This window comes from Ensifer sp. Root423 (assembly GCF_001426275.1).
Lineage (GTDB): Bacteria > Pseudomonadota > Alphaproteobacteria > Rhizobiales > Rhizobiaceae > Ensifer > Ensifer adhaerens.
Window position 1 is genome coordinate 1 of sequence record NZ_LMEG01000012.1, and the last position, 224769, is coordinate 224769.

Annotated in this window: 204 protein-coding genes, 3 tRNA genes, 4 pseudogenes and 1 riboswitch (1 of these 212 only partly in view); of the genes and pseudogenes, 111 read left to right on the forward strand and 100 right to left on the reverse strand. The window is 63.2% G+C overall.

From position 1 onward, the window contains the following. Nucleotides 1-413: 413 nt before the first annotated feature. Nucleotides 414-1916 (reverse strand): AAA family ATPase, encoded by a 1503-nt coding sequence (locus tag ASD01_RS12675; protein WP_060644086.1) that lies wholly within the window; start codon nt 1914-1916, stop codon nt 414-416. 391 nt (nt 1917-2307) lie between these two features. Here ASD01_RS12675 and ASD01_RS36730 point away from each other — a divergent pair, with 391 nt between their 5' ends. Then, nucleotides 2308-3144 (forward strand): hypothetical protein, encoded by an 837-nt coding sequence (locus tag ASD01_RS36730; RefSeq protein ID WP_244495240.1) that lies wholly within the window; start codon nt 2308-2310, stop codon nt 3142-3144. A 226-nt stretch (nt 3145-3370) separates the two neighbouring features. On the opposite strand, the gene ASD01_RS12685 is transcribed toward ASD01_RS36730, so the two are convergent. The 3 genes from ASD01_RS12685 to ASD01_RS37575 form a co-directional block, all read right to left on the reverse strand. After that, entirely contained in the window at nt 3371-4147 is a 777-nt protein-coding gene (locus tag ASD01_RS12685) for a metallophosphoesterase (RefSeq protein ID WP_060644098.1), read from the reverse strand. Nucleotides 4148-4569: 422 nt separating this feature from the next. Next, nucleotides 4570-6486, reverse strand: coding sequence for an AAA family ATPase (locus tag ASD01_RS12690; RefSeq protein ID WP_244495241.1), 1917 nt, complete (start codon nt 6484-6486; stop codon nt 4570-4572). A 62-nt stretch (nt 6487-6548) separates the two neighbouring features. After that, nucleotides 6549-6884, reverse strand: a complete 336-nt coding sequence (locus tag ASD01_RS37575; RefSeq protein WP_458574497.1) for a DUF6634 family protein — start codon at nt 6882-6884, stop codon at nt 6549-6551. A 276-nt stretch (nt 6885-7160) separates the two neighbouring features. Between ASD01_RS37575 and ASD01_RS12695 the strand changes: the two genes are divergently transcribed. Both ASD01_RS12695 and ASD01_RS12700 read left to right on the forward strand, forming a co-directional pair. Beyond that, the gene (locus ASD01_RS12695) at nt 7161-7607 is read left to right on the forward strand and encodes a helix-turn-helix domain-containing protein (protein WP_244495242.1); all 447 of its coding nucleotides are present in this window, start codon (nt 7161-7163) and stop codon (nt 7605-7607) included. 852 nt (nt 7608-8459) lie between these two features. Next, nucleotides 8460-9761 (forward strand): annotated as a pseudogene (locus ASD01_RS12700) (YifB family Mg chelatase-like AAA ATPase); the annotation flags it as partial. A 68-nt stretch (nt 9762-9829) separates the two neighbouring features. Here the strand turns inward: ASD01_RS12700 and cysK are convergent. Both cysK and ASD01_RS12710 read right to left on the reverse strand, forming a co-directional pair. Beyond that, a complete protein-coding gene (gene cysK / locus ASD01_RS12705) occupies nt 9830-10798 on the reverse strand; it encodes a cysteine synthase A (RefSeq protein ID WP_034797566.1) in 969 nt (322 codons plus the stop codon). Nucleotides 10799-10935: 137 nt separating this feature from the next. Further along, entirely contained in the window at nt 10936-11553 is a 618-nt protein-coding gene (locus ASD01_RS12710; RefSeq protein ID WP_034797564.1) for a LysE family translocator, read from the reverse strand. A gap of 174 nt (nt 11554-11727) precedes the next feature. Between ASD01_RS12710 and ASD01_RS12715 the strand changes: the two genes are divergently transcribed. Continuing rightward, nucleotides 11728-12360 carry a LysE family translocator gene (locus ASD01_RS12715; RefSeq protein WP_034797562.1) on the forward strand — a complete coding sequence of 211 codons (633 nt, stop codon included), beginning with the start codon at nt 11728-11730 and terminating at the stop codon, nt 12358-12360. 39 nt (nt 12361-12399) lie between these two features. Here ASD01_RS12715 and ASD01_RS12720 read toward each other — a convergent pair whose 3' ends face one another. Continuing rightward, nucleotides 12400-12705, reverse strand: coding sequence for an NIPSNAP family protein (locus ASD01_RS12720; protein WP_034797560.1), 306 nt, complete (start codon nt 12703-12705; stop codon nt 12400-12402). Next, nucleotides 12702-13619 carry a DMT family transporter gene (locus tag ASD01_RS12725; protein ID WP_034797558.1) on the reverse strand — a complete coding sequence of 306 codons (918 nt, stop codon included), beginning with the start codon at nt 13617-13619 and terminating at the stop codon, nt 12702-12704. Before ASD01_RS12725 ends, ASD01_RS12720 begins: the two co-directional genes overlap by 4 nt. A 130-nt stretch (nt 13620-13749) precedes the next feature. Between ASD01_RS12725 and ASD01_RS12730 the strand changes: the two genes are divergently transcribed. Further along, nucleotides 13750-14187, forward strand: coding sequence for an Lrp/AsnC family transcriptional regulator (locus tag ASD01_RS12730; protein ID WP_034797556.1), 438 nt, complete (start codon nt 13750-13752; stop codon nt 14185-14187). 42 nt (nt 14188-14229) lie between these two features. Here the strand turns inward: ASD01_RS12730 and dut are convergent, their stop codons facing one another. Beyond that, a complete protein-coding gene (gene dut / locus ASD01_RS12735; protein ID WP_034797555.1) occupies nt 14230-14703 on the reverse strand; it encodes a dUTP diphosphatase in 474 nt (157 codons plus the stop codon). Between the two features lie 91 nt (nt 14704-14794). Here dut and ASD01_RS12740 point away from each other — a divergent pair, with 91 nt between their 5' ends. Then, nucleotides 14795-16378 carry a peptide chain release factor 3 gene (locus ASD01_RS12740; RefSeq protein WP_034797554.1) on the forward strand — a complete coding sequence of 528 codons (1584 nt, stop codon included), beginning with the start codon at nt 14795-14797 and terminating at the stop codon, nt 16376-16378. Between the two features lie 75 nt (nt 16379-16453). Here ASD01_RS12740 and ASD01_RS12745 read toward each other — a convergent pair whose 3' ends face one another. The 3 genes from ASD01_RS12745 to ASD01_RS12755 form a co-directional block, all read right to left on the reverse strand. Then, the gene (locus ASD01_RS12745; RefSeq protein ID WP_034797553.1) at nt 16454-17152 is read right to left on the reverse strand and encodes a B3/B4 domain-containing protein; all 699 of its coding nucleotides are present in this window, start codon (nt 17150-17152) and stop codon (nt 16454-16456) included. A gap of 33 nt (nt 17153-17185) precedes the next feature. Then, nucleotides 17186-18103 carry a DMT family transporter gene (locus tag ASD01_RS12750; protein ID WP_034797551.1) on the reverse strand — a complete coding sequence of 306 codons (918 nt, stop codon included), beginning with the start codon at nt 18101-18103 and terminating at the stop codon, nt 17186-17188. Between the two features lie 94 nt (nt 18104-18197). Further along, nucleotides 18198-19004, reverse strand: a complete 807-nt coding sequence (locus tag ASD01_RS12755; RefSeq protein WP_034797549.1) for an AraC family transcriptional regulator — start codon at nt 19002-19004, stop codon at nt 18198-18200. 200 nt (nt 19005-19204) lie between these two features. Here ASD01_RS12755 and ASD01_RS12760 point away from each other — a divergent pair, with 200 nt between their 5' ends. Further along, entirely contained in the window at nt 19205-19900 is a 696-nt protein-coding gene (locus ASD01_RS12760) for a DUF2268 domain-containing putative Zn-dependent protease (RefSeq protein ID WP_159415593.1), read from the forward strand. Nucleotides 19901-19918: 18 nt separating this feature from the next. Here ASD01_RS12760 and ASD01_RS12765 read toward each other — a convergent pair whose 3' ends face one another. The 7 genes from ASD01_RS12765 to ASD01_RS12795 all read right to left on the reverse strand — a co-directional run bounded on the left by ASD01_RS12765 (nt 19919) and on the right by ASD01_RS12795 (nt 28844). Further along, nucleotides 19919-20338, reverse strand: a complete 420-nt coding sequence (locus ASD01_RS12765) for a GFA family protein (protein ID WP_034797547.1) — start codon at nt 20336-20338, stop codon at nt 19919-19921. 169 nt (nt 20339-20507) lie between these two features. Beyond that, nucleotides 20508-21308, reverse strand: a complete 801-nt coding sequence (gene iolB, locus ASD01_RS12770) for a 5-deoxy-glucuronate isomerase (RefSeq protein WP_034797545.1) — start codon at nt 21306-21308, stop codon at nt 20508-20510. A 261-nt stretch (nt 21309-21569) separates the two neighbouring features. After that, a complete protein-coding gene (iolE, locus tag ASD01_RS12775) occupies nt 21570-22469 on the reverse strand; it encodes a myo-inosose-2 dehydratase (protein ID WP_034797543.1) in 900 nt (299 codons plus the stop codon). Between the two features lie 98 nt (nt 22470-22567). Beyond that, nucleotides 22568-24421, reverse strand: a complete 1854-nt coding sequence (gene iolD, locus ASD01_RS12780) for a 3D-(3,5/4)-trihydroxycyclohexane-1,2-dione acylhydrolase (decyclizing) (protein ID WP_034797541.1) — start codon at nt 24419-24421, stop codon at nt 22568-22570. A gap of 73 nt (nt 24422-24494) precedes the next feature. Next, nucleotides 24495-26432 carry a bifunctional 5-dehydro-2-deoxygluconokinase/5-dehydro-2-deoxyphosphogluconate aldolase gene (locus tag ASD01_RS12785; RefSeq protein ID WP_034797539.1) on the reverse strand — a complete coding sequence of 646 codons (1938 nt, stop codon included), beginning with the start codon at nt 26430-26432 and terminating at the stop codon, nt 24495-24497. Between the two features lie 124 nt (nt 26433-26556). Beyond that, nucleotides 26557-27411 (reverse strand): MurR/RpiR family transcriptional regulator, encoded by an 855-nt coding sequence (locus ASD01_RS12790; protein WP_034797538.1) that lies wholly within the window; start codon nt 27409-27411, stop codon nt 26557-26559. Between the two features lie 305 nt (nt 27412-27716). Continuing rightward, complete coding sequence (locus tag ASD01_RS12795) at nt 27717-28844, reverse strand: Gfo/Idh/MocA family protein (RefSeq protein ID WP_034797536.1); 1128 nt, start codon at nt 28842-28844, stop codon at nt 27717-27719. A gap of 271 nt (nt 28845-29115) precedes the next feature. Between ASD01_RS12795 and ASD01_RS12800 the strand changes: the two genes are divergently transcribed. Next, nucleotides 29116-29922, forward strand: a complete 807-nt coding sequence (locus tag ASD01_RS12800) for a class II glutamine amidotransferase (protein WP_060644088.1) — start codon at nt 29116-29118, stop codon at nt 29920-29922. Nucleotides 29923-30192: 270 nt separating this feature from the next. Here the strand turns inward: ASD01_RS12800 and coaBC are convergent, their stop codons facing one another. Beyond that, entirely contained in the window at nt 30193-31401 is a 1209-nt protein-coding gene (coaBC, locus tag ASD01_RS12805; protein ID WP_034797531.1) for a bifunctional phosphopantothenoylcysteine decarboxylase/phosphopantothenate--cysteine ligase CoaBC, read from the reverse strand. Nucleotides 31402-31669: 268 nt separating this feature from the next. Here coaBC and ASD01_RS12810 point away from each other — a divergent pair, with 268 nt between their 5' ends. Then, nucleotides 31670-33481: a diguanylate cyclase gene (locus ASD01_RS12810; RefSeq protein WP_060529503.1), complete on the forward strand. Its 1812-nt coding sequence runs from the start codon at nt 31670-31672 to the stop codon at nt 33479-33481. Nucleotides 33482-33642: 161 nt separating this feature from the next. Beyond that, entirely contained in the window at nt 33643-35223 is a 1581-nt protein-coding gene (locus tag ASD01_RS12815) for an ABC-F family ATP-binding cassette domain-containing protein (RefSeq protein ID WP_034797527.1), read from the forward strand. Nucleotides 35224-35228: 5 nt separating this feature from the next. On the opposite strand, the gene ASD01_RS12820 is transcribed toward ASD01_RS12815, so the two are convergent. Beyond that, the gene (locus ASD01_RS12820; RefSeq protein WP_034797525.1) at nt 35229-36131 is read right to left on the reverse strand and encodes a cation diffusion facilitator family transporter; all 903 of its coding nucleotides are present in this window, start codon (nt 36129-36131) and stop codon (nt 35229-35231) included. A gap of 213 nt (nt 36132-36344) precedes the next feature. On the opposite strand from ASD01_RS12820, the gene ASD01_RS12825 reads away from it, so the two are divergent. After that, on the forward strand, nt 36345-37121 hold the full coding sequence (locus tag ASD01_RS12825; protein WP_034797523.1) for a bestrophin-like domain: 777 nt from the start codon (nt 36345-36347) through the stop codon (nt 37119-37121). A gap of 6 nt (nt 37122-37127) precedes the next feature. Here ASD01_RS12825 and ASD01_RS12830 read toward each other — a convergent pair whose 3' ends face one another. The 3 genes from ASD01_RS12830 to ASD01_RS12840 form a co-directional block, all read right to left on the reverse strand. After that, nucleotides 37128-38396: an MFS transporter gene (locus ASD01_RS12830; protein ID WP_051659374.1), complete on the reverse strand. Its 1269-nt coding sequence runs from the start codon at nt 38394-38396 to the stop codon at nt 37128-37130. A gap of 211 nt (nt 38397-38607) precedes the next feature. Further along, nucleotides 38608-39078 carry a nucleoside deaminase gene (locus ASD01_RS12835; protein WP_034797521.1) on the reverse strand — a complete coding sequence of 157 codons (471 nt, stop codon included), beginning with the start codon at nt 39076-39078 and terminating at the stop codon, nt 38608-38610. 11 nt (nt 39079-39089) lie between these two features. Then, on the reverse strand, nt 39090-39683 hold the full coding sequence (locus ASD01_RS12840; RefSeq protein WP_034797632.1) for an ankyrin repeat domain-containing protein: 594 nt from the start codon (nt 39681-39683) through the stop codon (nt 39090-39092). 358 nt (nt 39684-40041) lie between these two features. Between ASD01_RS12840 and ASD01_RS12845 the strand changes: the two genes are divergently transcribed. Continuing rightward, nucleotides 40042-40914: a LysR family transcriptional regulator gene (locus ASD01_RS12845; RefSeq protein WP_034797519.1), complete on the forward strand. Its 873-nt coding sequence runs from the start codon at nt 40042-40044 to the stop codon at nt 40912-40914. A 52-nt stretch (nt 40915-40966) separates the two neighbouring features. Here the strand turns inward: ASD01_RS12845 and ASD01_RS12850 are convergent, their stop codons facing one another. The 5 genes from ASD01_RS12850 to ubiE form a co-directional block, all read right to left on the reverse strand. Beyond that, nucleotides 40967-41746, reverse strand: coding sequence for an SDR family oxidoreductase (locus ASD01_RS12850; RefSeq protein WP_034797517.1), 780 nt, complete (start codon nt 41744-41746; stop codon nt 40967-40969). A gap of 158 nt (nt 41747-41904) precedes the next feature. Continuing rightward, the gene (locus tag ASD01_RS12855) at nt 41905-42165 is read right to left on the reverse strand and encodes a hypothetical protein (protein WP_034797516.1); all 261 of its coding nucleotides are present in this window, start codon (nt 42163-42165) and stop codon (nt 41905-41907) included. Nucleotides 42166-42334: 169 nt separating this feature from the next. After that, a complete protein-coding gene (locus ASD01_RS12860; RefSeq protein WP_060644089.1) occupies nt 42335-42865 on the reverse strand; it encodes a GNAT family N-acetyltransferase in 531 nt (176 codons plus the stop codon). Between the two features lie 222 nt (nt 42866-43087). Beyond that, complete coding sequence (gene ubiB / locus ASD01_RS12865) at nt 43088-44662, reverse strand: 2-polyprenylphenol 6-hydroxylase (RefSeq protein ID WP_034797511.1); 1575 nt, start codon at nt 44660-44662, stop codon at nt 43088-43090. A gap of 5 nt (nt 44663-44667) precedes the next feature. Next, nucleotides 44668-45444: a bifunctional demethylmenaquinone methyltransferase/2-methoxy-6-polyprenyl-1,4-benzoquinol methylase UbiE gene (ubiE, locus tag ASD01_RS12870; RefSeq protein WP_034797505.1), complete on the reverse strand. Its 777-nt coding sequence runs from the start codon at nt 45442-45444 to the stop codon at nt 44668-44670. A gap of 172 nt (nt 45445-45616) precedes the next feature. On the opposite strand from ubiE, the gene mutM reads away from it, so the two are divergent. The 4 genes from mutM to dnaA all read left to right on the forward strand — a co-directional run bounded on the left by mutM (nt 45617) and on the right by dnaA (nt 50374). Then, nucleotides 45617-46507, forward strand: coding sequence for a bifunctional DNA-formamidopyrimidine glycosylase/DNA-(apurinic or apyrimidinic site) lyase (gene mutM / locus ASD01_RS12875; protein WP_034797500.1), 891 nt, complete (start codon nt 45617-45619; stop codon nt 46505-46507). 46 nt (nt 46508-46553) lie between these two features. Then, entirely contained in the window at nt 46554-47327 is a 774-nt protein-coding gene (locus ASD01_RS12880; protein WP_034797495.1) for an enoyl-CoA hydratase, read from the forward strand. Nucleotides 47328-47518: 191 nt separating this feature from the next. Beyond that, nucleotides 47519-47785, forward strand: coding sequence for a 30S ribosomal protein S20 (rpsT, locus tag ASD01_RS12885; RefSeq protein ID WP_034797494.1), 267 nt, complete (start codon nt 47519-47521; stop codon nt 47783-47785). A 1143-nt stretch (nt 47786-48928) separates the two neighbouring features. Beyond that, nucleotides 48929-50374 (forward strand): chromosomal replication initiator protein DnaA, encoded by a 1446-nt coding sequence (gene dnaA, locus ASD01_RS12890; protein ID WP_034797490.1) that lies wholly within the window; start codon nt 48929-48931, stop codon nt 50372-50374. A 51-nt stretch (nt 50375-50425) separates the two neighbouring features. On the opposite strand, the gene gcvA is transcribed toward dnaA, so the two are convergent. Then, a complete protein-coding gene (gcvA, locus tag ASD01_RS12895) occupies nt 50426-51370 on the reverse strand; it encodes a transcriptional regulator GcvA (RefSeq protein ID WP_051659373.1) in 945 nt (314 codons plus the stop codon). Between the two features lie 134 nt (nt 51371-51504). Between gcvA and ASD01_RS12900 the strand changes: the two genes are divergently transcribed. The 6 genes from ASD01_RS12900 to ASD01_RS12925 all read left to right on the forward strand — a co-directional run bounded on the left by ASD01_RS12900 (nt 51505) and on the right by ASD01_RS12925 (nt 55833). Then, nucleotides 51505-52464, forward strand: a complete 960-nt coding sequence (locus tag ASD01_RS12900) for a DMT family transporter (RefSeq protein WP_234798723.1) — start codon at nt 51505-51507, stop codon at nt 52462-52464. A gap of 122 nt (nt 52465-52586) precedes the next feature. Then, nucleotides 52587-52961 (forward strand): YciI family protein, encoded by a 375-nt coding sequence (locus ASD01_RS12905; RefSeq protein ID WP_034797485.1) that lies wholly within the window; start codon nt 52587-52589, stop codon nt 52959-52961. Further along, nucleotides 52958-54229, forward strand: a complete 1272-nt coding sequence (locus ASD01_RS12910) for an RNA polymerase sigma factor (RefSeq protein ID WP_060644090.1) — start codon at nt 52958-52960, stop codon at nt 54227-54229. The genes ASD01_RS12905 and ASD01_RS12910 overlap by 4 nt, the downstream gene beginning before the upstream one ends. Nucleotides 54230-54316: 87 nt before the next feature. Continuing rightward, complete coding sequence (locus ASD01_RS12915) at nt 54317-54712, forward strand: DoxX family protein (RefSeq protein WP_034797480.1); 396 nt, start codon at nt 54317-54319, stop codon at nt 54710-54712. Between the two features lie 27 nt (nt 54713-54739). Continuing rightward, nucleotides 54740-55111 carry a DUF1801 domain-containing protein gene (locus ASD01_RS12920; protein ID WP_051659372.1) on the forward strand — a complete coding sequence of 124 codons (372 nt, stop codon included), beginning with the start codon at nt 54740-54742 and terminating at the stop codon, nt 55109-55111. A 107-nt stretch (nt 55112-55218) separates the two neighbouring features. Continuing rightward, on the forward strand, nt 55219-55833 hold the full coding sequence (locus ASD01_RS12925) for a glutathione S-transferase family protein (RefSeq protein WP_034797478.1): 615 nt from the start codon (nt 55219-55221) through the stop codon (nt 55831-55833). A 28-nt stretch (nt 55834-55861) separates the two neighbouring features. On the opposite strand, the gene hemW is transcribed toward ASD01_RS12925, so the two are convergent. The 4 genes from hemW to rph all read right to left on the reverse strand — a co-directional run bounded on the left by hemW (nt 55862) and on the right by rph (nt 58921). Next, nucleotides 55862-57046 (reverse strand): radical SAM family heme chaperone HemW, encoded by a 1185-nt coding sequence (hemW, locus tag ASD01_RS12930; RefSeq protein WP_060529504.1) that lies wholly within the window; start codon nt 57044-57046, stop codon nt 55862-55864. An 82-nt stretch (nt 57047-57128) separates the two neighbouring features. Beyond that, a complete protein-coding gene (rdgB, locus tag ASD01_RS12935) occupies nt 57129-57773 on the reverse strand; it encodes an RdgB/HAM1 family non-canonical purine NTP pyrophosphatase (protein WP_060644101.1) in 645 nt (214 codons plus the stop codon). Between the two features lie 17 nt (nt 57774-57790). Beyond that, nucleotides 57791-58186 carry a VOC family protein gene (locus tag ASD01_RS12940; RefSeq protein WP_034797471.1) on the reverse strand — a complete coding sequence of 132 codons (396 nt, stop codon included), beginning with the start codon at nt 58184-58186 and terminating at the stop codon, nt 57791-57793. Nucleotides 58187-58201: 15 nt separating this feature from the next. Beyond that, nucleotides 58202-58921, reverse strand: coding sequence for a ribonuclease PH (gene rph / locus ASD01_RS12945; RefSeq protein ID WP_034797469.1), 720 nt, complete (start codon nt 58919-58921; stop codon nt 58202-58204). Nucleotides 58922-59183: 262 nt separating this feature from the next. On the opposite strand from rph, the gene hrcA reads away from it, so the two are divergent. Together hrcA and grpE are read left to right on the forward strand one after the other, a co-directional pair. Further along, a complete protein-coding gene (hrcA, locus tag ASD01_RS12950; protein ID WP_034797467.1) occupies nt 59184-60263 on the forward strand; it encodes a heat-inducible transcriptional repressor HrcA in 1080 nt (359 codons plus the stop codon). 262 nt (nt 60264-60525) lie between these two features. Beyond that, entirely contained in the window at nt 60526-61134 is a 609-nt protein-coding gene (grpE, locus tag ASD01_RS12955) for a nucleotide exchange factor GrpE (protein WP_034797465.1), read from the forward strand. 94 nt (nt 61135-61228) lie between these two features. Here grpE and ASD01_RS12960 read toward each other — a convergent pair whose 3' ends face one another. Together ASD01_RS12960 and ASD01_RS12965 are read right to left on the reverse strand one after the other, a co-directional pair. Beyond that, nucleotides 61229-62464: a D-arabinono-1,4-lactone oxidase gene (locus tag ASD01_RS12960; RefSeq protein ID WP_034797463.1), complete on the reverse strand. Its 1236-nt coding sequence runs from the start codon at nt 62462-62464 to the stop codon at nt 61229-61231. Nucleotides 62465-62475: 11 nt separating this feature from the next. Further along, nucleotides 62476-63243, reverse strand: a complete 768-nt coding sequence (locus ASD01_RS12965; protein ID WP_034797461.1) for an SDR family NAD(P)-dependent oxidoreductase — start codon at nt 63241-63243, stop codon at nt 62476-62478. 150 nt (nt 63244-63393) lie between these two features. On the opposite strand from ASD01_RS12965, the gene ASD01_RS12970 reads away from it, so the two are divergent. Then, nucleotides 63394-64206 (forward strand): helix-turn-helix transcriptional regulator, encoded by an 813-nt coding sequence (locus ASD01_RS12970; protein ID WP_060644091.1) that lies wholly within the window; start codon nt 63394-63396, stop codon nt 64204-64206. Nucleotides 64207-64260: 54 nt separating this feature from the next. Here the strand turns inward: ASD01_RS12970 and ptsN are convergent, their stop codons facing one another. From ptsN to lptC, 6 genes are all read right to left on the reverse strand, one after another. Then, a complete protein-coding gene (ptsN, locus tag ASD01_RS12975; RefSeq protein WP_034797457.1) occupies nt 64261-64725 on the reverse strand; it encodes a PTS IIA-like nitrogen regulatory protein PtsN in 465 nt (154 codons plus the stop codon). A gap of 172 nt (nt 64726-64897) precedes the next feature. Further along, entirely contained in the window at nt 64898-65470 is a 573-nt protein-coding gene (hpf, locus tag ASD01_RS12980; RefSeq protein WP_034797455.1) for a ribosome hibernation-promoting factor, HPF/YfiA family, read from the reverse strand. Between the two features lie 223 nt (nt 65471-65693). Then, nucleotides 65694-67232, reverse strand: coding sequence for an RNA polymerase factor sigma-54 (gene rpoN / locus ASD01_RS12985; protein WP_034797453.1), 1539 nt, complete (start codon nt 67230-67232; stop codon nt 65694-65696). 146 nt (nt 67233-67378) lie between these two features. Further along, a complete protein-coding gene (lptB, locus tag ASD01_RS12990) occupies nt 67379-68197 on the reverse strand; it encodes an LPS export ABC transporter ATP-binding protein (protein WP_034797451.1) in 819 nt (272 codons plus the stop codon). Nucleotides 68198-68209: 12 nt separating this feature from the next. Continuing rightward, entirely contained in the window at nt 68210-68770 is a 561-nt protein-coding gene (locus tag ASD01_RS12995) for an LptA/OstA family protein (protein ID WP_034797449.1), read from the reverse strand. Nucleotides 68771-68785: 15 nt separating this feature from the next. Then, nucleotides 68786-69454, reverse strand: a complete 669-nt coding sequence (gene lptC / locus ASD01_RS13000) for an LPS export ABC transporter periplasmic protein LptC (protein ID WP_034797447.1) — start codon at nt 69452-69454, stop codon at nt 68786-68788. Nucleotides 69455-69717: 263 nt separating this feature from the next. On the opposite strand from lptC, the gene sppA reads away from it, so the two are divergent. From sppA to ASD01_RS13015, 3 genes are all read left to right on the forward strand, one after another. Beyond that, on the forward strand, nt 69718-70677 hold the full coding sequence (sppA, locus tag ASD01_RS13005) for a signal peptide peptidase SppA (protein ID WP_034797445.1): 960 nt from the start codon (nt 69718-69720) through the stop codon (nt 70675-70677). Nucleotides 70678-70731: 54 nt separating this feature from the next. Beyond that, complete coding sequence (locus ASD01_RS13010) at nt 70732-71109, forward strand: integration host factor subunit beta (RefSeq protein WP_226020731.1); 378 nt, start codon at nt 70732-70734, stop codon at nt 71107-71109. Between the two features lie 107 nt (nt 71110-71216). Further along, a complete protein-coding gene (locus ASD01_RS13015; protein ID WP_034797442.1) occupies nt 71217-71561 on the forward strand; it encodes a lipopolysaccharide assembly protein LapA domain-containing protein in 345 nt (114 codons plus the stop codon). Between the two features lie 61 nt (nt 71562-71622). Here ASD01_RS13015 and ASD01_RS13020 read toward each other — a convergent pair whose 3' ends face one another. Continuing rightward, entirely contained in the window at nt 71623-72081 is a 459-nt protein-coding gene (locus ASD01_RS13020) for an SRPBCC family protein (RefSeq protein ID WP_034797441.1), read from the reverse strand. Nucleotides 72082-72390: 309 nt separating this feature from the next. Here ASD01_RS13020 and ASD01_RS13025 point away from each other — a divergent pair, with 309 nt between their 5' ends. The 5 genes from ASD01_RS13025 (at nt 72391) to olsB (ending at nt 78234) form a co-directional block, all read left to right on the forward strand. Then, nucleotides 72391-73545 carry a class I SAM-dependent rRNA methyltransferase gene (locus ASD01_RS13025; RefSeq protein ID WP_034797624.1) on the forward strand — a complete coding sequence of 385 codons (1155 nt, stop codon included), beginning with the start codon at nt 72391-72393 and terminating at the stop codon, nt 73543-73545. Continuing rightward, entirely contained in the window at nt 73542-74402 is an 861-nt protein-coding gene (locus ASD01_RS13030; RefSeq protein WP_034797439.1) for a TrmH family RNA methyltransferase, read from the forward strand. The genes ASD01_RS13025 and ASD01_RS13030 overlap by 4 nt, the downstream gene beginning before the upstream one ends. Beyond that, nucleotides 74399-74890: a signal peptidase II gene (gene lspA / locus ASD01_RS13035; protein WP_034797436.1), complete on the forward strand. Its 492-nt coding sequence runs from the start codon at nt 74399-74401 to the stop codon at nt 74888-74890. Before ASD01_RS13030 ends, lspA begins: the two co-directional genes overlap by 4 nt. Nucleotides 74891-74945: 55 nt before the next feature. After that, nucleotides 74946-77222, forward strand: coding sequence for a hybrid sensor histidine kinase/response regulator (locus ASD01_RS13040; protein ID WP_034797435.1), 2277 nt, complete (start codon nt 74946-74948; stop codon nt 77220-77222). A gap of 121 nt (nt 77223-77343) precedes the next feature. After that, nucleotides 77344-78234 carry a l-ornithine N(alpha)-acyltransferase gene (gene olsB, locus ASD01_RS13045; protein ID WP_034797430.1) on the forward strand — a complete coding sequence of 297 codons (891 nt, stop codon included), beginning with the start codon at nt 77344-77346 and terminating at the stop codon, nt 78232-78234. A gap of 349 nt (nt 78235-78583) precedes the next feature. Here olsB and ASD01_RS13050 read toward each other — a convergent pair whose 3' ends face one another. Further along, nucleotides 78584-80869 carry an NADP-dependent malic enzyme gene (locus tag ASD01_RS13050; protein ID WP_034797427.1) on the reverse strand — a complete coding sequence of 762 codons (2286 nt, stop codon included), beginning with the start codon at nt 80867-80869 and terminating at the stop codon, nt 78584-78586. 103 nt (nt 80870-80972) lie between these two features. On the opposite strand from ASD01_RS13050, the gene mutS reads away from it, so the two are divergent. From mutS to trmB, 18 genes are all read left to right on the forward strand, one after another. Next, entirely contained in the window at nt 80973-83726 is a 2754-nt protein-coding gene (mutS, locus tag ASD01_RS13055) for a DNA mismatch repair protein MutS (protein ID WP_034797424.1), read from the forward strand. Nucleotides 83727-83962: 236 nt separating this feature from the next. After that, nucleotides 83963-86806: a [protein-PII] uridylyltransferase gene (locus ASD01_RS13060; RefSeq protein ID WP_034797421.1), complete on the forward strand. Its 2844-nt coding sequence runs from the start codon at nt 83963-83965 to the stop codon at nt 86804-86806. Further along, on the forward strand, nt 86803-88407 hold the full coding sequence (gene murJ, locus ASD01_RS13065; protein ID WP_034797419.1) for a murein biosynthesis integral membrane protein MurJ: 1605 nt from the start codon (nt 86803-86805) through the stop codon (nt 88405-88407). The genes ASD01_RS13060 and murJ overlap by 4 nt, the downstream gene beginning before the upstream one ends. Continuing rightward, on the forward strand, nt 88407-88799 hold the full coding sequence (locus ASD01_RS13070) for a VOC family protein (RefSeq protein ID WP_034797417.1): 393 nt from the start codon (nt 88407-88409) through the stop codon (nt 88797-88799). The genes murJ and ASD01_RS13070 overlap by 1 nt, the downstream gene beginning before the upstream one ends. A gap of 111 nt (nt 88800-88910) precedes the next feature. Beyond that, entirely contained in the window at nt 88911-89975 is a 1065-nt protein-coding gene (gene trpS / locus ASD01_RS13075; RefSeq protein WP_034797415.1) for a tryptophan--tRNA ligase, read from the forward strand. A gap of 166 nt (nt 89976-90141) precedes the next feature. Then, a complete protein-coding gene (locus ASD01_RS13080) occupies nt 90142-90633 on the forward strand; it encodes a universal stress protein (protein ID WP_034797413.1) in 492 nt (163 codons plus the stop codon). A 105-nt stretch (nt 90634-90738) separates the two neighbouring features. Continuing rightward, on the forward strand, nt 90739-91305 hold the full coding sequence (locus ASD01_RS13085) for a NifU family protein (RefSeq protein WP_034797411.1): 567 nt from the start codon (nt 90739-90741) through the stop codon (nt 91303-91305). Between the two features lie 101 nt (nt 91306-91406). After that, nucleotides 91407-92066 carry a tRNA (adenosine(37)-N6)-threonylcarbamoyltransferase complex dimerization subunit type 1 TsaB gene (tsaB, locus tag ASD01_RS13090; RefSeq protein WP_034797409.1) on the forward strand — a complete coding sequence of 220 codons (660 nt, stop codon included), beginning with the start codon at nt 91407-91409 and terminating at the stop codon, nt 92064-92066. A gap of 6 nt (nt 92067-92072) precedes the next feature. Then, complete coding sequence (locus ASD01_RS13095; RefSeq protein ID WP_060519776.1) at nt 92073-92570, forward strand: GNAT family N-acetyltransferase; 498 nt, start codon at nt 92073-92075, stop codon at nt 92568-92570. A 154-nt stretch (nt 92571-92724) separates the two neighbouring features. Further along, nucleotides 92725-93516: a lyso-ornithine lipid O-acyltransferase gene (gene olsA, locus ASD01_RS13100; RefSeq protein WP_034797405.1), complete on the forward strand. Its 792-nt coding sequence runs from the start codon at nt 92725-92727 to the stop codon at nt 93514-93516. A gap of 71 nt (nt 93517-93587) precedes the next feature. Beyond that, nucleotides 93588-94988: a tRNA (N6-isopentenyl adenosine(37)-C2)-methylthiotransferase MiaB gene (gene miaB / locus ASD01_RS13105; protein WP_034797403.1), complete on the forward strand. Its 1401-nt coding sequence runs from the start codon at nt 93588-93590 to the stop codon at nt 94986-94988. A gap of 27 nt (nt 94989-95015) precedes the next feature. Next, nucleotides 95016-96071 (forward strand): PhoH family protein, encoded by a 1056-nt coding sequence (locus ASD01_RS13110; RefSeq protein ID WP_034797402.1) that lies wholly within the window; start codon nt 95016-95018, stop codon nt 96069-96071. Between the two features lie 18 nt (nt 96072-96089). Then, a complete protein-coding gene (gene ybeY, locus ASD01_RS13115) occupies nt 96090-96596 on the forward strand; it encodes an rRNA maturation RNase YbeY (protein ID WP_034797399.1) in 507 nt (168 codons plus the stop codon). Between the two features lie 12 nt (nt 96597-96608). Next, a complete protein-coding gene (locus ASD01_RS13120; protein WP_034797397.1) occupies nt 96609-97769 on the forward strand; it encodes a hemolysin family protein in 1161 nt (386 codons plus the stop codon). 230 nt (nt 97770-97999) lie between these two features. Then, on the forward strand, nt 98000-99595 hold the full coding sequence (lnt, locus tag ASD01_RS13125) for an apolipoprotein N-acyltransferase (protein WP_034797395.1): 1596 nt from the start codon (nt 98000-98002) through the stop codon (nt 99593-99595). 146 nt (nt 99596-99741) lie between these two features. After that, on the forward strand, nt 99742-100161 hold the full coding sequence (locus ASD01_RS13130) for a helix-turn-helix domain-containing protein (protein WP_034797393.1): 420 nt from the start codon (nt 99742-99744) through the stop codon (nt 100159-100161). A gap of 202 nt (nt 100162-100363) precedes the next feature. Then, nucleotides 100364-101632 (forward strand): methionine adenosyltransferase, encoded by a 1269-nt coding sequence (metK, locus tag ASD01_RS13135; RefSeq protein WP_034797391.1) that lies wholly within the window; start codon nt 100364-100366, stop codon nt 101630-101632. A gap of 158 nt (nt 101633-101790) precedes the next feature. Continuing rightward, nucleotides 101791-102489: a tRNA (guanine(46)-N(7))-methyltransferase TrmB gene (gene trmB / locus ASD01_RS13140; protein ID WP_034797389.1), complete on the forward strand. Its 699-nt coding sequence runs from the start codon at nt 101791-101793 to the stop codon at nt 102487-102489. A gap of 288 nt (nt 102490-102777) precedes the next feature. Here the strand turns inward: trmB and ASD01_RS13145 are convergent, their stop codons facing one another. Both ASD01_RS13145 and ASD01_RS13150 read right to left on the reverse strand, forming a co-directional pair. Next, the gene (locus ASD01_RS13145; RefSeq protein WP_034797387.1) at nt 102778-103035 is read right to left on the reverse strand and encodes a BQ00720 family protein; all 258 of its coding nucleotides are present in this window, start codon (nt 103033-103035) and stop codon (nt 102778-102780) included. A 47-nt stretch (nt 103036-103082) separates the two neighbouring features. Continuing rightward, nucleotides 103083-103514 (reverse strand): Hsp20 family protein, encoded by a 432-nt coding sequence (locus ASD01_RS13150; RefSeq protein WP_034797386.1) that lies wholly within the window; start codon nt 103512-103514, stop codon nt 103083-103085. A 240-nt stretch (nt 103515-103754) separates the two neighbouring features. Here ASD01_RS13150 and ASD01_RS13155 point away from each other — a divergent pair, with 240 nt between their 5' ends. Next, nucleotides 103755-104699: a nucleoside hydrolase gene (locus ASD01_RS13155; protein ID WP_034797385.1), complete on the forward strand. Its 945-nt coding sequence runs from the start codon at nt 103755-103757 to the stop codon at nt 104697-104699. 75 nt (nt 104700-104774) lie between these two features. Here the strand turns inward: ASD01_RS13155 and ASD01_RS13160 are convergent, their stop codons facing one another. The 3 genes from ASD01_RS13160 to ASD01_RS13170 form a co-directional block, all read right to left on the reverse strand. Next, complete coding sequence (locus ASD01_RS13160) at nt 104775-107180, reverse strand: methyl-accepting chemotaxis protein (protein WP_034797382.1); 2406 nt, start codon at nt 107178-107180, stop codon at nt 104775-104777. Between the two features lie 358 nt (nt 107181-107538). Next, on the reverse strand, nt 107539-108438 hold the full coding sequence (locus ASD01_RS13165) for a ribokinase (protein WP_034797380.1): 900 nt from the start codon (nt 108436-108438) through the stop codon (nt 107539-107541). A 52-nt stretch (nt 108439-108490) separates the two neighbouring features. Next, a complete protein-coding gene (locus ASD01_RS13170) occupies nt 108491-109684 on the reverse strand; it encodes a DNA recombination protein RmuC (protein ID WP_034797378.1) in 1194 nt (397 codons plus the stop codon). Nucleotides 109685-109835: 151 nt separating this feature from the next. On the opposite strand from ASD01_RS13170, the gene def reads away from it, so the two are divergent. The 3 genes from def to truA all read left to right on the forward strand — a co-directional run bounded on the left by def (nt 109836) and on the right by truA (nt 112202). Beyond that, nucleotides 109836-110360 (forward strand): peptide deformylase, encoded by a 525-nt coding sequence (gene def / locus ASD01_RS13175; protein ID WP_034797616.1) that lies wholly within the window; start codon nt 109836-109838, stop codon nt 110358-110360. A 163-nt stretch (nt 110361-110523) separates the two neighbouring features. After that, nucleotides 110524-111459: a methionyl-tRNA formyltransferase gene (gene fmt, locus ASD01_RS13180; protein ID WP_034797375.1), complete on the forward strand. Its 936-nt coding sequence runs from the start codon at nt 110524-110526 to the stop codon at nt 111457-111459. Continuing rightward, nucleotides 111459-112202 (forward strand): tRNA pseudouridine(38-40) synthase TruA, encoded by a 744-nt coding sequence (gene truA / locus ASD01_RS13185; protein WP_034797373.1) that lies wholly within the window; start codon nt 111459-111461, stop codon nt 112200-112202. Before fmt ends, truA begins: the two co-directional genes overlap by 1 nt. A gap of 10 nt (nt 112203-112212) precedes the next feature. Here the strand turns inward: truA and ASD01_RS13190 are convergent, their stop codons facing one another. From ASD01_RS13190 to ASD01_RS13210, 5 genes are all read right to left on the reverse strand, one after another. Continuing rightward, nucleotides 112213-112812 carry a hypothetical protein gene (locus ASD01_RS13190; protein ID WP_034797371.1) on the reverse strand — a complete coding sequence of 200 codons (600 nt, stop codon included), beginning with the start codon at nt 112810-112812 and terminating at the stop codon, nt 112213-112215. After that, nucleotides 112799-113992: a succinyl-diaminopimelate desuccinylase gene (dapE, locus tag ASD01_RS13195; RefSeq protein WP_034797369.1), complete on the reverse strand. Its 1194-nt coding sequence runs from the start codon at nt 113990-113992 to the stop codon at nt 112799-112801. Before dapE ends, ASD01_RS13190 begins: the two co-directional genes overlap by 14 nt. 222 nt (nt 113993-114214) lie before the next feature. Further along, entirely contained in the window at nt 114215-117400 is a 3186-nt protein-coding gene (locus ASD01_RS13200; protein WP_034797367.1) for an efflux RND transporter permease subunit, read from the reverse strand. Nucleotides 117401-117528: 128 nt separating this feature from the next. Next, nucleotides 117529-118731 carry an efflux RND transporter periplasmic adaptor subunit gene (locus ASD01_RS13205; protein WP_034797366.1) on the reverse strand — a complete coding sequence of 401 codons (1203 nt, stop codon included), beginning with the start codon at nt 118729-118731 and terminating at the stop codon, nt 117529-117531. Nucleotides 118732-118810: 79 nt separating this feature from the next. Further along, nucleotides 118811-119635 (reverse strand): alpha/beta hydrolase fold domain-containing protein, encoded by an 825-nt coding sequence (locus ASD01_RS13210; protein ID WP_034797364.1) that lies wholly within the window; start codon nt 119633-119635, stop codon nt 118811-118813. A 140-nt stretch (nt 119636-119775) separates the two neighbouring features. On the opposite strand from ASD01_RS13210, the gene ASD01_RS13215 reads away from it, so the two are divergent. Further along, complete coding sequence (locus ASD01_RS13215) at nt 119776-120687, forward strand: LysR family transcriptional regulator (RefSeq protein WP_034797362.1); 912 nt, start codon at nt 119776-119778, stop codon at nt 120685-120687. Between the two features lie 162 nt (nt 120688-120849). Here ASD01_RS13215 and ASD01_RS13220 read toward each other — a convergent pair whose 3' ends face one another. The 3 genes from ASD01_RS13220 to dapD form a co-directional block, all read right to left on the reverse strand. Continuing rightward, the gene (locus ASD01_RS13220; protein ID WP_034797359.1) at nt 120850-122820 is read right to left on the reverse strand and encodes a DEAD/DEAH box helicase; all 1971 of its coding nucleotides are present in this window, start codon (nt 122818-122820) and stop codon (nt 120850-120852) included. 139 nt (nt 122821-122959) lie between these two features. After that, nucleotides 122960-123343 carry a DUF805 domain-containing protein gene (locus ASD01_RS13225; RefSeq protein WP_034797357.1) on the reverse strand — a complete coding sequence of 128 codons (384 nt, stop codon included), beginning with the start codon at nt 123341-123343 and terminating at the stop codon, nt 122960-122962. A 5-nt stretch (nt 123344-123348) separates the two neighbouring features. After that, nucleotides 123349-124206: a 2,3,4,5-tetrahydropyridine-2,6-dicarboxylate N-succinyltransferase gene (dapD, locus tag ASD01_RS13230; RefSeq protein ID WP_034797345.1), complete on the reverse strand. Its 858-nt coding sequence runs from the start codon at nt 124204-124206 to the stop codon at nt 123349-123351. Between the two features lie 365 nt (nt 124207-124571). Between dapD and ASD01_RS13235 the strand changes: the two genes are divergently transcribed. Continuing rightward, on the forward strand, nt 124572-125471 hold the full coding sequence (locus ASD01_RS13235) for an LOG family protein (protein WP_034797342.1): 900 nt from the start codon (nt 124572-124574) through the stop codon (nt 125469-125471). A 106-nt stretch (nt 125472-125577) separates the two neighbouring features. Here ASD01_RS13235 and ASD01_RS13240 read toward each other — a convergent pair whose 3' ends face one another. Further along, nucleotides 125578-126102: an EF-hand domain-containing protein gene (locus ASD01_RS13240; protein WP_034797339.1), complete on the reverse strand. Its 525-nt coding sequence runs from the start codon at nt 126100-126102 to the stop codon at nt 125578-125580. Between the two features lie 165 nt (nt 126103-126267). Then, on the reverse strand, nt 126268-126981 hold the full coding sequence (locus ASD01_RS13245) for a pyrimidine 5'-nucleotidase (protein WP_034797335.1): 714 nt from the start codon (nt 126979-126981) through the stop codon (nt 126268-126270). Nucleotides 126982-127136: 155 nt separating this feature from the next. On the opposite strand from ASD01_RS13245, the gene ASD01_RS13250 reads away from it, so the two are divergent. The 5 genes from ASD01_RS13250 (at nt 127137) to bchE (ending at nt 132482) form a co-directional block, all read left to right on the forward strand. Then, a complete protein-coding gene (locus tag ASD01_RS13250; protein ID WP_034797332.1) occupies nt 127137-127928 on the forward strand; it encodes a sterol desaturase family protein in 792 nt (263 codons plus the stop codon). Nucleotides 127929-127986: 58 nt separating this feature from the next. After that, nucleotides 127987-128901: a DMT family transporter gene (locus tag ASD01_RS13255; RefSeq protein WP_034797329.1), complete on the forward strand. Its 915-nt coding sequence runs from the start codon at nt 127987-127989 to the stop codon at nt 128899-128901. 57 nt (nt 128902-128958) lie between these two features. Then, nucleotides 128959-130038 (forward strand): bifunctional transcriptional activator/DNA repair enzyme AdaA, encoded by a 1080-nt coding sequence (locus ASD01_RS13260; protein WP_034797327.1) that lies wholly within the window; start codon nt 128959-128961, stop codon nt 130036-130038. Next, on the forward strand, nt 130035-130805 hold the full coding sequence (locus ASD01_RS13265) for an isocitrate lyase/PEP mutase family protein (protein ID WP_034797325.1): 771 nt from the start codon (nt 130035-130037) through the stop codon (nt 130803-130805). Before ASD01_RS13260 ends, ASD01_RS13265 begins: the two co-directional genes overlap by 4 nt. Nucleotides 130806-130952: 147 nt before the next feature. After that, a complete protein-coding gene (gene bchE / locus ASD01_RS13270; RefSeq protein ID WP_034797323.1) occupies nt 130953-132482 on the forward strand; it encodes a magnesium-protoporphyrin IX monomethyl ester anaerobic oxidative cyclase in 1530 nt (509 codons plus the stop codon). A gap of 64 nt (nt 132483-132546) precedes the next feature. Here bchE and argB read toward each other — a convergent pair whose 3' ends face one another. Next, a complete protein-coding gene (gene argB / locus ASD01_RS13275) occupies nt 132547-133434 on the reverse strand; it encodes an acetylglutamate kinase (protein WP_034797321.1) in 888 nt (295 codons plus the stop codon). A gap of 152 nt (nt 133435-133586) precedes the next feature. Between argB and ASD01_RS13280 the strand changes: the two genes are divergently transcribed. From ASD01_RS13280 to msrB, 4 genes are all read left to right on the forward strand, one after another. Continuing rightward, on the forward strand, nt 133587-134126 hold the full coding sequence (locus tag ASD01_RS13280) for a sigma-70 family RNA polymerase sigma factor (RefSeq protein ID WP_034797319.1): 540 nt from the start codon (nt 133587-133589) through the stop codon (nt 134124-134126). After that, nucleotides 134123-134842 (forward strand): anti-sigma factor, encoded by a 720-nt coding sequence (locus ASD01_RS13285; protein WP_034797317.1) that lies wholly within the window; start codon nt 134123-134125, stop codon nt 134840-134842. The genes ASD01_RS13280 and ASD01_RS13285 overlap by 4 nt, the downstream gene beginning before the upstream one ends. 167 nt (nt 134843-135009) lie before the next feature. Further along, on the forward strand, nt 135010-135567 hold the full coding sequence (locus tag ASD01_RS13290; protein WP_034797313.1) for a fasciclin domain-containing protein: 558 nt from the start codon (nt 135010-135012) through the stop codon (nt 135565-135567). Nucleotides 135568-135779: 212 nt separating this feature from the next. Next, nucleotides 135780-136271, forward strand: coding sequence for a peptide-methionine (R)-S-oxide reductase MsrB (msrB, locus tag ASD01_RS13295; RefSeq protein ID WP_060529508.1), 492 nt, complete (start codon nt 135780-135782; stop codon nt 136269-136271). A 13-nt stretch (nt 136272-136284) separates the two neighbouring features. On the opposite strand, the gene ASD01_RS13300 is transcribed toward msrB, so the two are convergent. The 6 genes from ASD01_RS13300 to rpmH all read right to left on the reverse strand — a co-directional run bounded on the left by ASD01_RS13300 (nt 136285) and on the right by rpmH (nt 141112). Continuing rightward, a complete protein-coding gene (locus ASD01_RS13300; protein WP_034797308.1) occupies nt 136285-136821 on the reverse strand; it encodes a DUF1269 domain-containing protein in 537 nt (178 codons plus the stop codon). Between the two features lie 149 nt (nt 136822-136970). Further along, nucleotides 136971-137624: a ribosome biogenesis GTP-binding protein YihA/YsxC gene (yihA, locus tag ASD01_RS13305; RefSeq protein ID WP_034797613.1), complete on the reverse strand. Its 654-nt coding sequence runs from the start codon at nt 137622-137624 to the stop codon at nt 136971-136973. A 56-nt stretch (nt 137625-137680) separates the two neighbouring features. Further along, entirely contained in the window at nt 137681-138613 is a 933-nt protein-coding gene (locus ASD01_RS13310; RefSeq protein WP_034797305.1) for a DMT family transporter, read from the reverse strand. A 158-nt stretch (nt 138614-138771) separates the two neighbouring features. Then, nucleotides 138772-140559, reverse strand: a complete 1788-nt coding sequence (yidC, locus tag ASD01_RS13315; RefSeq protein ID WP_034797302.1) for a membrane protein insertase YidC — start codon at nt 140557-140559, stop codon at nt 138772-138774. Next, nucleotides 140559-140957, reverse strand: coding sequence for a ribonuclease P protein component (gene rnpA, locus ASD01_RS13320; RefSeq protein WP_034797300.1), 399 nt, complete (start codon nt 140955-140957; stop codon nt 140559-140561). The genes yidC and rnpA overlap by 1 nt, the downstream gene beginning before the upstream one ends. 20 nt (nt 140958-140977) lie before the next feature. After that, on the reverse strand, nt 140978-141112 hold the full coding sequence (gene rpmH, locus ASD01_RS34700) for a 50S ribosomal protein L34 (protein WP_060519824.1): 135 nt from the start codon (nt 141110-141112) through the stop codon (nt 140978-140980). 397 nt (nt 141113-141509) lie between these two features. Here rpmH and ASD01_RS13325 point away from each other — a divergent pair, with 397 nt between their 5' ends. The 3 genes from ASD01_RS13325 to ASD01_RS13335 all read left to right on the forward strand — a co-directional run bounded on the left by ASD01_RS13325 (nt 141510) and on the right by ASD01_RS13335 (nt 145837). After that, entirely contained in the window at nt 141510-143513 is a 2004-nt protein-coding gene (locus ASD01_RS13325) for a methyl-accepting chemotaxis protein (protein WP_034797297.1), read from the forward strand. A 444-nt stretch (nt 143514-143957) separates the two neighbouring features. Then, on the forward strand, nt 143958-145439 hold the full coding sequence (locus tag ASD01_RS13330) for a sensor histidine kinase (RefSeq protein ID WP_034797295.1): 1482 nt from the start codon (nt 143958-143960) through the stop codon (nt 145437-145439). Between the two features lie 321 nt (nt 145440-145760). Beyond that, nucleotides 145761-145837 (forward strand) — tRNA-Arg (locus tag ASD01_RS13335). A gap of 287 nt (nt 145838-146124) precedes the next feature. Here ASD01_RS13335 and ASD01_RS13340 read toward each other — a convergent pair. The 7 genes and pseudogenes from ASD01_RS13340 to spdA form a co-directional block, all read right to left on the reverse strand. After that, the gene (locus ASD01_RS13340) at nt 146125-146502 is read right to left on the reverse strand and encodes a MerR family transcriptional regulator (RefSeq protein WP_034797291.1); all 378 of its coding nucleotides are present in this window, start codon (nt 146500-146502) and stop codon (nt 146125-146127) included. A 492-nt stretch (nt 146503-146994) separates the two neighbouring features. After that, nucleotides 146995-147426, reverse strand: a complete 432-nt coding sequence (locus ASD01_RS13345) for a DUF1810 domain-containing protein (RefSeq protein ID WP_034797283.1) — start codon at nt 147424-147426, stop codon at nt 146995-146997. A gap of 39 nt (nt 147427-147465) precedes the next feature. Beyond that, nucleotides 147466-148451, reverse strand: a pseudogene (locus ASD01_RS13350) (aldo/keto reductase). Between the two features lie 183 nt (nt 148452-148634). Then, nucleotides 148635-149219 (reverse strand): IMPACT family protein, encoded by a 585-nt coding sequence (locus ASD01_RS13355; protein ID WP_034797276.1) that lies wholly within the window; start codon nt 149217-149219, stop codon nt 148635-148637. A gap of 219 nt (nt 149220-149438) precedes the next feature. After that, nucleotides 149439-153146 (reverse strand): trifunctional transcriptional regulator/proline dehydrogenase/L-glutamate gamma-semialdehyde dehydrogenase, encoded by a 3708-nt coding sequence (putA, locus tag ASD01_RS13360; protein ID WP_034797273.1) that lies wholly within the window; start codon nt 153144-153146, stop codon nt 149439-149441. 186 nt (nt 153147-153332) lie between these two features. Continuing rightward, nucleotides 153333-153647: a YkgJ family cysteine cluster protein gene (locus ASD01_RS13365; RefSeq protein ID WP_034797263.1), complete on the reverse strand. Its 315-nt coding sequence runs from the start codon at nt 153645-153647 to the stop codon at nt 153333-153335. Between the two features lie 40 nt (nt 153648-153687). After that, complete coding sequence (gene spdA / locus ASD01_RS13370) at nt 153688-154494, reverse strand: 2', 3'cyclic nucleotide phosphodiesterase SpdA (RefSeq protein WP_034797261.1); 807 nt, start codon at nt 154492-154494, stop codon at nt 153688-153690. Nucleotides 154495-154694: 200 nt separating this feature from the next. On the opposite strand from spdA, the gene ASD01_RS13375 reads away from it, so the two are divergent. Next, the gene (locus ASD01_RS13375; RefSeq protein WP_034797259.1) at nt 154695-155729 is read left to right on the forward strand and encodes a proline racemase family protein; all 1035 of its coding nucleotides are present in this window, start codon (nt 154695-154697) and stop codon (nt 155727-155729) included. Nucleotides 155730-155821: 92 nt separating this feature from the next. On the opposite strand, the gene ASD01_RS37390 is transcribed toward ASD01_RS13375, so the two are convergent. Both ASD01_RS37390 and ASD01_RS37395 read right to left on the reverse strand, forming a co-directional pair. After that, the gene (locus tag ASD01_RS37390) at nt 155822-156160 is read right to left on the reverse strand and encodes a tetratricopeptide repeat protein (protein ID WP_309139233.1); all 339 of its coding nucleotides are present in this window, start codon (nt 156158-156160) and stop codon (nt 155822-155824) included. Next, nucleotides 156137-156682 (reverse strand): annotated as a pseudogene (locus tag ASD01_RS37395) (sel1 repeat family protein); the annotation flags it as partial. The pseudogene ASD01_RS37395 and the gene ASD01_RS37390, both read right to left, overlap by 24 nt. 210 nt (nt 156683-156892) lie before the next feature. Between ASD01_RS37395 and ASD01_RS13385 the strand changes: the two are divergent. Continuing rightward, nucleotides 156893-157516: a FecR family protein gene (locus ASD01_RS13385; protein WP_034797608.1), complete on the forward strand. Its 624-nt coding sequence runs from the start codon at nt 156893-156895 to the stop codon at nt 157514-157516. A gap of 48 nt (nt 157517-157564) precedes the next feature. Here the strand turns inward: ASD01_RS13385 and ASD01_RS13390 are convergent, their stop codons facing one another. From ASD01_RS13390 to ASD01_RS35985, 3 genes are read right to left on the reverse strand one after another with little or no spacing between them, the layout of a single operon-like run. Further along, the gene (locus ASD01_RS13390; protein WP_034797257.1) at nt 157565-159427 is read right to left on the reverse strand and encodes a CHASE2 domain-containing protein; all 1863 of its coding nucleotides are present in this window, start codon (nt 159425-159427) and stop codon (nt 157565-157567) included. Between the two features lie 5 nt (nt 159428-159432). Next, nucleotides 159433-160137 carry a Crp/Fnr family transcriptional regulator gene (locus ASD01_RS13395; RefSeq protein ID WP_034797255.1) on the reverse strand — a complete coding sequence of 235 codons (705 nt, stop codon included), beginning with the start codon at nt 160135-160137 and terminating at the stop codon, nt 159433-159435. Then, nucleotides 160085-160294: a hypothetical protein gene (locus ASD01_RS35985; RefSeq protein ID WP_159415575.1), complete on the reverse strand. Its 210-nt coding sequence runs from the start codon at nt 160292-160294 to the stop codon at nt 160085-160087. Before ASD01_RS35985 ends, ASD01_RS13395 begins: the two co-directional genes overlap by 53 nt. Before the next feature lie 106 nt (nt 160295-160400). On the opposite strand from ASD01_RS35985, the gene ASD01_RS13400 reads away from it, so the two are divergent. Then, nucleotides 160401-160823 (forward strand): DoxX family protein, encoded by a 423-nt coding sequence (locus tag ASD01_RS13400; RefSeq protein WP_034797251.1) that lies wholly within the window; start codon nt 160401-160403, stop codon nt 160821-160823. Nucleotides 160824-160896: 73 nt separating this feature from the next. On the opposite strand, the gene ASD01_RS13405 is transcribed toward ASD01_RS13400, so the two are convergent. Together ASD01_RS13405 and ASD01_RS13410 are read right to left on the reverse strand one after the other, a co-directional pair. After that, nucleotides 160897-161325: an RbsD/FucU family protein gene (locus ASD01_RS13405; protein WP_034797249.1), complete on the reverse strand. Its 429-nt coding sequence runs from the start codon at nt 161323-161325 to the stop codon at nt 160897-160899. Continuing rightward, entirely contained in the window at nt 161325-162557 is a 1233-nt protein-coding gene (locus tag ASD01_RS13410) for an ROK family transcriptional regulator (RefSeq protein WP_034797247.1), read from the reverse strand. The genes ASD01_RS13405 and ASD01_RS13410 overlap by 1 nt, the downstream gene beginning before the upstream one ends. A gap of 342 nt (nt 162558-162899) precedes the next feature. On the opposite strand from ASD01_RS13410, the gene ASD01_RS13415 reads away from it, so the two are divergent. From ASD01_RS13415 to ASD01_RS13445, 7 genes are all read left to right on the forward strand, one after another. Further along, entirely contained in the window at nt 162900-163925 is a 1026-nt protein-coding gene (locus tag ASD01_RS13415; protein WP_034797243.1) for a sugar ABC transporter substrate-binding protein, read from the forward strand. Nucleotides 163926-164123: 198 nt separating this feature from the next. Next, nucleotides 164124-165209 (forward strand): ABC transporter permease, encoded by a 1086-nt coding sequence (locus ASD01_RS13420; protein WP_034797242.1) that lies wholly within the window; start codon nt 164124-164126, stop codon nt 165207-165209. Next, nucleotides 165209-165991, forward strand: coding sequence for an ATP-binding cassette domain-containing protein (locus ASD01_RS13425; RefSeq protein WP_034797240.1), 783 nt, complete (start codon nt 165209-165211; stop codon nt 165989-165991). Before ASD01_RS13420 ends, ASD01_RS13425 begins: the two co-directional genes overlap by 1 nt. Continuing rightward, complete coding sequence (locus tag ASD01_RS13430) at nt 165988-166608, forward strand: nucleoside triphosphate hydrolase (protein ID WP_034797237.1); 621 nt, start codon at nt 165988-165990, stop codon at nt 166606-166608. The genes ASD01_RS13425 and ASD01_RS13430 overlap by 4 nt, the downstream gene beginning before the upstream one ends. Before the next feature lie 186 nt (nt 166609-166794). Then, nucleotides 166795-167832 carry a dihydroorotase gene (gene pyrC, locus ASD01_RS13435; protein ID WP_034797236.1) on the forward strand — a complete coding sequence of 346 codons (1038 nt, stop codon included), beginning with the start codon at nt 166795-166797 and terminating at the stop codon, nt 167830-167832. A gap of 27 nt (nt 167833-167859) precedes the next feature. Further along, nucleotides 167860-168552, forward strand: coding sequence for an orotate phosphoribosyltransferase (locus ASD01_RS13440; RefSeq protein ID WP_034797234.1), 693 nt, complete (start codon nt 167860-167862; stop codon nt 168550-168552). Between the two features lie 92 nt (nt 168553-168644). Next, nucleotides 168645-169571 carry a carbohydrate kinase family protein gene (locus ASD01_RS13445; RefSeq protein ID WP_034797231.1) on the forward strand — a complete coding sequence of 309 codons (927 nt, stop codon included), beginning with the start codon at nt 168645-168647 and terminating at the stop codon, nt 169569-169571. Between the two features lie 3 nt (nt 169572-169574). On the opposite strand, the gene ASD01_RS13450 is transcribed toward ASD01_RS13445, so the two are convergent. The 4 genes from ASD01_RS13450 to ASD01_RS13470 all read right to left on the reverse strand — a co-directional run bounded on the left by ASD01_RS13450 (nt 169575) and on the right by ASD01_RS13470 (nt 174346). Further along, nucleotides 169575-169787, reverse strand: a complete 213-nt coding sequence (locus ASD01_RS13450; RefSeq protein ID WP_034797229.1) for a helix-turn-helix domain-containing protein — start codon at nt 169785-169787, stop codon at nt 169575-169577. 3 nt (nt 169788-169790) lie between these two features. Beyond that, nucleotides 169791-170345, reverse strand: a complete 555-nt coding sequence (locus ASD01_RS13455) for a DUF2975 domain-containing protein (protein WP_034797227.1) — start codon at nt 170343-170345, stop codon at nt 169791-169793. A 535-nt stretch (nt 170346-170880) separates the two neighbouring features. Then, nucleotides 170881-172506, reverse strand: a complete 1626-nt coding sequence (gene pgi / locus ASD01_RS13465) for a glucose-6-phosphate isomerase (protein ID WP_034797225.1) — start codon at nt 172504-172506, stop codon at nt 170881-170883. 139 nt (nt 172507-172645) lie between these two features. Continuing rightward, a complete protein-coding gene (locus ASD01_RS13470) occupies nt 172646-174346 on the reverse strand; it encodes a long-chain fatty acid--CoA ligase (RefSeq protein ID WP_034797224.1) in 1701 nt (566 codons plus the stop codon). Between the two features lie 336 nt (nt 174347-174682). On the opposite strand from ASD01_RS13470, the gene ASD01_RS13480 reads away from it, so the two are divergent. From ASD01_RS13480 to ASD01_RS13520, 8 genes are all read left to right on the forward strand, one after another. Next, the gene (locus tag ASD01_RS13480) at nt 174683-175918 is read left to right on the forward strand and encodes an MFS transporter (protein ID WP_156623651.1); all 1236 of its coding nucleotides are present in this window, start codon (nt 174683-174685) and stop codon (nt 175916-175918) included. Nucleotides 175919-176106: 188 nt separating this feature from the next. Further along, on the forward strand, nt 176107-177267 hold the full coding sequence (locus tag ASD01_RS13485) for an AI-2E family transporter (RefSeq protein WP_034797607.1): 1161 nt from the start codon (nt 176107-176109) through the stop codon (nt 177265-177267). 327 nt (nt 177268-177594) lie between these two features. Then, nucleotides 177595-177681, forward strand: a complete 87-nt coding sequence (kdpF, locus tag ASD01_RS37580; RefSeq protein ID WP_034797217.1) for a K(+)-transporting ATPase subunit F — start codon at nt 177595-177597, stop codon at nt 177679-177681. A gap of 86 nt (nt 177682-177767) precedes the next feature. Beyond that, nucleotides 177768-179477 carry a potassium-transporting ATPase subunit KdpA gene (gene kdpA / locus ASD01_RS13500; RefSeq protein WP_034797214.1) on the forward strand — a complete coding sequence of 570 codons (1710 nt, stop codon included), beginning with the start codon at nt 177768-177770 and terminating at the stop codon, nt 179475-179477. Nucleotides 179478-179490: 13 nt separating this feature from the next. Then, nucleotides 179491-181608 (forward strand): potassium-transporting ATPase subunit KdpB, encoded by a 2118-nt coding sequence (gene kdpB, locus ASD01_RS13505; RefSeq protein WP_034797212.1) that lies wholly within the window; start codon nt 179491-179493, stop codon nt 181606-181608. 2 nt (nt 181609-181610) lie between these two features. After that, nucleotides 181611-182180, forward strand: coding sequence for a potassium-transporting ATPase subunit KdpC (kdpC, locus tag ASD01_RS13510; RefSeq protein WP_034797210.1), 570 nt, complete (start codon nt 181611-181613; stop codon nt 182178-182180). A gap of 82 nt (nt 182181-182262) precedes the next feature. Then, nucleotides 182263-184959, forward strand: coding sequence for a sensor histidine kinase (locus ASD01_RS13515; RefSeq protein WP_034797208.1), 2697 nt, complete (start codon nt 182263-182265; stop codon nt 184957-184959). After that, nucleotides 184956-185648: a response regulator gene (locus ASD01_RS13520; protein WP_034797205.1), complete on the forward strand. Its 693-nt coding sequence runs from the start codon at nt 184956-184958 to the stop codon at nt 185646-185648. Before ASD01_RS13515 ends, ASD01_RS13520 begins: the two co-directional genes overlap by 4 nt. Before the next feature lie 21 nt (nt 185649-185669). On the opposite strand, the gene ASD01_RS13525 is transcribed toward ASD01_RS13520, so the two are convergent. Beyond that, nucleotides 185670-186884: an alpha/beta hydrolase gene (locus tag ASD01_RS13525; protein WP_051659371.1), complete on the reverse strand. Its 1215-nt coding sequence runs from the start codon at nt 186882-186884 to the stop codon at nt 185670-185672. A gap of 248 nt (nt 186885-187132) precedes the next feature. Beyond that, nucleotides 187133-188305, reverse strand: a complete 1173-nt coding sequence (ampC, locus tag ASD01_RS13530) for a class C beta-lactamase (protein WP_034797203.1) — start codon at nt 188303-188305, stop codon at nt 187133-187135. A 539-nt stretch (nt 188306-188844) separates the two neighbouring features. On the opposite strand from ampC, the gene ASD01_RS13535 reads away from it, so the two are divergent. The 6 genes from ASD01_RS13535 to ASD01_RS13565 all read left to right on the forward strand — a co-directional run bounded on the left by ASD01_RS13535 (nt 188845) and on the right by ASD01_RS13565 (nt 194300). Further along, nucleotides 188845-189096 (forward strand): glycine zipper 2TM domain-containing protein, encoded by a 252-nt coding sequence (locus ASD01_RS13535; protein ID WP_034797201.1) that lies wholly within the window; start codon nt 188845-188847, stop codon nt 189094-189096. A gap of 17 nt (nt 189097-189113) precedes the next feature. Then, the gene (locus tag ASD01_RS13540; RefSeq protein ID WP_034797198.1) at nt 189114-189464 is read left to right on the forward strand and encodes an EF-hand domain-containing protein; all 351 of its coding nucleotides are present in this window, start codon (nt 189114-189116) and stop codon (nt 189462-189464) included. Between the two features lie 396 nt (nt 189465-189860). Further along, nucleotides 189861-191219, forward strand: a complete 1359-nt coding sequence (locus tag ASD01_RS13550; protein WP_051659370.1) for a DUF3300 domain-containing protein — start codon at nt 189861-189863, stop codon at nt 191217-191219. Nucleotides 191220-191239: 20 nt separating this feature from the next. Further along, entirely contained in the window at nt 191240-192196 is a 957-nt protein-coding gene (locus ASD01_RS13555) for a DUF2950 domain-containing protein (RefSeq protein WP_034797196.1), read from the forward strand. Nucleotides 192197-192201: 5 nt separating this feature from the next. Next, a complete protein-coding gene (locus tag ASD01_RS13560; RefSeq protein ID WP_034797195.1) occupies nt 192202-193434 on the forward strand; it encodes a hypothetical protein in 1233 nt (410 codons plus the stop codon). Between the two features lie 194 nt (nt 193435-193628). Next, nucleotides 193629-194300, forward strand: coding sequence for a VOC family protein (locus tag ASD01_RS13565; RefSeq protein ID WP_034797183.1), 672 nt, complete (start codon nt 193629-193631; stop codon nt 194298-194300). 80 nt (nt 194301-194380) lie between these two features. Here the strand turns inward: ASD01_RS13565 and ASD01_RS13570 are convergent. Together ASD01_RS13570 and ASD01_RS13575 are read right to left on the reverse strand one after the other, a co-directional pair. After that, a tRNA-Thr gene (locus ASD01_RS13570) sits at nt 194381-194456 on the reverse strand. A gap of 76 nt (nt 194457-194532) precedes the next feature. Then, on the reverse strand, nt 194533-195543 hold the full coding sequence (locus tag ASD01_RS13575; protein WP_060644102.1) for an NAD(P)H-dependent flavin oxidoreductase: 1011 nt from the start codon (nt 195541-195543) through the stop codon (nt 194533-194535). A gap of 342 nt (nt 195544-195885) precedes the next feature. On the opposite strand from ASD01_RS13575, the gene ASD01_RS13580 reads away from it, so the two are divergent. Beyond that, nucleotides 195886-197112, forward strand: a complete 1227-nt coding sequence (locus ASD01_RS13580; RefSeq protein WP_034797177.1) for a hypothetical protein — start codon at nt 195886-195888, stop codon at nt 197110-197112. A gap of 85 nt (nt 197113-197197) precedes the next feature. Here the strand turns inward: ASD01_RS13580 and ppk2 are convergent, their stop codons facing one another. Further along, on the reverse strand, nt 197198-198094 hold the full coding sequence (gene ppk2 / locus ASD01_RS13585; RefSeq protein ID WP_034797604.1) for a polyphosphate kinase 2: 897 nt from the start codon (nt 198092-198094) through the stop codon (nt 197198-197200). Between the two features lie 232 nt (nt 198095-198326). Between ppk2 and phoR the strand changes: the two genes are divergently transcribed. The 7 genes from phoR to phoB all read left to right on the forward strand — a co-directional run bounded on the left by phoR (nt 198327) and on the right by phoB (nt 206199). Continuing rightward, the gene (gene phoR / locus ASD01_RS13590; protein ID WP_034797603.1) at nt 198327-199592 is read left to right on the forward strand and encodes a phosphate regulon sensor histidine kinase PhoR; all 1266 of its coding nucleotides are present in this window, start codon (nt 198327-198329) and stop codon (nt 199590-199592) included. Between the two features lie 195 nt (nt 199593-199787). Further along, the gene (locus tag ASD01_RS13595; RefSeq protein WP_034797176.1) at nt 199788-200822 is read left to right on the forward strand and encodes a substrate-binding domain-containing protein; all 1035 of its coding nucleotides are present in this window, start codon (nt 199788-199790) and stop codon (nt 200820-200822) included. 94 nt (nt 200823-200916) lie between these two features. Continuing rightward, nucleotides 200917-202401, forward strand: a complete 1485-nt coding sequence (pstC, locus tag ASD01_RS13600; RefSeq protein WP_034797175.1) for a phosphate ABC transporter permease subunit PstC — start codon at nt 200917-200919, stop codon at nt 202399-202401. After that, the gene (gene pstA / locus ASD01_RS13605; RefSeq protein ID WP_034797174.1) at nt 202398-203720 is read left to right on the forward strand and encodes a phosphate ABC transporter permease PstA; all 1323 of its coding nucleotides are present in this window, start codon (nt 202398-202400) and stop codon (nt 203718-203720) included. The genes pstC and pstA overlap by 4 nt, the downstream gene beginning before the upstream one ends. A 13-nt stretch (nt 203721-203733) precedes the next feature. Next, the gene (pstB, locus tag ASD01_RS13610) at nt 203734-204549 is read left to right on the forward strand and encodes a phosphate ABC transporter ATP-binding protein PstB (protein WP_034797173.1); all 816 of its coding nucleotides are present in this window, start codon (nt 203734-203736) and stop codon (nt 204547-204549) included. Between the two features lie 50 nt (nt 204550-204599). Then, nucleotides 204600-205313, forward strand: coding sequence for a phosphate signaling complex protein PhoU (gene phoU / locus ASD01_RS13615; protein ID WP_089043230.1), 714 nt, complete (start codon nt 204600-204602; stop codon nt 205311-205313). Between the two features lie 202 nt (nt 205314-205515). After that, entirely contained in the window at nt 205516-206199 is a 684-nt protein-coding gene (gene phoB, locus ASD01_RS13620; protein ID WP_034797168.1) for a phosphate regulon transcriptional regulator PhoB, read from the forward strand. A 69-nt stretch (nt 206200-206268) separates the two neighbouring features. Here phoB and ASD01_RS13625 read toward each other — a convergent pair whose 3' ends face one another. After that, a complete protein-coding gene (locus ASD01_RS13625) occupies nt 206269-206790 on the reverse strand; it encodes a GcrA family cell cycle regulator (protein WP_034797167.1) in 522 nt (173 codons plus the stop codon). 421 nt (nt 206791-207211) lie between these two features. Between ASD01_RS13625 and ASD01_RS13630 the strand changes: the two genes are divergently transcribed. The 3 genes from ASD01_RS13630 to ASD01_RS13640 all read left to right on the forward strand — a co-directional run bounded on the left by ASD01_RS13630 (nt 207212) and on the right by ASD01_RS13640 (nt 210723). Next, nucleotides 207212-208411, forward strand: coding sequence for an aspartate aminotransferase family protein (locus tag ASD01_RS13630; protein ID WP_034797165.1), 1200 nt, complete (start codon nt 207212-207214; stop codon nt 208409-208411). Between the two features lie 104 nt (nt 208412-208515). After that, the gene (gene argF / locus ASD01_RS13635; protein ID WP_034797163.1) at nt 208516-209433 is read left to right on the forward strand and encodes an ornithine carbamoyltransferase; all 918 of its coding nucleotides are present in this window, start codon (nt 208516-208518) and stop codon (nt 209431-209433) included. 300 nt (nt 209434-209733) lie between these two features. After that, a complete protein-coding gene (locus ASD01_RS13640) occupies nt 209734-210723 on the forward strand; it encodes an Hsp33 family molecular chaperone (protein ID WP_034797161.1) in 990 nt (329 codons plus the stop codon). A 58-nt stretch (nt 210724-210781) separates the two neighbouring features. Here the strand turns inward: ASD01_RS13640 and apaG are convergent, their stop codons facing one another. Then, nucleotides 210782-211174 (reverse strand): Co2+/Mg2+ efflux protein ApaG, encoded by a 393-nt coding sequence (apaG, locus tag ASD01_RS13645; protein ID WP_034797159.1) that lies wholly within the window; start codon nt 211172-211174, stop codon nt 210782-210784. Here apaG and ASD01_RS35580 point away from each other — a divergent pair. After that, the gene (locus ASD01_RS35580; RefSeq protein WP_156552925.1) at nt 211173-211346 is read left to right on the forward strand and encodes a hypothetical protein; all 174 of its coding nucleotides are present in this window, start codon (nt 211173-211175) and stop codon (nt 211344-211346) included. The two genes, apaG and ASD01_RS35580, sit on opposite strands and share 2 nt — an antisense overlap. A gap of 55 nt (nt 211347-211401) precedes the next feature. Here ASD01_RS35580 and ASD01_RS13650 read toward each other — a convergent pair whose 3' ends face one another. Continuing rightward, nucleotides 211402-212586: an O-succinylhomoserine sulfhydrylase gene (locus ASD01_RS13650; protein WP_060644103.1), complete on the reverse strand. Its 1185-nt coding sequence runs from the start codon at nt 212584-212586 to the stop codon at nt 211402-211404. A gap of 44 nt (nt 212587-212630) precedes the next feature. Next, nucleotides 212631-212709: riboswitch (SAM riboswitch) on the reverse strand. A gap of 74 nt (nt 212710-212783) precedes the next feature. Between ASD01_RS13650 and ASD01_RS13655 the strand changes: the two genes are divergently transcribed. The 3 genes from ASD01_RS13655 to ASD01_RS13665 all read left to right on the forward strand — a co-directional run bounded on the left by ASD01_RS13655 (nt 212784) and on the right by ASD01_RS13665 (nt 215015). Then, a complete protein-coding gene (locus ASD01_RS13655; protein ID WP_034797155.1) occupies nt 212784-213881 on the forward strand; it encodes a 2'-deoxycytidine 5'-triphosphate deaminase in 1098 nt (365 codons plus the stop codon). 81 nt (nt 213882-213962) lie between these two features. Next, nucleotides 213963-214037 (forward strand) — tRNA-Gly (locus ASD01_RS13660). Nucleotides 214038-214181: 144 nt separating this feature from the next. Further along, nucleotides 214182-215015 carry a transporter substrate-binding domain-containing protein gene (locus tag ASD01_RS13665; protein WP_034797152.1) on the forward strand — a complete coding sequence of 278 codons (834 nt, stop codon included), beginning with the start codon at nt 214182-214184 and terminating at the stop codon, nt 215013-215015. 34 nt (nt 215016-215049) lie between these two features. Here ASD01_RS13665 and ASD01_RS13670 read toward each other — a convergent pair whose 3' ends face one another. The 3 genes from ASD01_RS13670 to ASD01_RS13680 all read right to left on the reverse strand — a co-directional run bounded on the left by ASD01_RS13670 (nt 215050) and on the right by ASD01_RS13680 (nt 217067). Continuing rightward, entirely contained in the window at nt 215050-215460 is a 411-nt protein-coding gene (locus tag ASD01_RS13670) for a tellurite resistance TerB family protein (RefSeq protein ID WP_034797150.1), read from the reverse strand. Nucleotides 215461-215587: 127 nt separating this feature from the next. Beyond that, nucleotides 215588-216400 carry a thermonuclease family protein gene (locus tag ASD01_RS13675; RefSeq protein WP_034797148.1) on the reverse strand — a complete coding sequence of 271 codons (813 nt, stop codon included), beginning with the start codon at nt 216398-216400 and terminating at the stop codon, nt 215588-215590. Nucleotides 216401-216413: 13 nt separating this feature from the next. Next, on the reverse strand, nt 216414-217067 hold the full coding sequence (locus ASD01_RS13680) for a S24 family peptidase (RefSeq protein ID WP_034797146.1): 654 nt from the start codon (nt 217065-217067) through the stop codon (nt 216414-216416). Nucleotides 217068-217254: 187 nt separating this feature from the next. On the opposite strand from ASD01_RS13680, the gene ASD01_RS13685 reads away from it, so the two are divergent. Beyond that, on the forward strand, nt 217255-218337 hold the full coding sequence (locus ASD01_RS13685) for a calcium:cation antiporter (RefSeq protein ID WP_034797145.1): 1083 nt from the start codon (nt 217255-217257) through the stop codon (nt 218335-218337). Nucleotides 218338-218356: 19 nt separating this feature from the next. Here ASD01_RS13685 and ASD01_RS13690 read toward each other — a convergent pair whose 3' ends face one another. Beyond that, a complete protein-coding gene (locus ASD01_RS13690) occupies nt 218357-218866 on the reverse strand; it encodes a winged helix-turn-helix transcriptional regulator (protein ID WP_034797143.1) in 510 nt (169 codons plus the stop codon). 133 nt (nt 218867-218999) lie between these two features. Here ASD01_RS13690 and ASD01_RS13695 point away from each other — a divergent pair, with 133 nt between their 5' ends. Next, nucleotides 219000-219464, forward strand: coding sequence for an SRPBCC family protein (locus ASD01_RS13695; RefSeq protein ID WP_034797141.1), 465 nt, complete (start codon nt 219000-219002; stop codon nt 219462-219464). A 70-nt stretch (nt 219465-219534) separates the two neighbouring features. On the opposite strand, the gene ASD01_RS13700 is transcribed toward ASD01_RS13695, so the two are convergent. Then, nucleotides 219535-220116 carry a LysE family translocator gene (locus tag ASD01_RS13700; protein WP_034797140.1) on the reverse strand — a complete coding sequence of 194 codons (582 nt, stop codon included), beginning with the start codon at nt 220114-220116 and terminating at the stop codon, nt 219535-219537. Between the two features lie 220 nt (nt 220117-220336). Between ASD01_RS13700 and ASD01_RS37585 the strand changes: the two are divergent. After that, nucleotides 220337-221221 (forward strand): annotated as a pseudogene (locus tag ASD01_RS37585) (DMT family transporter). 26 nt (nt 221222-221247) lie between these two features. On the opposite strand, the gene ASD01_RS13710 reads toward ASD01_RS37585, so the two are convergent. The 3 genes from ASD01_RS13710 to ASD01_RS13720 form a co-directional block, all read right to left on the reverse strand. After that, a complete protein-coding gene (locus ASD01_RS13710; RefSeq protein WP_034797138.1) occupies nt 221248-222081 on the reverse strand; it encodes a methyltransferase domain-containing protein in 834 nt (277 codons plus the stop codon). 73 nt (nt 222082-222154) lie between these two features. Further along, nucleotides 222155-222583 carry a GNAT family N-acetyltransferase gene (locus tag ASD01_RS13715; protein ID WP_034797137.1) on the reverse strand — a complete coding sequence of 143 codons (429 nt, stop codon included), beginning with the start codon at nt 222581-222583 and terminating at the stop codon, nt 222155-222157. A gap of 165 nt (nt 222584-222748) precedes the next feature. Then, nucleotides 222749-224769 carry the 3' portion of an FAD-dependent oxidoreductase gene (locus ASD01_RS13720; protein WP_034797136.1) on the reverse strand. It continues 196 nt past the right edge of the window, so the window shows 2021 of its 2217 coding nt (coding positions 197-2217); the start codon falls outside the window, past its right edge; it ends in the stop codon at nt 222749-222751.

Sequence of the window (224769 nt, forward strand, 5' to 3'; positions counted from 1 at the left end):
TCTTGCCAGCGACAATCAGCATGATACTTTCATCCCGACCGCGACATAAGAGTCTCATCCAGATTGTCGCCGCCGTCTCATCCTGATCGCCGCGCTATATTTGTGTCCAAGGTGCAATATGGGCACAGATCGGCGTGTCGGCGTGGTAGCGAGTTCGTCATCTCCGCAAGAAGGCGGTTCATGGCGACGGTGCGGTTTTCGAAGGCGTCGATCAACGCATCCTTCGCGGCCCCCGCAAGACCGATAGGCGCGCGAGCATGAACGTTTGGAGAAGCTTCGTCATAGGCTTCGCACGCAGGAACTATCGTTGCCGAAAGCGGAGTTAGCGTTTGTCGCCTACTAGGTGTGGTCGCGGCAACAAGTCGGTCGTACGACGGCACTCGCTCTGCCGCGTAATGTCCAGTTTTCCGCACTTAGTTCGCCTCGTCTTCTTGCTCGATCTCGCGGGCAAACAGATGAGATTGCGCTGGAATGCCTAGCGGATATGGGAAAAGGTCGGCAACGCCCTGCGCGGAATTGTGGACGTCGAATAAATCGTCCAGTACGTGCTTGAAGTCGCGCTCCGCGCCCGACAAATCAAGAACCTTGCGGGTAAGCTCCCCCAGGTCTTCTCCAAAACTTTCGAAAGAAAGAGGATTGACGGCCGGTCTGTTGAGGTTGTCGCGGGTAACTACCCTTACATAGCGACTTGGTATTTGCTGCAGCAGAATGGGAGAATGCGTCGCTATAATTGCATAGGAGTCGTATTCCTCCAGTACCCGGGTAAGCGCATCGACCACACTGCTGAGCAGGCCGGGATGCAGGTTCGTTTCCGGCTCGTCAATGAGAAGAAGCGATCCTTCTTCTATGAAGCCCACGATGTTGCTAAAGATTGCCGCGACAAGGCGCTGCCCAGCACTCAGCTGCTTGACCGGCTGTTTCCGAGTTTGATCATCCTCCGAAGTCAAGGCCACCGCTTGTTGCTCGTCGAACAATGTCGCGAGGACCAATTCAAGGCGTTCCATGCGATCCGATGCAGCCACTGGCTCTAGCGCCTCGGCCAGCATTTTGTCGACTTCGTTGGCATTAATCGTGCCATCGCGCGTTCGCAGCCCGCAGTACTTATAGGACGCCCGCGATCGGTACGCGACACCGCGCGGTCGTCGTGTCCTTGTCTCCTTGGGAAGAGGAAACTCGTCGAATACATTATAAGAGATGGTGATTACGCGACTGAGCTTGAGATCAGCTGATATCTCCGCCTTTGGCATCGATTTGATCGTTTCTTCATCGAAGACTTCGGCCGCCATGCTTTCGAAAGCCACGCTCGAGAGCAACTGTGTCTTTCCGGTACCGTTGCGCCCAACGAGAAGCATCGTACGATTTGGAAGACCGCCTTGCCCGGTGAAGTCGAAGGTAACTTCGTGCCGACCCGCGGCTCCCGGGAGCTGCATACTAAAGTCGAAATTTGGCGGCTCGACCTCCACGAAGGGAGCTCCGACGTAATAGCCGCCGCGATCCAAGGCATGCCGGGACGATACCTCGCGCATGAAGCTTTTTTCCCAGAGCTCCTGGTTGGTGATAAGAAAGCGGCGCTCGGGGTCGTAGACAATGTCCCCGACCGCCGTCAGATACGCCAGCTGTAGTTCAGGGGTAAGGTCCTCAATGCGGCGGTAATAAGCGATTGACTCGCCAAGAGACGCAACGTTGTTGGGTAAAATTTCGAAGAAAGCAGGAGTATTCGCTCGAAATCCGTCGTTGTCCTGCGCAATCTTTACCGGACCTAAATCTACCGCTTCATCGGCGCTGATATGCAAAGTTGCGACGAACCGACAGCGCCATCCGAAGTCGTTCCAGTTATCTTGGTAGAGACCTGCGAACGGATAGTTTATTCTGGCCGATGCCGGAGGCTTGGCGGCTTTGTGTACGACGAATTGCATCAAAGACTCGTTTAAAACATTCCTGGCGGGCACGATAGCAGCGCCCAACTCAGATCAATAGCCACGTGAGTCGTTCTCCACTGTGATTGTATGTTCGCACAAACACAGCCCTCACGAGAAGATACAGCTGTTGCCCCGATAGTTTTCTACCCACGATACGAGCAGGATCGGACTCGGGCAGCTCTTGTCGTCTCAATTCGAAGAGGACAGGCATGAAGCGCTGTGTGATTGCCCGTTGATAGAGTTCGCTCGAAGACGAGGCCCCTGTGGAGTATCTCCCCGGCCGGTGTTATCGCTTAACTGACAAAGGTTGCGTTGCGGTTGAACCAAGTGTCGAACCGACAGTTGTGAATGGCGACGAAGGTTTAGAAAACGAGTCGGAGGGGTAATAGTGGCCTTTAATAGAGTCATTCGGGGTCTCGGCTGGCCCGACGCGTCTCAAGGCGAAGTAGATTTCCCGGCGGATCGCGTGCCTGACAACGCCTCTGACCCAGAGTTGGCCCTTTTACCCACCCTGTTCATGGCTGAGGGACGCAATCCAGATGATCTAGCTCGAGTTGGTTCGATGCAGGTGGTTGGAAGATCAAACGGTACCGTGCGGCTGCGGTATCAATACGACCTCTCTGTGCCCATCATCACTCAAGACCGACTTGAAAGCGTGGCGACAGAGATCGGTCTCTCAGCTCACGGTACTGGCAGGAACCGCTTCGATTGGACACACACTCGCTGGAGCGTACAGGACGGCGACCTATATCGTACGGTACTTCGTCTGTTGCTTCATGCCCCTTCCAGGAATACACCGACCGTCTTCGACGTTTCGACACCCCCACGCATCGACCCGCTACAAGCCTCAGCCATGATGCCATTCAGCGGCGGCTTTGCCGCCGTTTACGATGCTATCGTAGGGGCCGCTGGAGACGTGGGGATGAGATGCAATCGTGCCGACAACATTTGGGAGCACCACACCATTATCCAGGATGTGGTGTCACTGATAGACCGATCCCGAGTCGTGATCTGCGATCTATCAGGTCGCAATCCTAACGTTTTCTATGAAGCCGGAATATCCCATACGCTAGGACGCGAAGTCATTCTGATTACTCAGCATGCAGACGACGTGCCCTTCGACTTGCGGCATATTCGGCACATCACATACCTCAACAACGCCGAGGGGTTGGCGCAACTCCAGCGTCAGTTGGCAGATCGGATGCAGACTATCCTTCGTCGCTAGCTTTCGTCAGCATCGGCAAAAGCGCATGACTGAGGGCTGGGTCGTTTTCGATCGTGTCGGGAACGGCCTCCTCGAATGCACCGCCCCTGAGGCGTATGGGCAACTTGACGCTGAAGCCCTTGAGAAGCTCTCGAATCTCGTTTTCGCGATCAAGAAAGACTCGGATCGGCTACTTCTACGGCCTGTGGTTGGTGAATCTAAGCAGGCTCCGCACGGCATGCCCGAACTAAACACGTGCTACGTCAACCAAGAAGGCAGGATCGAAGCCCGTCCTCTCACCTGGATAACCACGAGGGTTCGAAACGACCCGGGTTTTGCCAACTCTGTAGTCGGACCTGCTGTGGACGTGGCCGTGCACCCATAGGTCTGGCTGCGTTTCGAGCAGCATACCTTCGAGGTCCGAGGCGTAGCAACCCGACAACGGGTCGTCTCGAAACTCGTGAGGAATCGATCGGGTAGAAGGCGCATGATGACTGACGACAACCATCTTTCGTCCGCCGCTGTCACGGAGGGCGGATGCGATGAAGTCTTTGGATTCCTGATGTCTGCGAAACGCATGAATCGGGCGGAATTTCTGATACGGCTGCTTTGAGAATTTTGTCCGCTTGAAGTCATTCATTTCGTGTCGAGCACTCTCCATTGCGAGGGCAGGATCGCGGCCGAAGAGGCGAAAGTCCGTCCATAGCGTTGCCCCCACGAACGTAACGCCGTCGATTTCGACCGCGTCGTTCTCCAGGAAATGGATATTGCGGTGGCCGCCTGCCACCTCTCGGGCATCACGGATGCTCTCCCGCATGGAAGCTCCGTAGAACTCGTGATTTCCCGCGACCAGGATGATTGGCAGTGTTTGGCCCATGGTCCTTGCGAGCCATTCGATACTTGGCACAATCCCCTTGGTGAGGACATCGCCCGCGCAAACGAGGACGTCGGTACCAGGCGGCGGCGTTGTGGCGAAAGGAATTCCAAACTCGATGTGGAGGTCGGAAACTACCCATATTCTCATGATACGCGCCCCGCGTTCGCGCGCTTGCTGAATAGTATGATCACCTTCCAATCAATCCCGAAGCTTCCAGCGACGTAGCGCAGCGTTGACTTCCTTTGAGACCAAATCTCTATCATCGCCAGACAGTGCATGCTTCGCCACTTTCAGCGCGAAGTCAGGATCATCGGGATCGTACCCCAGCGGGTCGTCCGGCGGCGTCACATAGACTGGCTTCTGCGTTTCTCCGTTGTCGGGAGCGCAATTGCCATCTCTGTTTCCTCGAACAGTCCCCCTGCCAACGATTATTCGGCGGCCCAGTGGCTTAAAACCGACTTCGTCGAGGGCCGCGCCAACAGATTTTCCTGCCTCGCTCGCGGCTACAGATTCCGCCGGTGGTACCCGCCGGGGACCCGAAGTCTTTCGGCGTTGGTGTTTTTTGACCATCACATCCCCGCTCGCCGGGGCATCTTTGCGAGGCTGACCCAAGATGTCCGATGCCTCTGCACGATATCCGTTACCTCTTCACCCGACAGTTCCTTGGTGAGCATCAACTGCTCAACGAGCTGGTCCAATACGGCGCGCTGTCTTCGAACAATGGACCGGGCTCTCTCGAATTGCTGCTCAATGACATCATGAATTCTCTTTCGAAGTTCCGGATTTGAATCGCGCAGCTGTTCAAGCCGTCGCGGTCGACAATCTTCAACCGCCAGTGTGTGTCCCATTCCAAGGCCGCTTTCTAGGATGGTCGCCAACCGCGTGACTATACTTAGATCAGCAGCCTCGGGACCGGCCGCGCCACAATCGAAAGAATCGAAGACCTCGGTCTCCGCCGCGACCCCGCCGAGAAACACAGCAATCTCATCCAGGAATTCCGAACGTGTTCTTCGCCTCACCGACGGAAATGCGTAGCGAGTGTACCCAAGTTGAGATTGGCCATCGAAGACCCCGTGAGTCGTGACGGAAACCTTAACCAATTCGCCGAACTTCAATTCCGCTGCGACCAGCGCATGCCCTGCCTCGTGGACCGCCGTCGCATAGATATGCTCCTCCGGCAGCGCGACCACAGGGCGCAGATGCTCCATTATGTGCGACGCGGCTAAATTTACGCGTTGTCGGCGCGCCGTCCTTTCCGCGTCATTTACGAGCAGCTTGATGTCGGCTCCTGCAAACCCTTCCGTGGCGAGATCGAACACGATCGCCTGTTCCGCGTCGAGTTCGACGCCGCTGTAATATCGGACGATTGATCGCCTAGCCCCGCCGTCGGGAAGCGGAATCTCGAGGTGTCTATTAAGTCGTCCCGCGCGACGTATGGCAGGGTCGACGCGGTCAGGATAATTGCACGCCCCCAGCACGACCACACCGATACGCCGTTCGAAACCGTCAAGCAATTGCAGGAGACCGGTGATGACACCCGTCATGTAACTCTGGTGGTGATCCCCCGTGTTCCGATCACCGAACGCATCGAGTTCGTCCAAGAACAGGATGGATGGTGCCTTGGAAGCGGCATCATCAAACGCTTTACGCATCTCTTTCAAGAGCGCATCCATGGAGCCTTTCTCCTGCCATGAGGCAAAGGAGCCATAAACGATTGGCACATCGCAAGTGTTTGCCAGCGCGCGCGCGAACAGCGTCTTACCGGTGCCCGGCGGTCCTGACAGCAAAGCGCCGCTGTCGACGCGATCCCAAGCGATATTGCCCGCCTTGTAGTCGGCGAGATCGGTTGCCAATTCCGTCCCCCACGCGACCGCGGGACCGAGACCGTGCAAATCCGAAAGCTTGGGCCCGGCCGCATCGGGCGCGGGAGCGTCAGCCGACGGCGGTGTCGTCGAAACACGCTGCAGTCTATCGAACGCGATCAACGGCGATCGACGCGATTGGAACGCCTTCTCTAGTCGCGTCCACGGCTCAGTGAGCAGCAGATCGACGTACCTGTTATCGAGCGGCACGTTGAACCGGCGAAGCGCCGCCTCCGCGTGCCTTCGGGTCCTGATCTGAACGTCCACGATGGCATCGGCGGAAAGCTTTTCCTCATCGCTCGCCTTGTACCCAACCGGCTTGAAATAAACGACGCGCTCGCGTTCGGACACCAGTCCTTGTTTTCGTTGCCAGCGTTTCGATAGTTCGTACACCCACGGGCGATCCTCGTCGCCGAGACGTCCGACAAAAATTCGGCCCGCCGTTTGAAAGACCTCAAAATCGTAGCCTTCTTGCGGGCAGAGCACGACGTTGAAACCCGCACCGTCCCTATTCCATGGGCGGAGGGCGGCCGCAATCGCGCAGTAAGCCATATAGATGGGAATGGTGATTTCCGAGGGGTCGGTCCATGGCACGCGATACGACTTTCCGGAGCGTTTTGTCATCTCTCATTCCAGTGGCAACGCCGAGAAGCCCAGCAACATTGTTCGATCAATGATCGCTGGCGCTAATTCGCTTGAACTAAACCTCCGGAGCTCATCGCCCCGTGCGTCCCAAGGCGATACCAGCGCGATCTAGTGCGCGCGAACTCGCCACGATCATCGATGTGGAAAAGCTCGCTCGTTTGAATCAGGCTATGATCATCAAGGAGAGGGTGGCCGAGAACTCTTCCAACTAGGCACGGCACTTCTCGTGTGGTGCGCATCCATGAATTTATCATGACAGCGGATGAGCTCGCCGCTGGGGCAGGGGCGGCATCTTCGAGGTCGTCCGCGAGACGCCGGAGGTCTGCCGCGAGCGTTAGACGGGACATTACCCGCCATGCCGAATCATCGTAGCTCATTGATCCTCCGAATCATTTTGGATCGTTTTTGATCCATAGCGGCATTTATAGAAGCCTCCTTGGAATTTGGAAGACCCCACAGGGTATATCGTTGACATTTTTTTCGGTGACCGGCTTGTCGGACCGATGAGAATTCCGGCCCCAGCTGACGCACTACGAGCTGCCCGCGCACTCCTGAACCTGACGCAGGAATCCGCGGCTGACCGCGCTGGCGTTTTGCGACGGTCACTTTCGACGGTCGAGACTTCCGAGCGGATGCCGGAAACGAACCTCAAAATGGTTGATTTCTACGTTGCGCAAGGAATCGAGTTCCTCGGAGATGCAAAGATCGGGGGGGAGATCACCCGATCGGGCGCGAAGTGGTCTGCTCCGACCACGACCGACTTGTCAGGCAGAGCCATGGCTGGCGATTTCCATATAGAGACAATTCCCGTTTCCTTGAGAGCAGCTCGCGCCCTTTGCAACAAAGAGCAGGCCGAGATTGCTGAACAGGCGAAAATGGCTCGGGAAACAGTGAAAGCGGCGGAGAAAGGGAATTGGTGGACCCCATCTCATCGAGCGCTCCAAGATTACTACGAAAGCGTGGGTATTGAATTTACCGGTTGGGGGGAAACAGCCACTGGGAAGTTCTATGGGGTTGGCGTGCGATGGAAATCGGCCGGGTCAAGTCCCGAAAACGAGCATGCATCAATACCGTCAGACCCCGGCCTACGTCGCCCTTAGCTCTGGTTTGCGATTCACGATGGTAGCCCACGTCTCTAGGTCATCTCGGAATTCGACACTCTAACCGCGGTTCCTCTCGCTGTTCTCCAAGAGATGATAAGCCCCCGCATCATCTAGCCTGTCCACGGGTTCGCGCCCCTTTGGCCCATTGGCCCATCTCAAGAAGCTACTTAAATCGTCGCGAGATCGAAGCACCCGCTCATAACGAGCATAGGATATCGGATACTCGTGTTTCATTTTGGTCTAGGCTCGATCGGACACAAGCCCAGAAATCATCAGCTGTCAGCCGGTCTGGCCCAGCCTCATCCGGGTCGCGCCTGAAGGAAATTTAGGAGGAGCCGAATTAAACAACATCGCGGCCACGACAAGCCAAATGCCGTCGTAGCCGCGCCGATGCGTGGAAGCGCCTCAGAGAGTAGCCTTACTGCGAACTCCGCGTGATAGGAGTGCCTGTCTCTCCCTCGATAGCCAACCGCTGATGTGAGATGTTGTCTCCTGCAAACACAAAAAACGGAGTGCCTGGAAGCCGGTCTTACGACCGGCTTCCAGGCACACTTTTGTTTGTTTTCCGCCCGGTGGTTTCATGGTGCCATGAACGGGATCGCTGTCAACAGGTGACCCGAGACGAGCTCGGATCACCTGTCCTTCGCATTCGCTACGGCCTCCGGTGACAACGATCCCTTATCATGGCTATCCGGAAGCATCGGGACGGGGAACATCGCTCCGTGCGGATGTTCGCTCCTCCAGAAGGATCGAACAGGGAACTGAGGGATATCGGTCGACAATTGCATCTCGATCAAGAATCCTCGTTTATAGGTACTATGAATAAGCTTTTGGGAATGTGGCAGACGCAGCCATTTCGACCTGGCGATCGCACTCGGCCTGATGGCAGCCCTCGGCGCCATTCCCGGCGATGTGTTGGCGCCTTATGTGGTGATCGGTGAGCTCAATCTCGATGGCACCATCGCTGCCGTTGCCGGCGCGCTTCCCGCCGCGATCGGTGCCAATGCGCTCGGCAAGGGTCTGATCTGCCCGGCCGAAAGCGGACCCGAGGCGGCGTGGGCCGGGGCCGAGATCGACATTCTGGCGCCCCGCAGCCTGATCGCAATCGCCAACCATTTCCGCGGTACGCAGGTGCTTTCGCGACCCGAGGCCGCGATCCGCTCAGGCGCATCTAACCTGCCCGATCTCGCCGATATCAAGGGTCAGGAAAGCGCCAAGCGGGCGCTCGAAGTGGCGGCCGCCGGCAACCACAATCTGCTGATGGTCGGCCCGCCCGGCTCGGGCAAGTCGATGCTCGCTGCCCGCCTGCCGTCGATCCTGCCGCCGCTCAACCCGGCCGAGCTCCTCGAAGTGTCGATGATCCATTCGATCGCCGGGCAGCTTCCGGGCGGCAAGCTCTCGGACCGGCCGCCGTTCCGCACGCCGCATCATTCCGCGACGATGGCCGCCATGGTTGGTGGCGGCTTGCGTGCCAAGCCCGGCGAGGCGTCGCTTGCGCACAACGGCGTACTGTTTCTCGACGAGTTTCCGGAATTCTCGCCGCAGGTGCTCGACGCGCTGCGCCAGCCGCTTGAAACCGCCGAATGCATCATCGCCCGCGCCAACCACCGCGTCAGCTATCCCGCCGCGATCCAGCTTGTCGCGGCCATGAACCCCTGCCGCTGCGGCATGGCCGGCGAACCCGGCCGCAGCTGCGCCCGTGGACCGCGCTGCATGTCCGACTATCAGGCGCGCATTTCTGGTCCGCTGATGGACCGCATCGATATCCGCATCGACGTGCCGGCCGTCAGCGCCGCCGATCTCCTGAAGCCCGCCGCAGCCGAAAGCAGTGAGGTCGTTGCCCGTCGCGTCGCCCGTGCCCGGGCGCTGCAGATCGATCGTTTCGCCGCCCTCGGACATCCAGAGCTGACAAGCAATGCCCGCGCGTCGACCTCGATGATCGAGAAGATCGCAGCACCCGATGCGGCCGGCCTGCAGCTTCTCCGGGACGCCGCCGAAAAGATGAAATTCTCCGCCCGCGGCTACCATCGTGTGCTGAAGGTGGCGCGCACGCTTGCGGACCTCGATGGTGCGTCGACGGTCGGCCGAATCCATCTCGCCGAGGCGATTTCCTATCGGATCGCCGGGGAACGCTTGCCCGTCGCCGCATAGCGGCGTGCCTGGAAAAAAAAAGGGCGCCTCGTGGGCGCCCTTTCCGATCAGAAGTTATCCCAGCCTGATCAGCCGCCCAGGCCATCGAACAGCACCGTCGAGAGGTAGCGTTCGGCAAAGGACGGGATGATGACGACGATGGTCTTGCCGGCATTTTCCTCGCGCTGGCCGACCTCGATTGCCGCGGTTAGAGCGGCACCGGCGGAGATGCCGACCGGCACGCCTTCGAGCTTGGCGACAAGGCGGGCGGCCTCGATCGCTTCCGCGCTGTTGACCGTGACGATCTCGTCATAGACCGTGGTGTCGAGGATCGCCGGCGCAAAGCCTGCGCCGATGCCCTGGATCTTGTGCGGCCCGGGATTGCCACCGGACAGAACCGGAGATTCCTCCGGCTCGACGGCGATTACCTTGATCGAAGGCTTGCGCGCCTTCAGCACCTGGCCGGCGCCGGTAATCGTGCCGCCGGTGCCGATGCCGGAGACGAAAATGTCGACAGCGCCGTCCGTGTCGTTCCAGATTTCTTCGGCCGTCGTCTTGCGGTGAATTTCCGGGTTGGCCGGGTTTTCGAACTGCTGTGGGATGATGGCGTCCGGCAGTGTCTCGACCAGTTCCTGCGCCTTGGCGATCGCGCCCTTCATGCCCTTGGCGCCTTCGGTCAGCACCAGCTCGGCGCCGAGCAGCGCCAGCATCTTGCGCCGCTCGACCGACATGGTCTCCGGCATCGTCAGGATCAGCTTGTAGCCCTTGGCGGCCGCGACGAAGGCGAGCGCGATGCCGGTATTGCCGGAGGTCGGCTCCACCAGCGTCGTGCGGCCGGGCGTAATCTTGCCCTGCGCTTCCAGGCTCTCGATCATCGCCACACCGATACGGTCCTTGACCGAGGCGATCGGGTTGAAGAATTCAAGCTTGGCGAGCAGGTTCGCCTTGACGCCCTTTTCCTTGGCAAGCTTGTCCAGCCGCACGATGGGCGTGTCGCCGATCGTTTCCGTGATCGAGGAATAGACGCGGCCGCGGCCGGGCTTGCGTGTGTCGGACATGGGTTTCTCCCTTGGGCGTAAATTGTCGAGCTATGAGAATAGGAACAATGATCGCGCAATTCCAGAACGACAAACACCGCGCAGCGATCCGCCGAAGGAAAAACCACTGGCGAAGTCGTTGTTCGGGAAAAGTTTTTTCAGCTGGCGCGAACCGCGATATAGGCCGCCGTGCCGGCAAGCACGCTGGCCGCAACCCGGTTCAGCGCTTTCAGGGCCTTCGGTTGCTTGAGCAGCAGACGCGCACGCGAGGCGAGCAGCATATAGGGTACGAGAACGCTCAAGAGCACCAGAAAGGTGGCGGTCAGGAGCAGGCCGTAGTCGCCGGGTCCGATCGCCCGAATGTCGATCAGCGTCGGCACGAGCGCCACGTAAAACAGCATCGTCTTCGGATTGCCGAGCGTGATCAGCAGGCCGGACAGAAAGGACATGGCCGAACTCGTCGACGGCTTCGCCTTGATGTCCTCCGGCAGCAGCCCTGCGCTCCACAGCTTCCACGCGATGTAGCCGAGGTAGAGGACGCCGGCAAACTTCACCACCAGGAAGGCTGTGGTGAAGGTCTGGGCAATCAGCGCCAGCCCGAGGATGACCGCGGTTAGATAGATCATGTCGCCGAGCGCGATGCCGAGGCCCATGAAGAAGGTTTCGCGGAAACCGGAGCCGAGCGCGCGCGCAACCAGCGCCGTCACGCCGGGGCCTGGAATGGCTGCGGCGATGAAGAGCGCGCCGCTATAGGCGATGAGGGCCGCGAGCGTCATGGAACGTCCTTCCGAAGATGATGCCGATTTCTACCTCAAGCGACTGAAAAAGCAAATCACCGAACTGCGACCGGCGGGCGTCCGCTGAAGAAATTGACCGGGTGACAAGTCTGGCGTTGTCCGCTGGTGCGAAATGCGTAGAGCTTGGCGAAAACGAGCGAAAGGCGCCTCTCCATGCCCGAGTTGAAGGATATGATCGGCTTTGCCCTCCTGGCCCTTGGCATGGTGCTGACGCCAGGCCCGAACATGATCTACCTGATCTCGCGCTCGATCAGCCAGGGGCCGGGCGCCGGCTTGATTTCGCTCGGCGGCGTGGCGCTCGGCTTCGTCGTCTATATGGTCTCGGCGGCACTCGGTATCACAGCGCTGCTTCTGGCCGTGCCACTCGCCTATGATGCGCTTCGCATCGCCGGTGCAGCCTACCTTCTCTATCTCGCCTGGCAGGCGGTCAGGCCCGGTGGACGCTCGCCCTTTCAGGTCAAGAACCTGCCGAAGGATGGGCCGAAGAAGCTGTTCGTCATGGGCTTCCTGACCAGCCTGCTCAATCCCAAGGTAGCGGTGCTCTATCTCTCGTTGCTGCCGCAGTTCATCCGGCCGGAGCTCGGCAACGTGCTCGGCCAGTCGCTGGTCTTCGGCTCGATCCAGATCGCGACCAGCGTCACCGTCAACGCCATGATCGCGCTCGCCGCCAGCGGCATCGCCGCTTTTCTTGCCGGGCGGCCGTTGTTCATGGTGGTGCAGCGCTGGGCGATGGGGACGGCGCTCTTCGGCTTTGCGCTGAGCATGGCCTCGGAAGCGCGGCGCTAACGCGCGCTTGCCGATGCCGCCCTCAACCCCGGAGCTGGCTTACTCGAAAACCGGTCGCATGAAGCTGCGCTCGTAGCTGAGGATGCAGCGCGTCTTCTCGGCATAGGCGAAGGCGTCCTGGCATTCCGGATCCGCGGCCATTTCCCGGCGGTAGTTTTCATAGTCGGCAAGGGTCGGAAAGCTGAAGAGCGCCAGGGCGATGTTGTTCGCCCCTTCATGCGGCAGGAAGTAGCCGTGATGCGTGCCGCCCAGCCGATTGACGAGCGGGATCCAGAGCTTGGCGTAATGTTCGAACTCGGCCGCCTTGTAGGGGTCGATAATGTATTTCAGGTAGCAGGTGATCATGCAGTTCTCCCTTCGCGTTCCCGCTTCCTGATAGAAGAGGGAAGGCGAAGTTTCCAGCCGAGAGTCATTCCGGCGGCGGCAACGAGGATCGCGACGGAGCCGGCGATCTGGATCGGCTGCAACTGGTGCCCGAAGGCGAGGCGGTCCACCACAATGGCGGCAATCGGATAGATGAAGGAAAGCGCCCCGGTCATGTGCGTCGGCAGCCGCTGGATCGCGCCGTAGAGCAGCACATACATCAGCCCGGTGTGGATGACGCCGAGGGTCAGGACGATCGACCATTGCGTTGCACCTGACGGGGCGGGTGCGGCAAGCGCCATCGGTGCCAGCATCACGGTGCCGGTGATCACCTGGATCAGCGCAATCAGATGCGGCGGCGTGCCCTTGAGCAGCTTGGTCGCAATCGCCGCGATCGCGTAGAAGAAGGCAGCACCGATCGAAAGGGCCACGCCGATCAGATAATCTTCAGGCGCGAAGCCTTGGCCGGGCTTGGCCGAAATGATCGCGAGCATGCCGGCAAACGACACCAGGAGCCAGAAGATCTTGGTGACGGTGATCTTTTCGCCGAGGAACACGGCGCCGAGGCCCAAGAGCATGAAGGGCTGGGTGTTATAGACCATCGTCGCGATCGAGATCGATGCGTGGGAATAGGCGGCGAAGAGCAGCAGCCAGTTGACCACGATCGCGATGCCGCCGATGACCGAAAGCAGCAGCATCCGTCGGCTGAAGTGGCGACGGTCGAGAAGTCCGAGCGCCCAGGCAATGGCAACGAGCGTTATGGTCCCGAAGACGCAGCGCCAGAACACCACGCTCGTCACCGGCTGCCCCGACATCAGCACGAACCAGCCGATGGTGCCGGATATCAGCATCGCTGCCGTCATCTCGATGCTGCCGCGTTTGAGCTCGGTATTCATGATTTCTGCTCCTATTGGTGATCGCAGAATAGCCGGTGCTCATGGCCTTTCCCATAGATGAACGAAGGCAATTGTGCTAGGTTGCCTAATTATCGAAGTTCTGTTTGTTGTTGTGACTTATGGTGTCGTGATGCTGGACGAGATTGACCGACGAATCCTCGACATACTGGCCGCCAATGCTCGGGTGTCGCTGAAGGAGCTGGCGCAGGAGGCCGGGCTCTCGTCGCCGAGCGCTGCGGATCGGCTCCGCAAGCTGGAAGAGCGCGGCGTCCTCGACGGTTTCACAATCGCCCTCAACCCCGCCAAGGTCGGCTACCCGCTGCAGGCGGTAATCCGCGTGCGACCGATGCCGGGCATGCTGCACATCGTCGAGCGGCTGATCCAGGAGACGCCGGAATTCGTCGAATGTGACAAGGTCACAGGCGACGACTGCTTCATCGCCAAGCTCTACGTGCGTGACATGGCGCAGCTCGACATGATCCTCGACCGGATCGCCGAGAAGGCGCAGACCAACACCTCGATTGTCAAGTCGACACCGGTCAAGCGCCGCCTGCCGCCTTTGGTTTAAAAGCAATCCCAGGAAAAGTGCGAAGGGGTCGCCGTCGGTCGATCAGACGCCGGTCGAGCCGAAGCCGCCGGCGCCGCGTGCCGTCTCGCTTGCGCCGTCGGCCTCGCGAACCGTGACCTGCGTGACCGGTGCGATCACCATCTGGGCGATGCGCATGCCGCGCTCGATGATGAACTCCTCGTCGCCGAGATTGACGAGCAGCACCTTCACTTCACCGCGATAGTCGCTGTCGATCGTACCGGGCGTGTTGAGGCAGGTGATGCCGTGCTTGAAGGCGAGGCCAGAGCGCGGGCGGATCTGCGCCTCGTAGCCGGCGGGCACTTCGAAAATGAAGCCGGTCGGAACGAGGGCGCGCTTGCCGGGGGTGAGCATCAGCGGGCGATCGGCGGGGACGCCCGCGCGCAAATCCATGCCGGCGGCGCCTGCGGTCTCGTAGGCCGGAAGCTCCAGGCCTTCGCCGTGCGGCAGACGAACGAGGTTGAGGGTCGGGCGGGATAGGGAAGTGTGCGTGCTCATGCCCGCATAAGCCGGGCCACGGGCGCCTCGGTCAATTGCATAATCGGGGCCGAGCCTGTAAAGGACGCGGCAACTCACAGGATTTTACGACATGGCTGAAACTCTCGCCGAGGCGGTCTCCCGCCGCCGCACATTTGCGATTATCGCCCACCCGGACGCCGGTAAGACCACGCTCACGGAAAAGTTGCTGCTGTTCGGCGGTGCCATCCAGCTCGCCGGTGAGGTCAAGGCCAAGAAGGACCGCATCCAGACCCGTTCGGACTGGATGAAGATCGAGCGCGAGCGCGGCATCTCGGTCGTCACCTCGGTGATGACCTTCGAGTATGGCGGCAACGTCTTCAACATTCTCGATACGCCCGGTCACGAAGACTTCGCCGATGACACCTATCGCACGCTGACGGCGGTGGATGCGGCCGTCATGGTCATCGACGCCGCCAAGGGTATCGAACCGCGCACTCTAAAGCTCTTCGAAGTCTGCCGCATGCGCGACATCCCGATCATCACCTTCGTCAACAAGATGGACCGCGAAAGCCGCGATCCCTTCGAGATCCTGGATGAGGTCGAGGAGAAGCTGGCGCTCGACTGCGCGCCGGTGACCTGGCCGATCGGCCGCTCGAAGACTTTCTGCGGGTCCTACAACCTCGCCGACAACACCGTGCGCGGTTCGGACACGCAGGAAATCCCGACCAAGGTCAACGGCCCGGAAATGGCCTCCCATCGCCTGCCGGAAAACGAGCGCGACGCCTTTACCGAAGAGCTGATGCTGGCGATCGAGGCCTGCAAGCCCTTCGACAAGAAGGCCTTCCTCGAAGGCCATCTGACCCCGGTCTTTTTCGGCTCGGCGCTGCGCAACTTCGGTGTGCGCGATCTCATCAATGCGCTTGGCGACATCGCCCCGCCACCGCGCGACCAGGTAGCGGATATCCGCACGGTGCATGCGACCGACGACAAGATGACGGCCTTCGTCTTCAAGATCCAGGCCAACATGGACCCGAACCATCGCGACCGCATCGCCTTTGCGCGCGTCTGCTCCGGCAAGCTCGAGCGCGGCATGAAGGCGCGCCTGTCGCGCACCGGCAAGCAGCTTGGCCTCAGCGCCCCGCAGTTCTTCTTCGCCTCGCAGCGCCAACTCGCCGACACGGCTTACGCCGGCGACGTCGTCGGCATCCCGAACCACGGCACGCTCCGTATCGGCGACACGCTGACGGAGGGCGAGCCGCTGGTGTTCCAGGGCGTGCCGAACTTCTCGCCGGAAATCCTGCGCCGCGTGCGGCTCGAGGATGCGATGAAGGCGAAGAAGCTGAAAGAGGCGTTGCAGCAGATGGCGGAAGAAGGCGTCGTGCAGCTCTTCTCGCCGGAAGACGGTTCGCCGGCGATCGTCGGCGTCGTCGGTGCGCTGCAGCTCGACGTGTTGAAGGAGCGCCTCAGTGCCGAATACGGCCTGCCGGTTTCGTTCGAAATGTCGCGCTTCTCTGTCTGCCGCTGGATTTCGTCCGACCAGCCGGCCGAACTCGACAAGTTCGTCACGGCCCGTCGTGGCGACATCGCCCGCGATCTCGATGGCGACCCGGTGTTCCTGGCGCAGGACAGCTTCTCGCTGCGCTACGAAGCCGAGCGCTATCCGGCGATCAAGATGGTCGCGATCAAGGAATATCACGTCGCCAAGGCGGCCTGATTGTCCTGTGTCCGGCCGGTGCCCAGGCATCGGCCGGTCTCGCGGCGCTCAAACGCCGTTTTCTGAACGAAATCCCTAAACCGAAAAATCGAAACGCGGCGACGAACGATCGAGCATGGCGATGCTCGGGCGGGCACCCCAGGTCTGTTCGATTGCCTGCGAAAGTGCTGTGAGCAGGCGTTCGGTGTCCTCGCATGCCGTCTTGTGCAGCGCTTCCGCCACGATCAGCGCATGCGTCGTCTGCGGCCGGGTGGCCGAAAGACCGCTCTGCCGGTTGGTCCAGCGCCGGGCATGCGCCCGCCCCTCGGCATCGGCGAAGATCACTTCGCCTGGTTCGGGGCTCTCCGTTTCTCCTGAGAACGTCAGATAGCGTTCGCTGCCGGCCGCCCGGCGGACGTGCAGAAAACCGCTGACGTGGGAGAGGTCGAAGACGGCGATCGGAATGGCGAAGGCGAGCGAAGCGGCGTTGCAAAGATCGATCAGCGGATGGATCGACGGCAGGTCGCCTTCCTTGCGGAAGCGGCGAAGCAAGGCTTCGGCTGCCGAGCGGTATTGTGTCGGCTTCAATCCCATCTTGGCAAAGGTCCGGCGCCACGCCTGGATCTCGGGCAGGTCGCTTTCCGAACCCGCGCCGAGACGATCATTTGCGCTCGCCTGGAACTGGCGAACATGGTCCTCGACCGAGACGCCGCCATTTATGCCATCGATGAAAAGCGCGCCGGCGCTCAGCTCCGGGAAATCGCGCCAGATGTCGTCTGCGTGCTGGAAGTGCATGGAAGTCCTCGAATTGGATGCGTTCATTCTGGTTCAAACCTCCGCGACCGGAAAGGCGCGTGCCGTCCTTCGGCCGGCGAGGATCTGGGGTAGGGTCAGGCCGAGGACGGCGGCGAGCACGCAGCCGATCCCAAGCAATTGAGGGGCGCCGACCGGCTCGTCGAGCAGGAGAAAGGCGAAGGCGACGGCTGAAACGGGCGCCAGCGCCGTGAAGACGGAGGCCTCGGTGCCGCTTACTTTGGCCGATCCCGCATACCAGAGCAGGAAGCCGGCAACGGTCGGGATGAGGGCGTAGTAGAGAACCGCAACGATTGCGCCCCTGTCGATCTCGGCCGTCGCATGCGTCTCGAAGAGCGCAGGGATGATGGCGACCGCGAAGCCGAGGCCGGCCATCAGCGTCGAAAGAGCCAGCGGCGAGATCTCCGTCTTCACGCGCTTGTTGAGAAGGATGAACAGGCCTTCGCATATGACGGCGCCAAAGATGAGGGCGATGCCGAGCGGCGAATGGGTGCCGCCTTCGCCGGGCTTGAAGACGATGGTCAGCACGCCGGCTGCGGCAAGTGCGATCGCCGCAAGCACTTTGCGGTCCGGGCGCTCGCCGAGAAGAAGGATGGCGATGGCGGCGGAAACCACCGGCAGCGTACCGATCACCACGCCGGCATCGGTTGCCGAGGTCAGGCTGAGGCCGGCGATCAAAAGCGTCGTATAGCCGACGCTGCCAGCGCCGGCTTGGGCGATGAGGAGAAGCCAGTCGCGGCCCTTAAGTTTCGGCCATGACGTCCTGGTGAGCCACATCAACAGCAGGAAGAGCGGGAAGGCGACGGCGAAGCGCAGCGCGGTGGCCGTGAACGGTGGCAGGCCCGTCGCGATGATCTTGCTGGCGATCACCGTACTACCGACGAGGATCATCGCCAGCGACAGATAGAGATAGCCTTGAAATTTTCCCAACATGTCCGTTCTCCGTTGCTCCGCCGCGCTTGTCGCTGCGCAGCCGGTGCAGCAATGCTCCGGGGGAGGGCTCGGGTCTTGAACGGAATTGCGGGCGTTACTTTTTGGCCTCGGCATAGATGCCCGGCGAGAGGCCATATTTGCTGACGAAGACGCGGGTCATGTGGCTCTGGTCGGCGAAGCCGGCCGCGAACGCGGCCTCCGCCAGCGGCACGCCACCGCCGATCAGGCGGCGGGCGAGATCGATGCGGCGCTGGACGATATAGGCATGCGGCGTCAGGCCGACGGCGCTTGCGAAATTGCGCACCAGTTGAAAGCGGCTGAGCCCGGCTTCGGCGGCGAGATCGGCGAGCGTGATCGCGGCCGTCGGATCGTCGTCGATCATCGTCTTGGCCGCCGTGACTGTTGCCGGCCGTTCACGCTGGTGTCGCCTGCCGGTGGCAAGAACGCCTGCAAGCAGCAGCAGGAGCTGCTCCTCGTGCCGGATGGCGTCGCCCATGGCCGTCGGATCAGTGATGGCCGCAAACAGTGCCCGAAAGTGATCTGCGACCTCCCGGTCGTGGAAGGCGGGGGCAGTGAACTCGCCGGAATGCGCGCGGCCCTGGCTGATATCCTCGGCGGCAGTCGCGATGACCGAGGGATCGAAGTAGAGCATGCGCCAGGCGCGGCCGGCATCACCGATCGGCGTTCCGTCATGCACCTCGCCGGGGTTGACGGTGATCATGTCGCCGGCGCCGGCTTCGACCATGCCGCGGCCGCTGAGCGACTTCTGCGCGCCCTGATAGATGAGACCGATGCCGAACTGATCGTGCGTGTGGCGGGCGAAGGACTGGCGCGTTTCGGCCTCGACAGCGTCTATGCCCGCGGCGGCACTGCGCAGCATACTGATCTTGCCCTTCGCCATCCCGCGCGCCTGCTCCGTTCTCCAGCTTTGTCTTGTACACCGCGGCGCCGCATCCGGCCATCGCAATGACGCCTCATGACGCCTCCTGCTCCGGCTGACATCGGTGGGTCGCAGAAACTTTCATCTTTCCGGCGTTGCAATCACCGGCCGCATCCTTACGTTGCGGTGCCGGGCGGCTGAGACAATAGGAGATGGTCGAAATGCTGGATCTTCGTGTTCACTTTCTCGAAGCGGACGGGTCTCTGGCGCCGTGGCACGAACGAATACGGGAGGCCGTGCGGGAAACCGCCGAGCGTGTCGGCGCGGCGGTTTCTGCCTCGGACAGCGCCGCCCCCATCGATGTCCTCGTCGAGTATCGTGCGGGCGAGACGATCCCTGAACTCGGTGTTGCGGGCGCCTGCTACCGCAGGGCGCTGGTCTTCTTCACGGTCGATCCCGGCAACGAGAATTTCGAGGCGAGCCTTAGTGCGGGAGAAGTGCGCAAATTGCTGACGCACGAACTGCATCATTCCTTTCGCCACGCGACCTGCGGCTATGGTTCCAAGCTCGGCGAAGCGCTGGTCAGCGAGGGGCTGGCCGATGCTTTCGATGCCGAGATCAACGGCGGCGACGGCCATGTGTGGAATCATGCGCTCAACGCCGCGGATTGGGAAAGCTTGTTGGAGCGCGCCGAACGAGAGCTTTGGACCGAGACCTATGATCACGCAGGCTGGTTCTTTGGCACCGATCGATCTCTGCCGCGCTGGGCCGGCTACACGATCGGCTATCATCTGGTGAAGACTTATCTTGCTGTCAATCCGCAGGCGCGCCCATCGCAGATGACGGCGACGCCGGCATCGGCCGTGATCGGCGAAGCATGGGCGCCGTTCAAGGATCGTCTGCTCGTCGCCGCATGATGGTTCAGGCCGAGATGGCTAAGCGTGAGACGCCTCGTCGCGATCGCGGCCCGGCAGCTTCCTGACGTCGCCGATCCAGGGCAACGCCGAGGAACACCAGATCTGTGACCGCGGTCTGAGCTGCCGGCGCTGGTTGATCGTTCCCACCCGGATGCCAACCTCCAGCGCGTCCTCGTCGGTGCCGGTCGTGTAGATCGGCGAGCCGCAGTTCGGGCAGAAGAACTGCAGCCGCTGCCGCCCGTTTGCGCCGATCTTCACATAGAGCTTCGGTTCGCCGCCGGTCAGCCGAAAGTTCTCCCGTTCCGTGCCCGCGGTGACGCGGTAGGCCGATCCCGTCAGTTGCTGGCAATCGGTGCAATGGCAGATCCCGACATCGGCCGGGTCGATCTCCGCCTCGTAGGTGACGAAGCCGCAGTGGCATTGCCCGTCGATATGCATGGAGCCCTCCCTGAAAGCGGGAAAGCTAGGGCGGTCCGGGCGAAAGGCTATGCCGCTCTCATCCGCCCGAAGCCTCATTGGGCGATCGGGCTCAAGGATCGCAGCGTCTCGCCCCGCCGTTCGGCATGGACGGAGAGCGGTGGAGCGCCACCGTTTGGTTCGCCGCCGCTTACACGCCGGTAAACAGCCACTCGTGTTCGCGGGCGTTGTGGAACTTCCAGATGCGCTTCGGTCCGGCCATGACGTTGAGATAATAGACGTCGTAGCCGTGCACGGCAGCGACCGGATGATAGCCCCTCGGCACCAGCGTCACGTCGCCGTCCTCGACTGCCATGGTCTCGTCGAGCGAGCGATCGTCGGTATAGACGCGTTGCATCGCAAAGCCCTGGGGCGGGTTCAGCCGGTGGTAATAGGTCTCTTCCAGATAGCTCTCGGCCGGCAGGTCGTCCTGGTCGTGCTTGTGCGGGGGGTAGGAGGAAGTATGGCCACCGGGCGTGATCACCTCGACGACGAGCAGCGACTGCGCCGAGCCGTCATCTTCCGGCATGATGTTGGTGACGTAGCGGGTGTTGGTACCCTTGCCGCGGGTCATCTGCGGATGGGTGCCCGGTGCGATCACCTTCGCCTTGAAGCCGTCGCCGCCCGGGGCCGAGCAGATGGCAAGGTCGAGGTCGGAGGTGGCCGTTGCTTGCCAGCGGCTGCCCTTCGGCACGTAGACGGCATAGGGCTGGCCCTCGAAGGGGGTCATGCGCTCGCCGAGCTCGCCGAGGCTTTCGCCGTCGACGGCGACCTTCGCCTTGCCGGACACGAGCACCAGGCAGGTTTCCTTGTCGCCGGTCTCGCCCTCGGTCGTCTCGCCCGCTTTCAGCCGTTCCAGCGCGAAGCCGACATAGGTCCAGCCGGCGCTCTCCGGCGTCACGTTTTGCATGAGGCCCGATTTGGCCTTCGGTTTGACGAGCAGCTTGGACATGTCGATCTCCCTGATACTTTTTCTGGAGCCGCGCCGAATGGTTGGCCTGCCCCTCACCCTAGCCCTCTCCCCGCTTACGGGGAGAGGGGATTTTCGGAGTTTGCGTCGCGCTCCCCACCTCTACGTCGCGAGGGACCGGAGGGCGCGGCCTATCCCTTCACCCCGCCGGCGGGGAGAAGGTGGCGGCAGCCGGATGAGGGCCTCCCTCACCGTGCGGATGAGGGGCACGCCCCGCGAAGTCCGGCGACCGAAAGTGACGGCTTACTTGTCGAGCCCGGCTTCCTTTGCGAAGGCCTTCAGCGACTTCAACCCAAGTGACTGGTATTCGAAAGGGTTGCGCACGGCCGAATCCTGTTCCGCCTCGATCACCAGCCAGCCGGAATAATCGTGCTCGGCGGCGATCTTCAGTACGGGCAGGAAGTCGACGCCGCCTTCGCTGTCGCCGGGAACCGTGAAGACGCCACGGCGCACGCCTTCGAGGAAGGAGAGGCCTTCGCCCTCGACGACCTTGCGGACAGCGGGACGCACGTTCTTGCAATGGATGTGGCGCACGCGGTGCATGTATTTCTTCGCGACCTCGGCCGGATCGGAACCGCCGAACCAGGCGTGGCCGGTGTCGAGCAGCAACTTGGTCGCCGGGCCGGTGTTCTGCATCAGGAGATCGATTTCCTCACCGGTCTGGACGATCGTGCCCATGTGGTGATGGTAGACGAGGTCGATGCCCTGGTCGGCACAATATTGCGCGATCGCTTCGAGGTCGGCGCCGAACTTCTTCCACTGGTCGGCCGGCAGCACCGGCTTGTCGTTGGCGACCGACTTTCCGTCGTCGCCATGGATGGCGTTCGAGGTTTCGCAGACGATTGCCACCTTGCAGCCATTGTGCTTCAGGAGATCGAGATGCGGCTGGATCGCCTTCTTCTCGGCCTCGACGTCGTGGGTGAGCAGGTTGGTCGAGTGCCAGCCGGAGACGAAGACGAGATCGTAGGAGCCGAGCTTCTGCTTCAGTGCTTCCGGATCGGACGGCATCTTGTGGCCCTTCTCGATGCCGTCGAAGCCGATCTTCTGGCAATCGGACAGGCAGTCCTCGAGCGTCAAATGCGCGCCGATCGAATGATCGTCGTCGTTGCTCCAGGCGATCGGGTTAGTTCCGTAGCGGATCATGTCTTTCACTTTCTGATGCCATCCGCGGAAGGCGGATGTTTTGTGAGCATAAACGGGAAAAGCGCCCGCGCGAAAACGCGGGCGCCGAAAGGGCAATCTTAGCCGAAGCGCTGTGCGGCGAGCGCCTTCTCATAACCCTCGCGCGCCGCGTTGACCTGGGCGCGGCCCGAGACCTCGGGCACTGCGACATCCCACCAGTGGCCGCCGGCCTCGGTCGTGATCAGCGGATCGGTGTCGATGACGATCACGGTCGTGCGCGTCTCGCTCGCGGTCTCCTTGAGCGCTGCTTCGAGCTCGGAGATCGAGCCGACCTTGCGGGTGACGGCGCCCATCGCGCCGGCATGCGCCGCGAAGTCGATCTGCGGCAGTTCGACGTGATGGGTGTCCTTCAAGAGATTGTTGAAGTTGGCGCCACCGGTGCCCATCTGCAGTCGGTTGATGCAGCCGTAGCCGGCATTGTCGAGCAGCACGATCGTGAACTTGGCGCCAAGCATGATCGAAGAGGCGATCTCCGAATTCAGCATCATGTAGCTGCCGTCACCGACCATGACGATCACGTCGCTCTCGGGCTTGGCGAGCTTGACGCCGAGACCGCCGGCAACTTCGTAACCCATGGTCGAGAAGCCGTATTCCATGTGGTAGCCGCCGGGCTCTTCCGCCTGCCAGAGCTTGTGCAACTCACCGGGTAGACCGCCGGCGGCGCAGACGAGCGTCGTGTTCTTGCCGCCGCGGGCGCGCTGCACGGCGCCGATCACCTGGGCGTCGGAGGGAAGGGCCGCATTGGTCGTGGCCGTCGCCTTGTCGGCCGCCGCCAGCCATTCCGCCTTGCCGGCCTTGGCCTTCGCGGTCCAGCTCGGATCGGCCTTGTGGCCGCCAAGACCGCCGGAGATGCGGTTGAGACCGGCGCGGGCGTCTGCGATCAGCGGCAGGCCGTTGTGTTTGCCGGCGTCGAAAGGCTGAACGTTGAGGCCGATGATCTTCAGGCCCTCGTTCTTGAAGAGCGCCCAGGAACCGGTCGTGAAGTCCTGCAGGCGCGAGCCGACGGCGAGAACCACGTCGGCATCCTCGGCAAGCGCGTTGGAGGCGGTGGTGCCGGTCACGCCGACCGAGCCCATGTTGAGCGAATGCGAATGCGGCAGCGCCGACTTGCCGGCCTGCGTCTCGACCACGGGAATGCCGTGGCGTTCGGCGAAATCGCCGAGCTCCTTGCTCGCTTCGGAATAGAGCACGCCGCCGCCGGCGATGATGATCGGCTTCTTTGCTTCCTTCACCGCCGCGATCGCCGTCGCCAGTTCGTCGAGATCCGGCTCGACGCGGCGCGGCACCCAGACCTTCTCGTCGAAGAAGTTTTCCGGATAGTCATAGGCTTCCGCCTGCACGTCCTGGCAGAGCGACAGCGTCACCGGGCCGCAATCGGCCGGATCCGTCAGCACCTGCATGGCGCGGCGCAGCGCCGGGATGATCTGTTCGGGCCGGCTGATGCGGTCGAAGTAGCGCGAGACCGGGCGGAAGCAGTCGTTCGCCGAGATCGTGCCGTCGCCGAAGCTTTCCACCTGCTGCAGCACCGGATCGGGGCGGCGGTTGGCGAACACATCGCCGGGCAGGAAGAGGACCGGCAGGCGGTTGACATGGGCGAGTGCTGCCGAGGTCACCATGTTGAGCGCGCCGGGGCCGATCGAGGTGGTGCAGGCCATGAAGCGGCGGCGGAAGCTCGCCTTGGCAAAGGCGATCGCCGCATTCGCCATGCCCTGTTCGTTCTGGGCGCGGTAGGTCGGCAGCGTGTCCTTGATCGCGTGCAGCGCTTCGCCGACGCCGGCGACGTTGCCATGGCCGAAGATGGCGAAGACGCCGCCGAAGATCGGCACCTTCTTGCCTTCGATGACGGTCATCTGGCGGGTCAGGAACCGCGCCACGGCCTGGGCCATAGTCAGGCGCACGGTCTTCTGGCTCATAATCTGTTTCCTCCTCGTGGCGGAATCGTCCCGTTCCGCCCTGTCCGGCATTATCGACTGATATCTGTCGATCCTATGCCGCCTTTGTTTCACCCAGTTGCAGCCAGAGATCGACCAGGGCCTTGAATTTTCCGGCCATGTCGGCGATCGCCTGGTCGTCGCTCATCGTGCCGCCGAGCCAGGCCCGGCCGGCATCGGCGAAAATCGTTCGGCCGACGGCAAAGCCCCGGACCGTCTTCGAAGTGCGGGCGGCTGCAAAGCCGTCCTTGAGCTGCTCATAGGGCGCTTCGAGGCCCAAGAGCACCACGCCGCGGCAGAGCGGGTCGCGTGCCTCGATGACGGCATCGATCGCTGCCCAGGCGCCGCGGCTCGCCTGCGGCTCGAGCTTCCACCAGTCCGGCTTGAGCCCGGCATCGTAGAGTTCGGTCAGTGCCCGCGGAATGGTCTGGTCGTCGAGCTTGCCGTGCTTGCCGGCAATGATCTCGATCAGGATCTCACGGCCAACCTTGCGCGCCGCTTCGAAGGCGGAGCGGAGCTTTGCCACCTGCTGGGCTTTCAACTCCGCCGGATCGTCCGGGTGGTAGAAGGAGAGCACCTTGATGCAGTGGTCGACCGGCCAGTCGATCAGGCGACTGCCGAGATCCTGGCTGAATTCGAATTGCAGCGGCCGCGAGCCCGGAAGCTCGATCGGCTTGCCGATCCAGAAGTCGCGATGGGCGCCGGCGGCGTAAAGCGCGTCGCGGCCGTACTTGTCGTCGATCAGCATGCCGAAGCCGGAGCGGCCGGCCGCGACCTGTGCGGCGGCCTTTACCGCCAGCACCTTGAAGGCGGGAATGCGGTCAAGCAGAGCCTGGTCGCCGGCGGCCATGTCTTCGAGCTGGCTGCGATGATCGATCGCCAGCGCCATCAGAAGCGGGATATCGCGGCGACGTGTGGTTGCCCAGTGAACGTGGTTGATCGCCTCGTCCTTGCGCAGGGCCCGTTCTTTGCTGCCCTTTTCCAGGAAGAACTGCAGTTCCGTCCAGGTCGGGATTTCAGGCGCACAGAGCAGGCGCGAGACAGCGAAGGCGCCGCAGGCATTGGCCCAGGTAGCAGACGTCGCGTGCGGCTCGTTTTTGAGCCAGCCGCGCAGGAAGCCGGACATGAAGGCGTCGCCGGCGCCGAGCACGTTATAGACCTCGATCGGAAAGCCCTTGCCGACGATGCCGTCTTCGAGGTCGTCGGTGATCGGACCGTCATAGACGATGCAGCCCATCGGTCCGCGCTTGAGCACAATCGTCGCCTTCGAGAGCGAGCGGATCGTCTTCAGCGCCTGGAGCAGGTCACTTTCGCCCGAGGCGATCAGCACTTCCTCTTCCGTGCCGACGATCAGGTCGCAATCGGCAAGAACCGTTTTCAGATGCGCCGAAACGCGATCCGACGCGATATAACGGCTTTCGCCGGCGTCATGGCCGGCAAGGCCCCAGAGGTTCGGACGGTAGTCGATGTCGAAGACGACCTTCGCGCCGTTTTCCTTGGCAATGCGGATCGCCTTGCGCTGGGCGGCGTCGGTGTTCGGCTTGGAGAAATGCGTGCCCGAGACGAGCACTGCGCGGGCGGAACGGATGAACTCCTCGGAAACGTCATCTTCGCAAAGCGCGTTGTCGGCGCAGTTGTCGCGATAGAAGAGCAGCGGGAAGGTCTTGTCGTTTTCGACCGCGAGGATCGCGAGCGCCGTCAGCCGCTCCGGATCGGTGACGATGCCGCGGGTCTCGACGCCTTCGCGAGTGAGCTGCTCGCGGATGAAGCGGCCCATCTGTTCGTCGCCGACGCGGGTAAGAAGCGCTGACTTCAGACCCAGGCGGGCGGTGCCGACAGAGATGTTGCAGGGGCAGCCGCCCACTGACTTCGCAAAGCTCGAAACATCTTCAAGTCGCGTGCCGATCTGCTGGCCATAGAGATCGACCGAGGCCCGGCCGATGGTGATCAGGTCGAGCGGCTTTGCTCCCTGTGCCGAAACGTTCTGGCTCACTGCTTCCTCCCCGCGGACACCTTGGCGGGCCCGACCATTTCCGTACTGTGGGTGATGGTCGTATGAAACATAAATTCCGACGTTTCGTCAATATGGAATTTTCATTCTATCTGTGCCGTTTTGCCTAGCCGCCCTCGGCGAGGCGCTGGCGCTTCTCGGCGATGGCGACCGTCAGCGCCATGGCAAACGCCATGCTGGCGGAAAGAGAACGGAAGCCGGCATGGTCGGCCTCGACCAGTTCGAACCAGACCTTCGAGGATTCTGCCAAGGGCGAGAAGGCCGAGTCCGTCAGCGACACGACGGGGACCTTGCGTTCGGCGAGAAGCCGCGCCTGGGCCGCACTTTCGGAGGCGTAGGGCGAGAAGCTGACGGCAAAGGCGGCATCGTTTTTCGTCGCCATCGCCAGCATGTCCTCGTCGATGCCGGCGGCGGTGCCGACGAGCTGGTATTTCACCTTCAGCTTGCCGAAGGCATAGGCCATGTAGCTGGAGATCGGATAGGAGCGGCGCTTGGCGATCAGGTAGACGGTGTCGGCCTTGGCGAGGATATCGACGGCGCGTTCGAAGGCTTCAGGATCCACCGAGGAGGCGATGTTGTCGAGCGAGCGGTGGGCGGCAGCGACGAAGCCGTTGAAGATCGAACCGCTTTCGAGCTTGCTGTGGTCGTTGGCGCTGAGCGCCTTCAGCCGGTCCTCATAGCCGGGCGTGCGCTCACGCAGCCGGGCGCGAAAGATCTGCTGCAGGCTGGAAAAGCCCTCGAAGCCGAAATACTGGGCGAAGCGCACCAGCGTCGACGGCTGCACTTCGGCGGAAGTCGCGATGCTCGCTGCCGTGCCGAAGGCGATTTCATCGGGATTGTCGAGCGAATAGGCGGCAACCTGGCGCAGCCGTTTCGGCAGCTCCGCCTTGCGTTCCAGAATGGCGGCCTTCAGCGCCTCGAAATCCTGCGGCACCTCTGTCGTCGTTTCCGGCATGGCCATGTCTCGCTCGTCTCCCTCGATGTCAGTCTGGCTTTCGGCCTCACCCTAATCGATTAGTCGGGAACGGGATAGAACAGGCATTCTATTTTTCTCGGAGCATGTCCAGGAAAAGTGCGAAGCGGATTTCCGTCCGGAATGCGCACCAAAACAGAGAGCATGTCCAGGAAAAGTGCGAAGCGGATTTCCGTCCGGAAATGCGCAGCAAGACGGGCGGCATTTCCAGCAAAAGTGCGTAGCGGTTTAGCGTCCCGACGTGCGTGCAAAAATAGATGGTTTTCCTACGAGACGCCGGCCGTCGAAGCCGCCTAGATCCGCACCCATTCGTTTGTCTTGGCCGATTGATAGGTCGCCGAAAGCACCTTCTGCACCTCGTAGCCTTCGCGGAAATCGGTCGAGGGAGACTTGCCGCCGGCGATGGCGTCGAGGAACTCCTTCACCTCGATGGCCTTCAGGTCGTTGAAGCCGATCTGGTGGCCCGGCGCTACGCAGAACGCGCCATAGGGCGGATGCTCCGGTCCGGCCCAGATGGTGCGGAAGCCGCGGGTGCGGATATCATCGCCCGTCTTGTAGAGGCGGATTTCGTTCAGCCGCTCCTGGGTGAAGACGATGCTGCCCTTCGAACCGTAGATCTCGAAATCGTGCTGCATCTTGCGACCGGTCGCGATCCAGCTTGCCTCGAAGCTGCCGGTGGCGCCGTTTTCGAAGCGCACGAAGGCGCGGGTGATGTCGTCGACCTCGACGGCGCGGGTTTCGCTGGAGCCAGCGGACACCGGGCGTTCCGGGATCTGGATGATGGTTTCGGCAAGCACCTGTTTGATCGGGCCGACGAGGTGGCGCATGGAGGCGATAATGTGGCTGCCGATGTCGGCAAGCGCACCGCCGCCGCTGGCCGGGTTCAGGCGCCAGCCCCACGGAACCTGCGCGTCGGCCATGAAGTCTTCCGCATGGATGCCGCGCATCGAGCGGATCTCGCCGATCTCGCCGCTTTCGATGATGTCCTTGGCAAGGAAGATCAGTGGGTTCTTCAGATAGTTGAAGCCGACCTGGGTCACGACGCCCGCCTTCTCGGCCGCCTCAACCATCTCGCGGCATTCCGCGACGGTCGGCGCCAGCGGCTTTTCACAATAGACGTGCTTGCCATGGGCGATCGCCGCAAGCGCCATCTCCTTGTGCAAAAGGTTCGGCGTGGTGATGTCGATGATGTCGATATCCGGATCGGTCAAGAGCTCGCGCCAGTCGGCGGTCGCCTTGCGGAAGCCCAGTTGACCGCGGGCGCGTTCGGCACTCTCGACGGTCACGTCGGCGACCGAAACCAGATCGAGCTCGAAGGGCAGGTCGAAGACCCGCGCGGCAATGGTGAAGCCGAGCGCATGGGCCTTGCCCATGAAGCCCGTGCCGATCAGGCCGATGCCGAGTTTGCGCTTGCTGCCCATGCTGAATTCCTCCCTGGCGGCGCTGCCGTGTTGGTCTGAAATGAAATGAATTTTGCAAGTTTTGTCAATATGGAATGTTTGTTCGAAATAGGATGGCGATACCGACGTTGTGCCGTTTGAAACAGCCAAAACTGTGCGTTCCGGTTAGCCTCACCTTGACGAAGGGGGAATGTGTTAACGCATTTTTACCATGTTCCGTTGGAACATCGCGTTTCGTCATGGTTAACGAATCGCTCCGCAGTGAACGGAGCGGAGCTGGAGTGAAATCAGCATGTGCCGCTGGGCAGCCTATCGCGGGGAGCCGCTGTATCTCGAGGAACTGGTGACCTCTCCGGCGCACTCGCTGATCGAACAGTCCCATTGCGCGACACGGGCCAAGACCGCCACCAACGGCGACGGCTTCGGCATCGCCTGGTACGGCGACCATCCCGAGCCGGGGCGCTACCGCGATATCCTGCCGGCCTGGTCCGACTGCAACTTGAAGAGCATCGCAAGGCAGATCCGCTCGCCGCTCTTCCTCGCCCATGTGCGCGCCGCGACCGGCGGCGGAACCAGGCGCGACAACTGTCATCCCTTCGTCTTCGGCCGCTGGTCCTTCATGCACAACGGCCAGATCGGCGACTTCGAGCATCTGCGCCGTCCGATGGAGAGCATGCTCGACAATGACCTCTATTCGGCGCGCACTGGCACGACGGATTCGGAGCTCCTGTTTCTTCTCGCCATGCAGTTCGGGCTCGACCGCGATCCGCTTGGCGCCATCGCCGAGGCGCTCGCCTTTATCGAACAGCTTGCCGAGCATCTGGAGCGGCAGGTGCTGGTGCGCTTCACCGCAGCTTTCTCCGACGGCCAGGATCTCTACGCCGTGCGCTACGCCTCCGACTGGAAGGCGCCGACGCTCTATGCCGCACCGATGGGCCCGAGCGGTGGCTATTGCCTCGTCTCCGAGCCGCTCAACGACGACGACAGTGCCTGGGTCGAAATCCCCGACGGCACCGCGGTCATCGTCGGCGAAAACGGAGTCGATGTTGGGCTGTTTTCGACCAAGGGCACGCCGGTCAGATCTCGCCAGATGGCCTGAGCCGGCGGCGCTTTCGGCTTCGACGAGGACGACGCGCCCCTCATCCGGCTGCCGCCACCTCCTCCCCGCAGGTGGGGAGGAGGGACGCGTGGCGCTCGCTCGTCCACGACTGGTTCTTCGAGAAAGCGACCGATTATCATCGTTCTCGAGGTTAGACGGGAGAAGCTAAGCCCGCAGCCAACGGGACGCGATATCGCGTGTGCCGCGTCCCCTCGCCCCGCTTGCGGGGAGAGGGTTCGGGTGAGGGGCATTTGCCATGAGATCGATTGTTTAGCGCGCCAGCTGCTCGGCAATCATCGCCGCCAGCTTCTCCGCCACCGCGTCCTTGTCCATCTCTGGCCAGTCGTCATTGCCGGCATGTGAGATCAGCTTCACCTTATTGCGGTCGCCGCCCATGATGCCGGTTGCCGGCGAGACGTCGTTGGCGAGGATGAAGTCGGCGCCCTTTCGCTCGAGCTTGGCGCGGCCGTTGTCGGCGACGTTTTCGGTCTCGGCGGCAAAGCCGATGACGAGCTTTGGCCGCTTCGCATGGTGGCCGACCGTCTTCAGGATATCGGGGTTTTCAGCAAGCTGCAGCGGCGGCGGCGCCTCGCCCGGCTTCTTCTTGATCTTGTTGCCGGCGGCCGTCGCCACCCGCCAGTCGGCAACGGCGGCGACCATGACGGCGACATCGGCGGGAAGGGCGGCAAGCACCGCATCGCGCATCTCTTCGGCCCGCTCCACATGCACGACTTTCACACCAACCGGATCCGGGATCGTCACCGGGCCGGAGACCAGCGTGACGTCGGCGCCGAGCTTTGCTAGCGCCGCGGCGATCGCATGGCCCTGCTTGCCGGAGGAGCGATTGGCAATGTAGCGCACCGGGTCGATCGGCTCATGCGTCGGCCCTGAGGTGACGACGACGCTGCGCCCGGCAAGCGGTTTTGGCGCGCCTAAGAGCAGGTCTTCAACGGCCGCGACGATCGCCAGCGGCTCACTCATGCGGCCTTCGCCGGCCTCGCCGCTTTCGGCCATTTCGCCCGCTTCCGGGCCGATGAAGCGGAGGCCGTCCCTCGCAAGCGTCGCCCGGTTGCGGCGCGTCGCCGGATGCGCCCACATTTTCGGGTTCATCGCCGGCGCAACCAGGACAGGGCGGTCCGTTGCCAACAGAATGGTCGAGGCGAGATCGTCCGCATGGCCGTTCGCCATCCTCGCCATCAGGTCGGCGGTCGCGGGTGCCACGACGATCAGATCGCATTCGCGCGCCAGCCGAATATGGCCGACGTCCTGCTCGTCCTCGCGCGAAAACAGGTCGAGATAGACATGCGAGGCCGAAAGCGCGCCGACGGCAAGCGGCGTCACGAACTCCTGTGCGCCCGCCGTCATGACCGGCCGCACGCTTGCACCGCGCTCCCTGAGCCGTCGGATGAGATCGAGGCTCTTATAGGCCGCGATGCCGCCGGAGATGATGAGGAGAATACGCTTGCCCGACAGTGTCATTTGCACCCGGCCCTTCGGCCGTCCTCTCGCCCGGCATGGGCTGCCGAGCCTACGCGATACCAGAATAGTCCAGGCGATCGGCCTCACCGACGCCTTTGATGTCGAACCTACTTGAGCGATCTGCCGGGCGCAACGTGTCCGGAGGGGCCGGCATGTCGAGGGGGCGGAACAAAAGCCGCGCCGCTTGTGTCAACCGGGGCAGGGGCTGTTGCCGAAGCCTGATAATGCGGTTAATCCGCTCTCAATCCGCGGGGGCTAAGCTTCTTCCATGCGAATAAATGCGATCACAAACTGGGCCTATGGCGTGACCGTCCTTCTGACGGGGCTTTCCGGTGCCGCCTTCATCCTGTCGACCGACAGCGCGATCAAGGAACGCCAGGCGGTTGAGCAACATCTGGTGCTTGATACACTCGGCGAAGAGCTTGCGCTCGGGGCTGAAACGCGAAGTGACGAGGCACGTCTTTATGTGATGCGCGGCGACGAGCGCCATCTGGAAGCCTTCCACCGCGCCGAGGAAGAAGAACGCCGGCGCGAGGAGGCGACCAAGACCGCGACCAATCTTGGCGCAACGCCGGCGGAGATCGCCGCCTTGCAGGATATCGTTCGCGAGGCGGAAGCGCTCGACAAGGTCGAGGTTGCCGCCATCGATGCCTATCAGAAGGGTGACCGCGCCGGCGCGCAGGTAAGGCTCTTTGGGCCCGAGCACGAGCGTCTGCAGACCGCCCTTCTTGAGACGGTGGCGCGGTTCAGGGACCTGACCAACGTCCGCACCGGCGCGGCCCTCAACGAGGCGCAGGAGCGCAGCGATTGGTATGCGGCGGCCGCCAAGACGATGCTCGGCATCACCGCCGCCCTGTTCCTGAGCGTGCTCTATTTCATCCTCAAGCGCCGCGTCGCCATGCCGCTTACCCGCATGAGCGGAATCGTCACCCGCCTCGCCGAGCAGGATTACGCCGTGGAAGTCCCGCTCGATCGCCGCAGCGACGAGATCGGCGAGATGAACAAGGCGATCCATATCTTCCGCGAAAACGGCCTGGAGCGGGACCGTCTGGACGCGGAGCGGCGGCTAGACCAGCAGACCAAGGATCTCATCCTGCAGATGATGCACCGGCTGCAGGCCTGCCAGAGCCAGGACGAACTGGCCGAGGTCGTCGCCCGTTTCGCGCCGCAGGTCTTTCCCAACCTCGCCGGCCATCTCTATGTGCTGAACGACAGCCGGACGCTCCTGTCGCGCGTCGGTACCTGGCTCGATCCGCAGCACTCGGCGCCGACGTTTCCGTCCAGCGCCTGCTGGGGGCTCCGCCGCGGCCGGCCGCATGTCAGCAACCGTGGCCACAGCGACATCGCCTGCCAGCACCTCGACGATGAAGGCGTGATCGGCCTCTGCGTGCCGCTGACGGCCCAGGGCGACACGATCGGGCTCCTCTACTTCGAGGAACGGTCTGAGGAGGAATTCGCGGTCGAGGCGTCGCGCCTCTATCTCGAACTGATCGCCGAAAACATCGGGCTTGCCGTCGCCAATCTTCAGCTGCGCGAGAAGCTTACCAATCTCGCCGTCCGCGATGCGTTGACGGGCCTGCTCAACCGGCGCTGCCTCGATGAGGCGCTGAACCGGCAGCCGCGCGGGCAGGCCGGCAAGCCGCTCAGCTGCCTCATGATCGACATCGACCACTTCAAGCGCTTCAACGATGAGTTCGGCCACGATGCCGGCGACGTCGTCATGCAGTATGTCGCGCAGATCATCGTCGACACGGTCGGCGATGCCGGCAGTGCCTACCGTTTCGGCGGCGAGGAGTTCACCGTGCTCATGCCCGACGCCGGCGAAGCCGAGGGCTTCGAGCTTGCCGAGCGGCTGAGGACGCGGATCGGCACGACGCCGCTGTCGCATCGCGGCCGGATTCTGGGCACGGTTTCGGTCTCGGTCGGCGTTGCCTCGGCGCCGGACGATGGGCCTGTAGCCACGCTCCTGACCCGGGCCGATGCCGCTCTTCTCGACGCCAAGAACCACGGCCGAAACCGGAGCGTGCGGGCCTCCGGGCTCGTCTTCGGCGACGACGAGGTGCAGCGCAGCCTCGCCTGATCCCCTGGCCCCCGCAGGTCTGTATCGAAGGGCCCGCCTTGAAACGGGCGCATTCGATGCTATCTATGACCGCGATAGAAATTTGAACAGGATACACGCATCGATGGATTTCACCCTGACCGCCAAGCCGAACCGTCTTGCCATCAGGGAAAACCGTATCCATGCCTGCTTCGATTTCACTCTCCCGTATTTCGTGGTCCGCGCCTGAGGGCCGAAGCCTCCTTTCCGATCTCGACCTGAGCTTTGGTCCCGTTCGCACCGGCCTTGTCGGTCGCAATGGCGTGGGAAAATCCACCCTGCTGCGACTGGTCGAGGGAACGCTGGCGCCGCAGGCCGGCAAGGTCAGCGTCGTCGGCAGCCTCGGCGTGCTCAGCCAGACCGTTCAGGTCGCGGCCGACGAGACCGTCGCCAATCTCTTCGGCGTCACCGACGCGCTTGCGGTTCTGCAGAAAGCAGAAGAGGGGGGCGCCACCCTTGACGAACTGGCTTCCGCCGACTGGACGCTGGAGGCCCGCATGGAGGAAGCGCTGGCGCGCGTCGGTCTGGACGCTTCGGCGGAAACGCGCCTTGCCGCCTTGTCCGGCGGGCAGATGACCCGCGTGAAGCTTGCCGCGCTCGTCTTCAAGGAGCCTGACTTCATCCTGCTCGACGAACCCACCAACAATCTCGACCGCGAGGGGCGGGCGGCCGTCGCTGCGCTGATGGCGGGCTGGCGCGGCGGCGCCATCGTCGTCAGCCATGATCGCGAACTCCTGGAAGAGATGGACGCAATCGTCGAACTGACAACGCTCGGCGCCACCACCTACGGCGGCAATTGGAGCCACTATCGTGAACGCAAGGCGATCGAGCTGGCGTCTGCTCGCCACGATCTCGCCGATGCCGAGCGGCGTCTGGCCGAGGTCGAGCGCAAGACCCAGGAGACGGCCGAACGCAAGGCGCGCAAGGATGCCGCCGGCCGCCGCAAGCGCGCCAAGGGCGACGAACCGCTGCTCTTGCTCGACGCCAGGAAGGAGCGTAGCGAAAAGACCGGCGGCGACAATGCCCGCCTTGCGGACCGGCGACGGGACCAGGCGGTCGGCGATCTCGTCGAAGCGCGCGAGCGCATCGAAATCCTGCAGCCGCTGACTGTTCGCCTGCCGCCGACCGGACTGCCTGCCGGTCGCAGTGTCCTGCAGGTCGATAACGTCGGCGTCGGCTATGAACGGGGGAAGCCGGTCGTCGACCGGCTGTCGCTCTCGATCGTCGGGCCGGAGCGCGTTGCGCTTACCGGCCGCAACGGTTCGGGCAAGACGACCCTGCTGTCGCTGCTGACGGGTGATCTACAGCCATGGTCCGGCAGCGTGCGCCTGCTCGTCGATCACGCCGTGCTCGACCAAAAGGTAAGCCTGCTCGATCCCGCGCTCTCTATCCGCGACAATTTTCGGGGTCTCAATCCTGATGCCAGCGAGAACGATTGCCGGGCAGCGCTCGCCCGCTTCATGTTCCGGGCCGATGCTGCCCTGCAGGTCGTCTCGAGCCTCAGCGGCGGCCAGATGCTGCGGGCCGGTCTGGCCTGCGTGCTCGGTGGTCGCAATCCGCCGCAGCTCCTGATCCTCGACGAGCCGACCAACCATCTGGATATCGATTCCATCGAGGCGGTCGAGGCGGGGCTCAGGGCCTATGACGGCGCGCTGCTCGTCGTCAGCCACGACCGGGCCTTCCTGGAGGCGATCGGCATCACCAGGCGGATCGAACTTTCCTGACGGGACTATTCCGCCCAGCGCGCGTCGCCGGTAAAGGCGATCGTCAGCCAGCGGTCATGGCCGGGATCACCGATCTCCTCGCCGATCTCGGCGCGGATCCGGTCGAGTTCGGCGAGCGTGCCGACCTTGGTTTCGGGCGTTCCGATCAGATAGACCTCGATCGTCTTGGAGCGCCCGACCTTGGCGACATAGGTGCGGTAATCGGCAAAGCCGTGGCGTGTGACGGCGTTCGCCGCTGCCTGCCGCACGCGCTCGTCAAGCTCGGCGGGTGCGACGAGGAAGATCTCCTTCAGCGCCTGGAAGACCGTGCGGATCGGCAGCGGGATCAGGCAGAGCGTCAGCACGATCAGGATCGCCGGGTCGACATAGGGCGTGACGTACTCGTAGGCCGTTCCCTTCAAGGCGGCGGCGATCGCAAAGGCGACGAGCAGGGCGGAGGTAATCGCGCCGGACATCGCCCAGGCGCGCACGTCGAGCGCCAGGAACTCCGAGCCGATCGGCCGGTTCGCCCGGCGTACATAGAAGAACATGAAGGCGCAGATCACCACGACGACGGCGGCATAGGCGATCGCCCAGTCGAAGGCGAGGTGATTGCCGCCCGACAGAATGGAGCCGACGGCGTTCACCATCGCGTAGAAGGAAAGCAGGGTCAGAAGGCCGGCATTGAAGAGCAGCACCATCGGTTCGATGTGCCAGAAGCCCATCTGGAAGCGCTTGCTCGGTTTCGGGATAAGCTGCGTCACGCCAAGCGCAAGCAAGGTCATGGAGGCGTCGACGGCCGAGAAGACGCCGTCGAACACGATGGAAACCGAGCCCGATAGCAGACCGAAGATAACGCCCGTCACCCCGACGACCACGGTGGCCGCGATCGATTGTTTGAGGACTGTCTGTTCGCTTGGCGCACTCATGATCTTGTTATTACTCCGGTTTTGGTGGGGTGCGTAGGCGTTGGCAGTGTCGAAATGGTGGCAAGACGGGTGGATGGCGCTGCAAGCATAGCGTTTCGGCCAGCCGCAAGACAGCCGCCCAGGGCCTGGTCCGGGGCGTGCAGTTGTCTTTCGCCGGTCGTGGGCTCAGAATTGACGAAGGCCCGCGGCAGGAGAATGGGCTGTGGAGGGGACATGATCGTCGAGATGCTGCTCGGTGCACTCTTCGTGTGTGGCACGGTCGCACTGACGCTTGCTGCGTACTTCCTGATGCGGCTGATCATGGGCGGCGAGGCCGAGGGCCATGAAAAGGAGCTGGCCAGTTCGGTCATCTTCCGGATCTCGGCACTGCATGGCCTGATCCTTGCGCTCGTGTTCGCGCAGGAGATGGTCGAGTACCAGCAGCTCAAATACGAAATGGCGACCGAAGCCGGCGCTATCGCCGACATCTACTATGATGCCGCACGCTACGGTGAAGGCTTCAAGGCACCGATCCAGCAGGCGATATCCGCCTACGTGTCCCAGGTGATCGACGGCGAGTGGCAATCATTGGCGGACAAGGGCCGTCTTTCAAATGAGGCCTGGGCGTTCTGGGACAAGGCCTACCAGCATGTGCTGAACCTCGTGCCCGCCGACAAGCGTCAGGAGAGCCTGCGCAGCCAGATGCTGGAGCGGCTGCACGACGTTTCGCAGAGCCGGACCAAGCGGGAAAGCAACGTCGCGGACTCGATCGACAGCATCTTCTGGTTCGCGGCACTCTCCGGTGTGATCTTCATCGCGCTCGCCTATTATGCCTATCCGCCGAGACGGCGGAACCTGCTGCTGCTCTGCCTCTTCGGCGCCTATACCGGCATCATCCTGTTCCTGATCTACGCCTTCTCCAATCCGTATCAGCCGCCGGCAGCACTGGCGCCGGGGCCACTCGAACGGGTGCAGGAGCAGATCAACGCGTCGCCCGCGACCGGCTTATAACCGGTGTCAAGCGAACTGCCCCAGCCGCAGCAGGTCTCCCGTGGCGGCGCCATCGTCGAGCGCCGTGGTGCGCGCGGCCTCAGGACGCGGCGGCGGCATGGAATGGCCGATCGCAAACAGAAGCGCACCTGCCGCAGCAAATGCCCCGAACAGCAGGAACATGCCGGCGCCGCCGACGGCGCCAAGCGCAAGGCCGCCGGTGAGCGGCCCGAGGAAGTTTCCAAACGTCGAGAGCGAATGGGCACCGAAATAGGTGCCGCGGTTGCCGGCGTTGGAAATTCCATCGACCAGCACATATTCCGACGGCACGACCAGCACCTCGCCTATGGTGAAAAGGATCATCGAGGCGACGAGCATTTCCATTCCGGACGAGGCGGCAAAGCCGATTTCGCCGATCAGGAACAGCAGGCTGCCAAGCGACAGCGCATGCAGGGCGCCGATCCGTTCGATGACGAAGCGGGCCGGCGTGCTGGCGACCAGCACCGTTACCGCGTTGGTCGAAACCAGCAGCGCAAAAAGCGTGACGCCGTCCTCAAAGCCGGTATTGAGATACTGCGACAGGGTCACGGACCACTGACCGTGAACGGCGAGAAGCAGCGTGCCGCCGACGACGAAGAAGACCAGGCGCCGGTCACGCAAGGCGGCGACAAGTCCGCGCCAGCCACCGGCACTCCCTGACGTTCGTTCGGTTTCGATAGCCTGCCTGTTGCTTGCCTCCGGTACCGTGAGCAAGAGCACGAGACCGAAGGCTGCGTGGATGACGCCCGCGATGACGAAAAGCGTCACATAGGCAGCGCCGACCCATACGCCGATCAATGGCCCGATCGCCCAGCCGGCATTGATGGCGAGATAACGCCAGGAGAAAACCTTGAGGCGCAGATGTTCAGGCGCCGCATCGCTCATCAAGGCGCGCGCGACCGGTTCAAAAACGGCGGCGGCAACGGCGGAAACGATGTGGGCCAGCGCGAAGGCGGCGATCGATTGTGCCAGTCCGAGCCCGGCCAGCGCCAGTCCGGCCATGAAGAGTGCGACGGTCAACACGCCTTTTCGGCCAATCCGATCGGAGAGCGTGCCGGCGAACGGGCTGACGATCGCGCCGAGCAGCGGCCCCACGCCGATCAACGCGCCGATGCTGGCAGGGTTGAGGCCGAAGTCACGCTGGAGGCGGATTGCAAGGAAGGTCAGGCTCATGCCCTTGGCAATCGTCACCACACCGGAGCCCGCGATGAGAAGCAGTGCGACGAAGCGGCCGGCTTTTTCGGAATAGGCAGTCATCACGGGCACCTGCTGGCTGGAATCCGCCCGGTCTCCTTAAGAGATGGGGCGGCATAAAAGGAAGAAACGCCTATGCGATTACAGCCGGCACGTGTGTTCGGCAAGGGGCGTCGATTCCCAATGGGGCCCGGCATGAACAGAAAAGCCCGAGGCGGCCGTCGGCCGCCTCGGGGCTATTCGCAACGTGATGGCCGGGCGTTGGCCCGACGACTCAAGTCTTGGCCAGGCGCTCTTGCCAGGCGGCGTAAAGCGGTGTCGTTTCGGCATCGTCGACCGGCACATGGCGGAAGCGCATGGCCTGCTCGGCGAGCGGTTTTGCCAGTTCCGCATAGATCGCTGCGGTCGAGAGGCCAAAGGGTTCGGCGTCGGCATTCGAGTTCGCATAGGCGATCTCGGTGATTCCGGCCATGCGCATGGCCGCCAGGCACATCGGGCAGGGCTGGCCGCTGGCATAGACGGCGGCGCCTTCGAGCCGCGGGGAACGAAGGTTTTGGGCGGCGGAACGCAACGCGTTCAGTTCCGCATGCGAGGTAGGGTCGCCGGATGACAGCATCTCGTTGACGCCGCGACCGACGATCTCGCCATCCTTGACGACGACGGCGCCGAAGGGGCGTCCGCCTTTCTCGATGTTGCGGCGGGCAAGCGTTACTGCCTCGGCCAGATAGGTCTGTTCCTGGGTCATGAGAGTTCTTTCTAGCGTGCGCCGGCGTCGGCCAGCAGCCTCTCGATCTTGCCATAGCCGCGCTGGCGGGCATGGGTCAGCGGGCTGACACCCTCGCCATCGGCAAGGTTCACGTCGGCGCCGGCCTTGATCAGCAGGCGTACGATCTCGATGTGCTTTTCACCGCCACTGCCGAGGATGATGGCTTCGAGCAGCGCGGTCCAGCCGAGGCGGTTGACGTGATCGACGTCGATGCCGGCTTCGATCAAGGTCTTGACGGTCTCGACATGGCCGCGCTCTGCGGCCGGGATCAGCGCCGTTCCGCCATAGCGGTTGGTGCTCTTGAGGTCGGCGCCATTGGCAAGCGTCAACTTCAGGATGTCGAGATGCCCACGCGCGCCGGCATAAAGATAGGGGCTGTCCTGGATCTTGTCCTTGGCGTTGACGTCGGCGCCGGCCTCGATCAGGGCACGCGCCGCATCGACGCGATTTTCATGGGTGGCGGCGAGCAGCGCCGTCGCACCGCTGGCGTCGCGCGCTTCGATGCTCGCGCCTTCCTTGAGCAGCGCCTTGACCTTGTCTGGATCGCCGGTCTCGGCGGCGGAGATCAGCTGGTTTTCAAGCATCGAGGCCCCCACGGTTTGAGGTGCAAGGCTGAAGGCGGCAATGGATGCGCCGATCAGCGAGCCGAAAAGTCTTGGTCGCATTTGTTCTTTCCGATCATGCGGGCCGGCCGAATGGGTCGGTCGATCGCAATGGTTCCGGTTAAGAGCGGACGAGGAAACCTCGAAAGGGCTCCATCCGTGCCGCTCTTGCTCATCGCAATCTCGTGCTTACTTGAGCCGATCCGTGACCTTTTCAAGGGCGCAAGACACGCGTCGTCGCCGAACGTCTCCCGCGCCCGGCGTGGCCCTCCCGTGTGCGACCATAGGCAGTGCCGCATTCATTTGGAAATTAAATGTATGAATGCTATCAAGTGGAAATATGAATGATCAACCTTTCGATCTGGATCTGCTGAAAGCCTTCGCGGCGGTGGCCGATTGCGGCGGTTTCACCGCTGCGGCCGGCCGGCTCAATTCCACCCAGTCGACCGTCAGCCAGAAAGTCCTGCGGCTGGAAGAGCAGGCCGGCCATCGGCTGCTCGAACGCAGCCATCGCCAGGTCCGCCTGACGGAAGCGGGCGAGCAGTTGATCGGCTATGCACGGCGCATGCTGGCGTTGGACGCGGAAGTGCGGCAGCTTCTCTCGGGCGCATCGGTTGCCGCGACGCTGCGCCTCGGCCTGCCCGAGGACTTTGCAGCCGGCCGCACGACCAGCACACTCGCGGCCTTTGCCCGCCGCCACGAGAATGTCAGGCTCGAAGTGACGAGCGGGCTCAGCCGCGAGCTGCGGTCGCTCTATGATCGTGGCGAGCTCGATATCGTCGTCGTCAAGCAGCGCCGCGGCACGGGCGATGCCGTGAAACAGTGGCAGGAAAGCCTGTGCTGGATCGACAGCGCCGCCCATCCTGTTCTGGCGCTCGATCCTCTGCCGCTCGTCGTCTTTCCGCCGCGCGGCCTCTATCGCGACGACATGGTGGCGGCACTGGATGCCTCAGGGCGACGCTGGCGCGTGAGTTATACCAGTTCCAGCCTCGCCAGTATTCAGTCGGCGGTCGCCGATGGGCTGGGCATCAGCCTGCTGCCGGCCCGCGTCGTCCACGACCGGCACCGGACGGTGGGGCCGCAGCAAGGACTGCCGATGATCGAGACGATGGAGATCGCCCTCTATTACCGGCCCGAGGCCGGCGCGCTGGTCACGCGGTTGGCCGAAGACCTCTCGGCGCTCATCGGCGATGACAGTCGGGACGAGGTATGACCTCGCCTTCGTAGCTCACCCCAATCCGTCGGCGGAAATGTCCAGAACGGTATCAGAGCATCGAGCGGCTGAGGCCGCCATCGATGGGCAGCGCCACGCCGGTGATGTAGCTTGCCTGACGGCCCGCGAGGAAGGCTGCGGCCGCCCCGAATTCCGCCGGCGTGCCGTAGCGGCCGATCGGGATGTCGCGTTGGCTGCGGGCTGCGACCGTCTCGACATCGAGCCCTTCGCTTTCGGCGTCCATCCGGTCGAAGCTGAGCGTGCGGTCTGTGGCAAGCCTTCCGGGCAGAAGCAGGTTCACGGTCACGCCGTCGGCAGCGACCTCGCCGGCGAGCGTCTTCAGCCAGCCGGCAACCGCACTTCTGAGCGCATTCGACGCGGTGAGCCCGACGATCGGTTCGCGGATACTGGTGGAGGCGACGGCGATAATGCGCCCGAACTGGCGTTCCCGCATGCCGGGCAGCAGCCGGCCGGCGATGCGCATGCCGGCCAGCACCATGGTCTCGAATTGAGAACGCCAGAAGTCCGGTTCGATGACCGAGGCAGGTGAGGGCGGCGGCCCGCCGCCATTCAGCACCAGAATGTCGATCGCGCCGAAATCGGCTTCGAGCTGGTCCAGCAGGCCATCGAGGCTTTCGGGCTTCGAGAGGTCGAGGGCGTAGCCGCGCGCCGAAGGGCTGATGTCGCTTGCCACCTTGGCCGCCGATGTCGCGTCGCGGCCGGTGAGCGCCACGATGACGCCTTCGCCGGCGAGAGCCTCGGCAATACCGCGCCCCAGCCCCTTGCTGCCGCCAAGCACCAGCGCACGTTTTCCGGCGATACCAAGATCCATGACCGACCCTCCTCGATTGCGGAATTCAGAATGGCTCGGCATCCGAGCTACACCAGATTTCCTCGCAGCGGAATCGTTTTGACGTCAGTGGATGTCGGAATGCAAAAGCCCGGCCGCACCGCGGCCGGGCTCTCAAGCGCCCTCCCTCATTCTGTCGCTTAGCGGCAGATGCGGATTTTCTTGTAGTAGCGGTTGCCGTAGCTGTCGTAGCGCTTCACCGTCTTCAGGAAGCAATAGGGTTCGTCCTCGTAGTAGTAGGGTCCGCCATAATAGCTGCCGACGTAGCCGACACGGCCGCTCCAGCCATGACCGTAGTAGCCGTTGCCGAAGCCGATCGAAATGCCACCGGCCTGCGAAGGTGCTGCAAAGGAGATGGCAGCGGTAATGGCGACAGCGGCTGCGACGATGAACTTGCGCATGATGATCTCTCCTCCGGATGGGTTGGGATGAACCTTTGTCATCCATGAGACGAAAGTCGCATGAAGCCGAGATATTCGCAGTTCCGGATGGAACAGGATGCTGCCGGCGGTTGCGCTGGATCGCAATCGGCCGGCCACAGTCCGTGCCGGTTGCCGGCCGTTGCGGCCTTCAAGCGGCCTTCGGCGCCGCAGGTTCACGAATGCGGGCCATCGCGAACACGTCGGCCAGCACACCGTTCCTCAGCGCATAGGCCCGGTGCGTACCCTCCATCTCGAAGCCGGCCTTGCGGTAGAGTGCGATAGCGGGCTCGTTGTCGGTAAAGACCGTAAGCTCGATGCGGCTGATGCCGAGCCAGTTATCGGCGGCGTCGATCAGAGCGGTCAGCAGCGACTTACCGATGCCCTCGCCGCGATGGTCGTCGTCGACGCGGATCCCAAGGGCCGCGGAATGATGCCGGCGCCCCTTGCTGCGATGCAGTCCGGCCATGCCGAGGATCCGGTCGGCGCGCTCGGCGACGATGACGACGCTGACGTCCGAGAGGCTCTCCAACCACTTGCGTGTCTGTTCCGGGGTGGCGAACGGCTGGCGCAGCGTGCCCGAGCGGATGCCCGGCTGGCTCATCAGCGCCGCGATCGCTTCGAAATCGACGACGCGGGCCGCGCGGATGTTGATATCTGAAGGGTCGTTTGCGTCGGTCATTGTTTCCTCTCTTTGGTTCCGAGGAAACAGGTCCCAACCCTGCTCGCCTCGGCAGGGTTGGTGGGGGACATTTCGCTTAAGTCAGCGCAACAGGTCTCCCGCACACCCCTGGGGTATGCGTGCAAAGCACCATGACGAGAATAGAGCGATTATCCATGCGGGAAGGATAGCAAGCGTGGGTAGAAAGACAAGCCCGCCGCGCCGGTTCGGGCGCGGGCGGGATCAGGTCACCTGCCAGGCGATATAGGCGAGCGTGGCGGCGATGAGCCACAGCGCGATGCGGCCGGAGCGCGTGTGTTTCGCTTCCGCCTTGCCGATCGCATGCGCGGTCTCGGCGTCGAAGCGCAGACCGTTTTCGCTCATCGCCATGATCTCGCTCGAAAACTTCTCCGTGCGGGCGGCGATTTCGGGCGCGGCTTCAGCCAGCCTGAGTGCGGCATGCAGGCCGTCGCGCAAATCGGTGACGATGCGCTTCGGTCCGAGATTGTCGCGGATCCACTTGCCGACGACCGGCTCGGAGGCCTTCCACATGTTGAAGCGCGGATTGAGCGTGCGAGCCACCCCTTCAACGACCACCATGGTCTTCTGCAGCATGACGAGCTCGGGGCGGGTCTGCATGTCGAAGAGCTCAGTGACCTCGAAGAGCAACGTGAGCAGCTTCGCCATCGAAATGGTTTCGGCCGGCTGGCCGTGGATCGGCTCGCCGATCGCGCGGATCGCCTGGGCGAAACTCGCAGCGTCGTGGTGCGAAGGGACATAGCCCGCCTCGAAATGCACGTCGGCCACGCGCTGGTAGTCGCGGGTGATGAAGCCGAAGAGGATCTCGGCCAGGAACCGGCGTTCCTTCTTGCCGAGGCGGCCGACGATGCCCATGTCGACGGCGACGATATGGCCGGCATCGTCGACGAAGAGATTGCCCTGATGCATGTCGGCATGAAAGAAGCCGTCGCGCAGCGTGTGGCGCAGGAAGGACTGGATCAGCACTTCGGCTAGAAGGTTGAGGTCGTGGCCTGCGGCCTTCAAGCCCTCGATGTCCGACATCTTGACGCCGTCGATCCACTCCATGGTGACGACGTCGCGTCCGGTCCGCTCCCAGTCGACCTTCGGCACGCGGAAGCCGGAATCGTCCTTGGTGTTCTCGCCAAGCTCGGAAAGGGCGGCCGCCTCCAGACGAAGATCCATCTCGATCTTCGTCGTCTGTTCCAGCGTCTTGGTCACCTCGACCGGCTTCAGCCGGCGGGTGTAGGGCAGGAAACGCTCCTGCATATGGCTGACGAGATACATCGCCTCGATGTCGGAGGCGAAGCGCTGCCGCACGCCGGGACGGATGACCTTGACCGCGACCTTCTCAGGGCCGCTGTCGCGCATCACGATCGCCGGGTGCACCTGAGCGATCGAGGCCGCGGCCATCGGCTCGGAAAACTCGGCATAGAGATCATCGACCGTCCGGCCGAGTGATCCCTCGATCGCGGTCTTCGCCTCGTTCTGCGGGAAGGTCGCCATGCGGTCCTGCAACAGCGACAGGTCTGCGGCAAACTCCGCGCCAACGACGTCGGGGCGGGTTGCGAGGAACTGGCCGATCTTCACATAGGAGGGGCCGAGCCGGGCGACGGCGCGCGACAGCCGGTCGCTACGCTCCTCTCCCGGCACTCTGCGCCGCGCCAAAAGTCCGGCCGCCTTCTGGGCGAAACGGGCAAAGGGTGGCAGGTGCTCCGTCGGGACGGCCGAGACGACGCCTTCGCGCACGAGAACCCAGCCGATCCGCGCGAGGCGGATATATGCTCCAGGCGTGCTCATCGGGATCAGATTTTCCAGCCGGAATGCAGCGCTGCGATGCCGCCGGTGTAATTGGTGAAGGAGACGCGCGAGAAGCCCGCTTCCTTGATCATCGTCGCGAAGTCCTTCTGGTTCGGAAACTTGCGGATCGATTCCACCAGATACTGGTAGGGCGCTTCATCGCCGGTGATCAGCTTGCCGAACTTAGGGATCGCGTTGAACGACCAGGCATCATAGAAGCGGTCGAGCAGCGGCATTTCCACTTCGGAGAACTCCAGCACCAGCAACCGGCCGCCGCGCTTCAGCACCCGGTATGCCTCCTTCAGCGCCACGTCGATGCGCGGCACGTTGCGGATGCCGAAGGCAATCGTATAGGCGTCGAAGGTATTGGCCTCGAAAGGCAGGTCCTCGGCATTGGCTTCGACGAAATCGAGATTGGCGGAGAGCTTCTTCTTCTCGGCGCGCTCGGCGCCGACGGCCAGCATCGAGCCGTTGATGTCGAGCACCGTCGAATGCGCCTTGCGGTCGGAGGCTTCGATGATGCGGAAGGCGATATCGCCGGTGCCGCCGGCAACGTCGAGCGTCCTGTAGCCCTCGCGGCGTGGCGGGTTGAGGGCCGCGATCATCGCATCCTTCCAGGCGCGGTGCAGGCCGGCCGACATCACGTCGTTCATGATGTCGTAACGCTTGGCCACCTTGTGGAAGACGTCGTTGACAAGCGGCTGCTTCTCGCCCGTGCCGACGTTGCGGAAACCGAAAGATGTTTCCATGCCGCCATCGGCCGATACGCGCTGATCCGTCATACGAAGAACTCCACCTGAACCAATTTTTCCGGCACCATAGCGAAAAGGCCCGTCACACGCTATCTCGTGGGCGGGACTGCGGCTGCGGCATAGCGCACCCCTATAGGATAAGAAGGCCGCCAAGGAAATGCCAACCACCGCATCCGGTGGCTGAGATCGAAGGAGTGCATTCATGCCGGAGTTGCCCGAGGTCGAAACCGTCAAGCGCGGCCTCGCGCCGACCATGGAAGGCGCGCTGCTCGTGAATGCGGAATTGCGCCGGCCGGATCTGAGGTTTCCCTTCCCGGAGAATTTCTCCTCGACCGTTGCCGGCCAGCGCATCGTCTCGCTGTCGCGCCGCGCCAAGTATCTGATGATCGATCTGGAAGCCGGTGACGTGATCATCGCCCATCTGGGCATGTCCGGTTCCTTCCGCATCGAGGTGGGGCCGGCGGCAACAACGCCCGGCGAATTCCACCATCCACGCGGCAAGGATGAAAAGCACGATCACGTCATCTTCCATCTCGACGGTGCGCAAGGCCCGGTGCGGGTGATCTACAACGACCCGCGCCGCTTCGGCTTCATGGACCTTGCTCGCCGCGACACGGTGGCGAGCCACGCCTATTTCCGCGCGCTCGGCGAGGAGCCGACCGGCAACGTGCTCGATGCCGCCTATCTCGCCGCACGCTTTTCCGGCAAGGCCCAACCGCTGAAGGCGGCGTTGCTTGACCAGAAGAACATCGCCGGTCTCGGCAATATCTATGTCTGCGAGGCGCTCTGGCGCTCGCACCTGTCGCCGCTGAAACCGGCCGGCGCGCTCGTCGACAAGCGCGGCAAGCCGAAGGAGGGGCTCGTGCGCCTGACGGATGCGATCCGCGAGGTCATCGCCGATGCCATAGCCGCCGGCGGATCGTCGCTGAAGGACCATATCCAGGCTGACGGCTCGCTCGGCTACTTCCAGCACTCTTTCTCCGTCTATGACCGCGAAGGACAGGCTTGCCGCACGCCCGGCTGCGACGGTACGGTCGCCCGCATCGTGCAGGCGGGACGCTCAACCTTCTATTGCCCGCACTGCCAGAAATGAACGCCAGTCCGTGAGCGGTCTGGTGCATGAACCGGAGGAAACAGAAATGACCTACGAAACGCTGCTGGTCGAAACACGCGGCCGCGTCGGCCTGGTGACGCTCAATCGTCCGCAGGCGCTGAATGCGCTGAACTCGACCGTGATGCGCGAGCTTGCCGCGGCGCTGAAGGCCTTCGACGCCGACAAGGAGATCGGCGCCGTGGTCCTCGCCGGCTCGGAGAAGGCGTTTGCCGCCGGCGCCGACATCAAGGAGATGCAGACGCTCGATTTCGTCGACAGCTATCTTGGCGACTTCATCGGCGGCTGGGACCAGGTGGCGGCAGCTCGCAAGCCTTTGATCGCTGCCGTTTCCGGCTACGCGCTTGGCGGCGGCTGCGAGCTGGCGATGATGTGCGACTTCATCATTGCGTCCGAGACCGCGAAGTTCGGCCAGCCGGAAATCACCCTCGGCGTCATTCCCGGCATGGGCGGCTCCCAGCGCCTGACGCGCGCCGTCGGCAAGGCGAAGGCCATGGACCTGGTGCTGACCGGCCGGATGATGGATGCGGCCGAGGCAGAACGCGCGGGACTCGTTTCGCGTGTGGTGGCGCCGGAGAAATTGTTGGAGGAAGTGCTCACCGCTGCCGAAAAGATCGCCTCCTTCTCGCTGCCCGCGGTGATGATGGCCAAGGAGGCCGTAAGCCGCTCGCTGGAGCTGACGCTTGCCGAAGGCCTGCGTTTCGAGCGTCGGCTCTTCCACTCGCTGTTTGCGACCGAAGACCAGAAGGAAGGCATGGCCGCCTTCGTCGCCAAGCGCAAACCGGAGTTCAAACATCGCTAGCCCAGAGCACGGCGCGCAGATTCTGGAAATTGCGCGTTGACGGGGCGGCGGTTTCCCGCTATACGCCGCCCTCAGTTTGGAACGCCATTCTGGGCTTTCCGGAAATACTCCCGAATTGCTTTGATGACAGGTCGCAGTGACCCGGCACGGCGAGGGGCGGAGTTCATGTCAGTTTTCGAAGAGAGGCACAAATGGCCAATACAACTTCGGCGAAAAAGGCGACCCGCAAGATCGCACGCCGCACCGCAGTGAACAAGGCCCGTCGTTCGCGCGTTCGCAACTTCATCCGCAAGGTCGAAGAAGCGATTGCAACCGGCGACCAGGCAGTTGCAGCCGCAGCGCTCAAGGCAGCTCAGCCCGAGCTGATGCGCGCAGCCACCAAGGGCGTCCTGCACGCCAACACTGCATCGCGCAAGGTTTCGCGTCTTGCACAGCGCGTAAAGTCGCTTTCGGCCTAATCCGGCTAAGAAAAATCTGTTAATCGAGAGCCCGGCCCTTGCGCCGGGCTTTTCGGATTCATACTTCTGTCATCGCGATGGTTAATCTGGCGGCTTGGGCTTATGTCAGTGCGATGACAAGATTTATATAACTATTTCAATGGCTTGTGAGAGGTCCTTATCAAAAGGATGTCTCTGACTGGGGGGGCGTTCGGCCCATTCTGAGTCAAGCGAATTTTTATTTTTTTTCTTTTTCGCCAGCTAAGCAAAGAGCGAAAAATCAAAACCCTTGATTCAACAGGGATTCTTCTCGGACTCGGAATGCGGCAAGCAAATGGCGGCCGGAGAGTCAACGGCCAGCGCTTAAGGTTGCGTAAAAATCGCGATTGATCTTGCCCATCGATCCTGCCTAAATGCCCTCCACAGGGGACACGGACCACATCTGTAAAAAGAAGCAAAAGAGGCCATTTCGAAGAAATGGTTTCGATGTTTCTGTCCTTTGTATCAGGGCGGCTCCGCGTCGTTCAATCAGACAAGTCGAAGGTGAAAAAACCGGATGGTTCATACCACTCCGGACGGGAAACTTTCGTCCTGTGATTGTGAGGCGGCCATCTGCAGCACCTGCGTCCGGTCGGACGCCTAGAGGTCGCTGCGGCGCTTTGACGGCTGCCTGTCTTGCCCTTTGATCGGCTACGACAAAGGAAAGATGCAGGAGGCCTCGATGGAGGGTGCAAGCGGCGCCCGACGCGAGGCCAAGGTCCAACGCGCGGCTCATCGCTTCGTACGAGGGTGCGACGAGCTGTTGACGAGGAGGAGGATCCGGTACGGCGCGGGAGCGCGTCGAAGGGATTGTTGACGAGAGGCGCGAGGGGACATCCTCCGGCCCAGCAGGGCAGGTGGGTGCGCGTAGCGCGCAGCGAGGCGGGAGATGAGGAGCCCGGCGTCGTCTGCGACTGTGACGTTCGGCGAAAGCGGCATGGCCCATACGGGCGCCGCGGGCGACGGACATAAGAGATGAGGCCGGCAGCGATGACGGCATCTGAACATGAATTGGAAGGCGGCAAAATGCAGATGAATTTGGTGACGGCGGGCGCACTTCAGAAAGAAGGAGACGCATTTCAAGCCGGAAGCAATCTATCTCAGGCGGCGGGGGAAAAAACCGACATGAGGCACGACGCACTGTTCGAGCGGGTAAGTGCGCGTCTCAAAGCTCAAGTCGGTCCGGATGTCTTTGCAAGCTGGTTTGGGCGTCTGAAGCTCCATTCCGTATCCAAGAGCGTTGTGCGCCTTTCGGTGCCGACCACGTTCCTGAAGTCCTGGATCAACAACCGTTATCTTGACCTCATCACCTCGATCTTCCAGCAGGAAGACGGCGAGATCATGAAGATCGAGATCCTGGTGCGCACGGCAACCCGTGGCGCCCGTCCGACCACCCAGGAAGAAGCGCTGCCGCAGGCGGCAGAAGCATCTCCGGCTCAGCCCGCGCGCCGTCCGGCCGCAGCCCAGCCGGTGGCAACCGTTGCCGCGGCGACTGTCGCAAGCATGCAGAGGCCGACCCAGGCGCCGCTCTTCGGCTCGCCGCTCGACCAGCGCTACAATTTCGAAAACTTCGTCGAGGGTTCCTCGAACCGCGTGGCGCTTGCCGCCGCCCGGACGATTGCGGAAGCCGGCGCCGGTGCGGTGCGGTTCAACCCGCTCTTCATCCATTCGAGCGTCGGTCTCGGCAAGACGCACCTTCTGCAGGCGATTGCCATCCAGGCGCTGCAGAGCGCGCGTGCGCCGCGCGTCGTCTACCTGACGGCCGAATACTTCATGTGGCGTTTCGCCACCGCGATCCGCGACAACGACGCACTGTCCTTGAAGGAGTCGCTGCGCAACATCGATCTCCTGATCATCGACGACATGCAGTTCCTGCAGGGCAAGTCGATCCAGCATGAGTTCTGCCACCTGCTGAACATGCTGCTCGATTCCGCCAAGCAGGTCGTCGTCGCAGCCGACCGCGCACCGTGGGAACTGGAATCGCTCGACAGCCGCGTTCGTTCGCGTCTCCAGGGCGGCGTCGCCATCGAGATGGACGGCCCGGACTACGACATGCGCCTGGAAATGCTGAAGCGCCGCCTGGACACGGCCCGTCAGGACGACGGTTCGCTCGACATTCCCGGCGAGATCCTGAGCCACGTGGCACGCAACGTGACCGCCAGCGGCCGCGAACTGGAAGGTGCCTTCAACCAGCTCCTGTTCCGCCGCTCCTTCGAGCCGCAGCTCTCGCTCGAGCGCGTCGATGAATTGCTCGGCCACCTCGTCAACGCCGGCGAACCCCGCCGCGTGCGCATCGAGGACATCCAGCGCGTCGTCGCCAAGCACTACAACGTCTCGCGCCAGGAGCTCGTCTCCAACCGCCGCACCCGTGTCATCGTCAAGCCGCGCCAGATCGCGATGTATCTGTCGAAGACGCTGACGCCGCGCTCCTTCCCGGAGATCGGCCGTCGCTTCGGCGGACGCGACCACACGACCGTGCTGCACGCCGTGCGCAAGATCGAGGAGTTGATCTCGGGCGACACCAAGCTCAGCCATGAGATCGAGCTGCTGAAGCGCCTGATCAACGAATAGTCGAGCCGCATTGCCGCAAAAAAAGCCCGGGTTCGCCCGGGCTTTTTTATTTTACCGGACCGCTTTCAGTGCCGGCCGTGGCGGACGCTTCGTCACCGCATTCCCCACACCCTGCTCGGCTCGTGCCTGTTCGATGATCCAGGCGCGAAAGGCCGTGACCGGCGGGCGGTCGAGTGCGGCCGGCGGGTAGACGAGATGGTAGGCAAGCCCGGTCATCACGCCCTCAGGGAAGGGGGCTTCCAGCACACCCTCCGCAAGCTCGCGCGTGACCAGCGACAGGCGCACCAATGCAACGCCGTCGCCGGCCTTGGCCGCCTCGATCGCGCCGTTGCTGTTGACGAAGACCGGCCCTCGCCCGGCGTCCACCCCGTCGGCGCCCGCCGCATCCAGCCACAGCCTCCAATCCTGACGGTGGACGTCGTGCAAGAGCACATGCGCGGCAAGGTCACCCGGCATGTCGAGTGGGTTCCTGGCGCGTAGTGCCGGGTGAAGGACCGGCACCGGGTCGTCATCGATCAATCGTTCGCTCACAAGACCGTCATAGCGACCAAGCCCATGACGGATGGCGATGTCGACCCCATCGCTGTTGAAGTCGGTCAGCCGATTGGTGGTGCTGATGCGCACGTCGATGCCGGGCACCTGTAACTCGAAGGCGCCGATGCGCGGCACCAGCCACTGCGCGGCAAAGGTGGGCGTGCAGCTGACCGTCAGCACCGGCGCACGCTTGCGCGCCGTCAGTTCCTCGGTCGCCTCGCGCATCATTCGGAACGCGCGCCTGAGCGTTGCGAAATAGGTGCTGCCGTCCTCCGTCAGCGCCAACTGTCTCGGCCGGCGCTCAAACAGCGTCACTGCTAACGCCTGCTCCAGTTCGCGCACCTGCAGGCTGACGGCGCCAGGCGTCACGTTCAGTTCTTGCGCGGCCTTGGTAACGCTTAGATGTCGCGCGGTGGCCTCGAAGGCGCGAAGCGAGGCAAGCGAAGGAAGGTATGTCGACATGGTTTAGCCAAACTCAATCATGTGGCGAGAAATGATCGTTTGTTCGAAGCTCAATATCCTGAGAATAATGGCACAAAGTCAAGATGGTAGATGCCATCACGGTTTAGCCTGACAAACAAACGAGGGTTAAGGCAATGACACAAGCAACGCAGGCCAAGGTCATGGGCGCCCGGGAATGGGGCATGTTGATCCTGCTCTCCATTCTGTGGGGCGGCTCCTTCTTCTTCATCGGCGTCGCCGTCAAGGCGTTGCCTCCGGTCACGATCGTGGCGCTCCGCGTCAGTCTCGCGGCGCTCGCGCTGCTCGCCTTCGTTCGACTGATGGGACTGTCGATGCCGCGCGACCCGCGCGTGTGGTTGGCTTTCTTCGGGATGGGGCTGCTCAACAATCTCATCCCCTTCTCGCTGATCGTCTGGGGGCAGACGCATATCGCAAGCGGCCTTGCCTCGATCCTCAACGCCACCACGCCGCTGTTCGGCGTGATCGTCGCGCATCTCCTGACCGATGACGAGAAGCTGACAGCCAACCGGTTTGCAGGCGTCGTCGTCGGCTTCCTCGGGGTTGCGATGATGATTGGCCCGGCAGCGCTCGGTGGGCTCGGTTCGAACCTGCTTGCCCAGGTCGCCGTGCTCGGCGCAGCGCTCTCCTATGCGCTCGCCGGTGTCTTTGCCCGCCGCTTCAAGCGCATGGGCGTGGTGCCGATCGTGACTGCGACCGGTCAGGTCTCGGCCGCAAGCATCATGCTGGTCCCGCTGTCGCTGCTGATCGATCATCCCTGGACGCTTCCCATACCCGGCTTCGACGTCTGGGCGGCGATCGTCGGCATCGCGCTGATTTCCACGGCGCTCGCTTACGTCCTGTTCTTCCGCATCCTGGAAACGGCCGGTGTCACAAACCTGATGCTGGTGACCTTCCTGATCCCGGTCAGCGCCATCCTGCTTGGCGCTTTGTTCCTCGGCGAAACGCTGGAACTCAAGCACTTCCTGGGCATGACCTTGATCGCGGCCGGTCTGGCGGCGATCGACGGGCGGCTTCTGCGCCTCTTTTCCCGGCCGGCCATCGACACCAAGTTAGAGTGCCGCGACAACGCTTGAGCATTTCTGATTTGCACGCATTGCGGGCCGGTGGGCGAAAGCACCACCGGCCCTGTTTTTTTCATCCGGGTTGTCGGCTATTGCTTGCCGCCACCGTCTTTGTTTCAGGAGCTGGAGTTCCGATGCTTTACGCCGTGTTTTGCTACAATCAAGAAGATGTCACGAACGCCTGGACCAAGGAGCAGGACGAAAAAGTCATGCATGATCTGTTGGCCGTACAGAGCAAATATGCGGAGGCAGGCCGGCTTGGGCCGGTGGCGCGCTTGATGCCGACGACGGCGGCGACGACGCTCCGGCACAGTCACAGCGAGACGATCGTAATCGATGGCCCGTTTGCCGAGACGAAAGAGCAACTGCTCGGTTTCTATGTCATCGACTGTGCGTCTCTCGATGATGCGCTCGAGTTCGCCCGTGATCTGAGTTCTGCCAATCCGGCCGCCGGCTCCTATGAAATCCGTCCTCTTGCCATCTACAAACCCAGTGAGCTTGCTTCATGACAGACACAGCCTGGATAGACCTCGCTCTCGTTTCGGCCCGGCCGCAGGCCGTGGGCGCGCTGTTGCGCTATTTCCGCAACCTCGACACTGCCGAAGAAGCGTTTCAGGAGGCCTGTATCCGGGCTTTGAAGACCTGGCCGAAGAGCGGCCCGCCGCGCGACCCCGCCGCCTGGCTGATCTTCGTCGGCCGCAACAGCGGCATCGACAAGGTGCGCCGCCAGTCCCGCGAGACGGCGCTGCCGCCGGAGGAAATTCTTTCCGACCTCGAGGATCAGGAGGGCGCGCTCGCCGACCAGCTCGACGGCTCCCACTATCGCGACGACATTCTTCGCCTGCTGTTCGTCTGCAGCAATCCGGCGCTGCCGGCAACGCAGCAGATCGCGCTGGCGCTGCGCATCGTCTCGGGCCTTTCGGTCAAGCAGATCGCCCGCGCCTTCCTCGTCAGCGAGGCGGCGATGGAACAGCGGATCACGCGGGCCAAGTCGCGTGTCGCGGCCGCCGGCCTTGCCTTCGAGACCCTGGATGCGGCCGACCGGTCAGATCGGCTCGCCGCCGTCGCCACGATGATCTACCTCGTCTTCAACGAGGGCTATTCGGCGATGAACGGCCCGGAAAGCGTCTCGGCCGACCTGTGCCAGGAGGCGATCCGGCTCGGACGCCTGCTGCTTCAGCTTTTCCCGGCCGAGCCGGAGATCAAGGGGCTGACGGCGCTCATGATGATCCAGCATTCGCGGGCGCGCGCCCGCTTCGACGCCGATGGCGCCGTCATCCTGCTTGATGACCAGGACCGCAGCCTGTGGGACCGCTCGCTGATCGACGAGGCCTTGGCGCTGATCGACAGGGCGATGCAGTACCGCCAACCGGGCGCCTACCAGATCCAGGCGGCGATCGCGGCGCTGCATGCCCGCGCCGAGCGTGCGGATGAGACCGACTGGGCGCAGATCGACCTGCTCTACCAGGCGCTCGAGCGGCTGCAGCCCTCTCCGGTGATCACGCTCAATCGCGCAGTGGCGGTTTCGAAGCGTCAGGGGCCGGAAGTCGCGCTGGCGATGATCGCGCCCTTGGCGGAAAAGCTCTCCGGCTATTTCTATTTCCATGGCTTGAGCGGCCATCTCCTGAAGCAGCTCGGCAAGGTCCGCGAGGCGCGTGTGGCCTTCGACCATGCGATTGCGCTTGCGACCAACGCGGCCGAATGCGCTTACATCCGCATGCAGCTCGACAAGCTCGATGAAACGCCTGGTATCGAGATCTCCGAAAGAAAAATCTGACGGTGCCTGTCGGGATCCCTCATGCGCTTTCGTCCTTGGACCGAGAACGAAATCCAAGGAGAGAAATCAGTGACCACCAGCCTCGTTATGCCCGCCCCAACGGCAAAGTCGATCATCCTCGGCCGCTTCCTCAGCGGCGTGCTAGTCGCCTTCCTGATTTTCGATGCCGTCATCAAGCTTGTGCCGCTTGCTGTCGTCACCGAAACCATGGTCGCGCTCGGCTATTCCGCCGACCAGGGTCTGGCGCGGCTGCTCGGCATTCTCACATTGTTGTGCACGGTGCTCTATGTGATCCCGCGCACCTCGATCCTCGGCGCCATTCTGCTCACCGGCTATCTCGGCGGGGCGATGGCGACGCATCTGCGGGCCGGCAGCCCGCTCTTCACCCATCTGCTTTTCGGCTTCTATCTCGGCGTGATCGCCTGGGGCGGCCTCTGGCTTCGGGATCCGCGGCTGCGCGCCCTCATTCCCTTCAGCAACTGACAGAAACGGAGCGCTCGAAAGACGACCATGACCAAAAAAGTCAACGACTACATTGCCGGCCTCTCCGGTGTCCCGGCCGACGTGGCGAAGCGCCTGCATGGTGCCCTCCTGGCCACAGGCGCGCTCAATGACGCCGTCAAATGGGGCCATCCCATCTATGAGGCCGGCGGCGCGGTCTGTCTGCTCAAGGGGGCAAAGGATTGCGTGACCTTCGGTTTCTGGCGCGGCGCCGAGATGCTTGATCTCGACGCACGCCTGGAGAAGGGCGGCGGCAAGGGCGACATGGCCTATATTCGCCTGCGCACCACCGATGACGTGGACGACGCTCAGGTCGCCCGGCTGGTGGCTAGGGGCATCGAGCTCAACCGGCTGAAGGGCGATCCGATGAAAGCCGCCTAGACGAAACAAACTTGCATCGTGGCCGAAGAAACAGAGCGCCTTTATCGGCTGCGATGCAATATCTCTTCACGGGAACAGGAATTCACGCCAGATCCCGCGAGGCAGCCATGATCCTCTACTATCAAACCCACTCTCCCTTCGCCCGCAAGGCGCTTGTCTTTGCTCACGAGATCGGCCTTGCCGACCGGCTGAAAGTCATCCACCACGAGACGAGCCCAACGCGGCGCAACGACGAGGTCTATGCCGAAAACCCGCTCGGCAAGGTTCCGGTGCTGTTGCGTGAGGGCGAAGAGCCGATCTTCGACAGCGATGTCATCTGCGCCTATCTCGATACGCTGCACGAGGGACGCAAGCGGATCCCCGAGGTCGGCGAACCTCGATGGCGGGCGCTGCGCATGCAGTCGGTGGCGCAGGTTCTTGCCCAGACCGGGATCGGCTTGCGCTGGGAGTGGGAGAGGCGCCCCGAACATCTGCGCTATCCGGAACTCGCCAAGGGCTACGAAGAAAAGATCGAGGTGACCTACGATTGGCTGGAGCAGACGTTATCGCCCGAGGAAGACGTGGATATCGGGCAGATCGCGCTGGCGACGGCACTGTCCTGGATGGCGTTTCGCTACCTGCCGTCGTTTCGCAACCGTCCGAGGCTGACCCGCTGGTTCGATGCATTCGAAGGCCGGCCGTCGATGCAGGCCACGCCGCTGTCAGGTGAAACGTTCGATTGAGTCTGTAGCCGGCGAAGACCGCCTGCCCTCAGGGGCAGGCGAGATCAGCGACCACGGCGTCGAGGATCAGCATGCCGGCCGGCGTGCAGCGCAGACGCGAATTGCCCAGCCGCTCGATGAAGCCGTGATCGATCAGGAACTGCTCGCGCTCCGGGTCCGGGTCGCGGCCGGACAGCGTCTGCCATCGCGCCAAGTCGACGCCTTCCTTGAGGCGCAGACCCATCAGCAACAACTCGTCGGACTGTGCTTCGAGATCGAGGGATTCCCGCTCGATCATGCCGTGACCATGGGTCTCGACGAGCCGCAGCCATTCCTCCGGCTTGCGCTCCGTAGAGGTCGCGATCTTGCCATTGCCGATGCCCAGGCGCCCGTGGGCGCCCGGGCCGATGCCGGCATAGTCGCCGTAGCGCCAATAGGTGAGGTTGTGCCGGCTCTCGGCACCCGGGCGGGCGTGGTTTGAAACTTCGTAGGCCGGCATGCCGATGGCGGCGGTAATGTCCTGCGTCGCCTCGTAAAGCACTGCCGACTGCTCGCCATCAGGCACGATCAGCTTGCCGGCCTTGTGCAGGCCGTAAAAGGGCGTGCCCTCCTCGATCGTCAGCTGGTAGAGCGACAGATGGTCGACCGCATAGGAGACGGCTTCCTTCAGCTCATGCTCCCATTCTTCGACCGTCTGGTTCGGACGGGCATAGATCAGGTCGAAGGACATGCGCGGGAAGATCTCGCGCGCCAGCCGGATCGCCTTCAGCGCGTCCTCGACATTGTGCAGCCGTCCGAGGAACTTCAGATCGCGGTCGTTCAGCGCCTGGACGCCGAGCGAGACGCGATTGACACCGGCAGCGCGGTAGCCGTGGAAACGCGTCGCTTCGACGCTCGACGGGTTCGCCTCCATGGTGATTTCGATGCCGTCGGGCACATGCCAATGGCGAGCGATGCCCTGGAGGATGGCATCGACCGTCGACGGCTCCATCAAGGACGGCGTGCCGCCGCCCATGAACACGCTGGTGACCGTGCGCGGGCCGGAGAGTTCGCGCACCTCTTCCATTTCCTTAAGGAAAGCTGCAACGAAACGCGGCTGGTCCACCGGCTGGTGGCGCACATGGCTGTTGAAGTCGCAATAGGGGCACTTGGCCGCGCAGAACGGCCAATGCACGTAGACCCCGAAACCGGGGTCCATGCCGTCACCGATCGCCGATAGCGTGGCAGTTTGCATTATTGCGTCTCTCATGGTCACTTTCAGTAGAGAGCGGGATGCGGGCGGAAAACCGCACGCACTTTTCCTCATCCCGCTCAGATCAGGCTCCGAGGCAGGTCTCGGCAAAGATCTTGAAGGCGCGGGCGCGGTGCGACAGAGCCTCTTCGTCACCCGGCTTCCAGCCGTGTTTCTCGTCGGCGCTCATCTCGCCGAAGGTGGTCTCGTAGCCCTTGGGCTGGAACACCGGATCATAGCCGAAGCCCTGGCCGCCGCGCGGCGGCCAGGCGACGAAACCTTCGACCTCGCCGCGGAAGAGCTCGACATGACCGTCCGGCCAGGCAAGGCAAAGAACCGAGACGAAACGGGCGGTGCGCTCGGAAGGCGTTTTGGCGCCTTTCTCCTGCAGCGCATCTTCGACCTTCTGCATGGCCATGGCGAAGTCGCGGCTGCCATCTTCGCGCTCGGCCCAGTTGGCCGTATAGACGCCGGGCGCTCCATCGAGCGCGTCGATCGCGAGACCAGAATCGTCCGAAAGTGCCGGCAGGCCGGAGGCCTTGGCCGAGGCGAGCGCCTTGATCGCGGCGTTCTCCTCGAAAGTGGTGCCGGTCTCGTCGGGCTCGATGAAGTTGAGGTCTGCGGCCGACTTCGCCTCGAAGCCGAGCGGGCCGATGAGATCGCGGATTTCGCGGATCTTGCCGGCGTTGTGGCTGGCGACGATCAGCGTCTTGTTGTCCAGTTTGCGCATGGTGTCTCGTTTCGTGTTCATTCGATGGACCAGAGGCCCGGTTCCGCACATTCAAGGCTGTTGCCGGCCGGGTCGCGGAAATAGAAGGACCGCGCCCCGTTCGGCCAGCGGGTGTCCGCTTCGATCGCGATGCCCGCCGCTTCCAGTTTCGCCTTCCAGGCGTCCAGCGCTGCGGCGGAAACCCGGAAGCACATGTGGCCCTGGCCGCTCGTGCCGTGCGGGATCGGCGGCTTCAGCGTTTCGGCCGGATTGAAAATCAGAAGCACGCCCGGTCCGCAGCGATAGAAGACGTGGCGGTTGCCGGCACGCGTGATCTTTGCGAGCCCGAGAATGCCACCGTAGAAGGCCTCGGCGGCATCGAGATCACCCACGTAAAGGGCGGTCTCGAGAATGCCTTCCAGCGCCGGGGCCATCTTGACGTTCCTTCCTCAGCCGGCGATCGCCTGCTTCTGCAGCGCGACCAGTTCGGCAATGCCGGTCTTGGCAAGGCCCATCAGGCTCGCGAATTCCTCTTCCGAGAACGGCTTGCCTTCGGCCGTGCCCTGGATCTCGACGATGCCGCCGGAGCCGGTCATGACGAAGTTGGCGTCGGTCTCGGCAGCGGAATCTTCGAGGTAATCGAGATCGATTACCGACTGGTTGGCGAAGATGCCGCAGGAAATGGCGGCGACATGATCCTTCAGGACCTTCTCGACCTTGACCATGTTGCGGGCTTCCATCCACTTCAGGCAGTCGTGGAGCGCGATCCAGGCGCCGGTGATCGAGGCAGTGCGCGTGCCGCCATCGGCCTGGATGACGTCGCAGTCGATCGAGATCTGGCGTTCGCCGAGCGCCGGCAGATCGACCACGGCGCGCAGCGACCGGCCGATCAGCCGCTGGATTTCCTGGGTGCGGCCGCTCTGCTTGCCGCTGGCAGCCTCGCGTCGCATGCGCTCGCCGGTGGCGCGCGGCAGCATGCCGTATTCCGCCGTCACCCAGCCCTTGCCGCCATTGCGCAGCCAGGCCGGAACCTTTTCCTCAAGGCTTGCAGTGCACAGCACATGCGTGTCGCCGAACCGCACCAGACAGGAGCCTTCCGCATGCTTGGAAAAATTGCGCTCGAAAGAAACCTTGCGCATTTGATCGGTTTTTCTGCCGGATGGCCGCATCGTCAACTCCTATCGTATCTCGTGAGCCTTCTACTGCATAATTCCCTAAATCGAAATCGATTTAGGGACAAAATTATGCAGCAGTTTAAGGTGCTGCAGCGACCTTTGGCGCGTCCAAGGATGCGCGGCGCTGCAGAGCATGGCAGAGGTAAAGGGATCCGGTGGAAAGCCGGGCATTCGACCGTTTTTTCCCTTTTGCCAACGGACCGCAGGGACACTATATTCCGGCCACGGCAGGATGTGCCTGCATATGTGGAGTGACATGGTACTGCGCAATCCCGGAGCAAAGGAAATCGCCGCGGCGCTCGACGAGCGCTCGGGCGAAATCTTCCGTCGCATCGTGGAGACCTATCTGACGAGCGGCGAGCCGCTCGGCTCGCGCAACCTGTCGCGGCTTTTGCCAATGGCGCTGTCGCCTGCCTCCGTGCGCAACGTGATGAGCGATCTCGAAGATCTCGGTCTCATCTATTCGCCGCATGTCAGTGCCGGTCGCCTGCCGACCCAGACGGGCCTGCGCTTCTTCGTCGACGCCTTCATGCAGGTCGGAAATCTATCGCCCGAAGATCGCGCCTCGATCGACCGCCATGTCCGGCGCGACGACCATACCCAGCCGGTCGATACGCTTTTGACCGAAGCGAGCCAGATGCTGTCGGGCATGTCGCGCGGCGCGGGTCTCGTCATCACCGCCAAGGCCGATCCGGTGCTGAAGCATGTCGAGTTCATCCGCCTGGCGCCGACCAAGGCGCTGGCCGTGCTCGTCGGCGAACATGACCAGGTGGAAAACCGCATCATCGAGCTCCCGGCCGGCGTCACCAGTTCGCAGCTCACGGAAGCGGCGAACTTCCTCAACGCCCATCTCGCCGGACAGACGATCGCCGAGGTGCGGGCGCAGCTCGAAAAGGTGAAATTGACGGTGCGCGGCGAGCTCGACGCGCTGTCGCAGGATCTTGTCGAGCGCGGTCTCGCCATCTGGTCGGGCAACGAGGGCGACGAGAAGCCGGCGCGCCTGATCGTGCGCGGCCGCGCCAACCTGCTCGAAGGCCTCGAGGGTGCCGAGGACATCGACCGGCTCAGAATGCTGTTCGACGATCTCGAAAAGAAGGACAGCATGATCGAGCTGCTCGATCTCGCCGAAAGCGGCCCTGGGGTGCGGATATTCATAGGCTCGGAAAACAAGCTGTTTTCGCTTTCCGGCTCGTCGTTGATCGTCGCGCCCTATCGCGATGGCGAGGACCGCATCGTCGGCGCCGTCGGCGTCATCGGGCCGACGCGGCTCAACTACTCGCGCATCGTTCCGATGGTCGATTATACCGCGCAGCTGATGTCGCGGCTTTCGCGCTAAGGGCGCTTTTCGTTGCTGCATGTCTCATTGATCGATCTCGATGAAGGACAAAGACATGCAGCAAATCAAAGTGCTACAGCGACCTTTGCGCGTCTGATAAGACGCGCGGCGCTGTAGGAGCGCGATTGAACCCTTGATTTTTCGGCCCCAAACCTCGATATCGGCTTCAAATCCAGTCCCTAAGCATTTTTGCTGAAACGCAGGCTCGCGCTTGCGGCGTGGAAATGCGAAGGACAATAGAGACGACACTGCGGAGAACGTCATGACCGACGATACGAACAAGCACGGACCCGAGGCCACCGACGAGGTATTCGACGCCGCACCGGACGCTGCCGAGGCAGCAGCCGTTGCCGAGCCCGATCCGTTGGAACTCGCCCGGGCCGAAAGCGCCGAGCTGCGCGACAAGTACCTTCGGCTTGCCGCCGAAATGGACAACCTGCGCCGTCGCACCGAACGCGACGTCAAGGATGCCAAGTCCTACTCCGTCGCTGGCTTTGCCCGCGACATGCTGGCGGTATCTGACAACCTGCGCCGCGCGCTCGATGCCATTCCCGCGGAAGCCAAGGAAGCCGGTGAGGCCGGTCTCAACACGCTGATCGAAGGCGTGGAGATGACCGAGCGCTCGATGCTCTCGGCGCTTGAGCGCCACGGCGTCAAGAAGCTGGAGCCGGAAGGCCAGAAGTTCGACCCGAACTTCCACCAGGCGATGTTCGAAATCCCGAATGCGGATGTGCCGAACAACACGGTGCTGCAGGTCGTCCAGGCCGGCTACACCATCGGCGACCGCGTCCTGCGTCCGGCCATGGTCGGCGTTTCCAAGGGCGGCCCCAAGGTCGTCGCTGGCGAAAACGGCGACGCGCCGACCGCCTGATCCTGCTGATCAGAATTCAACAAGAACGCCGCGCGAACTTCGCGCGGCGTTCTTGTTTGGGCTGAGCGCAGCGGCGTGCGTTCGTTCGCCGGCGCTATCCGAACAGTTGCTGCAGGTGATCGTTGAGGAAACGTCCCTCGGGATCGACCTTGGCCCTCAGTGCCCGGAAATCGCCCGCTCGGGGGTAGAGTGCCGTCACATCCTCGGCACCGAGGAAATGCAGCTTGCCCCAGTGCGGCCGCGAACCGTACTGCCTGAGGATCGTGTCCACGTCCTTCAGATATTCCCAATAGTCGGTGCCGGGTTCGCCCGAGACCGAAAGCGTGATCGAATCCTGCTCGAAGAAGGGGCTGATCCAGCCGGTATCGCCGGCGGTGAAGCGATACTCGATCGGGTAGATGCAGGTCGGGTGCTTTTCCAGCATCAGCTTGCGCACCGCCTTTACCGCTTCCTTGCCGTGGGCGACGGGCACCGCATATTCGAGCTCGTGGAAGTTCGGCACGTATTCGATCGGGTAGATCTCCGAGGAATAAGCGATCTTCTCGAACCCGCGCTCCATCGGCGCTTCCTCGGTGATGTCGATCACCTTCATCTCGCAGACGTCGGAGGTCCTGTCCGTGGTCGACACCGAGGCCGTGTCCGGCAGGCAGTAGCAGTGGCGGCTCTCCGGAACCGGGCACCAGAAGAAACCGAAATGGCGGTGCTTGGCGGCAAGCTCGTCGTGCTGTTCGATCATTTCGTCGAAGGTGCAGCGCCAGAGCTTTTCATGGAGATTGTAGCTTTCCATCGCCTGTAATGTGATCTCCGAGATCACGCCGAGCATGCCGACCGAGACGCGCGCCGCCTCCAGCAGATCCGGCGTGGTCTCGTCGACCACGAGGATGCTGCCGTCGGGCTGAACCAGCCGCATGCCGACGATCTGCGAGGCCATGTTGCCGAGCCTGGCGCCGGTGCCATGTGTGCCGGTCGTCAGCGCGCCGGCTAGCGCCTGGCTGTCGATATCGCCCTGGTTGATCAGCGACAGGCCGTTCTCCTTCAGCACCTTGCCGAGCTGGTTGATAGTGGTGCCGGCCTTGACCGCCACGCGCTTGCGGGTGCTGTCGATGTTGACGACGCCCTGCATGCTCGAGAGTGTCAGCTGTAGCCCGCTGGTAAGCGCCACTGGCGTGAAGGAATGTCCGGAACCGGCGCAGCGAACGTTCAGCCCTTGCGCGGTTGCCTCGCGCACCATTTCGGCAAGTGCCGCCTCACTCTCCGGCGCGCCGCGATGGCGCACGATGCATGATTGGTTTCCGACCCAGTTGCGCCAGTGGCCACCTGCCTGAAGCATTTTCCCCTCCCTCAAACCGCGGTGAAGCAATTGTCGACGAACAGATGCGTGCCGTTGATGAAGCTCGCCTCGTCACTCGCCAGAAACAATGCCGCGTTCGCCACTTCCTTCGGATCGCACATGCGGCCCTGCTGCGCGGCGATCGCCGCTTCCGAAACGTCGACGCCGTATTTGCTGAGCCCGACGAGCTCGCGCTTGCCGTGGTCGGTGGCGATGAAGCCCGGGCAGACGGCGTTGCAGCGGATTCCGCGGTCGCGGAATTCCACGGCGATGGCGCGCGCGAACATGTGGCAGGCGCCCTTGGTGGTGTCATAGAGCACCTCCATCGGCGTTGCGGCCACGGCCGAAATCGACGAGGTGCAGACAATGCTGCCGCCGCCGGCCGCAAGCATGCCTGGCAGTACCGCCTTGGTCATCAGGAACATGCTGCGCACATTGACCGCCATCAGCCGGTCCCACTCGTCCTCCTCCGTTTCGAGGAAGGGACCGACGGCGAGGATGCCGGCGTGGTTGAAAAGCACGGTGATGGCGCCGAGGGCCGCTTCAACCGCCTTGACGGCGGACGTCACCTCGGCCGACACCGAGACGTCGGCCGGGGCAAAAATCGCCTCGCCGCCGTTGGCGCGGATCGAGGCGGCCACCTCTTCGCCTTTGCTGCGCGGCAGATCGACGATGCCGACCTTGGCGCCTTCGCGCGCGAAAAGTTCGGATGCGGCAAGACCGCAGCCTCCCGCGCCACCGCTGATCAGCGCCACCTTGCCTGAAAGCCTGCCTGCCATCGTAATCCTCCCCTTGGCGCATCCTTCGCAGCGGTCGCCGATGACGACCCGCGACGGATCCGGTTTCTCACTCCCCTGGAATTATTGTTGACGAGTGAGGGGCTGTCGATATCCCATGGGGGATACGTAGGGTTGGGGGATGACAAGGGAATGCTCGCAAGCGAGTCCGTCGATATCTCGGCGATGATCGGCCTGATCGGCACGGAAGATTTCGGCCGAGCGCTCGATCGGATGCTCCGATCGGTCACCGGCTTCGATCTCTCGGTCGCGTTTGCCTATCCTTACGATGCAAGGCCGATCGTCCTGCATGACGGCTATACGGCCAAGGTGTCGGCAAGTGCGCTTTCCGCCTATCTCGGCGGCGCCTACCTGCTCGATCCCTTTTACGTCGCCTGTTGTGCCGGCCAGCCGGCAGGGCTCTGGCGAATGCGCGAGCTTGCGCCGGACCAGTTCTTCCTGTCCGACTTCTCGTCGTCGGCGGAAGTGCATCCCTGCGTGTCGATGGAATCCGGCGTTCTCGTCGAGGAGGTGGGCTTCGTCATCCCGCTCGATGGTGGCCTGCAGGCGACCTACTCGTTGATGCGCGGCCGCGGCGGCGAGCCTTTCAGCGAGACGGAGCTGGCCAGGCTGCGCGTCTACGAGCCGATCGTGCGCGAGGCCATCAGGTCGAACTGGCGCCAGCAGGGCCAGACGATTGCGCCGTCGCCCTCCGAGGAGGGCGACGATGCGATGGAGGCGGCGTTCGAAAGCCTGTGTTCAGATCGACTGACCAAGCAGCAGCGCAACATCGTGCGCCTCATCCTTAGGGGCCACAGCAACCTGTCGATCGGCAAGGTGATGAACATCGCCGAGGGCACGGTTCGCATCCACCGCAAGAACATCTATCGCCGGCTCGGCATTTCGAGCCAGGGTGCCCTGTTCCGGATTTTCATTGATCATTTGAACGGGCGTCAGCTCTACTGAAGCAGGCTTCGAGCGACTGTGCGCATCCTGCCGGATGCGCCCCGTTGTTCAAGCTCAGGCCGCGTGCGAGGTCGCGTCGTCGTCGAGCAGCGTGTAGATCGCGCTGGCGGAATCGCTCGAGCGGATCTTGGCGACCATGTCCTGGTCGCGAAGCACGCGGGCGATACGCGACAGGGCTTTGAGGTGGTCCGCGCCGGCGCCTTCCGGAGCGAGCAGCAGGAATACGAGATCGACCGGCTGGTCGTCGAGCGCCTCGAAATCGACGGGCGTGTCGAGACGCGCGAAAATGCCGATGATCGAGGGGAGATTGTTGAGCTTGCCGTGCGGAATGGCGATGCCGTTGCCGACGCCGGTGGAACCAAGGCGCTCGCGCTGCAGGATCACGTCGAAGATTTCACGCTCGGGAACCCCGGTGATCTTAGAAGCTTTTGCCGCCAATTCCTGAAGGAGCTGTTTTTTCGAGTTGGCCCTCATGGCCGGGATGATCGCATTTTGATGCAGTAGACCTGCCAATGCCATTCTTTTGTCCTCGTTCGCCGGTTAGAGCCGGACAACATCATCACAAATGCGTCGCAATGGCTCTAACCATCTTTGTCATGGCGGATCCCATGCACAGAAAAGTCACATTTCCGGCCTGGCCGCTGAGTTGCGGGAGAGGGACGCCGGCACGCCGGCATCCCTCTTTTTTCGCTCATGCTTTGATATTGGCAGCATCGATCCAGCCAATATTTCCATCGTTGCGCCTGTAGACGATATTCAGTTCGGCCTTGCCGGGAGTGCGGAACATCAGGACGGGTTCGTCCGTCATGTCGAGCGCCATCACGGCGCTTGCGACAGACATCGTCCTTAATTGTTTCGAGCTCTCAGCCACGATGGTCGGCGCATAATCCTCGGGAACTTCGTCGTCCTCGAACGGCACCGAATCCATCACTGTGTAAGCCACCTCGGCAGCGTTCTGTCCGTTGCCGTTGTGGTGATCCTTCAGCTTGCGCTTGTAGCGACGCAGACGCTTTTCGATGCGATCCGACGCCGCGTCAAACGCAGCCTGTGGATCGTTCGCCTGGCCGTTCGCCTGCATTACCACGCCCGTATCGAGATGAAGCTTGCAGTCGGCGCTGAAGCGCGGCCCGGATTTTTCCACAGTGACCTGGCTTGAATATCCTCCGTCGAAATATTTGGTAACGGCCTGCTCGATCTGCTCGCCAATGCGGGCGCGGAACGAATCGCCGATTTCCATCTGTTTACCGGATACACGCACACTCATGGAGTTTCCTCTCTCGTTCGTGATTTGCGCAGCCAGTCTATTCCAAGCGGTCCCGTCATCCAAGCCTTTCAGACTTGCGAGCGCGCCTCTGTCGCAGCCACCGGTCGCACCGGAGGCTTCCGGGGTGAGCAGTCCCCGGCAATTGCGGCGGGCTCATATCGCCTGTGTCGGAGAGAGTCAATCGAAGGTCGCAAAAAAGTTAATGCGCCTTAACTTCCGGTGCTCAGAAACCGGCGGCCTTGGCGAGCGCGCGCTTCTCCCGCCGGCGCTGCACGGAGGAGGGGATATTCATCGCTTCCCGGTATTTGGCGACCGTGCGCCGCGCGATATCGATGCCGGCCTTCTTGAGGACGTCGACGATGTCGTCGTCAGAAAGCACCGCCTCGGTGCTCTCCTCGTGGATCAGCGTGCGGATCTTGTGGCGCACGGATTCCGCCGAATGGCTGTCGCCACCCTCGGCCGAGCCGATCGAGACGGTGAAGAAATACTTGAGCTCAAACAGCCCGCGCGGCGTCAGCATGTACTTGTTCGAGGTGACGCGGCTGACGGTCGATTCATGCATCTTGATGGCGTCGGCGACGGTCTTGAGGTTCAGCGGCCTGAGGTGCCCGATGCCGTTGACGAGGAACGCGTCCTGCTGGCGCACGATCTCGGTGGCGACCTTCATGATCGTGCGGGCGCGCTGATCGAGGCTGCGCGTCAGCCAGTTGGCATTTTGCAGGCATTCGTTGAGGAAGGCCTGGTCGGCGCTGTTTTTCTGTGTGCCGCGTGACACCAAAGCGAAGTAGTCCTGGTTGACCAGAACGCGCGGCAGCGCATCCGGATTGAGTTCGACCATCCATGAGCCGTCGGGCGCTGCCCGCACGACGATATCGGGCACGATCGCCTCGCTGACGCTGGTCTCGAAGCTGGTGCCGGGCTTCGGGTCGAGCTTGCGGATTTCCGCCAGCATGTCGATCAGGTCTTCCTCGTCGACGCCGCAGATCTTCTTCAGCGTCGCGAAATCACGCCGCGCCAGGAGTTCGAGATTGGCAAGCAGCGCCTCCATCGCCGGATCGAGCCGGTCGCGGGCGCGCAGCTGGATGGCGAGACACTCGCCGAGCGAGCGGGCAAATACACCGGGCGGATCGAACTGCTGCAGCGTCAGCAGCACCCTGAGGACATCGGCATGGGCGGCACCCAGCCGTTCGCCGACCTCGCCGAGGTCCGCCTGCAGGTAGCCGGCGTCGTCGAGCAGATCGATGAGATGCTGCGCGATCAGTCGATCGGAAGGAGCCGGCAGCGCGAAGGGCAATTGCTCCAGGAGCGTTTCGCGCAGGCTCTTGCGGCCGGCGACGAAATCGTCGAGGTCGTAATCTTCGCCCTCGCCGCCGCCGGGCATCGATTTCCACTGGCCAAGCAGTTCCGGCGCATCGGCGCGTTGCGGCGTGGTGTCGTCCTGGAAGACATTGGCGAAATCGGCATCGAGCTGGTCGTCGAGCCGCTCGCCGCTTTGCGACGTGGCGCTGTCATAGAGATCCGCCTGGCCGCCGCCGTCGTCGCTTCCGCCTCTCTCGTCTCCGCCGGCCATCTCGCCCTGCTCCGGGGCGACCTGATCGTCATTTGCCTGAAATTCGAGCAGCGGGTTCTTTTCGACTTCCTGTGCGATGAACTGGTTGAGCTCAAGATGCGTCATCTGCAGCAGCTGGATCGACTGCATGAGCTGTGGCGTCATCACCAGAGACTGGGACTGGCGCAGATGAAGGCTGGCGGACAGGGCCATGCTGACGCGAAACTCCCGAGAAATCTCCAGGGGCCGCGGTGCTTCTCCGGTCGCCGGTCGGGCCCTTTTCTTAATTGGCCCAAAAATTGCTTATCGGAAAGGTTTGGTCAAGCGCGTTCGCGGGCGGAATCGCCCGCGAGGCGGTCTCAGAGGCTGAAATTGTCGCCGAGATAGAGCCGACGCACGTCAGGATTGGTGACAATGTCGTTGGCGCGACCATGCGTCAGCACTTCGCCGGCATGGATAATGTAGGCGCGATCGATGAGGCCGAGCGTCTCGCGGACATTGTGGTCGGTGATCAGCACGCCGATGCCGCGCGAGGTCAGGTGCCGGACAAGCGCCTGGATGTCGGCGACCGAGATCGGGTCGACGCCGGCAAAGGGCTCGTCGAGCAGCATGAAGGTCGGGTCGGTAGCAAGCGCGCGGGCGATTTCGAGACGGCGGCGTTCGCCGCCGGAAAGCGCGATCGCCGGCGACTTGCGCAGATGCGTGATGTTGAACTCGCCGAGCAGGTCGTTGAGCTTGCTTTCGCGCCGCTCCAGGTTCTTGTCGTGAACTTCGAGCACGGCGCGGATGTTCTCCTCGACCGTCAGCCCGCGGAAGATCGACGCTTCCTGCGGCAGGTAGCCGACGCCGAGGCGTGCACGCCGGTACATCGGCATGGTCGTCACGTCATTGCCGTTGATCTCTATCGAACCCTCGTCGACGGGGACGAGGCCGGTGATCATGTAGAAGCAGGTGGTCTTGCCGGCGCCGTTCGGCCCGAGCAGGCCCACGGCCTCGCCGCGCCGCACCACCAGCGACACGCCGTTGACGACCCGACGCTCGCGATAGGCCTTGGTCAGTCCGCGGGCAATCAGGGTGCCGTCATAGCGCGCCTTATCGACCGCATGGCCGGAAGCGACCGCAGTGGTCGCCGACGGCTTGCGGACGCGTTTGCGCTTGTGGAGGAAGGGAAGTTGCACGAGCGGTCTACGTCAGTTCGTCTTGCGGGACTTCGGGTCGAGCTGGATCTGCACGCGGCCGCCGCAGGCTTCGAGCTGGGCCTCACCGGTTTCCATCTGGACGTTAAGCTGGCAGCCGACGAAGACGTTCTTGCCTTCGGAGAGAACGACCTTGTCGCCCTTGAGAACGAAGACCTGCTTGGTCATGTCGAACGAGCCGGTATCGGCCGTCGCCTGCTGCGTGCCGGAGCTCAGGAACACCTTTTCGCTGACCTCGATACGGTCGATGTCGGCGTCGCCGCTCGAAACCGAGCCGCCGCCGGACTTGTAGAAGACGACCATATTGCCGGCCTGCAGCGTCGTCGTGCCCTGCACGACCTTGACGTTGCCGGTGAAAATCGCCTTGCTTTCCGGGTCCTTGATTTCGAGCTTGTCGCTCTCGATCTGGATCGGCTTGTCGTTGGACAGCTCAAGGCCCTTCATCTTGCTCGACGTGGCCTGCGCAAAAGCGCCGGAGGCAATAATCAAAGCGCCCGCTCCGGCAATGGCCAGGCTGGCGGAAATCTTGAAAAATGATGCGGTTGTGACCGACATGGAGTGCACCGGGTCCTATTTCGCGTTTTTGCGGATGGCGGCGGGCTCGACGTTCACCCTCACCATACCCTCGAAAATTACAATACGTCCCTTATCCGTCATTCGCAGCGTCTGCGCAATGATCGAACCACCCTTCATGCTGATCGCAACGGGCTGCTTCGTTTCCATCTCGCCGGCATTGATGTCCAGATAGGCCGACTGGAAGTCGGCGTTGATGCCATTATTGACGGAAATGGTGAACGGGGCGTTCATGTCGAGCGTATTGGCGCCGCGATCATAGATGCCGTTGGTGGCGTCGACGGTCGCTATCATCGAATCCTTCATCGGCATTTCTGCATGGATCGTCTGCAGCGTGATGATGTCGGGGTTGGCGATATCCTGAAGCGCCCGCTGGGCCTTCATCGAGTAGCTGATGCCCTGCTTGTTGCGACCGGAGATCGCCGGATTCTTCATGACGATCTTGCCGTCCTCGATCGTCGCGGTCTCGATCTGCAGGTCGACGGGCATGAACGCGCGCACGAAGGACACGGCGGCAAAAATGACGGCAATGACGCCGGCGATGATCGGCAGGATGATCTTCAGGCGGCGCACGCGCGCGGAATGCCGTGCGGCGAGCGCATAGGCGTCGGCGGAGCTCGCACCCGTATCGGCAAAGATGCCCGGGGCTGGCGCGTGGTTCAACATGGAAGGGCCTGTCGGTTCTACTGCTTTTGTCGCTGACCCAACGTGGGGGTCATTTACATACATTGGTGTAAGTCGTCGCAAATATGGATATTTTTTGCTGACGCACAATGGCGCCGCAAAAAAACTCGGGTGAAGCGCAAAAACGCCAGCCGCGGCTTTCAACCGTGGTCAAGCGCGTCTATGGAATATGCCTCTTCGCGCGCAGATAGCACGTTCCCGCGGAAACTGACAGAAGCAGCGCCAACAAATCGGGAGAAACCCACATGGACGAACTCGCCATCGCCGATCGCCGCAGCCTGCGCCGGAAGTTGAGCTTCTGGCGCTTTGTGGTCGCGGGGCTGCTTCTCCTCGTCGCGCTCGCGATCTTTGCCTGGTCCGGGGCTGCCGACGACGTCGGCCACAACAGGCAGCATGTGGCGCGCGTTGCCATCACCGGCCTGATCCAGGATGACCGCGAACTGCTCGAGCGCCTGCAGAAGATTGCCGACAACGATAGCGTCAAGGCGCTGGTCGTGACCATTTCATCGCCGGGCGGCACCACCTATGGCGGCGAGGTTATCTATAAGGCGATCCGCAAGGTGGCGGCCAAGAAGCCGGTCGTTTCCGACGTGCGCACGCTTGCCGCCTCGGCGGGCTACATGATCGCGCTCGGCGGCGATACGATCGTTGCCGGTGAGAGCTCGATCACCGGCTCCATCGGCGTCATCTTCCAGTATCCGCAGGTCAAGGAGTTGATGGACAAGCTCGGCGTCTCCCTGGAATCGATCAAGTCGCGGCCGCTGAAGGCGGAACCTTCGCCCTTCCATCCGGCGAGCGACGAGGCGAAGGCCATGATCCAGTCGATGATTGACGACAGCTACGCCTGGTTCGTCGACCTGGTTGCCGACCGCCGCAAGTTGCCGCGTCCGGATGCGTTGCTGCTCGCCGACGGACGCATTTTCACCGGTCGCCAGGCGCTAAAGGCCAAGCTCGTCGACAAGCTCGGCGGCGAGGACGAAATTCGCGCCTTCCTCACGGAGAAAAAGGTGTCGAAGGACCTGCCGATCGTCGATTGGGAAGCCCCCCGCAAGACCCTGCCTTTTGGCCTCGGCGCGCTGGTCGGCAACTGGATCAAGATGTTGGGATATGACGCTTTTCCGGCAATGAGCGGGCTCGAAAAAATTGCAGGCGACAAGTTGTTTCTTGACGGTCTTGTTTCGGTTTGGCAGGTTGATGGCCAATGAGCAAGGCGACATATACCCAGCCTGAGCCGTCGAGCGATGTCGGTGATTTTGCAAATGCCGCGCACCGCCTTGCGGAAATCACAATGCAGACCGAAAAAGCAAAACAAACAAGAATTTGAGGGGGCGACAGTGATCAAGTCAGAACTGGTGCAGATTGTTGCGGCTCGCAATCCGCATCTCTACCACCGCGACGTCGAAAATATCGTCAACGCGGTCCTCGATGAGATCACCGACGCGCTCGCTGCAGGCAACCGGGTCGAACTGCGTGGCTTCGGCGCCTTCTCGGTCAAGAACCGGCCGTCGCGGTCGGGGCGCAACCCGCGCACCGGCGATTCCGTTTTTGTCGAGGAAAAATGGGTACCGTTTTTCAAGACCGGCAAGGAACTGCGCGAGCGGCTCAACCCGGGCATGAACGGCGAAGACGAGGATTGATCATCCTTGGCGGTCGCCAGAGACCCCTAACGACCCCTTTTATACGAGGCCCGTTGCCGGCAAGCGTCCGGCAAAGCGCACGGGCGTCGGTGAGATGGAGCGATTGAATGTTCAAGAAACTGATCAACATCGTTGTTCTCGTGCCGGTCGCTATCATCCTGATTGTGCTGAGCGTGGCCAACCGCCAGAGCGTAACGCTGGCGCTGAACCCCTTCCGGCCGGAAGACAGCGTGCTTTCCGTGAGCGCGCCGTTCTTCGTCTTCCTGTTCCTTGCGGTCATCGTCGGCGTCATCCTCGGTGCCGCCGCGACCTGGTTCAGCCAGGGCAAGTACCGGCGGCGCGCGCGCAACGAGGCGAACGAAGCAGTGAAGTGGCACCGCGAGGCGGAGAAACACCGCAGCCAGGCGGAAAAGCTCGCAACCCAGGCGACGCTCGCAGCGCCGCAGAACTGATCAGAAGTTCACAAGCCTGCGAAGACCGAGACGGGGCGCCCGTTCGGTCCGCGTCGCCTCTTTAGCTCGCAGCTTCCGCCGTACCGCCGACGGCGGCGCTAAAATCGGCGAAGAATTGCTGCGCCAGTTTCTTGGCGGTTGAGTCGATCAGGCGCGAGCCGAGCTGCGCGAGCTTGCCACCGATCTCCGCCTTGACGTCGTAATGCAGCACCGTTTCGTCCCCGTCCGCTGTTAAGGCGACGTCGGCGCCGCCCTTGGCAAAGCCGGCGATGCCGCCCTTTCCTTCGCCCGAGATCGTATAGCTCTGCGGCGGATTGAGATTGGAGAGCACGACATTGCCGGTGAAGGAGGCCGAGACCGGGCCGATCTTGATCTTCACCACGGCCGCAAGCTCGGTTGGCGACGTCATCTCCAGCGACTGGCACCCGGGAATGCATCGCTTGAGGATTTCCGGGTCGTTGAGGCCGCGCCACACCGCGTCGCGCCCAGCCGCAATCCGCTCTTCGCCGGTCATGTCCATGCGTTTTCCTCCCCCCATGCGACGCCGCGCGCCCGATATCGACGCGCAAATGTCGCTTCGACACACTAGACCTGCCGCGGAATTTTGTCGCGAAGCCGGTTCCAGCCCAAGAAAATTCGCAGCGGGTTCTTGCGCGTTATCTTCGCAAAACGGAAACGGCTTTGCCAAGAGCATCAGCGATGCTATTTGCAGCTTCAAGAGATGCCGCGGCTTCAGGCTGCGGCGACAAACCTCATGGCGTCCGCCGGCCCGTCCCGGATACTGCGCAGGCAGGCGGCCCATGCACTAACAAAGCCCAGGGATTTCAGCGTGAAGGAAAAGGACCGGCGGTCGAAGAATGCCTCCGTGACGACGGCCAAGGGCCGTGGTGCCGAAGCGCGTGGCGGCGGCCGCCACGATCAGAAACGTTCGGCACCGCCGAAGGGCGGCGGCTTCAAGGAACGGCCGGCGCGACCGGCGGCAGCACAGACGGCGGAGACGCGCGAGAAGCCAGCAAAACATACGCCTGCACAGGAAACGCCGGCGCGGGTGATCGCGCGGCGAACGGGGGAAAAGCCGGCCGAGCGCATACCGCTCATTCTCGAAACGTCGGACGCATCCGGCTATCACCTGATCGACAGCGGCGCCGGCGAAAAACTTGAGCAATACGGTCCCTACCGCATCGTGCGCCCCGAGGCGCAGGCGCTCTGGCCGCGCAGCCTGCCCGATAGCGTCTGGGAAAAAGCCGACGCGATCTTCACCGGCGACACCGACGAAGACGGCATGGGGCGCTGGCGCTTTCCTGGCGCCGTGCTCGGCGAGACCTGGCCGATGCAGCTTCTCGGCACCGATTTCCACGGTCGCTTCACCTCGTTCCGCCATGTCGGTGTGTTCCCGGAACAGCTCGCGCACTGGAGCTGGGTGAAGGATCAGGTGGAAAGGGCTGGGCGGCCGCTGAAGGTGCTGAACCTCTTCGGCTACACCGGCGTCGCCTCGCTGATCGCCGCCAGGGCCGGCGCCGAGGTGACCCATGTCGACGCCTCCAAGAAGGCAATCGGCTGGGCGCGCGAAAACCAGCAGCTGGCGCGGGCCGAAAACCTGCCGATCCGCTGGATCTGCGACGATGCGATGAAGTTCATCCAGCGCGAAGAGCGCCGCGGCAGCCGCTACGACATCATCCTGACCGACCCGCCGAAGTTCGGCCGCGGGCCGAACGGCGAGGTCTGGCAGCTTTTCGACCATCTGGCGGCGATGCTCGACATCTGCCGCGAGATCCTGTCGCCGGAGGCGCGCGGCCTGGTGCTGACGGCCTATTCGATCCGGGCGAGCTTCTACTCGATCCATGAACTGATGCGCGAGACGATGCGCGGCCACGGCGGCCGGGTGGAGTCGGGCGAGCTCATCATCCGCGAGGGCGGGCTTGACGGCCGCGAGCCGGGCAGGGCGCTTTCGACCTCACTCTTCAGCCGCTGGGTACCGCAATGACGAACGACAGAAGCGAACACGGCACCGGTCGTGTCGGTCAGGTGAAGGAGGTCACGAGCCTCACCAACCCGATCATCAAGGACATCCGCGCGCTGACGCAGAAGAAGCACCGCGACGAGACGCGCTCCTTCATGGCCGAGGGCCTGAAGCTGGTGATCGACGCGCTCGACCTTGGCTGGAAGATCAAGACGCTGATCTATGCCAAGGCGGCCAAGGGCAAGCCGCACGTGGAGCAGGTGGCGGCAAAGACCTTCGCCAAGGGCGGCCTGGTGCTGGAAGTCAGCGAGAAAGTGCTGTCGACGATCACGCGGCGCGACAATCCTCAGATGGTCGTCGGCATCTTCGAGCAGCGTTACCAGTCGCTGAAGGACCTGGAGCCGCAGCTGGGCGAAACCTATGTGGCGCTCGACCGCGTCCGCGATCCCGGCAACCTCGGCACCGTCATCCGCACCGCCGATGCCGCCGGCGCTTCCGGCGTCATTCTCGTCGGCGAGACCACCGATCCGTTTTCGCTCGAAACCGTGCGTGCGACCATGGGCTCGGTCTTTGCCATGCCGGTGGCGCGCGCCAGCGTCGAGGACTTCATCCGCTGGCAGAAATCCGCCGGCGTGAAGGTCGTCGCGACCCATCTCGCCGGCGCTGTCGACTATCGCACCATTGACTACAAGACCAAACCGGTCGTGCTTCTGATGGGCAACGAGCAGTCGGGTCTGCCGGAGGAACTCGCTCGAGAAGCCGGTGCGCTTGCCCGCATCCCGCAGGCCGGCCGCGCCGACTCGCTCAATCTGGCGATTGCCACCGGCATCATGCTGTTCGAGGCGCGCCGCCACCTTCTGACCCTGGATGCCCGCGCATGAGCGAGAAGCAGGTGCTGTTTTCGCGGCCGCTGCCGATCGCGGTCTTCATCGTCTTCGCGCTCATCGCCGACCAAATAATCAAGTATCTGGTCGAGCTTTACCTGCCCTTCAATCAGGCGGTCCATGTCGTGCCGATGCTGGCGCTCTACCGCACCTACAACTACGGCGTCGCCTTCTCGATGCTGTCGGGCATGGAGGGCTGGTTCATCGTCGGCATGCGGCTCACCGTCTGCGCCTTTGTGCTCTGGCTGTGGAAGCGCACGCCGAAGGATCGGTTCTTCGCCCATTTCGGCTATGCGCTGATCATCGCCGGCGCGCTCGGAAACCTCGTCGACCGGCTGCTCTTCGGCTACGTCATCGACTACATCCTGTTCTATACGGAGACGTGGTCTTTCGCCGTCTTCAATCTGGCCGATACCTTCATCACCATCGGTGCCGGCGCGATCATTCTTGACGAACTATTGCACGCGAAAAAAGCGGATCGCTAAGATTTTATCGAAGCCTTGAAGCCATTCGGAACGCCTGTCGTGTTAGCCGGAACGCATGAGCGAACCGTCACGACTGCTAGAGCGGATCGAAACCGGCTTCAGGAGAGACGCCCGGGCGGGTAAGGCTGCGTCGGTTTCGGCGCTTCCGCTCGATGGGCCGGCGTCCCGTCAGGTGTCGGCGCAGCCGGCTTCCGGCGCGCGCTCTGCGCTTAGTTACGTATCCATGGCGCTGCTCGGCCTGGTCGCTTCCGGCCTTGTCCTCGTCGTCGGCATGACTGCCGGCTTCCACCTGTTCGCCGCGGCGATTGCCGCGGCCGGCGTGGTCGGTGCGCTTTTGCTCGCCGTCGAAGCCATCCGCGCGTTTGATAGCGTGCCGGTTTCCGATGAGGTGGAGCGGGACCAGGATTGGCACCGCTCCGAAACCTCGGCGTTGCTTTCGACCATTCACGATGCGCTGGGTGACCTTGCGATCATGCGCGGCATGGACGGAAAGATCGTCCACGCCAATGCTGTCTTCCATCAGGTCTGCGGCCGGTCGGATGTCCGGGGCATGGCCTGCGGCGCCCTCGGCCTGAGCTTCGAGCCGAAGGCTGCGCCCAATCATTACCTCGTGCGCATCGCCGCGGCCGAAGGCATCCGCCTTTTCGATTGGCATGACGTGATCGCCCGCGATCCGGCGAGCGGCAAGCTCATGCGTCACAGCATTGCGCGTGATGTCACCGAGGAAGCGCGCGCCGCGCGCGAGCGTGAGGCGGCGCGCCGGCGGGCCGAGGAGGCGAGCCAGGCAAAGTCGCGGCTGCTCGCCACCGTCAGCCACGAGATCCGCACGCCGCTTTCGGGCATTCTCGGCATGAGCCATCTGCTCGGCCAGACCCGCCTGTCGAGCGAGCAGCAGAACTATCTCGCCGGCATGCAGCAATCCGGCCACGCTCTGGTCCAGCTCGTCGAAGACCTGATCGACTTCTCGTCGCTTTCAGCCGGCCGCTTCCAGTTTCGCCCCAGCCGCCAGGATCCGCGCGGCGTGATCGAGAGCGTCGTGGAAATGCTCTCCAATCGCGCCCACGAGAAGGGCATCGAGATCGGCGCCACCGTTTCCGTCGACGTGCCCGCGCTGATGGCTTTCGACGCGGCGCGCCTGCGCCAGGTGCTCTTCAACGTCATCGGCAACGCGGTCAAATTCACGGAAGTCGGCGGCGTCTTCGTCAGCGCCGACACGATCGAGGATTGCGTGCGGATCCGCATCGACGATACGGGGCCGGGCATGTCGCCCGACGACCTGAAGCGCATCTTCGAGGAATTCGAGCAGGCCGGCAACGACGAGCAACGCGCCAAGGGCACAGGGCTAGGCCTCGCGATCTCCAGGCGCATCATGCAGGCCTGCGGCGGCAGTCTCACGGCCGCAAGCGCGCCCGGCCGCGGCAGCCGCTTTGAAATCCGCCTGCCGCTTGCCGAAGTCGAGGCGATTGCGTCGGAGCGCCGCTCCACCCTCGCCGGGTCGCATGTGCTGGTCATGGCTCCCGATGGCCCGGCCTCGGCGGCGCTGGCGGCAACCATCGCGACGCTTGGCGGGCGCTGTCATCGCGCAACGACGCTTGCCGCAGCCCAGCATGTTCTTGCCGATGTGCAGGCAGGTGGCGCGCCACTCACCGACGTGATCGTCGACCACCGGCATGCGCAGCAGTACGAGCAGCTCCTCGCACTCCAGCCGGCCATCGGCCGGCTGGAGGTTCGCCGTACCTATCTGATCAATCCGGAGGAGCGCAACAGCCACCCTGTCAACCAGATGGATGGCTACGAGGCCTGGCTGATCCGGCCCTTGCGCGAAAAGTCGCTGATCGAAGTGCTGCTCGGGCGCCTGAAGGGCATCGAAAAACGCGACGCGATCAACGACAACAGGCCGGTCCTGCGCGAGGAGCCCGCCGTTGAACCCGTCCGCCGGCCGGGACACGGCATCCTGCTGGCCGAGGACGATCCGATCAATGCGTTGATCATCCGCACGCTGTTGCAGCGTTCGGGACACGCGGTGCAGCTCGTCAGCGACTTCGCGGGGGTCGCCGAGACGCTGCGAGCCCCTGCCGGAAACGCCTTGCCGGAGCTTCTCGTCACCGACCTCAATATGCCGGGTGGCGACGGGCTTTCCATGATGCGGCACATCCGTAATGACGAGGCAATACGCTCCTTGCCAAGGTTGCCGGTCATCGTGCTGACTTCCGATATCCGCGAGGATATGCGCGACCGCCTGCTTGCCGCCGGCGCCGATGTGGTGTTGGCGAAACCGGCCGACCCGCAGGTGCTGACCTCGGAGATCGCGCGTCTGCTGCGCAAACGGTAACTCTTGCGATGGTTACGGTATTGATCGGGCGGCGGGGGTTGTACGCAACTTTCATGTCACTATGTTGTTGCAGAAACGTGGTCTAAGCCCCCGCAGACAGATTTGATTCGGGATAACGCGGATGGCCATCGAGCTACTGGATTCAGCGAACGTGGTTGACACTTCTCAGGCTTGCATCGGCACGAAAGCTGCCGTCCCGACGACCGACGTGCTTGGCCGGATCGCCAATCTTGAGACGCGCCTTGCCCGCACGGCATCGGAAATCGATGCTGCCCAGGCCGTGCGCTACAAGGTTTTCGTCGAGGAGATGAAGGCGCAGGTCGGCCCCGAGGCCGATCGGCGCAAGCGTGACGTCGACAGCTGGGACGCGATCTGCGACCACCTGCTGGTTCTCGACACCTCGATCGAAGGCGACGCCGAAGATCAGATCGTCGGGACATACCGGTTGCTGCGCCAGGATGTGGCTGAGCGCTCCGGCGGCTTTTACTCGTCTTCCGAATTCGCGATCGACGCGCTTCTCGCCCGTCATCCGACCAAGCGCTTCATGGAGCTCGGCCGCTCCTGCGTCCTGCCGGACTACCGGACCAAGCGCACGGTCGAACTCCTGTGGCAGGGCAATTGGGCCTATGCGCTCAAATACGGCATGGACGCGATGTTCGGCTGCGGTTCGTTCCCGGGTGTCGTTCCGGCCGAGCATGCGCTGGCGCTGTCCTTCCTGCACCACAACATCCGCGCCCGCGACGACTGGGCCGTCAGCGCACGGCCCGAGCTGCACCGGACGATGGATTTGATGCCGGCCGAGGCGATCAATGCCAAGAAGGCGCTCGCCGCTCTGCCGCCGTTGATCAAGGGCTATATGCGCCTCGGCGCGATGGTCGGCGATGGCGCCGTGGTCGATCATGCGTTCCGCACCACCGACGTTCTGATCGTTTTGCCGATCAGCAATATCTCGGGCCGCTACCTCAACTACTACGGCGCAGATGCCGGACGTTTCGGTGGCGCCGCCTCCTGACCGGGTCCCGGTGAGGTTAACCAATTATTAATGATGGATTTGACTTTCAAGGTCGAAAGAGAGACATGTATTGTCATGTTCTTCTCTAATTTCATGACGAACGAATAGAGAAAATAAATGGAGAAACTGCCGATCTTCCGGGGGTCGACAGGTATATGGTTCCCAAGACTCCGTCTTTCATTACCTTAAACATAAATGCATTGCCTGTTATTAAGCCCGCCTCCTTTTCGGAAAGCGGGCTTTTCTTCTTTATAGTTGTATCGAATTGCTACCAATCGGGGTCGCGCGTTGACCCGAATGAAGGCGGCTGCACCAAAATGAAGCAGCCGCCGGACCGGCAATGCCGGTCCTACATGCCGGCGTTGTAGGCCGCGATCGCCGCCATGTTGACGATGTCGGAATCCTTGGCCGACATCGAGACGATCTGGATCGACTTGTCGAAGCCGACGAGCAGCGGGCCGATCACCGTCGAGCCGCCGAGTTCCTGCAGCATCTTGGTCGAAATCGATGCCGAGTGGAACGCCGGCATCACGAGCACGTTTGCCGTGCCCGAGAGGCGGCAGAACGGGTATTGCTCCATGACGCGAGCATTGAGCGCCACGTCGGCGGCCATCTCGCCGTCATATTCGAAATCGACGCGGCGCTTGTCGAGGATATTGACCGCTTCGCGCACCCGCTCAGAGCGTTCGCCCTGGGGATGGCCGAAGGTGGAATAGGCAAGCATTGCCACGCGCGGCACGTAGCCAAGCCGCTTGGCGAGGCCGGCTGCTTCCTCGGCGATATCGGCAAGCTCCTCCGAAGAGGGCATGTCGTGAACCGCCGTGTCGGCGACGAGCACCGTGCGGCCGCGGCAAAGCGCGATCGAGACGCCGATGACGCGGTGGCCGGGCTTCGGGTCGATGCAGCGACGCACGTCTTCGAGTGCCGTCGAATAATTGCGGGTCAGGCCCGTCACCATGCCGTCGGCATCACCGAGCGCCACCATGCAGGCGGCGAAGTGGTTGCGGTCGTTGTTGATCAGGCGCTGGGCGTCGCGGAAGAGGAAGCCCTTCCGCTGCAGGCGGGCATAGAGATAGTCCGTATAGGCGCCGACGCGCTTGGAAAGCCGCGCATTGACGATCTGGATGCCGGGGCGGTCGAGGTCGATGCCCTCGCGCTCTGCCGTCTCGCGCATGCGCTCCTCGCGGCCGAGCAGGATGGCGGTGCCAAGCTGCTGGTTGGCATACGCGATTGCAGAACGCATGACCTGCACCTCTTCGCCCTCTGCAAAGACGATGCGCTTCGGCTGGCGCCGGACGCGCTCGTAGATGCGCTGCAGCGTCGAGGCGATCGGGTCGCGGCGGGCGGAGAGTTGCCGGCCATAGGCTTCGAGGTCGGTGATCGGTTTGCGGGCGACGCCGCTTTCCATCGCCGCCTTCGCAACCGCCATCGGGATCGCCGAAATCAGCCGCGGGTCGAAGGGGACCGGGATGATGTATTGCGGACCGAAACGCGGACGGTTGCCCTGGTAGGCTGCGGCGACATCGTCAGGAACGTCTTCCTTGGCAAGGCTCGCCAGCGCTTCAGCCGCTGCGATCTTCATCTCGTCGTTGATGGTCGTCGCGCGCACGTCTAGCGCGCCACGGAAGATATAGGGGAAGCCGAGCACGTTGTTGACCTGGTTCGGATAGTCAGAACGGCCGGTGGCGACGATCGCGTCGTCGCGGATGCGGGCGACTTCTTCCGGCGTGATTTCCGGATCCGGGTTGGCCATGGCGAAGATGATCGGCCGCGGCGCCATCGAGCGCACCATGTCTTCCGAAAGGGCGCCCTTGGCCGAGAGGCCGAAGACCACGTCGGCGCCGTCGAGCGCTTCGGCGAGCGTGCGGCGCTCGGTCTTGACCGCATGCGCCGACTTCCACTGGTTCATGCCCTCGGTGCGGCCTTCGAAGATCACGCCCTTGGTGTCGCAGAGGATGATGTTGTCAGAGGCAAAACCCATCGACTTGATGAGCTCGATGCAGGCGATTGCCGCCGCACCCGCACCGTTGCAGACGAGCTTCGTCGTCTTGAAGTCGCGACCGGTCAAGGCCAGCGCGTTGATGAGGCCGGCTGCGGCGATGATCGCCGTGCCGTGCTGGTCGTCATGAAACACCGGGATGTCCATGACCTCGCGCAGCTTCTGCTCGATGATGAAACAGTCCGGTGCCTTGATGTCTTCGAGGTTGATGCCGCCGAAAGAGGGCCCGAGGAAACGCACGCAGTTGATGAACTCGTCGACGTTTTCGGTATCGACTTCAAGGTCGATGGAGTCGACGTCGGCAAAGCGCTTGAACAGCACGGCCTTGCCTTCCATGACAGGCTTTGACGCAAGTGCGCCGAGGTTGCCGAGGCCGAGAATGGCCGTGCCGTTCGAGATCACGGCCACCATGTTGCCGCGCGTCGTGTAGTCATAGGCGGTGTTGGGGTCCTCGGCGATCGCCTTCACGGGGACTGCGACGCCCGGAGAATAGGCAAGCGACAGGTCGCGCTGGGTGGCCATCGCCTTGGTGGGAGAAATCTCCAGCTTTCCGGGACGACCCTGCGAGTGAAAATCGAGCGCTTCCTGCGCGGTGACGCTCGTCATGGTGCGATCGGTCTTGTCGGTGGCCGGCATGTTTCCTCAATCCTCCTGTGGGCGAGCCTTGCGGCGCGCCTCTTTATGGTTGTCGTCTATAATTCCTTGGCGATAGTGTGCCATCTCTTTTTTCGGGACAATCATGAATTTCGTGACAGACTATTCGACCCGCGCGGGGGAGGTTTTATCCGCAGCCGAATTGGCGAGCGAGGAAAGCCGTTCCACGGCGACGCCGATGATGGAACAGTTCATCGAGATCAAGGCGAACAACCCGGATTCGCTGCTGTTCTACCGCATGGGCGACTTCTACGAGCTGTTCTTCCAGGACGCGGTCGAAGCCTCGCGCGCGCTCGGCATCACGCTCACCAAGCGCGGCCAGCACATGGGTCAGGAAATTCCGATGTGTGGCGTGCCGGTACATGCGGCCGACGATTACCTGCAGAAACTGATCGGTCTCGGCTTTCGCGTCGCCGTCTGCGAGCAGGTGGAAGACCCGGCGGAAGCGAAGAAGCGCGGCAGCAAGTCGGTGGTGCGCCGCGACGTCGTGCGCTTGGTCACTCCGGGCACGATCACCGAAGAGAAACTGCTTTCGCCGTCCGAGACCAACTATCTGATGGCGCTGGCGCGCATCAAGAGCGGGTCCGAGCCTGCCTACGCGCTCGCTTGGATCGACATTTCGACCGGCATCTTCCGCCTCGCCGAGACAGCCGAGAGCCGGCTGCTTGCGGACATCCTGCGTATCGAGCCGCGCGAACTGATCCTTGCAGACACCGTGTTTCACGACCCGGAACTAAGGCCCGTCTTCGACGTGCTCGGCCGCGTTGCCGTGCCGCAGCCGGCGGTCTTGTTCGACAGCGCCACGGCGGAAGGGCGCATCAGCCGCTACTTCGGCGTCAAGACGCTTGATGGCTTCGGCACGTTTTCCCGTGCGGAACTCGCAGCCGCTTCCGCGGCGATCTCCTATGTCGAGAAGACCCAGCTTGCCGAACGCCCGGCACTCGGCACGCCGGAGCGCGAAAGTGCCGCCTCGACCTTGTTCATCGATCCGGCGACCCGCGGCAATCTCGAACTGGTGAAGACGCTGTCCGGCGCGCGCGAGGGCACGCTGCTGAAGGCGCTCGACCGCACGGTGACAAGCGGCGGCGCCCGCCTTCTTGCCGAGCGGCTGATGTCGCCGCTGACCGACCCGGACCGTATCAATGAGCGTCTCGATTCCATCGAGATCCTGGCGGACCAGCCGTCCTTTGCCGGCGACCTGCGCGATGCGCTACGTCGCGCGCCGGATATGCCGCGCGCCCTGTCGCGACTGGCGCTCGGGCGCGGCGGCCCGCGCGACCTCGGTGCCATCCAGGCCGGCTTGCACGCGTCTGCGTCGATTTCGCGGTTGATGGCGGCGGGCACCCTCTCGGACGAACTGAAGGATGCGCGCGCCGCAATCGATGCGCTTCCCGCAGGCCTGCTCGGCCTGCTCGATGCGACGCTTGGCGACGAGCTGCCGCTTCTGAAGCGCGACGGCGGTTTCGTCTGCGAAGGCGCCAATGCCGAGCTCGATGAGGTCCGGGGCCTGCGCGACCAGTCGCGCCGGGTGATCGCCGGGCTGCAGCTGCAATATTCCGAAGAGACCGGCATCAAGTCGCTGAAGATCAAGCACAACAACGTGCTCGGCTACTTCATCGAGGTGACGGCGGGCAATGCCGGCTCGATGACCGACACCGACGCCGGTCGCGCCCGTTTCATCCATCGCCAAACGATGGCGAACGCGATGCGCTTCACCACGACGGAACTGGCCGAGCTTGAAAGCAAGATCGCCAACGCCGCCGACCGGGCGCTGTCGATCGAGCTCGCAGCCTTCGACCAGATGACGGCGGAGGTCGTTGCCGCGGCCGAGGTGCTGAAGGCGGCAGCGTTCGCGCTTGCGACCCTCGACGTCTCGGTCGGGCTTGCGGTCCTTGCCGAGGAGCAGGCCTATGCCCGCCCCACCGTTGACCGCTCGCGCATGTTTGCCATCGACGGCGGCCGACATCCGGTGGTCGAGCAGGCACTGAAGCGCCAGGCATCGAATGCCTTCGTCGCCAATGGCTGCGATCTCTCTCCGCCTGAGGGCGAGGAGGGTGGCGCGATCTGGCTGCTCACCGGTCCCAACATGGGCGGTAAATCGACCTTCCTGCGCCAGAACGCGCTGATCGCGATCATGGCGCAGATGGGCACCTTCGTTCCTGCCGCGAGCGCCCATATCGGCATCGTCGACCGGCTCTTCTCCCGCGTCGGCGCCTCCGACGATCTGGCGCGCGGTCGCTCGACCTTCATGGTCGAGATGGTCGAGACCGCGGCGATCCTCAACCAGGCGACCGACCGCTCGCTGGTGATCCTCGACGAGATCGGTCGTGGCACCGCCACCTTCGACGGCCTGTCAATCGCCTGGGCGGCAGTCGAGCACCTGCATGAGGCGAACCGCTGCCGCGGCCTCTTTGCCACCCACTTCCATGAACTGACCGTGCTCTCGGAAAAACTCGGCCGTCTCTCGAACGCGACGATGCGCGTCAAGGAATGGCACGGCGATGTGATCTTCCTGCATGAGGTCGGTCCGGGCGCCGCCGACCGCTCCTATGGCATTCAGGTCGCGCGTCTCGCTGGCCTGCCGGCCTCGGTCGTGGCTCGCGCCAAGGACGTGCTCGCCAAGCTCGAGGACGCCGATCGCAAGAACCCGGCGAGCCAACTGATCGACGATCTGCCGCTGTTCCAGGTGGCGATCCGTCGTGAAGAGGTGAAGCCCGCCGGAAACTCCAAGATCGACGAGGCGCTGAAGGCGCTGAACCCCGACGACATGACGCCGCGCGAGGCGCTCGATGCGCTCTATGCGCTGAAGAAGGAACTGAGCGCCGCCAAGGCGGGATGACAGGACGTGCGTGCGGTTTTCCGCTCGCACTCTATCACCCGTTGGCCGAAGCGGCGCTACGCCTTTTTCCTGTGCAAGCCGTCTGTAAAAAGGCTATACAGCGCCGCACGCTTTTGCGGGCGCGGCGCTCGAATTGTTGTGTGGTCTTTATTCGGCCTCGGTCGCAAGGATCATGCAGGAGCGCTTGACAGCGAACGACCACGCAACCAGTCGGACAGGACGCCCCTCGGCACTTCATGGGCAGACACGAAACCTTCTTTCCCGAAATCCTCGACGTCGCAGCGCTCCGGGCAAAATGCGACTTCATCGCCTCGGCCCACGCCGAACAGCGCGACCCGATGCGTCAGGCATTGCTGGCGGCTTTCAAGCAGGCAAATGTCGCCGGCCGGGCGAAGGCCCGCGAGCTGTTCAACGCCGATGGTGCTGGCATTCTCTGCGCCGAACGTATTTCCTGGCTGCAGGATCAACTGATTACAGTGCTGCATGATTTCGTGCTGAACGAGATCTTCGACGCAGCCAATGCACCGCCCGCGTCCCGGATCGCCGTGACGGCGGTCGGCGGCTATGGCCGCGGCACGCTGGCGCCGGGTTCAGACATCGATCTTCTGTTCCTGCTGCCGGTCAAGAAGGCCGTCTGGGCCGAGCCGGCGATCGAGTTCATGCTCTATATACTCTGGGATCTGGGCTTCAAGGTCGGCCACGCCACCCGCACCATCGACGAGTGCATCCGGCTATCGCGCGCCGACATGACGATCCGCACGGCCATCCTCGAGACGCGCTATATCTGTGGCTCCGAGACATTGTGCGCCGAGCTTGAAACGCGCTTCGATCATGAGATCGTCCGCAACACCGGCCCGGATTTCATCGCCGCCAAGCTTGCCGAACGCGACGAGCGCCACCGCAAGGCCGGCGACACGCGCTACCTCGTCGAGCCCAACGTCAAGGAAGGCAAGGGCGGGCTTCGCGACCTGCACACGCTGTTCTGGATCGCCAAGTACTTCTACCGGCTGAAGGACACCGCCGACCTCGTCAAGCTCGGCGTGCTTTCGCGGCAGGAGTACCAGCTCTTCCAGAAGGCCGAGGACTTCCTCTGGGCGGTGCGCTGCCACATGCATTTCCTCACCGGAAAATCCGAGGAACGGCTCTCTTTCGACATCCAGCGCGAGATCGCCGAGGCACTCGGCTATCACGACCATCCGGGCCTTTCAGCCGTCGAACGCTTCATGAAGCACTTCTTCCTGGTGGCAAAGGACGTCGGCGATCTCACCCGTATCTTCTGCGCAGCACTCGAAGATCAGCAGGCCAAGGACGCGCCCGGCATTTCCGGGCTCATCGGCCGCTTCACCCATCGTAGCCGCAAGATTGCCGGAACGCTCGATTTCGTCGACGACGGCGGTCGCATCGCGCTTGCAAGCCCCGACGTCTTTAAGCGCGATCCGGTCAATCTGCTGCGCTTCTTCCACATCGCCGATATCAACGGGCTGGAATTCCACCCGGCGGCACTGCGCCAGGTCACGCGGTCGCTGAGCCTGATCAAGCCGGCGCTGCGCGAAAACGAGGAGGCGAACCGCCTCTTCCTGTCGATCCTCACGTCCCGCCGCAAGCCGGAGCTGATCCTCCGGCGCATGAACGAAGCCGGCGTGCTCGGCCGCTTCATTCCGGATTTCGGCAAGATCGTCTCGATGATGCAGTTCAACATGTATCATCACTATACGGTCGACGAGCATCTGCTGCGCACCGTCGACGTGCTGTCGCGCATCGAAGGCGGTATCGAGGAGGAGGCCCATCCGCTCGTCGCCAAGCTGATGCCGGGGATCGAGGAGCGCGAGGCGCTCTATGTCGCCGTGCTGCTGCACGACATCGCCAAGGGCCGGCCGGAGGATCACTCGACCGCCGGCGCCAAGGTGGCACGCAAGCTCTGCCCGCGCTTCGGGCTGTCGCCGAAGCAGACGGAGCTGGTCGCCTGGCTGATCGAGGAGCATCTGCTGATGTCGATGGTCGCCCAGACGCGCGACCTCAACGACCGCAAGACGATCGTCGACTTTGCCGAGCGGGTACAGTCGCTTGATCGGTTGAAGATGCTGCTCGTCCTGACCGTCTGCGATATCCGCGCCGTCGGCCCGGGTGTCTGGAACGGCTGGAAGGGACAGCTTCTGCGCACGCTCTACTACGAGACCGAGCTGTTGCTGTCGGGCGGCTTCTCCGAGCTGTCGCGCAAGGAGCGTGCGGCCCATGCCGCCGTCATGCTCGGCGAGGCCTTGACGGACTGGTCCGAGAAGGAGCGCGAGGATTACGTGCGCCTGCACTACCAGCCCTATCTCCTGACGGTGGCGCTGGAAGACCAGATCCGGCATGCGCGCTTCATCCGCGAGGCGGATGCCGCCGGCAAGGCGCTGGCGACGATGGTGCGTACCCACCAGTTCCACGCGATCACCGAAATCACCGTGCTTTCGCCCGACCATCCGCGGCTTTTGACCGTGATTGCCGGTGCCTGTGCGGCCGCCGGCGCAAACATCGTCGACGCGCAGATCTTCACGACCTCGGACGGCCGTGCGCTCGATACCATCCTCGTCAACCGCGAGTTCGCCGTCGACGAGGACGAGATGCGCCGGGCAGCGAGCATCGGCAAGCTGATCGAGGACGTGCTTTCGGGCCGCAAGCGGCTGCCGGAAGTCATTGCCAGCCGCACCAAGGTGAAGAAGCGCACCAAGGCGTTTACCGTCACGCCGGAAGTGACGATCAGCAACACGCTGTCGAACAAGTTCACCGTGATCGAAGTCGAAGGCCTCGACCGTCCAGGCCTCTTGTCCGAGATCACCGCGGTGCTATCCGATCTTTCGCTCGACATCGCCTCGGCCCACATCACCACCTTCGGTGAAAAGGTGATCGACACCTTCTACGTCACCGATCTCGTCGGCCAGAAGGTGACGAGTGAAAACCGTCAGATGAACATTGCCGCCCGCCTCAAGGCCGTCATGGCCGGGGAGGGGGACGAGGCGCGCGACCGCATGCCCTCGGGCATCATCGCGCCGCCCCCGGGCGTTTCCTCCGCTCAAAGAACGACAAAAGCCGAAACATGAGTCTGGTCAAGAAATTTGCAACCGTCGGCGGCGCGACGCTCGGAAGCCGCCTGTTCGGCTTCATCCGCGAAACCTTCATGGCGGCAGCGCTTGGCACCGGCCCGGTTGCCGACGCCTTCAACACCGCCTTCCGTCTGCCCAACACCTTCCGCCGGCTGTTTGCCGAGGGCGCCTTCAATTCCGCTTTCGTGCCGCTCTTTGCCCGGGAAATCGAGGCGAACGGCATGGATGGGGCGCGGCGTTTCTCCGAGGAGGTCTTTGGCGTCCTCTTCACCGTGCTCCTGTTCCTGACGATCGCGATGGAACTGACGATGCCCTTCATCGTCAGCAACCTGATCGCGCCCGGCTTTGCCGACGATCCGGAAAAACTCGGAAGCACCATCGTCTTTGCCGCGATCATGTTCCCCTATCTCGCCTGTATGTCGCTGGCGGCGATGATGGCGGGCATGCTGAATTCGCTGCACCGCTATTTCGCGGCGGCGATCGCGCCGGTCTTCCTCAATTTCATCCTCATCGGCGTGCTCGGCTATGCCTGGTATGCGGGCCAGGATCCGATCGCGGTCGGCTACGGCCTTTCCTGGGGCGTCATGGCCGCCGGTCTCGTCCAGCTCGCAATCGTCTGGATCGCCGTGCGCGATGCCGGCATCAAGATCGGCCTTCGTCGCCCGAAGATGACCGCCAACGTGAAGCGCCTGCTCGTACTGGCGCTGCCGGCGGCGATCACCGGCGGCATCACCCAGATCAACCTCCTGATCAACACCAACATTGCGTCTGCCCAGGAAGGTGCGGTGTCGTCGCTCGTCTATGCCGACCGTATCTATCAGCTTCCGCTCGGCGTCGTCGGCATTGCCGTCGCAACCGTGCTTCTGCCGGAACTCGCCCGCGCGCTGCGTTCGGGCAATGTCAACGAGGCCTCGAACCTGCAGAACCGCTCGGTCGAGTTCACGCTGTTCCTGACGCTGCCGGCCGCCGCCGCTTTGCTCGTCATGTCCGAGCCAATCGTCCGGTTGCTGTTCGAGCGCGGCAAGTTCTCGCCGGAATCGACCATCATCGTCGGTCATATCCTGGCAATTTACGGCCTCGGCCTGCCGGCCTTCGTGCTGATCAAGGCCTTCATTCCCGGCTTTTTCGCGCGCGAGGACACGCGCACGCCGATGATCTTCGCCGCGATTTCCGTCGTCGTGAACGTGTCCCTGGCGCTCACCCTGTTCCCACGGCTTGGCGCGAGCGGCATCGCCACCGCCGAGATCGTTGCCGGCTGGGTGAATGCCGTGCTGCTTTTCGCAACGCTTGTCTGGCGCGGCCATTGGGGCAGGGACATCCCGCTTCTGACCCGTATCCCGCGTCTCGTCCTCGCGGCGGCGGGCATGGCGGCGGCGCTGTATTACGCTGTCGGCTGGTTCGCTTTCGAACTGTCCTCTGCCGCGTCCCTGCTGACGCGGGCAACGACGCTGACGGGCCTGGTCGCAGTCGCCATGGTGATCTACTTCGGGCTCGCCTTCGGCCTCGGCGGCGCGAGCCTCGGCATGATCCGCCGCAACATCAAGCGGGGCGCGAAAGCGCCTGCGGAGCCTGCAGCAACGCCGGAGGCGGGTGACTGATGCGCCAGACGATCGCACGCATTGCCCTGGTCGTGCCGGATTATGACGCCGGCATCGCCTTCTATTGCGGCAAGCTCGGTTTTGATCTCTTGGAGGACACCGTTCTCGACGCCACCAAGCGCTGGGTCGTCGTCCGTCCCAAGGGGGCCGTCGAAACGGCGCTGCTGCTTGCCAAGGCTGACGGCGAGCGCCAGCAGGCGGCGGTCGGCAACCAGACCGGCGGGCGGGTCGGGTTCTTCCTGTTCACCGACGATTTTTCCCGCGACCATGCGGCGATGCTGGCCGCAGGCGTCGTCTTTCTGGAGGCGCCGCGCCATGAGCCCTATGGCACCGTGGCGGTCTTCAGCGATCCCTTCGGCAACCATTGGGATCTGCTGCAGCCGGCGGGATGAAGGGGCTTCTCCGAGCCTCTTGATTGCCTCTCATCCTGCGTGCATAAGCCAGTCCGTTAGCTACATGGGCGATCATGCCCTGGGGCCCTCCACCAGCCTATTGAGGACGACATGAACGAATTTAAGCCGCTCGTATTCTCCGGCGTTCAGCCGACGGGCAATCTCCATCTCGGCAATTATCTCGGCGCGATCCGCAAGTTCGTGGCGCTGCAGGAAAACAACGATTGCATCTATTGCGTCGTCGACCTGCACTCGATCACCGCGCAGCTCGTGCATGAGGACCTGAAGGGGCAGATCCGCTCGATCGCCGCCGCCTTCATCGCTTCGGGCATCGATCCGAACAAGCATATTGTCTTCAACCAGTCGGCCGTGCCGCAGCACGCGGAACTCGCCTGGATCTTCAATTGCGTCGCCCGCATCGGCTGGATGAACCGCATGACGCAGTTCAAGGACAAGGCCGGCAAGGACCGCGAGAATGCGTCGCTCGGCCTGCTGGCCTATCCGAGTCTGATGGCGGCCGACATCCTCGTCTATCGCGCCACCCATGTTCCCGTTGGCGACGACCAGAAGCAGCACCTGGAGCTGACGCGTGATATCGCCCAGAAGTTCAACATCGACTTCATGGAGCATATTCGCAGCGCTGGTTACGGTGTCGACATGGTTGTCGGCGAAGAGCCGATCCATGCCTACTTCCCGCCGGTCGAGCCGCTGATCGGTGGCGCTACGCCGCGCGTCATGTCGCTGCGTGACGGCACCAAGAAGATGTCGAAGTCGGATCCCTCCGATCTCTCGCGCGTCAACCTGATGGACGACGCAGAGACGATCTCGAAGAAGATCCGCAAGGCCAAGACCGATCCGGACGCGCTTCCGAGCGAAGTGGACGGTCTGAAGGGTCGTCCCGAGGCGGACAACCTCGTCGGTATCTACGCGGCGCTGTCGGACAAGACCAAGGAGCAGGTGCTCGCCGAATTCGGTGGGCAGCAGTTCTCGGTCTTCAAGCCGGCGCTGGTCGACCTTGCGGTTGAGGTTCTCTCGCCGATCACGGCCGAGATGCGCCGCCTGATGGGCGACACCGCCCATATCGACGCAATCCTTAGGGATGGCGGCGAGCGGGCGCGGGCGCGGGCAGAAAAGACGATGCGCGAAGTGCGCGAAATCATCGGCTTTCTGCAGTAAATTGATTGGGTCCGGGGAACTCCCGGACCCAGTTTCATTTTGATGGTCGGACTTCGCTAGCCGAAGTGAACCTCGACCGGAAAGCCTCGGGCACTTTTCCGTGCCCTCGTCCGAAACGCAAAAATCAGACCTTGCGGCGGCTCGCGCGGGATGTATTGTTCACCCTATGGTCTCGACCCGACTCTCTCGACTTGAAGGACACCGCCGCAAATTCATGGCGGTGATAGACGATACCCCGGAATGCGGGCGCGCCGTGCACTATGCGGGCATGCGCGCCAAGAATTCCAATGGTGGCCTCGTCCTGCTCTATGTGATCGCCGACGGCGACTTCCAGCAATGGCTGGGGGTCGAGGAAATCATGCGTGCGGAAGCACGCGAGGAGGCCGAGGCGACGCTCGCCAAGGTGTCCCAATCGGTCCGCGAGCGGATCGGCATCGAGCCCGAGGTCGTCATCCGCGAGGGCACGGCCACGGAGCAGATCCACGCGGCGATCGAAGAAGATCGCGACATCGCCATTCTGGTTCTCGCGGCCGGCTCGGCGAAAGAAGGCCCCGGTCCGCTGGTGTCGTCCATTGCCGGCAAGGCCGCGGCCTTTCCGATCCCCGTCACGGTCATCCCGGATGCCTTGACGGATGAGGAGATCGACGCGCTCAGTTGACCTGCGTCGCTATGTGCTCTTGCGACTAGACGGCCATGCTCCTATATTCTTTTGAATTATTCTAAAAAGCTGGGCGGATGCCGCTCCGGCGAAACGGAGACAGACATGTTCATTCAGACCGAAGCCACGCCGAATCCGGCGACGCTGAAGTTTTTGCCGGGCAAGGTCGTCCTGGAAAACGGCACGGCCGAGTTCCGCGACGAGGAAGAAGCACGCGCCGGCTCGCCGCTCGCGGCACGGCTGTTTTCGATCCCCGGCGTCACCGGCGTCTATTTCGGCTACGATTTCATTACCGTCAGCAAGGAAGGCCAGGAATGGCAGCACCTGAAGCCGGCGATCCTCGGTTCGATCATGGAGCACTTCATGTCGGGCCAGGCGATCATGGCTGGCAGCGGCCGCGCCGAGCAGTCCGACGAGGAAGACGAGTTCTTCGACGAGGGTGACGAAACGATCGTCGCCACGATCAAGGAACTGTTGGAAACCCGCGTACGTCCGGCCGTCGCCCAGGATGGCGGTGACATCACCTTCCGCGGCTTCAAGGATGGGACTGTGTTCCTCAACATGAAGGGCGCCTGCTCCGGTTGCCCGTCGTCCACCGCGACGCTGAAGCATGGCGTGCAGAACCTGCTGCGCCACTTCGTTCCCGAGGTGGAGGCCGTCGAGGCCGTCTGATATAGCGCGCGCCTGTCCGGCGCGCCGGTTTCGCGTATCGATTTTGCCGCAAAGCCCGATCGGCTTTGCGGCTTGTGGCGTCTGAAAGATCCTGCGTTGAAATGATTGTACTTGCGCTCGACACGTCCGGTTCCGGTTGCTCCGTTGCCGTCTATGACAGCGAAACGGAAGCCGTGCTCGGGCGTTCCGGGGCCGATCTCGGCAAGGGACACGCCGAGCGGCTGATGGAGTTCGTCGACGAGGCATTGGCTGCGTCCGGCCGGTCGCTTGACGCTATCGACCGCATCGCCGTCACTGTCGGCCCGGGATCCTTCACCGGCATTCGCGTCGGCGTAGCGGCCGCTCGCGGCCTGGCGCTTGCGCTCGGCAAACCCGCCGTCGGCGTCTCGACACTTGCGGTCGTGGCCGAGGGGCTGCGCCGGACGGCCGCCGGAAAGCCCGTCCTTGTCGCCATCGACGCCAAGCGGGACGAGGTCTATCTCCAGGCTTTCGATGCGACCGGTAGCGCCACGGGTGAGCCCGAAGCACTCTCCGTCGGAAGTGCGCGCGAACGATTTGCCGGTTTCGACGGCGTCATAGGCGGCTCCGGCGCGCATCTCGTCGCTGCCGATCTACCGCTCAAGCCTTCAGAACTCATCGATGTCGCCGCCGTCGCCAAACTTGGTGCCGCTGCCGATCCAGCCTCGGCCAAGCCGCGTCCGTTATATCTCCGAGGCCCCGACGCCAAGCCGCAGGCGGGCTTCGCGATTGCCCGAGCATAGACCGAGATGAGCTTCACCGATTACTTCACCCGCCGCACCGAGTTCGACATCTTCCCCTTGGAGGAGGCGGACCTGATTGCCGCGGCGGCGCTGCACCGTCAGCGTTTCGCGGCCCCGTGGAGCGATGGCGAAATCCATGCGCTTCTGGTCCAAGAGACGGTGTTCGGCTTTGTCGCCCGGCAGACCAATGGCAGCTTTCGCCCGGCATTCGGTGGGTTTGTCCTGTCGCGTGCGGTTGCCGGTGAGGCGGAAATCCTGACGATCGGTGTCGAGCCGCGTTATGCGCGCTCCGGTCTCGGCTGGCGGTTGATGCAGGCGGCAATGCGTGAAGCGCTGGTCAAGGGCTCCGAGGCCCTGTTCCTCGAAGTCGACGAGACCAACCAGCCGGCAATCGGGCTTTACCGTAAGCTCGGCTTCAACAAGGTCGGCGAACGCCGCGCCTATTACCAGGACAAGGCCGGCCAGCGGACCGCCGCGCTTGTCATGCGGCTCGATCTTCGCTAGTCCCGACACGGACAGGGGCAGGATGAGGAAGGCCAAGGCGGTCTTCCGCCCGCATCCCGCATTACCCTATCGGAACAGGTCACGATGATCGCGCCGCGGTTCGGCTCCAGATCATCGAGATTCTCAAGGTCTCGCGCAGGAAAACTCTTCCCGGATGGTCAATTGGCTACGGATCGCGATCTTCGCAGCGCTTCTGGCGCTGGTTTCGCTCGTGCTGATGCCGCTTCAGGTCGTCTGCCTCTGGCTTGATCTGAAACCCCGGCGCCGTCTGCCGCGATATTGGCACCGGCTCGCCTGTTACCTTCTTGGCATAAAGGTGCGCGTTCATGGCATGGCGGATCGCCGCCGGCCGCTTTTGATCTGCGCCAACCACGCCTCCTGGAAGGACATTCTGGTGCTCTCCTCGGTTGCCGACGTCGTCTTCGTCGCCAAGTCCGAGGTGAAGGGCTGGCCGGTCTTCGGCGTGCTTGCCCGGCTGCAGGCGTCGATCTTCGTCGAGCGCGAGCAGAAGCGCTCGACCGGCAAGCAGGTGAGCGAAATCGGCGAGCGCATGGCGGCCGGTGAAATCGTCGTGCTCTTTCCCGAGGGAACGACCTCCGACGGCAACCGTCTGCTGGAGATCAAGACCTCGCTTTTCGGGGCTGCCGCTTCCGCCGTGCCGCATTCGCCGACCGGTCTCGTGCATGTGCAGCCGGTCGCGATCTCCTATACCGGTATCCATGGCATGCCGATGGGCCGCTTCAACCGGCCGATCGCCGCCTGGCCGGGCGACACCGAACTGGTGCCGCATTTGCTCGGCATCCTGCGTGAGGGCGCGATCGAAGTCGACGTCGATTTCGGTGAGGCCATCGATTACGACCGCCATACCAATCGCAAGGAGGTGAGCCGCACGGTCGAGCAGCGCATCCGCAGCATGCTGTCGGATCGTCTGCGCGGGCGGGCTTGAAACGCCCCGGGCAAGGACCGCTGCGCCGAAAATACTTCAACTTCCGACCGCTTTGCACTAAAGAACCCGGCATGACCCAGGAAACCGCCCTTCTGTCGACGACGCCCGCCACGGGCGACGAGCGCGCCCCGGCCCGCAAGGTCTTCGTCAAGACCTACGGCTGCCAGATGAACGTCTACGATTCCGACCGCATGACGGACGCCCTGTCGCGGGACGGCTACGTCTCGACCGATGTGCTGGAAGACGCAGACTTCGTCCTGCTCAACACCTGTCACATTCGCGAGAAGGCGGCAGAGAAGGTGTATTCCGAACTCGGCCGCCTGCGCGATCTGAAGAAGGAAAGGGCCAAGGAAGGCCGCGAGATGGTGATCGGCGTTGCCGGCTGCGTCGCGCAGGCCGAAGGCAACGAGATCCTGCGGCGCGCACCGGCCGTCGACCTGGTGATCGGCCCGACCACCTATCACCGGCTGCCCGAGGCGCTGAAGCGCGCCCGCAGCGGCGAGCGTGTCGTGCAGACGGAGTATGCCGTCGAAGACAAGTTCGAACACCTGCCGGCACCCGACAAGGCAAAGACCCGCATGCGCGGCGTTACCGCGTTCCTGACGGTTCAGGAAGGCTGCGACAAGTTCTGCACCTTCTGTGTCGTGCCCTACACGCGCGGCTCCGAGGTTTCCCGCCCCGTCGCCCAGATCGTCTCGGAGGCGGAAAAGCTGGTCGAGGGCGGCGTGCGCGAGATCACCCTGCTCGGTCAGAACGTCAACGCCTGGCACGGCGTCGGGCCCGATGGCCGCGAATGGGGCCTTGGCGACCTGCTTTCGCGTCTTGGCGAGATCGGGGGTCTTGCCCGGCTGCGTTACACCACCAGCCACCCGCGCGACATGGACGACAGCCTGATCGAGGCGCATCGCTCGATGGTAAAGCTGATGCCCTACCTGCACTTGCCGGTGCAGTCCGGCTCCGACCGTATCCTGAAGGCGATGAACCGCAGGCATACGGCGGCGGAATATCTGGCGCTGATCGCGCGCATCCGCGCCGTCCAGCCGGACCTCGCATTGTCGGGCGATTTCATCGTCGGCTTCCCCGGCGAGACCGATGAAGACTTCGAGGACACCATGCGCCTCGTCGAAGCCGTGGGTTATGCACAGGCATTTTCATTCAAATATTCGACCCGTCCCGGCACGCCGGGCGCCGAGCTCGGCGACCAGGTTCCCGAGGACGTGAAAGCCAAGCGCTTGGAAAAATTGCAGGCTTTGCTGTTTTCCCAGCAGCGCGCCTTTGCCGAGTCCTGCGTCGGCCGCGAAATCGACCTGCTTTTGGAGAAGGAAGGGCGCATGCCCGGCCAGCTCGTCGGGCGATCGCCGTGGCTGCAGCCGGTGAATGTTGATGCAAAAGCATCGCAAATCGGTGACATTATCAAGGTGCGAATCATCAAGGCCGGGCCGAACAGCCTGTTTGCGGAGATGATCGGGTAAGGACCGAAAACAAGGAGCCTGAACCGCTTGAACGGACACGAATTGATCTCTTCATCCACGCGCCAGTCGAAAACAACTGCGACAGACGCCAATCACTTCGTGCTGACCTTCGAGAACAATCGGTTCGCCAGCGAGCTCTTCGGCCAGTTCGATCAGAACTTGAAGCTTCTCGAAGAGCGCCTGCGCATCGACGCTCGGCCGCGCGGCAATTCCGTCGCGATCTCGGGTGACGTCGTCGCCACCAACCAGGCCCGCCGTGCTCTCGATTATCTCTACGGGCGGTTGCAGGGCGGCGCGTCGATCGATACGTCTGATGTCGAGGGTGCGATCCGTATGGCGGTTGCCGCCGACGATCAGCTACAATTGCCGACCATGGAGCGTAAAGCCAAATTGACAATGGCGCAGATTTCGACGCGCAAGAAGACGATCGCCGCGCGTACGCCAACGCAGGATGCCTATATCCGAGCGCTCGAGCGGTCCGAGCTCGTCTTCGGCGTAGGCCCCGCGGGTACCGGCAAGACCTATCTTGCCGTCGCCCACGCCGCACAGCTGCTTGAGCGCGGCGCCGTCGATCGTATTGTGCTCTCTCGCCCTGCCGTCGAGGCGGGCGAGCGCCTGGGCTTCCTGCCGGGCGACATGAAGGAGAAGGTCGATCCCTATCTTCGGCCGCTCTACGACGCGCTCTATGACATGATGCCGGGCGACAAGGTCGAACGCGCGATCACCGCCGGGGTCATCGAAATCGCGCCGCTCGCCTTCATGCGCGGCCGTACGCTCGCCAATGCTGCCGTCATCCTCGACGAGGCACAGAACACCACATCGATGCAGATGAAGATGTTCCTGACCCGTCTTGGCGAAAACGGCCGGATGATCGTCACCGGCGATCCGAGCCAGGTGGACCTGCCGCGCGGCGTTAAATCGGGCCTGGTCGAGGCCCTGCAGATCCTGAGAGGGGTCGAGGGCGTTTCGGTGGTCCGCTTCAAGGATGTCGATGTCGTTCGCCATCCGATGGTGGCGCGCATCGTCAAGGCCTACGAATCCCATACGGCCGTGCACGACGAAAGCGAGCAGGGCGACCGCTAACAGGCGGTCGCTGCGATCATGACGGCTTTGGATATCCAGATCAGCGTGGAAGAGGGCAACTGGCCGGACGAAGAGGCGTTGCTCGCCTTCTCGTCGCCCGTGCTCGAAGTGGCGGCAGCCTTTCTCGCAAGCGAAGAAAAGCAGCCGTTGCCGAAGATGCCGCCGGAGCTCTCGCTCGTCTTCACCGACGATGCCTCCATGCGCGCGATCAACGCCGAGTGGCGCAACCAGGACAAGCCGACCAACGTTCTGTCCTTCCCGGCCTTTCCCGTGACGCCCGGATCGATGCCCGGACCGATGCTCGGCGACATCATCGTTGCCCGCGAAACCCTCGAGCGCGAGGCGGTGGAGCTCGAGAAGTCCTTCGATCAGCATCTGACGCATCTTCTCGTGCATGGATTCCTGCATCTTTTCGGCTATGATCATATGGAAGATGATGAAGCCGAAAGAATGGAAAGCCTGGAGACTCGCATTTTGGCGCGTCTTGGCTTATCTGACCCCTACGGGGATCGTACCCCGGATTAACAGTTTGGACCGATGAGCGATTATAAAACACAGCCTGTCGCGCTGGCGACCGAGGAGGCAGATGCCTCCGGAGAGGCGGAGGCGGGCAGTAGTAGCACCGCCACTCGACACGAGGGCACGAAATCCACTTCCACCTTCTGGAGCCGGGCCGCGCGCCTTTTGCGCGGCGCAAGTCCATCGAGCCTGCGCGAGGATCTTGCTGACGCGCTGCAGACCGATGCCGACAGCAACACGGTCTTTTCGCCCGGCGAACGGGCGATGCTCAACAACATCCTGCGCTTCCGCGAGGTCCGGGTCGAGGACGTCATGGTCCCGCGCGCCGACATCGAGGCGGTCGATCAGAGCATCACCATCGGCGAGCTGATGGTGATCTTCGAGGAATCCGGCCGCTCGCGCATGCCGGTCTATAGCGACGGGCTCGATGACCCTCGCGGCATGGTCCACATTCGCGACCTGCTGTCCTACGTCACCAAACAGGCCCGCAATCGCCGGCGTAACGGCAAGGCCCAGGCGTCGACGACGGCTGCGTCCGAAAAGACGCCGCGCTCGCCCAAGGCAAGTTTCGACCTTTCACGTGTCGATCTCGGCAAGTCGTTGGAAGAGGCGGGCATCGTCCGCCAGCTTCTCTTCGTGCCGCCCTCTATGCTGGCCTCCGACTTGATGCAGCGCATGCAGGCGGCCCGTATCCAGATGGCGCTCGTCATCGACGAATATGGCGGAACCGATGGCCTCGTCTCGCTCGAAGACATCGTCGAGATGGTCGTCGGCGACATCGAGGATGAGCACGACGATGACGAAGTCATGTTCGCGCGCACTTCGGACGATGTCTTTATCGCCGACGCTCGTGTCGAGCTGGAAGAGATCGCCGCGGCGATCGGTCCCGACTTCGACGTGCGCGAACAGCTCGAAGACGTCGACACCCTCGGCGGCCTGATCTTCGCTTCACTGGGCCGCATTCCCGTACGCGGCGAGGTCGTTCAGGCGATCCCGGGCTTCGAGTTCCAGATCCTCGACGCCGACCCGCGCCGCGTGAAGCGCGTCCGCATCATGCGCAAGCGCCCGCCCGCCCGCCGCCGCGTCCTGAGACCGGAAGGCGAGACGATTGCGGAGACCGGTGCGCTCAATCGCGCCAACGGTGCAGCCGCCCCCGAGGCAGCGGCCGACGAACAATAATTGTCCGGTTCCCGCGCGTTTCTGCGCGCGCGGGAAGTCCTCCCCCCACCTGTGACATCTCCCGAGGCTGTGTCGTAAACACCGACCAAGGGCCGGAACCGTCGTCTCGCCCCCCTAATCCAGCCCCGAAAGGGGACAGGCAGCCGGTTTTTTGAAAGACTGGCCCCGATTGATTCGGGTGTTGTTTCGCTCCTTCGCTGTGGCAGGCTGCGGGATCGACTGGAGGCTGTATGGCAAGATTGGCTGGCAGGGTGATGCTACTTTCCGGGTTCCCCCGGGCTTTGCTTGCTTTCTTCGCGGGGCTGCTCGCGGTTCTGGCCCAGCCGCCCTTCGGCATCTTCGCCTTTGCTTTCGTCGCTTTCCCGATTCTCGTCTGGCTGCTCGACGGTGCGACCGGAAGTCCGGACGGTGGCTTCATCCGCCGGCTCTGGCCGGCTGCGGTTGTCGGCTGGTGGTTCGGCTTCGGTTACTTCCTCGGTGGTCTCTGGTGGCTCGGCAATGCGCTGCTCGTCGAGGCCGACGAGTTCGCCTGGGCGCTGCCGCTCGCCGTCGTGGGCCTGCCGGCCTTTCTCGCGCTGTTCTATGCGCTGGCGACGCTGATCGCCCGCCTTTTCTGGTCCGACGGCGTCGGGCGCATCGCCGCACTCGCCCTGGGCTTCGGGCTTGCCGAATGGCTGCGCAGCTTCCTCTTTACCGGCTTTCCCTGGAATGCGATCGGCTATGCGGCCATGCCGATGCCGCTGATGATGCAGTCGGCAAGCGTCATCAATCTCGCGACCGTCAACATGCTCGCCGTCTTCGTCTTTGCCGCTCCCGCCCTGATCGCGACGGGCCGCGGGAGCCGGATCGGGCTCACGATCGCCGTCGTGCTTTTTGCCGGCCATGTGGGCTTCGGCTTCTATCGCCTGGCGCAGCCGGCGCCGGCCTCGCCCGAGCCGCCGCTGGCCGTGCGCCTCGTCCAGCCGGTGATCGACCAGGCAAAGAAGCTCGATGACGGCGAGCGTGCCGCGGTGTTCGAGGAGCATCTGGCTTTGACTGCCGTGGCTCCGGAGAAAGACGGCAAGCGGCCGGATATCGTCGTCTGGCCCGAGACGTCGATCCCTTTCATCCTCACCGACAATCCGGACGCACTGGCGCGTATCGCCGAGGTGCTTGATGACGACCAGATCCTGATTGCCGGCGCGGTGCGCGTAGAGGATGCCGGCGCCGGTCTGCCGCCCCGCTACTACAACTCGATCTACATGATCGACGGTCGGGGCCAGATCATCGGCGCTGCCGACAAGGTGCATCTGGTGCCTTTCGGCGAATATCTTCCCTTCGAGGATCTGTTGTCTTCCTGGGGCCTGAGTTCGGTCGCCGCGTCGATGCCCGGTGGCTTCACAGCGGCCAAGAACCGTTCGCTGCTGACGCTGCCCAGCGGCCGCACGCTGTATCCGCTCGTTTGCTACGAGGCGATCTTCCCGGACGAGATCGATGGGGCCGCGCGCCGGGCCGATGTGCTTCTCAATGTTACCAACGACGCCTGGTTCGGAGATACGCCAGGCCCGCGCCAGCATTTCCATCAGGCACAATTAAGGGCCGTTGAAACCGGCACCCCCCTTGTCCGAGCGGCAAACAGCGGTATATCAGCAATTGTTGATGCACGTGGGGTTTTAATGGTAGGATTATCCTACAATTATAGGGGAGTGGTCGACACACTTCTGCCGGGAAGGATGCCTACCCCGTTGGACGACGCTATGCGAAGCCGCGTTTTCTGGCTGGGTGCGATCTTCCTCCTTCTGGTTGCAGTGTTTTCGCGTTTTGGTTTTAATATTAGGAAGAATTGACCTAAAACCCCTAAAATTGCATAGTGGTCCGCACCATCGTCCTTGTTGTGCTGGCTCTGTCCTTATCACCCTGGCGGTCGCTTCGGTGAGCGTAGGTCTCATGCTGGGCGATGGATAAACGAAACAGCGTGTTTGGGAACGCAGATATGATCGAAAACAAGAAGAAGCCGAACCCGATCGACATTCATGTCGGAAGTCGGATTCGTCTTCGCCGTACGATGCTTGGCATGAGCCAAGAGAAGCTCGGCGAAAGTCTGGGGATCACTTTCCAGCAGATCCAGAAGTACGAGAAGGGCACGAACCGCGTCGGCGCCAGCCGGTTGCAGAACATTTCAGGCATCCTGAACGTTCCGGTTTCCTTCTTCTTCGAAGACGCCCCGGGCGATAACGCTGCCGGTCAGTCCGGCATGGCAGAAGCTTCCAGCTCGAACTACGTCGTCGATTTCCTGTCGTCCTCCGAGGGGCTGCAGCTCAACCGCGCTTTCGTCAAGATCACCGACCCGAAGGTTCGCCGCCGGCTCGTCGATCTCGTCAAGGCACTCGCTGCGGAAGCAGAAAGCGAATAGTTCCAACGTTCCCGTCGGGACTTGAAAAACAAAGCGGCCATTTGTGCCGCTTTTTTCTTGCGCGCCTTTCCCTCCGGCGCACCAAAGTGATTGGCTGCAATGGCGATATAAAGATATATTTATGTCGTTGTGTGCTTGTTTTTCGGTCGCAAAACCACTAACACCGTGCCAGCGCTTTTTCTTCATTGAGGGGACTTCCCGCATGCGTGCAAACTACCTGTTCACGAGTGAATCCGTAGCCGAAGGTCATCCGGACAAGGTGTGTGACCGTATCTCCGACGAGATCGTGGACCTGGTCTACCGCGAAGCGGCCAAGACCGGTGTCGATCCCTGGGGCGTGCGTATCGCCTGCGAGACGCTGGCGACCACCAACCGTGTCGTGATTGCCGGCGAAGTGCGCCTGCCGCCGAGCCTTCTGAAGAAGGACAAGGACGGCAACGACGTCATCAACCCCTCGAAGTTCAAGTCCGCCGCCCGCAAGGCGATCCGCGAGATCGGCTATGAGCAGGACGGCTTCCACTGGAAGACGGCGAAGATCGACGTGCTCCTGCACTTCCAGTCTGCTCACATCGCTCAGGGCGTCGACAGCGCTGCCGACAAGCAGGGCGAAGAAGGTGCCGGCGACCAGGGCATCATGTTCGGCTACGCCTGCCGCGAGACCGCCGAGCTGATGCCGGCGCCGATCTACTATTCGCACCGCATCCTCAACCTGCTCGCCGCTGCCCGCAAGAAGGGCGAGGGCGAAGTCGCCAAGCTCGGCCCTGACGCCAAGAGCCAGGTCACCGTACGCTACGTCGACGGCAAGCCGGCGGAAGTCACCTCGATCGTTCTGTCGACGCAGCACCTCGATGACACCTGGGATTCGGTCAAGGTTCGCTCGGTTGTCGAGCCCTATATCCGCGAAGCCCTCGACGATCTGAAGATCGCCGACGACTGCACCTGGTACATCAACCCGACCGGAAAGTTCGTCATCGGCGGCCCGGATGGCGATGCTGGCCTCACCGGCCGCAAGATCATCGTCGACACCTATGGCGGTGCCGCACCGCACGGCGGCGGCGCCTTCTCGGGCAAGGACACGACCAAGGTCGACCGTTCGGCCGCCTATGCTGCCCGTTACCTGGCAAAGAACGTCGTTGCCGCCGGCCTGTCCGACCGTTGCACGATCCAGCTGTCCTACGCCATCGGCGTCGCCCAGCCGCTGTCGATCTATGTCGACCTGCACGGCACCGGCAAGGTTTCGGAAGACCAGGTCGAGGATGCGATCCGCAAGACGATGGACCTGTCGCCGACCGGCATCCGCCGTCATCTCGACCTCAACAAGCCGATCTATGCCAAGACGTCTGCCTATGGCCACTTCGGCCGCAAGGCTGGCCGCGACGGTTCCTTCTCCTGGGAGAAGCTCGACCTCGTGAAGCCGCTGAAGGCTGCGATCGAGCAGAGCGGCGCCGTCAACGGCCGCGCTGCCGCCTAACAGGCGATGGGGCGCGGCGTCACGCCGCGCATTGAAGATAGCGCAACGTCCTGCTATCAGGCGATTGCGAAAATCAAGGCGGGCGCTCCGACAAGGAGCGCTTCATTTTGATTTTGGGTTGGCCTGATCCAGATCGGTATGACCAAGGGAAAGACGACATGACCGAACCGCGCCGCGCCAGAGCAACCGAGGCCTTTTTCGGCCGCCGCAAGGGCAAGCCGTTGCGCGAGCGGCAGGCGGCGCACCTGGAAACCGTGTTGCCGACCCTGAAGCTCGACCTTTCGAGCCCGCCTCCGGCGGACCTGAAGACCCTCTATCCGCAGGGCGTGGACCGCATGCGCCTCGAAATCGGTTTCGGCGGCGGCGAACACCTGATCCACCGTGCGGCCGAAGCGCCGTCGACCGGCTTCATCGGCGTCGAACCCTTCGTCAATTCCATGGCCAAGCTCGTCGGTCATATCGAGGAGCGCGGCGTCAGCAACGTCAGGCTCTATGACGACGATGCCACCCAGGTCCTCGATTGGCTGCCGGCCGCGTCGATCGACCAGATCGACCTGCTCTATCCGGACCCGTGGCCGAAGCGCAAACACTGGAAGCGCCGTTTCGTCTCCAAGGTCAATCTCGATCGCTTCGCCCGCGTGCTGAAGCCCGGCGGCGTGTTCTGCTTCGCCTCGGATATCGATACCTATGTCAACTGGACGCTGTTGCACTGCCGCGATCACGCAGCCTTCGAGTGGACGGCAGAGACGGCTTCCGATTGGCTGACGCCCTATGAGGGATGGCCGAGCACGCGCTACGAGGCCAAGGCACGCAGGGAAGGGCGAAGCTCCGCCTATCTCACCTTCCGGCGCGTCTAAAGCAATTCCAGGAAAAGTGCGAAGCGGTTTTCCGTCCGGAATTGCGGACTGGAAGATCAATTCCAGGAAAAGTGCGAAGCGGTTTTCYGTSCGGAATTGCCGTCCGGAATTGCGGACTGGAAGATCAATTCCAGGAAAAGTGCGAAGCGGTTTTCTGTGCGGAATTGCGGACTAGCAGATCAATTCCAGGAAAGGTGCGAAGCGGTTTTCCGCTCGCGCTTGCGTCGCTCTCGAGAGCGACGGCTTCCATTCAAGCGTCCGATTGCCGTCTCCACCGACGGCAGCCTGTCAGTGCAGGGTGACCGTCTTCAGATCATCCTCGGCCGCCTTGAAGAAGGTGCTGGAACGATTGTCTGTCAGAAGGATCGGCGTGCCGTCGGCGCCGAAAAGCGCCCAGAGATCGATACCCGGTCCCATCTCCGGCGCTTCCGGGAAGCAGCGCGAGACTTCTTCCGAGCGCATTTTCCGGATGTAGCCGATTTCGCCTTCGCCGAGATGTGCGAGGTCGTTCTTCGACAGCGACGAGCTGATGTCTTTCAGTCCCATGGTGACACTCCGTGGTCGCCGGTGAGGGGAGAATCCCGCCGGTTATCCTACTCTGGGACTGAAATGTTAATTTTCTTTACCATACGAACCGGTTCGGGACGAACGAGGTCGACGGAGAGCAGGCCGTTGCGCAGTTCCGCGCCCAGAACCTTCATGCCGTCGGCGAGAACGAAAGTGCGTTGAAACTGGCGTGCCGCAATGCCGCGGTGCAGGTAATCACGGTCGCCGTTGTCGATCTGCCGGCCGCGGATGACGAGCTGGTTCTCTTCGGTGGTGACTTCGAGATCTTCTTCGGAAAAGCCTGCCACGGCGAGCGTGATGCGCAACCGTTCCGGTTCGTCGGTCGAGGCATCGCCGCGAACGCGTTCTATGTTGTAGGGCGGGTATCCGTCGTTGCCCTTGGCAATCCGCTCAAGGGTCTTTTCCATCGTATCGAAACCCAGCAGAAGCGGGCTCGTAAAAGGGGTAATTCGGCTCATTCTTCAAGTCCTTGCGAGATCAAGCGACCGTTGTTCGGACCTGCCTTGCAGCATCCTTTCCGCAATATGGTAGCTGTGCGCAATGAGTGCAAGCCGCTTGCCTCCGGCGTGCACGCAAATCATAGTCCGCTCTCGCAGAATCCGGGAATGGGACAAAGGAACGCCAGGGCGTTTACTCCCGTCCGGCCCAATGCAACGTATCGATCGCGCCGAACAACGTGGTCCAGGGAGGACGAGAAAGTGCCCGTGCCGAGAAAGATAATCATAGACACCGACCCCGGGCAGGACGATGCCGCCGCCATCATGCTCGCCTTCGGCAGTCCGGAAGAGATCGACCTGCTCGGTATCACCGCGGTCGCCGGCAACGTGCCGCTGGCGCTGACGGCCCGCAATGCGCGCATCCTGTGCGAGCTCTGCGACCGGCCGAAGGTTCGGGTGTTCTCGGGCGCCGACAAGCCGATTGCTCGCCCGCTGGTGACCGCCGAGCACGTGCACGGCAAGACCGGCCTTGACGGCCCGGAGCTTGCCGAGCCGACAATGAAGCTCGAGGAGCAGCATGCGGTCGACTTCATCGTCGAGACGTTGCGAAAGGAGCCAGAGGGCACCGTGACGCTCTGCACGCTCGGCCCGCTCACCAACATCGCGCTGGCCCTGCAGAAGGCGCCTGACATTGCGCAGCGGGTCAAGGAACTGGTGATGATGGGTGGCGGCTTCTTCGAAGGCGGCAACATCACGCCCGCCGCCGAATTCAACGTCTACGTCGATCCCGAGGCAGCCGACATCGTCTTCCGTTCGGGCGTTCCGATCGTGATGATGCCGCTCGATGTCACCCACCGGGTGCTGACCCACAAGGCGCGCGTCCAGAAGATCCGCGACATTGGCAGCCGCCCGGCGATCGCCATGGCCGAGATGCTCGAATTCTTCGAGCGCTTCGATATCGAGAAGTACGGCACCGATGGCGGCCCGCTGCACGATCCGACGGTCATTGCCTATCTGTTGCGCCCCGAGCTTTTCACCGGCCGCGATTGCAACGTCGAGATCGAGACCAAGTCGGAGCTGACGGCCGGCATGACCGTCGTCGACTGGTGGCAGGTCACCGGCCGGCCGCACAACGCCAAGGTTATGCGCTTCGTCGACGACCAGGGCTTCTTCGACCTTTTGACCGAGCGGCTGGCTCGCATCTGAGCCTCGGCTCAATCATCGTAGTTCAAACAAAAACGGCGCCCCGAGAGGCGCCGTTTTCTTTTCTCGTTCCGTTGATCAGAACTCTTCCCAGTTGTCCTGGGCAAGCGCGTTGGCGCCGGAGGTCTGGGTCAGCACCCGCTGCGTCGAAGCCGAGTAGCTGCTTCGCGCTGGGTTCGCCGCCGGAGCGGGCCGCGCCTCGCGGGCGGGGGCCGGGACCGGAGCGGGGCGTTCGGCCGCGCGCATGCGCTCGGCCGTGCCACGCAGCATAGCCGCCGAGGACGGTTGGGCCGATGCGGTCGCCTGCGCGACCCGGAAGCGGGCCACGAGCGTGTTGAGCGTTCGGGCTTCTTCGTTGAGCGCCATGCCGGCCGCGGTCGTTTCCTCGACCATGGCGGCGTTCTGCTGGGTTACCTGGTCCATCTGGTTGACGGCGGAGTTGATCTCCTTCAGGCCGACGGCCTGTTCCGAAGCGGAGCTGGAGATTTGGCGGATGAGGCCGTTGATCTGCACGACCTGCTCGGCGATCTTTTCGAGCGCGCCACCGGCCTTGCCGACGAGATCAACACCTTCGCGCACCTGGCCGGCCGAGGTGTTGATCAATGTCTTGATCTCCTTGGCGGCATTGGCAGAGCGCTGGGCGAGTTCGCGCACTTCCTGGGCGACGACGGCAAAACCCTTGCCGGCCTCACCTGCACGCGCCGCTTCGACACCGGCGTTCAGCGCCAGAAGGTTGGTCTGGAAGGCGATTTCGTCGATGACGCCGATGATGCGGCTGACTTCGTGCGAGGACTGCTCGATGCCCTTCATCGCGGCAATCGCCTTCTGCACCACCTCGCCCGACTGTCCGGCATCGCTGCTGGCCACATCCACCGATTTGGCGGCGACCTTGGCGTTTTCGGCGCTGGCGTTGACCTGCGAGGTCAGCTCGTCAAGAGCCGCTGCTGTCTCTTCCAGGCTTGCAGCCTGCTGTTCGGTCCGGTGCGACAGGTCGTTGGCGGCGCTGCTGATTTCGCTGGTGCCGTTGCCGATGTTGACGACCGAATGGTTGACGGTGCGGATCGTCTCTTCGAGGCTTTCCATCGCCGCGTTGAAGTCGCGCTTGAGCTGCGCGTATTCGCCCGGGAAATCGTCGGTGATGCGGAATGCGAGATCGCCGGACGACAGATGCGAGAGACCCTTGCCGAGGCGGGCGACGATGTCGCGCTGAAGCGCGCTCGATTCTGCACGCTCGGTTTCCGAGCGGCCGCGTTCGCGCTCGGCCTGTTCGCGCTCATGGCGGGCTTCGCCTTCGAGGCGCTTGGTGTCGGCAAGCTGATGGCGGAAGCCTTCGAGCGCCTTGGCGACTTCACCGGTTTCGTCGGAACGATCCTGGCCGGCGATCGCCTTGGTGTAGTCACCGTGGCTGAGGTCGTTCACGTCCTTGACGAGGCTTGCCAGCGGCTTCTGCACGAAACCACGAACCGCGAGATAGAGACCGAGCAGCACAGCGCCGAGCACGACGAGGCCGCCGACGATCATCATGTAGGTCTGATCCTTGACCGGCGCATTGATCGCGGTGCGCGGCACGTCGACGAGCACGACCCAGCTGGTGTTCACGCCCGAGAGAGTGAACGGATAGACGAGACGGTCGAAGGGTTCGTTGCCGTCATAAGAGAGGTTGGAGATGATGCCCGGCTTGCCGGAGGCGAGCGCGTTCTTGACGACCTCGTTGCCTTCTCCGTCATACTCCTTGAGCAGAAGGTCCGGGATCGGTGCGACCAACCATTTGCCGGTCTGCGACAGCAGGTAGACGCGACCGGTGTCGAAGGGCTTCAGCTTCGAGAGGCCATCGCCGAGCGAGGCGAGCGAAATGTCGACGCCGGTGACGCCGAGAAGCTTGCCGCCGGACATGACCGGGTAGGCGATCGAGCTCATCGCGGTCGGAACGTCGGTGTCCTGCGCGGTGTAGGGCTGGGTGATGGCACCCTTGCCGCTTTTTGCCGCGAGTTTGTACCACTCGGCCGCGTAGTCAGCGCCGAAAGTGGAGTACTGGATTTCGTTGGTGCGGCTCTTCGACCAGTAGGGCGTGAAGATGCCCTTGTCGTTACCGCCCAGTTCCTTGTTGTTGACGAGGTCTTCCTGGCGACCATCGAAAGCTTTGGGTTCTTCCGCGAACCAGCTGCCGAAGGCGAACGGGTTCTGCTCGAGGTTTGCCCTGAGGATGTTGATCACCCCGGTGCGCTCCAGCGACTTTTCGGCATGTGCGCGGCCGAGGATGCCCGCCATCGAGCGGGCAGCACTTGCAAGCTCGCCGATGTCGCCGGCAATGTCGGAGGCAATCGCGCGGGCTTCGCCGCCTGCCTGTTCGAGGACCAGCGTTTCGACGCGGTCCTGGGTCTGGGATATGAGAACGAAATTCGAGGCAAGCAAGACAAGTGCGATCGTGCCGCCTGTCACCGCGATCAGTTTGGTCGCCAGCGATTTGGCTTGGAACTTGAACATGAAATCCTCACGTGCTGGGAGGTTCGCAGGTTTTCACCTGCGGTGGACGCATTTCGCAATGGGGGTGAACTCCATCATGGAGCGTCAGATGCCGACCGGCATGTTGGAGACGACCAGGCGCTTTGGCCGGTTTTCTCACGGTCCTGAATAGACTGGAGATTCTTAAGATAGGGCCAACACGGACGCTGTTTTACGCATCGCTTGCATAAAATTGCACGCAAAGTTTTATGTCCGCGACATCGGCTGTCCGGATTGCGCAAGCGGCCGTCGGGAGGGTGAAATCTATGCGGGCCAGGGCCTGGGAAAAATGAGACGGGCGACTTCGCCCGTCTCAAGTGCGTGCTTTCTGGCGCAGGATTTAGAGACGCGACGCCACGTCCGCAGCGAGCGGGATCGAGGGCTGGGCGCCGCTCTTCAGGCAGGCGAGGGAGCCGGCGACTGCTGCGCGGCGCAGAGCGTCGGGGAAGGCGATGCCAGCATCGAGGCTGGCTGCGAGATAACCGCAGAAGGTGTCGCCGGCGCCGACGGTATCGACCGGCTCGATCTTCAGGCCCTTGGCGCGCTGGATCTCGCCTTCATGTACGGCCACCACGCCTTCGGCGCCGAGCGTGACGATGACCGTCTGGCCAGTCTCCGCGTGCAGCGCCTTCATCGCTTCTTCGCGCTCAGTGCTCCCGATACCGCTCTTGCCGGCCAGCAGTTCGAATTCGGTTTCGTTGGCAATGACGATATCGGCCATGCGGCCGAGGCGGGCTGCGTCCGGTGTCAGCGGCGCGATGTTGATGACCGAACGCACGCCCTTCTGTTTGGCGGCGGTGAGCGCCTTCTCGACCGAAGCGGCCGGAATTTCGAGCTGCAGCATCAAGGTATCGCTGGGCTTCATGCCGTCGACGGCCTTCACCGCATCGGCTTCATCGACCGTCGCATTGGCGCTGGCGACGACGACGATGACATTTTCGCCGTCACCGCCGACGAGGATATGGGCGGTGCCGGTCGGCTCGCTGACCGTCTTGGTCAACGACAGGTCGGTGCCTGCACCCTTCAACAGTTCGAGCGCGCCGTCGGCAAAGCTGTCCTTTCCTACCGCGCCTGCCATCTGCACCGTCGCGCCGGCACGTCGTGCGGCCAGCGCCTGGTTTGCGCCCTTGCCGCCGGCGGCGGTCGAAAAGCTGGTGCCGGCGACGGTTTCGCCGGGCTTCGGAAGGCGCGCGGTGGTGGCGATCAGATCCATGTTGATGGACCCAAAAACAGTAATCATGTGAAACTATCCTGTCGGCTTTGCGAATTGGGCCGGAGAGTGCCCGACAGCCTCAGTCCTCGTCAACCACCCGCAGGCGCAATTGCCCGACCCGATTGTCGACCGCGGCACGTGGTTCGTCCGCGTCCCGTGTGCCGCCTTCCGCTTGCAGCTCTAGGGCCTCGATCTTGGCCCCGCGGCGGGTGAGCTTGCTGGAGGAAACGAGGATGTCCTCGACATCCTTCTGGCTCATGGCGAAATGGCCCTGCAGCTTGCGCACGCGCTCGTCGAGACGGTCGAGATCCTCCATCAGCCGCGCGACTTCGCCCTGGATCAGGTGCGCCTGCTCGCGCATGCGTGCATCCTTGAGGATCGCCTGGATCACCTGGATCGACAACAGCAGCAGGGAGGGCGAGACGATGACGATCCGCTGGCGGTGCGCCTTCTGCACGATCGCTTCGAAATGCTCGTGGATCTCCGCAAAGATCGATTCCGAGGGTACGAAGAGGAAGGCGGTATCCTGCGTTTCACCTGGGATCAGATACTTGCCGGCGATGTCGCGCACGTGCGTTTCCATGTCGCGGCGAAAGAGTTGGGCGATCTGCTGGCGCCGCTCCGGGGTCGGAGCATCCCGCATCGCGTTCCAGGCTTCGAGCGGAAATTTGGCGTCGATGACCAGCGGCGGCTGGCCGTTCGGCATGCGGATGGTGCAGTCGGGCCGCACCCCGTTCGACAGCGTCGCCTGGAATTCGAAGGCACCCATCGGCAGCCCGTCGGCGATAATCGCTTCCATGCGCGACTGGCCGAAGGCGCCGCGCGTCTGCTTGTTCGATAGAATCGCCTGAAGTCCGGCCATGTCCTTGGCGAGCGACTGGATGTTGTTCTGGGCCGTGTCGATGACCGCGAGGCGTTCCTGCAGCCGGCGCAGGTTCTCGTGTGTCGCCTTGGTCTGCTCGCTGATCGAGGCGCCGATGCGATGGGTCATGCCGTCGATGCGCTGGCTGAGTGTCTGGTTGAGCTCCGCCTGCCGGGCGCCGAACACCTCGGCCATGGCCGCGACCCGCCCTTGCATCTCCGTCTGTGCTGCCAGCAGCATTGCCATCTGTTCCTGCCGCTCGTCGTCGCGGGGATTGCGCCGGCGCGAGAGCGCCATCAGGCCGGCAACAGCCAGCACAAGGCCGGCGGCAATCGTCAGATGGCCCAGGGTAATCGGCAGGGTGCCGATGAAAAACAACGGCTGGGCGAAGGGAAGGGGCGCGGGTTCCATGCGCCAAACCTAACAGATTCTCTCGCGAAGTGTAGATCAAAACAAGAACATATGTGCGCGGCGGTTAACGCCCGACGAGGGACGAGCGGGTGCCGCAGGTGGCAAGGCAATTTCCTTGCGCGTCGATGGAAAGATCGGCTATGGGAGCATCATGACCATCAAGCCGCTTATCATCCTTCCCGATCCTGTGCTTCGCCAGGTTTCAACGCCGATCGAAACCGTCGACGCGGACGTCCGCCGTCTGGCCGATGACATGCTCGAAACCATGTACGATGCCCCCGGCATCGGCCTTGCCGCGATCCAGATCGGTGTCGCCAGGCGCATGCTGGTGCTCGACGTTTCGAAAGAGGGCGACGAGAAGACGCCACTTGTCTTCATCAACCCCGAGATCGTCGCTTCGTCCGACACCTATTCGGTTTACGAGGAAGGCTGCCTGTCGATCCCGGACTACTACGCCGAGGTCGAGCGCCCCGCTGTCATCACCGTCAAGCACCTCGACCGCGACGGCAAGGAACAGACGATCGAGGCCGAAGGCCTGCTCGCCACCTGCCTGCAGCACGAGATCGACCACCTGAACGGCGTGTTGTTCATCGACCACATCTCCAAGCTCAAGCGCGACATGGTGATCCGCAAGTTCACCAAGGCTGCCAAGACGCGCGGCGCAAAGGCGATCTGAGCCTTCGATCGCGGAAGATCACGCGAAATTTTGAAGGCGGGAACCCATTGAACATTCCAGGAAGAGCGTGAAACGGCTTTCTTGGAATTGTCCTGTTTTTAGAGAATGAGATCATTTCGCCGTTTCCCCGCATGAAGTGATCTGAAAGGACGGAGTTACCGCCTTGTCGCTTCGCATCATCTTCATGGGCACACCGGAATTTTCGGTGCCGACACTGGCGGCACTTGCCGAGGCGGGCCATCAGATCGTCGCCGCCTATACCCAGCCGCCGCGGCCGGGTGGCCGCCGCGGGCTCGATCTGCAGAAATCGCCGGTGCACCAGGCGGCCGAACTGCTGGGTATTCCGGTGCTGACGCCGGTCAACTTCAAGGACGAGGCGGACCGCCAGACCTTCCGTGATTTCGACGCCGACGTCGCCGTCGTCGTCGCCTATGGCCTGCTTCTGCCCGAGGCCATCCTCACCGGCACCAAGCTCGGCTGCTACAACGGCCACGCCTCGCTGCTGCCGCGCTGGCGCGGTGCAGCCCCCATCCAGCGCGCGATCATGGCCGGCGACCACGAGACCGGCATGATGGTGATGAAGATGGAAAAGGGGCTCGATACCGGCCCGGTCGCCCTCACCAAGACGGTTCAGATCGGCGAGACGATGACCGGGGGCGAATTGCACGATCGCCTGATGCAGGTCGGCGCCAGTCTGATGCGGGAAGCGATGGCAAAACTCGAGGCCGACGATCTGCCGCTGACGGTCCAGGCCGAGGACGGCGTCGTCTACGCCCAGAAGATCAGCAAAACGGAAACCCGCATCGATTTCGCCCGTCCCGCCCGCGAGGTCCACGACCATATCCGCGGCCTGTCGCCATTTCCGGGCGCCTGGTTCGAACTTGAGATCGCCGGCAGGCCGGAGCGCATCAAGGTTCTGAACTCGGAGCCCGCTTCCGGCGAGGCCGAGGCCGGCACGGTGCTCGACGATAATCTGACGATTGCCTGCGCCGAGGGCGCCGTTCGGCTCACCCGCCTGCAGCGCGCCGGCGGCAAGGCGTTGGGTGCGGCCGACTTCCTGCGCGGAACGCCGGTTGCGCCCGGCACGAGGCTCGGCTGATGCCGCGGTTCAAGCTGACCGTCGAATATGACGGCTCGGACTATGTCGGCTGGCAGCGGCAGGACAACGGAGAGTCCGTCCAAGGGGCGATCGAAAAGGCGATCCTGTCGCTGACCGGAGAGACCGTGTCGATCCGCGGCGCCGGCCGCACCGATTCCGGTGTGCACGCCAGTGGCCAGGTCATGCATGCGGATCTCACGCGTCCGTGGAAGCCCTACACGCTGCGCAACGCGCTAAATGCCCATCTGGGGCTTGCGGGCGAGCGGGTGGCGATTCTCGAGGCCGAGGAAGTGTCCGAGGAATTCGACGCGCGCTTCTCGGCGCTGCGCCGCCACTATCTCTACCGCATTATCTCGCGGCCCGCGCCGCTGGCGCTTGAAGCCCGGCGCGCCTGGTGGGTGCCGAAGCCGCTCGACCATGAAGCCATGCATGCAGGCGCCCAGCGCCTCGTCGGCCATCATGACTTCACCACCTTCCGCTCCGCCCATTGCCAGGCGGCGAGCCCGGTGCGCACGCTCGATCGGCTGGACGTCGCGCTTGTCGCCGGCGTCATCGAGATCCGCGCAACGGCGCAGAGCTTCCTGCACAACCAGATCCGCTCCTTCGCCGGCTCGCTGAAGCTGGTGGGCGAAGGCAAGTGGACGCCGGATGATCTGCAGGCAGCGCTTGAGGCCCGCAACCGCAAGGCCTGCGGCCCCGTGGCGCCGCCCGATGGGCTTTATTTCCTTCAGGTGGACTACTGATCCCGAAGTCCTAGCTTGTCGGGATCAGACCGAAGAAGCGCTGCAAGAGATCGCCGATCATCATCGACGGCAACAGGAACAGCGCCGTCAGCGCCGAGGCAAGCAGCGTCTGGTTGCCGGTCACCATGCGCAAGAGCCGGAAGAGCACCGCAACGCTGATGACGAGCAGCGTCAACCAGATGAAGCTCGTCAGCCCCTGGCTCCCGGGAATGACGACACGGATCGCCGCCGGCACCGCCATGGCGTAGGAGAGCGGAACCGAGAGCCAGTTTGTGGTAACGACGATCGGTACCACCGCTCCGGCAAATCCGAGTGGGCGCGAGAGAATGGCGATCAGCACCAGCGGCAAGAGCCAGCTGACGAGATCGACGACGAGCAGCTTGAAGATGAAGCCGATGCCGATCGTGGTGCCATCAGGCATGACCGAGAGGTAGTAGAGCCGCCAGGACGCCCAGGTGACGGCGATCGCCGGCAGGCACCAGAGCATGGACGTGAACGAGCGCCAGAGGCCACTCTCGCTGAAATCGAGCCAGCGGAAGCCTTCTTCGTTACCCTGCGCCAGGAGCCAGAGCCCCCGGATATAGGCAAGCACCTCATCAAGCAGCGGCATGGCCGAACCAGCGGGCGATGAAGGTTTCATAGATATTGGTCAGGGTCTCGAGGTCGGCGACGGCGACCCGTTCGTCGACCATGTGCATCGTCTGGCCGACGAGGCCGAACTCGACCACCGGGCAATAGTCCTTGATGAAGCGCGCATCCGAGGTTCCGCCGGTCGTCGACAGCTTCGGCTGGCGCCCCGTGACGGCTTCGACCGCGCCGGAGAGCGAATCGATCAGCGCGTTGTTGCGCGTGAGAAACACGTGGCTCGGGCGCTCGGCCCAGACGATTTCGTAGCGAACGGGGGCGCGGTCCGGACGCAGGCTACCGCTTGCCGCGGCACGGTCGAGCCGGGCGATGATCTCGGCCATCAGGCTATCCGCCGTCCATGTGTCGTTGAAGCGGATGTTGAAGGCGGCCGTCGCCTTGGCCGGAATGACGTTGACGGCACTGTTGCCGACATCGATCGTCGTCACTTCGAGATTGGAGGGCTGAAAGCTCTCGGTGCCGTTGTCGAAGGGTGGGTCCATCAGCGCCTGCGTCAGCTGCAGGATGCCGCGCACCGGGCTGTCGGCGAGATGAGGATAGGCCGCATGGCCCTGCACGCCGTGAACGGTGATGCGGCCGGACAGCGAGCCGCGCCGGCCGATCTTGATCATGTCGCCAAGGCTCTCCGGGTTGGTCGGTTCGCCGACCAGGCACGCATCCCAGCGCTCGCCCTTGTCGGCCGCCCATTGCAAGAGCTTGGTGGTGCCATTGATCGCCGGTCCCTCTTCGTCGCCGGTGATGAGGAAGGAGACCGAGCCCTTCGGGGCGCCATGCTTTTCGACATGGCGGGCGATTGCCGCGACGAAGCAGGCGATGCCGCCCTTCATGTCGACGGCGCCGCGGCCATACATCTCGCCGCCGGCAATGTCGGCCGAAAACGGACCGTGGCTCCAGGCGGCCTCGTCGCCGACGGGAACGACATCCGTATGCCCGGCAAACATCAGATGCGGGCCTTCGGTTCCAAGCCGCGCATAAAGGTTCTCGATGTCGGGCGTGCCAGCCTCCTTGGCCATCACGCGGTCGACCGCGAAGCCGAGCGGCTTCAGCATGGCTTCAAGGGCTGCAAGCGCGCCGCCTTCGGCCGGGGTGACTGAGGGGCAACGAATGAGGGTGGCGAGATTGGCGATCGGATCGGTGGAGGTCATCTAACGTTATGCCGTCTGCATGGCCACGAAGGGCCTTGGGAATGGAGGCTGCTGGTTTATCCGATCGCCAGCGAACTGTCACGCAGGATGGGGCACGCGAGACGGGAACTGTGGCGTCGAACGCAGAACGGCGCCGCGCCTGGGCGGAGGCGCAGCGCCGCAGCTTCAACGGGCCGGAAGGATCCGGCCCGCCTGAAGATCGCGAAGGGAATGGAGAAGGGCTTATTCTCCGGGTGCGAGATGCGGCGCCTCGATATGGGCTCCCGCGTGCTTCAGAGGCCGCTCGCCAGCGAGCTTGCGGATCAGCACGTAGAACACCGGCGTCATGAAGATGCCGAAGGCGGTGACGCCGATCATGCCGGCAAAGACCGCGATACCCATGGCCGAGCGCATTTCCGCACCGGCGCCGGTCGACATGACAAGCGGCACCACGCCCATGATGAAGGCCATCGAGGTCATCAGGATCGGGCGCAGACGCAGCCGGCTCGCTTCGATCGCCGCCTTGACCGGCGTGCTGCCCGACAGTTCCAGTTCGCGGGCGAACTCGACGATGAGGATGGCATTCTTCGCCGATAGCCCGACCAAGACGATCAGACCGATCTGGGTGAAGACGTTGTTGTCGCCTCCGGTCAGCCAGACACCGACGAGTGCCGCCATGATGCCCATCGGCACGATCAGGATGATGGCGATCGGTAGCGTCAGGCTCTCATACTGGGCCGCAAGCACGAGGTAGACGAGCAACAGCGCCAGCGGGAAGACCAGGATGCCGGAGTTGCCAGCCAGGATCTGCTGGTAGGTCAGGTCCGTCCATTCGTAGTCGATGCCCGGAGGCAGGGTTTCAGCGGCGATGCGTTCGATGGCTTCCTGCGCCTGGCCGGACGAGAAACCCGGTGCCGGGCCGCCGTTGATGTCGGCCGACAGGAAGCCGTTGTAGCGGATCGCCCGTTCGGCGCCGACCGTCTGCTCGACCTTCAGAAGCGCCGACAGCGGGATCATCTCGCCGGATTGCGAACGCACCTTCAGCTTGCCGATGTCGTCGGCATGGCTGCGGTAGTTCGCATCCGCCTGGACGCGCACGCTGTATGTGCGGCCGAAGGCGTTGAAGTCGTTGACGTAGAGCGAGCCGAGGTAGATCTGCAGCGTCTCGAAGACGTCGGTGACGGCCACGCCGAGCTGGCGTGCCTTCACGCGGTCAAGGTCGGCATAGAGCTGCGGCACGTTGATCTGGTAGCTCGAATAGAGACCGGCCAGCTCCGGTGCCTGGTAGGCCTTGGCGAGGAAGGCCTTGGTCGCCTCGTCGAGCGCCTGGTAACCGAGGCCGTTCTTGTCCTCGAGCTGCAGCTTGAAGCCGCCGGTCGTTCCGAGACCCTGGACGGGCGGCGGCGGGAACATGGCGATGAAAGCATCCTGGATGACGCCGAATTCCTGGTTGAGCTGCATGGCGATCGCGCCGCCGGACAGTTCAGGCGTCTTGCGTTCCTCGAAGGGCTTGAGCGCGACGAAGACGATGCCGGAGTTCGACGAGTTGGTGAAGCCGTTGATCGACAGGCCCGGGAAGGCGATGGCGTTTTCGACGCCCGGGTGCTTGAGCGCAATTTCGCTCATCCGCTTGATCACGTCTTCCGAGCGGTCGAGCGTGGCTGCGTCCGGAAGCTGGGCAAAGCCGATCAGGTACTGCTTGTCCTGCGCCGGTACGAAGCCGCCGGGGACCGCGCGAAACAGCGTGAAGGTGACGCCGAGAAGCACGACATAGACCACCATGATCAGCGACTTGCGTGTCAGGATGCGACCCACACCGCGGCCATAGGCCTCCGAGCTTGCGCCGAAGAAGCGGTTGAAGCCGCGGAAGAACCAGCCGAAAAGCCTGTCCATCAACCGCGTCAGCCAGTCCTTCGGCGCGTGGTGGTCCTTCAAGAGAAGGGCAGCCAGCGCCGGGGAGAGCGTCAGCGAGTTGAGCGCCGAGATCACGGTCGAGATGGCGATCGTCAGCGCGAACTGGCGATAGAACTGGCCGGTGAGGCCGGTGATGAAGGCGAGCGGCACGAACACCGCGACGAGCACCAGCGCGATCGCGATGATCGGACCCGAGACTTCCTGCATGGCGCGGTAGGTCGCCTGGACCGGCGACAGTCCCTGCTCGATGTTGCGTTCGACGTTTTCCACCACGACGATCGCGTCGTCGACGACGATGCCGATCGCAAGCACGAGGCCGAAGAGGCTGAGCGCGTTGATCGAGAAGCCGAAGACATACATGACGGCGAAGGTGCCGACGATCGAGACCGGAACGGCGACGAGCGGAATGATCGAGGCGCGCCAGGTCTGCAGGAAGATGATGACGACGAGCACGACCAGCGCGATCGCCTCGAGCAGCGTGTCGACCACGGATTCGATCGAGGCGCGCACGAACTGTGTCGTGTCGTAGACGATGCCGTAGTCGACGCCTTCAGGCATGGTGAGCTTCATCTCGGCCATGGCCTTGCGGACGTCGTCCGAAATCTGGATCGCGTTCGATCCAGGCGCCTGGAAGACCGCCATGCCGACGGCCGGCTTGTTGTCTAGCAAGGAGCGCAGCGAGTATTCGGACGCGCCCATTTCGACGCGGGCGACATCGCCGAGCCGAGTCACTTCGCCCTGGGCGCCGGATTTGACGACGATGTTCTCGAAATCCTCAGGCGTCTGCAGACGGCCCTGCGCGTTGACCGAAAGCTGCAGATCGAGACCTGGGACGGAAGGCGAGGCGCCGATGACGCCTGCCGCCGCCTGGACGTTCTGGCCGCGCACCGCGTTGGCGATATCGCCTGCGGCAAGGCCGCGCTCGGCTGCCTTCTGCGGGTCGATCCAGATGCGCATCGAATAGTCGCCGCCGCCGAAGATCTGCACCTGGCCGACACCTTCGATGCGGGCCAGCCGGTCCTTGACGTTGAGCACACCGTAGTTGCGCAGATAGTTGATGTCGTACTGGCCGTTCGGCGAAAGCAGGTGCACGACCATGGTCAGGTCGGGCGAGCTCTTGACGGTGGTGACGCCGAGGCGGCGCACCTCCTCGGGCAGCCGCGGCTCGGCCTGCGAGACGCGGTTTTGGACGAGCTGCTGCGCCTGGTCCGGATCGGTGCCGAGCGCGAAGGTGACGGTCAGCGTCATGAGGCCATCGGCGGTCGCCTGGCTCTGCATGTAGAGCATGTCTTCGACGCCGTTGATCTGTTCTTCAAGCGGTGTCGCCACCGTTTCGGCGATGACGGCCGGGTTTGCGCCCGGATACTGCGCGCGCACGACGATCTGCGGCGGGACGACTTCGGGATATTCGGAGATCGGCAGACCGGTCATGCCGATCAGGCCGGCCACGAAGATCAGGACCGATAATACGCCCGCGAAGACCGGGCGGTCGACGAAGAAGCGTGAGAAGTTCATGGTATCCCCCTTGGGATGCGTTCGGGCAGACCTCCGGCGGGCGCGGCGAAAAAACGCGCCGCGCGGCCATGTCTGCAGAGTGATGCCTTGGCTGGAGCCTCTTCACACCGGGCGAAGAGGCGCCGGGATTACTTGGCGATAGAGGCGGTCGTTTCCTCGACCTGCTGCGGCGCCACGACGACGCCGGGGCGAACCCGCTGCAGGCCGTTGACGACGATGTTCTCGCCGGACTTCAGGCCGCTTTCGACGATGCGCAGACCGTCGGAATTCGGCCCCAGCTTCACCTGGCGATACTCGACCTTGTTGTCGGTGCCGACGACGAAGACGAATTTCTTGTCCTGGTCGGAGCCGATGGCGCGGTCGCTGATCACAAGCTTTTCCTCGGGGTCCGGCTCGCCGATGCGGATGCGGACGAACTGTCCGGGGATCAGCCTGCCGTCGGCGTTTTCAAGCGCCGCGCGTACCCGGATCGTGCCGGTTGCCGCATCCACCTCGTTGTTGATGAGCTGGATATGGCCCAAGATCGGCGTGCCCTCGTCGGCGGCGGTGCCGACCTGGACCGGCAGGCGCTCGATCGCGTTGCCGCCGGCCGATGCTGCGAGCCGGGCGAGAGCGGTGGTGACCACTTCTTCGCTGGCGTTGAAGCTCGCATAGATTGGATCGACCGAGACGAGCGTTGTCAGCACAGGCGAGGCGGAACCGGCAGCAACGAGGTTGCCGGCGGTGACGTCGAGCCGGCCGACGCGGCCGGAGATCGGCGCACGGACCTCGGTGTATTGCAGATCGAGTTCGGCCGTGCGCAGCGCCGCCTTGGCCGAGCGCACCTCCGCCTGAGCTTCGTCATAGGCGCTGGCGCGCTGGTCGACGCTGCTCTGCGGCACGGCGCTGGTGGTCACCAGCTTGCGGCCGCGCTCGAGCTCGATCTTGGCGAGCGAAACACGCGCTTCGGCAGCCTCGACCTGGGCCTTTGCCCGCTCGACGGCTGCGGCATAGGGCTCGGGATCGATCGTCACCAGGAGGTCACCTTGCTTGACCAGCGCACCTTCGCGGAAGTGGGCTTTCAGGATGGCGCCGCCGACGCGCGGGCGCACCTCGACACGCTCGATCGCTTCAAGGCGTCCGGAGAATTCCTCCCAGGTGGTGATGCGCTTGGACTGCGCCCGCGCCACCGAGACCGGCACGGCCGGCGGAGGAGCGGCGGACGCATCGGTCGCGGCATCGGCCTCGAAATGCTGCGGCAGGCCGAACATGACGGCGGCGCCGCCGCCGACAGACAAAAGGATACTCAGGCCGGCGCCCCAGAGGGCCCGGCGGGTCACTGTCGATGTCATCTTTTCTCTCCTTGCCGGTTGGGAGCCGGCGCTTTGCGTTCGATGCCAGATCGGGGAATGAGCCTCTGAGCGGCCCCGCCTAACGCACCGTCATTTCCGCCGGCTTTGCCCCCGCCTTCTGGAAGAAGCGGGCGAAGATGCCGGTAATTTCCTTCTGCTGTGCCGACCAGCTTTCGCCGGTGCCTGCGTTCTGCGGCAACCATCCGGCGCGTCCGGGCAGCACGTGGGATTCGACCGCCACGCCCGCCTTGCGCAGGCGCTCGGCATAGGCTTCAGCCTCGTCGCGCATCGGGCACTCTTCGCTGGTCACGATCAGCGAAGGCACGAGGCCGGCGAGCCGCGTACAGTGGGCCGGCGCGGCGTAAGGGTGGGTGAAGCCACCGTTCTGGCCGAGATAGCGCTGCCAGCCGTCGGCGATCGATTGCGCCGAGGACTGGGGACAGTATTGACGGAACGATGCCGTTGCCAGGCACGGATCCAGCATCGGCGACAGCAGGATCTGGCCCTTGAGATCGGTCAGATACTGGTCTCGCGCCATCAGCGCGGCCCCGGCGGCGACATTGCCGCCAGCCTCTTCGCCGGCCACGAACAGCGACGACTTCTTGTGTGCGAACTGCGGGCAGCGCGCGCGCATCGACGACAGCATGGCATAGGCGACATCGAGGGCCGCGGGAAAGGGGTTGAGGCAGGCCGCGGAATATTCCGGAGATATCACCACCGCTCCGGCTGCCGCGAGTGCCTCGGCAACGCGCTCGCCGGCAGCGATCGTTCCGCCGACGAAGGAGCCGCCATGCAGGTGCAGTACGATCGGCGGCGGATTAAGCAGGGTCTCGCCGCGGTAGACGCGTGCGGTGCACGAGCCTTGGCCCGTCTGCATCGTCTCCACTTTGAACTGTTCGCCCATCTCTCTTGCCTTCGGCCCGAGCCAAACCCACATGTGGCGACAACACGCCACGACAGGAGAATAGCATTGTCTTCTGTCTGGAATAGTCTTTTCAATCTGATTACACTATTCGTATTCTCGAACAATTACGGCTCTTGAAAATGGACCAGCTCACGGCCATGCGCGCCTTTCTCCGGGTCGTCGAAACCGGAAATTTCACCCGCGCTTCCGCTTCGCTGAATATGCCCAAGGCGACATTGACCAATCTCATCCAGGGATTGGAGGCGCATCTGCGCACAAAACTTCTGAACCGCACCACCCGCCGGGTGCTGGTAACGCCCGATGGCGCGCTCTATTACGAACGCGCGGCACGCCTTTTGACCGACCTCGACGAACTCGACGGCAGTCTTTCGAGCGCCCAGACCTTGCCGAAGGGACGGCTCAGGGTGGAGATGGCAAGCGCGATTGCCAACCTGATTGTGATCCCCGCGCTACCGGAGTTTCACAAGCGTTATCCCGACATCCAGATAGACCTCGGGGTCTCGGACAGGACGGTGGACTACGTGGCCGAGAATGTCGATTGCGCCATCCGCGTCGGTGCGCTCACCGACCAGTCCCTGATCGCGCGCCGCATCACCGAGATGAGCTTCGTCGCCTGCGCAGCGCCCGATTACCTCTCGCGCCACGCGATCCCGCAGCATCCGTCGGATCTCTCGAAGAACTGCTACGTCGTCGGCTACTTCCGGCCGCAGACCGGGCAGCAGTTGCCGTTCTACTTCAAGCGCGGCAACGAGGAGATCGAGGTGAACGGCCGCTATGCCGTGGCGGCGAATGAAGCCACCACCTATCTCGCGGCGGCGCGAGCCGGCCTCGGCGTCATTCAGGCGCCGCGTTTCATGGTGCGCGAGGACCTCGAGACCGGCGCCATGCGGCCGGTGCTGGAGGATTGGGAAGTCGAGCCCATGCCGATCTATCTCGTCTATCCGCCGAACCGGCATCTGAGCAGCCGGCTGCGCGTCTTTGCTGACTGGGTGGTCAAGATCGTCGCCCAATCGCAGCTCGACGCTGCCTGACCGTCACGCGCGCTGGCTCGGTGCCATGCATGATCCGCATTGCGCTGAGCGTCCGGGTGGAGTGCCGGGACCGCTCGCTCCCGGTCCTCGGAATAACAAAAAAGGCGCCGCGATCGGATCGCAACGCCTTGTTGATTGGCTTTTGGGTTGCCGTCGCCGGGCTCAGCCCTGGCGGTTCTTGGCGTTGCCCTTCGGCTTGGTTTTGGGCTTGAAGCCGCCGTCCTTGCCAGCGTCCGGCTTGCCCTTCTTCTTGTTGCCCCAAGGCTTTTCGGCGCCCTTCGCCGGCGGCCTGTCCTCGGTATGGGCAGGCCCATCGCTATAGGCGGCCTTCTTTTCGAACTTGCGCTTCGGCTTGAAGTCGCCGCGGTCGTCATTGCGAGCGGCGTCGTCGGAATAGGGGCGCTTCTTGGCAAAGCCCGGCTTATCCTTGGAGAAGTTCGGCTTGTCCCTCGAGAAACTCGGCTTTTCCTGGCGCTGCTGCGACAGATCCGGCGCGCCGGCGAGCGGCTTCACGCGGATGCCCTTCTCCAGCATCTTGTCTTTGCCGATCGCTGACAGGAAGCGTTCGGCACCCTCGGCGGTCATCTCGACGAAGGTCTCTTCCTGCTGCATTCGGATCGCGCCGATGTCGCGCTTGGTCAGCTTGCCGTGACGGCAGAGCATCGGGATCAGCCAGCGCGGCTCGGCACTCTGCTTGCGGCCGACGGACAGCGAGAACCAGCTGCCGTCGCTGAAATCGGCCCGCTCGGCGCCGAAGTCCTCGCGCGGGGCACGATCATCGCGCGGTGCGCGTTCGTCGCGGCGCGGCTTGGCGCCGACAGCGACTTCGATCAGGTCTTCCGGAGCGGACCGTCCCGAACGGAACTGGCGTACGAAGGCGGCGGCCATCTGCTCGGCACCGTGGCGCTCGATAAGTGCTGCCACGATCGCCTGTTCGTCCTCGCGGATCGGCTCGGCAAAGCTCGTATCGGCAAGCAGGCGCTCGTCGTCACGTTGGCTGACCTCGTCGGCCGACGGCGGGCGTGCCCAGGTCGCGGTAATCCGGCCCCCGTCGAGCAGGCGCTCAGCCTTGCGGCGCTGGTTGACCGGCACGATCAGTGCGCTGACGCCCTTCTGACCCGCGCGTCCGGTGCGGCCGCTGCGGTGAAGCAGCGTCTCGGAGTTGGTTGGCAGATCGGCGTGAATGACCAGTTCCAGGCCCGGCAGGTCGATGCCGCGGGCGGCAACGTCGGTCGCAATGCAGACGCGGGCACGGCCGTCGCGCATGGCCTGCAGGGCGTGGGTGCGTTCGTTCTGGCTGAGCTCGCCCGAAAGCGCCACCACCGAGAAGCCGCGGTTGTTGAAGCGGGCGGTCAGATGGTTGACCGCGGCGCGGGTCGAGCAGAACACGATGGCGTTGCGCGCTTCGTAAAAGCGCAGCACGTTGATGATCGCGTTTTCGCGATCGTTCGGCGCAACGGTGAGCGCGCGGTATTCGATATCGACATGCTGCTTCTGTTCGGAAGCGGTGCTGATGCGTACGGCGTCGCGCTGGTAGTTCTTGGCGAGCGTTGCGATCGACTTCGGCACGGTCGCCGAGAACATCAGGGTGCGGCGATCGTCAGGGGACTCTTCGAGAATGAATTCGAGGTCTTCGCGGAAGCCGAGGTCGAGCATTTCGTCGGCTTCGTCGAGAACGATGGCGCGCAGCGAAGAAATGTCGAGCGAGTTGCGGCGAATATGGTCACAAAGGCGACCGGGCGTGCCGACGACGATGTGGGCGCCGCGTTCCAGCGTGCGCTTCTCGGTGCGCATGTCCATGCCGCCGACACACGAGGCGATCGTCGCGCCGGTCTCACCGTAGAGCCACTCAAGCTCGCGCTTGACCTGAAGCGCCAGTTCGCGCGTCGGTGCGATGGCGAGCGCCAGGGGGGCACCGGCAGGCCCGAAGCGGCGTTCATCGCCAAGCAGCGTCGGCGCCAGCGCCAGGCCGAAGGCGACCGTCTTGCCGGAACCGGTCTGCGCCGAAACCAGGGCGTCGCGCCCGGCGAGTTCCGGATCGCGCATCGCCTGTTGAACCGGCGTCAATTCGTTGTAACCGCGTTTTGCCAACGCCTCGGCGATCGCAGGCGCGATCCCTTCGAATTCAGTCATATCTTGTCTTTCGGATATCGGTCGTAGAGCCCAGGACGAACGGATCGTCTCGGCGCCAATTGCCGCGGCCAACACGTCGCGGGCCTGTCATGGCGCGCTACATACGCGCTCACGCGGTTCTTGTACAGGGGCGAAGGGTTCAAGGGCCGGGTTCGTCGCTGCGCGCGCCGAACTCGTTGGGCCCCTGATCGCCCGGCCAGAGGCAAAGGGCGATGAAGACGACCGGGCTCAAGACCGGGATAAACAGAGTGAGGGAAAGCGGGCCGGGATAGCCGATATCGTGCAGGCGCTTGATCGCCAGCATGGCGATGGAGGGCAGCGAGACGAGGCTCGAGACGACGAATGCCAGCGTCCAGAGCGCCAGCACCGTCTCATTGCCCTCGTTGGCAACCATTCGGGCGACCATGAAGCCGCCGATCAGGAACCAGAATAGCCAGGAGAGAAAGAAGGGCAGGCGGCCGATGCGACCGGAGGGGCTGAAGAACAGCCAGGTCATGCTCGGCTGCGGCCCCTCCGGTGTCATCGCGATCAGTCCCGAAGCAGTTCGTTGATGCCGGTCTTCGAGCGGGTCTTCTCGTCGACGCGCTTGACGATGACGGCGCAATAGAGGTTCGGCGCCGGCTGGCCGTTGCCCATGGTCGAGCCCGAGGGCATCGAACCTGCGACGACGACCGAGTAGGGCGGCACTTCGCCATAGGTCACTTCGCCGGTGGCGCGGTCGACGATCTTGGTCGACTTGCCGATGAAGACGCCCATGCCGAGGACCGAGCCTTCGCGCACGATGCAGCCTTCGACGACTTCCGAGCGGGCGCCGATGAAGCAGTTGTCTTCAATGATCGTCGGGCCGGCCTGCATCGGCTCCAGCACGCCGCCGATGCCGACGCCGCCCGAAAGGTGCACGTTCTTGCCGATCTGGGCGCAGGAGCCGACCGTTGCCCAGGTATCGACCATCGTGCCTTCGCCGACATAGGCGCCGAGATTGACGAAGGAGGGCATCAGGATGGCGTTGGGGGCGATGTAGGCCGAACGGCGCACGACGCAGTTCGGAACGGCGCGGAAGCCGGCCTTCTCGAACTCGTTGACGCTCCAGCCGTCGAACTTCGAGGGCACCTTGTCCCACCAGACCGACTGCCCCGGGCCGCCCTTGACGATTTCCATCGGGTTGAGGCGGAAGGAGAGCAGTACGGCCTTCTTCAGCCACTGATTGACCGTCCAGTTACCGTCTTCGCCGCGCTGTGCGACGCGGACCTTGCCGCTGTCGAGCAGGTTCAGCGCCGTCTCGACGGCATCGCGCACCGCGCCGCGCGTTCCGGTGTTGACGGAGTCGCGGTCTTCAAAGGCGGCTTCGATCGTCTGCGACAGGGAGGCGAGGTCGTGGTTCGTCATCGGAATTCCTTAAAGTTCGGCGGTTATCCTGCGAAAGCTCTACTGCATAAATCCGAAAATCGGAATCGATTTAAGGACAAAATTATGCAGCAGATCTAGCTGCTGCAGCGACCTTGACACGTCCTGAGCGGCGGTGGCTGCACGACGTGATCCTGAAATGTTGAAGGGCTTTTCAGGTCCCTGGAGTGGCCGGGGCTTGGCAAACTGAGGCGAACACGGCACTACAGCGCCGCGTACCCGTTCGGGATGCGCAAAGGCCGCCGCAGCGCGCTGATGCGCTTGCGACCTTCATGACCGAGGATTGAGGATAGGACGCGTCTGGACGAGATGCCGATTGTCCGGAACGCGACGGGAAAGACGAGAATATGGCACGCATGAAGAAGCGCGCTCTGCGCCGCAAAGATGGGGTCTGGGATCCGCTGGCCGACAGCTCGCAGAGCCGGCAACGCGCACAGACCGTTCCGGTCACGCCGCAATCGGCTTCGCCTTCCTATCGCCTCGCCTATATCGACGACGATTTTCTCTGCCGCGAAGAACTGCGCCCGATCCGGCTGCAGCTCGAACTCCTGAAGACCGAAATGATGCTGGAAGAGCGCGGCATCAACTCCACCGTCGTCATGTTCGGCGGCGCTCGCATTCCTGAGCCCGGCGGCGACGCCTGGGCAGCGAAGAACGAGACGCAGCGCAAGAACCTCGAAGCCGCCTCGGTCTATTACGAGGAAGCACGCAAGTTCGCGCGGCTCTGCTCCGAGCATTCGGCCAAGCTGCACTACAAGGAATATGTCGTCGTCACCGGCGGAGGCCCGGGCGTGATGGAAGCCGGCAATCGCGGCGCCGATGATGTCGGCGCGCCGTCGATCGGCCTCAACATCGTGCTGCCGCACGAGCAGGCGCCCAATCGCTACGTGACGCCCGAACTGTCGTTCAACTTCCACTATTTCGCCATCCGCAAGATGCACTTCCTGTTGCGCGCCAAGGCCGTCACCGTTTTCCCGGGCGGCTTCGGTACGCTGGACGAGCTCTTCGAGACGATGACGCTGATGCAGACCGGGCGTCTTGCGCTGGTTCCGCTCATTCTCTTCGGGGAAAAATTCTGGCGCTCGATCGTCAATTTCGAGGCGCTTGCCGAATTCGGCACGATCGCGCCGAACGACGTCGATCTGGTCCAGTTCGTCGAAACGGCTGATGAAGCCTGGGATATCATTTCCCGCTTCTATGAAACGGTCGACCCGAAGTCCGTTCCGATGGCAAATGGCCGCCGCTGATCGCAGCGGTCCAAAAAAAGCGCATAGCCCCTCGCTGGGGGAGCAAGGGGCTATGGGCTAGGCAGGAGCCTCTCCACCGGGCGGTGGGGAGAGAGAAGAGCTCCCGTCAGATCTTTTTGGTGAAGTCGGCCGCGTCTATGACGCCGTCGCCATTCTTGTCGCGCCGCTTGAACATGGCTTCCGCGGCGCTTGAAACTTCGCTGGCGCTCAAGGAACCGTTGCCGTCGGCATCGACGCGCTTGAAGGCCTTCGGGCGCAGCCCAGGCAGCATGGCCGGGCGGGCTTCCCTCAGCTTGGCAAGGGCGGTCTCGCGCTCCGTGCCTGTCTTGGCCTTGGCTTCCTTCCAGGTCTTGCGCGCCTCACGGAAGGCCTCGCGCTTGACCTTCATTTCTTCGGCGCTGATCTGCCCGTCGCCATTGGTATCGAAGGTTTTGAAATTGTCGGAGATCCGCGCCTGGAACTCGGTGAGCGAAACCTTCTGGTCCTTGTTGGTGTCGAGCCGCTCGATCATGTGCTGGCCGCGCTGCTCGGGCGTCATCTTTTCGCGGGCAGCAAAGGAGGGGGAGGCCATTCCGGTGACGGCGACGGAGAGTGCAGCCACGCCGAGGATCAGGGTCTTGTTCGGCATCATGCGTCCTTTCGATCGGTTGTTTCTGATCGCAAGGATAGACGCGGGTGCAGCCGACGCCAGTTAAACTTTGGTAATTTAAGTCATTGGCCGAAAAGAGGTTTTTCGGCGGCAAAATTGTGTCGCAGCGGGCGGGACGCCGTCTTTGCGGCGTCCGCCAGCGCCACTCTAGAGATCTGTGAGGAGGCTCCGCAGGAAGCCGGCGAGGTCTTCCGTCACGTAGTCGATCTGCTCGTCGGTGTCGTTCGACTTTTCCCACGATTCCGCAAAGGTGTATTCGAGGTTCTGCGGCACCAGCAGCACCGTCTTCATGCCCAGCGCCTTCGGCACGAGGAGATTGCGCGGCAGGTCCTCGAACATCACGGCATTGCGGGTATCGACCCGGTGCAGGCTCATGAACTTGTCATAGGTCTCGCCCGCGGGCTTCGGCACGAAGTCGGCGGCGACGATATCGAAGATGTCGTCGAAATGGTCGAGGATGCCGAGCGCCCGGGCCGTCATCTGCGCATGGGCAACGCTGCCATTGGTGAAGATGAACTTGCGGCCGGGAAGCGACTTGATCGCTTCGCCGAGCGCCGGGTCGGCCGGAACGATCGAATAGTCGATCGCATGGGCCTGCTCGAGGAACTCGTTCGGGTCGATGCCGTGATGGACCATCAGGCCTTTGAGCGTCGTGCCGTGGTCGCGGTAATAGTCCTTCTGCAGCTTCTTGGCGTCGGCCGGATCGAGCGACAAAAGCTTCGCCACATAGGCCGTCATGTTGCGGTCGATCTGCGCAAACAGGTTGACGTGGTGGGGATAGAGCGTGTTGTCGAGGTCGAAGACCCAGTCGGTGACATGGGCGAATTCGGAGCGGGTCGGCAGGCGGGCGAGCTTTTTCATGACCGCCTTATGACACGACCGACCGTGGCGGCAAACGGGAAAATGGCGATGCGGGGCCGGGCGTAATGCTGGCGCATAGATTAGCGCTTTGAATTGGCGGTTGTGCGTGGCATCTTCCGGCTCGCGCGGTTTTTGGCTCGGGGATGCGGATGCCAATGTCGAACGAAGTATTCTATCTGCTCTTTCTGTTCGGGTTTTACACGTTCACCGTCGTTACCTATTTCGCGCTTGGCTATGGCATCACATGGCTCAACGAGCGCAATCCCGAGCGAAAGATCCAGAAGGGACGCGGTTCCGACAAGCGCCGCAGCGCCGAGATCCGCCAGAGCCTCAAATCGATGTTCAGCGCCTGCCTGCCGCTGACGATCGGTCTTTACGCCCAGCAGAAGGGCTGGGCGCCGGCGCCCTGGACGCTCACCTGGTGGAACGCCCTGCCGCTCTTCGTGCTCAGCATGATCCTCTACGATGCCTGGTTCTATTTCATGCACCGGCTGCTGCACACCAAGTGGCTCTATCCGCTGCATGCCCTGCATCATAAAAGCGTGGCGCCGACGATCTGGAGCACCTATTCCGAGGACGTCTTCGACAACTTCCTGCTTCAGAGCTTTTCGGCCGTCGTCGTTTTCGTCGTGCCGTTTCCGCCGCTGGTGCTCATCGCCCATCGGCTGTTCGAACATTTCAACGGCATGATCGGCCATTGCGGCTTCGAGTATTTTGCCGCCTCCACCGCGCGCTACCCGTCTCCGCTGCTGTGCACGACGTTCCATGATCAGCACCATTCGGGCTTCAGGTACAATTACGCCAACTACTTCTCCTTCTGGGACCGTGTGCTCGGAACGCTCGCGCCGAACTACGATCAGCGGGTAAAGACCTTCGAGGACGAGGCGCCCCGGATCACGATCAGCGAGGGCACGGAGCTCGCAGAGGCGCGGGAAAGGGCGGAGTAGCAACCGGTCCGTTAGGTGGTCCTTGGCAACGAGCCGGCCTGCATGCTAGCTCGAAACGATGGAAACCTGGGTCCTCATCACCATCGCCGCGGCCTTCCTTCAGAACGTCCGCTCCGCAATGCAGAAACACTTGAAAGGCGTCATGGGCACGACGGGCGCGACCTTCGTGCGCTTCGGCTTCGGCCTGCCGTTCGCCTTCCTCTATCTCGTTGTGCTCTGGCAGGTGGTGGGCCGTCCGCTTCCGGTGCCGAACGGCACTTTCTTCCTCTGGGCGGTGATCGGGGGGCTGGCGCAGATCGCCGCAACCTTCCTGCTCGTCCATCTCTTCTCCTTCCGCAACTTCGCCGTCGGCACCGCCTATTCGCGCACGGAACCGGCGCAGGCAGCGCTTTTCGGCCTGATTTTCCTCGGCGAAAAGGCGAGCGAGGGCACGCTGGTGGCAATCGCCATCTCGGTCGTCGGCGTGATGCTGATTTCGGTGGCGCGCACGACCCTGAGTGCGCGCACGCTGGTGACCTCGGTATTCTCGCGCACGGCCGGCATCGGCTTGCTGTCCGGCACCTTCTTCGGCCTTTCGGCCGTCGCCTACCGTTCGGCGTCGCTGGCTCTGGCGCCGAGCCTGCCGGCACCCGACTACATGATGCAGGCAAGCTTCACGCTCGGCTTCGTCATCCTCTTGCAGACCGTGGTCATGCTGATCTGGATCGTGCTGCGCGAACGCGACGAGCTGCCGCGCATCGCGGCTGCCTGGAAGCCGGCCTTTGTCGTCGGTTTCGTCGGCGCGTCTGCCTCCTTCGGCTGGTTCATGGCGATGACCCTGCAGCAGGCGGCCGTCGTCAAGGTCGTCGCCCAGGTGGAAATGCTCTTCACCTTCGCCTCGTCCTTTTTCATCTTCCGCGAATGGATCAACAGACTGGAGCTATTGGGTTGCCTGCTGATCGTGCTCGGTGTCGTCATGCTGGTGCTGATCTGAAAAATAGACGCCCGAAAACCGGCGTCTCCCGAGCCGTGGTCATGCTAGAACCGCGGCATGTTGTTCGATCTTCCCTCCGATGAAACGCTCTACGACGCCTTGATGGCGCGCAGCAGCGAATACGAAGGTTCGGCCTTCGTCTGCGTCAAGACAACAGGCGTCTTCTGCCGCCTGTCCTGCCCGGCCCGCAAGCCGAAGCGGGAAAATACGATCTTCGTCAGCTCGATCGGCACCTGCCTGGAGACGGGGTTCCGTCCCTGCCAGCGCTGCCGGCCGCTTGCCACGTTCGGCGCCAAGGATCCGCTCGTCCAGGAGCTTCTGCAGGCGCTGGAAGCAGCACCGGAGCGCCGTTGGAGCGAGGACGACATCGTGCGCCGCGGGCTTGATCCCTCGACCGTCCGGCGTGCCTTCAAGCGCGCGCTCGGCATCACCTTCCTCGATCTCGCGCGCCATCGTCGCCTGGGGCTCGCCGCCCGCCAGCTCGCCGACGGTGGTCGGGTGATCGACGCCCAGCTCGAGGCAGGCTACGAGTCGCCGAGCGGGTTTCGCGTAGCCTTCCAGCGCCTGCTCGGCGATGCGCCGGCGGCAGCCCAGGGGAGGGCGCTGCTCTCGTCCGACTGGATCGAAACGCCGATCGGGCCGATGGTCGCGGTTGCCGATGCGACGCACCTCCATTTGCTGGAGTTCCACGAACGCAAGGCGCTGCCGACGGAGCTGGAGGCGTTGAAGCGCGCGACGCGCTCGGCCATCGTCCCCGGCCGGACGGCGCCGATCGATCAGATCGAAGGCGAGTTGAAGAGCTATTTCGCCGGCGAGGCGGGCGGATTTCAAACTCCGCTTGCGCCCGGGGGAACGCCCTTCGAGCGCAACGTCTGGGCGAAGCTCGTGAAGATTCCCGCCGGCGGGACACGTTCCTATGGTGACATTGCCCGCGAGGTCGCTACGATCCAGTCCGCACGTGCGGTCGCCAAGGCCAACGGTTCCAACCGGATCGCCATCGTCATTCCGTGCCACCGTTGCATCGGCGCGGATGGCTCATTGACCGGTTACGGTGGCGGGCTCTGGCGGAAACAGTGGCTGCTTCGGCACGAGGCGAAAATGAAACCAGTCAGCCTGTTGGTGGAGGAAACACAATGAACCAGAAGGAAAAGGCGCTCGCCTTCGCCGCCCTGCATAAGAAGGGTGACCCGGTGGTGCTGTACAACATCTGGGACGCCGGCAGCGCCAAGGCCGTGGCAGAGGCCGGTGCCAAGGCGCTTGCGACCGGAAGCTGGTCGGTGGCGGCCGCCCACGGCTTCGGCGACGGCGAGAAGGTGCCTCTGGCCTGGCTTGCCGATATCGCACGCCTGGTCGTGGCGAGCACCGACCTGCCCGTCAGCATCGATTTCGAAGGCGCCTACTCCGACGACGCGGCGACCGGTGCCGCCAATGTCTCGCGCATCCTCGACGTCGGCGCCATCGGCATCAACTTCGAGGACCAGATCGTCGGCAAGGGCGGCGTGCACCCGGTCGAAAAGCAGGCGGAGCGCATCCGCGCCATCCGCGAGATGGCTGACCGGCGCGGCATCCCCCTGTTCATCAATGCCCGCACCGATCTCTTCCTGCAGGAGGGTGACGAGAGCCGGCATGCCGGCCTCGTCGACGAGGCGATCGCCCGCGGCAAGGCCTATGCCGAAGCGGGCGCCAGCGGCTTCTTCGTACCGTGGCTGGTGGACGAGGCGCTGATCGCCAAGGTCTGCGCCGCCTCGATCCTGCCCGTCAACATCATGATGCGCCCGGCCGCACCCGACCTGAAGACGCTCGCCCGCGCCGGCGTGTCACGCGTCAGCTACGGCCCGGGCCCATACCGCGTGATGATGGAAGAATTGAAGGCGGCGGCGACCGAGGTCTACGCTCCGCGCTGAGCTCGGGGCTCGATGAAATCGCGCTGCGCAAGTTGCGCGATTTCACCGCGAAAACGTACGTTTTTGGCCGCAGCCTGGAGCTGTTATTTCCGCAATCTTCAGCTTTATCGTGTCTCTGGCAATTCTTTGCGACCCAAGAGGCACCGTATGAAGATTGTTCTGCTCAATCCGCCGCATACGGCCATCGGCAGCCGTATTCCCGACGATCATCTTCCGCCGCTCGGCCTGCTCGCCGTTGGCGGGCCGCTCATCGATGATGGCCACGCCGTGCGGCTCATCGATTGCGAATTCGGCCCTTTGGGCTTCGAAGAGATTGTCGCACGCGTGCTCGACGACTGCCCGGATCTTCTGCTGATCGGTCATTCGGGGTCGACGTCGGCCCACCCGACGGCCAAGCGTATTGCCAGCGATGTCAGAATGACCGCACCGTCCGTCCGGGTGATCTATGGCGGTGTGTTCCCGACCTATCATTGGCGCGAGGTTCTAAGCGAGAGCGGCGCCTTCGATTACGTCGTCAGGGGAGAGGGCGAAGAGACAGTGCGACGGCTCGTGCGCGCCCTGTCATCCTTAGAACCCTTGAGCGAGGTTCCGGGCATCGCCTATCGCGATGATGACGGGGTTGCGCTCGCCACCCGTCCGACCGAGGCGATCGCCAATCTCGATGCCTACCGCATCGGCTGGGAGTTGATCGAGCATCGGCACTACAGTTATTGGGGCGGAAAACGCGCTGTCGTGCTGCAGTTTTCGAGAGGGTGCCCGCATTTGTGCAACTATTGCGGCCAGCGCGGTTTCTGGACGCGATGGCGGCACCGGGATCCGGTCGCGTTCGCTAAGGAGATCGCCCGCCTCCACCGTGAAGAGGGCGTGGAACTGATCAATCTCGCCGACGAAAACCCGACCTCGTCGCGCAAGGGCTGGCTCGCCTTCCTGAACGCCATGATCGCCGAGAACGTGCCGGTGCAGATCGTCGGCTCGACGCGGGCAGACGATATCGTGCGCGATGCCGACATATTGCACCTCTATCGCAAGGCCGGTGTCGTGCGTTGGCTGCTCGGAATGGAAAACACTGATGACGCGACGCTGAAGCTGATCAAAAAGGGCGGGACGACCACGAGCGACCGGCAGGCAATCGCGCTCCTGCGCCAGCACGACATTCTTTCAATGGCCACCTGGGTGGTCGGCTTCGAGGAGGAACGCCTGAGCGATCTTTGGCGTGGTTTCAGGCAGCTTCTTTCCTACGACCCGGACCAGATCCAGGCGCTCTACGTCACGCCGCACCGGTGGACCCCGTTCTTTGGCCTCGCCAGGGATCGCACCGTCATCGAGCCGGACATGCGCAAGTGGGATTACAAGCATCAGGTGCTGAAGATGAAGCACCTTCACCCGGTCGTGCTTTTTCTGAGCGTGAAATTGATCGAGGTCGCGATCCAGGCGCGGCCAAAGGCCCTTGCGCGCGTCCTCCTGCACCGCGACCCGCAGCAGCGCCATTCGATGCGGTGGTACACCCGCATGGGGCGCAGGGTCTGGTTTCACGAGCTCTACGAATTCGCCTTCCGCCGCCGCCATTTCGCCGCCGGGCCGTCGCTTGAGGTGTTCTGGGGAGCGCCGCAGGAGGCCGAGGAGGAATCGATGTTACCGCCCCGCAGGCGCCATCCATCGGACAGCGCGGCCGCATAAAAAATCCGGAAGCTGTGTGAGACGGCTTCCGGATCCTCGTCACGTTATTGCCGATCGGGTTGCGTCAGGGCACGATCAGCGTGCCGGCGCCGCGCTCGGTGAAGATTTCGAGCAGCACCGAATGGGCCGTCTTGCCGTTGAGGATGACGACGCCCTGAACGCCCGCCTTGATCGCGTCGATGCAGGTCTCGACCTTCGGGATCATCCCGCCGGAAATCGTGCCGTCGGCGATCAGCGCGCGGGCCTGGGATACTGAGAGTTCCTTGATCAGGTTGCCCTGCTTGTCGAGCACGCCGGGAACGTCCGTCAGGAACAGCAGGCGCGTGGCGTTCAGCGCACCGGCGATGGCGCCGGCGAAGGTGTCGGCGTTGATGTTGTAGGTGTGGCCGTCACGGCCGGGCGCGACCGGCGCGATCACCGGGATCATTTCCGAGCGGGCGAGCAGGTCGATCAGCGTGCGGTCGACTTCGACCACTTCGCCGACGAAACCGAGATCGAGGACGCGCTCGATATTGCTATCCGGATCCTTGACGGTCTTGCGTGCCTTTTCGGCGAAGACCATGTTGCCGTCCTTGCCGCAAAGGCCGATTGCCCATTCACCCGTCTGGTTGATGAGCGCGACGATCTCCTTGTTGATCGAGCCGGCGAGCACCATCTCGACGATCTCGACCGTCTTTTCGTCGGTGACGCGCAGGCCGCCTTCGAACTTCGATTCGATGCCCATCTTCGTCAGCATGGCGCCGATCTGCGGGCCGCCGCCATGCACGACGATCGGGTTGACGCCCGACTGCTTCAAAAGCGCGATGTCGCTTGCAAAAGCGCGACCGAGCTCGCTGTTACCCATGGCGTGGCCGCCATATTTGACGACGATCGTCTTGTTCTCGTAGCGCTGCATGTAGGGCAGGGCCTGGGTGAGCAGGCGTGCCTGGATTTCACTTTCATTGGCGGACATGGCGGACCCTCGAAAAATACCGGCTGCTGTTTAGCGCAAGTTCCGGATCGATGGAATGATCGGAGAGCAACATAAAGGCCGAATGACGATACGGCTGGTTCAAAGTGAACTGCGCCCTATCTCTGGAGAGATGAGGCTTCGGGGCGCGTTCTATGATCGATGAGGATATAGCCGGCCTGCTTGGCCGCGTTTCGCTCGGCGATCGCGACGCCTTCGCCGAACTGTATCGGCAGACCAGTCCGAAACTCTTCGGCATCTGCCTGCGTATTCTTGGCAATCGGGGCGAGGCGGAAGAAGCGCTGCAGGAAATCTACGTCAAGATTTGGCAGCGGGCTGGCCGGTTTTCGCAAGGACAGGCGGCTGCGGGTTCCTGGCTGGCGGCAATAGCGCGTAATCAGGCCATCGACTTCATCCGGGCGCGCAAACCGGCTGCCAATGTGATTGACGAAGCCTACGATTTGGCTGATCCTGCTGCCGATCCGGAAAAGTTGGCAGTCGTGAGAGCAGAAGGCAGGCGGATCGACGCCTGCATGGAGGAGCTTGAAGAAGACCGCGCGGAAGCGGTGCGGCGCGCCTACGTCGAAGGCCTGAGCTACCAGGAACTGGCTGACGTCTTCGCGGTGCCGCTGAACACTATGCGGACTTGGTTGAGGCGCAGTCTCCTGAAGTTGCGAGAGTGTATGGAGCGATGACGACACCAACCCCAGAGGGCCGGGACTTTCGCCGCGACGAGGTGATCGCGGGCGAGTATGTGCTCGGCGTGTTGTCTGCCGACGATCGCCGCAAGGTCGAGGCCCGGCTTGCTTCCGATCGCAACTTTGCCGCCATGGTCGACCGCTGGCAGAGCAACCTTTCCTCCTTCGACGACGCCTATGATCCGGTGGTGCCCCCACCTAGGACGTTCTCCGCGATCGAACGGCAACTTTTCGATACGTTGCGGTCGGAACCTGTACGGTCCCGCGGGCTCTGGCACTCGCTGGCACTCTGGCGAGGATTGGCGCTTGCCTCGTTCGCCGCCCTGCTGGTGATGGGCGCCTCAATGGCCGGCCTGTTCGAGACGCGGTCGACCGGTGCCTCGCTTGTTGCCGAGCTCTCGGGGAAAGGCAGCGCCATCGATCTCGTCGCCCGCTTCGACCGGGCATCGGGCCGCTTGCAGGTAACGCCGGTGGCCGCCAGCCAGGCGGAACAGAAATCCCTCGAACTTTGGCTGATCAACGGCAGCAATCCGGCAATCTCGCTCGGTGTCCTGCCGCAGACCGGGGAGGGCGAAATCGCCGTGCCGTCGACCTTCCGCTCGCGGATCTCCGCCGGCTCGGTTCTTGCCGTCAGCGTCGAGCCGCTCGGCGGTTCGTCGACCGGCGTGGCCACCGGACCGATCATCGCGCTCGGCAAGGCGCGAAACCTCTGAGCGCGTGATATCGATAAATATCCTTATTTATCAATCGACTAACTTCCCTGAAAATTCCTGAAACTCTTTCTCCCGTCGTTCCGTTGCTTGTCTTGTTCCCCCCGTAGGGAACGGCAGCTTCGGCGGGCGGCCCATGCGCCGCCTCCCTCAACAGGAAGGAAGAGAAGATGTTCACGTCTGCCATCCGCTTGGTCGCAACAGCGTCCGTCCTCGCAGCAAGTGCCTTCGTCGCCCATGCCGAAAATCCGATGGTCGGCGGCGCGCCGATGTATGCGGAGAAAAACATCGTCGAGAACGCCGTTAATTCCAAGGATCACACCACGCTGGTCGCGGCCGTCAAGGCAGCCGGGCTGGTGAAGACGCTGGAGGGCAAGGGGCCGTTCACGGTGTTTGCGCCGACGAATGCCGCCTTTGACGCACTGCCGGCCGGTACCGTCGACACGCTTCTGAAGCCGGAGAACAAGGACAAGCTCGCCAAGGTCCTGACCTGCCATGTCGTTGCCGCCGACGCGATGTCGGCGGCGATTACCGAGATGATCAAGAAGGACGGTGGCGAGCATGACGTCAAAACGGTCGGCGGCTGTGTGCTGAAAGCCAGGGAAGACGGCGGCAAGCTGATGCTGACCGATGAAACCGGCGGTACGGCGACGGTAACGATCGCCGACGTCAAGCAGTCGAACGGCGTCATCCATGTGATCGACAAGGTGCTCCTGCCGAAAGGCTGAGTTCGGCGGCGCCTGGCCGCTGCCGGCGGCCTGGCGCTTGCCATCGGTCGTATGACCGATGGCCCTTCACCGCGTCACGATGCTTTGAACGGCATTGTTTTGCAGCGGGTGTGTCCGGGCGGTATCGTCTATCGCGACATCCGACAAATCGACAACGTACAGCGCACCGCGCGAATGATCGTGACGCGCTTTGGGCCAAGTGGGAGGTTAGCATGATCAGCCGGCGCGTCTTCCTGATGGCAGGCACGGCATTGGCCGCAGCATTCGCGTTGCGCGGGCTCACGCCACTTGCATGGGCAGCGGGAATGGAGCCCTTCGAGGTCGTCAAATCTGATGCCGAATGGCGGGCAGCCCTCACCGACGACCAGTACCGGATCCTTCGGCACGAGGACACGGAGCGTCCCTTTACAAGCGCGCTTAACCACGAGAAGCGCAAGGGCACCTTCCAATGCGCAGGTTGTGCACTGCCGCTCTATTCGTCCGAGGCGAAGTACGACAGTGGCACGGGCTGGCCGAGCTTCTGGCAATCGCTCCCCAATGCCGTGGCGACATGGGAAGACAATTCGCTGCTCATGACCCGTACGGAATGCCATTGCCGCCGTTGCGGCGGCCACCTCGGTCACATCTTCGACGATGGCCCGCCACCGACCGGCAAGCGCCATTGCATCAATGGCCTGGCGCTCGCCTTCGTGCTGTCTCGATAAGCCAGCCGGACGATTAGGCGCCGGCGGGCGGTGCAGCCGCTGTTGTGCCGGAGAGCGCTGCCTGCAGCTTCTGCTCCTGTTCGGGCGAAAGCGACGTTTTCAGCACGCGGCCGCGCAGGTCGGGGAATTCGGCGAGAACCTTTTCCGGCTGAACCTTGCGCACCAGGATGAACAGAGCGGAGGAATTGTTCGGGATGGTGTTGCCGAGCGACTTGATGAATTCGTCGTCGATACCGTAGTCGCTGAGCGAGCCCGAGAGGGCGCCGGCACCCGCGCCGAGCGCACCGCCGATTGCAAAGCCTGCCAGCGGATTGAGGAACAGGAGGCCGACCAGGCCGCCCCAGAGCGAGCCGGAGAGCAGGCCCGAGGTGGCGCCGACGGCGGTCAGGTTGAGGCTCTGCTTGAGGTGGACCTTGCCTTCGGTGTCGCGCACGACGACCACCGCATCCTCGAGGTCGATCAGATATTCCTTCTTCAGCCCGGCGAGCCGGACCAGAACCCTGTCAGCCTCCTCGGGGGAATCGAACCCGACAACGATCAAATCGGACATGTCTCACTCCTATCTCTGGCCGCGCCACCGTTCTGGACGCAACGCAGAGATAGAGCGGATTGCATGTCGGGGTAGTGACAGAGATCAAAGACATCGATTTCGCATGGGGGCCCGTGCTCTCCGCGCGATGCCGGATGCCCTGCAGCCCTTTAGCGCGCGATCGCAGTGCCGATCGCCGCCCGCAGCTCTTCGAGCCCTTCGCCCTTTTCCGAGGAAGTTGCGAGGACTTCCGGGAAGGCGGCGGGATGCTTCTTGATCTTTTCGAGCGTCTCGGCGATCAGCCGCGGCACGCCGGCGGCCTTGATCTTGTCGGTCTTGGTCAGCACAAGCTGATAGGAGACGGCTGCCTTGTCGAGCAGGTCGAGCACCTCATCGTCGTTCTTCTTGATGCCGTGGCGGCTGTCGATCAGCACGTAGACGCGCTTCAGCGTCGAGCGGCCGCGCAGGTAGTCGAAGACCAGTTTTGTCCAGGCATCGACCTGTTCCTTCGGCGCCTGGGCATAGCCGTAACCGGGCATGTCGACGAGCGCCATCGGCGGCAGGTCGTCGGCCTCGCCGGAAAATCCATCCGGTACGAAGTAGTTGAGTTCCTGCGTGCGGCCCGGGGTGTTGGAGGTTCTTGCCAGACCCTTGTGGCCGACCAGGGCGTTGATCAACGACGACTTGCCGACGTTCGAGCGACCGGCAAAGGCAATCTCGGCCGGTCCTTCCGGCGGCAGGAATTTCATGGCGGGGACGCCGCGAATGAAAATCCACGGCCGGCCGAACAACGGCTTGTCGTCTTTGGGTCTGGTATCGGCCATCGGCGGTCGGTCCTTCATCGAGAAAGTCCTTGGCTTCAAGGTTTTGGCCGTGGATGTCAAGGCGTCGGCGTGCGGACCGGCCGTGTGGGGATGGTTTGCGTCCGCCGGAATTCGTTGAGCAGGTAGGCCAGCAGCGCCAGGAGAACGAAGGTGCCGCCGACGATCGTCCGGCTGCTCGGCACCTCGCCATGGATGATCGCGACCCAGAGCGGCCCCAGCACCGTTTCCGCCGTCCCGAGCAGCGCGGCCAGCGCCGAGGGCACCAGCCGGGCACCGGTCACGAAGAGCGCCATGCCAAGCCCTAGGTTGAAGGCGCCGAAGACGAAGAGCAGCGCGAGCTCGCCTCCAGTCACCGCCAGGCCCGAGGACTGACTGGCGGCAATGCCGCTTGCGGCAAAGCAGCCGAAGCAGGTCGCCGGCGTCATGCGCACATGCGGGTATCGGCGGGTAATGACGGTTGCCAGCGCGAAGACGACGGGGATCAGCAGCGCCAGCGCATCGCCGACCGGTGACATTGTTCCCGTCAGGCTTTCCGAGACCATGATCCCGACGCCGAAGATGACCGCGGTGATCGCGCCCCAGGTGAAGCGCGAGACCCGCTCGCGAAACAGCACCCAGCTCATCAGCGCCGCAAACAGCGGCACCCCGGCGCCGAGCAGAACGACATTGGCGATCGTCGTGTAGGAGATCGCAATGATGAAGGAGGTCGAGGCGATGGTGAAACAGAGCCCGACGGCGATGCCCGGCCAGCCCATGCCCTTGAACAGGGCCACCGTGCCGCGCGGTCCGTCACGCACCAGCATGAAGGCGAGCAGGAACAGGCCGGCAAACAGGCAGCGCCAGAAGACGATCGTCCAGCTGTCGGAAATGTGCAGGAACCGCGCAATCGCGCCGCCAAAGCTCCAGAAGAAGGCCGAGCCGAAGACGAGCAGGGCGCCAAGCTTCTCGTTGGCGGCGAACGGGGCGGAGGTGGCCGACGGGTCGGTCATGATAAATTGTCCTGGAGCAGGGGCGCGCTGATTTCAATAACGCCAGATGCCCGGACCGCACGTCCGCGTCAACGCCATCCGCGTGTCGCGCCGCGGCGTGGAAACAAAAAAGCCCCGGACCGAAGTCCGGGGCTCTGCGATTGTGGTACCGGCAGGCGTCATTCCGCCGGTTTGGGCTTCTTCGAGAACAGGCCCTTCAGATTATCGAAGAGCTCGATCTTCACGCCCTGGCGCTTCATGATGATCGACTGCTGCAGCACCGAAAGCGTGTTGTTCCAGGCCCAGTAGATCACGAGACCGGCCGGGAAGGAGGCCAGCATGAAGGTGAAGACCACGGGCATCCAGGTGAACAGCATCGCCTGGGTCGGATCCGGCGGCGTCGGGTTCATGCGCATCTGCACGAACATGGTAACGCCCATGATCAGCGGCCAGACGCCGAGGTGCAGGAAGGCCGGACCGTCGAACGGCAAGAGGCCGAAGAGGTTGACGATCGTCGTCGGATCCGGCGCCGACAGATCGTGGATCCAGCCGAAGAACGGCGCGTGGCGCATCTCGATGGTGATGTAGATCACCTTGTAGAGCGCGAAGAACACCGGGATCTGGATGAGGATCGGCCAGCAGCCTGCCAGCGGGTTGATCTTCTCTTCCTTGTAGAGCTGCATCATCGCCTGCTGCAGCCCCATGCGGTCGTCGCCGAACTTCTTCTTCAGTTCCTCCATCTTCGGCTGAACCTTCTTCATGTTCGCCATCGATGCGTACTGCTTGTTGGCAAGCGGGAAGAACAGACCCTTGACGACGATCGTGGTGATCAGGATCGCGATGCCGAAGTTGCCGAACAGACGGAAGAAGAAATCCATCATTTTGAACATCGGCTTGGTGATGAAGTAGAACCAGCCCCAGTCGATCAGCTTGTCGAAGTTGGGGATCGAGTAGGCCACTTCATAGTTGTCGACGACAGGAACTTCCTTGGCGCCGGCAAACACGAGGTTCTTGATTTCCGAGGACTGACCGGGCGCGACCGTGATGGCGTCGCTCTTGTAGTCGCTCTGGTAGCGCGCGCGACCGTCGGTGAAGTGCGTGAAGCGCGTGTCGTAGGGGGTTGCCTGCGGCGGAACGATCGCCGCTGCCCAGTACTTGTCAGTAATGCCGAGCCAGCCGCCGGTTGCCTTGCCCGGCTCGACCGACTTTTCGTCCTCGATCTTGCCGTACTTCAGTTCCTGCAGGCCATGCTCGCCGAGCACGCCGATGAAGCCTTCATGAAGTACGTAGACGCTCGGCGTCGTCGGCTTGTTGAAGCGGGTCACGCGGCCGTAGGAGGAAAGGCTGAGCGGCTCGGCTGCACCGTTCTTGATGCTGTCGACCACCTGGAACATGTAATGTTCGTCAACCGAGATGGTGCGGTTGAAGGTGATGCCCTTCTCGTTGGTGAAGGTCAGCGTCACCGGGGTCGCCGCGGTCAGCTTGTCGCCGCCCGAAAGCGTCCAGACGGTCTGCGGGCCGGGCACGGTGCCGGTTGCGTCGCTGCCGACATAGCCAATTTCGGCGAAGTAGCCGTCGACCGTTTCGGCCGGGCTGAAGAGGGTGATGACCGGGCTCTTCGGATCGACCGTCTCGCGGTATTCCTTGAGTTTCAGGTCGTCGAAGCGGGCACCGGTCAGGTTGATGGAGCCGGAAAGCGCCGGCGTGTCGATCGCAACGCGGGCCGATTTGGCAATCGCCTGGTCGCGGTTTTCACCGGCGCCCGGGATCGCGCCGCCGCCCGGCAGAGCCTGGCCCGGCGTCGCTTGAGTCGGCGTTGCCGACTGCGATTGCGCCTGCTGGGCCTGCAGCGCTTCCGCAGCGATGCGTTCCTTTTCCATCTTCGGATTGACGTAAAGGAACTGCCAGGCAATGAGGATCAGCACGGACAGGCCAATCGCCACGAAATAGTTGCGGTTTTTTTCCATCATAGTTTCCTGGAACCGGCCGGCGGCCGCTTCTGTTTCGGCTTGTTTTCGATGCGCTCGTGAAGGCCCCGGGTCAAGGCGTCGAAGGGAGCATTCAGGAGTTCGCGTCGGGCGACAATCACATAGTCGTGTCCGGGTTTCATTGCAAACCCGGCGGAAAGCCGCACCGCCTCTTTCAGGCGTCGGCGCATCCGGTTTCGCTCGACGGCATTGCCGTGTTTCTTGGTGACGGTGAAGCCGACGCGGGCTTCGCCTTCCGGATCGTTGCGGTCGAGCACTTCGAGGAGAAACAAGGGGCCTCTGCGGCCTTCTCCGGCCCGAACGGCCAAAAACTGCGGACGGCTTTTCAGCCGCCCGACAGTCGTTTTGTCTTTATCTGACGTCATGTGCCCGGACACTGGTTTCGGGCAACTTCGGCTTAAGCCGAAAGACGCTTGCGGCCACGGGCCCGGCGGGCCGAGAGGACCTTCTGGCCACCCTTGGTAGCCATACGCGAACGGAAGCCGTGGCGACGCTTGCGGACAAGCTTGGACGGTTGGTAGGTACGCTTCATTTATTTAATACCGCGGTGTGCGGCCCTTCTTGGGTTTGCGTGTAGCAAGGAGCGTTTACGTTATCGGACATGGCTCCGCCATTTCGGGCAGGAGGGCTTGACCGGACGTGCGCGGCTTATAAGGGGAATTTTCCCGGAAAGTCAATTGCGGGCGGCGATTCAGTGGCGACAGCACCGCAAAAACCGCCGGCGCACCCGCCAAAGGCGATCCGTCGGGCCGCGAAAAGGAAGGCCAACTAGCCGAGATTGGTAAATGGAGCCCTAACTGGATCTCCCCAGAATGCCGGTCGAGGGCGACGAGCTTTATTAACCACGCCTATTTTAGGGTCCCTCCGGTGCATATGGGGCGGCGGCATGTCCGATAATCGGAAGCTCTCGTCACTCCGTGGAGGTCGGGATGAAAATACGCGGTAAGATCAATCTAATTGTCGGCATCATGAGCGTGCTGGCGGTTGCGGTGACCGGCATGTCGCTGGTTGCTGTCAGTAAATACAACGAAAAGTTCCACCAGTACGAGAACGTGGCGAAGCGCGCCTTCTACGCGGAACGCCTCAATCGTCTGGTGACCGCGGTCGTCATGGAATCGCGTGGCATCTATGCCGCCCCGACCATCGAGAAGGCCAAGCCCTTTGCCGAGGGCATTCGCAAGAATCTCGACAAGATCGACACGCTGCTCGCCGATTGGCGCCCGCTGATCCCCGCCGACACCAAAGCGTCCTTCGACACGCTGGTCGCCCGCGCCGCGGAATTCAGGACCTTCCGCGTCGAGACGGCGCGGCTTGGCGAAGAAGTTTCACCGCAGGCTGGCAACGAGCAGGGCAATACCGACGCCAATCGCGCCAACCGCAAGGCGTTCCAGGAGCAGATCGACGGCGTCGTCGACATCAACCTGAAGACGCTTGAAGTCGTGACGGCTGACGTTGCCACCTTCGAGCGCAGCGTGATCATCACGATTCTTGCTATCGCCGGCCTTGGCCTCATCGCCGGCATTGGAGCGGCCTTCTACATCGCCACGAACCATTTGAGCCGTCCGATCCTCGAGTTGACCGGCAAGATGAAGCAACTGGCTGGCGGCGATCTCACCGCGGACGTGCCCTTCGTGGGCCGCAAGGACGAGATTGGCGAAATGGCAGAAGCCGTTCAGGTCTTCAAGCAGAACGGCCTGGCCGTACGCGACCTCAACGCGCAGGAAGCGGTACTGCGTGAAAAGAGCGCCGACCTGCAGTCGAGCATCGGCGTCGTTGTTGCGGCCGCTGCCGCCGGTGATTTCACCAAGCGCATCGGCAAGGACTACGAGAACGACGACCTCAACCGCTTTGCTGGCAGCGTCAACGAGCTGGTCGGCAGCGTCGATGCCGGCATCGCCGAAACCCGCCGGGTGATTGCGAGCCTTGCGGCCGGCGACCTGACCCAGAGCATGAACGGCCATTATCAGGGTGCCTTCGCCGAGCTGCAGAAGAACGTCAACGAAACCCTTTCCACGCTGCAAAAGACGCTGCGCGAGGTCCGTGTGACCACCGACTCGATCAACGGCAATTCGTCCGAGCTGCGTTCGGCCGCCGACGATCTGTCGAAGCGGACGGAGCAGCAGGCCGCAGCCCTTGAGGAAACGTCTGCAGCGCTCGACCAGATCACGGTTGCGGTCAAGAGCTCCACCGAGCGGGCGCAGGAAGCGACCGTCATGGTCAACGAAGCCAAGCACAGTGCCGCGCAGTCGGCGGCCGTCGTGCGCAACGCCGTCGACGCCATGGGCCGCATCGAGCAGGCCTCGAGCGAAATCGGTCAGATCACCAACGTGATCGACGAAATCGCCTTCCAGACCAACCTGCTGGCGCTGAACGCCGGCGTCGAGGCAGCCCGTGCCGGCGATGCGGGCAAGGGCTTCGCGGTCGTCGCGCAGGAAGTGCGTGAGCTCGCCCAGCGTGCCGCAAGTGCCGCCAAGGACATCAAGTCGCTGATCTCGAAGTCGGGCAGCGAAGTGGCAACCGGCGTCCGCCTGGTACAGGAGACCGGTTCGGCACTTGGCGAGATCGAGGAACGGGTCCTGAAAATCAACGACCACATCCACTCGATCGCGACGGCCGCGCGCGAACAGTCGACGGGCCTCAGCGAAGTCAGCACTGCCGTCAACCAGATGGACCAGGTGACCCAGCAGAACGCCGCCATGGTGGAAGAGGCGAATGCCGCAACCCACAAGCTCTCCGGCGAAGCCAACAATCTCGCGAGCCTGATCGCCTACTTCAAGGTCGACAATGTTGCCGCCCGGCCGATCGCCGTGGCTCGGGAGACGGCCCAGCCGGTCGCATCGCCCGCCCGGCGCATGATGGGCAACGTCGCCCGCGCGTTTGGCGGCGGCGGCTCCGCTGCGGCGGTTGCCAAGGACGATTGGGAAGAGTTCTGATCGGCGAATTGCCTCGCCAAGTGATTGGAGCCCGCGGTGCCATAAGGTGCCGCGGGCTTTCTGTTTCGTGAGCCTTCCAGGCTTGCCCTCGATCAGGCCGCACGGCTGTCCTTGTCGTCGGCAAGGACCGCCACTCGAACTGTTCCCTGGGTGACTTACACCGATGCCAATTCTGTGCAGGTAGGTCGAGCCGAGGCGGCGGCGCGCCGAAATTTGCTTCGGCGATGCAAGGGGAGAAAAATGGGCGGGACGCGATCCTTTGTCATGATCGACGGCACGAGACGAAGAGACAGCCGCGCCTATGCCGCACCCTCTAAGGTCCGTCTGCGATTGGAAAAACGGTGGCCATCTCCTATTATGCGCCCCAGGCGCGATGCCCCATGGCCCGGATGTTCATACGGGGTCCCAGGCGTTTTGGTTGACGGGCAGGAAAGTTTGTAAGGCATGGCGGAAGAAACACGTCCGGCGATGGCAGGCGAGGCATTGAGAACCAGTGCCGGGTTTTTCCGCGGCCTATCCGGCAAGCTGCTGCTCTTGACCATTGTCTTCGTCATGCTGGCGGAAGTGCTGATCTTCGCGCCGTCGGTTGCCACCATGCGCATTCGCTGGCTCGAGGATCGGCTGAATACGGCAGCCGCTGCTGCCGTCGTCGTCGATGGTCTGCAGAATGTCGAACTGCCGCGCAGCGTCCAGAAGGACACGCTGATGGCGACCGGCACGAAGGCGATCGTCATCCGGCGCAAAGACGCCTCGCGCATGATCGCGCTCACCGACATGCCGCTTGAGATCCAGGGCGAGTACGACGTCGCCAATTCCACAGCCGTCGCAGCCATCCGCGATGCTTTCGATACGCTGCTCTTCGGCGGCGACCGCGTGATCCGCGTCTATGGGCCGCTCGGCGAAAGCGATGCGACGATCGAGCTCCTGATGAAGGATGCGAGCCTGCGCAAGGCCATGCTCGTCTACTCGCGCAACGTCTTTGTCCTGTCGCTGATCATTTCGCTGATCACCGCGGCGCTGATCTTCCTGGCCATCAACCGCATGCTGATTGCGCCGATCCGGCGCATGACGGCCAACATGCAGGAGTTTTCCAACGATCCGGCCGATCCGGCCCGCGTGCTCGTGCCGCCGCAGGGGCACGACGAACTCGCCGTCGCCGGGCAGCATCTCGCCAGCATGCAGCGCGAGCTGCAAAAGACGCTGAAGCAGCAGAAGAGCCTGGCCGAACTCGGGCTCGCCGTGTCGAAGATCAACCACGACATGCGCAACATCCTGTCCTCGGCGCAGTTGATTTCCGACCGCCTGGCCGACGTGGACGACCCGGTGGTCAAGCGCTTCGCGCCGACCCTGCTGCGCACCATCGACCGCGCCGTCGGCTACACCCGCGAGGTCCTGTCCTACGGTCGCACGACCGAGGCCGAGCCGCATCGACGCTTCGTTGCGCTGAAACCGCTGGTCTCCGATGTCGCCGAATTGCTGGCGATCGATCCGCAATCCGGCATCGATTTCCAGATCCAGATGCAGGACGACCTCGAGGTCGACGCCGACAGCGAGCAGCTCTTCCGGGTGGTGCACAACATCTGCCGCAACGCCGTGCAGGCGCTGACCAATCACGAGCCGGAGGATGGCCGCCCACGCACCGTTGCCGTTTCCGCCATGCGCATCGGCAGCGTCGTCACCATTTCCGTGGATGATACCGGGCCCGGCATGCCGCCCAAGGCGCGGGAAAACCTGTTCGCCGCTTTCCGCGGCTCGGCGCGCTCCGGAGGCACGGGGCTTGGGCTGGCGATCGCGCGCGAACTGGTGTTGGCCCATGGCGGCACGATCGCGCTCGTCGAAAAGCCGACGCCGGGCACGCTGTTTCGCATCGAGCTGCCCGACCGGCCGGTGCCGCTCGACGCCTTCCGTTCGAAGTTCCGCCATTAGCGCCGCACATTCACCCTCTTGAGTGTCGAGCCGGAGCCGTTGGTGATTCCATATTTGGGCGGGGTCTGACCGACCACCGCGCGCGGCTCGTCTGGCGCATGGGCGGCGGAGGTGGCACCCTTCAATTATTTTTCGCAGCCAGGTCCTGCGGCGGCACCCCTTACTTTCCAGCGGGTTCAGCGCCGGCGCGGTTGCCTCGGTCCACAGCAAAGCGGGCGTGCCGTCGTAAAAATGAAATTTTTTACAGAACGGCGCTTGCAATCCCCGAAAGGACCCTTTAGAGAACCGCTCACGCAAGCGGTTCGACCGCTTCAGGCAAAAGCACCCGTAGCTCAGCTGGATAGAGCACCAGACTACGAATCTGGGGGTCAGGAGTTCGAATCTCTTCGGGTGCGCCATTCTTTTCAAAGACATAGATGATGTCTAGATCCGGTTCTTCCGGATCGCCACTTGGGTCGCGCGTCGCGACCTTGCGTTTCGCGACGCGCCTCTCACATCCTTCAAGTGTCGTCATGAGATCGAGCCCTGCGATCGCGGATCGCCAAGGAGAGCGCTCAAGAAGCTGACGCTGCCGACAACGGAAGCGGAGTCGGCGCGGGCCGAGCCAGTAGGGCAAGTGAACCTATTAGCGTAACCTGACGTCAAGTGTAGATTAAGCATATGCCAAATCCAATTGGTGCCGCGCTTACTTTTGCCGCGCCTCGGAGATCAGCCCGTGCATGCGGGCGATGTTGTTTTCGAGGTCCCGTTTGAATGCAGAGAGTTCGTCGAGTTGGGCGTTCGTCTTGTCGAGTTGGGCTTGCAGGATTTCCAGCACGCGCTCCTTGCCCCGGATGCCGCTTGCATCCTCGAAATAGAGGTCGATGACAGCGGCGATCTCGTCGAGGCTGAGACCGAGACGTTTCAGCGCCGCGATCTTCTCCAGTCGTTTCGCGGCGGTCTCGTCATAGTATCGGTAGCCGGCCCCTTCGCGCTCGGCCGGCTTCACCAGGCCCAGCCGCTCGTAGTAATGGATCGTGCGGTGGCTGACGCCGGCCCGTTCCGACAGTTCCCCAATTTGCATGAGCGACGACAATCCGGCACCTATCTAAAGCTGACGTTGGGTGTAGATTTAGAAGGCAATCTACCATTCGTCAATGGCTGTCGTGCCGCTTGTTTCGCGCGCGTCAGCGGGAGCTCCGGCAACGCTGACCCTCGAAAGGATTAGGAGACAATAATATATGTTAGTATATAATGATTTACACTGCTCGCGCGCGGTGTCGCGGCGGCAATGAGCCGGGCTGCAACGATCAAGAATCCGATCACGAAAGCGCGGGCGGGTTCACGATCTTTTGACGCCGAAGTGTGAAAATCGGTCCCTCGGCTTCCTATATGAAGGAGGAAGGGGCCGCTGAAGAAAGGAGGTGCCGATGTATCGCTATATGATGAAAGAACTGCTGGTGATTGTTGCTGGCCTTTCGGTTTGTGCCTTCATGATCCTGTTCTTCCTGATCCATTCGACGCCCAACCTCTGACGGTCGCCGAAACGCGCATCTTGAGCGCTTGAACGCCGGCATCAATGCCGTTGCGCCAGGATTTCCATAGTGCGCCGATCCTTCTCTCCCGCGAAATAGCGCGCAAGCGCCGCTCCGAACGGCCCCCCGTCTTTCTCGACCTCGGCAAACAGGGTCATCGATGACCGGAACTTCATGTCATCGGGGCTGGAGAAAATGTCGTGGGCCGATCTGCCCGTAACCGCATTGGTCCGCTCGGTGCATTCGCGCAGCCTGGGGCCGAGCACCGGATGGGCGAGATAGGCCGACGCTTCGCCGAGCCCGGATATCGCATAGCGCTCTGCCATTGCCGAATGGCCAAGGCCAGCAAGCTGCGGAAAGACGAACCACATCCAGTGCGTTCGCTTTTGGCCGTGCGCGAGTTCATCGAGGACCGCGGCATAGACGCGGTCCTGTGCGGTGACGAACCGCTGCAGATCGAAGGGATCGCTCATGTCGCTGCCCCCTTGGTCGCCCCGTCGGTGAGGCGTCAGTTACCAGCGATCATGAACATGAACCTTCACCAGCCGCGCGTAAACCGCGGCAATCGCCGCCTTGGTCTCGTCGTCGATGGCGGCAAGCGCGCTGGCAGCGGCGTTGGATTGCGCCTGAGCCTCATTGCGGGCGCCCGGGATCACCACGGAGACCGCCTGCTGCTCGAGGATCCAGCGGAGCGCAAACTGCGCCATCGGCACGCCCTCGGGCACCAGCGGGCGAAGCTGCTCGACGGCTTCCAGCGCCGCCTCGAACGGCACACCGGCAAAAGTCTCGCCGACATCGAAGGCTTCGCCATGGCGGTTGAAGTTGCGGTGGTCGTCGGCTGCGAATGCGGTATCCTTGCTGATCTTGCCGGAAAGCAGCCCCGAGGCGAGCGGCACGCGCACGATGACGCCAACATTCTTTTTCTGCGCTTCCGCGAAGAACAGCTCGTGCGGACGCTGGCGGAAGATGTTGTAGATGATCTGCACGGTCGCAACGCCGGGATATCCGATCGCCTTCAGCGCTTCCTCTACTTTTTCGACTGAGACGCCATAGTGGCGGATCTTGCCCTTGCAACGAGCCGGTCGAGCGCGCCGAACAGTTCCGGCCTATAGTAGACCTCGGTCGGCGGGCAATGTAGCTGCACCAGATCGAGCGTCTCGACGCCGAGATTTGAAAGGCTGCGGTCAATGAAGGCCTCGATGTTTTCGCCAGTATAGCCTTCGGTAACATGCGGGCTCAGCCGGCGGCCGGCTTTGGTTGCGACGAAGGGCTTGTCGCCCCCGCGCTCCTTCAACACCGCTGCAATGATCTTTTCGGAGCGGCCGTCGCCATAGACATCGGCGGTGTCAACGAAGGTGACGCCAGCATCGAGCGCGGCATTGAGCGCGCGCTTGCCGTCTGCCTCGCTGACATCGCCCCAGGAGCCGCCAATTTGCCAGGCGCCGAAGCCGATTTCGGATATGGTTGCGCCGGTCTTGCCAAGAACTCTCGTCTTCATCGTGCTGTCTCCTGTTTGTGCGTCGCGGATCATACGCTGGCTGGGGCGCTTCTAATATGACTGTTCGGATCGAGTAAATTAGCGCGGGACGTGGCGCAGGATACCGCGCACATTTTTCGGCAGTGACCCGTTCGTTACGGTCGGTGCTGCGTCATGGGGTTTCTCGGACCTAAGAGGCAGAGGCTAGTCGTCCAGCGAAACCACGGCCTTGCCGCGGCTGAGGTCAACGACCATGGCGAGGATCGCCTCCGCCTCGTCCTTGCGAACCTCCACCGTCAGCACGGGCCCCTTGTCGGTGAAGCTCTCATTGATGATCGCCACATCGCGCGCGAGAAGCCGCGCCTTGATCAGCGCCATGTCGGAAAAGTCGAGGGCGACGGTGGCGCGCACGGTCTCGATCATCTCGATCTTTTCCGCCGCCCTGAGGCACAGCGCCGCCGTGCCGCCATAGGCGCGCACCAGGCCGCCGCTGCCGAGCAGGATGCCGCCGAACCAGCGGGGGACCACGACCGCGACGCGGTCGAGCTCCTGGCCGTCTATGGCCGCGAGGATCGGTTTCCCGGCCGTGCCGCTCGGCTCGCCGTCGTCGCTGAAGCGATAGGCCTGGCCGATGCGCCAAGCCCAGCAATTGTGGTTGGCGGTGGGGTCGGAGTGGGAGGCGAGGAAGTCTTTTGCCGCCTGCTCATCGGCAATGGGCGCGGCAAAGGCCAGAAACCGGCTCTTCTTGACGTCCTGGTTTGCCGTTTCGATGCGCTTGAGGGTGAACATGGCTGCTTCCGTTTCTCAGACGCTGATAACGGATTGTTGGGGGCGGCGCCACGGTGGATGCAGCTTGTGCTCTGGTAGATGCGGTCACGATGGAGACCGCACACACTTCGCCGTTGTCCCGGAACGAGTGCAGGGGCGAGGACGCCCTATTGGTGAAATGTCAGTCAGTTTAGCCCTCTCCCACGACGGGAGAGGGCGCTTCGCAAGATATGGAACCGATCAGCCGATCGCCATCAGGCTGGCATTGCCGCCGGCCGCTGCCGTGTTGATCGAGGTCGAGACCTCCTCGAGCAGCCAGTTCAGGCAATAGGCGTCGGGGTTCTTGACGATCTCTTCGCTCGAAGCCGCCTGGACGAGAACGAGCGGGCCGGGAAGGCCGGCGATCGTCTTGCTGACTTCGCGCACGCGGGCGCCGTCACCTTCGACGAGCGCGCCTGCGAACGGACCGTCGGCGGCCCAATCCTTCGACCAGGAAAGGCGTGCGGCGATGCTCGCCGGCAGATCCTTCAGCGAAGCATGCAGACCGGAAGCCGCGTCGACGACGACGGTGTTGCCGGTCGCAAGGGCGGCACCCAGCTGGTGGTAGAGGCCGGTTTCGGTGGTCGGAACCAGCAGCACGCGGCCACGCGGATGCAGCGCATAGAGGTTGCGCTCGCCGACCGGGCCCGGAAGTTCCGAGTGAAGCCCGAGGGCCGAGTTGCTGCCGGCGGTGCGGGCGGCTTCGGCTTCCGCCTTTTTACCCTTGCCGTCGAGCCACTTGGCAAAGTCGAGCAGAACAGGATCGGTGTGAACCGAGCTGTGCTGCGGCGGGACCGGGGCGGTGGCGACGAGGCGGCCGAGATAGAGCGGGCCGCCAGCCTTCGGGCCGGTGCCGGAGAGGCCACGTCCGCCGAAGGGCTGAACGCCGACGACGGCGCCGATTACGTTGCGGTTGACGTAGAGGTTGCCCGCCTTCACCCGCGAGGTGACGTGGGCGATGGTCTCGTCGAGGCGCGTGTGCAGACCGAAGGTGAGGCCGTAGCCGGTGGCGTTGATGTCGTCGATCAACCGGTCGAGATCGTCGCGGCGGTAGCGGATGACGTGCAGAACCGGACCGAAGACTTCGCGCTTGAGGTCCGAGAGCTTGTCGAGCTCGATGATCGTCGGCGGCACGAAGGTGCCCTGTTCGGTGCCGGAAGCAAGGCCGATCTGCTCGACTTTGCGGCCGAGGCCGCGCATGGCATCGATGTGCTTCTCGATGATGCCCTTGGCCTCAGCGGTGATAACAGGGCCGACATCGACCGAGAGCCGGTCGGTGCGGCCGATCTTGAGCTCATGCAGCGCACCCTTCAGCATCGAAAGCGTGCGGTCGGCAACGTCTTCCTGCAGGCAGAGAACACGCAGCGCCGAGCAGCGCTGGCCGGCGCTGTCGAAGGCCGAGGCGATGACGTCGCCGACGACCTGTTCGGCAAGTGCCGAGCTGTCGACGATCATGGCGTTCTGGCCGCCGGTTTCGGCAATCAGCGGGATCGGCCGGCCGGCGGGCGACAGTCGATCGGCAAGCTGCGCCTGGATCAGGCGGGCGACTTCGGTCGAGCCGGTGAACATCACGCCGGCGATCTCAGGCGCGGCAACGAGCGCCGCACCGATGCGGCCGTCGCCGGGGAGCAGCTGCAGCGCGTCGGCGGGAATGCCGGCCTCGTGCAGAATGCGCACGCCTTCGGCGGCGATCAGCGGGGTTTCTTCAGCGGGCTTCGCCAGCACCGGGTTGCCGGCGACGAGCGCGGCGGCAATCTGGCCGGCGAAGATCGCCAGCGGGAAGTTCCATGGGCTGATGCAGACGATGGGACCAAGCGCCTTGTGAGCCGGGCCGAGCGTGCGACGCGTCTGTTCGGCGTAGTAGCGTAGGAAGTCGATCGCTTCGCGCACTTCGGCAATGGCGTTCGGCAGCGACTTGCCGGCTTCGCGGGCGATGAGGCCGAGCAGGGTTGGCATGCGCGCCTGCATCAGGTCGGCAGCGCGGGTAAGGCAGGCGGCGCGCTCGGCGGGCGAGACGGCGGCCCAGCTCGCGGCGGCCTTGGCGGCAAGCGTCGCTGCCTGGCGGGCGTCGGCTTCCGATGCCTCGGTGACCGAGCCGACCACGTCGCGGTGGTCGCCGGGGTTGACGACGGCGCGGGTTTCGCCGGAGGCAGGCCCCGTTGCCAGCTGCGGAACGGCCTTCCAGTTAACCGTCGCACTTGCCTGGAGCGCTGCGGTCAGCGAGGTCAGGCCGGCTTCGTTCGAAAGGTCGAGACCGGCGGAGTTGCGGCGCGTGTCGCCGAAGAGGTTGTCGGGCAGCGCGATCTGGTCGTGCGGTGCGCCGACGACCGGCATCGCGCGCACGATCTCGACCGGATCGGCAATCAGTTCGTCGACCGAGACCTTCGGGTCGGCGATGCGGTTGACGAAGGAGGAGTTCGCACCGTTTTCGAGCAGGCGGCGAACGAGATAGGCAAGCAGCGTCTCGTGCGTGCCGACCGGCGCGTAGATCCGGCAGGGACGGTCGAGATTGCCCTTGCCGACCACCTCGTCATAGAGCGGCTCGCCCATGCCGTGCAGGCACTGGAACTCGTACTTGCCGACCTTGAAGTCCTTGCCGGCCATTTCGTAGATGGTCGCCAGCGACTGCGCATTGTGGGTCGCGAACTGCGGGAAGATCACGTCGGTTGCGGCCAGCAGCTTCTTGGCGCAGGCGATGTAGGAGACGTCGGTGTAGATCTTGCGGGTATAGACCGGGAAGTCTTCGAGACCGTCGAGCTGCGCGCGCTTGATCTCGGCGTCCCAGTAGGCGCCCTTGACGAGGCGCACCATGACGCGGCGGCCGGCGCGGCGCGCAAGGTCGATGATGAAGTCGAGCACGTATGGGCAGCGCTTGCCATAGGCCTGGACGACGAAGCCCATGCCGGCCCAGCCGGCGAGATCCTTGTCGAGGCAGAGTTCTTCGAGCAGGTCGAGCGAAAGTTCGAGACGGTCGGCTTCCTCGGCGTCGATGTTGAGGCCGATGTCGTATTTCTTGGCGATAACGGCGAGCGCCTTCACCTTCGGCAGAAGCTCTTCCATGACACGCGACGCCTGCGAACGGGCGTAGCGCGGGTGCAGCGCCGAAAGCTTGATCGAGATGCCGGGGCCTTCATAAATGCCGCGGCCGGCCGATGCCTTGCCGATGGCATGGATCGCCTGCTCGTAGTCACGGTAGTAACGCTCCGCGTCGGCAGCCGTCGTCGCCGCTTCGCCGAGCATGTCGTAGGAATATCGGAAGCCCTTCTGCTCGAGTGCGCGCGAACGGCGCAGCGCCTCGTCGATGGTTTCGCCGGTGACGAACTGTTCGCCCATCATGCGCATTGCCATGTCGACGCCGCGGCGGATGACCGGCTCGCCGCAGCGGGCGATCAGGCGGGTGAGCGCGGCGGAAAGGCTGCGGTCGTTGACGGTTGAGGTCAGCTTGCCGGTGACGACGAGACCCCAGGTGGCGGCGTTGACGAACAGCGAGCGGCCACCGCCGATATGCGACTTCCAGTCGCCGTCGGCGATCTTGTCGCGGATCAGCGCGTCACGGGTTGCGGTGTCCGGAATGCGCAGCAGCGCTTCGGCCAGGCACATCAGCGCCACGCCTTCCTGGCTGGAGAGCGAATATTCCTGCACGAGGCCTTCGACGCCCGAACCCTTGTGCTTGGCGCGTAGCGCCTCGATCAGCTTGCGCGCCGTCTTGGCGGCGGCCGCACGGGTGGTGGCGTCGAGCGTTGCGGCTTCGACCAGTGCCGGCAGCGCTTCCGTTTCCGGCCGGCGGTAGGCGGCGGTGATCGCCTGGCGCAGCGTGCTCTGCGGTCGGACTGGCGGGGCGAACTCGGCAAACGGAGCCTGAGGCGCGCCGGTCTCTGCAGTGGTCTTGTGAAGCGGTGTCTGGCTCATCGAGCGCTATCCTCCGGGAAGCGGTTTTGAAGGCGCGGCGCGCCCTCGATCGTGGGCGGAAAATACGCTTCCTTTCGCCGTACATCCATCCGGCAAATTTGATCTTTAGCGGAATGTTTCACCGTCCCACGCGCGCGGCGCCGCAGAGGATGCGGAATGTTCGCAATATCGCCGGATGATCCGGTGTTATGCGGCCTTGCCGAAATGCTTCTCGCGGGCCATCAGGCACTCGTCATCGCCCGGCATGCAGGTGCGACAGACGATCGGTCGGATCGCGTAGATCTTGCAGCCGACATGGTCGCCGAGCTTGCCGTTGAGCGCCAAGCAGCGATCGTCCTCGCAACGCATGCCGCCGAGATCGGCGGACACATACTCCGCCGGGATCAGGTCGAGCTCCTCGTCCGTCTCCAGCGAGAAACGCGGCCAGTCGGCCGAATAGGCGCAGCAGGCGCCGCAGCTCTGGCAATCGAAGCTTTCGTCGAGGGATACGGGTTCGGTCATGCCGTCAAACTAGCATGAAGGCCGTGCGTTCGAAATGGCCTTACGCGATGGCGGCATCCCGGCGAGCGATCTCGTAGTCCTCCGTATGCACCAGCACGCCATCGGCGGTCACGACAGCGATGCCATAGGCCGCCGGCTCGTCGACCGACAGCGACGCGTCCGGTGCGTCGAAGGGCATCGGCTGCTGGTGCACCGGGCTCTTGAAGACCGAGAAGGGAATGCCGCGGGAAGAACCACTGATCGTGCGGTGCACATGGCCGGCGAAGATGTGCCGGACATTGCCGTGCCGTTTGACGAGATCATAAAACTCCGCCTCGTTGGCGAGCCGGATCATGTCCATGCCGCTAAAGCCGGTCCTGTGCGGCGGGTGATGCATGAAGATGAGCACCGGCCGGTCGCCGGCATCGGCCAATTGCCGGTCGAGCCAGGCGAGCCGCTTGGCGCAAAGTACGCCGGCATGGCTGGTCGGATAATCATAGGGCGGGGCAAACAGCGTATCGAGCAGGAGGACGCGGCAGTCTGCAAAATCGATCGCCTGCTGCACGAAGCCGTTCTCGTCGGTCTCGGCATCGGCAAAGACGTCGCGGAACACCTCGCGCCGGTCATGATTGCCGATGGTGATGGCGACCGGCGGCGTAAGCTGATCGATGAGCCGCTTCAGGCGCTCGTAGGACGCGCGGTCCGCGTAGTGGGTGAGGTCGCCCATGAAGACCACCCGGTCTGCGTCCGCATGGTAGCGGTTGACATGCGCGATGCCGTTGGCCAGCCGCTGATGGGGGTCAAGGCCGATGATTGTTGTACCCTCGGGCACCATATGCAGGTCGGTGAAGATGATCAGCTTTGTCATGGAGTTCCAGAGGGTTGCGTCCGATTGGCCCAAGCTGTCGCGCCGACGGGCGTGCGTCAAGCCGCATCTTTGGGCTCGACAGACGAACTGCGGCCCGCGGTTTTTCTTGCGGGCGCCCGCGGAAAGCGGTAATGCAGGCGCATCTGATATATCAGCCATGGTCGCCGCTAAGGCTATGGCAAACGCGTTGGAGAAACGGCATGCGGTGGAAGCGCACGATCCAGTTGCTGGACGTTCATTGCGAGGGTGAAATCGGCAAGGTCGCGATCGGCGGCGTGCCGAAGATCCCGGGCAACTCGATCGCCGAGCAGCTCAACCATATCAACACGGTCGATGACAGCCTGCGCCGGTTCCTGTGCCTGGAGCCGCGCTCCGGCTCGATCGGATCGGTCAACCTTTTGGTGCCGCCGAAGCGGCCGGAAGCTGATGCCGGCTTCATCATCCTGCAGGCCGACCAGGCCCATGCCATGTCCGGCTCGAACTCGATCTGCGTCACGACCGCGCTCTTGGAATCCGGCATCATAGAGATGAAGGAACCCGAGACCGTCGTCATGCTCGACACTGCCTCCGGCCTCGTCAAGGCGACCGCCACCTGCCGCGACGGCCGCTGCGAAAAGGTGAAGCTGACGATGGTGCCGTCCTTCGTGCATGAGCTCGACGTCGAGGTCGACACGCCGAAGTGGGGCAAGATCAAGCTCGATCTCTGCTACGGCGGCATCTTCTACGCCCTGGTCGATGTCGGCCAGATCGGTACCACGATCGACAAGGCGAACGCCCGCGAGATCGTCGAAGCCGGCATGATCCTGAAGGACATCGTCAACCGCACCATCCCCGTCGTTCATCCGGAAATCCCGGAGATCAAGGGCGTCGCCTATGTGATGTTCCGCGATGTCGAGGCTGACGGCACGATCCGCACCTGCACCACGATGTGGCCGGGCCGCGTCGACCGCTCGCCTTGCGGCACGGGCAGCTCCGCCAACCTTGCGACGCTGCATGCGCGCGGCAAGGTCAAGGTCGGTGACGTCCTGAAGTCCCGCTCGATCATCGGTTCGGAATTCGAAGTGGGCCTCGAAGGGGTCACGACTGTTGCCGGTCGCGAGGCGATCATCCCGACCATTGCCGGTCGCGGCTGGACCTTCGGTCTGCACCAGGTGGCGCTCGACCCGTTCGATCCGCTGGCCGATGGCTTCGCGCTCACCGATACCTGGGGGCCGCAGGCAGGCGAAATCCGCTAGTCGGTCGCGTTCTTAGGGGGTGTTCTAAACGAAAACGCGGGCCGAAGATCATGGGATCTCCGACCCGCGTGGCCCTTGGGAGGCGTGTTCGATTACTTGATGCGGCTTGCCTTGGGGAGCATGGCTGTCTCAAACCCATCGCTTACGCTGAGTGCGGCGAGCTTCTGGCCGGCAAACGCATCGCCTTCATTGGCGGCCTTGCGGAAGATTTCCCGTGCCGCGGGGATGTCCTTGTTGATGCCTTCGCCGTTCTCGAGCATCAGGCCGAGATTGACCATGGCATCGACATTGCCCCTGTCGGCGGCAAGCCGGTAGAACTTGGCGGCCTTCGCGTTGTCCTCAGCGACCAGCTTTCCTTCATCAAGGATGACCGCGAGATTGAAGGCGGCGACGTCGTCGCCGGCGAGGGATGCCCGCTCGAACCATGCGATCGCGAGTTCGCCGTTGACCGAGGTTCCCATGCCGTCGCGATAGGAGACGCCGAGATTGTAGGCGGCGAGAATGTTGCCGGCGGCGGCGGCCTTCTGGTTCAGCGCGAATTCGGTGGCGGTATCGCCTTCTTCGCCGACGAGAACGGCATAGTTGGTCATGGCCAGCGCGTGGCCATGTTCGGCGGCTTCGCCGAGAATGCGTTGCGACTGGATCTTCTGGCCGGCCTTGTCGAGAACGCGGGCCAGCTGAAACTCGGTGCGGGCGCCACTCTTCTGGTTATAGGCCTCGCGGCAGGCCGACAGCGCGACGCCGATCTTGATGTCCTCAGTGGCAACGGCCGGGAAGACCATATTGCGTTGCAGGTCGAAAATGCTGCCTGCCTCGCGGTCGCAGACGTCGGCTGCGGAAAGCTCGGCGGCGCGGGCTGAAGGAAGTGCGATCGCAGCAACCGCCAGCAAGCTGACGACAGCCAGGAATACGGCGTTGATGATGCGGGTGCCGGATGCGCTGCGATTTTCCATGAAGCTCTCCCTTCTCTTGACGGTGAACTTATCCCTGCTCGTTGGAGACGGCTGTTCCGGCGGGAACAGCCCGGCAACGAAAGCTCGGGCGAAGTGGGGAGGGACTGCTGCGGGCCGGCCCTGCGCCCGCTTGCATCCGGGAGCGCCGGGGCTATCCTCGCAAGGCGGCAGCGATACGGGAGATAAGCGATGGAAGATCTGGCAGCGTCGATGCGCAAGATGCTGGTGAGCCGGCGCGTCGTCGTCGGCGGTCTGTTGCTGACGGCGGCCGGCGGTGGTGCTACGCCCGCCTGGGCAGGCTCAGCCCTTGGCGAGGCAACGGAGATCCGCGGCGATGTCCGGCTGAGGCAGGCAAAAAAGGATAAGCCACTCGCCGTCGGCGGTCAGCTGTTCGAGAACGACCGCGTGCACACGAACGCCGAGAGTTTTGCAACCTTGAATCTGGGCACGGATACGCGCGTGCTTCTGGGCGCCGAAACCGAACTGCTCGTCGATAGCTTCATTGCCGGGCAGGGCGGCACGCTCGAGCTTGGAACGGGCCGCATGGTCTTCGACCGGCCTGAGGGGTTGCCGAAGGTCGATGTCGCCGTCCGCACGGCCTTCGGCATGATCGGCGTGCGCGGCACCAAGTTCTTCTGTGGTCCGAGCCGGGCCGCCTTTGCCGTCTTCGTCGAACATGGAAGCGTTTCGGTCGCGCGCGGCGGCGTAACCAAGATCGTCGCTGCGGGGCAGGGGGTGGAGTTTCATCATCGCGGGGACGTCCCGAGCGAGCCCGCCAACTGGGGCGAGGCGCGCATCAAGGAGGCCTATGCCAGCGTCGGCCTGACGCGCTGAGCTGACGCCGACATTATCCGAAGCGGCGGGTGCAGACGGCGCGCCGCCTCAGTCGGCGACCGTGAACAGTTCCATCGTCGAGAACCCGCGGATCTCGTGGCTGCCAAGCGGGCGAAGCGGCCTTTTGCTTTCCTGAGCGGCAGCGGGCCCGACGCAGATCGCCGTGCCGAGAAACTTGTTTGCCTCCTGAAGGCGTGCCGCCAGATTGATCGCATCGCCGTGGGCCGTGTAGTCGAGCTTGCCGCCGGCGCCGACCTCGCCGACGACGGCCGGTCCGGTCTCGATCCCGATCCGCGTACGGCCGAAACCGTTGGAGGCGAACTGCGGACGCCTGCGCATCTCTTCCGTCAGCGCATGGATCGCCTTGGCGCAATCGATGGCCCTGTCGACATGATCAGCCAGATCCTCCGGGGCGTTGAAGAACGCGTGCACCGCATCGCCCACCACCTTGTCGACCATGCCGCCATGGTCGGCTACCAGCGCGTTGACTTCGGCAAAATAGATGTCGAGCAAGGCGATGAGCTCCCGCGGCTTGAGCCTCTGCGACAGAGTGGAAAAGCTCTCGATGTCGGTAAAGAGCGCGGTCACCTGGCGCTCCTCGCCAGCCATGCGGGCAAGTCCGGGATTGTCGATGTAGCGGGCGACCACCGACTGCGGCAGATATTGCGAAAACTTCTGCCGGGCCGTCGCTTCCGCGCGCCGGACCTGGGCAAATTGCAGGACGCTGGTCACCGCGAGGACGGCAATAAGCGCGACCGAGACGCTGACGGCATCGATGAGCCAGCCGCTGGCATCGTAGACGACGGCAGATGCAGCGACCGCGGCGGCGACGGTGCAAAGGCCGAGCGCCGCCGATGTCAGCGGCCGCAGGCGGGTGGCGGCAAAGGCGATGCCGAGGCCGGCGACAAGTGCGGCCACGGCTTCGGCAAGCGGCAATCGGCCGTCGCGCTGCGGCAGGAAGCCGGTCATGATCGCGTTGGCGATGTCGGCGTGGATCTGCACCGAGGGTTCGAGCGGCATCGAGGCGCTCGGTCTGAGGCCTCCGAGGCTTGGCAGGCTGCTGCCGATCAGCACGAGTTTGCCGGCGAAGCGTTCGGGCAAAGCCTTGCCGGACAAGACGTCGGCCGCCGAAACCGTACGTTCGCTGAGCCGTTCCTGAGAACTTGCGACGAAACGCAGGCTTCCGGTGTCGTCGAGCAAGATCGTTTGCCCGTCGATGCGCATCCAGGCCGGCTGGCCGCCGAGGATGGGCGTGCCGCCGCCCCGCATCTGCCGGGCCGCTTCGATCGCCAGCGTCGGATAGGCGTCGTTGCCGAGGATGGCATAGGCCTGAACCCGGCGTATGCGCGCATCCTCGTCGCCGACGAGAAACGAGGCCGCCGCCGCACTCGCCTGATCCATGAAGGCCCGGCATGACGTTTCCGCGCCGTCGAGAAACCACAGTTCGGGCGCGGTGAAGGGTCGGCTGAGCGCCAGCGGCGGCACGGGACGCGGCAGCTCCTGCACCGTATCGGCGACGAGAAAACCGAGAACGACGGCGGTCTTCGAAAGTGCTGCGGCAAGCGCCGGGTTGCCGTCGGAGCTGGGGTCGCAATCGGCGCTGAAGACGAAATCGACTGCAATCACCTTGGCGCCCGCGGTCGCGAGTCGCGACAGAAGCTCGGCGGTCGCTGTCCGGTCCCATTCACCCGAAGGGCGCGACTGGTGGGCCTGCCGGTCGATGTCGACGACGACGAGGTCGGGCGACTGGGGGGCAGGAACCCATTGCGTCAGACTGTCGAAGAACAACTCGCGCTGGGTTTCGAACAGCGGTCCGGCGTAGAGATAGAGTGCTATGGCCGCAAGCAGGCTCGTGAGGCAACCGCCGGCGAGCGGCGTGAAACGCAAACGCCGGCGTGGCTCAACGACCATGCGGTCTAGTCCTCCTCGGGGTCAGCGATGCTCTGCAGGCGACCGACCTTGCAGGCGATGATGCCTTCGTTGCGCTTGATCGCACCGCTCTCCTCAAGCCACTGGATGGCGCGGTTGACCTTGGGTCGGCTGGCGCCGAGCACGCCGGCGATGTCCGTCTGGCTCATGGTCAGCCTGAGATTGGCACTTTCCGGCAATTCGTTGCCGTGGATCTGCCGGAGGGTCGCGAGGAAGAAGCGCGCCACCCGGGCGTTGAGGTCGTAAAGCGCGATGGTTTCCAGCCGCTCCGTCGTGTCGCGAAGCTGGGCGCAGAGAAAGCGGATGACCGCTTCGGCCGCCTCCCGTCGATTGGTGACGATGTCGAGAAAGGCCTTCTTGCCGATTACATAGCCCTCGGAGGCGGTCGTGGCGGTCGCATCGGCCGAACGGGTCTGACCGTCGAGCACCGCCATCTCGCCGAAGATCGCGCCGGCTTCGTGCTGGCGCAGCATCAGTTCGCGGCCCTGCGGCGTGATCAGCGACAGCTTGATGCGCCCGGAGATGACGACAATCATGTAATTGCCTTCGTCTCCGCGCTGGAAGATCACGGTGCCGGCCGGCCATTTCCGATAGGTCGCGATATTGGCAAGTTCGGCGATAGCGTCCTTGTCGAATTCTTCAAAGATCGGAAACGAGCGCCAGAATGCCGGGCTCCTGTTGATTTCGTTCATGACATTCCCCCGCGCGGCGTCCCCTGCCGCGCCGAAATTCTTCGCCCAGCCGCTCCGTCGTTGCAACATAAAAGAACGAGGCGCCGTCGTTGTAGTTCCGCATTGCCTTGCAGTCCTGCGTCGAGAAGTGGCCGATAGAAGGTTGACGATGCGTCATCGGCGTTTCATTTTTGTGAACGATCTGTCGCCCGCGCAACGGCTAGATGATTTTGAAAATACTGATACTTCTGTTGCCAACGAACCGTTTCTCACAGGAGTCTTCCATGTCTCAGAATGTTGTCGTCCTCGTCGGACGCATCCTGCTTTCGATCATGTTTATCACGGCCGGTTTCGGCAAGCTCACCGATCCGTCGGCGACCGCCGGAATGATCACCGGTGCCGGCTGGCCCGCGCCGACGCTGCTTGCCTATCTCGCCGGCGCCTTCGAACTGGTTGCCGGTCTTGCCGTTCTCGTCGGTTTCCAGACGAAGATTGCGGCCTACCTGCTGGCGGCCTTCACGCTCGTGACCGCCTTCGTCTTCCATAGCGGTGCGATCAACATTCCGACCTTCCCGCCGGAAGCCAACGGCCTGCTGAGCGTCTTCAACAGCCTGATGATGATGAAGAACATCTCGGTCGCCGGTGGCTTCCTCGTGCTCGCCGCCTTTGGCCCGGGCGCGCTGTCGATCGACAAGCGCGGCGCCTGAGGCACGGATTTCACTTGATGAAATGCAAGGCCCGCCGGTTCGCCGGCGGGCTTTTTTCGTTGTGTGCGAAGTCTCAGGGATAAATCACGCCCTTGCGCAGGATGACGTTGCCGTAAAGCCGTGGCTCGCTCGTCTGGACCAGCGTGTGGGCGGCCCTGACGCGCGGATAGAAATCGGCGCCGAGCAGAGGCACAACGCGGCGGTTCGGTTCGTGCTTGCCGCAGCACGCGACGATCTCTTGGTGGACCGGGTCGAGCGTGTCCTTGTCCTGTTTGACAGTGGCGCGGAAGATCGCCTCGGGCACAAAATCGTCGATCGGCAAGACGCTCAAGATAGCGTCGAGCACGGGGATCAGCGGGTGCCCGTCGAGCCGGATGAGACGGCGCGCATGTTCCTGGCCGGGGTAGTTGCCATCCACCAGCGCGATCTCGTCGCCGTGGCCCATCGCTCGCAGCGTTGCGAGCAGTTCGGGACTGAGGATCGGGTTTAGGCCTTTCAGCATCAGCCGAGCTCCTTGAAGAGGACATTGGTGTCGAGCAGGTAGCGGGAAAAGAGCGGCAGGCTCGCGCCGCCGATGGCGCGCGCATGGCTGCCGACCATGCCTTCCACCAGTTCGGGAATGGTTACACCCTGAAGGTCGAGGTCGTAGAGCGCTTTGCGCGTGGCGGAAAGCAGCCGCGCCCGCACCCAGGGCGGGAAGCCGCCGTCGATGACGACGGCCGAGAAGTCGACGATCGAAACGGCGGAGACGACGGCCTGGGCGAGGGCTGCGCCGCAGTCGTCGATCCAGATGTCGAGCGGTTCGCCGAAGTCGATCCAGTCGTCGGCCGAGTACCAGAGCGGCCGCGGATCGATGCCGCGTTCGCGCAAGAGGTTTTCGAGCACGAAGACCGAGGCGATCTTGAGCAGCTGGATGGTCTTGCCGTCCTTGCCCGAGACCGGCAGCGGACCGACGGCGCCAGCCGTTCCTGTTCGCCCGGAGAAGAGTGCGGAGTTCAGCACAACACCGCCGCCGATGAACGAGCCGATATAGAAATAGACGAAATCCGGATAGCTGGCGCCGACGCCGAAGGCGAGCTCGGCACCGCAGGCGCTGGTGCCGTCGTTCTGCAGAAACACCGGATAGGTGGTACGGGCAGCGACCGCCGCCTGCAGGTCGACGTCGCGCCACCTGTTCATCTCTTCGCGCGGCGCGCCCACTTCTTCGGCCCAGTTCCAGAGCTCGAAGGGGGTGGCGATGCCGATGCCGGCGATGCGCTTGCGCTGGTCGGGGCCAAGCTGCTGTTCGAGCTTCGCCATGCCGGAAATGATGAAATCGACGAGGTCGCCGGGCAGTGGGTAGGCATGCACGTGGTGCAGATGCAGCCGGATGTTGCCGACGAAATCCATCAGCACCAGATCGGCGCTGCGCCGGCCGATCTTGACGCCAAAGGAATAGACCGCGTCTGGGTTGAGCCGCATCGGCGTCGAGGGCTGGCCGACCTTGCCTCTGACGGGATCGCCTTTGACCAGAAGGCCGTCGCTTTCGAGCGCGCGCATGATCACCGAAACGGTCTGCGCCGACAGGCCGGAGCGCCGGGCAATGTCGGCCTTGGAGAGGCCGCCGTGGCGCCGGACCAGCGACATGACCAGCCGTTCGTTGTAGGCGCGCACGCGCGTCTGGTTGGCGCCGCCGCTCGGATCGATGACTTCAGGTTGCGTCGGTCCCCGGTCGGGGCCGTCTGTCAGTGACATGCCACCGTCTCCTCCCGTTGGCATTGGATTATGTGAGCGGGATGCGGGCGCAAACCGCCTGCATAGTTCCTCACCCCGTTCTGCCGCCCGCTTGGCGCAGGTCTCTTGTTTCCACTTGTCGCGGCTCTGTCAATTTGGTCGGCGCGCCAATCCTCCGGTGGAGCGCTATCATCCCAAGAATGCCACATCGAAATAATAATTCAATTTGATTTATTTATTGACACTCCGGAAATTTAGTGTTTGTTTTTGTCTCGGAAGCGCCAGTTGCAGCGGAGGAGAATGCTGCGGTGGTGTAGCCAGGGCCGGTCCGCCGGCACGATTTTCAATCCTTGGGAGGATTTCATGAAGAAGACTGTTCTTTCCGCTGCTTTTGGCGCGCTGTCGCTTGGCGTTGTCTTCGCCATGCCCGCGCAAGCCGCCGATGTCGGCGCCTGCCTGATTACCAAGACCGACACCAATCCCTTCTTCGTCAAGATGAAGGAGGGCGCGACTGCCAAGGCCAAGGAACTCGGCGTGACGCTGAAGTCCTATGCCGGCAAGATCGACGGCGACCATGACAGCCAGGTGGCTGCGGTCGAATCCTGCATTGCAGACGGTGCCAAAGGCATCCTGATCGCCGCCTCCGACACCAAGGCGATCGTCGATCAGGTCAAGAAGGCGCAGGAAGCCGGTCTGCTCGTGATCGCGCTCGACACGCCGCTCGATCCGGCAACCGCCGCCGACGCGACCTTTGCCACCGACAACCTGCTCGCCGGCAAGCTGATCGGCCAGTGGGCAGCCGCCACCATGGGTGATGGTGCCAAGACCGCCAAGATCGGCTTCCTCGACCTGACGCCGTCGCAGCCGACAGTCGACGTTCTGCGCGACCAGGGCTTCATGATGGGCTTCGGCATCGACACGAAGGATCCGAACAAGATCGGCGACGAGGACGATCCGCGCATCGTCGGCCACGACGTCACCAACGGCAACGAGGAAGGCGGCCGCAAGGCGATGGAGAACCTTCTGCAGAAGGATCCTGATATCAACGTCATCCACACCATCAACGAGCCGGCCGCCGTCGGCGCTTATCAGGCGCTGAAGGCCGTCGGCAAGGAAAAGGACGTGCTGATCGTTTCGGTCGACGGCGGTTGCCCGGGCGTCAAGTCGGTCGCCGAAGGTGTCATCGGCGCAACGTCGCAGCAGTACCCGCTGATGATGGCGGCTCTCGGCATCGAGGCGATCAAGAAGTTCGCCGATACCGGTGAGAAGCCGAAGCCGACGGAAGGCAAGGACTTCTTCGATACCGGCGTCTCGCTCGTCACCGACAAGCCGGCAGCCGGCGTCGAATCGATCGATACCAAGGTCGGCACGGAGAAGTGCTGGGGCTGATTGCCCGCCTTCTACCGTCACCATGTAAAGGCAACGGAAGGGCGGCCCCGGCCGCCCTTCGCGTAAGCGCCGATGTCTTTGACAAGGCGACGAAAACCGCGCAGCTTTTAAAGAGTGCTATTGCCCGCGTCATTGTGGGCGGGCTGTGCACGACACCATCGCAACCCCTTGGGAGTGGGGTTCACGGGAGGAAGGTCCATGGGCGAGCCCAACACAGCCGCGCAGCCATCCCAGGAATTCGAGAAAGTCCTGGTCAACAGTTCGACGCAGGTCGCGTCGTTCGATACGCATGACAAGACAGCGGTCCAGAAGATCCAGCATTTCCTGCATTCGACGCCGGCCGCCGTGCCGTTCATCGTGCTGATTGCAGCGATCCTGATCTTCGGCATCGCCATCGGGGGTAAGTTCTTCTCGTCCTACACCCTGACCCTGATCCTTCAGCAGATCGCCATCGTCGGCATTCTTGGTGCCGCACAGACGCTGGTGATCCTGACCGCCGGCATCGATCTTTCGATCGGTGTCATCATGGTGCTGTCGGCTGTGATCATGGGCAATTGCGCCGTCACCTACGGCCTTCCGGCACCGATCGCGATCTTCATCGGCTTCGTCGTCGGCGGCGCCTGCGGCTTCCTCAACGGCTTCCTCGTCTCCAGGGTCAAGCTTCCGCCGTTCATCGTCACGCTCGGCACCTGGTATGTCATCATGTCGACGAACTTCATCTATTCGGCCAACGCGACGATCCGCGAGGCCGACGTGACGGCCGTCACCCAGATGCTCCACCTCTTCGGCGTCAGCTTCAAGGTGGGCTCCGCCGTCTTCACGCTCGGCGTGGTGATGATGGTCGTGCTGGTCTTCGGCCTCTGGTACGCGCTGAACCACACCGCCTGGGGCCGCCACCTCTATGCCGTTGGCGACGATCCGGAGGCGGCGAAGCTCTCGGGTATCCGCACCAGCCGCGTGCTTCTGAGTGCCTATACGCTTGCCGGCCTGATCGCGGCACTTGCCGCCTGGGTCTCGATCGGCCGCAATGGCTCGATCTCGCCGTCCGCCGCCGTCACCGACTACAATCTGCAGGCCATCACCGCAGCCGTGATCGGCGGCATCTCGCTCTTCGGCGGCCGCGGGTCGATCCTCGGCACACTGATCGGCGCGATGATCGTCGGCGTCGTCTCCATGGGGCTCAACATGCTCGGCGCCGATCCGCAGTGGAAAGTCTTCCTCACCGGCGTCTTGATCATCACCGCCGTCGCAATCGACCAATGGATCAGAAAGGTAGCAGGCTGATGGCTCAGGAACCCATTCTCACCGCGCGCGGCCTGGTCAAGCGTTACGGTCGCGTCACCGCCCTCGATCATGCCGATTTCGATCTCTATCCCGGCGAGATCCTCGCCGTGATTGGCGACAACGGTGCCGGCAAGTCCTCGATGATCAAGGCGATCTCCGGCGCTATCACGCCGGATGAGGGCGAGATCCGGCTTGAGGGCCAACTGATCAACTTCCGTTCGCCGATGGAAGCGCGAACGGCCGGCATCGAAACGGTCTATCAGAACCTGGCGCTGTCGCCGGCGCTGTCGATCGCCGACAACATGTTCCTCGGCCGCGAAATCCGCAAACCTGGCATCATGGGCAAGCTTTTCCGCACCCTCGATCGCGCGGAAATGGAAAAGCGGGCGCGGGCGAAACTGTCCGAACTCGGGCTGATGACGATCCAGAACATCAACCAGGCGGTGGAAACGCTCTCGGGCGGCCAGCGCCAGGGCGTGGCCGTGGCGCGGGCCGCGGCCTTCGGCTCCAAGGTGGTGATCATGGACGAGCCGACGGCGGCACTCGGCGTCAAGGAAAGCCGGCGGGTGCTGGAGTTGATCCTCGACGTGCGCTCGCGCGGCCTGCCGATCGTCTTGATCTCGCACAACATGCCGCATGTGTTCGAGGTGGCCGACCGCATCCACGTTCACCGTCTCGGCAAGCGTCTCTGCGTCATCAATCCGAAGGAGCATACGATGTCGGATGCGGTTGCCTTCATGACCGGGGCGAAGGAGCCGCCGCGCGAGGCGCTTGCGGCATGAATGTCGAGCCGATTGCAAACGAAATCCTGAAACGGGCGGCCGGTGCCGCCCGCTTCGTCGTCGCCATCGCCGGGCCGCCCGGTGCCGGGAAGTCGACGCTGGCCGAGGCGCTGGCCGAAACCCTGGTTGCCGGCGGCGAAAGGGCGGCGGTTCTGCCGATGGACGGCTTTCACATGGACAATGCCGTTCTTGAGGAAAAAGGTCTCCTCCCACGGAAGGGGTCGCCGGAGACATTCGACGTCAGGGCTTTTCTTTCGACGGTCGCCGCGGTGCGCGCCAATGACGGCGAGGTGCTGGTTCCGGTCTTCGACCGCTCGCGCGAGATCGCGATCGCCTCTGCCAGGATCGTTGCGCCCGAGACCCGCATCATCCTGGTCGAGGGCAACTACCTGCTGCTCGACGAGGCGCCGTGGGACAGGCTCGAAGGCGCCTTCGATTTCTCGATCTTCATCAATCCCGGCGTGGCAGAACTGGAGCGGCGGCTTTTGCAGCGCTGGTTCGATCACGGCTATGACGAGGAAGCGGCGAAGCGCAAGGCTCTCGGTAACGACATCCCGAACGCGCATCGCGTGGTCGACCATCAGCGGGCGGCGGATCTGGTGCTTGCGGATTTCTGAGCGATGGTCGGATTGCGGATTGTGTTTGCGGGCGCATTGGTGATATCGAGACGCGGTTCCACCACATGAGAAACCGCCCGCCACCCGCGTACCCGCCGGCTCGCAAAGCTGCGCGCGCGGATCGGGCGCGAGCCCGGGGCTGCGGTTTTCCGTCTGCGCCTGCTCTGACCTAGGAGAACGCTGACCATGCAAGACCTCGTTATCCGCCGCCCGGATGATTGGCACCTTCATTTGCGCGACGGCGACATGCTGAAGGGCGTTATCGCCGATACCAGCCGCCATTTCGCCCGCGCGATCATCATGCCCAACCTGGTGCCGCCTGTCGTCACGACCGCAGACGCCTCCGCCTATCGCGAACGTATCGTCTCAGCGATCCCGGCCGGGGACCGGTTCGAGCCGCTGATGACGCTCTACCTGACCGCAGGCACCAATCCCGACGACGTCGAAGCCGGCCACAAGAGCGGTCTCGTCAAGGCGGTCAAGCTCTACCCGGCAGGTGCGACGACCAACTCGCACAGCGGCGTGCGCAACATCGACGAGGCGATGCCGGTGCTGGAGCGCATGGCAAAGATCGGCCTGCCGCTCTGCGTGCATGGCGAAGTCACCAGCTCTGATGTCGACATCTTCGACCGCGAGGCCGTGTTCATCGAGACCGTGCTCGATCCCTTGCGCAAGCGCCTGCCGGAACTGAAGGTGACGATGGAGCACGTCACCACCAAGGACGGCATCGACTACATCAAGGCGTCGAAGGCGAACCTCGCGGGTTCGATCACCACCCATCACCTGATCATCAACCGCAACGCCATTCTCGTCGGTGGGATCAAGCCACACTATTACTGCCTGCCGGTCGCCAAGCGCGAGAACCACCGCCTGGCATTGCGCGCGGCTGCCGTCTCCGGCGACAAGCGCTTCTTCCTCGGCACGGACTCCGCACCGCACGTCGATCCGCTGAAGGAATGCGCCTGCGGCTGCGCCGGCATCTACACCTCGATCAACACCATGAGCTGCCTGGCGCATGTGTTCGAAGAGGAGGGCGCGCTCGACAAGCTCGAAACTTTCGCCTCGCTGAACGGTCCCGCCTGGTACGGGCTGCCGGTGAACGAGGAAACGATCACGCTCAGGAAACAGGCAGAGGCTGTCACCTATCCCAAGAAGATCGAGACCGGTGCCGGTCCGGTCACCGTTTTCGATCCGATGTTCCCGCTGCACTGGGCCGTCGTTTGATCGCTTGAAGTTTTGAAGGAGAGTTTGATGTTTTCCAACGCGTTCACCGACAAGGCCGTCATGGCCGAGCTGGTCGCCAAGATGCTCTGGGAGATCAAGGCCGTGCATTTCAGCGCCGACAAGCCCTACAAGCTGTCGTCCGGCATGGCGAGCCCCGTCTATATCGACTGCCGCAAGCTGATTTCCTATCCGCGCATCCGTTCGGCGGTGATGGATTTTGCTGCAGCGTCGATCCTGCGCGAAGCCGGTTTTGAGAAGTTCGACATGGTTGCAGGCGGCGAAACCGCCGGCATTCCCTTCGCCGCCATGCTTGCCGAACGTCTCGGTCTGCCGATGATCTATGTGCGCAAGGCGCCCAAGGGCCACGGCCGCAACGCCCAGATCGAAGGCCATATGCCGGAAGGCGCCCGCGTTCTCGTCATCGAGGACCTGACGACGGCTGGTGGCTCGATGTTCAAGTTCATCGACGCGATCCGCGCAGCCGGTGGCATCGTCGACCACGGCATTGCGCTCTTCTACTACGACATCTTCCCGGAAGCGGTCGGCGAGATGAAAGGCAAGGGCGTCGACCTGCACTGGATCGCCACATGGCGCAACGTGCTTGCGGTCGCCCGCGAGCAGAAGCTGTTCGACGAAAAGACGCTCGGTGAGGTCGAGGCCTTCCTCAACGCGCCGCTCGCCTGGTCGGGCCGCAACGGCGGCGTCAGCGCCTTGGCGTAATCTCTGGCGAGGCCTCGGTTCTGCCGGGGCCTCGTAGCGTCTTCAGTCATAATTTTTAAATCGATTGAAAATCTGTCGAGGAGGATAAGCCGATGATCGTATGCTGCGGAGAAGCGCTGATCGACATGCTGCCGCGGGACACGACCGCGGGCGAGAGTGCCTTTGCGCCCTATGCCGGCGGCGCGATCTTCAACACGGCGATCGCCCTTGGCCGCCTCGGCATCCAGACCGGCTTTTTCACGGGTCTCTCCGACGACATGTTCGGCGATATCCTGCGCGACACGCTGAAGGCAGCGAATGTCGATTTCGGCCCCTGCGCGACGCTGTCGCTGCACACGACGCTTGCCTTCGTCAAGCTGGTCAACGGCCATGCCAGCTACGCCTTCTTCGATGAAAACACTGCCGGCCGCATGATCACCCGCGAGCACCTGCCAACGCTCGGCGATTTCTGTGAGGCACTGCATTTTGGCGCGATCAGCCTGATCCCCGAGCCCTGCGGCTCGACCTACGAAGCATTGATGACGCGCGAGCATGAAAAGCGGGTCATTTCTTTCGATCCGAATATCCGCCCCGGTTTCATCAAGGACCGAGAGGCTCATCTCGCCCGCATGAACCGCATGGCGGCGATGTCGGATATCATCAAGTTCTCCGACGAGGATCTTGCCTGGTTCGGCATGGAGGGCAGCCACGACGATCTCGCCGCCGATTGGCTGAGGCGCGGCCCCAAGCTGGTGCTGATTACCAAGGGCGCCGATGGCGCCGTCGGTTATACCGCCCGCCACAAGGTCGAGGTTGCCGGTGAGCGCGTGACCGTGGTCGATACGGTCGGTGCCGGCGACACTTTCGATGCCGGCGTGCTGGCATCGCTGAAGCTCGCCGGTCTCCTGAGCAAGGCCGATGTCGCCGGCCTCACTGAAACCGCCGTTCGCAACGCGCTGGCGCTCGGCGCCAAGGCGGCGGCCGTCACGGTCTCGCGCGCCGGCGCCAACCCGCCGTGGAAGCATGAAATCGGTCTTTGATCGTTAGTCCGGGTCCGGGCGGTATTCCAGGATATCGCCCGGCTGGCAGTCGAGTGCTGCGCAGATCTTTTCCAGCGTGTCGAAGCGCACGCCCTTCACTTTTCCGGATTTCAGCAGCGAGATGTTCTGCTCGGTGATCCCCACCTGTTCGGCAAGATCGCGTGAACGAACCTTGCGTTTCGCCAGCATCACATCGAGATTGACGACAATCGGCATGGGCTAGACGAAGCTCCTGTTCTCCGCCTCGACCCCTGATGCTATGACCATGACATGGCCGAGGCCGACGACGAGCCCGGCCATTAGAAGCACGATCATCGTGCCGCCATTGATGTCGAACATCACCGCATGTCCCGTGGTGCCCGGGTTGTCATAGGTGACAGCGAGGATGCCGATCCCATTGCTGACGGTCATGCACAGCGAGCCGAAAAGGGCGGTCAGTCCCACCCGCCGCAACAGCACGCCATTGCGGCCGGACAGGATCTCGCCGCGCTGGAAGCTGTCGAAAAGCTGCCAGGCGAATGCGAGGCCGGCAATGACGAGCGCGTTGTTGATCGCGGCCAGAAAGGCGACGGTCCCGATGGCTCGATAGGACAGAGTGATGATCTCGACCCGAGGGAAGACGATGTCGCGAACGCCCTGTTCGAAGCCTTGCCGGTCGAAGAAGATCTGCCAATGCGTGTAGACGACCGCCGAACAGAACAACGCTCCGCACAATATGATCATGAGCTTCATGAAGCGGCTGAGCTTGCGCAGCCTCTCGGCGGAGTTCGTCATACAAAGTCCCTTATCGTTTCACTTGTATTTTTATCGTAGAACAATAAATAATTGCCGTCAATTGTGATGTTGGATGCGGCCCTGGAGCTTTCCTGGCAGGAGGGGAGCGCGCCTGCGGAAAGCCAGAGCTATGCGCTCGACGTCCACGCGGGCAGTGTGCCGGCTGCGGCGCTCGGGAGCCGCGTGCCACCGGGAGAAACGCTCTATCTCCTGGCTCTCGCCGAAGCGGACGCTGCGCGCTTGCGGCTGTTGCAGGAAAAGATCGCACGCTCGAAACGGGGCGAGCCTAACCGCGGCAGCCTGTCGGCCGGTTCTCCGGACGTTGCCGAAAGGTCATGGTCAATGCCTGGATGCAGATGGGGTCGGACACGGACTATTTTCCGCTGCTGTTGAAGCTCGATCTGATGGAGGTGCTGAAACCCGGCGCCACGACGTTGCCGGGTTGTGCAAAATCACGAGGCCCGAGGCGCGAAAAGCGCCTCAGGCCTCTATCGTCTTCAGCGGTGCGGTTCCGGGGAGAACCCTGCGGATTTGTTTAATGGGCGGCTTTCAGCAAGGCTGCCACCAGACCCGCCGTCGACGAATCGTGACCTTCGGCGCTTTCCTTACCTTCGACGACGGGAAGCAGGCCGGTCGCCAGCTCCTTGCCGAGCTCGACGCCCCACTGGTCGAAGGAATTGATGTTGAAGAGCGCGCCCTCGACGAAGACGCGGTGCTCGTAAAGCGCGATCAGGCGGCCGAGCGCGAAGGCATCGAGCTGGTCATAGACGATCGTCAGCGACGGGCGATTGCCGGTGAAGACGCGGTGCGGCGCAATCTTGTCGGCCTTGGAATCGGCCATACCCTTGGCGGTCAGCTGCGCCTTGGCTTCCGCGAGCGTGCGGCCCTTCATCAGCGCTTCCGACTGGGCCAGGCAATTGGCGATCAGCAGCTCGTGCTGGTGACGCAGGTTCTTCTCGTGGCCGTTGGCGGCGATCATGAACTCGGCGGGAATGACGTCCGTGCCCTGGTGGATCAGCTGGTAGAAGGCGTGCTGGCCGTTGGTGCCGGGCTCGCCCCAGACGACCGGGCCGGTCGAGTATTCGACCGGCGTGCTCTCAAGCGTCACCGCCTTGCCGTTCGATTCCATATCGAGCTGCTGCAGATAGGCGGGGAAGCGCGACAGGCGCTGGTCATAGGGCAGGATCGCCCGCGACGGGTAGCCGAGCACGTTGCGATGGTAGAAGCCGAGAAGGCCGAGCAGGACCGGTATGTTCTGACGGATCGGTGCGGTGCGGAAATGTTCGTCTATGGCGTGGCCGCCATCGAGGAAGCGGCCGAAATTCTCCTTGCCGACGGCGATCATCAGCGGCAGGCCGATCGCCGACCAGATCGAGTAGCGCCCGCCGACCCAATCCCAGAAGCCGAAGACGCGGGCCTGGTCGATGCCAAAGGCGGCGACCTTGTCGAGCGCGGTCGAAACGGCTGCGAAGTGATGGCCGACGGCAGCCTCGCCGAGCTTATCGGCGATGAAGGCGCGGGCGGTCGCCGCGTTGGTCATCGTCTCGATGGTGGTGAAGGTCTTCGAGGCGATGATGAAGAGCGAGGTTTCCGGATCGATCAGCTTCAGCGTATCGGCGATATGGGCGCCATCGATGTTGGAAACGAAGTGCAGGCGCGGGCCGTCGTGGAAGGGCGCAAGCGCCAACGTCGCCATGACAGGACCGAGGTCCGAGCCGCCGATGCCGATGTTGACGACGTCGGTGATCTTCTTGCCGGTCGCACCTTTCAGCGCGCCCGAGCGGATGCCGTCGGCAAAGGCGCCCATGGCGGCAAGCACGCCGTTGACATCGGGCATCACGTCCTTGCCGTCGACGAGGATCGGGCGGTTGCCGCGGTTGCGCAGCGCCGTGTGCAGCACGGCGCGCTCCTCGGTGATGTTGATGATGTCGCCGCGGAACATGGCGTCCCGCTTCTCCTCGACCTTGGCGGCCCTGGCGACCGCCTCCAGTCCGTCCAGCACCTTGTCGTTGACGGCGCATTTCGAATAGTCGAGCAGCAGGTCGCCGAGCGTGGTGCTGAAACGCGCGAAACGTTCTGCGTCGGCGGCGAAGGCCGCGCGGATATCGGTTGCGTTGGTTTGAGCGGCGGTGGCTTTGAGTTGGTCGACAAGCGCTTTCATCGCGGGGCTCCTTGGTCGGACAGGGGTGTCGGACAATCGCCTGCGTAGCTATTCGCTTTAAGTGGACCAAATCAAGACTGGAAAACCGCCGAGGCGGCGGTTTTCAGGATTTTTTAAATCGTTTGAATTTCGGAGTAGTTTATCCGCGCAGATCCTTGCGCAGGATCTTGCCGACATTGGTCTTCGGCAGTTCGGTGCGGAATTCGACGAAACGCGGACGCTTGTAGTTGGTGAGGTTGGCGGCGCAGTGGCGCTTGACCTCTTCCTCCGTCAGTGCTGCATCCCTCTTGACGACGAAGAGCTTGACCGCTTCGCCGGAATGCTCGTCCGGAATGCCGATCGCCGCGCATTCGAGGATGCCCGGATGGGTCATCGCCACTTCCTCGATCTCGTTCGGGAAAACGTTGAAGCCGGAGACCAGGATCATGTCCTTCTTGCGGTCGACGATCTTGACGAGGCCGTCGGCGTTCATGAAGCCGATGTCACCCGAGCGGAAGAAGCCATCCGGCGAGATCGCCTTGGCGGTCTCGTCCGGCCGCTGCCAGTAGCCGGCCATCACCTGCGGCCCGCGGATGCAGATCTCGCCGACTTCGCCGATCGCCAGCGTATTGCCCTGGTCGTCGCGGATCTCGACGTCGGTGGACGGGATGGGCATGCCGATCGTGCCGGTGAACTCGGTCGCGTCGAGGATGTTGGCTGTTGCCACCGGCGAGGTCTCCGACAGGCCGTAACCTTCGGCGATCGAGCAGCCGGTCATCTGCTTCCAGCGTTCGGCGACCGGGCGCTGGATCGCCATGCCGCCGCCGAAGGTCAACATCAGCGACGAGAAATCGAGCTTCTGGAACTCCGCATTGTTCATCAGCGCGTTGAACAGCGTGTTGAGGCCCGGGAAGATATTGGTGTTGTGCTTGCCGAGTTCCTTGACGAAGCCCGGGATGTCGCGGGGATTGGGGATCAGGATGTTGTTGCCGCCGGTGGCAAGGCCCATCAGCGAATTCACGGTCAGCGCGAAGATATGGTAGAGCGGCAGCGCGCACATGAAGACGAGATTGTCCGGCCGGGTGCGCGAGCGGAACGCCGTCTGGAACCAGATTTCCATCTGCGCCATGTTCGACAAGAGGTTCGAATGGGTGAGCGTCGCGCCCTTCGAGACGCCCGTCGTCCCGCCGGTATATTGCAGGAAGGCGACGTCGCTCGCGGCGACGTTCGGCTTCGTCAGCTTGGCTCGCCCGCCCTTGGAAAGAACGTCCTTGAACGAAAGATGGCCGGGGATCGACCAGGCGGGAACGAGCTTCTTGACGCGGCGGACCACCAGATTGACGATCGCACCCTTCAGGCCCAGCATGTCGCCCATGGTCGCGACAACGACGTGCTTGACCGCGGTCTTGTCGACCACCTGCTGCACGGTGTGCGCGAAGTTTTCCAGAACGAAGATCGCCTTGGCGCCGGAATCGGTGAGCTGGTGCTGCAGTTCGCGCGGCGTGTAGAGCGGGTTGACGTTGACGACGGTAAAGCCGGCCCTGAGGATGCCGTAGACGATCACGGGGTTCTGGAGGATGTTCGGCATCATCACCGCGACGCGGTCGCCCTTGGCAAGGCCGATCGATTGCAGCCAGGCGCCGATCCTGGCGGACTGGGCGTTGAGGTCGGCAAAGGTCAGCGTCTTGCCCATGCAGGTGAAGGCCGGACGGCTCGAATAGCGGGCAACGGCGTGGTCGAAGAATTCGCCGATCGACTTGTAGGGCAGGGGGCCAATTTCGGCGGCTATTCCGGGTGGATAGGATTTCAGCCAGATCTTGCCTGGGCTGATACCCGTCTGTTGTGCGCTGACTTCCGCCATGACCTCTCTCCCTCTGGTCGCCACAGGCTGGCCTGATGCGGCCTGAGAAAATCCCTCCCGATCCTCTCACGCCGATGAGGATGATGCTTTTGCGACACCTCTTCAAGCTGAGATTCGGAATTATATAACTTTGACGTAAACGTCAACTGAGCTTACGGTTAACAGGCTTCTGCGAGCCTTGCGAAAAAGTATGACGAGAACCGCAAAAGCTTTGCCTGCCGCAGGAAAAACCTGTATTGCATTGCAGCATATCCCTGTTGGTCCAATCCGACATCCGCCGACATATCCCCCAGATTTTTCTCCGGCCGCAAGGCACGGCGACACTGGCCATTGCCCATGAGCGAACCCATGTGTGACGAAGCCTTCTCCTCAGCCGTCGATCCGCGCCGCGCCCGTGTTTCTGCCGCCGAAGTGGCGCTCGCCGTCGGCGGCTTCGGGATCGGTACCGGCGAGTTTGCGATCATGGGTCTCCTGCCGCAAGTCGCCGAAGACGTATCGGTATTGGTGCCCCAGGCTGGTGCGGTCATCAGCGCCTATGCGCTCGGCGTCGTCGTCGGTGCGCCGCTGATCGCGGTGCTTGCCGCCCGCTTCTCGCGCTTCCGGGTGCTTTTGGTCCTGATGCTGGTTTTTGCCGTCGGCAACTTCGCGAGCGCCGTCGCTCCGGATTTCTACACGCTGATTGCCGCGCGCTTCTTCGCCGGTCTGCCGCATGGCGCCTATTTCGGCGTGGCTGCCCTGGTGGCGGCCGGCCTTGCCGCGCCGAACCAGCGGGCCCGCGCCGTCGGCCGGGTGATGATGGGACTGACCATCGCCACTCTCTTCGGCACGCCGCTCGTCGCCTGGTTCGGCCAGGCGCTCGGCTGGCGCTCCGCGTTTGCCATCGTCGGCGCCATCAGCCTCCTGACCATGGCGCTCACCTTCGCCCACGTACCGCGGGACAAGGGCAACCCGAAGGCGACGCCGCTTCGCGAGCTGGGTGCGCTCGGCAAGCTGCAGGTCTGGCTGATGCTCGGCATCTGCGCCATCGGCTGTGGCGGCATGTTTGCCGTCTTCAGCTACATCACACCGGCGCTGACCGAAGTCGCAGGTGTTTCGCTTGGTAATGTGCCGATCATGCTTTCGGTCTTCGGTGCCGGCATGATCCTCGGCAACATCGTCGGGGCGCGGCTTGCCGACTGGGCGCTGATGCCGGCGATCGGTATCGCCATCGTCTTCAACATCTTGGCCTATGTGCTTTTCTATTTCACCATGGGCAATCCGTGGATCGCCATCGTCAACGTGCTCTTCATCGGCGGTGGCTTTGCCGTCGTCCCGGGCGTGCAGACCCGGCTGATGGATGTCGCCGGCGAGGCCCAGACGCTGGCTGCTGCCCTTAGCCACTCCGCCTTCAATCTCGCCAATGCGCTAGGCGCCTGGCTCGGCGGCGTTTCGATCGCTGCGGGTTATGGCTGGACCTCCACCGGTTTCGTCGGTGCCGTTCTCGGCGTTGCCGGCTTCGGTATCTTTCTCGCCTCAGTCTTCGTCGATCGCGCACAGCCTGCGCGTATGGCTGCAAAACCTGCGGCGGAATGACCGGCTTTATCGAAAGAAAGCCGGGGGCTCTTGAACCCTTCTAAATTTTTCTGTCATGTCCCGCCGCTAGCGTCGGCCACGGCCCTGAAACTACCGTAAAGCAGGGGCAAAGGGGCGGCGCGCGGTGTCAGAGTGGCTGGCAAGGCCGCGGGTTTGCTGTAAGCTCGTCGGAAGACGGAGGATCATTGGTGCAATTGGGTAATCGCGAACGAGAGAATTTCGCCGTGGAGCCACGGCTCCTCGGGCACACTGCCATTTCGCGCCATGCCCTTGTCGGCCCCATGACCGCTGCGCGCTGGATGCTGGTCTTCGTTCTGCTAGCCGGCGTCTATTTCTTCCATGGTTTCGTCGTTCCGGTTCTGGCTGCTGTCGTCATCGGGTTTGCCAGCTGGCCGATCTATCGCCGGCTGCTCGCCGGCGTGAACGGCAACCGGACGCTTGCCGCCACCATCGCGATCGTCTGCGTCATCTCCTTCATCGTCGTGCCGATCTCGATTGCCGCCGTCTATGCGGTCGACGAAGTGCGCGACTGGGTCGTCTGGGCCGTCGAGACCAATGCCAACGGTGCCGTCGTGCCCGCATGGCTGTCGAGCATTCCGATCGCCGGTGTCTGGCTTGGCGAGCAATGGGTCAAGCATATCGGCCATCCGGGCGCGCTCGGCGAACTGGTCCAGCTCGTCAGCGGCTCCAACATCGGCAATATCTACCGCGGCGTTCTGGTCGTCGGTGCCTCGACGTTCCATGCCTTCCTGACGCTGCTGTTCATGCTGATCACGCTGTTCTTCGTCTATCGCGATGGGCAGTCCTTCTCCGGCCAACTCGACAAGCTCGGCGAGCGTATCTTCCCGATGCGCTGGGAACGGCTGTCGCGCGTCGTGCCGCTGACGATCAGCTCGACGGTCACCGGCATGGGCATCATCGCCATCGGCGAAGGCATCGTGCTTGGCGTCGCCTATTGGCTTGCCGGCGTGCCGTCGCCGGTCACGCTCGGCATCATCACCGGCCTGATGGCGCTGATCCCCGGTGGCGCGCCGCTCTGCTTCACGCTGGTCTCGGTCTATCTCGTCGCCAGCGGTTCGCCCATTCACGGCCTGGCGCTGTTCACCTGGGGCACGACCGAACTCTTCATCGTCGACAAGACGCTGCGTCCGCGCCTCGTCGGCGGCCCGATCAAGCTTCCCTTCCTGCCGACCTTCTTCGGCCTCGTGGGCGGCGTGAAGACCATGGGTTTCCTCGGCCTCTTCGTCGGTCCGGTGCTGATGGCGCTGCTCGTTGCGATCTGGCGCGAATGGATGCGCGAAGCCACCACGCCCACCGAAACGAGCGTGAACGAGATTATCAAGGGCTAGGTGCTCTTTTGCCGAACCGGCGGTCGCATACGGGCGGCCTCGGGATCTCTTCAGCTTGTGGCAGATAGGCCGATACCGGACTGGTCCTGCGCCTATGAAGGTCGCCTCCCGCGCTCCCGAACGGATCTTTGCGGGCGTCTTTATCTTTTCCTTATGCCTCCTTCCGACCATCGCAATCGATAATTGACCCGCTGCGGGCGCAAGATCCGGACTTCAACAGTCCGGAGAATTTGCATGTCCGATGTTCTTTTTCTTGCCGCCGGAATCGGCGGCTTTGTCGTGTTCGCGCTTTATGCGCGCGCGCTGAGCCGGCTTTAGGAGGGCGTCATGTTCGAAGCCCTGCTCGGTCTTGCCGTCGCCATCGGTCTTGCGGCCTACCTCGTCGTCACCCTCGTTCGCCCGGAACGGTTCTGACCCGGTTGACGGGGATCGAACCCGTTGGCCGTTCGCATCAGCCGGGCGCCTTTGCGCCGTCCGGCCGCCCTTAGCGGAGTAATCTCATGTCTATCATCGGGTGGCTGCAGATCAGCCTCCTCTTCATCGCCGTCCTGATCGTCATCAAGCCGCTGGGGCTTTATATGGCGCGGGTCTTCTCCGGTGAACGCAACGTTTTTTCACCCGTCCTCGGTCCCGTCGAGCGCGGCCTTTATCTTGCGGCCGGTGTCGATCCGAAGAAGGAACAGGGCTGGCTCGCCTACACGATGTCGATGCTCGCCTTCAGCCTCGCCGGCTTTGTCTCGCTCTATGCGATCCTCCGGCTGCAGGCCCACCTGCCGATGAACCCGCAGGGCTTCTCGGGCATGCCGTCCGATCTCGCCTTCAACACGGCGGTCAGCTTCGTCACCAACACCAACTGGCAGAACTACGGTGGCGAAACCACGCTCAGCCATTTCAGCCAGATGGCCGGCCTGACGGTGCATAACTTCGTCTCCGCCGCGACCGGCATCGCCATGGCGCTTGCCGTCACCCGCGCCTTCGCCCGCTCGAACGCCTCGACCGTCGGCAACTTCTGGGTCGATCTCACCCGTTCGACGCTTTACGTGCTGCTGCCGATCGCCGTCGTCATGGCCCTTGCCATGGTCTGGACAGGCTTGCCGCAGACCTTCCACGCCGATCTGTCGGCAACCACGCTCGAAGGCGCCAAGCAGACGATCTCGCTCGGCCCTGTCGCCAGTCAGGAAGCGATCAAGCAGCTCGGCACCAATGGTGGTGGCTTCTTCAACGTCAATGCCGCCCATCCCTTCGAGAACCCGACGGCCTTCTCCAACTATCTCAACATTTTCGCCATGTTGTCGATCTCGGCGGCGCTCGTCTACACGTTTGGCCAGATGGTCGGTAACCGCCGCCAGGGTTGGGCCTTCATCGCCGTCACCGCGATCCTGCTGATCTCAGGCGTTGCGGTCGTCTACTGGGCGGAAGCCCACGGCAACCCGATCCTGACCGCCCTTGGTCTCGATGCCGCCCAGGGCAACATGGAAGGCAAGGAAGTCCGCTTCGGCCAGGCGATGACGGCGCTCTATGCCGCTGTCACCACCGGTCTGTCGGATGGCGGCGTCAACGGCATGCACGGCTCGCTGACGGGCCTCGGCGGTCTCGTGCCGATGTTCCTGATGCAGCTTGGCGAAGTCCTGCCGGGCGGCGTCGGCTCCGGCCTCTACGGCATGGTGGTCTTTGCGATCCTCGCCGTCTTCGTTGCCGGCCTGATGGTCGGCCGCACGCCGGAACTGCTCGGCAAGAAGATCGAATCCCGCGAGATGAAATACGCGATGTTCGCCGTCCTCATTCTGCCGGTGACGATCCTCGGCTTTGCCGCCGTCTCCGCGATGCTGCCTTTTGCCGTCGCAAGCATCGGCACGGCGGGCCCGCACGGCCTGTCCGAAATCCTCTATGCCTTCACGTCGGCGGCCGGCAACAACGGCTCGGCTTTCGGCGGGCTCACCGGCAACACACCCTGGTACAACACGACGCTCGGGTTCGCGATGCTGCTCGGCCGCTTCGCCTATGCGGTTCCGGTCATGGCGATCGCCGGTTCGATCGCGGTGAAGACCCGCGTGCCGGCGTCCAAGGGTACCTTCCCGACCGACACGCCGCTCTTCGTCGGCCTGCTTGTCGGCATCATCCTCATTCTCGGCGGGCTGCAATTCTTCCCGGCGCTCGCGCTCGGTCCCATCGTCGAGCATCTCTCGATGCTTGCCGGTCAGACCTTCTAAAGGAATTCGACACATGTCTTCCAAACCTATCGCACCCAGTCTTCTGGACCCGGCGATCCTGCTGCCGGCGATCAAGGCGGCGTTCATCAAGCTCGACCCGCGCCAGCTCGTGCGCAATCCGGTGATCTTCGTCACCGAAGTGGTCGCAGCCGTGGTCACCGGTCTCTTCGTGCGCGACATCGCCACCGGCACAGGCAGCCCGCTGTTCTCCGGCCAGATCGCCGCCTGGCTGTGGTTCACGGTGCTTTTTGCCACCTTTGCCGAAGCCGTCGCCGAAGGCCGCGGCAAGGCCCAGGCCGACAGCCTGCGCCGCACCAAGTCCGAACTGACGGCGCGCAAGCTCGTTGCCGACGAAGGCCGCGAGACCCAGACGATCCCGGCGACATCGCTGAAGGTCGGCGACCTCGTGCTCGTCGAGGCTGGCGAACTGATCCCCGGCGATGGCGAAGTCGTCGAGGGTGTCGCCTCTGTCAACGAGAGCGCCATCACCGGTGAATCGGCGCCCGTCATCCGTGAATCCGGTGGCGACCGCTCGGCTGTCACAGGCGGCACGCAGGTGCTGTCCGACTGGATCAAGATCCGCATCGGCGTGGCACCCGGCGACACTTTCGTCGACCGCATGATCGCGCTGATCGAGGGCGCGCAGCGCCAGAAAACCCCGAACGAGATCGCCCTGTCGATCCTGCTTTCGGGCCTGACGCTGATCTTCCTGGTGGCCGTCGTCACGCTCTGGGGGCTCGCCGGCTATTCCGGTACCGTGCTCTCGGTCACCGTGCTCGCAGCCCTGCTCGTCACCCTGATTCCGACCACGATCGGTGGCCTGCTTTCAGCCATCGGCATCGCCGGCATGGACCGTCTGGTGCGCTTCAACGTCATCGCCACCTCCGGCCGCGCTGTCGAGGCTGCTGGCGACGTCGATACGCTGCTGCTCGACAAGACAGGCACCATCACCTTCGGCAACCGCATGGCGGCCGACTTCATGCCGGTGCCCGGCGTTACCGAGGCCGAGCTTGCCGATGCCGCACTGCTTGCAAGCCTTGCCGACGAAACGCCTGAGGGCCGCTCGATCGCGGCGCTTGCCACCGGTGAATTTGGCCGCCAGACGCCAGATGTGTCGCTGCCCGCGTCCGACAAGGGCGAGGTCCTGGCGCTCGCCGTCGGCGGCGGCGCAAGCCGGGCCGGCGCGACCCGGATCGACGCGGTCATTCCCTTCGCTGCGGAAACGAGGCTTTCGGGCGTCGACTTCGGCGGCCGCCGGCTGCGCAAGGGTGCCGTCGACTCGGTCCTGAAGTTCACCGGTATCCGCGACGAGAACGTGCCGAACGAGTTTCGCCGCGCCGTCGACCAGGTGGCCCGCACCGGCGGCACGCCGCTTGCGGTTGCCGACGGTCCGCGCCTGCTCGGCGTCATCCATCTGAAGGATGTGGTGAAGCCCGGCATAAAGGAGCGCTTCGCCGCTCTTCGTGCCATGGGCATCCGCACGGTGATGGTCACCGGCGACAACCCGGTGACCGCTGCCGCCATCGCGTCCGAAGCCGGCGTCGACGACTTCCTTGCCGAAGCGACCCCGGAGGACAAGCTTGGCTATATCCGCAAGGAGCAGCAGGGCGGCCGCCTGATCGCGATGTGCGGCGACGGCACCAACGACGCGCCGGCACTCGCCCAGGCCGATGTCGGCGTCGCCATGCAGACGGGGACCCAGGCCGCCCGCGAGGCCGCCAACATGGTGGACCTCGATTCCAGTCCGACGAAGCTGATCGAGATCGTCGAGATCGGCAAGCAGCTGCTGATGACCCGCGGGTCGCTGACGACGTTTTCGATCGCCAACGACGTGGCCAAGTACTTCGCCATCATCCCGGCGCTGTTCATTACCACCTATCCGGCCCTTGCCGCGCTCAACGTCATGGGCCTCGCCTCGCCGCAATCGGCGATCCTCTCGGCGGTGATCTTTAACGCGCTCATCATCGTCGCCTTGATCCCGCTGGCGCTGAAGGGCGTCAAGTACCGGCCCGTCGGTGCGGCAGCCCTTCTGCGCCGTAACTTGGCTGTCTACGGCCTCGGCGGCATTGTCCTGCCCTTTGCCGGCATCAAGCTCGTCGACCTCGCCGTCAACGCACTCAATCTGGTGTAACCATGCTGAACCAACTTCGCCCCGCCATCGTCATGATCGTGCTCCTGACCGCGATCACCGGCCTTGCCTATCCCTTTGCAATCACCGGCGCGTCGCAGGTGCTGATGCCCGCGCAGGCAAATGGCAGCCTCATCGAGAAGGACGGTACCCTCATCGGTTCCGCCCTCATCGGCCAGAACTTTACTTCCGACAAATACTTCTGGCCGCGGCCCTCCGCGACCGGTCCGGACGCCTATAACGCGGGGGCTTCGAGCGGCTCCAACCTCGGTACCACCTCGGTCAAGCTCAGGGATCGTGTCGCAGCCGATGTCGAGCGCCTGAAAGCTGCCGGCCTTGCGGGAGAAATTCCTGTGGACGCGGCAACCACGTCAGGTTCCGGGCTCGACCCGCATATCACGCCGGCCTTCGCCGAAGCCCAGGTCGCCCGCGTCGCCAAGGCGCGGGGCTTGAGCCAAGCGGATGTCGCCGCCCTGGTCGCCAAGGCGACGGAGGATCGGCTGTTCGGGGTCGTAGGCGAGCCGCGCGTCAATGTGCTAGAACTCAACCTGGCCCTTGATGCGCCTCGAACCTAGAGCGGGATGAGGAAAAGTGCTTGCGGTATTCCGCCCGCATCCCGCTCTAAGCTATTAGAATCGATCACGCCTGAGACAATGCATGCCCGACAGTGAACGCGACGCCAAAGGTCGCCCGGACCCAGACGCACTGCTGGCGCTTGCCGCGCAGGACCGCCGGGGAAAACTGACCGTATTCCTCGGCGCCGCTCCCGGCGTCGGCAAGACCTATGCGATGTTGTCGCGAGCCCGCCGGCTGAAGGACGACGGTGTCGATATCGTCGTCGGGCTGGTCGAGACGCACGGGCGCAGCGAGACCGCTGCGCTCATTGACGGATTGGAGATACTGCCGCGCCGCGATGTGAACCATCGCGGCCGAATGCTTTCCGAGTTCGACCTGGATGCGGCCCTCGCGCGGCGTCCCCGGATCATCGTCGTCGACGAACTGGCCCACAGCAATCCGGCCGAAAGCCGGCACCCCAAGCGCTATCAGGATGTTGAGGAACTGATCGCCGCCGGCATCGATGTCTGGACGGCGCTCAATATCCAGCATCTCGAAAGCCTCTCGGATATCGTCGCCCAGATCACCGGTGTACCCGTGCGCGAACGGGTGCCGGATACCGTATTGAAGCGCGCTGACGACGTACTGCTTGTGGATCTGTCGCCGGCCGAGCTGATCGAGCGGCTGAAGGAGGGCAAGGTTTATCTGCCCGACAGCGCACAGCGCGCCGTCGACCGCTTCTTCCGCCTTGGCAACCTGACGGCACTGCGCGAACTGGCGCTCAGGCGGACAGCCGACCGGGTCGACGACCAGATGGTCGACTATCTCAAGCAGAACGCCATCGAAGGCATCTGGGCAAGCGGCGAGCGGCTGCTCGTCTGCATTGGTTCGGACCCGTTGTCCGAAAAGGTCGTGCGCACGGCAAGCCGGCTCGCCGAAGGATTGAATGCCCCCTGGATCGTCGTCTTCATCGAGCGCGCCGACCGCGAGAGCGGCGACGGCGAAGACGTGCGCCGGCTCGACGAAACCTTCCGTCTTGCCGAACAGCTCGGCGCCGAGACGCGCCGTATTATCGGCAACGACTTCGTCGAGGAAATCCTGAAGCTCGCGCGCCGGGAACACGCGACGCAGATCGTCATCGGCGCGCGCCGCCAGCCGTTCCCGATGCGGCTGTTTCGCCAGTCGCTTCCCGACGCCTTGGCCGAGCGCGTGTCCGGCATCGGCATTCACCTTGTGACCGATCGCGAGACGGTGCCCGTCAAACGGCGAACGAAGATGAAACGGACGCTGCCGCCGGGAAGTGGGCGCGCGATCGGCATCGCCGCCGGATCGGTGGTCGTCTCGACCGCCGTCGGCCTGCTGCTTGGCCGTTTCGTCGTCCTGCCCAACATCTCGTTGCTTTATCTACTCGCAGTGCTGGCCTCGGCGACCTATGCCGGTCACATCGCGGCAATCGCGGCAGCACTTTTTTCGGTGCTCGCCTATAACTTCTTTTTCATCAAACCGACCGGCACCTTCACCATCGCCGAGCCGCACGAGGTTTTTGCGCTCGTCGTCTTCCTCGCTGCCGCAGCCCTCGCCGGCAGCCTGGCGTCGCGGGTACGGGAGCAGGCAAAGACCGCCCGCCAGCGCGCCGCCGCGACTCAGGCGCTCTATGACTTTTCGCGCAAACTTTCAGGCACCGCCAAGGCCGACGACGTGCTCTGGGCGGCGGTGACGCAGATGCAGTCGACGCTGAAACGCAGTTCAGCGCTGCTTCTGCCTGAGGACGGAGACCTGCAGCTGAAAGCCGCCTGGCCGCCGGACACCGAGCTCGACGTCACCGACATCATGGCGGCGCGTTGGGCGATGGACAAACGCGAGCCGGCCGGCAACGGCACGGGAACCCTGCCGAACAGCCCTTTCCATTTCCGGCCGCTGACGAGCCCGCACGGCGTCGTCGGCGTCTGCGGCTTCGTCCAGGCCGACAAGCCACTGGAGATCAACGAGGAGCGGGCGCTGGCAGCGATCCTCGACCAGACGGCGATCGCCGTCGACCGCGCCCGCCTGTCACGCGAAAGCCTCGACCAGGCCGCAAAGCTCGAGGGCGAGCGCTTCCGCGCTGCCCTTCTTTCATCCATTTCGCATGATCTGAGAACCCCGCTTGCGACCATTACCGGCGCCGTCACCAGCTTGCGCCAGCTCGGTGATCGCATGCCGCCGGAAAGCCGCGACGACCTGTTGCAGTCGATCGAGGAGGAGGGCGGTCGGCTGACGCGCTTTGTCGCCAACCTGCTCGACATGACGCGCATCGAGGCCGGTACCGTCAATGCCAAGCGCGATTGGGTCGATGTCGCCGACGTGGTGCGGGCGGCGGTCGATCGCGCTCGCAAATATTTTCCCGAGCGCGAGATCGAAACCAGCATCGCCCCTGACTTGCCCCTGATGCGGGGCGACAGCGTGCTGCTCGGCCAGGTGCTCTTCAACCTGCTGGACAATGCCAACAAATATGGCGGCGAAGAGCCGATCAGCATCTATGCCCGTACCGACAGCAACGAGATCGTGCTGTCAGTGACCGACCTCGGCAAGGGTATTCCGCCGCGGGACCTCGAGCAGGTCTTCGAGAAATTCTTCCGCCGCGGCAAGGCGGATGGCCGCACTCCGGGAACGGGGCTGGGACTGTCGATCGCCAAGGGCTTCGTCGAAGCGATGGGCGGGCAGATCAAGGCGGAGAGCCCGGCGCTTCGCCGCCGCGGCACGCGCATTTCCATGCGCTTTCCCGCCGCCAAGGCTGAAATCTCCGAAAAGGACCGTGCATGAGCGTGGAGCGTATCCTCGTCGTCGACGACGAACCCCAGATCCAGCGTTTCCTGAAACCCGCGCTGAGTGCTGCCGGCTATGACGTTCGTGAGGCGATGACCGGCGCCGAGGCGCTGAAGGCGGCGGCGACGATGGCGCCGGATGTCGTCATCCTCGATCTCGGCCTGCCCGATATGGATGGCAAGGAGGTCATCGCCAACCTGCGCGGCTGGTCGCAGGTGCCGATCATCATCCTGTCGGCCCGCGACCGGGAAAGCGAAAAGATCGCAGCACTCGATCTCGGCGCCGACGACTACATCGAAAAGCCCTTCGGTATCGGCGAACTGACGGCCCGCATCCGTGCGGCCCTTCGCCACCGGGTGCAGATGGAAGGCGGCCAGACGCAGCTTTCCGCCGATGGTGTTTCGATCGACACGATCAAGCGGGTGGTGACGAAGGACGGCGAGCCCGTCCGGCTGACGCCAAAGGAATACGACCTCCTGGTGATGCTGGCGCATCACGCCGGCCGTGTCGTCACCCACAAGACGCTGCTTACCTCGGTCTGGGGCGTCGCGCACGGCGAAGACCTGCATTATCTGCGCGTCTTCATCGGCCAGCTGCGCGGCAAGATCGAGCGCGATCCGGCCGATCCGAAGATCATCCGTACGGAGCCGGGCGTCGGCTATCGCTTCGTCGGCGACGAGGGCTGACGGCGGGCTGCCGCCAAGCCCTTACTTTATCTTCACCGGCGTCGGCATGTCGGTTGCGAGCGTGTCTCCGACGACCACCTTCTTCTTCTTCGCCGGCTGCGGGTTTTCGAGGATCGACACAGGCGCCGAGACCGTCACGGCCGCGACGTTGCCGACGTTTCTCGCCGTGCCGGCGACGACCGCGGCAATGCCGGTTCCAACCGAGATATCGGAATCTGTGAGCGTCTGCCCCGTGGCGAGCCGCGTGCCGATGAGCTGGACGATCTCGGGGCTTTCCGCAAACTTTCCGTGGTGCAGGCCGTCCTCAGACTTAACCTTTGTCAAATCGATGGCAGTGATGCCGGCCCTTTCAAGCTGAGTGCGATAAGGCTCTGCCGACGGGTCGATTGCGCCAAGGCGTGAAACGTCGCCCGAGATGAAGCTCGAAAGCGCCAAGGCGCGGTCGTCCTGCGAAACGAAGATGGTGAACTTCGGCCGTTTCTTGCCCATCTCGACAAACTGCTTGGCGAAGACATCGAGATCGATATCGGGCGAGGCGAGGATGACGTTCTCGATCTTGGACGGCACGTTGCCGTCGCGGATGCCCATCTGCCGGAGCGATTCCATCGTCAGCCAGGTACCCATGGAATGGGCGAGGATGGTTATGCTTTTGACCTTCGGCGCGTCGGATAGCTTTTTCAGAATGTCTTCGAGCGCCGTGCGCGAATAGTTCGTGCTTTCCTTGTCGTAGTTGTAGTCGAACACGTTGGCGCGCGAAGGCCAGGTGAAGAGAACCGGCGTTGCCTGGACCTCCGAGTCATGCACGATCTGCGCCAGCCGGTAGACCGAATCCTCGTAGCGATTGTTGAAGCCGTGCACGAAGACGAAGGCATTGCCGCCGACATCGTGCTGCAGGAACCAGGACTTGGCTTCATCGAGCGACTTGAGCTCGTTCACCCGCGTGACGGCGAATTCCTTGGCCGGATCCGGCGGCAGCTTGCGCGGCCATTGCACCGTGCCCGACTTGCGTGCCGTTTCCGGCGGGATCGAAACCGCGACGTCGGTAAGGAAAGTATTGGCGTCGCGCTCGCCGGAAAAGAGCGTTGCCGGATCGCCGGAGGGTTCGCGCGTGGTTGCGACAAGCATGTCGACGGTGGATGCGCCCGGGACCGGAGTGGTGAGTGCGACGGGCGCCATCACACCCTTGGCATGGCCGCCGCAGCCGGCAAGCAGCGTCAGCGCCGCAAGCACGAACATTGTCCGCCCCCTGCCTGCGCCTCCCCGATGTAACGAACCCTGAACTCCCACCCATTCGAACATCGGCATCCCCACATACGCCTGAACTCGACTGCATCTGATCGCGCTTTCGCGAAATGCAGATGACAATACTCGGCGTCAATATGCAAGCAGGCGCTGATTGAAGATTCGCTACAGAGTTGTTGATGGATGTCGTTTCCCGTGTCGCGGGCTTGCCGCGACACGAAACCGACGCGGGCGATCTGCCGTTACTTCGCCGCCGCTTCCAGCGACTTCAGGATCGCGTGGGCAGCCTTGATCCTCTCGGGGTTCGGGTAGTTGCGGTTGGCAAGCAGCACGATTCCGATCTTCTTCTCCGGTACGAAGGCGACATAGCCGCCGAAGCCGTTGGTGGAGCCGGTCTTGTTGTAGAGCGTCGAGCCATCGGGGCGCTTCGGGGGATCCAATGCCTTGACCGGGTTGCTTTTCAGGGCCATGTCGCGCGAATTGCCGTCGAGCAGCCGCTCCAGCGAAACGGGGTAGGGGTATTGTTCCCAGCCCAGCCCCTGCACCATCTTGCCGCTGTCGAAATATCCGACATGGGTGCCTTCGACCGACTTGCGGATCGCGCCGTCGAGACGTTCAGGCTGGATGTTGGTCTCGACGAAGCGGATCATGTCTGCGGCCGATGACTTTACGCCATAGGCCTCCGCGTCGAACGTACCGGCAGTGACGCGAATTGGCTTGTCGGCCTTGCCGTAGCCCCAGGCGTAGCTGCCCATCTGGCTATCGGGAACGCGGACATAGCTGTGCTTCAGGCCGAGCTTGGGAAAGATCTCGCTTTCGAGAACCGCGCTGAAGCTGCCGCCCATCGCTAAAGCCGCGGTGTGGCCGAAGAGGCCGATGCTCGGGTTGGAATAGCGACGCTTCTTGCCGGGCTTGGCCTCCGGTTTCCATGTGCTGAAATAGCCGACCATGTCGGCGTTGCTCTTGACCGCATCGGGAAACTGCAACGGCAGTCCGCCAGCCGTATAGGTGGCAAGATGCAGGAGGGTCGCCTTGTCGATCGGCGTGCCCGCAAAGGCCGGGATGTACTTGCCGGGATGATCGTCGAAGGAGAGCTTGCCGGTGACCTGCGCATAGGACGCCAGTGTCGCGGCGAAGGCCTTGCTGATCGAGCCCAGTTCAAACAGCGTATTCTCGGTAACCGGTGCGTTCGTTTCCTTGGAAGCGACGCCGTAGTTCAGGAAATAGTGCCGGCCTTCAACGGTGACGGCGACGGCCATGCCCGGCACCTTGTGTTCGCGCATGATGGGGCGGATCGCCTTGTCCACGGCAGCGGCAATCTGCGCCCGCTCGCCACCTTCGGCAAAGGCGCTGGACGCCAGGGTCGCAAGGATTGCAGTAGAAAGACCTAATTTAATTGTCGCCATTCTATCCATTCGATGTGTTCTCTCTCGATATGCTGTCGGTGGCGCGGCGTGGGAGGGCCGCCGGCCACGGTCGGAGATGCTGTGTCGGGTCCGAGCTGGCGCTTTGCCGGCCCATGTCCCGCCAGGCCACGGAGACCCTGCAAGAAGTGCCCAACAGGACGGCAAAGAGCTAGACCGCCCGGCCCGACGGCACAAATGACGATATTTCGAGGGAGACCCTAGAAAATCTAAGGTGAGATGTCGCCGCGCGGGAGACGATTCCAGAGGCCGAAAGGGCGGCGGGGAGGGGCGCCGGCGCCGTGCGCTCTACAAAATCACGCTGTCCGTTGTCATCGGGGGTTCTCGGGCGTAGTATTCGCCGGCAGTTCAAGGCCCTGTTGTTGCCAGACTGCATGTCTAATATGTCTAATCCGCGAGCTGCTTCTGATCCAACAGAAGAGTCTCCCCCGATTCCGGGAGAATATTCGGAAGCTTATTTACATCCGACGCCACTCAATGGCGCCTCCGCCGATCTCTATTGCAATCAGACGGCCATATTGGAGGATAAGATGAGCAAGCAGACCATAACTATCGTTCTTGCCGGCGCCCTAGCCTTATCGGGGTGCCAATCGGCCTATATGTCCAAGAGCGGTTCGACCGGCAACGAATTCGGCTGCATTGCCGGAACCGTTGGTGGGGCCATTGTCGGCGGCCTGATCGGCTCGACCATTGGTTCAGGCACCGGTCAGCTATGGGCCGTTGGTGGTGGAGCGACACTCGGCGCTGCTGCCGGCAACGCGCTGACATGCCGCTATTATTGATCGAGGAACAGAGCAGAATGAAGAAAATCGTTCTTATGAGCGTGCTTGCGCTCGGCCAGATCACACCGGCGATCGCGCAGCAAGCTGCGACGATGAACCAGGGACAGATGAGCGCGCTCGACAGCGACAAGGACGGCGCGGTCGAGCGGTCCGAGTACGAGGCCTTCATGGCGGGCGCCTTCGACAATCTCGACAAGAACAAGGACGGAAATCTTACGTCCGACGAGACGAAGCAGGCGCTGAACGCTCAGCAGTTTGCCGCCACGGATACCAACAGCGACGGCAAGATCAGCCGGAACGAGTTTCTTGATCGGGTGATGGCGGATTTCAAGACCGCGGATCGAAGCGGCGACGGCAGCCTGAAATGATGCTCGGAGCCAATGCCGACCGCCCTTGATCCCGGTCGTTCGCGGCTGGCGGGCACGGGCTTCGGCCCGGCTCTCGCGCAAGCAAAGACGGCGTGCGCGCACGCACGTCCTCATTTTCCGGTTGCAATTGCCGGGCGTTCTGTTTCTCATGTCTAAAATTCACCGGCAGCTGGCCAGCTGGCTGCCGGTGCTCATGCCGCTCTTCCTGATTGTCCCATTCGGCTTTCTGACAAGCGACCAGGTTCTCCACGCAAGCGTGCGGAAGGGGACGTCGATGACAGCGAATGGGAATTCTCGCGATTGCCCCGCCGGCCGCGTATGGCCGGCGCCGTGACGTCCAAGCCGGGGGATCTCCCGGGCTCGTTTGTTGATCGTTGTGCCTGGATAGGAGAGACCATGTTCGACCGACCTCGTTCTTTGCGTGCGCCAACGGTGGCGTTGCTTGCCTTGCTGACGGGTTCGTTTGCGGTGGGCACTGCGCTGGCGCAGGAGCAGGCCGCCGCCCAGGCGGCGACCGAAGAGGCGCCGCAACCGCTCAGCGAAGATGAGCTCGAGGTCCTCGTCGCGCGCATTGCGCTCTACCCCGACGAACTCGTCGCACTCGTGACCTCTGCCTCGCTCTACCCGCTGCAGATCGTCGAGGCCGAGCGCTTCCTCGAGGTTTCGCAGACCAAGAAGGACATGAAGCCGAAGGACAGCTGGGACGGCAGCATCGTCTCGCTGCTGAATTATCCTCAGATCGTCAAGATGATGAGCGACGACCTCGACTGGACCCAGTCGCTCAGCGACGCGCTAGCCTATCAGCAGAAGGACGTGCTCGTCGCCATCCAGCAATTGCGCGACAAGGCCGTCGCCGACGGCGTCATCAAGTCGGACGACAAGGTGGTGGTGAAGCAGGAAAACGACAACGTCGTGATCCAGGCCGCCAATCCGGAGAAAATCTACGTCCCCCAATACGAGCCGCAGATGCTCTATGATCCAGGCTATCAGCCGGCCCCGATCGCCTATTATCCCGAGCCCTATCCGAACTATTACTATCCGACGGCGACCTTCTTTGCCGGCGTGGTCACGGGTGCTGCCTTTGCCGCGGTCGTCGACTGGGACGACTGGGGCGTCTGGGGCGGGCGCTGGAACGGCGGCGATGTCGATATCGACTGCAACAATTGCTTCAACAACATCAACGGCAAGGTGAAATTCAACGACGTCGACTGGAAAAATGTCGACCGCAGCAAGATCAGCTTCGACAAGAACCAGTTCGCCAAGATCGATCGCACCTCCATGGAGCGGGACTTCAAGTCCGCGAAAGGCAACAACATCGCCAACCGGGCGAAGGTGGCCCGCACCAACGAGATCGGCGCGGCGGCAAATAGATCCGGTAGCCGGATCTCGGTCGACGATGTCCGCAAGAGCAAGGTCGAGGCGCGCCAGCGGGAAAATCTCGGGCGAACCAACGCAGCTCCTGGCGACCGCAAACCGGGCAACCAGGTCAAGCAGAGGCCTCAGGGCGACAAGATCGGCAATGCCAAGCCGGCGGCCCGGGCCGATCGCCAGGTCGCCAAGCCGAAGCCGGGCGGCAAGATCGATCGTGGCGGTGGCGGAAAACCATCCGCCCTTGGTCAGGTCCAGAGCGGACGGGTGACCAAGATGCAGTCGGACCGCGGCCGCCAGGCGCTTGGTGGCGGCCAGCGCGGCGGTGGCCAGCCGCACCGTGAGATCAGGCGTGGTGGTGGCGGCGGCGGCGGACGGCACCGGTAACTCAAGGGAGGAGAACGAAAATGACCAAGCGCGTACATAATCTGCTCCTGTCTTCCTTTGCAGCCGCCGTGCTCGCCAGCGGCTCGGCGACGGTCGCTTCTGCGCAGGATCCCGCGGCGCACACGCCGCTCTCCGACTATGCGGCCGCAAGCGATCCGCCGGCGTTCGACACACCGGAACAGGCAATCGATGCGTTCAAGGCCGCCGTTGGTTCGGGCGATTTCGACAAGCTCGCGAACCTGGTGGGGCTGGATGCGGCCAAGGCCAAGACCAGCGACGGGGTGATGGACGCCTACGCCGATATCCAGGCGGGCGTAAAGAAGAAGGTGGCCGTACAGGACGTCGAAAACCGAAAGGTACTGGAGATCGGCGAAGTGCTCTGGCCCTTCCCGTTCCCGATTGCCAAGGGCGACGACGGAAAATGGGCCTTCGACACCTATACCGGTCTCGAGGAGATCGCCAATCGCCTGGTCGGCCGCAACGAACTCGACACGATCGCGACGGTCCGCGCCTATGTCGAGGCGCAGGAGGAATATGCGCAGGAAGATCATGACGGCGACGGCGTGCTCGAATACGCGCAGAAGCTGATCAGCAGCGAGGGCAAGACCGACGGGCTCTACTGGCCCGCGGGCGAGGGCCAGCCACAGAGCCCTGCGGGTGAAGCGCTCGCCGATGGCGCAGTGCTTGCCAGGGCCCAGGCCGGCAAGGGCTATTTCGGCTATCGCTACCGCGTGCTGACGAGCCAGGGCGACAACATCGCCGGCGGCAAGTTCGACTACATCATCAACGGCAACATGATTGCGGGCTTCGCTCTGGTCGCCTGGCCGGTGAAATATGGCGCAACGGGCGTCCACACCTTCGTCGTCAACCGCAACGGCACCGTCTACCAGGCCGATCTGGGCGACAAGACCGAGAGCGTTGCTGAAGGGATCCGGCAGTTCAATCCCAACGACAACTGGCAGGTCGTGGAGGATTGAGCGCCATGAGCGGAGCGGACCCAGGCGCCAAGGCATCCGGCGGCGACGCGGCGGATGCCGCGCCGGCAGCTCGGCAGGGAAAGATCGCCGAGTACCTCGCGTCCCATGGCGGCCCGTTCTTCGAGCTGCAGGCAAGGCTGAAGCTGTTGCGTGCGAACGCGCTGCAGTCAGGAAAGCGGGCTTTGCTTTTCGTCGCGCTTGCCTGGGGCGTTCCCTTTCTGCTTGGCCTGCCCGACAGCCTGTCGCTCGACCATAGCCAGGGCGCCTATCTGACCGATCCGGGCGTGTGGGCAAAGTTCTTCGTCGCGATTGCCGCTTTTGTGCTGGCCGAACAGCAGGTCGAGCGGGGGCTTCGCATCAAGCTCGGACAGTTTTCGCGCGCGCCGCTCATCGCTCCGACCTCGATGCCATCAGCCGCGCGCGCGATTTCCAACGCGCTGAAACAACGCGATTCCGGGCTGGCGGAAACCGTCTGCCTGGCACTCGCCGCGGTCGCGGCGCTGCTTTCCTTCCTGAACTTCCATACGACAGACGTCTCGTTCTGGGCCGTCGAGCACTCGGCCGAGGGCAACAGGATTACCGCTGCCGGCTGGTGGTCGATCTGCGTCAGCCTACCGCTCTTCGTCTTCCTGTTCCTGCGCGGCGTATGGCGGCACCTCGTCTGGGCGCGACTTTTGCGCAAGATCGCTCAACTGGAGCTTCGCCTCGTCGCCGCCCATCCCGACGGCAAGGGTGGCCTCGGCTTTCTGTCGCAATATCCGAACGCCTACATGTTCTTCGTCTTCGGCATGAGCGCGGCGATCGCGGCAGCGGTCATGAAGCACCTGCTGCAGGAGACGCTGTCGATGACGACGTTCAGCATGATCATGAGCGGGTGGCTGGCGATCGTGATCGCCTTCTTCGCCTATCCGTTATCGGCCTTCTCCAAGCCGCTGGCACGGCTGAAGGAAACCGGGCTGCTGATGTTCGGCGTGCAGGCGACCCGCTTCCAGCGCGCAGCAGAGCGCAAGGTGCTCGGCCGCAACGTGGCAGCCGACGCGACCGAGGAACCCGACGACGACGTGGCCGACCCCGGCAAACTGTTCGACGCGACCAAGAAGCTTTCGACCATGCTCATCAGCCGCGACGCCGTCGTGCCGGTCGCTGCCGCCGCTCTCATTCCCTTCGCCGTCGCAGGCGCGACAAGGCTGCCTTACAAGGAAGTGTTTTCGGTGCTGAAGAAGCTGTTGCTGCTGTGACGAGCGTCGCTTCGTCGGGGAGGCCGTACCCCGATCAGGCTCGGCCTGTCTGTTTGGGCCCGTTGTGGTGAGGTTCGAAACAGAAAATCCGGCTTTCCGTGGTCCAGGATAGGGAAGCGTCTTGACCTCAACTTAAGTTGAGGTCTTATGAACTTGTCCGATAGAGCCAATTGCCATGTGACGGATCGGACTTCATGCACATCTCCAGATTAATTCTGCCGGCATCGGACGTCGCCAATAGTGCTGCCTACTTTCGCGATGTCCTCGAACTGCCGACGGCCGGGAACTCCATCCAGGTGGGCTGGAGCGAAATCCAGCTGATCCCGGCCGCTGAGGGAGCGCCACACGGCGTGCACCTGGCCTTCAACATCCCCTTTGCGCGTTTTGACATGGCCGTCGCTTGGTTGGAGGGGCGGACATTGCTCCAAAAGGAGCCGGGTGGAGAAGCGTGCTTTGCCCTTGAAGGAGATTGGCAATCAAGGTCGATCTACTTCGACGGCCCCGACAATGCCGTGCTCGAATTGATCGGCCGCCGCAGGCTGATCCATCCCGCGGACAAGCGACCGTTCAGCGGCGCTGACCTGTCCTGCCTGAGCGAGGTCGGCGTTCCCTCCGATGATGTCGAGGGCATGGTGGCCGAGGCGGCCTGGACGTTTGGTGTCGGAACGGTCGGGCCAGCCTCGTCCAGCTTTGCCGCGATCGGCAATGATGAAGGCATGCTAATTGCCGTCGACCCGAACCGGCCGTGGTTTCCGCAAAAGCGTCAACGACCGGGTGCCAATGGACTGGAGATTTGGGTGACCGACGTGAAGTCACCTGGAACCGTGTCTGATGCCAAGCACGGCTGGAAAGTCCGAGCGAGATAGGGCAATCTCGGCGATCGTTTGTCCGACGACAGAGTGGTACTTTCGCCGTTGGCGATCGTGCTTTTCTTTTCAAGGAGGAATGGTGCCGCTTACGTGACTCGAACACGTGACCCCATCATTACGAATGATGTGCTCTACCGACTGAGCTAAAGCGGCCCGGAGGCAGTTCCGCGGAAGCCCGCGGAACGAATGTGAGGCGCTGATAAACGCAAAGCGCCGAGATTTCAAGCCATCAGTTGCGAGAACTTGAAAATTCCTTGTTGGCTGTCGCTGCGGGTGCGGAGTGCAGGCCGAGGCGGGTGCGCGCTGCATCGTATTCGCGCTCGAGCCGGTCGACCATGCGGGCGACGGATGTCACTTCCTTGACCGCGCCGATGCCCTGGCCGCATCCCCAGATGTCCTTCCAGGCCTTGGCGCCGTCGGTCGCAGCGCCGAAATCCATTTTCGACGGGTCGGCTTCGGGCAGATTGTCCGGATCCATGCCGGCGGCCGAGATCGAGGGCTTCAGGTAGTTGCCGTGGATGCCGGTGAAGTAATTGGAGTAGACGATGTCTGCGGCGTTGCTGTCGACGATCATCTGCTTGTAGGCGTCGCTGGCGCACGCTTCCTCCGTTGCGATGAAGGGCGAGCCGATATAGGCCATGTCAGCGCCCATCGCCTGGGCCGCCAGAATGGCGCCGCCGGTAGCGATCGCGCCCGAGAGAAGCAGCGGCCCGTCGAACCAGGAGCGGATTTCCTGGACAAGCGCAAACGGGGAAAGCGTGCCAGCATGGCCGCCGGCGCCGGCGGCCACCGCGATCAGGCCGTCGGCGCCCTTGCGGATCGCCGAATTGGCGTGACGGTTGTTGATGACGTCGTGAAGCACGATGCCGCCATAGGAATGGATGGCCGCATTAACCTCGGGCACGGCGCCGAGCGAGGAGATGACGACCGGCACCTTATATTTGATGCAGAGCATCAGGTCCTGCTCAAGCCGCGCATTGGATTTGTGCACGATCTGGTTGACGGCAAAGGGGGCGGCCCGCCGGCCGGGATTCTTGGCGTCGTGGTCGGCAAGCGTCTCGGTGATCTCGGCCAGCCATTCGTCGAGCTGCGATTGCGGGCGAGCGTTCAGCGCCGGGAAGGCGCCGATCACGCCAGCCTTGCACTGCGCGATCGTCAGCTTCGGATTGGAAATGATGAACAGGGGGGCGCCGACAACTGGCAGTCTCGTCGTTCCGGAAAGAATTGGCGGAAGCGGCATCGGTTTCTCCATCCCTCGGTAAGGCGCGCCAAATTTTTGACGTTTGCGTAAACGTCAAAATAGATAGCAGCAAGTTTGCCGCTTGCAAAGGGCGGTTTGGCCGCGATGTCGCCGCCTCTTTTTTCGCACCGGCGCCGTGAAGGAAAGCGTTTTCCCCGGCCTTGGCCGGTCGCGCCCGTCGCCGGACTTGCGGATTCTGGCAGCAGCGGTTACGCAATTGTTAACAAAACCAACGGCGTGCCTCCAGATTTAACCCTTATGCCCTTGCGGTTGGATCGAGAGCGGTGGTCAACCGCGGCGCGCCGGCAGGTCCAAAGCCCTGCCTACACAGAAGGACTTGATGTGAGCGGACTTGAGACTGCAATCAGAAATGCCCTTGAGCGCTCCGATCGCGCCAATGCGGAAACGCGGGCGCGCATTTATCAATCTGCCCGTCAGGCGCTCGAAACCGGGTTGCAGAAACAGGGGATCGAGGACGGCAACGTCATCGCCCAGCAGCGCCATCGGCTCGAAGCCGTCATTCATGCGATCGAAACGGAAGAGAGAGCGGCACTGAGGACGCGACAACCGGCACCTCCGGTGGTCAGCCTCGACGATGCCGCGCGGGCGCGCGGGCCGGCACAGCCACGGGTCGAGCCGCAAGTCCGGTCACCGACGCAGGCCCAACCCCAACCTCAGACCCAGGCTCCACCTCAGAGCCAGCCACAGGCCCCGGCGGCCGGTCGTCGGGAACCCGGTTTTGCCGGCGACGCGCCGCGCCAGGCGGCGAGCGATGGCGGTCTCGGTGGTCTGCGTGCCGATCGCGACGGTCCGGTGGTATCGACGCGTGCAGCCGCCGAGAGCACGGCAGATGGTGGCGAAACTGCGAGCATCGCGCCCACGGTCCGCGGAGATACGCGCAAACGCCGGCGCAAGCGCAGCCGCTTTCTGTCCTTCACCATGGTCGTCGTCACGCTTGCCGCCGCAGCAGGGGCCGCGGCCTGGTGGGTGCAGACCAATGACCTGCTGAAATCTGCCGCCGAGCGCGACACGAATGTTGCCAATCCCCCGGCATCGGTTGCGTCGGAAGACTTCGATGGCGCGGCGGGATTGCGGACACTCGGCGCGCAGCAGGGCTTTACCGGCGATTGGGTCGAGGTCTTCACGCCCAAGGAAACCGGCGCGATCGCACCCGGAGCGCAGGCAAAGGTCGAGCCGGTGGACGACGAAGGTGGGCGACGCGTGCAGCTGACATCGGCGGTCGCCGACGCGGAAGGGGATATTACCATCGAAATCCCGGCCTCGGTCCTGGCGGAACTCTCCGGCAAGACGTCGACGCTGGCGTTGACCGTGCAGGCCGAGCCCGGCAAGACCACGGAGTTCGCGGTCGAGTGCAATTTCTCCTCGCTCGGCGAATGTGGGCGCCATCGCTTTACCGTGCATGACGAGCGGCTCGACATGCTTTTCAAGATCACCTTCGACCGTAGCCTGGCGCCGAGCTCGCCGGGCCAGATCGTGATCAACAGCGATATCAGCGGTGAGGGCAAGAGCCTCAGCCTCTACGCCATCCGCGTCCTGCCGGGGCAATAAGGCTGGTCGCCAAGGCTTTCCGAGGTGGGGCGGCGGGAAAACCTGCCGGCCCCATCGGCGTCATCGGTTTTGACAGGGCAGGCGTCTATTTCAGGAAACCGGGGCCGGATCCGATGATCTTGTCATCGACCTCGCCGATCGCGCCCTTGTCCTTGCCCTCGTAATCGAGCGAGGAAAGGATGTGGCGGATCAGGTTGAGCCGGGCTCGCCGCTTGTCGTTGCCGCGTACCACCGTCCAGGGTGCATGGTCCGTGTGGGTCTCCTTCAGCATCTCGTCGCGCTTGGCGGTATAATCGTCCCATTTGTTGAGCGCCGCGATGTCCATCGGCGACAGCTTCCAGATCTTCAGTGGGTCGTGGCGGCGATCGTGGAAGCGTTTCAGCTGCATCTCGCGGCCGATGTTGATCCAGAATTTGAAGAACTGGATGCCCTCATGCACGATCATCTTCTCGAAGCGGGGAGCCTGCTTCAGGAACTGCTTATGCTCTTCGGGCGTGCAGAAGCCCATGACCGGTTCGACGCCGGCGCGGTTGTACCAGGAGCGGTCGAACAGCACGAATTCGCCGGCCGTCGGCATGGTCGCGACGTAGCGCTGGAAATACCATTGCCCGCGTTCGGTTTCGGTCGGTTTGGTCAGAGCGACGACACGCGCCCAGCGAGGGTTGAGGTTGTCCATAGTCGCATGGATCGCACCGCCCTTGCCGGCGGCGTCCCGGCCCTCGAACAACGCCATCATGCGCTTGCCTGTCTTCTGCTGCCAGAGCTGAACCTTGACCAGTTCGACCTGCAGCTTTTCCAGCGTTTCCAGATATTCGTCGTCGTCGAGCTTCTTCTTGTAGGGGTAGTCGTCGGAGGAAAATGCCGCGTCGTCGATCCACTTCGGCAACTCGGGATTGTCGATGTCGAAAACGCGACTCTTGCCGCCGATTTCGAGTTCCACCGCGCGGTTCTCCGCCTTGTCCGCCGTATCCGTCGCTGCCATCGGTTCGCCCTTTCGGCTTGGCGCACGGGCCCGAAAACCGGCTTCGATCATCGGAAGGATCATGCGCGTTTTCAAACTTTCGGGCCTGCGCCTGTCATCGGATAAACAAGGCGCTCGCGACCCGATTTCGTTGGAGGAGGCCATAATTGCGTTGCGGATTCAAGCCGGTCGTGAAAATCATGTCATGAAGGATCGCTATTCCTCGACCATTTTGGTCCGGGAGGAAAAGAAAGTGATTCATGAGGATGTCGAGGTGGACGGTTCGAAGGCGTTCTGGCGGAACCTGGTTCCGCGGCTGAAAGCAGAGCGCTGGCTGCTGGGGCTCACCGTGCTCCTGGCGATCCTTGCGACCGTCGCGGGTATTCATTTCCTCATTGTCCTGCCCTTCTGGATCGTTCTCGTCGCCGCGTTGCTCAACCGTAGCGCGCCAACCTCGGTTATTCTGAGCCCGGCCAAGGCGGTGGTCGCTGCCGGCCCGGCGAGCGACCCGCTGGTGCCCGCGCTGAACGCGCTCGACATGCCGGTTCTGGTGATTGCCGCCGACGAGACGGTGGTGTTCCAGAACATCGCTGCCGAGAAGGCCTTTGGCACCATCCCGCCAAACACCTATCTTGCAGCAAGGGTGCGTTCGCCCGGCATCCTCGACATGGTCCGCGAGACGATGGCGACCGGCAAGGCGAACCAGATCGAGCATAACGAGCAGTTGCCGTCCGACGCCGTTTATGTGGTGCGGGTCGCTCCGGCTGAAATTCCGGGCGACGGGCCGGTCAAGCGGATCTTCCTGTTGACCTATCGCGACATCTCTCAGGCGCGCCGCATCGACCGCATGCGCTCGGACTTCGTCGCCAATGCCAGCCACGAGCTGCGCACGCCGCTAGCCTCCTTGCGCGGCTTCATCGAGACGCTCCAGGGTCCGGCGCGCAACGATCTGAAGGCGCAGGAAAAGTTCTTCGGCATCATGCACGAGCAGGCGACGCGCATGAGCCGGCTTGTCGACGATCTGCTGTCGCTGTCGCGGCTGGAGTTGCGCTCGCATATCGCCCCCGATGACCCCGTCGATCTGGCGCCGCTGCTCGGGCATGTCCGCGACAGCCTGCTGCCGCTGGCGAAGGATCTGGATGTCACCGTCTCGCTCGTGGTGCCGGACAAGCCCGTGGTCGTCCGCGGCGAACGCGACGAACTCATCGAGGTCTTCGAGAACCTGATCGAGAATGCGTGCAAGTACGGCCAGGAAGGCAAGAAGGTGGACGTAATCCTGCATGGCGGCGAGGGAGGCGAGGCCGAAGTCGTCGTGAAGGACTATGGCCCGGGCATTCCGGCCGAGCATGTGCCGCGCATCACCGAGCGGTTTTACCGGGTCAATGTCGAGGCCAGCCGCTCGAAGAAGGGCACCGGCCTGGGCCTTGCCATCGCCAAGCACATTCTCACGCGGCATCGTGCCCGGCTCCTCATCCATTCAGAGGTCGGCAAAGGCACGACCTTTACGGTCCGCTTCTGACATATTGGCGCGGGAAAACCCGGGGGTGTTCATTTTTCATTAGCATTTTCAATGACATGAGCTGTCATAAATGTTTCGTCGAACTGACATAAAAGGTGTGGCCATCGGCAGCTAGTTAGGGGCAGCCGATAAGACGGCGAAGAGCGCTGCAACGCTTGGCGCACACCAACACAAGCCCATTCCGGGAGAACTTTTATGAAAGCTCTTAAACTCACTGTCGCGGCGCTGGTCGCTTCGGCCGCATTTGCCGGCGCAGCCGCCGCTCGCGATCAGGTTCAGGTCGCTGGCTCCTCGACCGTTCTTCCCTACGCCAAAATCGTCGCCGAGACGTTCGGCGAGACGTTCCCCGACTTCAAGACCCCGGTGGTCGAATCCGGCGGCTCCTCCGCTGGCCTGAAGGAATTCTGCAAGGGCGTCGGCCCTGATACCATCGACATCGCCAACTCCTCGCGCAAGATCAAGGACAGCGAAGTCGAGGCCTGCAAGGCCGCTGGCGTCACCGAAATCCAGGAAGTGAAGATCGGTTATGACGGCATCGTCTTTGCGACCGACGCCGGCAATGCCGACCTCGCCCTGAAGCCGGAAGACCTCTACAAGGCGCTCGCTGCTGAAGTCGTCGTCGACGGCAAGATCGTCGCCAACCCCTACAAGAAGTGGTCCGAAGTCAACGCCGCCCTGCCGGCCGTCGAAATCGCCGCTTACATCCCGGGCGAAAAGCACGGCACCCGCGAAGTCTTCGAAGAGAAGATCCTCGCTGCAGGCTGCAAGAACGCTGGCGCCGTTGACGTGATCAAGGCTGCCGTTGCCGATGAAAAGCAGCAGCACAGCAAGTGCGTCGCAGTCCGCAAGGACGGCCTGGCTGTCGACATCGACGGCGACTACACCGAAACGCTCGCCCGTATCGCTGCCAACAAGAACGGCATCGGCGTGTTCGGCCTGTCATTCTACGAAAACAACGCCGACAAGCTGAAGGTCGCGACCGTCAACGGCATCGTACCGTCGACCGAAACGATCGCTTCCGGCGAGTACCCGGTTTCCCGCCCGCTGTACTTCTACGTCAAGAAGGCACATCTCGGCGTTATCCCGGGCCTCAAGGAATATGTTGAGTTCTTCCTCGACGACCAGATGATCGGCCCGGAAAGCCCGCTCGCCGAATACGGCCTCGTTGCCGCTCCGGACGCTGAGCGCGAAGAAATCCGCAAGGCTTTCTCTGCCGGCAACATGCTCTGATAATGACAAGCCCCGGCGCGATGTCTTCGCGCCGGGGCATGCCTTCATTCGATTTGCCGGCACCCATGACGGGCGATGCCGGGGAGACGTGCGGATGAGTACTTCGCTCCTTCTTTTGCTCATTATTGTTATTGGTTTCATTGCTTATTTTGCAGGCCGCGCCCGTTCGCTGGCGCAGTCCGGCGGCAAGCTCTCCAACCTGCATTCACTGCCGGGCTATCACGGTAGCTACGTCGCCATCTGGGCGATGCTTCCGGCCGCACTCGTTCTCGGCACCTGGCTGTTCGCCGCTCCCGTCTATATCGACGGAAGCACGCGCGCGGCCCTGCCGGATACCGTCCAGAGCCAGGGCCCTGCCGCCGTGCAGCTCGCGCTCGGTCAGGTCAAATCCGTTGCCGGTGGCCTTCTGCGCCTGAGCGGCGAGGAACTCGCAGCCCTTGAGAGCGGCTCCGCCAATCTTCGCGCGACGCTCGCGTCCAAGGGCGTTGCCCTTGCTGGCGAAGGCGATCCCTACATGGTCACCGTCGCCAAGCACTTCAACGCGATGACCGCGACCAACCGCTGGCTGATGACGGTCGCCGTTCTGCTGATCGCGATTGCCGGCGGCGTCTACGCCATCCGCAACGTCGCGACCCGCTTCCGCGCCCGCAACCAGGTCGAGCGGGTCATTCTCGGCTCACTGATCGTCGCGTCCTCCATCGCCATCCTGACGACGGTCGGCATCGTCGCCTCGATGCTGTCGGAAGCCGGACGCTTCTTCACCATGGTCTCGCCGTTCGAGTTCTTCTTCGGCACGGTCTGGGATCCGCGGTTTGCCGCTGCCGGCAGCGGCGGCGCTTCGGGCCAGTTCGGCCTCATCCCGCTTCTTGCCGGCACGCTCTACATCGCCTTCGTCGCCATGCTGTTTGCGGTGCCGATCGGCCTCTTCGCGGCGATCTACATGGCGGAATATGCAAGCCCGCGCCTGCGTTCGACCGCAAAGCCGCTGCTCGAAGTGCTCGCCGGCATCCCGACCATCGTCTACGGTTTCTTTGCGCTGGTGACCGTTGGCCCGTTCCTGCGTGACATCTCCGCCCAGATGAACGGTCTCATGACCGGCAACTACCAGAACTTCATCCAGGCACAGAGCGTTCTGACGGCGGGCATCGTCATGGGCATCATGCTGATCCCATTCGTGTCGTCGCTGTCGGACGACATCATCACCCAGGTGCCGCGGGCACTGCGTGACGGCTCGCTCGGCCTTGGCGCCACCCGCTCGGAGACGGTCAAGAAGGTCATCCTCCCGGCAGCCCTCCCGGGCATCGTCGGCGCGCTGCTGCTCACCGCCTCGCGCGCCGTCGGCGAGACCATGATCGTGGTGCTGGCAGCCGGTGTGGCGGCCCGCATGCAGATCAATCCCTTCGAGCCGATGACGACGGTGACCGTTAAGATCGTCAACCAGCTGACAGGTGACCTCGAGTTCACCTCGCCGCAGACGCTGGTGGCCTTCGCACTGGGCATCACGCTCTTCGTCATCACGCTCGGCCTCAACATTTACGCGCTCTACATCGTGCGCAAATACCGGGAACAGTACGAATGACCGACATCGCTTCCCCGACCGTCCGGATCTCCGCCCGTCCCGCATCCGCCAAGCGCGATATCGGCATCAAGCGTCGCTATGCTGCCGAACGCCGGTTCCGCTTCTACGGCATGGCCGCGATCAGCACCGGTCTCTTCTTCCTGGCATTGCTGTTGTGGACCGTCTTTTCCAACGGCTACACCGCATTCCAGCAGACGACGATTACGCTGCCGATCGAATTCACCGAAAAGGTCATCGACCCCAAAGGCGAACGCGCGACCGACGGCAAGGTGCTGATGACCGCCAACTATCCGCTGTTGGTGCGCGACGCGCTCGTCAAGCAGCTCGGCATCGACGCCACCAAGCGGCCGCAGGTCAAGCAGGCGACCGACATGGTTTCCGCGAGCTCCCGCACGCTCCTGCGCGACATGGTCGCCGCGGACCCGTCGATCATCGGCAAGACGGTTCCCGTCACGCTGCTGGCCGAGGCCAACATCGACTCCGCCTTCAAGGGCCAGATCGATCTCTCGGTCGATGAGGGCAAGCGCAAGGTCAAGGACCAGCAGGTCACCTGGATGAACGAGCTGGCGAGCGCCGGCATCCTGAAGAAGAGCTTCAACACCGGCATCTTCACCTTTGGCGCCTCCAGCCGTCCCGAAGCGGCAGGCGTCGGCGTCGCGGCCCTCGGTTCGCTCTACATGATGCTGATCGTGCTGGTGCTGTCGCTTCCGATCGGCGTCGCCGCCTCGATCTACCTCGAGGAGTTTGCGCCGAAGAACCGGCTGACCGACCTGATCGAGGTCAACATCAACAACCTCGCGGCCGTTCCGTCGATCGTCTACGGCCTCCTGGGTCTCGCCGTCTTCATCAACTTCGCCGGCATGCCGCGCTCGGCAGCCGTCGTCGGTGGCTTCGTGCTGACGTTGATGACCCTGCCGACGATCATCATCGCCACCCGTGCGGCGTTGAAGGCGGTCCCGCCGTCGATCCGCTCGGCGGCCCTCGGTCTCGGTGCGTCGAAGATGCAGACCATCTTCCACCACGTGCTGCCGCTGGCGATGCCGGGCATCCTGACCGGCACCATCATCGGTCTTGCCCACGCGCTTGGTGAAACCGCGCCGCTGCTCCTGATCGGCATGGTCGCCTTCGTCGTCGATTTTCCCGGTTCGCCTATGGAACCGTCGACGGCACTGCCGGTGCAGATCTACATGTGGGCCAACGAGGCGGAACGCGCCTTCGTCGAGCGCACCTCCGGCGCAATCATCATTCTTCTCATCTTCCTGGTCGTCATGAACCTTGGAGCCATTCTGTTGCGACGTCGCTTTGAGCGCCGCTGGTAGTGAGGTAATTACTATGAACATCATGTCAGAAGCAGCAGTCGAGAAGGCTCTGGATCAGAAAATGAACACCGTGCCCTACAAGATGATCGGCAAGGATGTGTCGGTCTATTACGGCGAGAAGCGTGCGCTTTTCGACGTCAACCTCAACATCCGCGAGAACACGGTCACGGCGCTGATCGGTCCTTCGGGTTGCGGCAAGTCGACCTTCCTGCGCACGCTGAACCGCATGAACGACACGATCGAGAACTGCCGCGTCACCGGCAAGATCACGCTCGACGAGGACGACATCTACGACCCGACGATCGACGTCGTCGAACTGCGCGCCCGCGTCGGCATGGTCTTCCAGAAGCCGAACCCGTTCCCGAAGTCGATCTACGACAACGTCGCCTACGGCCCGCGGATTCACGGACTTGCCCGCACCAAGGCCGACTTTGACGAGGTGGTCGAGACCAGCCTGCAGAAGGCCGGTCTGTGGAACGAGGTAAAGGATCGTCTGCAGGAGCCCGGCACCGGCCTTTCCGGTGGTCAGCAGCAGCGTCTCTGCATCGCGCGTGCCGTCGCCGTGAGCCCGGAAGTCATCCTCATGGACGAGCCGTGCTCGGCTCTCGATCCGATCGCGACGGCCAAGGTCGAGGAACTGATCCACGAGCTGCGCACGAACTTCACGATCGTCATCGTGACCCACTCGATGCAGCAGGCCGCCCGCGTTTCGCAGCGCACCGCCATGTTCCACCTCGGCAATCTCGTCGAGGAGAACGACACCGACAAGATGTTCACCAATCCGGATGACCAGCGCACCCAGGATTACATCATGGGCCGCTTCGGCTGAGGCCGCATAAGGCTGCAACAGTAACTGCAAAGCGCCCGTAAGGATCGACGATCATGTCCATGCATATCATGTCCGCCTATGACGAAGAACTGAAGTACCTGACGCGCCGCATCTCGGAGATGGGCGGCCTCGCCGAACAGATGGTCGCCGAGTCCGTTCGCGCGCTGGTCAACTCCGATCTGGCTCTCGCACAGAAGGTGATCTCGGACGACACCGTCCTCGACGACGCCGAGCGCCAGATCGGTGAGAAGGCGATCGTCACGATCGCCAAGCGTCAGCCGGTCGCCGCCGACCTGCGTGAGATCATGGGGTCGATCCGCATCGCCTCCGATCTGGAACGCGTCGGCGACCTCGGCAAGAACACCGCCAAGCGCGTGATCGCGGTCGCCGGCTCCGGCATTCCGCGCAAGCTCGCCCGTGGCCTCGAGCATCTGGCAGAGCTCGCTCTCGTCCAGCTCAAGGAAGTGCTCGACGTCTACGCCTCGCGCTCGCCGGAAAAGGCCAACAGCATCCGCGAGCGTGACGAAGAGATCGACGCGATCTACACCTCGCTGTTCCGTGAGCTCTTGACCTACATGATGGAAGATCCGCGCAACATCACGCCCTGCACGCATCTTCTGTTCTGCGCCAAGAACATCGAGCGCATCGGCGACCACGCGACCAATATCGCTGAGACGATCTATTACATGGCGACGGGTGCTCAGCCGGAAGGCGAGCGTCCGAAGGATGACACCACGTCGACGCTGGGCTCGGTCAACGACTGAGCGCCAAGCGCGCCGTAAGCATGCATGCCCTTTGAAATCTGATCCGGTCGCGGCTTCGGTCGCGGCCCCGAATTCCTGTATCTGAAGCATGCGGTTTTCGCCCCGCCTTTGAAAACGGCGGATGTGCTCCAGATTTAGAGTGTCTGAGCGCCGGCCGGGCCGATGAGCCCAAAGGCCGCCCGCGGTAAGGAGACGTTACCTGATGTTGCCAAAAATCGCCGTAGTCGAAGACGAAGAGGCGCTGAGCGTTCTGCTGCGTTACAATCTGGAAGCCGAGGGCTTCGACGTCGATACGATCCTGCGGGGCGACGAGGCGGAGATCCGGCTTCAGGAGCGGCTGCCCGACCTGCTTATCCTCGACTGGATGCTGCCCGGTGTTTCCGGCATTGAACTTTGCCGTCGGCTGCGCCAGCGTCCGGAGACCGAACGTCTGCCGATCATCATGCTGACGGCGCGAGGCGAGGAAAGCGAGCGCGTCCGGGGTCTGGCGACGGGTGCCGACGACTACGTGGTCAAGCCCTTCTCGACGCCGGAGCTGATGGCGCGCGTCAAGGCGATGCTGCGCCGGGCAAAGCCCGAGGTGCTCTCGACGCTGCTTCGCTGCGGCGACATCGAACTCGACCGCGAGACCCACCGCGTTCATCGCCGCAGCCGCGAAGTGCGCCTCGGCCCGACCGAGTTCCGTCTTCTGGAGTTCCTCATGTCCTCGCCGGGCCGCGTCTTCTCTCGCTCGCAGCTTCTGGATGGCGTCTGGGGGCATGACATCTATGTCGACGAGCGCACCGTCGACGTGCATGTCGGTCGTCTGCGCAAGGCTCTGAACTTCTCGAACATGCCCGACGTCATCCGCACCGTTCGCGGCGCCGGCTATTCGCTCGAAAGCTGAGCGGTCTGAAAGTCGCCAACAAAAAAAGGGGCCGATCGGCCCCTTCCTTTATCAATGCGGTCCAGCTTCTTAGCGAGCCCTGCGGCGCTCCCCCGACGGCTGGTAGGCCAGCCGAGCATGGAAGGTGCAGTAAGGCGAGGCTTCCGGGGAATCGTTGCCGCAGAAGTGAAACTCTTCCTTCAGCGGGTCGCCGATCGGCCACTTGCAGGTGCGCTCGGTGAGCTGGGTCAGCTCGAGGCGGCGCGACATCGGCACGACAACGTCGGTGCGGGTGCTGAAATCCTGCTCGGCAACGAGATCGACTTCGATTTCTTCCTTGAGAACGACAGCGCCGGCCGCGCGTGCAACCGGGCGGGTCGAAACGCGCGAAGCGTAGTTCGGTGCGCGCGGTGCCGAAGTCGGGCGCTTCGGACGGGCTGCCGTCGTGGTGCTGCCGCCGGCCTTGGCGCGACCTGGCAGGCTCAGGCGGTGAACCTTGCCGATGACAGCGTTACGGCTGACGCCGCCGAGCTGTGCCGCGATCTGGCTTGCGCTCAGGCCCTCGGACCAAAGCTTCTTCAGTTTCTCCACCCGCTCGTCAGTCCAGTTCATTTCTGCACTCTCCGTTCTCAGCGTTGGGGATGGCAGAATCCCTCACCGCACCCCGGCTAAACCCCGGGGTTGCAAACGCGATAACTCTTTTGGTGACTAGGTCCGCCGCATGCGTCTAGTAATTGAATGTTAACGTACTGACCGCTGGACTCTGTGGCAAGAGTCCCGGGAATCAGGCCGAATCGATTTCGTAGTTTTCCCCAACTTGCTCGGCCAGCGTTGCATTTTTGCAAGCCCTCCCGGACGATTTTTCTGCTGCCAGGAATCGACCCTTGATGTTGCGCTGCAAGGCTTGGTTTTGTTGACATTGCAGCGCGAAATGGGAATAGTGCCTGCGCCGCCGAAAGGCGGCATTTTTGATTTTTATCGGCCCGCGTGAGGCGCGGGATCGATGTCGATCTGGAGTGAAGGAGAGCCTCGCATGACTGCAACCACGCCGCTTTATGATACCTACATGCGCGCGCCGTTGCGTTTCGAGCGAGGAGAGGGCGCCTGGCTGATCGCCGAAGACGGCACGCGTTATCTCGATTTCGGTGCCGGCGTTGCCGTGAACTCGCTCGGCCACGCGCACCCGCACCTGGTCGAAGCGCTGAAGGCGCAGGCCGACAAGGTCTGGCACCTGTCCAACCTTTATGAAATTGCGGGCCAGGAAAGCCTCGGCCGCCGGCTGACGGCGGTGACCTTTGCCGACAAGGTCTTCTTCACCAATTCGGGCGCGGAAGCGCTGGAATGCGCCATCAAGACGGCACGGCGTTACCACTTCTCCAAGGGCCACCCGGAGAAGTTCCACGTCATCACCTTCGAAGGCGCCTTCCACGGCCGCACGATCGCGACGATCGCCGCCGGTGGTCAGCAGAAATACATCGAAGGTTTCGGGCCGAAGGCGCCGGGCTTCTACCAGGTTCCGTTCGGCGACATCGCCGCGGTCAAGAATGCGATCACCGAGGAAACCGCAGCGATCCTGATCGAGCCGATCCAGGGCGAGGGCGGCATCCGTCCGGCGACCAAGGAATTCATGCAGGAACTGCGCGCGCTCTGCGACGAGTTCGGCCTGCTTTTGATCCTCGACGAGGTCCAGACCGGCGTCGGCCGTACCGGCAAGCTGTTTGCCCATGAATGGGCGGATATCCGTCCGGATATCATGGCGGTCGCCAAGGGTATCGGCGGTGGCTTCCCGTTCGGCGCCTGCCTCGCGACTGAGGAAGCCGCATCTGGTATGGTGGCGGGCACGCATGGCTCCACATATGGCGGCAACCCGCTGGCCATGGCCGTCGGCAACGCCGTGCTCGACGTCGTTCTGGCCGACGGATTCCTGACGCATGTGCGCGATGTCGCGCTGGTCTTCCGCCAGGGCCTTGCGTCGCTCAAGGACCGCTTCCCTGATGTCATCGAGGACATCCGCGGTGACGGTTTGATGCTGGGCATCAAGGTGAAGGGCCCTTCGGCCGATCTGCTGAAGGAAATCCGCGCCGAAAAGCTCCTGGCCGTGCCGGCGGGCGAAAATGTGCTGCGTCTGCTGCCGCCGCTGACCGTGACGGCGGAAGAGGCGCGCGAGGGGCTCGCACGTATCGAACGCGCCGCCGAGGCGGTTCGCAAGGCAAGCGGCAACGCCGCGGCCTGAAGGTAGCGACCCAGGGACGACTAAGGCGTTAGAATGACCTTCGTGCGGGCACGTCGATAGCGTGCCGCACCAGGGACCGATTTTTCAGACAGGAACCGAGTACGATGGCAGGCACCAGACATTTTCTCGATCTTTCGGCCATGACGGCCGCCGACCTCCGGACGATCATCGACGATGCGCGCGTCCGAAAGGCGGCGACCAAGGCCGGAACTGCCGAGAAGCCGCTCGCCGGCAAGATGCTGGCGATGATCTTCGAAAAGCCCTCCACCCGCACCCGCGTTTCCTTCGATGTCGGCATGCGCCAGCTCGGCGGCGAAACCCTGTTTCTGTCAGGCACCGAAATGCAGCTCGGCCGCGCCGAGACGATCGGCGACACGGCCAAGGTGCTCTCGCGTTACGTCGACGCCATCATGATCCGCACCACCGACCATCGCCGCCTTCTGGAACTGGCCGAGCATGCGACGGTCCCGGTCATCAACGGCCTGACCGACGATACGCACCCCTGCCAGATCATGGCCGATATCCTGACCTTCGAGGAGCATCGCGGTCCGGTAAAGGGCAAGACGATTGCCTGGACCGGCGACGGCAATAACGTGCTGCATTCGCTGATCGAAGGTTCTGCCCGCTTCGGATACCGCATGAACATGGCCGTGCCGCTCGGGTCCGAGCCGCAGGACAAGTTCCTGAACTGGGCGCGCAACAATGGCGGCGAGGTCCTTTTGTGTCATGACGCCGAACAGGCCGTCGCCGACGCCAATTGCGTCGTGACCGACACCTGGATCTCGATGAACCAGGAACATCGCGCCCGCGGGCACAACGTCTTCCAGCCCTACCAGGTCAATGAAGCGCTGATGAAGCGTGCGGCCTCCGATGCGCTGTTCATGCACTGCCTGCCGGCGCACCGCGGCGAAGAGGTCACCGACGAGGTCATCGACGGCCCGCAGTCGGTGGTCTTCGACGAGGCGGAAAACCGGCTGCACGCACAGAAGTCGGTCATTGCCTGGTGCATGGGGCTCGTCTGAGCCGGCTGCCCGGTCGCGCGCGACGGCGGCGAAGAGGCTTCCGTGCGCTCCGCCGAGCGTGCGCCATATAGGGCGTGTTCACCGCACTTGACATTGTCCACGTGCGACACGATTTAGGCGGCATACGGGCGCTCCTGAAAGTAGTGAGCGCGCAACCGTCGAGGTGGTGCGTTGCTATGGCGGCGGCACATACCTGGTGGACAATCCGTTTATCGCGGGATCAACTGAGACAGCGAGCACGTTGCGCGGGGATAGCAATATCTCTGGTGCAGCTTGGTGGCTGAAGGCAAGGAGCAAGACATGACTGACATGACGCCAGGGCTTGGTGAGTTCGACTTTGCCGGTGACGATCACGTCGTGCCTTTCCAGGTGGAAGGCCTCGACGTGCGCGGCCGCGCCGTGCAGCTCGGCCCCATGCTGGACGCAATCCTCGAGCGCCACAACTATCCGCTTCCGGTCGCGCGCCTGGTTGCTGAAACCGTCGTACTCACCGTGTTGCTCGGGACCTCGCTGAAGTTTGAAGGCAAGCTGATCGTCCAGACCCAGGGCGATGGCCCTGTCGATCTGGTGGTCGCTGATTTCTCGACGCCGGATCGCGTGCGCGCCTATGCCCGCTACGATCAGGAAGCGCTTGCCGCTGCCGAAAAGGACGGCCGGACCCTTTCGCACGAGCTGCTCGGAAAGGGCGTGCTCGCCTTCACCATCGACCAGGGCGCCCATACCCAGCGTTACCAGGGGATCGTTGCGCTCGACGGAGCGACGCTGGAAGAAATCGCCGGCGTCTATTTCCGACAGTCGGAGCAGATCCCGACCAAGGTGCGCCTTGGCGTGGCCGAGCTTCTCGATCGCGACGAAAACGGCAAGCCGCGCCATCGCTGGCGCGCCGGCGGCATGGTCGCCCAGTTCCTGCCGGAAGCGCCGGAACGCATGCGCCAGCCCGACCTTTCCGGCGGTGATGGCGATGATGGTGAAAGCGCGTTCGGGGACGACGATCTCTGGGCCGAAGCCAAGGTGATGGTCGAAACGATCGACATGGACGAGTTGACCGATCCGATGGTCGGAACCGAGCGGTTGCTCTATCGCCTGTTCCACGAGCGCGGCGTCCGCGTCTACGAACCGCAGGCGGTCTACGACCGTTGCAGCTGCTCGCGCGAGAAGCTGCAGTCGGTGTTGTCCAATCTGAGCACGGACGACCTCGAAAGCACCATCGACGATGGCGAAGTCAAGGTGACCTGCGAGTTCTGCTCGACGACCTATCGCTTCGAAGCAAGCGAGGTGCGCCCGCAGTAGCGGGCGCTTCCGGTCGACTGGCCGCGATTAAGAGCGACGCTAGTCCGAAGGACGCGCTTCAGTTCAGGGTGCGCACGAGCCCGGGTGAATCGAGCGAGAAGGCGGGGATGGCAACGTTGAAGGTCTCTCCGCCTTCCGATTCCATGCTGTAGTGGCCGAACATGACGCCTGAGGGCGTATCCAGAGGGCATCCGGACGAATACTCATAGGTATCGCCGGGATTGAGCAGCGGCTGCTCGCCGATGACGCCCGGACCGCTGACCTCGTCGACTTGCCCGTTCTCATCGGTAATGTGCCAGTAGCGCGTCATCAACCGCACGGATGCGTCCGAGTGGTTTGAGATGACGATGCGATAGCCCCAGACATAGCGGCCGTCATCGGGATCCGACTGCTCTTCGAGATAGTACGGCTCCACCGTAACTTCTATGTCGCGGGTCAAAGCGCGATACATGGGCATCACCTTGCTTCAGGTCTTTCAGGGTATTCTACAGCAAGATGGTTTCGTCAAGAATAACGGCAAGATTGTGCGATCCCATGATGGGACGGATGGCCGTGCTGACGCGATCGAGCGGGTGAAACGTGCCTGGCACCTTGGCGCCGCGCCGCCGGAAACCATCTCGTGACGGCCGGCAAGGGGCGTCGGCCGCCGTTGATCACGGCGGCCGTGTCTTCGTAAAATCAGGCCTTCACGGACTTCAGCGCGCGGGCGAAATCTTCCACCACATCGTCGCTGTCCTCGATGCCGGCCGAGAAGCGCACGGTTCCGGCGGAAATGCCGAGCTCTTCGCGGGCCTCGTCGGTCAGGTTCTTGTGCGTGGTCGTTCCCGGATGGGTGATCAGGCTCTTGCTGTCGCCGAGGTTGTTGGAGATGCGCACGATCTCCAGCGCATTCTGCAGCGCGAAGGCTGCATCCTTGCCGCCCTTCAGTTCGAAGGCGACGAGCGTCGATCCGCCGGTCATCTGCTTGGCGATGATGTCGGCCTGCGGATGATCCTTGCGGCCAGGATAGATGACCTTGGCGACCTGCGGCTGTTCTGCCAGGAAGTCGGCCACGCGGCGGGCCGTTTCCGTCTGCTGACGCACGCGTAGCGGCAGCGTCTCGATGCCCTTCAGCAGCGTCCAGGCGTTGAACGGCGACATCGCCGGGCCGGTGTGGCGGAAGTAGTCGTGCAGGTGCTCGTTGATCCATTCCTTGTCGGAAAGCACGACACCGCCGAGGCAACGGCCCTGACCGTCGATATGCTTGGTGGCGGAATAGACGACGATATGGGCGCCGAGTTCCAGCGGCTTCTGGAAGAGCGGCGTCGCAAAGACGTTGTCGACGACGACCTTGGCGCCGATCTGGTTGGCGAGCTTGGCAACGCCGGCAATGTCGATGACTTCGAGCGTCGGGTTGGTCGGGCTTTCGAGGAAGAAGACCTTGGTGTTCTTCTGGATCGCCTTTTCCCAGTTGGCGAGGTCGCGTCCGTCGACCAGCGTGCACTCGATGCCGTATTTCGGCGCCAGCGTCTCGACCACCCAGCGGCAGGAGCCGAAGAGGGCGCGGGCGGCGACGATGTGGTCGCCGGCCTTCAGCTGGCAGAGAATGGCGGCGGTGACGGCAGCCATGCCCGATGCCGTGGCGCGCGCATCCTCGGCGCCTTCCAGCATGCACATGCGCTTTTCAAACATGTCGTTGGTCGGGCTACCGTAGCGGGCGTAGATGAAGCCTTCGGTCTCGCCCTTGAAACGAGCTTCCGCAGCTTCCGACGTCTCGTAGACAAAGCCCTGGGTAAGGAAGATCGCCTCGGAGGTCTCTCCGTGCTGGGAACGGGTGGTCCCGCCATGGACCAGTTGCGTTGCGGGGCGCCAGTTTTTGCTCATGTGACGGTCACTTTCAAAAACAAAAAAACCGGCCGCGTGAAGGGCCGGTTTGACACCCGGCCTTTTTAGCTACTTGTTTAACGTGGCTGCAAGCCGACCGGCCAAATCACCACGGGATAAAGCTTCAATACTGCCAGGGTACGCTTGCGTCAATTCCCGGAGTTTGGTTTTGTCTCGCAACTGAAAAGAGGACTGCAATGGGCCGCGACACTGGGATTTTGGCCGATCGCGCGATCGCCGCGCTGTTAGAATCGGGACGCCTCAAAAGCGAGAAGCCGCTGGATGACGATCAGATCCAGCCGGCAAGCCTCGACCTGCGCCTAGGCTCGAAGGCTTTCCGCGTCCGCGCAAGCTTCATGCCAGGCCCGTCTCACCTCGTTGCCGACAAGCTCGACCGGCTGAAGCTGCACGTCGTCGATCTGACCGATGGCGCGGTGCTGGAAACGGGCTGCGTCTACATCGTGCCGCTGATGGAAAGCCTGGAACTGCCTGAGGGCATGTCGGCCTCGGCCAACCCGAAAAGCTCGACCGGTCGCCTCGACATCTTCACCCGCGTCATCACCGATCGCGCCCAGGAATTCGACAAGATCCCGACCGGCTACAGCGGTCCGCTCTATCTCGAAATCAGCCCGCGCACCTTCCCGATCGTCGTGCGCCGCGGCTCGCGCCTGTCGCAGATCCGCTTCCGCATGGGCCAGTCTATCCTGTCGGAGCAGGAACTGCAGGCGCTGCACGAGAGCGACGTGCTGGTGGCGAGCGACAAGCCGAACGTCAGCGGCGGCGGCATCGCGCTGTCGATCGATCTGAAGGGCACCGGGCCCGAAGGCCTGATCGGCTATCGCGGCAAGCATCACACCGCCGTCATCGACGTCGACAAGAAAGCGCAGCACGCGATCTTTGATTTCTGGGAGCCACTCTACAGCCGCGGCCGCGATGAACTGATCCTCGATCCGGATGAGTTCTACATTCTCGTCTCGCGGGAGGCGGTGCATGTTCCACCGCTTTATGCGGCCGAGATGACGCCGTTCGATCCGCTGGTCGGCGAGTTTCGCGTGCATTATGCCGGCTTCTTCGATCCGGGCTTCGGCCATGCCTCGGCCGGCGGCACGGGCAGCCGGGCCGTGCTCGAAGTGCGCAGCCACGAGGTGCCGTTCATCCTCGAACACGGCCAGATCGTCGGCCGCCTGATCTACGAACACATGCTGGAACGGCCGGATGGTCTCTATGGCCTCGGCGTCGGCTCCAACTACCAGGCGCAGGGCCTGAAGCTCTCGAAGCATTTCCGCGCCGAGTAGGGGATTTCGAAGCGCCCCTTACGCAATCCCGCGCAAGGGTGCTTGACAGATCGCCCCGGTTCGGGAAATTTCGCAGGCACCGCGGGTGTAGTTCAGCGGTAGAACGCCAGCTTCCCAAGCTGGATGTCGTCGGTTCGATCCCGATCACCCGCTCCATTCTTCCTCGTCCCGTTCCTTGTGTAACCGCGTTCTCGTGGTGGCCTATGGTCAGCTGCGCTGCGGCCGGTTACTTTACCGCTCGATGAATCACCGCGGTTCCAAGGGCCGCCCCTGCCACATGAGACGTGCCGGCCGCTGCCCATGAAAGTTCTTTCCCTTTTCGCCCTTTGCGCATCCTTGATCGCGACGCCGCTTGCGGCCGAGGCTAAGGATCTGCCGCTGCTGTTCGACGCGCGCGAACGCATCGCCAAGCCCGATCTCACGGGCCTGGCGCGCCTGCGTTTCTTGACGACGGTGGATTTTCCGCCGTTCAACTTCATCGACCAGTCCGGCAAGCTTTCGGGATTTCATGTCGATCTCGTGCGCGAGATCTGCCGCGAGCTCGACATCGAGGCCAAATGCCAGATCCAGGCCGTGACCTATGCGGAGCTGCTGCCGGCACTGGAAGAGGGGCAGGGCGAGGCGGTGGCCGCCGGTATCGCCGTCGGTCCGGAACTGCGCCAACGCTTCGGCTTTTCCCGCGCCTTCATGCGGCTTCCAGCGCGCTTCGCCGTCAATACGAAGGCGGCCGGCGCAGTCTCGGCACCGAGCGATCTCAAGGGGAAGCCGGTCGGTGTCGTCGCCGGAACCACGCATGAGGCGATGTTCAAGGCGTTTTTCCCGAAGATCGAGGCCAAGGTCTATCCCGACCGCGAGGCCATGCTGACGGCTCTGCAGAAGGGCGATGTGCCGGCGGTGTTTTCCGACGGCATGCAGCTGTCCTTCTGGATCTCGGGTAGCGCTGCTGGCGGCTGCTGCACGCTTGTCGATGGCGCCTACTTCTCGCAGCGCTTCCTCGGTGAAGGCCTGACGATCATGAACCGCAAGTCCGAGCCTGCCCTGACCCAGGCGATCGATCACGCGCTGCTGGCGCTGTCGCGCAGCGGCCGCTTGGAGGAAATCTACCTGCGCTACTTCCCGAACGGAATCTACTAGGCGCCAGAACTTTTCGGCGTGATCACCGGCCGGCCTATCGGCGGAAGCGGGCGAGCGCGCCGCGCTCGATAGCGGCGCAGGTCAGCTTGTCGAGGCCAAGCCGGTCGCGCAGCAACTGCAGCAGGCGGATTTCTTCGTTGCGGATGCGCTGGTCGGCGGCCGCGATCTCGACGGCGAGCGCATAGGCCGTCTCGTGGAACTTCTCCGGCAGCGCTTCGCGCACGATCTCGAGCATGATGTCGAGCCCCTCGGGCGCCGCCAGCTGCGCCGAGCATTCATGGCCGATATGGACGAGGCTGTCCTCGTCGAAGCCGTCGAACACGGGCAGGAACTGAACCAGCCGGCCGATGCGGGCAAACTCGTCGTCGCTCATCTCGCGGTCGACCGCCGACATCATCACCATGACATAGATGAGAGCTTCGTGGTGGCTGAGGCTTGGTTGCATGGGCTTTCCGGCGGTAGAGCGATTCCAGGGATGGGACGGTTCCTGATCCGGAATTGCGTCGTTTCAAAGAGTTGAGCCGTCTGCCGCTTTCGGCAGACGGTCGAGAGCTGGGAATTGTCGCGGCTATTTACAAGTCCGGCTGCGAAGCGTCCACTCCGATGCCGAGGGTCGGATCGTCGAATGTCATCGGCGTGTGGCTGAGGTCGCGCGGATCGTCACCGTAAAAACCGAGCTTCGCCTGGCGTGCTGCGTCGGCGCGTTTTTCGAGGGTCGAGCCGGGAACCGGCGTTGCCCAGCCATTGTCGACGAGCCAGGTGGCAAGATCCTGTCCGCCAAGCGTGCAGGAGGCGGTGGCCGAAGGGCCGGAATCTCCTTCGGGCAGATCGCAGCTGACCGCACGTGCGCGCAGGAAGTTTCTGAAGGCGGTTCGCGCGACGATGCCGCAGGGCCAGCTCTTGCCGGCGCTTTCGCAGGTCCGCTCCGCTTGTTCCGGCTCGATGCCGTCGATCTGCAGCGTCAGCTTGTCGAACTGGATCACACCGGCGGCGACCGCGACCGGGCGATAGAGTACGGTCGGCCCGGCGGCCTTCGCTTCCTTCTTCGGTTCCGACAACGGCGCGCGCGGTTCCACCCGTTCGAGCGGCGCACTGGTGACCGTATCGGGCAGGCCGAACTGCTGTGGCTCGATGGCGCGCGCCGCATTTTCCGTCGTGGGCGATTGTTCGCTGGTCGTCGCCGCGCCGCCGGGGTCGAGCGGGACCTCGTCGTCGGCCTGATCCGGCGTCGCCTCGAAATCTGTCATGTCGGGCGTTTCGAGAACGAGTTCCGGTGTGGCGGCGGTCTCACGGTCGCGGATGGCAACAGCGCCCGCATAGAGGATGCCGGTGAAAAGGGCGATTGCGGCGATGCCGCCGGCAAGGGTGTAGAAATGCTGCCGCATCAGGAAGGACGTCCTATTGGCTGGCCCAGATAATTCGGGCGATCCATTCGATCTGGCTGGTCTCGAAGCTCCGGTTCGGATGCTCGGGATTGAGCGATAGAAGTTCGATCACACGCGGCGTCTGGCGCGTGAGCACCTTTGCCATGACCTCGCCCTCCTGCGTCTTCACCACAACCCGATCGCCACGCCGGATCGGCGCGCTGGGGTCGACGATCAGGATGTCGCCGTCGCGGTAGAGCGGCAGCATGCTGTCTCCCTGGACCCCGAGCGCATAGGTGCCGCTTCGCTTTTCCGCATCCGTCGGAAAGTCGATGACGTCCCAGCCCTGACCGGCGGGAAAGCCGCCATCGTCGAAGTAGCCGCCGGCACCCGCCTGGGCAAAGCCGATCAGCGGGATCGTGGCAGCGGCCACCGGCTCGGAAGGCGCTGGGACCCCCTCCGGCTGCAGTAGGCTGGTGAACTGGTCCATGGTGGCGCCCGTCGCCCCCAGCACCTTGGCGATCGATTCTGTCGAGGGCCAGCGCTCGCGCCCGTCGGCGGAGCGACGTTTGGATTTGTTGAAGGAGGTCGGGTCGAGGCCGGCACGGCGCGCGAGGCCGGACGGCGAGAGCTGGTGGCGCTCGGCCAGGGTGTCGATAGCGTGCCAGATCGTGCCGTGAGACAACATGACGAGAGATCCAGGCCGGGCAGGCGGCCACTTGCTGCTTTGGTTCCCGGCCACACTACCGAAACGCTGCAGGGCGGTAAAGAATCGGGAGGAAAATAGTCCTCTTTCCGTCATTTGATTTGCGGGACGCGGCCCCTATAGTTCCGGTGATGGGCAGGACAGGCTTTCGGTGGAGGGCGTTTTGTTGATGCGCATGAAAGCGGAACGCCTGCTGATCGTCGCCATGCTTGCCGCGGTCGCCGGGCTTGCGCTCGAAGATCGCCTGCTTGAGATGGGGCGCCTCGCAACGCTTCTCGGTGCCGCCGGTCTGGTGGTTGCGATCGTGCTTGCATCGCTGCGGGTGTCGCATCACGCCGAGGTTCTGGCATCCAAGGTCGGCGATCCCTATGGCACGATGATCCTCACGCTCTCGGCGGTGCTCGTCGAAGTCGTCGTTCTGGCGATCATGATGACCAGCGAGACCTCGCCGACGCTGGTGCGCGACACGATCTATGCGGCCGTCATGCTCGACATCAACGGCATCCTGGGCCTTGCAGCCCTTCTCGGAGGTCTGAAGCACGGCGAACAGCCCTATAATGACGATTCCGCCCGCACCTACAGCGTGATGATCCTGACGGCGATGGGGATTTCTATGATCGTGCCGGAATTCGTGCCGGCGGCGAAATGGCATCTCTACTCGGCCTTCACCATCGGCGCGATGATCACGCTCTACGCCCTGTTCCTGCGCATGCAGGTGGGCGTGCACAGCTACTTCTTCAGCTACAGCTATCCGAAGGCGAAGGGCGAGGGGAGCGCGAGAGAGGGCGGCCCCGACCAGCCGGTGTTGCCGTCGATCGTGATCCTGATCCTCGGCATCGTGCTGATCGGTGTGCTGGCGGAAGTGATGTCGTCGCTGCTGACATCGGGCTTGAAAGGGAGCGGTGCACCGCCGGCTGTCACGGCCATCGTCGTCGCGGCGATTTCCGCCTCTCCGGAGATCATGACCGCCATGCGCGCCGCTCTCGCAAATCGCATGCAGGCGGTCGTCAATATCGCGCTCGGCGCTTCGCTTTCGACCGTCATCCTGACGGTGCCGGTGATGGAGGCGATCGCGCTCTATACCGGCCAGCCGTTCCTGATGGCGATGTCGCCGGTGCAGACGGTGATGGTGACGATCACGCTGATCGTTGCCGCGATCAACCTCAATGACGGCCAGACCAACGCCATCGAGGGCATGACGCATTTCGTGCTGTTTGCCACCTTCGTCATGCTCTCGGCGATCGGGCTCTGAACCGGCCGCCGGGCGAGCGTCAGGCCGTCGCCTTTTCCTGCGCCTTCCTGGCGACCACCTCTTCATAGGCGGCCTGGAGCGTGGCGCGCACCCGCGGCGGGCCATCGAGCGGCATCCCCAGATGGTCGTGCCGCAGCTCGTCCATGAAGCGATCCCAGAGCGCAGGGCCGCCGTTCTCCATGAGTTCGGCGCGAATGCTGAGCTCTTCGCTGACCGGCAGGTAGCGCCGTCCCCAGGTACCGAGCTGGGCCATGATCGGCACGAGTGCAATCGTCATTTCCGTCAGGCTGTAGATCGCCTTCTGCTTGTGCGTGGGGTCGTCGCGCTTCGTCAGCATTCCCTGTTCGACCAGCATCTTCAGCCGATCCGCAAGGATATTCGATGAGATACCCTCCTGCGATCGCAGCAGCTCCCGGAAGTGCCGTTTGCCGCCGAAGATCATGTCGCGAATGATCAGCAGGCTCCATTTGTCGCCGAACACTTCGAGCGAAAGATTGATCGGGCAACCCGAGCGCATGTCGTCCTTCATTGGCACCTCTTTAAAACCGCTTGCATTATCGCATCACTGACGCTAACGTTCAACTGATTTCAAAATTATAGCAGTTCACAATCGAAACCAGTTGCGTATAAGCCACCGGTTTCCGACCCAGAGGAGGCAGGACATGACTGACAGATCCGTGGAACATTCGAGCTTCACCATTGAACGCAGCTTCAAGGCGACACCGGTTGAGGTGTTCAGGGCGTTCTCGGAGCCAGCCGCAAAGGAGCGCTGGTTCGTCAACGTCGAAGCCGGGGCGCAGATCACCCACGACTTCCGCGTCGGCGGCCGCGAAAGCGGTCGCTTCAGCGTGGACGACGGGACGACCTATTACGACGATACCGTCTATCTCGATATCGTCGAGAACCGCCGGATCATCTTTGCCTATACGATGACGCAGAACGACAGGCGGATTTCTGCCTCCGTCGCCACGGTCGATATCCAGCCTGCGGGCACCGGCACGCGCCTCGTCTTTACCGAACAGGTGGCCTTCCTCGACGGGCTCGACAAGCTCGAGTACCGCCGCGGAGGCTGGGAAGAGTTGATGGGGGCGTTGGCCAAGGAACTCGGCGAGGCGGTTGCTGCCTGAGCACAACGTTTGGCCGCGCATAGCGATCGATATCCCGGAGGACACGTGCTGGTCCTCCGGGATTTTTTTGCTAGTGCATGGCGGCGATCGCGCTGCCGGCGATGCCGACGGAGAAGAGCGTGAGGCAGACGGCGGCGATCCGGCGCGGCAGGTGCGAAGCCGAAAGACCCTTGGACATCTGCACCAGCAGGGCGCCGGCCCCGATCCAGGTCGACCCGGCGGCGATGACCAGCAGGGAGAAGCCGGCGATCCAGGGCCAGACGGCTGCCAGTCCTGTCTGCGGCAACAGCACCAGGGCGACGATCAGGGCTTTCGGATTGAGCAGCGTCGTGACGAAGACTTGTCGGATGGAGATGACGACACCTTCGCTGCGCTCGGCATCGGTCGTCCAGAGCGCATAGGCGAGGTAGAGAACCCAGCAGGCGGCAATGAGCCTCAGCGCCAGGCCGAGGTTCGGATGGGCGGCAAGGAACGGTGCGAGCAACGCGACGGCGGGAATGATCACCGCGAGATAGCCGCCGAGTTCGCCGGTCAAAAGCGGCAGCGACCGGCGAAACCCGGCCGATGCGCCGGAGAGCCAAAGCAGCGTATTCGTCGGACCGGGCGTCGCGAGCAGGACGAGGGCGGCAAGGGCAAAGGCGAGCGGCTGCATGTCGTTGGGACCCGAGTTTCATGGTCGTTATCGCTGCCTTCTAGCAGCGGCGCAAGCGCCGGTTCTTGATCTCCATCAAGCTTGCTGTCCGATCTGTGGTGCAAGCCACCCCAAGAAATCGCCACAGCGCCGCCCCGACATGCCCCTTCCGCGCCCGTCGCGGCCGCGCTATCAGACGGGCTCCGCCGCTTCTCCTCCCGCCGGCGTGATCGAGGCTCCCATGAACAAGACCGTCCTGTCAGGCATCGTCATGACGACGTTTTCCTATTTCCTGTTTTCGCTGCAGGATGCGTCGGTCAAATGGCTGGTCGTCGGCTACTCGGTCTGGCAGATCCTGTTTACCCGCAGCATCACCATTCTCTTGCTCTGCCTTGTGATCGGTCGCGGCAAGCTGGTGCGCAGCGCCATCTCGTCGCCGGTGATCAAACCGCTCTTCGTGCGCAATCTTTTGCTGCTCGCTGCCTGGCTTTCCTATTTCAACGCGGCGCGCGACCTCGGCCTGGCGGAGATGACCACCCTTTACTACGCCGCGCCAATCATCGTGACGCTGCTTGCTGTACCGATCCTGAAGGAGGACGTGCCGCCGATCCGCTGGTTCGCTGTGTTCATCGGCTTCGTTGGCGTGCTCATCGCCTGCGATCCGCTCGGCACCGGCATGAAACTGTCGCTGCCGGTTTTCCTGGCGCTTATCGCCGCCGTCTTCTGGGCGATCGGCACTGTCATGCTGCGCAAGACGGCACTTTAGGAAACGACCCTGGTGCAGATGACGATCTCCAACGTCTTTTTCATCGGCATGACCGGGCTTGCCGTCGGCTTTTTCTGGACGCCGCCTGCGCTCTTCGACGTCGCGCTGATGGCCGGAACCGGCGTCATCGCCGGCATCGCCCAGTACGCGTTGTTCGAGGGTATGCGCCGGGCACCGATCTCGGTGATCGCGCCGTTCGAATATACCTCGCTCGTCTGGGCCTTCGGACTCGGCTTCCTGATCTGGGGCGACGTTCCGGCCATGAACGTCTTTGCCGGCGCCGGGCTGATCTTTGCGGCCGGCCTGCTGATCATCGTCGGCGAACGACTGGCGCATCGGCGCGCCGGTGCCGCCGCTTAGAGATACGGGACGGACGGAAATCGTCGTCATGCTTTGATGACGAGCGCCTCGGGAACACGGCCGGTCAGCCTGAAGAACATGTGTGAGGTCACGAGCACGTTTGGGTCGGCAAGATGCTGGTCGAGTGCTTCCAGATCGGCATCGAGTTCGGCCTGGCCGATGAAGCCTTCGGCGACAAGCCCGCCGCGGACATTGTCGATGAAATCCCGAAGGATCGGCCGGCGGTCGTGACCCGGCGGATAGACATGCTCGACCGCGTCGACGGATATCGCCTCGATACCGGCGTTCCGGAACAGACGATGCAGCCGGCGACCGATATTGAGGTCGATGCCTCTGGCGGCGGAATAGGCGACATAGGCGGCAAGCAGCCGGTCCCAGGCGGCAAGCGGCGGATCGCAGATATGTCCGAGGAAATCGGCCTCGAAGCTCGCGATCCAGCCACCCGGCCGTACCAATGACACCATTTCGAGCACGATCAGCTCTGGCCGCGGCACGTTGACGAGCACCAGCCGCATATGAGCGCCGTCGAAGGAACGGCGCGGCAGGCCTGTCGCATAGGCATCGCCCTCGCGCACATCCACCTGGGGGAGCGCATGGCCGGCAACGAAACGGCGGGCGAGTTCGACAAAATTCGGATCGCGTTCGATGCCGAGCACCGATCCGTTTGGCCCGACGCGTTTGCCAAGTAGGTGCAGAACCCCACCGGGGCCGCAGCCAAGATCGACGACGCGTTCGCCCGGCCGGATTCCGACCCGTTCGAGCTGCTGGTCGGAATCAGGGGCGAGATTGGCAATCTGTCGTTTCAGGCGTTCTTCTTCGGGCCCGGCGCGCCCAAGAAGATAGAGATCAGGCTCGCTCATGGCGTGTCCCCCTCTGACCTCGCGGAGGATGCGCCTGCGCGCGAAGAGCGTCAATCAGAAGATGCTGATAAGCTTAACGCACGCCGGACGTCATGAAACGTCGCTCGGGAGTTTCTTCATAGATCACAAGACCTTCGCGGCGGTAGAACGCCACCGCCGGATTGGTCGTCAGCACGCTGAGCTGCACGGGCAGGCCGATCGCCCTTGCTTCACCGAGCACTTGGCGAAGCGCGATCGCACCGTAGCCGCACTTCTGGTGACCGGGCGCGACGTAAAGCTTGTTCACCCAGAAATGGTCCTCGCGCCGCGTGACCGATACGCAGCCGACATCCTCGTGCCCCACGGCGATGATGCGATACTCGCCGAGGATGAGTGCATCCGCCAGCCGAGGCCGCCAGCTGCCCCAAAGCGCGATCGCATAGTTGCGCATACAGGCTTCTTCCAGCCAGCGCAGATAGGGTTCGTCGTCGGGGACGGCGGGGCGGAGGGCGGCTTTGGTCATGGCTTCGTCATGGAGTGTGGTTCAATCCGCGCAGGCCTAGCACCACAACCGTAACAGAGTGATGGCGGCCGGGTGGGCGCTAAGCCGGCAAGGGCCTCGAGCAGGCCGGGCTCAAACGAAAACAGGCCCTCGAGGGGGCCTGCTTCCAATGCTATTCAGCGAACCTTACGCCGCCTGTTTCTTCTCGCCGTAGGGGTCGAAGCGGCCGTAGAAGGTCTCGCCGCGTTCGGCCATTTCCTTGAGGAGTGCCGTCGGCTTGAAGTGGTTGCCATAATCCTTGGCGAGCGTCTCGCACATCGTGACGAAGGCCTTCACGCCCATGCCGTCGATGTAGGAGAGCGTGCCGCCGGTGTAGGGAGCAAAGCCGAAACCGAGGATCGAGCCGACGTCTGCTTCGCGCGGATCGGTGACGATGCCTTCTTCCATGGTGCGGGCCGCTTCGAGCGCGATCGTCGCCAGGAACCGCTGCTTCAGCACCTCAACATCGATCTTGTCGGCGTTCTTCTGCGGATAGAGGGTTTTCAGCTCCGGCCACAGATACTTCTTGGCGGGCTTGGCCGGATACTCGTAGAAGCCCTTGCCGTTCTTGCGACCGCGACGGTCGAGATCGTCGACCATCTTGTTGATCAGCGCCAGGTGCTTGGGATCGACGGCCTTTTCGCCGAGGTCGGCGACGGTGGCCTTGAGGATCTTCTGGCTGAGGTCGATCGCCACTTCGTCGTTGAGCGACAGCGGGCCGACCGGCATGCCGGCCATCTTGGCGGCATTTTCGATCATCGCCGGCGGTACGCCTTCGATCAGCATGTCATAGGCTTCGTGGATGTAGCGGAAGACGCAACGGTTGACGTAGAAGCCGCGGGTGTCGTTGACGACGATCGGCGTCTTCTTGATCGCCGCGACATAGTCGAGTGCCACGGCGAGCGCCCTGTCGCCGCTCTCCTTACCGAGGATCACTTCCGTCAGCATCATCTTCTCGACTGGTGAGAAGAAGTGGACGCCGATGAACTGGCCCGGGCGCTTGGAGTTCTTGGCAAGACCGGTGATCGGCAGCGTCGAGGTGTTGGAGGCAAAGATCGCGTCTTCGGCAATCACCGCTTCCACCTTCTCGATCACGTCCTTCTTGACCTGGCGATCCTCGAACACCGCTTCGACGACGAGGCCGGCGGTCTTCAGGTCATTGTAGTCGGCCGAAGGGGTGATACGGGCAAGCAGCGCCTCGCCCTCTTCCTTGGTCAGGCGGCCCTTGCCGATCGAATCCTTGACCAGGCCTTCCGAATGCGCCTTGCCCTTTTCGGCCGCTTCCATGTCGCGGTCGATCAGCGTCACCGCAATGCCGGCAGCAGCCGTCACATAGGCGATCGAGGCGCCCATGAAGCCGGCGCCGACGACGCCGACATGCTTGAATTCGGACTTCGGCACGCCGGCCGGACGACGGGCGCCCTTGCCGAGTTCCTGCATCGAGACGAACAGCGAGCGGATCATCGAGAAGGCTTCGGTCGTTTGAAGGATCTCGGTGAAGTAGCGCTGCTCGATCTTGAGCGCCGTGTCGAACGGTACCTGCAGGCCTTCATAGACGCACTTCAGGATCGCGACGGCGCCCGGATAGTTGCCGTAGGTCTCGCGGCGCAGGATGCCGGAAGCGGCCGGCCAGAGCTGGGCCGAAGCCGGCGTCCAGATGCCGCCGCCTGGAACCTTGTAGCCCTTTTCGTCCCACGGCTGGACCGGCTTCAGGCCGTTCTTGATCATCGCCTTGGCCGCGTCGACCAGCTTGTCGGCATCGACGACTTCATGCACCAGGCCAAGCGCCTTGGCGCGGGCTGCCGTCAGCGACGAGCCTGTCGTCATCATCTGCAGCGCATCCTGCGCATTGGTCAGGCGCGGCACGCGCTGGGTGCCGCCGGCGCCCGGGAAAATGCCGACCTTGACTTCCGGCAGCGCGATCTTGACCGACTTGGAATTCGACGCGACACGGCCGTGGCAGGCGAGCGAAAGCTCGAAGGCGCCGCCCATGCAGGTGCCGTTGATCGCCGATACCCATGGCTTGCCCGAGGTTTCGAGCTTGCGGAAGAGCCCGGTCATGCGGCCAACGAGGTCGAAGAGCTTCTGGGCGGCGTTATCCGGATCCTTCTTCTTTTCTTCCTGCTGGAAGGTGAACATCGACTTGATCATGGAAAGGTCGGCGCCGC

Excerpts from the sequence above, each read along its gene's own strand:
- ASD01_RS12675 (WP_060644086.1), bottom strand. The coding sequence starts at position 1,916 with ATGCAATTCGTCGTACACAAAGCCGCCAAGCCTCCGGCATCGGCCAGA.
- ASD01_RS12685 (WP_060644098.1), bottom strand. The coding sequence starts at position 4,147 with ATGAGAATATGGGTAGTTTCCGACCTCCACATCGAGTTTGGAATTCCT.
- ASD01_RS12690 (WP_244495241.1), bottom strand. The coding sequence starts at position 6,486 with ATGACAAAACGCTCCGGAAAGTCGTATCGCGTGCCATGGACCGACCCC.
- ASD01_RS37575 (WP_458574497.1), bottom strand. The coding sequence starts at position 6,884 with ATGAGCTACGATGATTCGGCATGGCGGGTAATGTCCCGTCTAACGCTC.
- ASD01_RS12695 (WP_244495242.1), top strand. The coding sequence starts at position 7,161 with ATGGTTGATTTCTACGTTGCGCAAGGAATCGAGTTCCTCGGAGATGCA.
- cysK (WP_034797566.1), bottom strand. The coding sequence starts at position 10,798 with ATGTCCGACACACGCAAGCCCGGCCGCGGCCGCGTCTATTCCTCGATC.
- ASD01_RS12710 (WP_034797564.1), bottom strand. The coding sequence starts at position 11,553 with ATGACGCTCGCGGCCCTCATCGCCTATAGCGGCGCGCTCTTCATCGCC.
- ASD01_RS12715 (WP_034797562.1), top strand. The coding sequence starts at position 11,728 with ATGCCCGAGTTGAAGGATATGATCGGCTTTGCCCTCCTGGCCCTTGGC.
- ASD01_RS12720 (WP_034797560.1), bottom strand. The coding sequence starts at position 12,705 with ATGATCACCTGCTACCTGAAATACATTATCGACCCCTACAAGGCGGCC.
- ASD01_RS12725 (WP_034797558.1), bottom strand. The coding sequence starts at position 13,619 with ATGAATACCGAGCTCAAACGCGGCAGCATCGAGATGACGGCAGCGATG.
- ASD01_RS12730 (WP_034797556.1), top strand. The coding sequence starts at position 13,750 with ATGCTGGACGAGATTGACCGACGAATCCTCGACATACTGGCCGCCAAT.
- dut (WP_034797555.1), bottom strand. The coding sequence starts at position 14,703 with ATGAGCACGCACACTTCCCTATCCCGCCCGACCCTCAACCTCGTTCGT.
- ASD01_RS12740 (WP_034797554.1), top strand. The coding sequence starts at position 14,795 with ATGGCTGAAACTCTCGCCGAGGCGGTCTCCCGCCGCCGCACATTTGCG.
- ASD01_RS12745 (WP_034797553.1), bottom strand. The coding sequence starts at position 17,152 with ATGCACTTCCAGCACGCAGACGACATCTGGCGCGATTTCCCGGAGCTG.
- ASD01_RS12750 (WP_034797551.1), bottom strand. The coding sequence starts at position 18,103 with ATGTTGGGAAAATTTCAAGGCTATCTCTATCTGTCGCTGGCGATGATC.
- ASD01_RS12755 (WP_034797549.1), bottom strand. The coding sequence starts at position 19,004 with ATGGCGAAGGGCAAGATCAGTATGCTGCGCAGTGCCGCCGCGGGCATA.
- ASD01_RS12760 (WP_159415593.1), top strand. The coding sequence starts at position 19,205 with ATGCTGGATCTTCGTGTTCACTTTCTCGAAGCGGACGGGTCTCTGGCG.
- ASD01_RS12765 (WP_034797547.1), bottom strand. The coding sequence starts at position 20,338 with ATGCATATCGACGGGCAATGCCACTGCGGCTTCGTCACCTACGAGGCG.
- iolB (WP_034797545.1), bottom strand. The coding sequence starts at position 21,308 with ATGTCCAAGCTGCTCGTCAAACCGAAGGCCAAATCGGGCCTCATGCAA.
- iolE (WP_034797543.1), bottom strand. The coding sequence starts at position 22,469 with ATGATCCGCTACGGAACTAACCCGATCGCCTGGAGCAACGACGACGAT.
- iolD (WP_034797541.1), bottom strand. The coding sequence starts at position 24,421 with ATGAGCCAGAAGACCGTGCGCCTGACTATGGCCCAGGCCGTGGCGCGG.
- ASD01_RS12790 (WP_034797538.1), bottom strand. The coding sequence starts at position 27,411 with ATGGCCATGCCGGAAACGACGACAGAGGTGCCGCAGGATTTCGAGGCG.
- ASD01_RS12795 (WP_034797536.1), bottom strand. The coding sequence starts at position 28,844 with ATGGGCAGCAAGCGCAAACTCGGCATCGGCCTGATCGGCACGGGCTTC.
- ASD01_RS12800 (WP_060644088.1), top strand. The coding sequence starts at position 29,116 with ATGTGCCGCTGGGCAGCCTATCGCGGGGAGCCGCTGTATCTCGAGGAA.
- coaBC (WP_034797531.1), bottom strand. The coding sequence starts at position 31,401 with ATGACACTGTCGGGCAAGCGTATTCTCCTCATCATCTCCGGCGGCATC.
- ASD01_RS12810 (WP_060529503.1), top strand. The coding sequence starts at position 31,670 with ATGCGAATAAATGCGATCACAAACTGGGCCTATGGCGTGACCGTCCTT.
- ASD01_RS12815 (WP_034797527.1), top strand. The coding sequence starts at position 33,643 with ATGCCTGCTTCGATTTCACTCTCCCGTATTTCGTGGTCCGCGCCTGAG.
- ASD01_RS12820 (WP_034797525.1), bottom strand. The coding sequence starts at position 36,131 with ATGAGTGCGCCAAGCGAACAGACAGTCCTCAAACAATCGATCGCGGCC.
- ASD01_RS12825 (WP_034797523.1), top strand. The coding sequence starts at position 36,345 with ATGATCGTCGAGATGCTGCTCGGTGCACTCTTCGTGTGTGGCACGGTC.
- ASD01_RS12830 (WP_051659374.1), bottom strand. The coding sequence starts at position 38,396 with ATGACTGCCTATTCCGAAAAAGCCGGCCGCTTCGTCGCACTGCTTCTC.
- ASD01_RS12835 (WP_034797521.1), bottom strand. The coding sequence starts at position 39,078 with ATGACCCAGGAACAGACCTATCTGGCCGAGGCAGTAACGCTTGCCCGC.
- ASD01_RS12840 (WP_034797632.1), bottom strand. The coding sequence starts at position 39,683 with ATGCTTGAAAACCAGCTGATCTCCGCCGCCGAGACCGGCGATCCAGAC.
- ASD01_RS12845 (WP_034797519.1), top strand. The coding sequence starts at position 40,042 with ATGAATGATCAACCTTTCGATCTGGATCTGCTGAAAGCCTTCGCGGCG.
- ASD01_RS12850 (WP_034797517.1), bottom strand. The coding sequence starts at position 41,746 with ATGGATCTTGGTATCGCCGGAAAACGTGCGCTGGTGCTTGGCGGCAGC.
- ASD01_RS12855 (WP_034797516.1), bottom strand. The coding sequence starts at position 42,165 with ATGCGCAAGTTCATCGTCGCAGCCGCTGTCGCCATTACCGCTGCCATC.
- ASD01_RS12860 (WP_060644089.1), bottom strand. The coding sequence starts at position 42,865 with ATGACCGACGCAAACGACCCTTCAGATATCAACATCCGCGCGGCCCGC.
- ubiB (WP_034797511.1), bottom strand. The coding sequence starts at position 44,662 with ATGAGCACGCCTGGAGCATATATCCGCCTCGCGCGGATCGGCTGGGTT.
- ubiE (WP_034797505.1), bottom strand. The coding sequence starts at position 45,444 with ATGACGGATCAGCGCGTATCGGCCGATGGCGGCATGGAAACATCTTTC.
- mutM (WP_034797500.1), top strand. The coding sequence starts at position 45,617 with ATGCCGGAGTTGCCCGAGGTCGAAACCGTCAAGCGCGGCCTCGCGCCG.
- ASD01_RS12880 (WP_034797495.1), top strand. The coding sequence starts at position 46,554 with ATGACCTACGAAACGCTGCTGGTCGAAACACGCGGCCGCGTCGGCCTG.
- rpsT (WP_034797494.1), top strand. The coding sequence starts at position 47,519 with ATGGCCAATACAACTTCGGCGAAAAAGGCGACCCGCAAGATCGCACGC.
- dnaA (WP_034797490.1), top strand. The coding sequence starts at position 48,929 with ATGAGGCACGACGCACTGTTCGAGCGGGTAAGTGCGCGTCTCAAAGCT.
- gcvA (WP_051659373.1), bottom strand. The coding sequence starts at position 51,370 with ATGTCGACATACCTTCCTTCGCTTGCCTCGCTTCGCGCCTTCGAGGCC.
- ASD01_RS12900 (WP_234798723.1), top strand. The coding sequence starts at position 51,505 with ATGACACAAGCAACGCAGGCCAAGGTCATGGGCGCCCGGGAATGGGGC.
- ASD01_RS12905 (WP_034797485.1), top strand. The coding sequence starts at position 52,587 with ATGCTTTACGCCGTGTTTTGCTACAATCAAGAAGATGTCACGAACGCC.
- ASD01_RS12910 (WP_060644090.1), top strand. The coding sequence starts at position 52,958 with ATGACAGACACAGCCTGGATAGACCTCGCTCTCGTTTCGGCCCGGCCG.
- ASD01_RS12915 (WP_034797480.1), top strand. The coding sequence starts at position 54,317 with ATGCCCGCCCCAACGGCAAAGTCGATCATCCTCGGCCGCTTCCTCAGC.
- ASD01_RS12920 (WP_051659372.1), top strand. The coding sequence starts at position 54,740 with ATGACCAAAAAAGTCAACGACTACATTGCCGGCCTCTCCGGTGTCCCG.
- ASD01_RS12925 (WP_034797478.1), top strand. The coding sequence starts at position 55,219 with ATGATCCTCTACTATCAAACCCACTCTCCCTTCGCCCGCAAGGCGCTT.
- hemW (WP_060529504.1), bottom strand. The coding sequence starts at position 57,046 with ATGCAAACTGCCACGCTATCGGCGATCGGTGACGGCATGGACCCCGGT.
- rdgB (WP_060644101.1), bottom strand. The coding sequence starts at position 57,773 with ATGCGCAAACTGGACAACAAGACGCTGATCGTCGCCAGCCACAACGCC.
- ASD01_RS12940 (WP_034797471.1), bottom strand. The coding sequence starts at position 58,186 with ATGGCCCCGGCGCTGGAAGGCATTCTCGAGACCGCCCTTTACGTGGGT.
- rph (WP_034797469.1), bottom strand. The coding sequence starts at position 58,921 with ATGCGGCCATCCGGCAGAAAAACCGATCAAATGCGCAAGGTTTCTTTC.
- hrcA (WP_034797467.1), top strand. The coding sequence starts at position 59,184 with ATGGTACTGCGCAATCCCGGAGCAAAGGAAATCGCCGCGGCGCTCGAC.
- grpE (WP_034797465.1), top strand. The coding sequence starts at position 60,526 with ATGACCGACGATACGAACAAGCACGGACCCGAGGCCACCGACGAGGTA.
- ASD01_RS12960 (WP_034797463.1), bottom strand. The coding sequence starts at position 62,464 with ATGCTTCAGGCAGGTGGCCACTGGCGCAACTGGGTCGGAAACCAATCA.
- ASD01_RS12965 (WP_034797461.1), bottom strand. The coding sequence starts at position 63,243 with ATGGCAGGCAGGCTTTCAGGCAAGGTGGCGCTGATCAGCGGTGGCGCG.
- ASD01_RS12970 (WP_060644091.1), top strand. The coding sequence starts at position 63,394 with ATGCTCGCAAGCGAGTCCGTCGATATCTCGGCGATGATCGGCCTGATC.
- ptsN (WP_034797457.1), bottom strand. The coding sequence starts at position 64,725 with ATGGCATTGGCAGGTCTACTGCATCAAAATGCGATCATCCCGGCCATG.
- hpf (WP_034797455.1), bottom strand. The coding sequence starts at position 65,470 with ATGAGTGTGCGTGTATCCGGTAAACAGATGGAAATCGGCGATTCGTTC.
- rpoN (WP_034797453.1), bottom strand. The coding sequence starts at position 67,232 with ATGGCCCTGTCCGCCAGCCTTCATCTGCGCCAGTCCCAGTCTCTGGTG.
- ASD01_RS12995 (WP_034797449.1), bottom strand. The coding sequence starts at position 68,770 with ATGTCGGTCACAACCGCATCATTTTTCAAGATTTCCGCCAGCCTGGCC.
- lptC (WP_034797447.1), bottom strand. The coding sequence starts at position 69,454 with ATGTTGAACCACGCGCCAGCCCCGGGCATCTTTGCCGATACGGGTGCG.
- sppA (WP_034797445.1), top strand. The coding sequence starts at position 69,718 with ATGGACGAACTCGCCATCGCCGATCGCCGCAGCCTGCGCCGGAAGTTG.
- ASD01_RS13010 (WP_226020731.1), top strand. The coding sequence starts at position 70,732 with ATGCCGCGCACCGCCTTGCGGAAATCACAATGCAGACCGAAAAAGCAA.
- ASD01_RS13015 (WP_034797442.1), top strand. The coding sequence starts at position 71,217 with ATGTTCAAGAAACTGATCAACATCGTTGTTCTCGTGCCGGTCGCTATC.
- ASD01_RS13020 (WP_034797441.1), bottom strand. The coding sequence starts at position 72,081 with ATGGACATGACCGGCGAAGAGCGGATTGCGGCTGGGCGCGACGCGGTG.
- ASD01_RS13030 (WP_034797439.1), top strand. The coding sequence starts at position 73,542 with ATGACGAACGACAGAAGCGAACACGGCACCGGTCGTGTCGGTCAGGTG.
- lspA (WP_034797436.1), top strand. The coding sequence starts at position 74,399 with ATGAGCGAGAAGCAGGTGCTGTTTTCGCGGCCGCTGCCGATCGCGGTC.
- ASD01_RS13040 (WP_034797435.1), top strand. The coding sequence starts at position 74,946 with ATGAGCGAACCGTCACGACTGCTAGAGCGGATCGAAACCGGCTTCAGG.
- olsB (WP_034797430.1), top strand. The coding sequence starts at position 77,344 with ATGGCCATCGAGCTACTGGATTCAGCGAACGTGGTTGACACTTCTCAG.
- ASD01_RS13050 (WP_034797427.1), bottom strand. The coding sequence starts at position 80,869 with ATGCCGGCCACCGACAAGACCGATCGCACCATGACGAGCGTCACCGCG.
- mutS (WP_034797424.1), top strand. The coding sequence starts at position 80,973 with ATGAATTTCGTGACAGACTATTCGACCCGCGCGGGGGAGGTTTTATCC.
- ASD01_RS13060 (WP_034797421.1), top strand. The coding sequence starts at position 83,963 with ATGGGCAGACACGAAACCTTCTTTCCCGAAATCCTCGACGTCGCAGCG.
- murJ (WP_034797419.1), top strand. The coding sequence starts at position 86,803 with ATGAGTCTGGTCAAGAAATTTGCAACCGTCGGCGGCGCGACGCTCGGA.
- ASD01_RS13070 (WP_034797417.1), top strand. The coding sequence starts at position 88,407 with ATGCGCCAGACGATCGCACGCATTGCCCTGGTCGTGCCGGATTATGAC.
- trpS (WP_034797415.1), top strand. The coding sequence starts at position 88,911 with ATGAACGAATTTAAGCCGCTCGTATTCTCCGGCGTTCAGCCGACGGGC.
- ASD01_RS13080 (WP_034797413.1), top strand. The coding sequence starts at position 90,142 with ATGGTCTCGACCCGACTCTCTCGACTTGAAGGACACCGCCGCAAATTC.
- ASD01_RS13085 (WP_034797411.1), top strand. The coding sequence starts at position 90,739 with ATGTTCATTCAGACCGAAGCCACGCCGAATCCGGCGACGCTGAAGTTT.
- tsaB (WP_034797409.1), top strand. The coding sequence starts at position 91,407 with ATGATTGTACTTGCGCTCGACACGTCCGGTTCCGGTTGCTCCGTTGCC.
- ASD01_RS13095 (WP_060519776.1), top strand. The coding sequence starts at position 92,073 with ATGAGCTTCACCGATTACTTCACCCGCCGCACCGAGTTCGACATCTTC.
- olsA (WP_034797405.1), top strand. The coding sequence starts at position 92,725 with ATGGTCAATTGGCTACGGATCGCGATCTTCGCAGCGCTTCTGGCGCTG.
- miaB (WP_034797403.1), top strand. The coding sequence starts at position 93,588 with ATGACCCAGGAAACCGCCCTTCTGTCGACGACGCCCGCCACGGGCGAC.
- ybeY (WP_034797399.1), top strand. The coding sequence starts at position 96,090 with ATGACGGCTTTGGATATCCAGATCAGCGTGGAAGAGGGCAACTGGCCG.
- ASD01_RS13120 (WP_034797397.1), top strand. The coding sequence starts at position 96,609 with ATGAGCGATTATAAAACACAGCCTGTCGCGCTGGCGACCGAGGAGGCA.
- lnt (WP_034797395.1), top strand. The coding sequence starts at position 98,000 with ATGGCAAGATTGGCTGGCAGGGTGATGCTACTTTCCGGGTTCCCCCGG.
- ASD01_RS13130 (WP_034797393.1), top strand. The coding sequence starts at position 99,742 with ATGATCGAAAACAAGAAGAAGCCGAACCCGATCGACATTCATGTCGGA.
- metK (WP_034797391.1), top strand. The coding sequence starts at position 100,364 with ATGCGTGCAAACTACCTGTTCACGAGTGAATCCGTAGCCGAAGGTCAT.
- trmB (WP_034797389.1), top strand. The coding sequence starts at position 101,791 with ATGACCGAACCGCGCCGCGCCAGAGCAACCGAGGCCTTTTTCGGCCGC.
- ASD01_RS13145 (WP_034797387.1), bottom strand. The coding sequence starts at position 103,035 with ATGGGACTGAAAGACATCAGCTCGTCGCTGTCGAAGAACGACCTCGCA.
- ASD01_RS13150 (WP_034797386.1), bottom strand. The coding sequence starts at position 103,514 with ATGAGCCGAATTACCCCTTTTACGAGCCCGCTTCTGCTGGGTTTCGAT.
- ASD01_RS13160 (WP_034797382.1), bottom strand. The coding sequence starts at position 107,180 with ATGTTCAAGTTCCAAGCCAAATCGCTGGCGACCAAACTGATCGCGGTG.
- ASD01_RS13165 (WP_034797380.1), bottom strand. The coding sequence starts at position 108,438 with ATGATTACTGTTTTTGGGTCCATCAACATGGATCTGATCGCCACCACC.
- ASD01_RS13170 (WP_034797378.1), bottom strand. The coding sequence starts at position 109,684 with ATGGAACCCGCGCCCCTTCCCTTCGCCCAGCCGTTGTTTTTCATCGGC.
- def (WP_034797616.1), top strand. The coding sequence starts at position 109,836 with ATGACCATCAAGCCGCTTATCATCCTTCCCGATCCTGTGCTTCGCCAG.
- truA (WP_034797373.1), top strand. The coding sequence starts at position 111,459 with ATGCCGCGGTTCAAGCTGACCGTCGAATATGACGGCTCGGACTATGTC.
- ASD01_RS13190 (WP_034797371.1), bottom strand. The coding sequence starts at position 112,812 with ATGCCGCTGCTTGATGAGGTGCTTGCCTATATCCGGGGGCTCTGGCTC.
- dapE (WP_034797369.1), bottom strand. The coding sequence starts at position 113,992 with ATGACCTCCACCGATCCGATCGCCAATCTCGCCACCCTCATTCGTTGC.
- ASD01_RS13200 (WP_034797367.1), bottom strand. The coding sequence starts at position 117,400 with ATGAACTTCTCACGCTTCTTCGTCGACCGCCCGGTCTTCGCGGGCGTA.
- ASD01_RS13205 (WP_034797366.1), bottom strand. The coding sequence starts at position 118,731 with ATGACATCGACAGTGACCCGCCGGGCCCTCTGGGGCGCCGGCCTGAGT.
- ASD01_RS13210 (WP_034797364.1), bottom strand. The coding sequence starts at position 119,635 with ATGGGCGAACAGTTCAAAGTGGAGACGATGCAGACGGGCCAAGGCTCG.
- ASD01_RS13215 (WP_034797362.1), top strand. The coding sequence starts at position 119,776 with ATGGACCAGCTCACGGCCATGCGCGCCTTTCTCCGGGTCGTCGAAACC.
- ASD01_RS13220 (WP_034797359.1), bottom strand. The coding sequence starts at position 122,820 with ATGACTGAATTCGAAGGGATCGCGCCTGCGATCGCCGAGGCGTTGGCA.
- ASD01_RS13225 (WP_034797357.1), bottom strand. The coding sequence starts at position 123,343 with ATGACACCGGAGGGGCCGCAGCCGAGCATGACCTGGCTGTTCTTCAGC.
- dapD (WP_034797345.1), bottom strand. The coding sequence starts at position 124,206 with ATGACGAACCACGACCTCGCCTCCCTGTCGCAGACGATCGAAGCCGCC.
- ASD01_RS13235 (WP_034797342.1), top strand. The coding sequence starts at position 124,572 with ATGGCACGCATGAAGAAGCGCGCTCTGCGCCGCAAAGATGGGGTCTGG.
- ASD01_RS13240 (WP_034797339.1), bottom strand. The coding sequence starts at position 126,102 with ATGATGCCGAACAAGACCCTGATCCTCGGCGTGGCTGCACTCTCCGTC.
- ASD01_RS13245 (WP_034797335.1), bottom strand. The coding sequence starts at position 126,981 with ATGAAAAAGCTCGCCCGCCTGCCGACCCGCTCCGAATTCGCCCATGTC.
- ASD01_RS13250 (WP_034797332.1), top strand. The coding sequence starts at position 127,137 with ATGTCGAACGAAGTATTCTATCTGCTCTTTCTGTTCGGGTTTTACACG.
- ASD01_RS13255 (WP_034797329.1), top strand. The coding sequence starts at position 127,987 with ATGGAAACCTGGGTCCTCATCACCATCGCCGCGGCCTTCCTTCAGAAC.
- ASD01_RS13260 (WP_034797327.1), top strand. The coding sequence starts at position 128,959 with ATGTTGTTCGATCTTCCCTCCGATGAAACGCTCTACGACGCCTTGATG.
- ASD01_RS13265 (WP_034797325.1), top strand. The coding sequence starts at position 130,035 with ATGAACCAGAAGGAAAAGGCGCTCGCCTTCGCCGCCCTGCATAAGAAG.
- bchE (WP_034797323.1), top strand. The coding sequence starts at position 130,953 with ATGAAGATTGTTCTGCTCAATCCGCCGCATACGGCCATCGGCAGCCGT.
- argB (WP_034797321.1), bottom strand. The coding sequence starts at position 133,434 with ATGTCCGCCAATGAAAGTGAAATCCAGGCACGCCTGCTCACCCAGGCC.
- ASD01_RS13280 (WP_034797319.1), top strand. The coding sequence starts at position 133,587 with ATGATCGATGAGGATATAGCCGGCCTGCTTGGCCGCGTTTCGCTCGGC.
- ASD01_RS13285 (WP_034797317.1), top strand. The coding sequence starts at position 134,123 with ATGACGACACCAACCCCAGAGGGCCGGGACTTTCGCCGCGACGAGGTG.
- ASD01_RS13290 (WP_034797313.1), top strand. The coding sequence starts at position 135,010 with ATGTTCACGTCTGCCATCCGCTTGGTCGCAACAGCGTCCGTCCTCGCA.
- msrB (WP_060529508.1), top strand. The coding sequence starts at position 135,780 with ATGATCAGCCGGCGCGTCTTCCTGATGGCAGGCACGGCATTGGCCGCA.
- ASD01_RS13300 (WP_034797308.1), bottom strand. The coding sequence starts at position 136,821 with ATGTCCGATTTGATCGTTGTCGGGTTCGATTCCCCCGAGGAGGCTGAC.
- yihA (WP_034797613.1), bottom strand. The coding sequence starts at position 137,624 with ATGGCCGATACCAGACCCAAAGACGACAAGCCGTTGTTCGGCCGGCCG.
- ASD01_RS13310 (WP_034797305.1), bottom strand. The coding sequence starts at position 138,613 with ATGACCGACCCGTCGGCCACCTCCGCCCCGTTCGCCGCCAACGAGAAG.
- yidC (WP_034797302.1), bottom strand. The coding sequence starts at position 140,559 with ATGGAAAAAAACCGCAACTATTTCGTGGCGATTGGCCTGTCCGTGCTG.
- rpmH (WP_060519824.1), bottom strand. The coding sequence starts at position 141,112 with ATGAAGCGTACCTACCAACCGTCCAAGCTTGTCCGCAAGCGTCGCCAC.
- ASD01_RS13325 (WP_034797297.1), top strand. The coding sequence starts at position 141,510 with ATGAAAATACGCGGTAAGATCAATCTAATTGTCGGCATCATGAGCGTG.
- ASD01_RS13330 (WP_034797295.1), top strand. The coding sequence starts at position 143,958 with ATGGCGGAAGAAACACGTCCGGCGATGGCAGGCGAGGCATTGAGAACC.
- ASD01_RS13340 (WP_034797291.1), bottom strand. The coding sequence starts at position 146,502 with ATGCAAATTGGGGAACTGTCGGAACGGGCCGGCGTCAGCCACCGCACG.
- ASD01_RS13345 (WP_034797283.1), bottom strand. The coding sequence starts at position 147,426 with ATGAGCGATCCCTTCGATCTGCAGCGGTTCGTCACCGCACAGGACCGC.
- ASD01_RS13355 (WP_034797276.1), bottom strand. The coding sequence starts at position 149,219 with ATGTTCACCCTCAAGCGCATCGAAACGGCAAACCAGGACGTCAAGAAG.
- putA (WP_034797273.1), bottom strand. The coding sequence starts at position 153,146 with ATGAGCCAGACACCGCTTCACAAGACCACTGCAGAGACCGGCGCGCCT.
- ASD01_RS13365 (WP_034797263.1), bottom strand. The coding sequence starts at position 153,647 with ATGACCGAACCCGTATCCCTCGACGAAAGCTTCGATTGCCAGAGCTGC.
- spdA (WP_034797261.1), bottom strand. The coding sequence starts at position 154,494 with ATGACAAAGCTGATCATCTTCACCGACCTGCATATGGTGCCCGAGGGT.
- ASD01_RS13375 (WP_034797259.1), top strand. The coding sequence starts at position 154,695 with ATGCGGTGGAAGCGCACGATCCAGTTGCTGGACGTTCATTGCGAGGGT.
- ASD01_RS13385 (WP_034797608.1), top strand. The coding sequence starts at position 156,893 with ATGCGCAAGATGCTGGTGAGCCGGCGCGTCGTCGTCGGCGGTCTGTTG.
- ASD01_RS13390 (WP_034797257.1), bottom strand. The coding sequence starts at position 159,427 with ATGGTCGTTGAGCCACGCCGGCGTTTGCGTTTCACGCCGCTCGCCGGC.
- ASD01_RS13395 (WP_034797255.1), bottom strand. The coding sequence starts at position 160,137 with ATGAACGAAATCAACAGGAGCCCGGCATTCTGGCGCTCGTTTCCGATC.
- ASD01_RS35985 (WP_159415575.1), bottom strand. The coding sequence starts at position 160,294 with ATGACGCATCGTCAACCTTCTATCGGCCACTTCTCGACGCAGGACTGC.
- ASD01_RS13400 (WP_034797251.1), top strand. The coding sequence starts at position 160,401 with ATGTCTCAGAATGTTGTCGTCCTCGTCGGACGCATCCTGCTTTCGATC.
- ASD01_RS13405 (WP_034797249.1), bottom strand. The coding sequence starts at position 161,325 with ATGCTGAAAGGCCTAAACCCGATCCTCAGTCCCGAACTGCTCGCAACG.
- ASD01_RS13410 (WP_034797247.1), bottom strand. The coding sequence starts at position 162,557 with ATGTCACTGACAGACGGCCCCGACCGGGGACCGACGCAACCTGAAGTC.
- ASD01_RS13415 (WP_034797243.1), top strand. The coding sequence starts at position 162,900 with ATGAAGAAGACTGTTCTTTCCGCTGCTTTTGGCGCGCTGTCGCTTGGC.
- ASD01_RS13420 (WP_034797242.1), top strand. The coding sequence starts at position 164,124 with ATGGGCGAGCCCAACACAGCCGCGCAGCCATCCCAGGAATTCGAGAAA.
- ASD01_RS13425 (WP_034797240.1), top strand. The coding sequence starts at position 165,209 with ATGGCTCAGGAACCCATTCTCACCGCGCGCGGCCTGGTCAAGCGTTAC.
- ASD01_RS13430 (WP_034797237.1), top strand. The coding sequence starts at position 165,988 with ATGAATGTCGAGCCGATTGCAAACGAAATCCTGAAACGGGCGGCCGGT.
- pyrC (WP_034797236.1), top strand. The coding sequence starts at position 166,795 with ATGCAAGACCTCGTTATCCGCCGCCCGGATGATTGGCACCTTCATTTG.
- ASD01_RS13440 (WP_034797234.1), top strand. The coding sequence starts at position 167,860 with ATGTTTTCCAACGCGTTCACCGACAAGGCCGTCATGGCCGAGCTGGTC.
- ASD01_RS13445 (WP_034797231.1), top strand. The coding sequence starts at position 168,645 with ATGATCGTATGCTGCGGAGAAGCGCTGATCGACATGCTGCCGCGGGAC.
- ASD01_RS13450 (WP_034797229.1), bottom strand. The coding sequence starts at position 169,787 with ATGCCGATTGTCGTCAATCTCGATGTGATGCTGGCGAAACGCAAGGTT.
- ASD01_RS13455 (WP_034797227.1), bottom strand. The coding sequence starts at position 170,345 with ATGACGAACTCCGCCGAGAGGCTGCGCAAGCTCAGCCGCTTCATGAAG.
- pgi (WP_034797225.1), bottom strand. The coding sequence starts at position 172,506 with ATGAAAGCGCTTGTCGACCAACTCAAAGCCACCGCCGCTCAAACCAAC.
- ASD01_RS13470 (WP_034797224.1), bottom strand. The coding sequence starts at position 174,346 with ATGGCGGAAGTCAGCGCACAACAGACGGGTATCAGCCCAGGCAAGATC.
- ASD01_RS13480 (WP_156623651.1), top strand. The coding sequence starts at position 174,683 with ATGAGCGAACCCATGTGTGACGAAGCCTTCTCCTCAGCCGTCGATCCG.
- kdpF (WP_034797217.1), top strand. The coding sequence starts at position 177,595 with ATGTTCGAAGCCCTGCTCGGTCTTGCCGTCGCCATCGGTCTTGCGGCC.
- kdpA (WP_034797214.1), top strand. The coding sequence starts at position 177,768 with ATGTCTATCATCGGGTGGCTGCAGATCAGCCTCCTCTTCATCGCCGTC.
- kdpB (WP_034797212.1), top strand. The coding sequence starts at position 179,491 with ATGTCTTCCAAACCTATCGCACCCAGTCTTCTGGACCCGGCGATCCTG.
- kdpC (WP_034797210.1), top strand. The coding sequence starts at position 181,611 with ATGCTGAACCAACTTCGCCCCGCCATCGTCATGATCGTGCTCCTGACC.
- ASD01_RS13515 (WP_034797208.1), top strand. The coding sequence starts at position 182,263 with ATGCCCGACAGTGAACGCGACGCCAAAGGTCGCCCGGACCCAGACGCA.
- ASD01_RS13520 (WP_034797205.1), top strand. The coding sequence starts at position 184,956 with ATGAGCGTGGAGCGTATCCTCGTCGTCGACGACGAACCCCAGATCCAG.
- ASD01_RS13525 (WP_051659371.1), bottom strand. The coding sequence starts at position 186,884 with ATGTTCGTGCTTGCGGCGCTGACGCTGCTTGCCGGCTGCGGCGGCCAT.
- ampC (WP_034797203.1), bottom strand. The coding sequence starts at position 188,305 with ATGGATAGAATGGCGACAATTAAATTAGGTCTTTCTACTGCAATCCTT.
- ASD01_RS13535 (WP_034797201.1), top strand. The coding sequence starts at position 188,845 with ATGAGCAAGCAGACCATAACTATCGTTCTTGCCGGCGCCCTAGCCTTA.
- ASD01_RS13540 (WP_034797198.1), top strand. The coding sequence starts at position 189,114 with ATGAAGAAAATCGTTCTTATGAGCGTGCTTGCGCTCGGCCAGATCACA.
- ASD01_RS13550 (WP_051659370.1), top strand. The coding sequence starts at position 189,861 with ATGTTCGACCGACCTCGTTCTTTGCGTGCGCCAACGGTGGCGTTGCTT.
- ASD01_RS13555 (WP_034797196.1), top strand. The coding sequence starts at position 191,240 with ATGACCAAGCGCGTACATAATCTGCTCCTGTCTTCCTTTGCAGCCGCC.
- ASD01_RS13560 (WP_034797195.1), top strand. The coding sequence starts at position 192,202 with ATGAGCGGAGCGGACCCAGGCGCCAAGGCATCCGGCGGCGACGCGGCG.
- ASD01_RS13565 (WP_034797183.1), top strand. The coding sequence starts at position 193,629 with ATGCACATCTCCAGATTAATTCTGCCGGCATCGGACGTCGCCAATAGT.
- ASD01_RS13575 (WP_060644102.1), bottom strand. The coding sequence starts at position 195,543 with ATGCCGCTTCCGCCAATTCTTTCCGGAACGACGAGACTGCCAGTTGTC.
- ppk2 (WP_034797604.1), bottom strand. The coding sequence starts at position 198,094 with ATGGCAGCGACGGATACGGCGGACAAGGCGGAGAACCGCGCGGTGGAA.
- ASD01_RS13595 (WP_034797176.1), top strand. The coding sequence starts at position 199,788 with ATGAAAGCTCTTAAACTCACTGTCGCGGCGCTGGTCGCTTCGGCCGCA.
- pstC (WP_034797175.1), top strand. The coding sequence starts at position 200,917 with ATGAGTACTTCGCTCCTTCTTTTGCTCATTATTGTTATTGGTTTCATT.
- pstA (WP_034797174.1), top strand. The coding sequence starts at position 202,398 with ATGACCGACATCGCTTCCCCGACCGTCCGGATCTCCGCCCGTCCCGCA.
- pstB (WP_034797173.1), top strand. The coding sequence starts at position 203,734 with ATGAACATCATGTCAGAAGCAGCAGTCGAGAAGGCTCTGGATCAGAAA.
- phoB (WP_034797168.1), top strand. The coding sequence starts at position 205,516 with ATGTTGCCAAAAATCGCCGTAGTCGAAGACGAAGAGGCGCTGAGCGTT.
- ASD01_RS13625 (WP_034797167.1), bottom strand. The coding sequence starts at position 206,790 with ATGAACTGGACTGACGAGCGGGTGGAGAAACTGAAGAAGCTTTGGTCC.
- ASD01_RS13630 (WP_034797165.1), top strand. The coding sequence starts at position 207,212 with ATGACTGCAACCACGCCGCTTTATGATACCTACATGCGCGCGCCGTTG.
- argF (WP_034797163.1), top strand. The coding sequence starts at position 208,516 with ATGGCAGGCACCAGACATTTTCTCGATCTTTCGGCCATGACGGCCGCC.
- ASD01_RS13640 (WP_034797161.1), top strand. The coding sequence starts at position 209,734 with ATGACTGACATGACGCCAGGGCTTGGTGAGTTCGACTTTGCCGGTGAC.
- ASD01_RS35580 (WP_156552925.1), top strand. The coding sequence starts at position 211,173 with ATGGGCATCACCTTGCTTCAGGTCTTTCAGGGTATTCTACAGCAAGAT.
- apaG (WP_034797159.1), bottom strand. The coding sequence starts at position 211,174 with ATGTATCGCGCTTTGACCCGCGACATAGAAGTTACGGTGGAGCCGTAC.
- ASD01_RS13650 (WP_060644103.1), bottom strand. The coding sequence starts at position 212,586 with ATGAGCAAAAACTGGCGCCCCGCAACGCAACTGGTCCATGGCGGGACC.
- ASD01_RS13655 (WP_034797155.1), top strand. The coding sequence starts at position 212,784 with ATGGGCCGCGACACTGGGATTTTGGCCGATCGCGCGATCGCCGCGCTG.
- ASD01_RS13665 (WP_034797152.1), top strand. The coding sequence starts at position 214,182 with ATGAAAGTTCTTTCCCTTTTCGCCCTTTGCGCATCCTTGATCGCGACG.
- ASD01_RS13670 (WP_034797150.1), bottom strand. The coding sequence starts at position 215,460 with ATGCAACCAAGCCTCAGCCACCACGAAGCTCTCATCTATGTCATGGTG.
- ASD01_RS13675 (WP_034797148.1), bottom strand. The coding sequence starts at position 216,400 with ATGCGGCAGCATTTCTACACCCTTGCCGGCGGCATCGCCGCAATCGCC.
- ASD01_RS13680 (WP_034797146.1), bottom strand. The coding sequence starts at position 217,067 with ATGTTGTCTCACGGCACGATCTGGCACGCTATCGACACCCTGGCCGAG.
- ASD01_RS13685 (WP_034797145.1), top strand. The coding sequence starts at position 217,255 with ATGCGCATGAAAGCGGAACGCCTGCTGATCGTCGCCATGCTTGCCGCG.
- ASD01_RS13690 (WP_034797143.1), bottom strand. The coding sequence starts at position 218,866 with ATGAAGGACGACATGCGCTCGGGTTGCCCGATCAATCTTTCGCTCGAA.
- ASD01_RS13695 (WP_034797141.1), top strand. The coding sequence starts at position 219,000 with ATGACTGACAGATCCGTGGAACATTCGAGCTTCACCATTGAACGCAGC.
- ASD01_RS13700 (WP_034797140.1), bottom strand. The coding sequence starts at position 220,116 with ATGCAGCCGCTCGCCTTTGCCCTTGCCGCCCTCGTCCTGCTCGCGACG.
- ASD01_RS13710 (WP_034797138.1), bottom strand. The coding sequence starts at position 222,081 with ATGAGCGAGCCTGATCTCTATCTTCTTGGGCGCGCCGGGCCCGAAGAA.
- ASD01_RS13715 (WP_034797137.1), bottom strand. The coding sequence starts at position 222,583 with ATGACCAAAGCCGCCCTCCGCCCCGCCGTCCCCGACGACGAACCCTAT.